Raw genomic sequence first — 230,686 nt, 5'->3', positions numbered from 1 at the left:
TGGGGGAGTATGGGTGAGGTTACGTTGCATACCCCGGTGGGGCAGATCCTGGCGAACAAGCGCCGCGTGGGCGCGCTGAAATCGCTGGGCATCGTCACCGTGGCGGATGCGCTCGCCTACTACCCGTTCCGCGTGACCGACCCGGTGCCGGTGCGTACGCTCAACGAAGCGCGGCTGGGGGCCAAGATGGCGTGCGCCGTGCATGTGCGCGCCTGCCGTGCGACGCCGATGGCGGCGCGGCGCGGCTACCGGCTGGAAGTCGCCATCGACGACGGCGAGTTCGCCGCGTCCCGGGAACAGCCGGGGTCGGTGGCGTCGCTGGTGTTTTTTTCCCACCGCAAGTCATACGTGGACTGGATGGCGTCGCGCTGCGCGGTGGGCGCGAATCTCGTCATCGCCGGAGAGCCAAGCGTATTCAACGACCGGCTGCAGTTCACGCACCCGGAAGTGCTGACGGTCGGCGGCGAAGGCAGCGACGCAGCCAGCGCGCTGCAGGGGCTGCAGCGCGCGTGCCGGCCGCGGCCGGTGTACCACGCGTCGTCCCGCATTTCCAGCGACCATATCCACGACGCGATCATGACGTTCATGCGCCTGCTCGCCGGCTTGCAGCCGCAGCCGGATGAAGGCGACGTGCCGGCGGAAACGATGCGCACGACGCTCTACGGCTCGTCGCCGCAGGTGGGGGCACGGCTCGACAAGGCGATTCCCTCCATCTTGCCGGAAGAGGTGCGCCGCAGTGCGCATCTGCTGGGCCGCGCCGAAGCGTTCAGCGAAATCCACGACCCCGATTCGGTGGACCGGTTCCGCGACGCGCTGGAGACGCTGCGCTACGAAGAGGCGTTCGTGTGCCAGACGGCGCTGCTGATGGCGCGCGACCAGGCGGCCGCCGGCGCCGCGTGGCCGTGCGAGGAGCTGGCCCAGCGGGATGCGTTCATCGACGCGCTGCCGTTCGAGCTGACGGCCGGCCAGCGCGACGTCATCGACGACATCGCGCACGACATGGAGCGCGACCATCCGATGCAGCGGCTGCTGCAGGGCGAAGTCGGTTCCGGCAAGACGGTGGTGGCGATTGCCGCGATGCTGCAGGCGACCGGTTCGGGCCACCAGGCCGTGCTCGTCGCCCCGACGCAGGTGCTCGCCGAACAGCATTACGAGTCGATCAGCAAGCAGGTGTCCGACGTGCCGGTGCTGCTGCTGACCGGCGGCATGAAGCTCGCGGCGCGGCGCAAGGTGCTCGGCGTGGCCGCCAGCGGCGAGCCGTGCATCATCATCGCCACGCATGCGGCGTTCTCGAAGACGTTCCAGGCGCCCAACCTCGCGCTCGCCGTCATCGACGAGCAGCACCGCTTCGGCGTGGAACAGCGTGAAACGCTTCGCGGCAAAGGCGAGCGGGAACCGCACCTGCTGGTGATGACGGCGACGCCGATTCCGCGTACGGCGGCGATGACGTGGTTCGGCGACCTCGACATCTCGTGGCTGACCGAGCTGCCGGGCGGCCGCAAGCCGATCCGCACGTTCATCGTGCAGGAGGACGATTCGCGCCTGATGGCCGAAATGTTCGCGCTGGTGCGTCAGCGCATCGACGCCGGCGAGCGTGCGTACGTCATCTGCCCGCGCATCGATATCGACGATGATGTTTCACGGCAAACAGGCGACGGCGACGACGCTGGAACCGACGGCGCCGAACTGCTTGGTCCCGAAGCGCTCGGCGAAGACGCCGAAGGCGGCGACGCGCCCCGGCGCACGCTGCATTCGGTGGAGGAGATGTTCTCGCGGCTGCAGAATCTCCCCCAATTCAAGGGCGTTGCGTTCGCGCAGCTGACGGGACGGGACAACGATACGACGAAGAAAGCGGTGATGGACGGCTTCGCCGGCGGCGCCACCCCGGTGCTCGTCGCGACGACCGTCGTCGAAGTCGGCGTAGACGTGCCGCAGGCGAGCTGCATCGTCATTTTCGACGCGGACCTGTACGGGCTGTCGCAGCTGCACCAGCTGCGCGGACGCGTCGGGCGCGGCGGCACGAACAGCTGGGCGTTCCTCATTTCGCGTTCGCAGCCGGGAACGCTCGCCGACGAACGGCTCCATGCCATCGAAGGCTCGCTCGACGGCGCCGAAATCGCGCAGAAGGACCTGCTGCTGCGCGGGGCCGGCGACGTGCTCGGCGACTCGCAGTCCGGCGTGCACAGCTCGCTCAAGCTGCTGCGCGTCGTCAAGGACGCGTCGATCATCGAGGAAGCGCGCGCGTACGCCGAAGCGCTGCTGGACAAGGACCCCGAGCTCGCCGGGCACGTCGAGCTGGCCGGGGCGGTGCTCGACTTCACGCGCGGCAACGAAGCGTACCTGACGAGCAGCTGACGCGGCGGTGCGGCTGCGGTGGCATGATGGATGGCATGCGCATTATTTCAGGGCGATTCAAAGGGGTGCCGCTGGGCGCCGCGAAAAGCGGGACACGGCCGACGACGGACCGCACGAAGGAAGCGATCTTCTCGCGGCTCGAAGCGTGGGGAACGCTGCGCGACGCCCACGTGCTCGACCTGTACGCCGGCACCGGCGCGCTCGGGTTCGAAGCGCTGAGCCGCGGGGCGCGTTCGGCGACGTTCGTGGAATCTTCCGGACCGGCGGCGCAGCTGATCGCGCAGACGGCGGCAACGGTCAAGTCCCAGCAGGCGTGGGAACCTGGACGCGACGACATCCACGTCGTCAAGGCGAAGGCCGAACGGTTTGTCGACAAGCGCGGCGGCAAGGGCGGCGCTGCCGGCCCGTTCGACGTCGTGCTGATCGACCCGCCCTACGCCGTGCCGACCAGGGATTGCGAAGCGCTGCTCGCCGGGCTGGTGGACGGCGGCATGCTGGGCTCCTATCCGCTGGTGATGCTGGAACGTTCGACCCGTTCAGCCGCGCCGAAGCCGCCGCGTGGGTGGGAGATTGCGGACCGGCGCGACTACGGCGAAACGGCGGTCTATTACCTGCGGCCGGAACGCGAGGAGGAATAAGCGGAAATTGTTCCACCCCCTTGCGCTATACTCAAAAGGTTATTTGTGGCTGCGGAGCCCTCTACTCGCCGCGGTTCGCAAGGAACACGTGGGTTCGCCCTGCCGTGCCCCACACGGCAAAGCGCAACGCACACCCCTAACTGTATAAGGAGAGCCATTTTGGCAACCAAGATTCGTCTCAAGCGCATGGGCAAGAAGTTCTACGCCGTCTACCGCGTGGTGATCATGGACTCGCGCACGAAGCGCGATGGCCGCGCCATCGAGGAGATCGGTCTGTACAACCCCAATACCCAGCCTTCGACCATCGAGATCGATTCCGAGCGCGCTCAGTACTGGCTCGGCGTCGGCGCCCAGCCGACCGACCAGGTCAAGAACCTGCTCAAGATCACCGGCGACTGGCAGAAGTTCAAGGGCCTCAAGGGTGCTGAAGGCCACCTCAAGGCCGTTGCCCCGAAGCCGGAAGCCGAAGTGCTGGTGGAGGAAGCCGAAGCCAAGGCGCAGAAGCTGAAGGCCGCGAAGTCCGAAGCCGACGCCAAGGCCGCTGCCGAAGCCGCCGCTGCCGTCGAGGCAGCCGACGAAAAGGTCGAAGTCGCCGAAGCCGAAGAAGCTGTTCAGGAAGCTGAGTGATCCAAATGCTTGCACAAGCCGTGGAACATCTGATCAAGAACATCGTTGATTTTCCCGACGACGTTTCCGTCAAGTCCCATGAAAACGCCCGCGGCGAACTGATCCGCGTACGCGTCAATCCTGAGGATATCGGCCGCGTCATCGGCCGCAATGGCCGCACGGCCAACGCCGTGCGCACGGTAGTGCAGGCCATGGCGGACCACAAGGTGCGCGTCGACATCATGGACGTACGCAAGTAGGCCGATGACCGTGGCGCAAAACGTGCAGCATGACGACCCTCAGCAGCGCGAGTTGCTGAGGGTCGCTCGTATCGGCCGCGCACAGGGACTGAAGGGCGAAGTCACCGTGCAGACGTTTACGGACGAACCGGAACAGCGGTTCGCTCCCGGCTCCACGCTGTTCTCGAAGGACGGCGCGAAGCGATTCACCGTCGAGCGTTCGCGGACGTTCCGCGACCGCTGGATCATCAAGCTCGAGGGCGTCGACGACCGCAATGCCGCCGAGGACCTCAACGGCACCGAGCTGTATTGCCAGGCCGTTGACCTGGGCGACATGATCGACGACGACGTGTGGTATTTGAAGGACCTGGTCGGGCTCGACGCGCAGATGGATCCCGACAACGCGCTCGGGCTGCCTCCGGGGCTGCATATCGGCAAGGTGGTGGAGGTCATCGAGGGCCCGCAGTGGCTCCTGAAGATCCGCCTCGCCAAGCCGATGCGCGATGCGGACGGCGTCGTTACCGAAACGACGGCGCTTGTGCCGTTCGTCGAGGAGCTCGTGCCGCATATCGACCCGGCGGCAGGCTACCTGACGCTCGACCCTCCCGGCGGACTGATTCCGGGATTATAGGTTTTTAGCCGCGGCGCTCCGGGGTGGCTGGCAGCGTTTGCCGCCGTTGCCGGAGCGTTTGCGGCGTTCCTTTGTTTTCCGTATTCGTTGCTTGATTGAAGGCGGTGTGATCCATGTCGATGGACATCGACATCGTGTCCGTATTCCCCGAGTATTTCGAGGTGCTGAACCTGAGCCTGCTCGGCAAGGCACAGGAGAAGGGGCTCGTCAACGTCCGCGCGCACAACCTGCGCGACTGGACGCACGACGTGCACCATTCGGTCGACGATACCCCGGTGGGCGGCGGTGCCGGCATGGTGATGAAGCCGCAGGTGTGGGCGGAATGCCTCGACGATTTGCTGGGGCTCGAGCCGGTGGATTATGCGGCGCTGCAAGGCGCCGCAGCGGCGCAGGGCGCCGCAACGGCGCCGGTGGCGGAGGGAACGCAAGGCGCGGGAACGGAAGATGACGGTGCCGTGGCAGACGGAACTGCGCCGGGGCTGGAAGCGGCGGAGGGGAACGCGGCGGCGGAATCTCGTGCCGTCCTTATTTTCCCCAATCCTTCGGCGCCGTTGTTTACGCAGGCCGACGCCACCGAACTGAGCCATGCGCGGCATCTCGTGTTCGGCTGCGGGCGCTACGAAGGCTATGACGCGCGTATTCCGGAGTACTACCGGGCGCAGGGCGTCGACGTGCGCGAGTATTCGATCGGCGACTACGTGCTCAACGGCGGCGAAGTGGCCGTGTCGGTGATGCTGGAGGCGATTACGCGGCTCCTTCCCGGCTTCATGGGCAACGCGGCGTCCATCGTCGAGGAATCGTACACCGGCGAGAACGCACTGCTGGAGCACCGGCAGTACACGAAGCCGGCCATCTGGCGCGGCATGGCGGTGCCGCCCGTGCTCACCAGCGGCGACCACGCGAAGGTCGACCGGTTCCGCCGCGACGAAGCGCTGGAGAAGACCAGCGCGCTGCGGCCCGATCTGATTGAGCGGCTCGATTGCCGCACGCTCGACAAAGCCGACCGCAAGGCGCTTGCCGCGCTCGGCTGGAACGTATCCGGCGACCATCCCAAGCGGTAGCGGAACCGGGCCGGCGCTCCAAGCCGCCGCGATTGGCCGCTGGCGGCGGTTCGTCGACGCCGGGACCGACAGAAGCCGGCGCAATGTCGGCCGCTGCGGCGACAGTGAGGGAATGCCGACAACGTTGATCGCCATCGAGCGCGTATTCCTATGGTTCCTGCTGTACAGCTTCGTAGGGTGGCTGTGGGAAACCTGCCTCAATATCGTCATGAAGAAGCGGTTCGTGGACCGCGGCATGCTCAACGGGCCGCTGTGCCCGATCTACGGGTTCGGCGCGATGATCGTCATCTTCGCGCTGCGCGGCGAACACAGCATCGTGGCCGTGTTCCTCAGCAGCGGCGTACTCGCCTGCACGCTCGAATACTTCACGTCATGGCTCATCGAAAAGCTGTTCCATGTGCGGTTCTGGGACTATTCGAACAAGCCGTTCAACATCAACGGCCGCGTGTACCTCAACGGCTTCCTGTTCTTCGCCGCCGGCGCCACCGCCGTCAAATTCTGGGTGCAGCCGCACGTCGAGAAATGGCTGGCGCTGATTCCGCCGGTGCCGCTGACCATTGTTTCGGCGGTGCTGCTGGCGCTGCTGCTCGTCGATTTCGCCATTACGCTTGCCGGCCTGATCAGCCTGCGCAGCCGGCTGGGGCGCGCCGAAGCCGACATCAAGGCGTGGAAGAAGGGCAAGATCGCCCGCATCGACGTCGGCATCACCTCCGCCGACCGGCGTATCGAGCAGGCCGAGACGCGCGTGCAGCACGCGACCAGCGGTGCGATGGAGGACGTGCGGGCGAAGGCCGACGAGTTGGCCGCGAAGGTGCACCATACGTTCAGCTGGCAGCAGCGGCGCCTGATCGAGGCGTTCCCGGCGATGCGGCTCGAGCGCAGCGGCAAGACGCCGCACCATGTGCGCAAGCTGCTGGAACGCTACCGCCGCCAGCGCTGAATCGCGACGGCGGTTCCGGCTTCGAAAAACCTATCCGGCGGCAGGGTGCGTGGATGCGCCCTGCCGTTTTCGGTTCCTCCGGCGGCGTTGCTGCTTGCGAAGTTGGCGTAGGTTTCTATACTGGATTCCAGAACTACAAATAATTTGTATAGTTGCGGCAGGAGGGGAATGACATGACCCGAGATTGCGAAGGCGGCGCGGCGGCGGGGCGCGTTCCGGCGGGGAATGCTGCCGCTGAGGGGGCGCCCCGGCCGCGGCAAGCCGGTGAAGACGCGGCAAAGCTGCAGGCGATGGCGAATCCGACGCGCATGCGAATCCTGGCGTCGCTGCGCATCGACGGCGTGCAGACGGTGGGGCAGCTTAGCGCGCGGCTCGGGGAGCCGGTGGGGTCGGTCAGCTATCATCTCGGACAGCTGTCGCAGGCCGGTTTGGTGGCCAAGACGGCGCCGCGCGATGGCGACAAGCGCAAGAGCTGGTGGAAGGCGACGCAAGGGGCGACGATCGTCCTGCCGGCGTCTTCGGGCGCTGCTGGCGGAACCGGAGGTGTGGGTAGCGGCGCGGCAGACGCTGCGGCTGAAGGTGCGGCGGCTGACGGAGCTGCGCCCGAAGGCGGGTTGCAGGGGGACGCGCATCGGAGCCTGTCGTCGCTGGCCGGCACGTTCGCCCGAGCGATGGCCGGGGCCGACGCGACAGCGCTGGAAGTCGGGGAAGCCGGCGTGCCTCAGCCGGTGCTTGAACGGTACCGGCGCACGAGCGCGCTGGCGCTGGAAACGGCGTACCAGCGGTTCCTCGACGCGTACGACGGCTTCGGCGCACAGTGGCAGGACTGCTGCGGCAGCGTCGACATCGTGCTTAATCTCACGCCCGGCGAAGCGCGGCAGCTGGGAGCCGAACTGCTCGGCGTGCTCAAGCGCTGGGCCGACGTCAGCGCGCAGCAAAGCGGCGTTGCCAGTGACGGCGCCACGGGCAACGGCGGGGAAGGCTCGCCGAACGGAGACGGCGTCCGCGGCGAAACCGGTGGGGGAGCCGGCAATCAAGCCGACGACGGGCAACGCGAGCAGGTGGCCGTCGTGGCGCAGCTGTTCCGCTGGGTGCCGTAACCTCATCCGGCTTCGCGCAACGCAAGCCGAACGTGGCCCGCAATCGCGCGGGCCTTCTTTTGAACCAAGAAATACAAATAATTTGTATAAATGGAGGGACTATGGAGAGCAATGAGAGAATGCGCGCCGCGGGAACGGAGGCTATCCTGCGGGAAGGAACCGGCAACGTCGAAGGAACCGGGGCCGGCAAAGGTGGCAGCAGAACCCCCGCGCATTGCGGCGCAACGCAACCGGCGCCGGATGAAGACTCGGCCAAGCCGTTCTGGAGAAGCAGGACGTATGGCAGCTGGTTCACGGCGGATACCGCCAGCGCCATCGGGCTGGCGCTGCAAGGGCTGGCGATTTCGCTGATCGGCTACAAGGTGAGCGGCTCGACGGCCGCCGCCGGCTGGCTGGGCACGGCGTCGGCCGCGGCGAAGCAGACGGCGAGCCTGTTCGGCGGCACGTTCGCCGACCGGCACGACCGCAGGCTGCTCATCATCGCCAACGGCGCGTTCGGCATGTTCGCGTGGGGCAGCGTGGCAGCACTCCTGGCCGCCGACCGGCTCGGCTACTGGGCGCTGCTGGCCATCGCGACGGCGGCATCCGGCGTCGCCGGGTTCCTGACCCCCGCTTCCGACGCGCTGCTGCGTTCGATCATTCCGATCCGCGATTATCCGCAGGCCCGCAGCGTCAACGAAGGCCGGGACGCGGCCATCAACATGGGCGGCTCGCCGCTTGGCGGCCTGCTGTATGCCGTGCGGCCATGGCTGCCGTTTCTGGTGGCGAGCGTTGCGTACGCACTGGCGGGAGCGGCGGCGAGCGGAATCTCATATCGGGCGCCGAAGCGTTCCGGAAGCGTGCGGCAGCCGTCGTTCGCCGCCGATTTCGCCGAAGGGTGGCGCTGGACGGTGCGGCACCGGATGGTCGTGGTCATCGTGGCCGGCGCGGCGGTGCTCAATTTCGGCACGAACGGCATCGCGAACGCCGTGACGTTGAATCTGGTGGCGACCGGCACGAACAGCGCGCTCGTCGGCGTCGTCGACGGCGCGCTCGCGCTGGCCTCGTTCATCGGCGCCGCGTTCGCCGGCCGCTACAGCAAGCGGCTGGCCGCCGGGCCGACCGTGTGCGTGGCCGTCGCGTTCGCGGCGCTGGTGACGGTGCCGCTGGTCTTCGTGCGCAGCTACGCGGCCGTGACCGCCGTGTTCGCGCTGCTGGGGCTGCCGTTCCCGATTGTCAACGCGATGGTGATGGGCTTCATCTTCTCCAAGACTCCCGAAGCGATGCAGGGGCGGCTGGCGACGGCGGTCAGCGCGCCGGCGATGCTGCTGACGATGTTCTGCTCGGCCGCGGACGGCTCGCTGCTCGCAGCCATCGGCTACCGGCCGACGGTGGCGCTGTTCGCGGCGACGGTGTTCGCCGGGGCGGCCATCCTGGTGTCCTACCGGCCGCTGCGGCGGCTGCCGGCGGCCGGTCAGTGGGAACGCGAGCCGCTGCCGTAATGCTCTGCGTCGGCGCGTTCGGCGGCGATGGCGGCGCGGCTCTGCTTGCCGTCGGTAAGCGTGAGCGTGGCCGTCAGCGCGAGATGGTCGCTGCCGTCGATCGTGACGGCGTCGACGCCGCTCGGTTCCAGAAAGCCGGTGTAGAGGATGTGGTCGAGTACAAGCCGCGGCCACGGCAGCCATGACGCGAACGTCGGGTGCTCGCCCTTGGCTTCCACGAGCGTGGCGTCGTCGAAGCCGGCCGCCAGCAGCTTGCGGAACGACGGGTGTGCGATGCTGGCGTTCAGGTCGCCCATCACGACGGCAATCATCTCGCGGGCGGGGCGTTCGCCGCGCTCTTCGGCGGCTTCGGGGTCCAGCGTGCCGCCGAACGCCTTGGCGGCCGCTAGCTGCGCCGCCCGCTGGACGGCTTCGGGGTCGAGATGCACGCGGTTGGCGTCGCTGAGCGCCTGGGTGCCGCCGGCGTCGCGCGCGGAAATCGTCGCGACCTGGATGCCGTTGTCTGCATTGGCGTTGTTGGCGTCGGTGCCGCTGCCGGCTGCGGTGTCGCTGGAAGGCTGGGCGGGGGAAATCTCGGTGTTGGAAACTTCGGCTCCGGAAATCTCGGTTTCGGAAAAATCGGAAGAGGAAACCGGGCCGCGGTACTCGGCTTTCAGTTTGCCGGTGTACGTCGTCAGCGACGGCCGTTCGTATTCGCCGTTGTTCTTGTGCACGGCGGTGGCGACTTCGCCGAGGCCCACGATGCCGGCCGACCAGTCGCGGCAGCCGCGCATCGGCGACTTCGTGTGCGCCGAGAGGAACGTGATGCCGCGGGTGGAGGTGACCGGCAGCGTTACCGACGGCACGTCGGCGGCCGGAATCGGCGCCGCCGACACCGCCGTCGTTTCCGGTTCGACGCGAATCCAGATTCCGTTGAAGCCACCGTTGTCGCCGGCGCGCGCCTCTCCCAGCTGGCGGTAGGGGAGCAGTTCGCTCAGGCCCGCTTCGTCGAGCGCAGCGACGAGCGCGTCATCGAGTTCCTGCAGCGCCAGCACGGCGACGTCGCGTTCGCGCACGGCGGCGACGATGGCTTCGGCGCTGGCACGGCCGAAGCGGCAGTTGAGCGTCATCACCGTGAACTTGCCGTGCGTTGCAAGCTCCTTGTCGCGGGATTTCGCGGCGCCGGCGTCGGAACGGTGCGCCGCCGCTTCCTTGCGCGCCGCTTCCGCCGCTTTCTTCGCCGCAATCTTGTCGGCGATCATCTGGGCCGTATTCGGCGCCTTGATGTCGTTCAGCCAGTACAGCACCTTGCGCGAGCCGGCCGCCAGCAGCGTGATGAGCGCGCAGACGGCGAACGCCCATTCGTGGCGGACGGCGCCGATAATGGCCAGCGCCGCCGCCGGAATCCACAGGAACGGCGTGAACGCAATGAGGTACGGCAGCGGCGCATGGCCGTCCCAGCCGGCCGGCACTTCGGACAGCATCAGCCAGATCAGGAGGACGGCGAGGACGATCCACAAAACGGTCATGGTGCCCAAAGCTTAGCCGAGCAGGCCGCCAAGCCCTCCGCCAAGATTCGGCGGGACGTCCTGGCCGTTCATCAGCCCGGCCAGTTCCGGCGGCACGGCCGGCGTTTTCTTCGCGAACGCCGAGCCGCCCGACTTGCCGGCGTTGCCGGACAGCTTGTCGCGCAACGCTTTCTCTTCGGCTTCGCGCTTCATCGGGTTGCCGGACTTCGAAGCGCCTTTCTTGCCTTTCTTGCCTTTCTTGCCCTTCTTCGAGGAACCGCCGCCGTAGCCGCCGCCACCGAGCATGCCGCCGATGCCGGCCTTGTTGCTCATCTTCTTCATCATCTTCGCGGCCTGGTCGAAGCGCTGGAGCAGCGCGTTGACGGCGGAGACGGTCATGCCGGAGCCGTATGCGATGCGGGCGCGGCGCGAGCCGTTGATGATGGAGGGGTTGCGGCGCTCTTCCGGCGTCATCGAGCGGATGATCGCCTCGGTGCGGTCGATTTCCCGCTCGTCGAACGCTTCGAGTTCCTTGCGGTGCTGCGCCATGCCCGGAATCATGCCGAGCAGCGACTTCATCGAGCCGAGCTTGCGCACCTGCTGCAGCTGCTCGAGGAAGTCGTCGAGGCCGAACGTGCCTTCCGACATCTTGCGGGCGGCTTCGAGGCTCTGTTCCTCGTCGAATTCGCGCTGCGCCTGCTCGATGAGCGTGAGGATGTCGCCCATGTCGAGGATGCGGCCGGCCATGCGGTCAGGGTGGAAGACCTCAAAGTCCTTCAGGCCTTCGCCGTTCGACGCGAACAGGATCGGCTTGCCGGTCACCGACGCCACCGACAGCGCTGCGCCGCCTCGGGCGTCGCCATCGAGCTTCGAGAGCACAACGCCGGTGAAGTCGACGCCTTCGTTGAACGCCTGCGCGGTGCGCACGGCGTCCTGGCCGATCATCGCGTCGATGACGAACAGCACTTCCTGCGGCTGGACGGCGTCGCGGATGTCGCGGGCCTGCTGCATGAGCTCCTCGTCGACGCCGAGGCGCCCTGCGGTATCGATGATGACGGTGTCATAGAGCTTCTGGCGGGCGTATTCAATGGAGTCGCGCGCCACCTTCACCGGGTCGCCGCTGGTCTGGCCGGGCGAGGCGACCGCTTCGCCGCCGTCGGACTGCACGCCGCGTTCCGGCGCGTACACCGGTACGCCGGCGCGTTCGCCGACGACCTCGAGCTGCGTGACCGCGTTCGGGCGCTGCAGATCGGCCGCCACGAGCAGCGGCGTATGGCCCGAATCCTTGAGCCAGTAGCCGAGCTTGCCGGCGAGCGTCGTCTTGCCGGCGCCCTGCAGGCCGGCGAGCATGATGATCGTCGGCGGGTTCTTCGCGAAGTTCAGCGGGCGGTCGACGCCCTGGCCGAGGATGTCGGTGAGCTCGTCGTTGACGATCTTCACGACCTGCTGCGCCGGGTTGAGCGCTTCGGAAACCTCGGTTCCCAGCGCCCGCTCGCGCACGCGCGCGGTGAACGAACGCACCACTTCCAGCGAAACGTCGGCGTCCAGCAACGCGCGACGGATTTCGCGAATCGTTCCGTCAATATCCGCTTCGGAAAGCTTGCCCTTGCTCTTCAAATGCTTGAACGCATTCGAAAGCCGGTCCGTCAAAGAACTAAATGCTGCCATAATGTCCCCAATTCTACTTTCCGCGCAGGAAATCAGCGGGGGAATCTTACGGCAATCTTGCGGCGGGATTCTACGCAAGATTCGCTACGGGACTTGCGGCGAAATCGGCAGGTTCAATCTAGGGGTATGGTGCCGTCGCCGCCAGCCGCGCAATGGCGCCGCCGCGCGGGGCTTATTCGGTAGACTTTTATGCAAAGACTGTTTCGGGGAACCTGCGGGGGAGTGGCCATGGATCAAAAGAAGATCGAACGCAAGGCTTTGGTAATCGGCATCGTCGTCAATATCGTCATGGTGATCGCCGGTTTCATCGTGTTCTTCATGACCGGTTTGAAGGCGATGTTCCTGGACGCCGCGTTCACCGTCATTTCCGTCGTATCGTGCGGCGTTGCGGCGCTGCTGTCGGCGAAGACGGTGCGCACGACCGAACGCTTTCCGAACGGCATGTTCGCGCTCGAGCCGATCTACGCGATCTGCAAGGCGATCTTCACGCTCTCGCTGCTCGCCTTCTCGTTCCTCGACGTGCTGCAGATCGCCATCGACTACTTCTTCTTCCACACCGGAGAGCCGGCCGAGTTCGGCCCCGTCGTGTTCTACCAGATTGGTTCGGTGACGGTGTGCCTGCTGCTGGTGTGGTATTACCGCCGGATGAACCGGCGGATCGGCAACGTGTCGACGATGCTGCGCGCCGAAGCGAACGGAACGTTCATCGACGGGATGATTTCGCTGGGCATCGGCATCGTCGCCGTCGTCGTCTGGCTGCTGCCCGCCAACTCGCCGCTCGATTTCCTGCGCTATACCGGCGACTTCTTCATTACGACGGCCATCGTCATCCTCACCGTCAAGGAACCGGTCATCGTGCTCAAGGACGCGTTCGTCGAGCTCGTCGGCGGCGTGCACAGCGACGAGGAGCTCGAAGGGTTCGTCGAGGAGACGGTTGGCCGCTATCTGCCGGGAGGGCTCAAGTACGTCAAGAGCCAGATTTTCAAGACCGGCATGAACTTCGACGTGCAGGTGTTCCTCGCCGGGGCGGGCGAGACCATTTCGGTCGATGCGCTGGTCAAGTCCCGCGAGGAGATGGAGAAGGCGCTCAAAGGCAAGATGCACTTGGTGAACGTCGATTTCGTGTTTGAGTAGGGGGCGCAATGCGAATGCTCGCCGGAGGCCCGGAGGGCCTCCACCTCGCATTCGCGCAAACGCCTTCGGCGTTTGCGACCACCCACCAAAAACCGCTTCGCGGTTTTTGACTCCCGCCAGCGGGAGTGGCGTCCTTGTGGGCGCCGTGCGCTAGCGGGAGGGGCGTCCTTGTTAGGAGAGGGTCCAGGTGGTGCCTTGGGGGGTGTCTTCCAGAGTGATGCCGGCGGAGGCGAGCTGGTCGCGGATGGCATCCGCCGTAGCGAAGTCGCGGTTCTTGCGCGCCTTGGCACGCGCTTCGATCTGGGCGGAGACGAGCGCGTCGAGCGCGGCGTCGGCGGCCGACGAATCTTGGGCGCTGCCATTGGCGGACGCCCACGGTTCGGCGAGCGGATCGAGGCCGAGCGTATCGAGCATCGCGCGCACGTCCAGCACCGTCCGGCGCAGCTGCGCGCGCAGCGCGGACGCATCGGCAGAATCGCCCCCTGAAATCTCAGCCGAGGAATCGGCAGCCTGTGCCGGCTTGCCGGAACCGCCCTTTGCAATCTCGTCAATCAGGGTGTTGCCGGTGCGGACGGCGGTGAAGATCGCGGCGGTGGCGCCGGAAACGTTGACGTCGTCGTTCATCGCGGCGACGAAATCCTGCGGCAGATCGTCGGCGCCGACGGCGACGACTTCCTCGCGCGACACCGGCGTTTCGCTCGCGCTGAGCGTTTCGGCGGCGCGCTCGAGGAACTTCGTAATCTTGTCGTAGGCGGAAGCCGCTTCCGACAGCGACTGGTCGCTCCACTCCAGCATCGAGCGGTACTGCACGGCGCCGAGCGCGTAGCGCACCGCCCACGGCGAGTTCTGCGCGAGCACCGCCGGCACCGACAGGCCGTTGCCCAGCGACTTGCTCATCTTCTCGCCCTTCGCCGTCACCCACGCCGAGTGCATCCAGCGGGCGGCGGAATCGTAGCCGGCGGCGCGCGTCTGCGCCATCTCGTTTTCGTGGTGCGGGAAGCGCAGGTCGAGGCCGCCGCCGTGGATGTCGAACATGCCTTCCAGGTAGCGGTGGCTCATCGCCGAGCATTCGATATGCCAGCCCGGCCGGCCGGTGCCGAACGGCGCCTGCCAGCGCGCGTCGAGCGGATCGGAGTCCTTCGGCGCCTTCCACAGCGCGAAGTCGCGTACGTCGCGCTTGTCGGGGGACAGGTCTGCCGGGTCCGTCGGGTTGTATTTGTCGTCGCCGGCGGTGTCGACGCTCGGTCCCATCCGGTCGGCGACGGCGGCTGCTTCGTCGGTGCAGCCGTCCGCGCTCTGCTTCTGGTGCGTCAGCTCGCCGTAGTGCGGCCACGAGGCGACGTCGAAATAGACGTTGCCGGTCGGCTCGCCGTTCTCGTCGCGCACGACGTAGGCGTGCCCGTTGTCGATGAGCCGTTCAATCAGCGCGACCATGTCCATCATGTGCCCGGTCGCCCGCGGTTCGTACGTCGGCGGCTCGACGCCGAGCGTTGCGTAGGCGTCGCTGAATTCGCGCTCATATATATAGGCGCGTTCCCACCAGCGCTGGCCGGCGGCGGCGGACTTGTCGAGAATCTTGTCGTCGATATCGGTGACGTTGCGGATGAACGTGACGTCGTAGCCGAGCCGCTCGAACCAGCGGCGCACGATGTCGAACGCGACGGCGGCGCGGATATGGCCGATATGCGGCGACGACTGCACCGTGGCGCCACAGACGTACATCCCCACCTTGCCGGGCTGCAGCGGCTTGAACGGCGAGGTTTCGTGCGTCGCCGTATCGTACAGCTTCAGGGCCCCGGCCGCGGCCGCAAGCTTCGGTGCGGCGGTGGAAACGTTGGCATTGCGCGGTTTTTCGGTGCTTTCCATAGTCTCGAGCGTAGGGGAGTTGGGCGACAAAAAGCGGCCCCGGAATCTCCTTCACCAAATCTTTATTATCCAAGACTTTCCTACCGTCTATTCGGTCGCGTAATGTCGGCAACGGAACTTTTGCCGCAGCGCCGCCGGAATTCCCCCAGATTCGGCCGCGCCGTCGGCTGCGCGGGGAATCGCCGGCGCCTTGGGTGCGGCGGAACGTTCGTGGCAAACTGGAGAAGTCCTTGTGCCACTGGAAGTGACCCATAACGCATGGGGGTGCCATGACGAAACCCGAAGTGCTGGTGCTGCAGCACGTGCCCTGGGAGCGCCCGGGACGCATCCTTTCCTATCTGGAAGAGTGCGAGCTGCCGGTGCAGACGCTCAACATCGCCGAGTGCAAGAAGCCGGACCTGCCGGACTTCGATGAAGTCGCCGGCCTTGTCGTCATGGGCGGCCCGATGCGCGCCAACGACTACGAGCGCTACCCGGGCCTGAAAGCGGAAATGAAGCTCGTGCGCGCCTCGATCAGCGTCGGCAAGCCGGTGCTCGGCGTATGCCTCGGCCACCAGATCATCGCCCTCGCGCTCGGCGCGAAGCTCAAGAAGGGCGCGGAGCCGGAAATCGGCGTCGGGCCGATCAAGCGCGTCGGCAACCACGGCTTCTTCGACATGTGGGGCAAGCAGCTCGACGTGCTCAACTGGCATAGCGATTGCGTGACGCTGCCCGAAGGCGCGCAGCTGCTCGCCAAATCGGCCGCGACCAAGGTACAGGCGTTCCGGTTCGGCTCGGCGCTGGGGATGCAGTTCCACCTGGAGGTCACGCCGCAGATGCTCGAGGAATGGCTCGAGGTGCCGACGATGGTCAAGGAACTCAAGGCGGCCGGCGGCACGAAGGCGGGGCTGCGCGAAGCGTTCGCCGCCGCCAACTGCGAACTGCAGGCGCTCGCCGACGAAACGTTCTCCGGGTTCGCCGCCCGCTGCAATACGTATTCCCAGGCGCTGCAGCGGTAGGGCTGCCTGCTCGCATACGCTTCTCCCGGTGGCTCGCGGCTACGTTCCTATGGCGCGAAACGCAAGAAACGCCGGGACGTTGGGGGTATCCTTGGAAACAGTAGCGTTCCGACACCCTGCATTGGAATAGGTTGACGGTAAACCTGTACCAAGCTATTCTTACCTGTATAGACAGAGTTCATCTTTCGATTCATCGAGGAATGGTCAGCATGAGCGCCTATACATGTACGGAACAAGTCGCCGAGGACTTGAAGCGGAAAATCAGCAGCGGCGAGCTGCAGCCGGGGCAGAAGATGCAGTCGGAATCCCGCCTGGCCGCTGCCTACCATGTGTCCCGCAATACCGTCCGGCGTGCCCTCGACCAGCTGCGTGCCGCCAACTTGATTGACAAACGCAACGGTTCCGGCAGCTACGTTACGTTCGAGGGAGCGGCGATGAGCGCCGTGAGCAGCTGGACGGAAGCTACGGTCCGTTCCGGGAAGCCGACGACGACCGAGCTTATCGGCCTGGCGCTGGTCGACCGTCCCCGGATCCTAGCGGACAAGAGCGACGAACGCCAGTTCTACCGCATCTGCCGCCGAAGGAAGCTCCACGGCCAGCCGGTCTCCCTCGAAACGTCCTTTCTCCCGGCGACTGAGGCATTGCGCGAAGTGATTTCGGCGAACGGCGGCCTGATCGACGGATCGATCTACCAGACGGTCAGCGCTGCGCAGATGGCGCCGCTGGCTGGCTATCTGGACGTTTCCGCCAAGCGTATCGAGGATGCGGCCGACAGGCTGGCGGCTGAACCCGACGACGTCTTCCTCTTTTCGCAGCGCTTCAATTACCGGCTGCGCCATGAACTCGTCGAGTATGTGGAATCGTACTTGGACCCTGAACACTTTTCGATCCATGTGGCAATCAATGGAGGTTTATCATGATGGTTCGCCTTCCTTCCGTCGATATCGGATACCGCGACCGCGTGCTGCGGGGCGCACGAGGGGCCCTCACGGGCCTCGCGCTGGGCGATGCGTTGGGAATGCCGACGCAGAGCATGTCCGCTGAACAGATCGACGCCTATTACGGCGGCCCGGTGCATGGACTGCGCGCAGCGGTGCAGCAGCAGCCGATTGCGCCAGGCATGAAGGCGGGGGCAGTGACGGACGATACGGAGCAGGCCTTCGTGCTGGCGCAGCGGTTGATCGATGACGGCGGCGCGATTGACAATGCCCGGTACGCCAAGGATCTTCTTGACTGGGAAGCCCGCATGAAGGCCAAGGGGTCGCTGGACCTGCTCGGTCCCTCCACGATGGCCGCGCTCCATGCGCTGGATGAGGGAGCCAGCATCGAGGAGACCGGGAAGAACGGCACGACGAATGGGGGAGCGATGCGGGCGGCGCCGATCGGCATCGCGTTTGCCCCGTCGGCGCCTGACCGGTTGCTGGCGCGCATGGCGCGCGAATCATGCCTCGTGACGCACAACACCGTTCAGGGCATCGAAGCGACCATGCTGGTCGCCGCTGCCGTCAGCTACGGCATCGAAGGCGTGGAGAACCCGTTGCAGCACGCCGTGGAATATGTCGGCGAGGTTCCCATCAATGCCCATTGGTCGGCGAAGGCGTCGGTATTGCGCCGTGTGCGGTCGTGGCTGGCCTGGGCTGCTGACGGCGAGGGGGCGAAGCTGGAACCGGAGGCCTTTGCGGATGCCCTGCAGCACGACTGCGGCACCAGCGTGGAATCCAGTGAATCGGTGGCTGCGGCATTCGCCATTGCCGCGCGATTCGGCGACGAGCCCACCGAAGCATTGTGCTTTGCGGCATCGCTCGGCGGCGACACGGACACGATGGCGGCCATGGCCGGCGCCATGCTGGGCGCACAGCATGGCGTGGAGGCCTTTGACGAAGCCATGCGCAACCAGGTGGCCGGCCAATTGCTGACGGACAATGGCCTTGACGTGAACATGACCGCACAGGCGCTGAGCGAAATCAGATTCGCTACGCTCTGCTGAGATTATTCGCGGCCCTCCTGCCTTCCCGTGCATGCCGCAATGGAGCGGCGGGCACGGAAAGGCCACGGGGCTGCGGCCAACGTGTTCCCTCCAGTGAACGCAACGAAGCGCTCGCTGATGAGCCGCCGGTACGAGGCGCGGTATAGAACCTACGGAAACTACGGAACTTACGGAAACTACAGAAACCGTCATACGGAAACCGTCAACGAGGAAGTTGAGGCTGCAATGAGCAATCGGGTTATTTCGTTGGGCCAGATCATCGTCGATATCGCGATGGAAGTGGAACGCGTGCCCCTCACCGGGCACGACGAGTTCGCCCAGAACCACCATTTCTATGTCGGCGGAAGCTACAACACGCTTCAGGCGGTACGCCAGATGCAGGTCGACGCGGCATGGGGAGGCATCCTCGGCACCGGCCCGATGGCATCGATGGTCAATGAGCGGATCGGGAGCGTCGGCATTGAGCATATCGGCAAAACCGTCGCGCATGAGGATACCGGCTTCTGCGTGGCGATGATCGATGCCCATGCCGAACGCACGTTCGTCTCCACGCGCGGGGCGGAAGCGCATGGCGGCGTGGACGCATTTGCTGGCATCGCCCCGGAGCCCGGCGACGTGGTGCATATCAGCGGATACACGTTGACGCATCCTGTTGCCGTCGGGCTTGCCGCGTTTCTGGAGCGTACCCGCACCAGGGAGTTCCGGGCCGTCTTCGACCCGGGGCCAGTCATCGCGGACATTGACGACGCCATGCTGGGAACGGTGGTGGACTACCGCCCCATCTGGTCGTTGAACGAGCGTGAAGCGCTGCTTCTAGCTGATCGGCTGGGCGTGCCGCACTCCGGGCGGTGCGACGCGGAAGCGGTAGCGGCATTGTCCAATCGAACGCATGCTCCAGTCATTGCCCGCATAGGCGAGGGCGGAGCCATTGTTGCCCATCCTGACGGAGCCTGCTCCACGGTGATGGGATTCCCAACCCGGGCCATTGACACCAATGGCGCGGGCGACTGTCACACCGGCGTATGCTGCGCCGAGCTGGTACGAGGGCAATCGCTGGTGGAGGCGGTACGGCTTGCCAATGCCGCCGCGGCGATTGCCGTCAGCCGGCACGGGCCAGCAGTATGCCCGACCCGCAAAGAGGCGGAAGACATTATCCATCAAGCACGGTCTTGAGCGAAGGAGAAGGAATCATGAGTGAAGCAAGTGAAGCCAAGGAATCCCTGATTGAGGATGCCGGCATCGACACCATTGCCGAGAAGGACCGCAAGGGCAAGCCAAGCAGCCTGTTCTGGCCGTGGTTTGCCGCCAACATCTCCATCTTCGGCATGTCATACGGTGCCTGGGCGCTCGGTTTCGGCATTTCGGTAGGGCAGGCGTTTGTCGTCAGCATCATCGGCCTGGTGGTCTCGTTCCTGCTCGTCGGCATCATCTCGATTGCCGGCAAGCGCGGCAATGCGCCGACGATGGTGATCACCCGCGCAACCTATGGCGTTGAAGGGGCCAAGGTTCCGGCCGTGCTCAGCTGGATCGCCACGCTCGGCTGGGGCATTTCGCTGACGACGTCGGCGGTGCTGGCCCTGTCCAGCGCCCTCGTGGACCTCAACTGGATGAGCGAAGTGCCGGCAAGCATCCTGTCCACCATCCTGATCATCGGGCTCGTGGTGCTGGCGAGCCTGTTCGGCTACGACCTCATCATGAAATGCCAGCAAGTCATCACCATCGTGACGGGCGTCGTCACGATCGGCTTCTTCATCCTCGGATGGAGCCATATCGACTTCCAGGCCATTGCCGCCATTCCGTCCGGCTCGCTGCCGGCCATGCTCGGCTGCTGTTTCTTCATCATGTCGGGCTTCGGCCTGGGCTGGGTGAACATCGCCGCCGACTACTCCCGCTACCTGCCGAGGAAGTCCTCCAACGCGGGCATCGTGTTCTGGACGACCTTCGGCGCCTCGATCGCCAACGTCTTCCTTGTCGGATACGGACTGCTGCTGGCCGGCTCGAACGCGAATCTGTCCGAAGCGGTGGGCGACAACCCGATTGGCGCCATTTCGTCGATCCTTCCGGCCTGGTACCTGATTCCGTTCACCATCGTCGCGCTGATGGGGCTGATGTCGGGCGCCATCATGGACAACTATTCGAACGGCCTGGCATTGCTGAGCTTCGGCATCAAGATCCCGCGCACCGTGGCTGTCGGCATTACCGCCGTGCTGACCGTGCTCGGCGTGGTCTACATGGGCTTCTTCTCGGAATCGTTCATCGGCGTCTTCCAGGGGTTCCTGATCACGCTGGGCGTGCCGATGGCCTGCTGGGCCGGCATGTTCGTGGCCGACGTCATTCTGCGCAAGAAGGATTACGATACGGTTGACCTCTACAATCCGAAGGGACGTTACGGCGCCTGGAACATCAAGTCGTTCATCATTCTCGGCGTCGGCACGCTCATCGGCTGGGGCCTCGTCGTCAACACCTCCGCAAGCTGGCTGAGCTGGCAAGGCTACTTCCTCGGTCTCTTCGGCGGCAAGGACGGGACCTGGGCATCCGCGAATCTCGGCGTCATCGTCGCATTGCTGATCGGTTTGCTGGGATCGCTGATCTTCGAAGCCAGCGACATCCGCAAGCAGGAGGCGATTCCGAACCATGAGGAACCCACGGCGGAGGAAATCGACCCGGCGCCCATGGACGATACGGAACCGCTCGTAGACGTGCGGTGAGATTGCCACCGCGACTATCGCAACTATCAGGAGCTATTAGAAACTATTAGCAACCATCAGGAACTGTCAGAAACTGTCAAAGGAGACATCATGATTCGTGACAATGAATGGCTGGTCGTCATTGACCGGCAGAAGGTCTTCGCGGAAAGCGACTGGTCGACATGGGCCGTCCCGGACCATAGCTATGACGCGACGACGGAGAACTACCAGCGACTGGCGGCCGCGTTCGGCGACCGTGTGGCGTACACGCGCTACGTCTCTCCGGAGCCGCCGCAGAATGCATGGGCCGACTATTTCGCCGATTGGCCCGATTTCATCGTGCCGAAGGACGACCCGATGTTCGACTGGACGGAAGACACCGCGCCGCTGGTGGAAGGACATCCAGTGGTCACGAAGACGGTCTTCAGCAAGTGGGGACCTGAACTGGCGCAGGCCATTGACGGTGCCACCAAGATCACCATCTGCGGCGTCGCGACTGATTTCTGCGTGCTGCAAACGGCGCTCGCGGCCTGCGATGCCGGCATCTCCGTTCGCGTGGCGGCGGATGCATGCGCGGGAACCTCGCCTGAGAACGCGAAACTCGCCTGCGACCTGATGAGCCTGTATGCGCCGCTCATCACCATCACCGACACGGACTCGGTGCTCTCCTCCTGAGCGCTGGACGAGAGAGTGCTTCTGGCTTTCCGGACATAGGCCCGGGGCACCCTCTCGATCACCGCATTGAGATTCTCATAGTCGCTCGGGCGCTTTCCTCCCGAGCGCTGAACAAGAGGGTGCCCCTGGCCTACCGACAGTGGCCAGGGGCACCCTCGCTCATCTTTCGCCGCGCTGTGTGAGGGGATTGCCGAAGCGCTTCCGCGGCTGCCTACTCCAGCTTCTCGCTGAGGGTGAGCCACTCCTCTTCCAAGGCGTTCGACTCGTTGTTGAGGTCCTGCAGCTCGCGGTTGAGGGCGTTGAGGTTCTCGTAGTCGCTCGGGTTCGCCGCGGCCATCCGCTCCTCGAGGGACGCCTTCTGCCCCTTGAGCTTCTCCAGCTTGCGTTCGATGGCGGAGATGCGCTTGCTCGTTTCGGAGAATTCCTTGCCGCTGAGCTTCTTCTTCGCCGGTTTCGTGGCGGTCGCCGCGCCGGTTGTTGCGCCGGATGCTGCCGATGCGGCTGGGTTCGCTGCCGAACCGTTGGCTCCCGCGCCCGTGTCGGCCGCGTTGCCGCCGTCGGCGTCGCCCAGCCCCAGCGGATCCTCTCCGCGCTGCAGTGCATCGACGATCTTCAGGTAGTCGTCGACGCCGCCGGGCAGGTGGCGGATGCGGCCGCCGATCAGCGCGAACTGCTGGTCGGTGACGCGTTCGAGCAGGTAGCGGTCATGGGAGACGACGATCAGCGTGCCCGGCCACGTATCGAGCAGGTCTTCCATGACGGCGAGCATGTCGGTGTCCAGGTCGTTGCCCGGCTCGTCCATGATCAGCACGTTCGGCTCGTCAAGCAGGATCAGCAGCAGCTGCATGCGTCGCTTCTGGCCGCCCGACAGGTCGCGGATCGGCGTCATCAGCTGCGCCGACGAGAACCCGAGCCGCTCCATCAGCTGCCCCGGCGTCACTTCCTTGCCGTCGACGATATAGCTCGGCTTGTAGCGGCTCAGAACTTCCTTGATCTTGTATTTGCCGAGCGCCTCGAGTTCGTCGAGCCGCTGCGACAGTACGGCGAACTTCACCGTCTTGCCGATATTGACGTGCCCCTGCGTCGGCGTCAGCGTGCCGTCGAGCAGTTTGAGCAGCGTCGACTTGCCGGCGCCGTTCGCGCCGACGATGCCGAACCGGTCGCCGGGGCCGATCAGCCACGTCTGGTTGTCCAGAATCTTGCGTCCGCTCACCGTGACGTTCTGCGCGGCGGTGATCTCGTCTATTCCAGATTCCTCCCCGTCGCCATCGTTGGCCGCGCCGGAAACTGCTGCGCGCCGCAGCGCTGCCGTCGTCGTATCGTCCCCGGCGCCGTCGGCTGAGCGGTTGCCTTCGCCGAGCCGGCCGGTATGGTTCGCTTCGTTGCGCGGGTTCTCGATGCCGTGCGCGCTCGTCAGCCGCGGGTCGTCCGGATCGTCGATGGCGATGTCGACGGAACCATAGACGTGCGGTTCGGGAATGAGCGCCGGCACGACGTCGGGTTCCTGCGTGGTTGCGCTCGAGGCAGCCGTTTGCGAAAGGGCCGTTTCCGGAAGCGCGGCAGAGGAACCGGCATTGGAGGCGCCGGGCGTGCCGTTCCCCGTGAAACCATCCTCGTTTCCCGTGAAACTGTCGCCTTTGTCGAAAATCTGCGTGACGTCGACGAGATCGACGACCTGCTTGCCCAGCCGGCTCGTCGCCATCTGCTTGAGCTCCACCGAATTGCGCATCGGCGGGACGTCGGCGATGAGTTCGCGTGCCGCTTTCACGTGGAACTTCTGCTTCGTCGAGCGTGCGCGGGCGCCGCGCGAAAGCCACGCGAGCTCCTTACGCGCCAGGTTGCGTCGCTTCGTTTCACGCACGTCGGCCTGCCGGTCGCGTTCGACGCGCTGCAGCATGTAGGCCGAATAGCCGCCTTCGAACGGCTCGATCTGCCCGTCGTGCACTTCCCACATCGACTCGCACACCTCGTCGAGGAACCAGCGGTCGTGGGTGACCAGCAGCAGCGCGCCGGTGCCCTTCGGCCAGCGGTTCTTCAGATGCTCGGCCAGCCAGTGGATCGTGATGACGTCGAGATGGTTCGTCGGTTCGTCGAGCGCGAGAATGTCCCAGTCGGCGAGCAGCAGCCGCGCAAGGTCGGCGCGGCGGCGCTGGCCGCCGGAAAGCGAGCCGACCTTCGCGTTCAGGTCGATGCCGCCGAGCAGCGCCTCGACGATTTCGCGCGAACGGTTCTCGCTCGCCCACTCGTAATCTTCCATATTCGACAGCGCGGCCTGCCGCACCGTCGCGTTGTCGTCGAGCGGATCGCGCTGGTCGAGCATGCCGAACGTAAGGCCGCCGCGTTTCGTAACCCGCCCCGAATCTGGTTCCTGCGTTCCCTTCAGCAGATGCAGCAGCGTCGACTTGCCGTCGCCGTTGCGGCCGACGATGCCGATGCGGTCGCCTTCGAACACGCCTTGCGTGACGTCGGTGAACACCGTTTTCGTGGCGAATTCCAGCGAGACATGTTCCAAACCGAGATCATACGTAGGCATAGCGCCTACTCTAACCGAACGAGGAGAACACCCCGCGAGTCCCCGGTTCCTGTTCCTCAACACGCCGCAACCGGAGGAACCCGGCCCAAGTCAGCCCAGGAATCTTGGTTCCGGTTCCTCAACACGCCGGGACGGGAGGAACCCGAACCAAAGCAGGCTGGGAATCTTGGTTCCGGTTCCTCAACACGCCGCGACCAGAGGAACCGGACCTAAATCGGCTGGGAAACTCTGGGTCCGGTTCCTCAACACGCCGCGGACGGAGGAACCGGAAGCAAATCTCTTCTAGATTTTCGTAATGAGGAACGTGGCGGCGGCGATGACGAACAGGGCCAGCGCGACCGCCGTCGACGATACGTAGAGTTTCATGCGGCGCCGCCACGCGGAATCCTGGACGACGTGGACGCCGGTGGCGCGGAATACCAGTACCCCGAGCACCGCTATCGCGGCAAGCGCCGCAACGCAGACCGCTCTCGCAACCATCGCAATCATCTTGTGCTCCCTTCCTTCGCTTGCGTTGCCGGAACCGTCAGAATTCCTGGATGCCGGCCGGCGTGCGCATCCAGACGGTGGAATGTTCCTTTTCGGTGCTGCGCCACTTGACCAGCATCGTTGCCCAGAGCACGCCGCCGACGGCCATGTAGCCGAGGAAGCCGAGCCAGGTCGTCGTTCCGATGCCGATCGTGCAGAAGAAGGCGACGATGACGGAAATGACCAGCGAGAGGATCTTCATCGCCATGCCGCCGGGCGTGACGTAGGGGCGTTCCCATTCCGGGTGCGTCAGCTGCAGACGGATCGCCGAAACCGACGAAATGGCGTAGCAGATCGCGCAGGCGAACGCCATCAGGTCGAAGAACGCGGTGATGGACTGCATCGACAGGAACGCGACCGAAATGGCGAGGATCAGCAGGTTCGGCAGGATCGGCTGGCCGTAGCGGTTGCACTTGGCGAACGCCTTCGGCAGGAAGTTCTGGCGGCCCATCGCGAACAGCATGCGCACCGCGGAATACCAGAAGCCGAGCACCGACGTTCCGATCGGGAAGACGACGCCGAAAATGCCGAGCGCGACGACGAACCAGCTCATGAAGCCGCCGGCGCCGAACGTATTCTTCAGCACGTCGAACGTAATGAAGGCGGCGGAATCGAACGCGTAGGAATTCCAGTCCATGCAGCCGGCTTCGGCGAAGAAGAAGATCGCGTAGATGGCGCCGCAGGTGAGCACGGAGCCGAGGATCGCCTTGCTCTGGCTCTTGATCGGGAACGTGCCCTCCTCGACCATCGCCGGCACCGTTTCGAAGCCGAAATACGGCGTGATCAGGAACGCGCAGCCGATGATCCAGCCGACGGCGGTGCCGTAGTCGCCCGAGTTGGCGTTGGCGAAGAAGTTCGAGAAGTTGGCGATGCTCCAGTGGCCGGAGAAGAAGAACATGCAGGAAGTGATCAGGATGCCGCCGATGGCGATGAACAGCATCGCCGTCTGCACGCGGCCGGCCACGACGTTCTTGCACAGGCTGATGCCGCACCATACGCACAGGCAGGCGGCGCCGATCAGCACGGCGGTGCTTCCTTCCAGCGTGCCGCCGAGGAACTGGTAGTTCAGCCAGTCGAGGATGCCGAGCGCGCCGGCGGCGGGGACGGCCAGCCACGCGCACATGATGAGCCATGCGCTCCAGAAGCCGGCGTGCTTGTTGATGCCGACGGTATTGAACACGAGGCACGAGCCGGTGCTCGGCAGCATGGTGGACAGTTCGGCGTAGACGAAGCCGATGGGCAGCACCATGCCCGTCATCAGCAGGAAGCCGAGGAACGTGGCGGGGCCGCAGTAGGACAGGAAAATGCCGTCCCAGTAGCACATGAACGTGAAGATGGCGCCGGTGGCGAGCGTATATACATAAAGGAGCCGCAGCGATTTCTTCAGGCCGCCGCCTTCGTTGGCGTGCTTCGCTTCGAGGGCGGCGGTTGCGTCGGATGCGCCGGTTGCGGCTTTGGTCGCGGTTGCTGCCGCGGTGCCGGCCGCGCTGAGGGGAGCGCTGATGGAGGCGCTGGCGCCGCTGGAAGCTGCAGAGGACGATTCGGTGATGGTTACGCTAGGCATCGCGCCTTTCGTTGCTGGCTGTGACATGATATTCCTCTTCTTGTTCGGTTCATGGATGGGTTTTTCTTGGGTTCCTTGGATTGTTTTGCTTGGTTGGCTGCTGTGTTGCTGTGTATTTATTTGAGATTCGGCGGGTGGCGTTTTTAGCGGAGCGTTCCGGCTCGCGGCACGGCAGGAATCATTGCCTACGTTCGGATTGCAGGGCGCTGCTGGCCGTCGTCTGCTGTTTGCTGTCTGCCGTTCGCTGTCCGCTGGGCGCCGTCACTGTCCCATCGAACTGGTTTCCGGCAGCGTGCTGCCGCCGTCGATGACGAACTGGCTGCCGGTAATGTAGCTGGATTCGTTGCTGGCGAGGAATGCGCACAGCTCGCCGCATTCCTCCGGCGTTCCCAGCCGGCCGAGCGGCACGGCGCTCGCAATCGCGGTGATGGCGCGTTCCGGATCCTCGGGATCGGACTGCGCGGCCATGCCTTCGACGAGCGGCGTGCGGATATAGCCCGGACAGATGCAGTTGACGCGCACGTTCTTCGAGGCGAACTCCCGGGCGAGCGCCTTGGTCAGGCCGACGAGCGCGGCTTTCGTGGTGGCGTACGCGGCTTCGCCGGGGTCGGCGACCATGTCGCCGGTCACCGACGACGTAATGACGACGGAGCCGCCGCCGGCGTCGATGATGGCGGGCAGCGCCGCCCGGCACATGTTCCAGACGCCCTTGATGTTGATGTCGATGTGGCTGTCGCGCCACGAATCGTCGCCATCGGCCCCTTCGGCGAGGAAATCCCCCAGAACGCAGATGCCGGCGTTGCAGTCGAGCACGTCCAGCGTGCCGAACGTTTCGAACGTCGTCGCGACGGCGCGCTTGCAGTCGTCCGGCGCGCTGACGTCGGCCTGGATGCCGATCGCGTCGAAACCGTCCGCCTTGAGTTCGTCGGCGTAGGCGAGCACGCCGGCGCCGCGCGCCACGAGCGCGACCTTCGCCCCCTGCTGCGCGAAGACTCTGGCGATGCCGCTGCCGATGCCCTTCGAAGCGCCGGTAACGAGCGCGACTTTTCCGTCAAGTTTTCCCATGGTAGGTCCTTCTTCCGCGGAATCTTGAATAATTCCTGTCGTCTCCCTGATGAACCCACTTATAAGAGCGCAAGATTTCCGCCCGGTGACGCCCCGATTTCGCCCCGTCCCACCCCGCGCAACCAACCATTTACATTCCGCTGTCGTCGCGCTCCAGCCGAGAGGAACCGAACTCCCTCCCGCCTGGAAATCTTGGCTCCGGTTCCTCAACACGCCGGGACGGAAGGAACCGGGGCCAAGCCCACCGGGAAAGTCTGGTTCCGGTTCCTCAACACGCCGCGGCTGGAGGAACCGGGCCCAACTCAACCGGGAAAGTCTGGATCGGGTTCCTCAACACGCCGGGAGGGGAGGAACCGGAGCCAAAGGAAACGGGAAAAGAAAAGGCTGGGTTCCTTGTGGGAACCCAGCCGGAGAGGAGATGGAGAGAAAGAAAATAGCGGCTAGCGGCCGGTGATTTCGCTGCCGACGACCTTTTCGCTGAGCGACTTGGGGCCGCGGGTCATCGCGACGGAGCCGGAACGCACGAGCTCGATGATGCCGAACGGTTCGAGCAGGCCGAGCAGCGCGTTGAGCTTGCCGGACGCGCCGGTTGCTTCGATCGTCAGCGACTCGGGATGCACGTCGACGACGTTGACGCGGAACAGCCGCACGATTTCCAGCACGTCGGAACGGTTGCTCGCGTCGGCGGCGACCTTGATCAGCACGAGTTCGCGCTCGACGGTCGTCTCGTCGTCCAGTTCGACGATCTTGAGGACGTGGAGGAGCTTGTTGAGCTGCTTGATGATCTGCTCGAGCGGCACTTCCTCGACGTCGGCGGTGACCGTCAGGCGCGAAATGTCGGGGCGCTCGGTCGGCGACACCGACAGCGAGTTGATATTGAACGCGCGGCGTGCGAACAGTCCGGCGATGCGGGCGAGCACGCCGGGACGGTTTTCGACGAGCACCGACAGCGTGTGCCGTTCGGACCCGGGACGCGATGCAGGGTAGTGTGCCATTGGTCAGTCCTCGCTTTCCGAAGTGTCGAAGGAATCGAAGGAATCAAAAGATTCGAGGCCTGCGTCGCCGAGACCGTTCTCGCCGAAGCCGTTCTCGCCGAACGCGGCGGAATCGAAGCCGCCCTCGCTGGGGAACGCTTCGCCGGTGCTGGCAAGGAACGCGGTGCCGGCGACGTCGTCGCGGCCGTCCGAGAACTCGGCTGTGAAACCGGTGCCGAGCGTTGCGGTGGCGTCCTCGGCGGAAGCGAAGTGGTGGCCGGTCTTGCCGCTGGCCGCGGCGATCGCGTCGCCCATCGCCTTGTCGAGCGTATGGACGAGCTCTTCGCCGGCGAGCGGCGTCGGCTTGTGCAGCGGGTGGACGCCGGGCATGTAGGAAACGTCGTCGTTCGAGGCGCCGGCGGCGACCATCGGCATGACGAGCGCGTCCTTCCACACGCGGAATTCGACGAGCACCGGCCGGTCGTTGATTTCGTTGGCCTTGCGGATCGCTTCGATCGCCTCTTCCTTCGTGAACGCGCGCAGGCCGACGCAGCCGTACGCTTCGGCGAGCTTGACGAAGTCGGGGACGCCGGCCAGCTGGTCCGGTTCGCCGTCCTTGAGGTTCGTTGCGGAGTAGTGGTTGTCGTAGAACAGCGTCTGCCACTGGCGCACCATGCCGTAGACCGAGTTGTTCAGCAGCGCGATCTTGATTGGCGTGCGTTCGTTGAACGCGGTGGCGAGCTCCTCCGACGTCATCTGGAACGAGCCGTCGCCGTCGATGAGCCACACCGGCTTCTTGCCGTCGAAGTAGCGTTCGGAACCCACTTCGGCGCCGATGGCGGCGGGCAGCCCGTAGCCCATCGTGCCGAGGCCCCCGGAGGAAATCCAGCTGTGCGGGTGCTCGAAGTCGATGAGCTGCGTCGCCCACATCTGGTGCTGGCCCACGCCGGAAACCCAGATCGTCGAGTCCGGCGCTTCCTTCGAAAGCTGCTGGACCACCCACTGCGGCGCGAGCGTTCCGTCGGTCGGTTCGTCGTACGCCACCGGGTATTCGTCGCGCCATGCGTCGATGACGTTCCACCAGCCGCTCAGATTCGGCTTGCCGTGCGCCGCGTGCTGCTCTTCGATCAGCGGAATGAGATCGTTGAGCACCGTCTTGACGTCGCCGACGATCGGAACGTCCGCCTTGCGGTTCTTGCCGATTTCGGCGGCGTCGATATCGATATGGATGACGCGGGCGCCGGGTGCGAACGTTTCCAGCCGGCCGGTGACGCGGTCGTCGAAACGCGCGCCGATGGCGACGAGCAGATCGCAGCGCTGCACCGCTCCGGTGGCGGCGATCGTGCCGTGCATGCCCAGCATGCCGAGAACGGCGGGGTCGGAGTCAGGCACGATGCCGCGCGCCGGCAGCGTCGTGACGACCGGGGCGCCGGTCAGGTCGGCGAGCGCCTTGACTTCCTCGCCGGCGTCGGAACGCATCGCGCCGCCGCCGACGTACAGCACCGGCCGGTAGGACTGCTGGAACAGCTGGGCGGCTTCGGCGAGCACGCGGCCGTGCGCCTTCGTCGTCGGGTTGTAGCCGGGCAGGATCATGCGCTGCGGCCACGAGTAGACCATTTCGCCGGTCTGCGCCGTCTTCGTCAGGTCGACGACGACCGGGCCGGGGCGGCCGGAACGGGCGATGTAGTGCGCTTCGGCGATGACGCGCGGAATGTCCTGCGCGTTCGTGACGAGGTACGAATGCTTCGACACCGGGTACGTCGCGCCGACGATGTCGGCTTCCTGGAACGCGTCGGTGCCGATCGAGTCGACGCCGACCTGGCCGGTGATGACGACCATCGGGATCGAGTCCATGTTCGCGTCGGCGATGGCGGTGATGATGTTCGTCGCGCCCGGGCCGCTGGTGACGATGCACACGCCGACCTGGCCGGTGGCGACCGCGTAGCCTTCGGCGGCGTGGCCGGCGGCCTGCTCATGGCGCGCGAGGATGAAGCGGAACTTCGTCGAGTCGTTGATGGCGTCGTATACGGGCAGGATCGCGCCGCCGGGAATGCCGAAGACGTCCTTGACACCGAGGTCTTCGAGCGAACGGATGAGGGCTTCGGCGCCGGTCATCCTCTCGCCTTCGATGACCGTGCGTTCCCCTTCACTGTAGGCGACGGCGCTTTCCATGCCGTTGAATGCCTGAAGCGGTTTGGATGACACTGTCTTCTCCTCCCATGCTGTCTTCGTATGGCGATTGGCCGATAGTCTGAGCCATCGTAACGAAAAAAGCACGCCCCCATCAGGGTCTTTTCACATGGTGGAGAAGATTCCGGACGCCTCCCTACCGACTGGAACGTAGACAGATTGATACATTCCAGTCACTGAGGGGCCGTCACCGACTGGAACGTAGATTTTGGGCTACGTTTCAGTCGGTGGGGACGCCTGAGCGACTGGAACGTAGTCAGGTCAATACGTTCCAGTCGGCGAGGGCTTGTGAGCGACTGGAAAGTAGATGGGGGGATATTTTTCAGTCGGCTTGAGATTCGCCGGCTTCGGCGGAGGCTTCCGCTTCGGTGGAGGCTTCCGCTTCGACAGCCTGGGCGGCGGCTTCGCGCTTGGCGAGTTCTCGCCAGCCCTGTTCGGCGGCGGCAAGCTGCGCCTTGCGCTTGGAGGTGCCTTCGCCGACGCCGTAGACTTCCGGCGAATCGCCGAGCATTGCCTGCGCGGTGAACGTCTGCGCGTACTCCGGCCCCGACACGGACATGCGGTAGTGCGGCTCGCCGAGCCCCATATGGTGCGCCTTGACGGTCAGCGACGTCTTCCAGTCGAGCGCCGGCCCCTCGGTGGCGACTTCGACGAGCGTGTCGTCGATGAGCCGGTGCACGACCTTGCGCGCCCCGTCGATGCCGTATTCGAGGAACGTCGCGCCGATCAGCGCCTCGACGATGTCGCACAGGATCGAGCTCTTGTCGGCGCCGCCCTGTTCGGTTTCGCCGTGGCCGAGCAGGATGTACGGCCCGACGTGCAGCTTTTCGCGTGCGATCTTGCTCAGCGCCTCTTCGGACACGGCCTTCGCGCGCATTTTCGCGAGCTGGCCTTCCGACATGTCCGGATGCGCGCCGAACAGCGTTTCGGTGGCGACGAGCTCGAGCACGGCGTCGCCGAGGAACTCAAGCCGTTCGTAGTTCTTCGTGCCCGGGTTTTCGTGGGAAAACGACCGGTGCGTCAGCGCCTCGATCAGCAGGTCGGGGTCCAGCGTCGTGCCGAGCGCCTCGAACAGCTCCTCCGCGGCCGCGATATCGGCCGGCGCCGAGGCAAGGCGGTCGGTTGCGCCGCCCGAGATTTCGGTGGCCGCTGCCTTGAGCTTGTCTTCCTTGCTCACGTTCTGCTTGTTCATGACGGTTCTTCTTCAGCCTCAGTAGCGCCTGTAAGGTCTCCCCCCAGCCGGAACCATACGCGAACGTACCCCATATGAAGCTGCGCGGTGAATTGCAAGACTTGCGAAAACCACGGCTCGCGGCCCCGCCCCGAGCTTCGCGGTCACTTTGCAATACCAGCAATTCCGCTTCGCGCTTCACATCGGCGTTCCGACGCTAGCGTTGTCGTTAAAACATTCCCATTCTACCCTTTTCTTGGACGCCCCGACAGGGTGTGCCCAAAAAAGAAACGACGGGGGGAAGGCACGGAGCGCCCGGCAACGTCGGCCGTGCGAAAAAAGGGGAGAAGGCAGGGAAGGGAAGGCCGGGCGGCCGGGGAGGGAAGCACCGCAAAAAACCGGGGACAGAAAGCAAGGAACCCTGCCACCCGTCGATGGCAGGGTTCCCTTTACGCTTGGCGTCCGTTGGCTCACTTAGCGGCGTAACGGGCGTTGACGGCCTCGCGGTACACGCGGCCGCGGTAGGTTCCGCAGGTCGGGCATGCAACGTGCGGCATCGTCGGGTTGCCGCAGCTCGGGCACTCGATGGTGGCGACCGGCTTGGCCTTCCAGTTTGCGCGGCGCGAACGCGTGTTGGCGCGCGACATCTTGTACTTAGGCAGTGCCATTTCTTATCCTTCAGTTTCGTTCGAACAAATCTGGCTTAAGCAGACGAAACCTTACCGCACCCCCCGTACAAATCTCGCCAAAGCGGCTTGCGAGAACGCAACCCCTCGCTTACTTGCCTTCCTGTTCGAGCTGCTCCTTGAGCGCGGCGAGGCCGGCGAACCGGATGTCGGGAACGTCGTGCGTATGCTCGCCGGAAATCTCGTTCAAGTCGGCGCCGCACTGCGGGCATAGCCCCTTGCAGTCGGGACGGCACAGCATCTGCAGCGGCAGCGCGGTGACGAACGTGTCGCGGATGAGCGGCTCGATGTCGGCGAACGCGCCGTTGTCGAGCAGCGGATAGACGTCGCCGGATTCCTCCTCGCCGGCGAGGATCTCGGTTTCCTCGTCGCCGTTGCCGCGCTCGCGTTCCTCCGCGTTGTTTTCGAACGGGAAGAACGCGGTGACGGTTTCGCTCATGTCGCGGCTCAAGTCGATGTCGCACCGCGCGCAGACGGCGTGGACCGGCGCCGTCAGCGTTCCGTTGAAGATCAGCCCGTCGACAATCGAATCGAACTGCCCCTTCACGGCGACGTCGGCGCCGGCGCTCACGCCGACGACCTCGTCGCCGATGCCTTCCGGCGCCGGGAACGCCGCGTCGATTTCCTTCGTCTGCCCGGGCCGCGAGCCGACCTGCGCCACCGGAACGGTCCAGTCAGTGAATGCAATGCGAGCCATCGTTTGCCGCTTCCTTCCGCTTGTTTTTCCCAAAGATTTCCGCTGCGGCTGCGCGTTTTCACAGCCGTCGGAACGTTCGTTTTGTATTCCAGATTCCAGATTGCGTCCGCCGCGCCGCTCACTGCTTCGGGTAGTCGTCCGCGGACAGGTGCGGCAAGTCGGCTTGCGCCGCCTGCTGCCGGTCCTTGAGGACGGTCAGCCCGCTGTTGACGTCGCGCCCGAACTTCTCGAGCTGCTTGTTGAGCTCCTCCATCATCGTGATGCAGTAGCGGTCGGCGCCCTGCGTGAGGTGGTCGGACTTGGCCTGCGCGTCGTCGAGCAGCTGGCGCGCCTTCTGGCGGGCGATCTGCATGACGTTTTCCTGCCCCGCGAGCACCTGCGCCTGCTGCTGTGCCTCCTGCACCATGTCGGAGGCGCGGCTCTGGGCCGACGAGAGGATGACGTTCGCCTGCGACTGCGCGCTCTCCAGCCGGTGCTCGGCCTCGCGCATCAAGGCGCTGGCGCGCTCGAGCTGCACCGGCAGCTTCGACTTGAGCTCGGAAAGCTGCTCGAGGAATTCGTCGCGGTCGATCTTGACGACGTTGGGCGAAAAAATCGACCCCTTCGCTTCGGAAAGCTGGCTTTCGAGCGAATCGAGGATGTCGTAGACCGTCGTGAATTCGGCGCGGTTGCGCGCCATCGCTTCCTCGGCGTCGGCGCCGGCGTTCTCGCGCAGGTCCGGCAGCGACGACATATCGAACGCGGCCGCCGAACGCTCGCGCTGGCCGGAACCGTTCCCGGCGCCCGACTGGCTGCCGGCGTTGCCGCCACGGTCGCCGCCGCCATAGCCGTTCCCGCTGCCATTGCCGTAATTGCCGAAGCCGCTATCGCCAGAATCTGCTGCGCCCGCGGCGCCGGCCGGCGCCCCTTGCACCGACCCGTGCGCCGCGGTCTGCGCGGTGCTGTCGTCGGCTTCGTCGCGTCCCCATAGCTTGCGCGGCGAAACGCGGCCGCCCTCTTCGAAATCGCCCACAGCGGCACCTTGCCTTTCGGTTTTCCTTCGACGGCGCTGGGCCGTCGCTCGACGTCGATTACCCACCATTGTAGGCGCGTGCCGGCGTGCGCACGCATTTTTCCGGCACTATTCCTGCTTCCGCACGCAGCCACCCTGGCAAGGCTGCCGGAAGCATGGCCGCCGCGCCGTTCCCAAGCCCTGCCGTTCCCGGGTCCTGCCGTTCCGAGCCCCTACCGTTCCCGCAGCGCCGCTGCCAGCCGCGGCGCGACTCCCGCCGGCACCATGTCGCTGACGTCGCCGCCGTGGCGCGCGATGTCCTTGACGACCGAGCTGGAAATGTGCTCGAGCACCGGATTGGCCGGCAGGAACATCGTCTCGATGCCCGCGAGCCGCCGGTTGACGAGCGCCATGCCGAGCTCCGCCTCGTAGTCGCCGTTCTGCCGCAGCCCCTTGACGATGACGCGCGCGCCGACGCCGGTGCAGTAGTCGGTGATCAGCCCGTCGGTCGACGCCACCGTCGCGTTCGTCACGCCGGCGCCGCGCAGCGCCGACGCGATGATCTCCACCCGCTCTTCCTCGGTGAACAGCGGCGTCTTCGCGCTGTTGACCGCCACTACGACATGCACCTCGCCGAACAGTTCCGCGGTGCGTTTAATTACATCCAGATGCCCGTTGGTCAGCGGATCGTACGATCCTGGGCAAACCGCAATCGTCATGGCTTCCAGCGTAGCGAACCCGTTAGTCCGTTCGTCCGCGGGGCGCCGCCGGACGCCATGAATCCGTTTTGTGAAAAGGTACGGCCCGGTGTGTTCACTGGCGGCCGGAATTTCCTATGATAGGAAGCAGGAGTCTGCGCGGCGGGACTTGGGATGGGTGCCCGGCTCCCGCGCAGCTGGCATATTGGCAACGCGGCTCAAGGAGCACACGATGGATACTTTCGATTTCAACGACACCAAGATTCCCGGCGGCCCGGCTGCGTACGCCGCTCCGTCCGCTTTCGCCGGTTCCGGCGCTTTCGACGGCCTCGAGCCGTCGTCGCCGTCCGCCGACCCGGATTCGTCCACCGGCACGGCGGTGCTGGAACGCCCGGAGGAGAAGGAGCGCACCGAACGGAGCGATAATGGCGACGCCGACCGCTTCGCGCACTACGTTTCCCGCGAACGCATCGCCGAGTCGCGCCTGACCGGCCGCCCGGTCGTCGCGCTGTGCGGCAAGGTGTGGGTCCCCAAGCACGACCCCTCCCAGTTCCCGGTCTGCCCCGACTGCAAGCGCATCTACGAAGAGATGATGCGCTAGTTCCGCGCGTCTGGAATCTACGGAAAACCTACGAAAAGCAGGGATGCCATAAGCGTCCCTGCTTTTTGCGTATGACCCAAGCGGAAGGGCGGCTAGAGCGTGGCGAAGCGCAGCATGCACAGGCGGCGCGCGGTGCCGGGAATCTCAAGATGGTTGACGTCGCGCAGCGTCGCGAGCACCTGCTCGCGCATCGGGCCGTCGAACGCGAACGGGCCGTGCGCGGCGCCGAGCATCGCGCCGGCCATCGCGGCGATCGTGTCGGTGTCGCCGCCGATGGAGGCGGCGAAGCACAGCGCCTTCGTCGGGTCGTTCCAGAACCGCTGGGCGATGGCGAACGCCGCCGGCACCGATTCGTTCGCCTCGACGCTGGTGCCGAACTCGCGGCGCAGGTGGATGGCGAACGATTCGTCGTCGAGCGCCGCCCCGTCGCCGTCCTTCGCCCACGCGAGCGCCTGCTGGGTGCGCGCCAGCACCGACGCCTTCGGCGTCCAGTGGCCGTGCGCCGGCTGGTCGATGACGTACGCGACGGCGCTTTGCAGCGGGGAAGGGTAGCCGGCGATGCCGTAGCTGACGGCGGCGGCGATCAGCGTCGTCGCCTCGATGCCGTTGGTCGTGTTGTGGGTGACGAGGCACGATTCGCGCGCCATGCGGCCGAGCAGGTCGTCGGGCGCTTCCGGCGAGAACGCGATGCCAATCGGCGCCGCGCGCATCGCGCCGCCGTTCGTCGTGCCTTCACGGCCGGTTTCGTGGATGCTCGCGCCGGCTTCGAGCGCGTGCAGCGCGCGCCGCGTGGACGGCCCGAGCAGATCGAGCGAACCGCGCGCCCTTATCTTGGATTCCCACTTGAGTAGGTCGGCGGCGTACTGGTCGCTGTCGAGCGACGCTTCGCCGCTGGCCGGCGGAATCGGCACGCGGCGCAGCACCGGTTCCGGCGCCGGGCAGACCGGCTCGAAGTCCTCCCAGTTGATGCGGTCGTGCGTGCAACGGGCGTCCGAACGGTGCGCGGTGACCGGCCCGGCCGGCGGATGGACCAGCAGCAGCGTGCCGTCGGCGCCGACGCTTTCCGGAGCCGGCGGGAACGTGCCGAAATCTTCTATCTCGCCGCACGTTTCCGGCGCGATTGGATTGTCCTCGATCAGCCGCTGCGCCAGCAGGAACGCCTGCTCGGTGTCGTCGGTTACGGAACCCGCCGGCATGTTCGGCGCAATCGGCTGGGTTTCGGTGGCGTCGAGCAGCCCGTCCACCGGGCCGCCGTACTCCTCCACGATGTCATGCACCGACATGCTCTGCGTCGGCATGCCCAGCGCGTCGCCAAGCGCAAGTCCCGCGAGCGCCCCCACCGCACGCCAATACGTTTGGCGCCACTGTTCACTGTCCATCGTCATCCCCGATCCGGTCTCGCAGCGCCGGGCCCGCGGGGCGCAACGGCCGCACGGCGCGCATACGGCGCTGTATGTCCTTCCTTTATAGCACTTCCCCGGCTGCTTGCGTCCACGGTGGAGCCTACAGCGAGCGCGGCGCCGCTCCTTGCGCAACGTTTGCAGCCGCCGCAAGCGTTTGCAGCGGCCGTTTCCGTTCCGTCTGCGCCGGCCGCGCCTACAGCTGCGTGATCTCGGTGGCGATGACCGGGTCGCCCTTCATCAGCGACTGCGCGGTGATCGGCAGCGCCGCCAGCGAGCGCGCGTGGTGCGCCTGCGCCTCGACGATGGCGTCGTGGCCCTGCCAGCGCGGGTCGGCCTGGCCATGGTCGACGAAATCGACGAGCAGGTCGCGCCAGTTTTCCGGCGCCTCGAACGCGTCCAGCTGCTCCTGCGTTCCGGCGACGACGTGCTCGCATTCGGCGAGTTCGTATTCGTACGAACGGAACGCGCGCTTGCGGCCCGGTACCGTCGCCTTGGACTGGGATTTCTTGGCCACCGGCTGCATCGAACCGTCCGGATTCTCGCGTTCCGACAGCTTGTAGACCATCGCGCAGGTCGGCGAGCCGGAACCGGTCACCAGCATCGTGCCGACGCCGTACGAATCCACCGGCGCCGTCTGCAGGGACGCCAGCGCGTATTCGTCCAGGTCGTTGGTGACGGTGATCTTCGTGCCGCGGGCCCCAAGCGCGTCCAGCTGGTTGCGCACGCGCTGGGCGAGCGAGGCGAGGTCGCCGGAGTCGATGCGCACGCCGCCCAGGGCCGGCCCGGCGACGTCGACCGCCGTGCGCACCGCTTCCTCCACGTTGTAGGTGTCCACCAGCACCGTCGTCGAGGTGCCGAGCGCCTCGATCTGAGATTCGAACGCGGCGCGCTCGCTGTCGTGCACGAGCGTGAAGCAATGGGCGGCCGTGCCGATCGCCTTCAGGCCGTAGCGCTTGGCGGCCAGCAGGTTCGCGGTGCCTTGGAAGCCGCCAATGACGGCGGCGCGCGAGGCGGCGACGGCGGCCGCTTCGTTCGTGCGGCGTGCGCCCATGTCGAAGCAGGGGCGCCCCTTCGCCGCGCTCGTCATGCGCGAGGCGGCGGAGGCGACGGCCGAATCGTAGTTGAGCATCGAGAGCACCAGCGTTTCCAGCAGCGTGCATTCGCCGAACGTCCCCTCGACCTGCAGCACCGGGGAGTTGGGGAAGAACGCCTCGCCTTCCCGGTAGCCGCGGATCGAGCCGGTGAAGCGGAAGTTTTCGAGCCACTTGATCGTTTCCGGGCTCACGACATGGTTGTCGGCGAGGAACTTCAGGTCGTCCTCGTCCAGATGGAAGTCCTCGAGGGCGTCGAGGATGCGGCCGGTGCCGGCGAGCACCCCGTAGCGCCGCCCCTCGGGCAGGTGCCGCGTGAACACCTCGAATACGCACTTGCGGTTCGCGGTGCCGTCCTTGAGCGTGGCGTCCAGCATCGTGTACTCATACATGTCGGTCATCAGGGCCGGCGAATCGTTCCCCATGGCTCCTCCGTTTTCCCTCGTCTCGCCGCCCGGCGCCCGGCTTGCCCGGCACGCTGGGCGCGCTGTTTTTTCGCACCATCTTGTACGGTATCAGCGTAGCCGAGCGCGGCCCCGGGCGCATGAACCGCCCACGACGTGGCCGGTGCATCGGCGCCAACCATCCATGAACTGACTGACTTGAGCGACGAAAGCGGTGGCGAAGAGAGCGGTGGCGACGAATCTTTTTCGTACAGGCAAGCGGGTGCGGCCCCGCGCTCTTTTCGGTAGAATGACGTACGTATTACCCGGTATGGGGACGTGCGGCGTGAGCCGGCTGTTATATTGCCTTGCGGCAGCAACCATCCGCAACGCGACATGTTGGGGGAATGGTTCGCCCGGCCTAGGGGGAGGCGGGACGAACGCATTGGTAAACCGAGATGCTTGCATCCTACCTGCAGGCACCTCACGACAGGAATGGGAATACCATGGTTGAAATCAAGGACATGCTGGGCACACGTACGGTGCTGCGTGCCGACGGCCGCAAGGTCGACGAGCTGCGGCCCGTGCGCATTACGCGCGGCTTCACCGACGTGCCGGAGGGCTCGGTGCTCATCGAGTGCGGCAACACGAAGGTGATGTGCACGGCGACGTTCACCGCCGGGGTGCCGCGCTGGCGCAAGGACAGCGGCCTGGGCTGGGTGACCGCGGAATACGCGATGCTGCCGCGCGCCACCGCCGAACGCACCGACCGCGAATCGGTGCGCGGCAAGGTAGGCGGCCGCACGCACGAAATCAGCCGCCTGATCGGCCGCTGCCTGCGCGGCGTCGTCGACATGAAGGCGCTGGGCGAGAACCAGGTGCAGATCGACTGCGACGTGCTCCAGGCCGACGGCGGCACGCGCACCGCTTCGATTACCGGCGCCTACGTCGCGCTCGTCGACGCGCTGCGCTGGGCGCAGGCCCACCGCCACATCCGTTCGGTGGACAAGGTCGTCAAGGACAGCGTCTCGGCGGTGTCGGTCGGCATCATCAACGGCAACCCGATGCTCGACCTGCCGTATATCGAGGACAGCCAGGCGATGACCGACATGAACGTCGCGATGACCGGCTCCGGCGAATTCATCGAGATCCAGGGCACCGCCGAACACCGCCCCTTCACCCGCACCGAGCTCGACGAACTGCTCGCGCTCGCCGAAAAGGGCAACAAGGAACTGCAGTCCCTCCAGCGCAAGGCGCTCGCCGAAGACTAGGGGCTTCCGGCATCCTACGGCAGCCGCCGTCTGCGGCCGCCAGCGAAGCGCCCGCACCACGGAAGAAGGTTTTCCTTCCTTCTCACCTTCTTCCCCTCCGTGCCTCGCGTTTCTTCTATTCAAGATTTTTTTCCGCACAGCGTCGTGCGGTTCCATGGAGATTTTCTTCCGGCCGGCTTGGGGTGAAAAACGGAAAACGGCCGCCCGCCGCATACCTCCTTCTCAACGGTACGCGTCGGGCGGCCCGATTTCGACCCCTCGAATCCGCGCCGTAAAAGGGAAGCGCGGCCTCGAGAAGCACATCTGCCAAGGAAGGAGAAAAGGAATGGGAACCAAACCGAATACGCAACGCCGGGAATGCAGTCCCAGCTAGCGCCCCAACGCGCTGATGCTTTCCGGTGGTTCGTGAGTCCCCTTCTCGAACCTCATATATCTATTTTCAACCATTCCCGCCAAAAGTTCCAGTGAAACGCCGCGTGAGTCCATATTTCGGGCACCATCTCACGGCGTTACCGTTGGGTAAAATCTCGAGAAACGCTGCAATTCCAACGGTTTTCCGCTAACGGCGCAATCGGGGGAACGCGGGTGGAAATTGGCCGTCCAATGCGCGCCGGGAGCCGTCCGGGAGTGTCGCGCGGCCACTGGAACAGGGGAGGAGCGCAGACTTTTCGAAATCCTGTTGTGAAAACCGCATGGAGAAGGCCCAGCGCGCCGCACTTGCGGGCCCAGCGCGGGCGGATCGGCCGCATGGGTAGTCTTGGGATGGGTCATTGCCTTGGTTGTGGTTGCTGTTGGCCATGCCCTTCGCAGCCGCGGCAACGGCCTGCACAATGTCAACTATCCGCTGAAACAGTTGTCAACCATCCGGTCGCACAGAACAGGGAAGATGGAGCCATGAAGATTGTCGTAGCAACGCATAACGAAGGCAAGCTTGCCGAAATCCGCCGCATTCTCGACGAAAGCCTTGGGGCTGCCGCGGCCGGCGTCGAACTCGTGTCGGCTGGCAGCCTGAACCTGCCCGATCCGAAGGAAACCGGCGTGACGTTCGCCGAAAACGCGCTGCTCAAGGCGCGGTTCGTTGCCGGGCTGACCGGTCTGCCGGCGATTGCCGACGATTCCGGGCTCATCGTCGACGTCATGGGCAACGCGCCCGGCATCCTGTCGGCGCGCTGGAGCGGCACGCACGGCGATGACGCGGCGAACAACGCGCTGCTGCTCGCTCAGATCGCCGACATCCCCGACGCCCAGCGCACCGCCCGCTTCCGCTGCGCCGCCGCATTCGTCGCGCCGGTCGCCGGTGCCGATGGGGCCGGTAACGCTGATGGGGCCGCTGGGATTGCAGGAACCAATGGGGACAACGGGGCCAATGAGGCCAACGGGGCTGATGAGGCCGCTGGAACTGAGGGTGCGCAGGCGTTTGTGGAAACGGTGGAAATCGGCGAAATGCCGGGCGTCATTATCCGCGAGCCGCGCGGTGCCAACGGCTTCGGCTACGATCCGCTGTTCGTCCCCGACGCGACGCGCGACGGCCGCAGCGTGGACGACGCGCCGACGTCGGCCGAACTCTCCGCTGCGGAAAAGAACGCGATTTCGCACCGCGGCCAGGCGCTGCGCGCCCTCGTGCCCGCCATCGAACGCGTCGTGCGCGGCTAGCGGCGGCGTGTCTGTGCCGCAATCACTGTAGGGCCACCCGCGAAAATCGGCATGTCTATGTCTTCCGCAGGGGAAGTAGCGGTTAGAGCCAACCGGACGGTACCCCCAATGAAATGGAGCGGTGGGCCGGGTCCATATGGCGGGCGTTGCGTGTCCACTTAGAGCGCGGGGTGCGGTGCTACAATGGCGCGAGTTTGATGAGACTGAATCTACCTGAAGGCAGCAGATGCGTTCCTTTCAACTCGTAACCCTCACCCCCGCGCAGTTCGACGAATTCTCCGCACGCGAGCCGCACGGCAATTTCCAGCAGACAGCCGCGATGGCGTCGCTGCGCACGGCGGAAGGCACCGAAACCGAGCTGCTCGGCGTCGCTGAAAACGGTTGCACCGTTGCGGAAGCGTTGTTCGAAACGCACCATACGCGCCTGTCGACGTTCGCCGAGGTGCATGACGGGCCGCTCTTCGATTACCACGATGCCGAGCTGCGCTCGTTCTTCCTTGCGCAGCTCAAGGCGCACGCGAAGGCGAAGGGCGCCGCGCAGCTGTCGATTACGCCGGAAACGCCGTACCGGCGCCGTTCGTCGCAGGGCGAGCCGATTGCCGGCGAGCTTCCCGACGACGAAACGGTCGCCGAACTCGAGGCGCTCGGCTTCAAGCACGAAGGGTTCACGGTCGGGTACACGGCGGTGCCGCGCTGGCGGTACGTCAAGGATCTGTCGGGAATCTCGGATGGCAAGGCGCTGCTGAAATCGTATTCAAAGCGCACGCAGTGGAGCGTCAAGCGGGCCGCGGCGATGGGCGTGCACGTACGCGAGCTGGGCGCCGGCGAACTCGGCGTCTTCGCCGACATCGAGAAGGCGACGGCGGACCGGCGCGGCTTCGGCTTCCGCGGGCGCGAGTATTTCGAACGCTTCAAGGAGGCGTTCGGCGACGCGGCGCACTTCCTTGTCGCCGAGATCCATATCGCCGAATACGCACAGCAGATGCGCGAGCGCGTCGCCGGCCTCGAGCGCAAGGTGGCGGCGCTTCAAGCGAAGCACGCCGAGCGGCCGACGACGAAGACCGAACGGCAGCTGGGGGAGGAGAGCCGCAATCTGGCGGCCGCGCGCAAGCGGCTTGCGGAGGCGCAGGAATTCGCCGCCGATGGCGACGTGCTGCCGGCGGCGGTCTCGCTGTTCGTCGAGCATCCGAACGAAACGATCTACCTGTTTTCCGGTTCCGACGAGCGCTACAAAACGTTTTACCCGTCGGCGCTGATCCAATACGAGGCGATGCTGCGCTACTGTGTCGAGCGTGGCGTGGCGCGCTACAACTTCTACGGCATCGACGGCGTGTTCGGCGATCCGGACAGCGAGGGACACGGCGTGCTCGAATTCAAGCAGGGGTTCGACGGGGAAGTGGAGGAGCTCCCCGGCGAATTCACCGCGGTCGTGCGCCCCCTCACCTACCGCCTCAAAACCCTCCTCCACCATCTCCACTCATAAAGTAAGGAACGAAGCAATGCAGACTTTGCGTACCCGGACGCTGGCACCTGAGGAATTCGAGGAGTTTTCGCGGCACAGTCCGGAAGGCGGCTTCCAGCAGACGGTGGAGTTCCGCAATCTGGTGGAGGACGACGCGACGGTCAGCGAAACCGAATTCGTCGGCGTCGTCGACGAAAGCGACCGGCCGGTCGCCGCGGCGCTCGTCGGCTTCACGCCGTCGCGCTTCGGCACCGACGCGTCGGTGTGGCTCGGCCCGCTGGTCGATCCGCACGACGCGGCTGCGGTGACGGCGATGACGAAGGCGCTGCGGGAATCGGCGCGGCGCCACCACGCGGCGAGCGTGACGTGCTGGCCGGACGACGTCTACCAGAAGCGCACGTCCGAAGGCGAGCCGGACGGCGCCCCCGACCGCGAGCTGATGGACCGCTACCAGCAGGCTGGCTGGCATCACCAGGGCTTCACGCACGGCTACGCGTCGGTGGAGAACCGCTGGGTGTACGTCAAGGAACTCGCCGGACTGAAGAACGCCGACGAGCTGCTGAAAACGTATTCAAAGAACACCCGCCGCAACGTCAAGATCGCCCGCAACAGCGCCGTCGAGGTGCGCCGGATGGAGCGCGGCGAACTCGACGTGTTCCACCGCATCTGCGAGATGAGTTCCGAAAAGCAGCACTTCCGCGGCCGCGAGCTGGGCTATTTCCAGCATCTGTACGACGCGTTCGGCGACGACGTCGAGTTCATGGTCGCCGAAGTTCATCTCGAGAAGTATCTCGCGGGCTGGGAGAAGAAGCTCGCCGGCTTCGAGCGCGACGTCGCGCGGCTGGAAAAGTCGCTCGAGACTTCGAAATACCCCGACGACGTGCGCCGCAAGCTCAAGACGGCTCAGCAGAACGTCGAGTCCGCCCACCGCCGCATCGCCGACGCCCGCGAACGGATCGAGCGCGACGGCTCCGTCGTACCCGTCGCCGTCGGCGCGTTCATCTGGCATCCGCGCGAGCTCGTGTACTTCTCGTCCGGTTCCGACGAACGCTACGCGAAGTTCTACGCGCCGACCGCGCTGCAGCACGAGATGATGTCGCGCGCCATCGAACGCGGCGTCGACCGCTACAATTTCTACGGCATTTCCGGCGTGTTCGACGATCCGTCCGACCCGGGGCGCGGGGTGCTGGAATTCAAGCAGGGATTCAACGGCTTCGTCGAGGAGCTGCCGGGCGAGTTCACGCTGCATGTCAATCGTTTGCAGTGCGCGATCCGCTCCGTCGCCAAGCGCGCCCTGCGCCGCTAGAACGTGCGCGAGATGGGACTCGAACCCACACGACCGAAGTCACAGGAACCTAAATCCTGCGCGGCTACCAATTACGCCACTCGCGCGAAGCGGCTCCCACCTTACCCGATCGTGCGGATCGTCGGAAGGGGTGGCGGCCACCCGGCCCTGCAAATTGCCCAGTGCCGGTGACCGGCTGGCAGGTGCCCTAGGCGTCGTCGGCAATGATTCCGGCCGGTTCCGTTTGGAACGGCCGGTTCGTTCCGGCGGGACTGCCGGGCGTCCGCGGAAAACAAAAACCGGAACGCTTTCACGTTCCGGTTTGGTGGAGCCACCTGACAGAATCGAACTGTCGACCTGCTCATTACGAGTGAGCCGCTCTACCGACTGAGCTAAGATGGCATGCGTTCCAGCCGCCGCAGCGGCCTTCCGTGCACAATTAACAGAGCTTACAGCAATCTCGAGGGGAACGCAACCCTGTTGGAAAACAAGGCGTGTCGCGCCTTCTGGTGTTCCTTGCCCTTCCTCGGCAGCCGTTGTGTGCGGCGTCCGGGAGGCGTGAAATCCGGCGACTTGAAGAAGCGGATACGGTGCTTCCGGAGCGTGGCTGGGAGAGGGGGCTGGGACGTTGGGCGTCGGGAATCTTCCTTCTCTGCCTTGGGAGCGCTTTAAAAGTAACCTTTCCTAACAAAATCTTAGATTCTCTGCGGCGAACCAAAGGGGGCATTTTTGCTAGAAATTACGCGCAAATCCGGCGCTATTGGCCGCATATTGCGCCCTAAGTTGCGCTGGGAGAGAAGAAATTAGGAAAAGGGGGTTAACTTCCGCACGTTTCGGGCGAGTCTACCGTACAATGGAATCAAAGGTTCTGACTCGGTAGGGAGATCGGAACCTTTCTTCATTTCCGGCCACGGGCTGCCGAGCCGGCAACGCCGCGCAACCAACCGCCCAGCCAGCCGCGCAGGAACCGGAAAATTGGACGTTCCATAGTGCAGTGGGGTCGGCAAACCGCCCGATTCCCGGTACGATGGTTCGCATGAGTGTTTCGAACGGATTCGACGATTTCTACGCCATCATTCCGGCCGGCGGCACGGGCACGCGGCTGTGGCCGCTGAGCCGCCAGGCGCGCCCGAAGTTCCTCTACGACCTGCTCGGCCAGGGGCGCACGCTGATCCAGACGACGTACGACCGCCTCGCCGCCATCGCGGGCCTCGACCACGTCAACGTCTCGACTGGCGAGCAGCACGTCGCCGCCGTGCGCGAGCAGCTTCCCGAACTGACGGAAGACCATATCTTTGCCGAGCCGATGCCGCGCGACTCGACCGCCGCCATCGCGCTGGCCACCGCTGTCCTCGCGCGCCGCCACGGCGACAAGATCGTCGTCGGCTCGTTCGCCGCCGATCACGTCATCCGCGGCAAGCTCGCCTTCATCGAAGCGGTGCGGCAGGCCGTCGAAACCGCCCGCGCCGGCTACGTCGCGACGATCGGCATCGCCGCGTCGCGCCCGTCGACGGCGTTCGGCTACATCCACGAAGGCGACTCGCTCGCCGAGGAGGTTCCCGGCGCCCCCGACGCGCACGTCGTCGAACGGTTCGTCGAGAAGCCGAACGCCGCCACCGCGCAGGCGTACCTGTCGACCGGCGAGTACCGCTGGAACGCGGGCATGTTCGTCATGCGCGCGGACGTGCTGCTGCGGCATCTGGAGGAGTACAAGCCGGCGCTGGCTGAAGCGATCGGCAAGATCGCCGACGAAATCGTCGCCGACGACGCCGCGTACGAAGCCGCCGTCGAAGCGGCGCGCGGGCGCGGCGAGAACCCGCGCGAAACGGTCGACCGCGCCGCGTTCACCGAGCACCGCGACGCCGCGATGGCGCGCTGGTGGCCGGGAATCGAGAAGATCGCGTTCGATTACGCCGTCGCCGAGCCGCTTTCGGTCGCCGGCGGCGTCGCCGTCATTCCGGGAGATTTCGGCTGGGACGACATCGGCGACTTCAATTCCGTCGCGGCGCTGCTGCCGAGCGTCAACGAACGCAACATCAAGATTCTCGGCGATCCCGACGCCGTTGCGTACCTGGATTCCGCCGGCGACGTCGTCGTGCCCGATTCCGGCCGCACCGTCGCGCTGCTCGGCGTCAACGACATGGTCGTCGTCGACACTCCGGACGCGCTGCTGATCGCGCCGCGCGCCCGCAGCCAGGAAGTCAAGTCGATGGTCAAGCATCTCGCCGAAAACGGCTACGACGACGTGCTGTAACGCGTGCGTTCGTGTCGCCTTTCGTGAGTAAATTGTTCAGGTGAATGCAAACGGTTGCGGAAACCCAGCGCCGACAACGTGCGTTCCGCGGCACGGAGCTTTCTGATGATGATGAAAGGAACCTACCAATATGGCCATCAATCCGCCAGTTGACGCCACCAAGACCCCCGCGTGGGAAGCCCTGCAGAAGCACTACGACGACATGCAGGCCGAGGGCGTCGATCTCAAGAAGTGGTTTGCCGAAGACGAAGACCGTGTCGAGAAGCTCTCGTTCGACGCGGGCACGCTGCACTTCGACCTCTCGAAGAACCTCATCAAGCCGGAGACGCTGAAGCTGTTCGCCGACCTGGCCAAGGACGTCAAGCTCGCCGAGCGCACCAAGGACATGTACACCGGCGTGCACATCAACAACACTGAAGACCGCGCCGTGCTGCACACCGCGCTGCGCCGCCCGGCCGAGGACGAAGGCAAGTACATCGTCGACGGCCAGGACACCGTCAAGGACGTGCGCGAGACGCTCGAGCGCATCTACGCGTTCGCCGACAAGGTCCGCTCCGGCGAATGGAAGGGCGTGACCGGCAAGGAAATCAAGACGGTCGTCAACATCGGCATCGGCGGCTCCGATCTGGGTCCCGTCATGGCGTACGAAGCGCTCAAGCCGTACGCTGACGCCGGCATCGAAGCCCGCTTCATCTCCAACATCGACCCGAACGACCTCGCCGAGAAGACGAAGGGCCTCGATCCGGAGACCACGCTGTTCATCGTCGTCTCCAAGACGTTCACCACGCTGGAAACGCTGACCAACGCCCGCGAAGCCCGCGCCTGGCTGCTCGAGGAGCTCAAGGCCAAGGGCGCCATCGACGGCACCGAGGTCAAGAACGCCGAAGCCGTCGCCAAGCACTTCGTCGCCGTCTCCACCAACCTGGAGAAGGTTGAGGAGTTCGGCATCGACCCGAAGAACGCGTTCGGCTTCTGGAACTGGGTTGGCGGCCGCTACTCGGTCGACTCCGCTGTCGGCACCTCGCTCGCCGTCGTGTTCGGCCCGGCCCGCTTCGAGGAGTTCCTCTCCGGCTTCCACGCCATCGACGAGTACTTCATCAACACGCCGTTCGAAGAGAACGTCGTCGTGCTCATGGGCATCCTGAACGTCTGGTACCGCAACTTCTACAAGGTCGCCTCGCACGCCGTGCTGCCGTACGACCAGTACCTGCACCGCTTCCCGGCCTACCTGCAGCAGCTGACGATGGAATCCAACGGCAAGTCCGTGCGCTGGGACGGCACCCCGGTCACCACCGAGACCGGCGAGATCTTCTGGGGCGAGCCGGGCACCAACGGCCAGCACGCCTTCTACCAGCTGATCCACCAGGGCACGCAGCTGATCCCGGCCGACTTCATCGCGTTCGCCAACACGCCGAACCCGCTCAAGGACGGCGACCAGGACGTGCACGAGCTGCTGCTGGGCAACTACTTCGCGCAGACGAAGGCCCTCGCGTTCGGCAAGACCGCCGACGAGGTGCGCGCCGAAGGCACGCCTGAGGACATCGTCCCGGCCCGCGTCTTCACCGGCAACCGCCCGACCACCTCGATCTTCGGCGTGCGCCTCGATCCGTTCGCGCTCGGCGAGCTCATCGCGCTGTACGAAATGATCACGTTCGTCGAGGGCACCGTGTGGGGCCTGGATTCCTACGACCAGTGGGGCGTCGAGCTCGGCAAGCAGCTTGCCAAGCAGATTACGCCGGCCATCTCGAAGGACGACGAAGCCCTCGCCGCCCAGGATGCGTCGACCCGCTCCCTGATCAACTTCTACCGCAAGGTCCGCGAGTTCTGATTCTGAGGATGGCGCCGCGCGGGTTCTCCCATCGCGGCGCGCGGGTTCCGCCCGTCGTGCCACGCGGGTCCCTCCCGTCGCGGTGCCTGACAACCCCAGATTCGCCTCCGCCGGCGGTTTGTGTCGCCCCTAAAGGTTGACAAAACCCGCGCAGGAGAAAACGTAAACCGCCAGAATGGCTATTTTCCGCCATTCTGGCGGTTTTCTTTTCGGGTTCCCGGAAAATTGTTGGACGCTGTAGTCAGACAGCGTCCAACAATTTCCGAGCTGCCCCGAATCTAGGACGCCGACACGCCATCCCGCGCCATTTTCGCGGTTGACATTTCGCTCCGCCGGAAAATTGTTGGACGCTCTCCTTGGGAAGCGCCCTTCTCTTGCTTTTTAATAAACGGCGTTCCGGGAAGGCCGGTTACTTCGATACGTTAAGTGACTAACTTTACGGGCGTGTTGGTCACTTCAAACCTTGGAACGTCCGGTTACCGGTCACTTCAGCACCTGAAGTGACTAACATTCGCCAAATGTTAGTCACTTGAATCTAAGATTCGCGATATGTTAGTTATATGACGATATTTTCCGCTGATATGCCGGGTACGTTGGTTCCGGTTCGCGGCCATTACGCCACCGCGTACGGCATCCAGGAGTACGAAGCGACGGCCTTCATGCCTGATCCGTTACAGGATGAACCTCCTGTTCTGACGTCGCGCATCGTGTCGGCCGCTACGCGTGCCAGCATGAGCATCGCCAGGCTCAGCGCCCTGGGTGACAGCGTTCCCAACCCTGATATGCTGCGCCGTCCGACTATGCGCCGTGAAGCGCAATCGACCAGTGCGCTGGAAGGCACCTTCGAGCCGCTGGAAACGGTGCTTGCGCAGGATTATGAGGCGGGCGAGGACAAGACCGCGATGAATGACAGCATGCGCGAGGTGTTCAACTATATTGATGCTTCCGAATACGCCGTGCAGGCGCTGCGGGATGGCTACCATGTGCAGCTGCCGCTCATCCGCGACCTGCAGCGCACGCTGGTGCACGATACTGCCAGCGATTCCGCGCAGGCTGGCGACATCCGCACGAGCCAGGTATTCATCGGCAGCCCGACGTGCCGCATTGAAGACGCCCGGTTCGTCCCGATGCCTCCAGGCCAATCACTGGACCTTGCCGTGCGCAGTCTGCTGGATTGGTGGTCGTCCCGCTCGGATGCCGGCTTGGCGTTGCTGGACATGGCGCTCTTCCACTACCAGTTCGAGACGCTGCACCCCTTTACCGATGGCAATGGGCGCATCGGGCGTTTGCTCATCATGCTGCAGATGATGGAACGCGGCATCCTGTCCCAGCCGCTGCTGTCGGTGTCGCCTTGGTTTGAATCCCGGCGCCGCGAATATCAGGATCGGCTTCTCGCCGTCAGCACGCACGGCGAATGGGAAGAGTGGATCCTGTTCTTCTGCCAGACGGTTCAGGACGCCGCCGAGGATTCGCTGGCCCGCGTCAAGCGCCTGTGCCTTATCCGCGACAGCTACCGCTCCATCGTCGAATCCCGCGGCTTCGGCGCGACGACCATGCATGTCGCCATGTATGCGCTCGGCCATCCCCTGATGGACGCGGCCATGCTGGAACGCCGGCTCGGCAAAAGCCGTACGTCGATGGTCAACGCATTGCGCAACCTGGACAATGCCGGCATTCTGCGCTCGCGCAAAGTCGGTCGCACCATGCAGTTCATGGCCTCCGACGTCCTAGAAACCATCAACGCCCCGCTGGGAGCCGTCAACCCGGATATCCCCGCTTTAGACGCCCTCCTGCTCCTCCCTTCAGAGGAGTAGAGGCCTTATGTGCTTCTGACGGTCGCGTTGATCTTTCTGAGCACTTGTCTACCGTGCTGTCAGCGCAGGTAGAGAAACTATGCGTGCCCGTCTCGGGTTGTCTGCATGGCGCTTAGACCTCTATGAGCTCGTGCGCGGTGCCGAGGCCCTGCGCGACGCGGGCAGCCGCCTGTTCGAGGTGGCGCGTGTTGGCTTCGCTGTAGAACGGGTCCAGGGCAAGGTCGAGGGGGATGCGGCGTTCGCGGACTACGGTCTTTGCGTAGAGGGCGAACGCGGTATTCATGCTCAGCCCGAGAGCTTCGCAGATTTCCTCCATGTCCTTCTTGGTCTCATCGTCCACGCGGACGCTAATAGTCACCGTCATGATATGCCTTCTTCATGTGTTGCAATATCCAATTGTTCTGCTGTCAATATGATAGCATGTTGCATTCAACGAGCAGGTATTCCGGTAGGCTGCGTCGACGAGGGGATGCTTCAGACCTCTTGATCTAGCTCCTGAACCCTACGAATAATTTGTAAACCGCCAGAATGGCGGGAAATAGCCATTCCGGCGGTTTACATTTTCGCCGGCGTCGGCGCCCTGTCCTCTTTGCTTGCGCTGCGAGGGCCCTCTTTATTCCTGCAGGTAATAGATGCCCTCCAGGCTCAATGACATCGCGGGGAAAATAGCCTGAATCAGGAATGGCTTGTCTTCCGGAGTCCCCTGAAGATTCATCTCGGCATAGTCCTGGAGAATGTCGCTTGCGTTCCCGGGATAGAGGTAGTAATAGCGCGGGCTGATCCGGTCTTCCACCGCGCACATTCCATACTCCTCATACATCTCCCGGGCATCCTCGGAGCTCGGATTGCAGCCTTCCTCGACATTGGACTGCACGAGATTATAGTAATTGGGAAGGTCCTCGTCGTTATACGTCATGGGGTTAGCCCCGGCTCCCCAATCGAGGTTTCCGGCAGCGTCAAGCGTGATGCAATCCGAATCCGACCGGCAGTATTTGCCGGCAACGTCGGAAAAGTCGCCCTGCTTAATCTCCGCGAGAATCGTTGCCCCGTCCTTCGCCTTCTCTTCCGTCCCTTCCTTTTCTTCCTTCTCCTTGGACCCCGTAGAAGCATCTGCGTCCTTCTTGGAAGCGGCGTCTTCGCCGTCCTTCGAACTACTGTCGGCATCCTGCGTTGTCCATGCAGTGGCAAGTGACGTTTCGTCAAGGTAATAAACCGTTTCGTTGGAAACAGCCGGCTTGAACGCCGGGAAATCGCTGCGGCGAGCAGTACCGTCGTCGTTCAGCATCGGCGCCGTGTAGGGATTGGTCGACTTGGCGTCGAAAGCCGTTTCCGTTGAATCGTACAGAGACGCATCGCGGGAAAGAATGAACGGCCGGCTGGTGTCCGCTGCCTCCTGCTGGGCGGCTTCGGCTACGGCGTCGTCGTCGAAAATCCCGAGTTCGATCAGCGCGTTGACGTCGGTGTGCGCGGGGAAGTAGATACGGTAATCGGTCATGAAGAAGACGGCATCGGAATCCTTCGTGCCGTTTTTGCAGATTTTTCCGATGGGTGCGCCCTGCGAAAAGGTGACTTCATCGGTACCGCACTGGTAGCGAAGCGCATCCGTCGTATCGGTAAGGTCGAACGCGCCGGTATCGGTATCGATCAAACGGTTCTTCTGCTCGCGTGCAAAAGAGGAAATGCAGATCTGCTCGTCCGTAGCATCGTAGGTTCCGTACGGTGCGGCAGGGCATCCATTGGATATATAGGTGCCGGCGCTGAGCCCGGTGATGGACGTGTCGTCATCCGCATCCTGCTTGCTGTCGCGGTTGATGGTCAGGCAGTGCTGGCCGTCCGCCGTGCAATACCGCCCGAAGGTCGCTTCCCGGACATCCGCGACCAGCTGCGTCGGCCCCGTCTCGTCCGACTCGGCTTGCGTCAGGGTCTCTTTTGCGCTGGACGCGTCCACGCCGTAATACACCGTCACGTCAGAAGAGGAGGAGAAGACGCCGGGCTCAGGGTGGGAAGTCACCATCTTCCCGACATAGTCTTCCGAGGTGAATTTCGGCACAAGCGTGACGGCAAAGCCCTGCGATTCCAGAGCGCTCTTTACGTCGTCCTTGTCCTGTCCAATCAGATCGATGCCAACGCCTGCGCCTTCCGTGGCGATGCCCAGTACGATGGCGTCGGCATCGGCCGCCATCGCGTTTCCTTCTGTCGGGAAGGAAGCCGCGACCGTGCCCTGCTGCGTCGCCGACGTCGACGAGACGGCAACGGGCGCCGTGCGTATGTCGACGCCCATGGACTGTAGCTCTGCGACGGCATCCTCTTGCGACAATCCGATAGTGCCTTTCGGAACGCCCGGGCCGAGTGATTCCACCACCGTTATCGGCGTGGAGGTGCTGGTGCGGCTGCCGGCTTCGGTGCCTTCATATCGCAGGAAGGTACCGGAATCTTCGCTGGAGAATTCAGAGACGACGGAAACGCTGGTAAATCCAAGTATTTCCAGCTTTGCCTTGACCTTTTTAGCGGTTACCGGCTCGTTGCCTTCGGCGATTTGCTCAACAGTCGGCAACGTTTTTCCGCCCCAGATTTCTGCCCGATAGGTGACGAATACAGTGCCTGCGATGAGTGCAAGGATGGCTGCCGCGGCGATGGCGATAATCGGCCACCGTCGCCGCTGCGCCGATACGGCAGTGGCGGCATCGGCTGCAACGTCTGGTGCTGCTTGCTCCGACACCGGTGCGTTGCTGGGTGCGGGCGCATTGCCGAGGCTCGCAACCGGCGTACCGCAATTTGTGCAGAAAGGCTGTTTGTCGGCAATGGGCTTGCCGCAATGGTCGCAATACATGCTTTTCCTCTCTCTTCGGACTGTTTTATTTGCGTCATTTCCAGCATTATGCTGTTAAAATCTTCTCTTTAACGTCTTCAATGTAGCGAAAAAACTGCAAGAAGGGGAGGGGTTTCTCACCCCTATGCTCGTGCAGTCCGCTGCGCAATCTGGAATTTCCCGGCTTCCTCATATAATGGAGGACTGTTGTGCCGGGGATCGGGCCGCCGCATAGGCCTGCATTCCCTTCAAGTCCAGCCGGACGCGACTTCCGGCGGATTGGCCGGCGTTTTCCGCGGCAGACCGCGGAAACCAACGAACCGGCGGCTGCGAGCCGCCCCAACCGAAGCGCTGATATGCGGCAGCGAGCGAGGAACCAATCATGGTGAACGCAATCGAGGCTTTCGACGCCAAGCACCTCAAGAACGCCGACGAGATCCCGGCTTTCCGCCCGGGCGACACCGTCAACGTGAACGTGAAGATCAAGGAAGGCAACAACTCCCGTATCCAGACGTTCACCGGCGTCGTCATCGCCCGCCAGGGCGCCGGCGTGCGCGAGACCTTCGTCGTGCGCAAGATCAGCTTCGGCACCGGTGTTGAGCGCCGCTTCCCGCTGCACTCCCCGGCCATCGACTCGATCGAGGTCGTGCGTCACGGCCGCGTGCGCCGCGCGAAGCTGTACTACCTGCGCAACCTGCGCGGCAAGGCAGCCCGCATTCCGGAGCGCCGCGACTACAAGGCGACCGCCAAGAAGGCTGCCTGAGATTTCGCAACGCCTCCCAGCGCTGCGTAGCGCAGCCTGAGAAGCAGCAAAAGAGGGGACGTTCCGTTTCGAGCGGGGCGTCCCTTTTTCGTAAGTAATCTAAGCAATCGTGAAGTCGTAAGTGCTCACGAAGCGGCCGGAATCGGGTGCTCTCCCATGACGGCGAGCGTTTCCTTGGCGGCGGCGAGCAGCCAGCGCCGCTGCGGCCGGCTCAGCTGCGCCAAATAAGAACTGACGAATCCGTGCATCGAATCCAGGTACGTCTTGAGTTCCGCCGCGCCGAGCTCGGTCAGGCTTGCGACGATGATCCGGTGGTTCTCCGGGTTGCGCTCGCAGGCGACGAGCCCGCACTCGCGCAGCGTCTTGACCGCCCGGGAAATCTGCTCCGGCGCCCGCTCGAGCCGCTCGCTGAGCGCTCCCATGTTCTGCGGCCCGTTGAGCGAAAGGGAAACGAGCACGTCGATCTGGGTCTTCGCCGTCACCCCCGCCGGCTTTCCGCTCGCCATCGCCCGGCTGAACAGTTCCGACCATCCCTGCGCGGCGAGGAGAATGAGCCCAAGGTCGCGTTCGTCCATCATGTTCCTTCCGTAGTCTTTGCCCAAGATTACTCCGCCCGCTTCCAGCAAACGAAAGCGAGGAACGCCGGTAACTTGACGATTGTCAACGATAGAATCTATATTTGACATTCGTCAACTAAGAGAGATTTTTCCTTCAACTTTGGAGGTCCGCGTGAGTTCCTCACCGCAACAGCAAGCAACCCATATGCCGTCGCAGAAAATGACGCGCAAGCAGATCGTGATGGTCGCGATCCTGATGTGCGGCGCGGCGCTGTCCGTGCTCAACCAGACGTCGGTGTCGCCGATGCTGCCGTCGATCATGGAGCAGATGAACGTCAGTTCCGCCACCGCGCAGTGGCTCGTGTCCGGCTATACGCTGGTCATGGCCATCTTCGTGCCGGTCAGCGCCTACTTCATGGAGCGTTTCAGCACCCGCAAGATCTTCTTCTCGGCGATTATCATGTTCATCGCCGGCTCGGTGCTGTGCGCAATCGCGCCGAACTTCGCCGTGCTGCTCGTCGGCCGCTGCCTGCAGGGCGGCTCGGCCGGCATTCTGATGCCGCTGGCCACCGCAGTCATGCTGCTCGTCTTCCCGCTCGAGAAGCGCGGCACCGCCATGGGCCTGTACTCGCTCGTCAACATGCTGATGCCGGCGCTGGGACCCTCCCTGACGGGCTTCCTGACCGACGCGATTGGCTGGCAGCGCGTCTACATCGGCATCGGCGCGGTCGCCATCGTGCTGGCGCTGCTCGCCATCCCGACGCTGTCCAACTATGGCGACACCTCGGACGTCAAGCTCGACGTGCCGTCGCTGATCCTGTGCTCGCTGGGCCTGATCGGCGTACTGTACGGCATTTCCGAGATCGGCAACAACGGCTTCACCGTCATCACCGTGCTCTCCGCCATCCTCGGCATCGTCGTCATCGGCTTCTTCTGCCGCCGCCAGTTCAAGCTCGAGCAGCCGCTGCTCGACCTCAACGTGTTCAAGTACTTCCGCTTCACGATGGGCCTGTGCATCCTGATGGGCTTCCAGCTCGTCGTCAACGCGAACGCCGTCGTGCTGCCGCTGCTCATGCAGCAGGGCCTGGGCATGACCGCTTCGCAGTCCGGCCTCGTGAACCTGCCGGGTTCGCTCGTCGCCGCCGTCGCCGCGCTGTGCGCAGGCAAGCTGTTCGACAAGTTCGGCGCGCGCATCATCGCTACGATCGGCGCCGTCGTGGTGCTGGTCGGCTATATCGGCATGACGTTCACCGGCACCGGCACGTCGCTGGGCATGCTGATGTTCTGGGGCGTGTTCTGCTCCGCCGGCCTGATGTTCGCCACCACGCCGCTGAACACCTGGTCGCTCGGCTTCCTGCCGGATGAGCTGATCCCGCACGGCAACGCCGTCTCCAACACGATGCGCCAGGTCGCGTCCGCCGTCGGCACCGCCATCCTCGTCTCCGTGATGAGCATGGTCGAGACCGGGCGCCTCAACGTCGGCGACGCCATCACGACCGCCACCATCTCCGGCGCCAAGACGGTCTACATCATCGTCGACGTCTGCATCGTCGTCATCGCCCTCGCCATCGCGATCTTCGTGAAGGGCAAGGAGAAGACCTACGAAAAGGCCGCCGCCACCGTCCTCGAAGCCCGCGAAGACCTCGAGGCCATGGAACAGGAGGCTGCGGAAGCCCGAAAAAAAGCCTATGAACCCGCCAACTAGTTTCGCGGGTTAGCCAATCAAGGACGCCACTCCCCAGCGGGAGTGGCCTCCATGGCGGACTACGACGAGGACTTCGCGGTGCCGTCCGGGACGTCGTCGAAGACGTCGTGGTGGGCGGAGAGCCAGCCGATGCGGTTGAGCGGCCAGTAGCGGGCGAACGCTACGCCGACGACGTCGCTGATCGGCACGAGGCCGTCGTCGCCGTCGTCCTGATGGAAGCGCGAATCGGCCGAGTTGGCGCGGTTGTCGCCGAGCACGAATACATGCCCCTCGGTCACCGTGGTCTTGAACGCGAACGCGCTGGGCGCGGTTCCCGGCTTGATATAGCTTGATTCGTCGATCGCCACGCCGTTGATCGTAATCGGCGCGCCGTTCCCCTCGCACGCCACGACGTCCCCCGGCAGCCCGATAAGCCGCTTGATCAGGTATTCCGTGGAGTTTCCGGTCTGCTCCGCCGCCAGCCAGTTCGCCGGATCCTTGAACACGACGATGTCGCCGCGCTTCAGGCTCACCACTTTCGGCGCCAGCTTCGTCGTCACGACGCGGTCGCCGGGCATGATCGTATCCTCCATCGACTTCGACGGAATGACGTACATGCCGAACAGGAATACGCGCAGCAGAATGACAATGAGGATCGGAATCGCGCACCACACCACGAGGTCCCGCCAGGTAAAGATGCCGCTTTCATTCGCCTCGTCCTCGGCGGCGACAACGTTTCCAGTCGCGTGCTTGCCGTGCCGTCCGCCCCCGAGCGGTGCCCCTACCGGCCCGTTCCCAGCCCCCTCTGGGGAGGTAGTGGAGTTTACGGTCCAAGGCGTCGACTGCGCTCCTGCTTCCGGACTAGCTTGGCCTGCGGAAGGGGTTACCTGCGAACCGGCCTGCGGTGCACTCTGCGAAGCACTCCCGCTACTATACCCCTGCACGGAGCGGGGAGCGCGGGCGGAACCGGAGCCGTCCGCCGCGCCGGAAATCTGGTTTCCTGAAGCCCCAGCGCCTCCGGAGCCGCCGGAATAGGGCTGGTTCGGCATCTGGTCGTCCATAATCTCCCCTTCCCGGGCCGCGCGTCAATCCTCACCATACTATCGGAGAACGCGGCCGGCAGCCCCCGACCTTCCCAAATCTCCACTAAGTCACAGCGAACTTTAGGAAAGCTTCCAAGATAGCCGGTGCAGGTCGCTCGGGCCGCGCTCGGCGATGGCGGCGCGGTGGACCGCGGAACCGTAGCCCTTGTTGTGTTCCCAGCCATACGCCGCGTATTCGGGGCGCGCGGCGAGCGAAACCATCAGCCGGTCTCGCGTCACCTTCGCGATGACGGCCGCCGCCGCGACGCTCGCGCAATGCTGGTCGCCCTTGACTCTCGTGACGACGTGCGCGGGAACCGGCACGTCGGGCGCGTCGAACGACCCGAGCGCCTTTGAAATGTAATCGTTCGGGCCGTCGAGAATCGCCCCGACCCGAATGGCGCGGCTTGGCGGCTGCGGCTCGCCGTCGAAGAGCGGCTCCGGAACGCTCGGTTCCGCCGCGTTCGCTTCAAGTCCCAGCTTGCGTTCCGCTTCGGCGAGCGCCCGCAGCGCCGCGATCCCCAGCGCGTGCGAGATTCCCCACTCGTCGATTTCCGCCGCGCTGGCGGCGCCCACCGCCCACGCGGCGCACCAGTCTTTGAGCGGCTCGAAGATTTCCTCGCGCCGCCGTTCCGTCAGCATCTTCGAGTCGGCGACGTGTTCCGGCACTTCAAGATCCGGCAGATCCGCCGCGCGCACCGCCGCCGCGCCGACCATCACCGGCCCGGCCAGCGACCCGCGGCCGACTTCGTCGAATCCGACGACGACATCGTAGCCGTCCGCGGCCAGCTGCCGCTCCATCTGCAAAGTAGGAACCACCGAAACGCTCATGCCTCCACCTTACTTCCTACTTTGCGCAGATAGGATGCCGGAATGGGGCGCCTGCGCCCCTTTCGGCGCAAAGTAGGAAGAGGGCTGCACCAGAGCCGTTCCTACTTTGCGAAGAAGGACGGCGAGAAGGACGGAAATGGACGGTCCTTTGCGAAAAGTAAGCGCCCGGTGACACACTGAGAGCTGGCGCCGCGGCGCCGAAGAGGCACGAAGATTTCACGAGAGGAGCATCATGGCTGGCCTGATCAGCGCCATGGAAGGGTTCTGCGTCATCGGCATCGTTATTCTCGTGGGGTACATCGCCGCCCGGTTCCGCATTGGCGGCGCGTCCGCGCAGTACGTGCTCAACCGGTTCAGTTTTTTCGTGGCGTCGCCGTGCCTGATGTTCGATATCCTAGCGCAGGAATCGCTCGGCTCGATCTTCGATTCGTCGATTGTCGTCGCGTTTTTTTCGGCGATGGCGGTCGGCGTCATCTTCCTTATTCTCAACCGCTGCGTATTCCATTTGAAGGCGCCGGACGCCACTATTGGCGTGCTGAATTCGATGTATTTGAACTCCAACAATATCGGCCTGCCAATCGCCACCTATATTCTCGGCAATCCGGCGCTCGTCGCCCCGATCCTGCTGATGCAGCAGGCGCTGTTCACGCCGGTCGGCCTGACGGTGCTCGACGTGACGACGAAGGGCAAGGTCTCCGCGAAGGAGGTCCTCAAGCAGCCTCTGCACCAGCCGCTGCTGATCGGCACCGTGCTGGGCATCGTCGTATCGCTGATATCTTCAAAAGTCGGCCATTTCGTCGTGCCGAGCTTCATTTTCGACCCGATCTCGATGATCGGCGACGCGGCGGTGCCGATGATTCTGATGGCGTTCGGCATGTCGCTGCACGGCACGAAGCCGCTGGAAAACAAGGGCGACCGGCCGGCGATCTTCACGGTGGCGGCGCTGAAGAACGTCGTCATGCCGATCGCCGCGTTCCTCATCGCGTACTTCATCATGGGTTTCCGCGGCACCACGCTGTACGGCTGCGTCGTGCTCGCGGCGTTGCCGACCGGCCAGAACGTCTACAACTACGCGGCGCGCTACAACGTCGGCATGCGATTCGCCCGCGACGGCATCCTGATTTCCACCCTCACCAGCCCGATCTTCATCGCCATCATCGCCTTCCTGCTGAGCTGACGGAAACTGCGTGGACTGAACGCGGGGCAGAAGCGTTCGCAATGTTACGATATGGAACCATTCAAAAAAGATTCAAGATTCCAGAGATTTCGGGAAAAAGGAGGCAGGGATGGGCGCTTTGCGGTTTGACAAGGCGGCGGCGACGGAGGAGAACCGCCAGGAACAGCTCAACGACCTGATGGAGCAGATCATGGCCGTCTATTCGGTCAGCGACGACGAAGGCGAGCTGACGGACATGGTCGAGGAGTTCCTCGCCGCGCAGCCCCACCTCGAGGTGCGCCGCCACGGCGACACCGTCGTCGCGTCGACGTCGTTCGGCCGCGACGAACGCGTCATCCTCGCCGGGCATCTGGACACGGTGCCGGTCATCGACAACTTCCCGCCGCGCTGGCTTGAGCCCGGCGACCCGCTCATCCGCCCGGACATCGCGGCCGCCTACCCGAAGGACCGCATCATGTGGGGCCGCGGCGCCACCGACATGAAGGGCTCGGACGCGGCGATGCTCTACCTCGCCGCCATGCTCGACGGTTCGGCCCCCGAGCGCACCCCGGCCTACGACCTGACGTTCGTGTTCTACGACCACGAGGAGGTCGCCGCCGAGAAGAACGGCCTGCGCAAGGTGGTCGTCAGCAACCCCGAATGGATCCAGGGCGACTTCGCCATCATCGGCGAGCCGACCGGCTGCGCGATCGAAGGCGGCTGCAACGGCACGATGCGCTTCGACGTCGTGCTGCACGGCACCGCCGCCCACTCCGCCCGCAGCTGGATGGGCCACAATGCCATCCACGACGCCGCAGAAGTGCTCAACCGCCTCAACGCCTGGAACGCTCCGGAAAACGACGCCGCGCACGCCATCGAAGTGGACGGCCTGACCTACCGCGAGGGCCTGAACGCCACGCTGATTTCCGGCGGCGAAGGCACGAACATCATCCCCGACGAGTGCCGCGTGCACGTCAACTACCGTTTCGCGCCGGACAAGACCATCGCCGAAGCGAAGGCCCTGATGATGGGCCAGGATTGCGGCGCCGAGCTCGGCAACGGCGAACGCATCGCCACCGGCGGCCTGTTCGAAGGCTTCCACATCGAAATGAAGGACGAAAGCCCGTCCGCGCGCCCCGGCCTGACGTCGCCGCTCGCGGCGTCGCTGGTGCGGCTCGTCGACGAACACACCGGCACGCAGCCGCACGCCAAGCTCGGCTGGACCGACGTCGCCCGCTTCGCCACGCTCGGCATCCCCGCGGTCAATCTCGGCGCCGGCTCCCCGCTGCTCGCCCACAAGGCCGACGAACAGCTCCCCGAAACCGACCTCCTCCGCCTCACCCAGCTCCTCCACGCCTGGCTGGTCGGGTGAGCAAAAACGCTGGCGCCCGTCGCATTGCTGTGCCATACTGTCTTACAGTGATGCGCCGCCCGCGCCTGCAAGCCGGGGGAGCGCATCGGGTAGCGTCGACCCCCTGGCCTGGCGACTTGTGGCTCCGCCCTCCGTGCGGCGCCCGTCGATTTGCCCGGCCAACGCTGGCGTCCGCTGCCCATGAGCGTTGACTTTTGCAAGTGACCCCGGCGGGCGCCCCGAGCGCGGCTACGGTGAGAGCGTAGCGTTGACACTGCCGGGCTTGAGTATGCGACGCGGCTTGCAGCGCGCCGCAAGGAGCATCGTGCCCGAACAAATGAATACCGAGGACAGTAACGCAAGCACCTCACGCAATTCGGTTCGTTCCACCGACGGCGAGCCGGCCCAGCCGCGCCGTCGCGGCCGCCGGGTCGTGCGCGGCGCCGGCGCCGCCGGAGCCGACCTGACGCTGAAGGTGGAGGATTCCGCCCCCGCGCTTCCCGCCGCCGAGGACAAGCCTGCCCTGCCGAAGGCCCCTGACAACGATTCCAAGACTGACAACGATTCCAGCGATGCCAAGGATGCGTCGAAGCCCGCGCGCCGCACGCGCCGCCGCCGCAGCGCTTCCCAGACCCCGCGTTCCGGCTCGCTGCTGGAAGAGGACGAGCTGCCGATCGCCGCGCTCGATTCGCTCGACGACTTCAATCTTCCGCCGGTGCCGCGCCGCACCGCGCGCCCGATGACGTCGCTGCTCTTCCAGGAACCGGTCATGCCGGCCGTCCACGAAGCGGCGAAGGAAGCCGCCGAGGACGAGGACAACGACCGCCGCCACGACGAGGACGAGGAAGTGACCACCTCGCGTCGCAGCCGCCGCCGCAGCCGCTCGCGCCGCAATGCCGAAGCGGAGGCGAGCGAATCTGAAGAAAACGGCAACGCCGAATCTTCCGAGAGGAAGCGGGGCGGCAAGTCCGGCGACGACGAACGCAAGCGCTCGAACCGCCGACTGAACGCCGAGGAGCGCCGCGCCGCCGCCGAAGTCGAGCAGATCGAGGAGGACCTGCTGCTCGACGACATCACCTACGCGCCGATCGACGACGAAGAGGAGCCGGCCACCCGCACGCGCCGTCGCCGCCGTCGCTCGAAGGATTCGTCGGAAGCCAAAGATTCGGAACGCCGCAGCGAATCTTCTGAAGAAGAATCGACCTCGCGTTCGCGCCGCCACGACGAAGCCGCGCCGAGCGCGCCGATCGAGGACGACGAGGAGACGACGGTGACGCGCCGCCGTCGCCGCCGCCGTTCGAAGGGCGGCGACGAGGAGGAGACGAGCGTCTCCCGCCGCTCGCGCAAGCAGCAGTACATCGACGAGATTACCGACGTCGAGGGTTCGACGCGTTTGGAAGCGAAGAAGCAGCGCCGCCGCGACAACCGCCGCGAACGCAGCCGCCAGAACCAGCTGCTGGAACAGGATTTCCTCGCGCGCCGCGAGCACGTTGACCGCCTGATGGTCGTGCGCGAACAGGGGCGCCATACGCAGATCTCCGTCATCGAGGACAACGTGCTCGTGGAGCATTACGTGTCCGACATCCAGGAAGTGGCGACGGTTGGCAACATCTACCTTGGCCGCGTGCAGAACGTGCTGCCGAGCATGGAGGCCGCGTTCGTCGACATCGGCCAGTCGCGCAACGGCGTGCTGTATGCCGGCGAAGTCAACTGGGATTCGACGCGTCTGGATGGCCAGCCGCGGCGCATCGAGCTCGCGTTCAAGAGCGGCGACCCGGTGCTCGTGCAGGTCACGAAGGACCCGATCGGCCATAAGGGCGCGCGCCTGACCAGCCAGGTCACGCTCGCCGGCCGCTTCCTCGTGCTCGTGCCGAGCGGCGGCATGACCGGCGTCTCGCGCAAGCTTTCGGACCGCGAACGCAGCCGCCTCAAGTCGATCGTCGCGAAGGTGGCGCCGAAGGACATGGGCGTCATCATCCGCACGGCCGCCGAGGGCGCGTCGGAAGAGGCGATCACCAAGGACCTCGAGAACCTCATCAAGCAGTGGGACCGCATCATCAAGAAGCGCGACGAGTTCCGCCACGGCCGGCGCCCGAAGCTGCTGCAGGGCGAGCCGGACGTCGCCATCCGCGTCGTGCGCGACATTTTCAATGATGATTTCCGCAAGCTCATCGTGGAAGGCGACGGCGTGTACCACCGCATCGAGGAGTACCTCGAAACGATGGCGCCGGACCTGCGCGACAAGCTCGAGAAGTGGGATCCGTCCGAGCATGACGGCAAGGACGTGTTCGATCGCTGGCAGATCGACGCCCAGCTGCGCAAGGGCATGGAGCGCCAGGTGTACCTGCCCAGCGGCGGTTCGATCGTCATCGACCGTACCGAGGCGATGACCACGATCGACGTGAACACCGGCCGCTTCATCGGCAAGGGCCGCTCCCTCGAGGAGACGGTCACGCGCTGCAACCTCGAGGCGTCGGAGGAGATCGCCCGCCAGCTGCGCCTGCGCGACATCGGCGGCATGGTGATGATCGACTATGTCGACATGGTCATGCCGGCGAACCGCGACCTCGTGCTGCGCCGTCTGGTGGAGTGCCTCGCCCGCGACCGCACGAAGCACCAGGTGGCGGAAGTCACCTCGCTGGGCCTCGTGCAGATGACCCGCAAGCGCATCGGCCAGGGCTTGGTCGAGGCGTTCTCCGAGGAATGCCCGACCTGCAAGGGCCGCGGCTTCATCGTCCACGACGAGCCGACCGTTTCGGCCGATTTCGAGGATCCGTACGCGCTCAAGGGCGGCGATCCGTTCATCAAGACGAACAAGCACGGCCACGGCACCGACGTCCACGCGCCGAAGGGTTCCAGCGCCGCCGTCAAGGCGAAGCTTGCCCAGATTGCCGCCGCCGCGGTCGCCGCGAACAACGCCGCCGAAGCCGCCGAGGAAGCGGAAGCCGCCGAGGCCGTCGCCGCCCGCGAAGCCTCCGAAGCGGCGAACACGGCAGCCAACGACGCCGCCAACGCCGCCGCTGCGCCGGACCCGGAGACGGCCGCCCGCTACGCTGCCGAAGCCGAAACCGCCGCCCAAGTCGCCGAAACCGTAGTGACGGACGCCACCGAACAAATCAAAGCCGAGCAAGAAGCCACCGCCGCCGAGTCCCGCGCTGAGGAGTCTCAGGTCGACTCCGAGGAGAAGCCCGACGCGGACGCCGTCCCCGCTGGCGGGGACCGCTGAGCTGGCGCGTAGCGCCAAGCGAAGCGAGGGGTGGTCAACCCAGCGCAACCCAGAATGTAAACCGCGGGAATGGCAGAAAATAGCCATTCCCGCGGTTTACATTCCGCCGGGCCCAAAAATTGTTGGACGCTTTCCTCGAGAGGCGTCCAACAATTTTCCGAGCTCCCGGAATCTAGGACCAGAAAATCCCGGAATCAAGCCATTCCCGCGGTTTACATTCCGGCAGCTCCGAAAAATGCTGGACGCCATCCGAGAGCCGCAGGCCCCGCGGAGTGCCCCGACACTACACCAACCCGCTCATATACAGCGGCAGCACCATCAAGTCTCCGCCCCCGCGCGGCTCCATCTCCTGCGGATGCAGCACAATCTGCGTTCCGATCCGCTTGCCGAACCGCTCCTTGAACTTATCGAGCGACCTTGTAGTGTAGTTCTTCCCGGACTTGACTTCCACAGGACTGATGCGGAAGTGCCCCGCGCCGTTTTCGTACGCCCGCGGCAGCAGGAAGTCGATTTCGATGCGGTTGCGCTGCGTTTCCGCATCGTTGCGCGAGTAGTAGTACAGCTTGTATCCGGCGGCAACGAGCTGCTGCGCGACCACGTTCTCGGTCAGCATCCCTTCATTGATGCCGATCTTTCCGCTCAGCACGTCCCGGTACACGCTTTCCGACGTGAACATATTATCGGCCAGCGCCTGCGTCACGAGCAGCCCGGTGTCGAAGAAGTAGCATTTGAACGCGGACTGATCCTGACTCAGCGCAAGCCCGATGTTCGGATCGGTTGAGTTGAAGCATAGATTGACAAGCCCTGCGTCTGCGAGCCAGAAGAACGAGGATTCGTAAGTCCGGTTGCGCGCGCTCTTCCCCAGATCGGTAATACGGAACCGCTTTTCATGGCGCGCGAGCTGCCCCGGAATCGCGTTGAAAATAGCGGTTACCCGCGCCTCCTCGCCTTCCCCGTACTTCGCGATGTCGTTGCGGTAGAGGTGCAGGATGTTGCGTTTGATGTCGTCGGCGGCTTCGAAGCTATTGGAACCGCGATATGCCTGCACCGCCTGCGGCATCCCGCCGACCAGCATGTATTCGCGGAACAGCCGCGCCGCATTGCGGTGCAGCCCGGCCGGCAGCGGCTGCTGGTCCTGATAGGCGCCGTTGATGAGGTCTGCGAGCGGCGTTTCGTCCATCGCCCACAGGAATTCCTCGAAATCGAGCGGGTGGAGCGTCATCGATTCCTCTTCGGAGGGCAGCAGGATGTCCTGTACGTTGCGCTGGATGGAAATGAGCGAGCCGGTTTCGATGTAGTCGTACCGTCCGTCGGCGACCAGTTGCTTGGTGAACGCACGAGCCTGCGGGCACAGCTGCACTTCGTCGAAAATGACGAGGGTGTCGCCTTCCGCCGGCGTAAAGGCATAGTAGGCGAAGAGATACCGTAGGAACGCGTTCACGTCGTGCCGCTGCTCGTTGAAGAGATCAAAGACTTCCGGCTGCGCGGTAGAGAAATCGACGACGAGGCACTTTGCGTACTCGTTGCGCCCGAATTCAGTGGCGAGCACGCTCTTGCCGACGCGCCGCGCGCCTTCAATAAGCATGGAGGTGCTTCCGTGGCGTTTGTTCTTCCAGTCCAGCAGCTGCTGATACGCCTTGCGTTTGAACATGATCCCACCTTGCGTGCACGTAATGACGGTCTCGGAGAGACTATTTTAGCACGTAATGACGCTCTCAGGAGGATTGATTTTGCACGTAATGACGCTTTCAGCGACCCCATTCTGACACGAAATGACGCTTCAAAGAGCCCAGATTTTGCACGTAATGCCGCGGACGCCGTCCCCGCTGGCGGGGACCGCTGAGCGGCGAAGCCGCGAAGCGAGGGGTGGTCGCAAACCTGCGAAGCAGAGTTTGCGCGGTTCCGAGTTGGAGGGCGTAGCCCTCCGGCGAGGAACCGCATTGCCGGCCGCAACTGCCCTCCCCACCCCCGAAAAACCCAATGTGAAGACTCCGTGAAGAAACTTTCCCAATTTGTATAGAGCCTGTGTCGTGTCCGCAGCGTTTTCTGCTAGCATAAAACACACGGTTTCTCTATGAGGAAAAAGTGGAGGGAGCCGGGGGAACAACCCAAGGCCCGGGTGGGGCGGCGCGCAAGCGCCGGACGGTTCGGGCTGACTGGTCGCCTTCAGGCGACCACAGGGAAGCATAACAGCAAAGCGTTTTCCGCGTGGCAGCGTTGCAACGGGGAACCTTCGCAGCCGGACGACTGGAGAACCGCAGGGAGGATGCGGAGTCGGCCTGCAGGGCAGTATGAAAGCGAAGGGAGCGCCGTCTCGAGGTTCGGTTGGGCCGGATCTGCATGGCTGCATAGGGACGCGCGGGAACGCGACATCTCTCCTTTGTCTCGGGAGGGGTGCCTAGACGGCCTATTTCGGCTCGTCACAACCCGGGAGTTGAGTGAAGTGAATAACATCCGCGAAATCGCCCTCCGTAGGCGTCTTTATCGGTTCCTTGCGTTTCTCGCGGCCTGTGCGCTGCTCGCCGGAACGTTCGTGGTTTCGCATGCGGTCATCGCGTCCGCCAATGAAACCGAAACTATCCAAGATTCTTCCGTCGAAACTTCCAGCGACGCCGCTACGGCAACGCAGTCCGACACGGACGCTGCCGCGAACGGCAGCGACGATGCAGACGGCACCGGCGACACTGACGACACAGACAGCACGGACGGCACAGGCACGGCGTCCGGTGACGTCGCTTCCGACGGCGGCGACGACGCCACGCAAACCAACGGCACGGCTAATGCTTTTGGGGATTCGGCCGTTGGGCCGTTCGATACAGCCCAGGCGGATGCAGATGCCGTAGCCGAAGATGTTGATGACGGCATTGCGGCGTTCGCTGATGATGCCGCTGCTGATGATGCCCTTGCAGCGGTTCCCTCGGCTCAGGACGAAGAGGCGTGGTCGCTGTACTACGGCGTGAAGAGTATGGCGGGTCCTGTTGTCATTGCCGGCTATAACTCGCTCAACATAATGACGTGCGACCAGAAGACCGTGAGTGGCACGACGACGGGCTTCGCCGGCGAACAGAACGTGACGCCGAACGAGAGCACCGCCTATTGGCAGTTCGTGCGTACCGACAACAACACGAACACTCGCTATCTGTTGCAGTGCATTGCCGAAGGCGACAATTATGGCAAGTATTTGGCGGCCAGCGGGAAATCGCTGTCGCTGACGGATAATGCATCCTCGGCTATCACGCTGACGCTCTCGAGCGATTCGAAAACCTATGTGTACCTGCGGTACACCTCTGGCAGCACTACGTACTATGTGAACACGCTCAGTGGTGACGTGGCTAAATCAGAAGGTTTTTCGGGCTGGAACGGCAGCGGTGGCGGCAGTCGCCTCAAAATCTATAAGGCGGATACGAGCGTTAAGGACACTGTCAGCCCTGCCAGCGCCCGCATCAATCTTTTCGATTACTGGTCGACGCCGAGCCGGTACTATACCGATGAAACCACTGGCGTTACCAGTTTCTATCCGGACATAGGTTCGAAGGCGAACAACTCCACGTCCTACAATACGGCCATCAACAAGGACAGTGCATTGAAGTTCTGGTCGAAGGACACGAACTGGCACGGTCTAAGCTATGGCACGGCAAATGGTTCTGGCCTTGTGGAAAACATTGTGCAGAGGACGCTCTCCAACGGCTGGCCGCAACTGAATGCGTCCAAGGGCTTCGGGTCCTTCCAAAGCAATGTGGAAACGCGCGGATCCCTTGACTATCTTTTCGATCCGACTGAGAAGAGTGACGGCAAGGCAAGCTTCAGCGACGTGCAGGGTCTGTTGTCGATTAACGCCGACGGCTATTACGAGTACAACAGCAAGGAACGTTTCGCAACGTTCCTTGAGGATGAGAATCGCTTCGAAGTAATGGATTGGCCTGTCAGCTGTGCCTCGTCCGGCGATGGCCAGTTCTTCCCGTTCAATACTGCCCAGGATGTCGAGGCGGCAGGTGCTTCGAGCTCTAAGTGCTACTCCCCGTTGCTTAACCATTACTTTGGCATGAGCGTCACCACGCGCTTCATTCAAAAGTACAACGGCTATACCGATGGCACCCAACAGAGCCCCGTTACGTTCCAGTTCTCAGGCGATGACGACGTGTGGATCTTCATCGATGACGTATTGGTTGCCGATATCGGTGGTATGCACGCCGCCGCCAGCATCAAAATCGATTTCGCGACCGGTAAGATTACCACTTCCTATAGCGGGTCCAGCCAGTCCACGACGCTGAAGGCGGCCTTCACGTCCGCGGGCATGGCGGACACCCGTGAGTGGAGCGGCAACACGTTCGCCACCGATACGACGCACACGCTGAAGTTCTACTACATGGAGCGTGGCAACAACGAGTCGAACATGTGGCTCAAGTACAACCTTGTAGAGATTCCGTCTACCGCTATCTACAAGGTTGACCAGTATGGCCAGGCGATTCCTGGCGCTGTCTTCGCCACTTACGAGACGAATGGCGAGACCGACGAGAACGGCCAGTACTACTACAAGTACGAGGATGGCGCCCTTGAGGATGGCGCCACGTACGCCATCTGGCCGTCCGACGCCTACGTAGACACCGGTACGGGCAACGTCTACGCGGACGAAACGAAGGCGACGTTATTGATATCAGCAACGTACCGGGGCGTTACCGACGATCGTGGCGAAATGGTGTTTGAAGATCCCTATGGGTCGTTGTACTCGGCTACCGAATTGAAGGGAATGCTCGGTCAGCATTTCATCCTGCGGGAAATCGACGTTCCTGACGGCTACCGCGCCGTCGGTTCCGAAGCGTTGCTTCGGTTTGCCGGCGACATCCTGCTGTCGGACGACCCATATCGCACCGGCATCTGGTCGAGTCCGTCTGCATTGGTGACGGCGACGAGCACGCTGTGGCGTGTGCCTCATAATGGCGAATTCGCCGACGACCCCAGCAGCGCCAAGGTCGATTACTACACGCCGGGCGATACGAGTGCGAACGGCACGTTGTTCGCCGTCATCCTCAAACGCGACGGCGCAGCGCTCAAGGATCTCGACGATATGAACAGCTGGGACCGCATCTACGGTTCGGAAGTCGAGGGCTACCACGTTGTCCCCATCAACGGCGACGGCAACGGCACACAGGCCGCCATCAATACAGCGATCTGCCAGACCGGCGGTACCGTCACAGGTCTGTGTACTGATGGACAGAAGTATGGGGACGCCGAGTTCGCGTATTCGTCGAGCGGCATGCAGCTGCTGATCGAGGGCATGCCAGGCGATCCGACGATGTACTACACGTACGTCGAATCGCAGTTCACCGGCGCGACGGTCAACGGCAGCGAGGTCTCCGGCAGCGCGCAGATCCGCGCCGTCATTGAGGATTGCGCCTCGCAGGCCGGAGACTATTCTGACTTCACCTATGCGAGCTGCAGCACGAGTTATGCCACGCAGGAACAGCTCGAGCTGCTCGACAACATGGAGTACATGGTGGCGTACTTCTGGACTGAAGGCGACTTGTCGAATGCCGAGTTGGCCAATACCTGGCGAGTGCGTTCCCATGAGGGCACGGTGACTACCGAAGCCTACGGCGGCTTCGACGTCCAGTGGGGCTCGACGATTGCGGTGCCGAACGTCGAGAATCGCCTGATCTTCCAGAACGCGACGTACCGCTCGGCGCAGACGCTGACCGATGGGCAGGAAGCCAATGACCTGTACAACGGCTCCGGCTTCGGCCTGTATGCCGTCGATGAGATCATGGTCGACAACGAGCCTCGGCTGTACTATATCGGTCCCGAAGTCACCGTTACCTATAAAGGTGCCGAGTACACGTCGAACCGCTACTATCTGGCGCCCGATACTAACGGCGACGCGGTTGCAGACGGCGAAGCGTGGCTGATTGACGAGAACGGCAAGCAGATCTCGAAGAGGGGAACGTATCGTTTCAGCCAGGTGACCGATCGGAGTGCCGAGGGCGCTGGAGACATCACGATTACGGTTCGCGACGACGAGACTTCTGAAACGGTAACGATTTCGCCGGTACGCAACGCCGACAATCTGTTGCTGATCAAGCCGACGGTGACCGCCGGCACCGGCGACAACTACCTGACGGAAGAGGGCGCGAACTCGTTCCGCAAGATTCCGGAAGGCAAGTACGTGCTGCGCCAGACGACGGCACCGGTACTGACGGATGCGAACGGCAAGAAGACGTACTACGCAATCAATCCGGAAAGCGTGCGCGTCGATGTGCATGCCCGCGCCGTCTATGCTGACGCCGGCGGCGACAGCAACGGCGTGCTCGTCGGCAACGGCCCGGGCTACCTCGTCAAGACGCTGAGCAACTTCGCAACGCAGGGCGTCGTCGATGAGTCGCTGACGTGGATTTCGTCGCTGCTCAAGGTCAGTGACGCGGTGTCGTACGCGCAGTTCGAGAACAACGTGGAGCACGGCGAGTTCGGGGAGTACGCTGCTGATTCGGTTAGTGAGAGCACTGCCAGTGCGGTCGCCGGCATTTCCAGCGGCACCACGAATAATATGCAGGAAGCAATGGTAACGTACCTGACGTATGAACCGGACAACCCGCTGTCGATTTTCGATTACCTGCCCACGGATAAGCAGGGAGCGCGGTGCATAGCGGCTGCCGGCGGCATGTATGTCGCCGATGGCGCGAGCTGTTCCGACGGGGATACGGTGGCGTCGTCGGCAGGCGAGGCGACCAAAGACGATCCCATTATCCGCCTGTATACCGATCAGGGCTGGGGCTCGCTCGCGCTGTATCAGGATACGGCGTACGGATTGAAGTACACCGAGGACACTACCGCGTACGACAACCTCGGCACGACTGAAATCACCGCGCTGTTCTCGAACTCCACGTATGTCAAGGTCCTCAACGAGCCACTGCTCTACCCTTCGATCGTGAAGGTGGAGGATGGCACCGAGGTGAAGGAGTACTTTACCGAGGATGACGGTACGCAGGGATACAACATCACCGGATATTCGGTGACGCTGGAAGGCGCGCGGTTCATCATCGCCAAGGGTGATCCGGATAATCTCGATGAGAACGAGCAGCCGCTCAGCTACCTGTACCTGACCTATGATGCTGAGAACGGTTCGTATGGGTGGAATGCCGACGCTGATGCCGCCGCGGCGTTCGTCTCAGGTCCTGACGGTGAGCTGCTGCTGGTGACCGGCATCGACGGCGAAGGCAAGGAGACCACGGCTCCGTTTGCTGCCGAGCTGTGGCTCGAGCTGATGGACGCAGGCACGTTCTACCTTAAGGAAACGAAGGAACCGACTGGCTACCAGCCAATCTCTTCCCTCATTACCGTCGTGATGAACGGCCGGAAGTTTGACAATGCTGGCGCCCATGCCTTCCCGACGAGGTTCAGCGATGATGGCTTGACGCTCTGGATCCGCAACAAGCCGCTTGCCGGCTTCCCGGTGTTCTCGACCGTGGAGCGGGACAGCGAAATCTGGGATGAGTCCGGCGAAGTGAAGGTGGCGACCGGTTATAAGACTCCGGTGGACGGCGCAACGTTCACGATCTGCCGTGGCGCGCGCTACAACACTGGCGGAGTCACGTCGGTCGCGTCGCTGATAGCGGTAGCGAATGGCACTGCTGGCAGCTCGGCTGCTTCCGGCGCCTCGGTCGCGTCGCTCATGAGCGGTACTGGTTCCACTGCTGCGGGCATGGTCGCGTCGAATGATTCCGGTCTGGTGGCTTATGGCGCCGGAGCTGAGTGCTGGGTGGTCGGTGATGATGGCGAAGGGTACTGGAGTGCTGAAGTCGCGCCCACGGCAGTCGATGTTACTCGTTCAGGCTTCTGGAAGGCGCTGACTGCGAATGGCGATGGCAGCTATGACCTGCTGGCCTACGAATACACGGTGACGTCGGTAGATGTGCCGGATGGCTATGTGTTGGTCGGTCCGGAATCGTTCACCGTGCAGATCGGCGACAAGCTGGCATACCTGCCGAACGGCCAGGCATCGACGGCTACCGCGGACCCGAGCAACGGTCTGCGTCTGTCGTCGGACAGCGGCACGTTGTGGATTGAGTACGCCAAAACGTACGTCCTGCCCAGCACGGGTGGCGCGACGATGCCGTGGTGGGCGTGGATTGCAGCATTCTGCATCCTCCTCGCCGGCGTCATAGCCATCGGAGAAACCCAGCGCAAACGCGTGCAATAACCCCGCGAGCGCTCGCCGGTTTCCCTCCGGCAAGCGCCCGCTCCCTGAGCGCTGTTCTGGTTCCCTTCCGTCAGCGCCCGCAATCCCAAGGTGAATAAAGGAGACTGATGGAGCCCGGCCCACAAGCCGGGCTTCATTGTTTATATATAAAGCCCAACATGCACGCCGTCCCCGCTTCGCGCATCGCCCCGCACGCGCTCAGCGACCCCCGAACAAGGCCGCAAACGCTTCCGCGTTTGCATATCTCAGCGGCGGACGCCAGCGGGGGTGAGGAAGAAATTCCCTTTGTTTGTTCAGTGGACATTATGTGTATGCATGGTTTCGCTGATGCTGAAATAACGTTACAATGGAGCCAGCTTCGGCGGAATTCAAGAGGAGTTTTCTGGCTGACAGCAAAGCCTTCGCCCGGCGACAACGCCGGTGCAGGGCCGTAAACGGGCCGAGGGAGTCAGGGGCGACCTCCGAGGCGTAGGCAGAACAGAACAAAACAGAACAGTTGAGAATGGCGGCAGGGCAGCCGCCACCAGGGGAAGGGTCTCTGCCGGTTGAGGGGGACTCCGGAAACTTCACTAGGGGGTGAAGTATGCGTATCAGAAGGAATCGCAGCGAGGAGAATATTGCCATCCGCAAGGCCAACCCGGCCCTGCGAGCAGCGGTCAGCATCGTCGCCGGCATCATGGCGGTGGCGTTCCTGTTCATGGGCTCCAACATCGGCGCGCACACGGCCTCCGCGGCCGAGTGGGGCACACTGAGCAGCAACGCGCAAGCGGCTGGCAAGGACATCGTCATCGCGATGGCGAACGAGGACTCCGCTATATCCGACGCAAACGGCAACGCCGCTGCGTGGCTCGTCATGACCTGCACGCTGGATTCCAGCGGTAACGGCGGCCTCGTCGCCGAACCCGCGGCCGAACTCGACGAAACCGCGCACGCCTACTGGCATGCCGAAACGAGCGGCGACTATCTCACGCTTTCCTGCGCCAACGCGCCCGACAGCGCCTATCTTGCGTACAGCAACAACGCCTTCACGCTCACGTCGAGCGCGGGCAGCGCGTCAACATTCAATCTCAATTCCGACAACGCCGGCCGCATCAAGATCCCGAGCGCCGGCTGGCCGGAAGTCTACTTCGATTCGTCCTCGATGACGTTCAAGGGCGGCGCCTGGGGCAACTCCGGCGCCGTCTTCACCGTGCTCGTTGACGGCGCTGACGACCCCACTCCGGAACCCGAGCTGCCCGACCACGCCAACACCGGCGACCCGGATCCGGACAACGCCGGTTCCGGCAAGACCTACACCGAAAAGACGGATACGGTCAGCCCGTCCAGCACCGTCATCAACCTGTTCGACTACTGGGACGGCGCCTACCGCGCCGCGCTGATGCCCGGCTGGGCCGGCCAGGGCGCGACGACGCCGGTCAACCAGCCGGCGAGCAAGATCAACGCCGACCCGGCCACCGGCAACTCGCGCTCGCTGCAGTTCGTGCGCAACAGCAACGGCAGCAACGGCCTCGGCTTGGTGAATCAGTACACCAACAGCGAAGCCGTGCGCCAGGGCATCGTCAAGAATACGCTGACGAACGGCATCCCGACCATCGCCACCGGCAATACGCTGCCGGCTTCCAGCGGCTACACCTCCGCGGAAAACGAGAGCCTCGCCTACCTGTTCGACCCGACCGTCACGCAGGACGGCAAGGCGTCGTTCAGCAACGTGCAGGGGCTGCTCTCCGTCAGCGACGACGGCTACTTCTACTACAACAGCCAGGAGAACTACGCGTATTTCAACGAGGACACGAACAACTTCACGCTGTACCAGCAATCCGCCAGCGCTGGCAGCCCGTACGGCGGCCAGTTCTATCCGTTCAACCCGATCGAGAAGACGGATACGTACGAAAACCCGCAGGACCAGCGCATCAACCACTTCTTCGGGCTGACGCTCACCACGCGCTTCATCCAGCGTTCCGACGGCTACGCGGACGACCTGCAGAACCTGGATTCGGTCACGACGTTCGAATTCTCCGGCGACGACGACGTCTGGATCTTCATCGACGACGTGCTCGTCGCCGACCTCGGCGGCATCCACAACGCGGCGAGCGTGCAGATCGACTTCCATACCGGCCTGGTCTCGATCAATGGCGGCGGCATCGCCGCGCAGACCGATTCCAGCGGCCAGCAGACCACGGAAGTGCAGGGAACCACCATCTCGCTGCGCGACGCCTACCGCGCTGCCGGCCACAGCGCCGCTTCCGACGAGAGCTACTGGAGCACGAACGCGCATGGGGAAACCTATGCCAACGGAACGTCGCATACGCTGAAGTTCTTCTACCTCGAGCGCGGCGCCGGCGAATCCGATATGCATCTGAAATACAATCTCAATAACGTTCCGGAAACCTCCATTTACAAAGTGGACCAGTATGGAAACAAGATTTCCGGCGCCGCATTCGCAACGTACAAGACCACCGGAAACGCAACCGAGAACGGTCTCGAATATGTTTTCGACGACGGCAGCAACGGAACGTGGCCGGCGGGCGCGACGGTGGATCCGGAAACCGGCGTCGTTACCGGCGCGGACGGCACGGTGCTGCTGACGCCAACGTACGTTGGAGTGACCGACGAAAACGGCGCCATGCTGTTCAAGGACAGCTACGGGCAGCCGCTGCCGAGCATGGAGCTCAAGCAGAAACTCGGCACGCAGTTTATCCTGCGTGAAATCGACGTGCCGGCTGGCTATCGCGTCGTCGCCGACGAAATGCTGCTGTATTTCGAAGGCGACCTGCTGCAGGCGGCGGATCCGTATGGCACCGGCGTGTGGGCCAGCCCGACGATTCTTGCGACGGCGACGAATACGCTGTACAAAGTCGAAGACAACATGGAGCACGAAGCGTTCGATTACTACGATGTCGAAACGGCGACGTCCAACGGTACGCTGTTCGCCGTGCTGCTCAAGCGCAACGGCGCCGAGCTGACCAATATCCATGACATGACCAACTGGACGCCGATCTATGGCAACGATGAGCGCGGCTATACGGAAGTCTCCACGAAGGGCGTGGCCGGGGCGATTGCCGCCGCGCAGTACCAGACCGGAATCCAGGGAGGGCTGGCGTATGCCGACGCCGTATTCTCCCAGAGCTCGGAAGGCATGCAGCTATACCTCGACGCGCTGCCCGGCAACGCGATGAACTACTATTCGTTCCTTGAAACCACGTATTTCCATGGCAGCTCGTCGGAAGTGCTGGATGCCATCAACTACACCGGCACGAATGCTGACATGCTGGAGAAGCAGCGGATCCTCAACGAAGACCTCGAGTACCTGGTGGCGTACTACTGGACGGAAGCGGATTCGCTGGCGGGCGCGACGACCGCGAACACCTGGCGAGTCCATTCGCACAAGGATTCGATAGCGAACGTGGATTCGTACGACGGATTCACGGCGAAGTACGGTTCCGTCGTGCAGGTGCCGAACGTGGAGAACCGGCTGTATTTCCAGAACAACATCTACTACGCGCCGCCAACGCAGACCGATGGGCAGGATAAGAACGAGTTCTTCACCGGCGAGACGTTCGCGATGTATAACGTCGGCGAGACGGCCGACGGGCAGCTGTACTACATTGCCGACAACGGCACGGCGATTGTGCTGGATTCGGATTCGAATTCCAACGAAGTCGCCGACGGTTCCGCATGGCTCATCGATACGGCGACCGGCGAGCGGATCAGCGAGAAGGGCAAATATGCGATTTCGCAGTCCGGCGGCGCTGATTCGACGCTGTCGTTGGCGCAGATCGGCGTGACGATTCCCGCTGCCGATGGGATAGGGGTGCCGACGTTGTACGTCATTTCGCCGGCCACGAACGCGAACGGTGAAAGCCTGGTCAAGCAGACCGTCGCCGCCTCCCAGAACCCGGTAGAGGAAGACGGCACCAACTACTTCAGCCGCCTCCTCGAAGGCCACTACGTCATGCGCCAGGTCACCGCCCCCTGCGTCCTGGTCAACACCTCCTCTTCCTCTTCGTCCCCGCTGGCGGGGACCGCTGAGAGCGAGCGAAGCGAAGCTCGAAGCGAGGGGTGGTCGGCGAGCGCAGCGAGCCTCGTCGCCCCCGACGGCACCAACATCGTGCGCGACGCGACCAAGGCCCCGGTCTCCTGCAGCGCCGCCGCCGACTATCCGAGCGCCACGAAGGTGCAGTACCTGATCAACCAGTCCGAGTCGCTGGTAGACGTCCATTCGACGGCGATCTACGCGAACGCCGGCGGCGAGCGCAACGCGGTCATCGTCGGCAACGGCGCCGGATTCGTCGTCAAGACGCTCGACGTGTTCGCGTCGCAGGGCGCAATCGACGAGTCGCTTTCGTGGATCGCGTCGCTGCTGAAGGTGAACTATTCGAAGACGTTCGGCACGTTCGAGCAGAACATGGCGGACGCGACGTGGGGCACCGATTCGTCAGGCGGCACGGCCGCCGGCATCTCGAAGTCGACGACGACGGATCTTGCGGATGCGATGGTGACATACCTCGAGTACGACCCGACCGGCAACGACAGCATCTTCGACTACAAGGCGAACCTGGACCAGAACGCCCGCGTGCTGGGCACGCCGTCCAACTCCGGCTCCTCGGAGGACATAACGGTGTACTCGACGGAAGGCGAGGGAACGAAGCGCCTCTACACCGATGAAGGCTGGAGCGCGCTGGTGCTGTACCAGGACTACCTCTACGGCATCGCGCATACGACGCCGAACACCGACTACAAGAACCTCACCAACATCCCGTCGGTCTCCACCTCGACTCCGTCTGCTACCGCCCAATCCTCCGACCTCTCTTCGTCGGTCGCCTCCTCCCCGTCCCCGCTGGCGGGGACCGGAGAGGCCGAGCGAAGCGAGAGCCGATCCGAGGGGTGGTCAAGCGACGCAAGCGAAGACTCAAGTGACGGTTCGAGCGCGAACTCGACCACGACGTCCACCGGCGACATCGTCGACCTGACCGCCCTCTTCTCCAACTCGACCTTCATCCGCTTCTACAACTCCCCGACGGCGTCGCTGAGCTTGGTGAAGGTGGAGAACGATACGCAGGTGCATGAAGACGAGGATGTCCCGGATGTGAACAAGGTAGTCACCGGCTTCTCGAAGATGGTCGCCGGCGCCACGTTCCTGATCTACTACGAGGAACCGCGTGAAGGAGCCTCGGACGGAGAGACGGCGTCGATTACGTGGTACCTGACGACGAAGGCGGATGCGGCCGACAGCGTCGCCATCGGCAATGGCTTCTACTGGACAGACAGCCGGGATGATGCCGGAGAATTTATCTCCGGTTCCGACGGCACCATCGTCACCGGCGTCTCCTTCGCAGACGGCACCTATGTCGCCGCGGAAATCGACGCCCCGGAGGGCTATGCCGCGATGCCCATCACGGTGAGCTTCACGGTATCGTCGGGCCTCTTCACCTCGGTATCGCCAAATGGAATGGAGAACGACAAGCTCCAGACGGCCATCAGCAAGGATAAGATGACGCTCTGGCTAGGCAACGAACCCGCCTACACCCTTCCCGCCACCGGCGCCCGGTCCATGAACCTCTGGATTCCGGCCCTCATCGCCCTCCTCCTGGCAGGAGCCCTAGCCCTCTACCTCACCAAAACGACCCCGTCCATCACCCCACCTGCTCCCTCCATCCCCGCTAGCGGGGATCGCTGAGCGGCGAAGCCGCGAAGCGAGGGGTGGTCGCAAACTCGGCAAAGCCGAGTTTGCGCGGTTCCGAGTTGGAGGCGAAGCCCTCCGGCGAGGAACCGCATTGACTGCAGCAACCGCTGCGCAAGAACAATGCGAATGCTCGGAGGCCCTCCCAGGCCTCCACCTCGCATTCGCGCAAACCAGCTACCGCCGGTTTGCGACAATCTTTGCGTCACCATCTGGTGTCGCCGTTTCGCGCTGTTTTCTCCTTAGACCGCGGCGGCTTCAGCGGCCTTGTCAAGGGCGGCCTGTCGTATGTATTCGCCGGGAGTGTCTCCTGCTCCTGCGGCAGCCCGCTTGATGGCGGACCATTGAGCGTCGGAAAAGCGGACCGTACGTGGCTTGAGGGCGCCGTTTTCTTCCCATGCGCGGCCTTCGAAGGGGATGACCTCACAGCCTTCAAATGCGCGTTCGGCTTCGTCGGCCCAGCGGTCGACCATTTCGTCGGTAATGGGGGTGCCGTTGTCTGCGATGTACTGCATTATCTTGGCTCCTTTCTGATTTCGTTGCGGAATGCTTTGGTCAGCAGGTTGGCGTGGATGATAAGGATGTCGCCGCCTTGCATGCGGACGAAGACGAGTTCGATGAAATGTCCGTCGTCGTCGATGCCGATGGTGGCCCATCGGGTTGGTTCTTGGTCCTTGTCCCGTTGTCGCACAATAGCTCCGTTGGCGCCTGATGCGTACGCGCTGGCGATCTGGCGATCAGTGAGCCCATGGATGCGGGCATGGGGGTGGACGATGATGTTCATATATATAGCATACTACAATGTAATACGAATCTGTATTTCATAGAAAGGCGTCAATAGTCATTCGCGGCATGCGCGAGACGATTCAGTGCGTCACAACGGTGTGTCATCCATAAAGACTCAGCTTGGGCTATAGTAAGGAACACAAGCCAGCCCCCGAGGGGGATATGGAAGTAGGAGCCGGCTTCCCCATGCCGAATGAGTGGCATATGCAGCTCGCTCTCCGGCGGCGACGCCGTATTCTCCACAACCCGCTTTAGCTCCTCCATGCATTTCGCCCTCCCGTGGGATCACTTATTGTCCCGCGCGTACTTCTCCGGATCAGCTTTGGAGCATTGCTTCAGCGACCACTCGCCCGCACAATGCGGTTTCTCGCCGGAGGGCTACGCCCTCCACCTCAAAACCGCGCAAACTCGGCAGCGCCGAGTTTGCGACCACCCCTCGCTTCGCGGCTTCGCCGCTCACCGATCCCCGCCAGCGGGGATAAGGCCCTCTCGCCTTCATTACCTTCCGAAAAGTACCTACATCCACCCTCCACCCCTTCTCCTGCCCATCCCTAAGCCCTTCTCCCTCTCTGGCTTGTCCTACCTTTCCCGCCCAGCCTAAAATGTAAACCTCAAGAACGGCCATTTTCCGCCATTCCTGCGTCCAACATTTCGCCGGCTCGAAAAAATGTTGGACGCTCTTCCAGAAGACCGTCCAACAATTTTCCGAGCGCCCGGAATGTAAACCTCCAAAACGGCCATTTTCCGCCAATACGGAGGTTTACATTTTCGCCGGCCAGCCCCCTCCTGCACCCCTCCACTTTCTCTTCTAGGGCCTTCAGGCCCCATTCCTCCTTCTGACCCCTGTTCATCGCCGACTTCCACCCTTTCGCGGCCTCTCCTGTCACCCTAAAAAGCATCAAGCCCCTCATCCTCCCGGAATCCTTCCGAAAATCCTTCCTGAATCCCCATCCCTAACCCCCCTCACCCCCTCACCCCCTCATCTCCCCGAACATCCGCATCACCCTCGCCAGCGCCTTCTGATCCTCCATCGCCCCGAAAATCTCCTCCATCAGTCTCTCCTTCGCCCCTTCACTCGCCATTTCCTTCGCGTAAATGAACATGACCTTCCATCCATCACGCTCCAGGTCGCGCCGCCGCGCCTCGTCATCCTGTGCCTGCCCCGGCGTCTCGTGGTATCGCCCCTGATACTCGAGTGCCAGCTTGATGTCCGGAAACGCGACGTCGATTCTCACGAGTCGTTCATTCGATAGCGTCACCTCATAATTCGCTTTGCCATCCGACACTCCATGCCGTATCAGCAGCATATGCAGCTCGCTCTCCGGCGGCGACGCCGTATTCTCCACAATCAGCTTCAGCGCCTCCAAGCATTTCGCCCTCCCGTGGAATCTCGGGTTGTCCCGCACATACTGCTCCAGATCAGCCTTAAAACATCGCCTCAGCGCTTCGTCGCCCGACACGAGCCATGCGCCCGACATCGCCAGCAAATCAAGATTCAGCTGCGAAGCGCTCTGCGCCCACGCCGCTGCCGGCTTGCACACGGCGAAGCCCAGGTCCGGCGCAGGCCATTCTTCCGTCGCCGCTTTCCATACGTGCATCTTGACCGCCCGGATATGCCGGTTGACCTTCTTCGCCTCCGATACGACGACGTCGAGCACCATCCGCTTCATTTCTTCTTCCTCCTCGGCTTTTCCCTTCTTTGCCGGCGCGCCCCAGAACCGCAGCGCCGAGCAGTGCGAGAAGACTAGAGGCTTCCCGCACTGTGCCTGTGCCTCCATAAACCGCTGCGTCATCATCTGGTGCCGCCGTTTCGCGCTGTCGCCAAGAAATCCCATGGAACGAACCGTACTGCAGCAGTTACGCCGTCGCCAACCTCGCGCAGCCTCTGTGAATGGCAGGGTGTGTCATTCACAAAGACTCGGCTTGGGCTATAGTAAGGAACGCAAGCCAGCCTCCGAGAAGGATATGGAAGTAGGGGCCGGATTCCCTGTGCATCATGGGGGCCGGCTCCTGCGCTATGCAAACCTCCTTTCTAAAAGTTCCGCTCGCGCTCTTCTCCACGGATTCCGCACGCAATGCGCGGACGGGGGATTGACAGCTTTCCAGCGTTGTGATTGCCGCCGTAAACTCCCGAAATTGCAACGGTTATGTTCAAGATTCTTCGCAGCGCGAACCCACTCGCTTTTACAATTCCGTCAAAACGCTTCCGTATGGCCGGTTTGTACGTTTCGTTATGTGAGACGGCGTGACCTCTTGGAATGTCAGAGATTAAGCGCTTCATGAAGGATATGGAGTAGCGGTGCAAAGGTTTGCTGTGAGTAAAATGGCTTTCATGCTGGGCAGAAAGCTGCCTGCGTTGCAAAACGGATGGTCTTTTTGCAAACGAGTGCAGGGCGAGCAGCTTCCGGTCCAGAGCGACCACAGGCAGGGGTTGGGATAAGTAGAAGGGCCCCTCACCCGACGACCCATGAGGAGATAGGATATGGCGAAACGAAACCTGCGCCAGCGGATTGAAGAGAAGGTCTTCAAGTCACGCACCGGCGTCGAATATTCGTCCGGTGCATCACAGATTCGTCACGCGACCGCAGGTGGAAGGGCCCGCATGCTCTCCGGCCGCGCGACCGCCGCCCTAGCGGCCCTCGCCATGATGGCCACCACCGCCATCACCCCCCTGATTATGTCCGCCAACGACGCGTCGGCGGACGAGCCGACCACCCCCGGCAGCATCTGCCAGCCGTCGGATTTGAGCCTCGGGGACAAGACGAATGTTTCGGAGACCGATTACGGTGTTGCGACGTGGGTCGGTCAGAACATGTATGTGGGTGCGAATACCGCTAACCTGCCAGAAATCAGCTCTAACTCGCGGGCAATCGACGGTTCGTATGCCGTGGAGGCCGAGGGTCTGACTCTAGTTAATGGAAAATTGGTCACCCGTGGCATTAAGAATTCTTGGCCAGCGGCAGGCTATGGATTCCGGTGGGGTACTGTGGGCTATGGTTCTCAATACCGTCCAGGGGATGACAGTGATGTCCTAGTGGTTAACGGTTCGACAGGTGCCAACTGGGGAATTACGCTTAAGGATCATGAAGGCCATGATGTAAACGCACTGGGTTATTCGCAGTGGGATTATCATAATGACGGCCAGGGTCTAAGCTGGGTCGGCAAAATGGGAGATGACAACTACAACTATAATTTCCGCATTACCGGTAACGTGAGCTATGGTCTGGGCGGCAACGATTCAAGGCGATCGGTGCATATCGCTAATAATGAGTCTGATAGGACTAGGGGTATTTACACTAACGAAAGTTACAATAATAGTGCTGTCGGATATCAGCAGGGATATAGCGCTTTGTCTAAAGTGACTTTGAACGGACATGGCGGAATAGACTACACCGGCTATCAGGGCGAAGTCGATAATATGTCTAGCGTTCTTGTGTCTGCTGGTTCCAGCACGACCGGCACCGTATCGACGTCTACTATCGCTGCCGGTAGCGTGCATCGGTATAAGTATGACTTCTCGTCGACGGATAACGAAGGCGATGATGTGTCAGCTAACGTTGTTACTGGAGCGGAAAAGCTGATTACGTTTACGGGAGATGGTACCAGCAATCTCCAGGTGTTCAATCTGAATCCGAGCCTGCTGTCTGATGAAGGGTACACTGGTGTCTCATTCTATTTCACTAACATTCCGGATGGAGCTTCCGTTGTAGTTAATGTAATGGATGCAGACAATAGAACCCCCAACACCATCGACTTCCATAATGGTTGGCATTTCTATTGGGGAGAGGACTCCAATAACAATCGTCGGGATATCAGCGAGTACTTCGCGAAAGAAAAGGGCGAGACGAATAACAAGCTGTATTCGAAGGCTGCTCAATCTATCATGTGGAACTTCCCGGACACAACCGAGTTGACCATTCGGGGCGGTCAATCATCTGGATCTACTGTTTGGGTTAACACTGACAAGACCTATAATAATGTCAACGTAACGGACGATCCTTCTGCCATGATGCTTGGTTCCATCATGGTGCCGAATGGTTCGTTTGAATCCCATGTGTCAACTAATGGTCGAGTGTATGTTGGCGGAGATTTCTCCATGTACAATCCGACAGCTGTATCGAATTCAGCCACAATGTTTGGCGAAGCTTCTGCGTCAATTATTGATATGGACCAGGAGCGTCATAACCTTCCTTGGTCGGCGGACGTCCAGACGGACTGCCCGACGATTAGCTGGGAGAAGACCGATGCTAGCGGAAATCTCCGCGGCGACGATACCATCGGCTATGCGTCGTTCCAGGTGTTTGGCACGCTTGCCGATGCTAGGGCTGGTAATGCGGCGCTTGTTACTGTGACCGATAATGGACTGTATGATCAGGACTCTACAGCCGGTAAGATCAAGGTTCAGAATCTTGGCGCGAGTGCAACGTACTTCATCAAAGAGGTAGGCGCGCCGAAGGGCTACTCGGCCAGTTCATACATATACCAGATAAATACTGGCTCTACCACGACTGATGATTACTATAGAATGGTCGCGGTTTATGACAGTTCAAGTGAACTCACTGAGACGTCGGATGCAATCTACTTTAACAATGCAAGTGGCACTTATGGCATCATCAACTATCCAGAGGGTGCCGATGTGGCATGGGCGAAGTATGACGTGAACGATACGTCAGACACCAAGACAGCGCTTGAAGGCTCTTCATGGGTATTGAATGATGGTACTAATGACTACCTCGTTACCGACAATGCTACTCCTGTTGGTAGTGTCGCTATCTACAGAGACACGACGGACATGACAGGGCGGTCCTCAACTCTTATGACTGGTGACAGCATCACGTATACCGCGTTGGTCTTGCCTAGGGATGCGAATCCGAAAGTAAAGTGGGAATCTAGCGACCCTTCAATGGTTGCTGTCAACGACGGTGTTGTGACGGTATTGCGCAATTTCACGGATAGCGCCTCCCGCAGAGTGACCATTACGGCGACATCGGAAGACGATAACACGAAGTCAGCCTCGACAACAATCATATGTCGAGATGCGATTGCGAATTCGCTGGACGTTCGATACAACGGCGCGTCGGTAAGCACGCTATCGCTTGAGAAGGGGGCGACTGCTCAACTGACCGCAGTGATTGACCCCACGAATCTAGGGGTGACTTGGACGTCGAATGACGAATCTGTTGCTACCGTTGATTCCACTGGCAAGGTGACGGCGAAAAAGACCGGTACTACGATAATTACTGCAACTGGCGGGGATCTTAGCCATACCGTAACGGTGACGGTGACGAATACGAAGACCGCAACCATCTACTTCTCCACTGACGCAGATGGCTGGAGCAGTTCAGGCGCGGTTCCGTACATCCACTACGGCATCAATAACTCGAATTGGATTTCCAATCCGGTGAAGATGACGCATCTGTGCGATAGCTGGTATTACTACGAGATTGAAACGAACGGCGCCTCCGTTACGTTCAATTTCCACAAGAACACGTCGGCTTCGAGCTCCGCATACCAGGGAGAGGGATCTAAGAACTTCGTGATGCCTTCGAATACGTTCGAATGGTCGGTTGCATCCTACCAGAGTGCGAGTTCCTACAAGGGCACCCCAAACTGTTCGGCATCCACGAACGTTGCGGCGACGACGGAAGGCGACATCTCTTCGGCGGTGTACGTCACTGACAATGACGATGAGGTTCTGCTGACCAGTGGCATCAAGTGGTCGCAATCCAGCACTAGCCTGCCGACGGACGAGAAGACGGATGCTGACGGCCGCGCTGGCTACTTCAAGCTCACTGGTCTTCCCGACGGCACTTATACGCTACTCGAAGCGACGGCGCCAGAAGGATTCACTTTGAACAGGACCGAGTTCTCCTTCAAGATTGAGCACGGCGCTGTGGAGTGGCTTACCAACATAACTGTCGACAATGGGGTTGCCTGGATTCCCGATACTCCAACCGAGGTCAGGTGGGAGAAGATCGATGGCACGAGTACGCTCCCCTTGGATGGCACGTCATGGGATATCTATGACTCGACTACGGATGAAGTTCTGGCGACAATTGAAGACTGCATTGATACGTGTGACACTGCCAGTGTCGACAACTGGAAAGTGGATACCGATATGGGCGGTGGCGTGTTCTCGGTGAAGTACATTCCGGTTGGCACTTACTACTTGAAGGAGCGCAGTGTTCCACAGGGATATACGCTGAATACGTCTCGCTTTGATTTTGAAATCAAGGCATCGGACACGGAAGCCGTACAGGTGACCGGAAGCGGTCTCAACGGAAAGATCGTCAATGACCGAATACTCGGCCAGGTTGAGTGGAAGAAGGTTTCTTCTGAGGACAGCAGCGCGACGCTGACTGGTTCAACGTGGACCCTCGAATACACTTCGGACGTCACCGGTCAGACGACGACTACGACGATTGTCGATTGCGCGGGGCAAAGCGGTTGCCTAACCGATGAGGCGCAGCGAGGCTCGCTGACTGGTGGCGGCACGGTTTCCTTCGCCTTCGATGGTGTCTTCTCCTTCGCTCAGCTTGGGTGGGGTTCCTACAAGCTGACCGAAACGAAGGCTCCGGATGGATACAATCTCGATGCTACTCCCTACGAGTTCGAAATCAATGCTCAGAACTCGTCGGAAAAGTACACCTTCGAGGTTGAGAACGAACCCGGTGTCGTCCTTCCCTCGGCTGGTACTGACCAGACCGCGCGGATGGTGGTAATTCTTGGCGCAATCTTGACGGCTGTTGCGCTGCTGGGAATATCCCTTCTCTCACGTCGCGCCGAGTGAGCTGGCGCCGGCCCGCGATGCGCCGCGGGCCGGGAAGCGCCGGCGAATCACAGTGCCGCCGGCGCCGCCCGCTCTGAGTTAGGGTGAAATGGAGAGCGGCGCGATGAGAGAACCAACCCGCCCCCAAAAGGGGCGGGTCTTCCGCGTTCTGTACCCATGGAAGTCTGAAGCCAAGATCGCGCGCTTTGTAACAGTGTAGCGAGTGCAGAGCCGGGATCGGAGGCGTCCCTGGATTCAGTTTGCTGTATCATAATACAGTGTATTGTGATACAGCAAACGATGTCGGATGGGATGGAGCGGAACATGTTCGTTGGTCGTGAGCGGGAGCTGGCATTGCTGGAGCAATGCTACGATTCCGACAAATTGGAGTGCGCAGTGGTCTATGGGCGCCGGCGCGTAGGAAAAACAACGTTGATCGCGGAGTTCGTCAAGGACAAGCCGCATGTCATGTTCGCCGCGCTGGATAACAGCCTGGAAAACAACCTGCGCGCGTTCAGTTCGGCCATTGCATTGGCGGAACATCCGGACCTGGCTCAGGGCCGGCCGGCGTTCCCGGTGTACGATTCATTTTCCGATGCGTTGGACCGTGTATTTACCATGGCCCAGACTGGACCGATCGTGCTGGTTATCGACGAATATCCTTACCTGGCTGCCGCCGACCCTTCCGCATCCTCGGTCTTGCAGCACGCTATCGATGCTCATTTGGACAACCGCAACGTGATGATCATCCTGTCGGGATCGAGCATGTCGTTCATGGAACATCAAGTGCTCGGCTACAAGAGTCCCTTATACGGGCGCCGTACTGTTTCGCTGAAGATTGAACCGTTCGACTACCTGTCGTCCAGAGGGTTCGTTCCGCGCATGACGGCAGAAGACAGCGCCGTAGTATACGGCCTTACCAACGGCATTCCGCAGTATCTCATCCAGTTCGATGATGCGTTGAGCCTGCAGGACAATGTCGCACGGAAAATGCTGACCAACGGATGCTATCTGTTGGACGAACCTGACAACCTGATGAAGCAGGAATTGCGTAAACCGGCGGAATACAACAACATCATCGAAGCGATCGCCCGCGGGTCCTCCCGGTTGAATGAAATCGCCGGGGTAACCGGGATTGTCTCCGGAACGGCATCGAAATATCTTGACAATCTCATTGATCTGGGAATCGTCGCGAAGGAAACGCCGTTCGGCAATCCGAAGACCCGGCGGCCGCTCTACCATATCGCGGACTCGTTTTTCCGTTTCTGGTACCGGTATGTGCCGCAGAACCTGCCGCTGATCAATTCAGGACGTCCCGATATCGCCGCGAGGCTGATTATGGATGAGCTGCCGCGGTTCATGGGGCCGGTATTCGAACGCATGTGCGTGCAATGGCTTTGGCGTGTCAACGACACCGATCGATTGCCGTTTCTGGTTACCAGTGCAGGCCGATGGTGGGGGAGTGATCCCGCAACCAAACGGCAAGAGGAAATCGACATCATCGCCGGCACCGTTGATACCGATGCCGCGTTATTCTGCGAATGCAAATGGCGTAACAAGCCCACGGGCATGGAAGAGCTGCGTACATTGCAGCATCGTTCGCTGCTATTGCCGTACAGTCAACGCCGCTACATGCTGTTCTCGAAATCCGGCTTCACCGAAGAGCTGCAGCGGCATGCCGATGAAGAGACGACGGTGCGACTGGTCTCGTTTGAAGAGATGACGCAATAGCCTGGTTGTACCCGATTCGAGGTTTCCGAAGAACTGCGTGATGCCAAGGCTGATTTAGGGCTGATGGGGCGCTGGATTCATGGTGGCGCCTGCAAATTGAATCCGGGGCGCCGGGCTTTGCCCGGCGCTTCGGTTCTCCAAATCTCCAACTAGTCATACTGACTGAATCTGCCGTATAACGAACGTTCGGAAAAGCGACACGCCGCTTTCTAACGGTACGTTGGGGTTAACCGCTTCAGATTCCGTTTTGCGTTGTCCACCCCATTTGCTGTGAGTAAAATAGTTGGGACAACACGACGGAGAGTTTGTCACGTTGCGCAACGGCGCGCGACCCGCGGAGCGGTAGGCAATGACGCCACCGGTGGCCGCCACCTCAGCCAGGCATGGCAATCTCCGCCCCTACGAATATTAGGGGATGGAAGGGCCCCTACGACCTACGGCGGCGAGGAGTCGATCATGGCGAAACGAGCACACGGGCGTCTGGCGGCAAAGCTGCGCGGCTTGCTTACGACGCTGGCAACCATTGCGGGTCCGTCGAGGGGGACGACGGCAAAGAATTTACGAACCCGCCGTTTCGCATCCCTCGCCGCCGCTTCTACACCAGATTCCAGCGCAGCGAACGCTGGAGCCGGGGGAGCGGCGTCAGGGCATCCTCCGTTCGCACCGTTGCGCGGCGCTCCCTGGACCGTCGCCGACGAGCCTCCCATCTACACACGCCGCTGCCTCACCTTGCGTCGGGCGCGGCTTTTGGATGCAACAAGATTACTGCTCAGCGGCATCGTCGTCGCCATCGCCGTCGTCGCCCTGTTCGTCCCAATGATGTACGTAACCCCGCAAGTAGCCGCCGTCGAGCTTTCCGACGGCGCGCTGTGCCAGCCGGAAGATACCCCTCTTGGTGACGACACTACAAAGAGCTCCAACGACATTGGCGTTGCGACTTGGGTGGAAGGCAACATGTATGTTGGCAAGGCCAACGGTTCTTCCTACTACGGTCGGAAATACGGCCAGAATAACACGGCATATGCTCCCGAGAGTTCCTACGCAGTAGAAGCCGAAGGCCTGACTGTGGTCAACGGCAAGTTGGCTATCAAGAGCGTCAAGGCTTCGTGGACGAACTGGGGAGGCAACCCCAATAACGAAGCGAACAAGGAAGCCTACCAGTCATCCAGTGGCTTCCGGTTTGGCATTGTCGGTTTCGGTGCGCAGTATCGCCCTGCCTCAGGCAGTGCGGCGCTCGTTGTTGGAGGCAACTCGAATCTGGAGCTCTATGACGATGTCGGTAACTCAGTCAATGCGCTTGGCTACTACTCGTGGGGCGACAACGAACTGCCGCCTTCGCGCTCTAGCGTTACGGTGAACACTGATCGGTCAAAAACGTATACGAGTGGCCTTGGCAATGGCCGAGGCTGGGTAAATTCGTCTACTGCCAATGAGCCCAAGTACTCTGTGCAGATTGCCGGTACTTCTGGTAATGTCACCAATCCTTACGGCATTGCCATTGGCAAGTATGGTAATGCCGATGATGGGGCAGTCTTGACTGATGGCTATTTGAGCGTTTATGACAAGACTCAGAACGGGCTCTCTAGCATGACGGAATCCAACCCGCTTGACAACGTCACGATGGTCGTCAACGGCAACACGACCACGCAGAAGTACAGCGACTATGGCGCTACTGTGTCGAAGCTGTCTACGCAACTGAACAGTATCAAGCCCAATGGTACATACAAGGTGCTCACCAATTCGGCCACTGGCTACCAGCGTGACAAGTATGACTCGGGCAAAATCACTGGGACCACCACGGGCACTAAAGGTGAGACTGTGTCATTGCGCAACGTCATTAAAGCTGTCTTCAATGTCAACGAAAAAGTCATTAAGTTCACTGGCGACGGCGAGAGCGCCATGCAAGTATTCCAGATTGATGGGTCGTTGTTGACCAATGGCAGCACCAACGGCATCTCGTTTGCCTTCGAGAAGATTCCGGCGGATGCGTCTGTCGTGGTCAACGTGACGGGCAGCAGCAACATCACGTTCAACAATGGCTGGCGGTTCTGGTGGGCCGGAGAGAATGAGCTGGGCAGCGATACGGTGTCGAGTTGGTCTAGCGATTACGAGATTGGCGATGGCTATGCGCTTGCCAGCGACAAAACAGATGGTTCCACTAACAACACGGCAGCCAAGCAAACACTGTACACGAAGGTTGCCAAGTCCATCATGTGGAACTTCACTGACACGAAGCAGCTGACCATTAAGGGTGGTCAGGCTACAGGTGCGGCGGTGACGGCACAAAACGAGGCGAAGTATCCTTACTCCAACAGCGTTTGGTATAACAGCAGTGATTTTGGCATGAAGAGCTACTCCGGTACCGCTTCTATCTCGGATGATCCGGCAGCCGCCATGCTCGGCAGCATCATCGTGGCTGATGGGTCGTTCGAAGACCATGTGACAACGAACGGGCGCGTCTGGGTCAATGGCGACTTTTCCATGTACAGCCCCACCCGTGAATACAATTTTGGCGATGGCGTCAGTGAAGGCTACTCGGCATCGCTGATTGACATGGATCAGGAACGGCATAACCTGCCGTGGTGCGGGTCGGTTTCTTCGTCGTGCGCTGTTATCGCTTGGAACAAGACGGATACGAGCGGGTCGCTGCTTGGCAAGACGTCGTGGGCGGTCTACGGCAACGCCACCACTCTGGCGGGCGATCTGATGGCCGACAACGGGTATGAGAACGCGCTCGTCACCGTCACCGACAACGACATCGTCTCCGGCGACTGGGACACCGATGAGGGCCAATTCCAGATTCAGGGCCTCCATCCGAACTCCACGTACTTCATCTACGAGACGGCGACGAACGACGACGGAACCTACACGAAGAACAACTACGTCTACGAAATCGACACCGGCGACGGCGGCGACACTGTCTATTCGACGATTACGAAGGTCTACGAAGTCTCGAGCAACGGCACGCTGACCGACATCACGGAGAACGGCCAGACAGACGGCGCATGGGCTGACTCGAAGATCGGCAACGTGCAGATTGCGAAGGTCATCGACAAGGACGGCAACATCGTCTGGGCCGAGACTGACGAGGACGGCAATGGCACGGTGCCGGTCTACGGCATCACGAACATCTCGAAGTCGTCGATTGAATGGGGCAAGAAGTCCGCGTACGACGATTGCAAAGGCGACGAATGCTCGGCGCTCGCCGGCTCGGCTTGGTACGTCGAGCGAACCCTGGATGGTGATGGCGAAGCTACCAGTAGTGGTGGCAGTGGCGACGGCGGCGATGATCCTCCGAACCAGTGGGTCGTCTACGACACCACGGTGCACGCCGAATCGGTGACGCAGTTCAAGTGGGCCTATTCGGATGACACGAACCTCGATGGCACGATGGAAGAGTACAAGGGTGAGATTGCCGTCGAGGACACCGCCGCTCGCCAGCAGTTTGAGCTCGAAGTGGGCCTGTCCGCCGAGCTGACGGCAGTGCTGTCGCCGGACAAGGCGTTGCAGGAAGTCGACTGGGTTTCGGACACCCCTGGCGTCGTCTCGGTGACTGAGGACGGTGTCATTACTGTGCACCGCGTGCTGACTAACGATGACGCTGTCACATCGGTGACGCTGAAAGCGACGTCGCGTACTGACGAAGATGTCTACGCCACGCTGCAGGTGGTACCACAGCCCTCGACGAAGCAGGCCTCGGTAACTGTCACGATTGACGGCACTCCGTATACAGCCGACCACGATCAGACGATTACGGCCAATCAACTCACCGTCAATATCGGCACGTCTGTCTCGCTGAACGCTACTGCTGCGCCGTCGACGGTTGCGATTGCCTACTCTTCGGCATCGTCGGCGACGGCAACGGTCTCGTCCACAGGCACGGTGACCGGCATCACGGCAGGAACCACCACGGTGAAGATCACCGCCGGCACCGCAACCATCACCGTCCCAATCAAGGTAGTGGACCCGAACGCCATCGACTACTCGAAGGCCACGCGAATCTTCGTCTACCTGAGCAGCGGTAGTCCCCATCTGCGGTATGCGTTTGATCAGACCAGCAGCAGTAGCTATTGGTACCCGGAAGGCGGCTCGTCGATGTACCGGATGACTGGTAAGTGCACCAATCAGTGGTACTACTACGACATCCCGGAAACGTATGGCCACACGGTCTACTTCTACGTTGGTGACTCCAACAGCGTTTCCTCGAATCTGCTGGGTACGGATGTAAAAAAGTCCTTTAACGGTTCGAACGTACGTTCGGTCAACGTCTACATCACGGGTCAGGGACAGTATACGTATAGCGAGACCACGCCCTCCGGCTGCACCGTCCCCACTGATGCCACCTCGTCCGGCACGCTCTCGAATGCCCTGCTCGTCGAGAATCTTCCGGGCGCCTCGTCGTCGGAAGACGCCTCCGCGTCGCCCGAAGACACGGTTGCATCCTCTGGTGTCACCGCGCTGCCTACCACGCAGCTCGCGCAAACCGCGCAGACTCTGGGCGCCGTCCAGACCATCTTTGCAGCCCAATCCACGGTGTTTACGCAAGCCGCCCTCGCTGCGCAGCCCGCTCTCACCGCGCAAGCGGGGTACAGCACCTCCCTCGTGGACGCTGTCGCCGACGAAGACGGCGGATCCCCCTATGGCGGCGGAATCGTGCAGGTGGATGACGAGACGACGGACAGCGAAACCTGTTCGGTGGAGCATTACGGGAAATGCACGAAGCTGACCGATTACAATGCCGACCCGGGCATCTTCCGGCTCAAGAATCTTGAGAACGGCACCTACGAAATTACCGAAGCGCTCGCGCCAAGCGGCTACGAACTCAATCCGGCAACGTATACGTTCGTCGTGTCGAACGGTTCGGTGAACTGGGTGACGACGACCAGAGACGAAAACAACAACGAAGTGCCGATTGAGAACATCTCGCTCATCAAGAACGGCAACGCGTTGATGATCTGGATTTCCGACCTGCCGCAGGGCGTCGCCTGGTCGAAGGTCGAGGGCGAGACGGTGACCGGCAGCGACAATGCCGAGCACGTTATCGTGAATCTTGGCGACGTAGAGAAATTCAGCAATCTGACGCGTCTGTCCGGTTCCTCGTGGACGCTGTACCAGCGCGAGGATACGACGGACGAGAGCGGCAACGTCATTTCTTCTGTGTGGAACGACGCTCCTGTCGGTACCGTCTATGATTGCGTGTCCTCGGATAACGGCGGATCGTTGCAGGAACAGGCGAACTGTGCGGTCCGCGTCGACGTTTCCACGCTGGATCTGAATGTTGCCGAGGATCTGGAGATTTACAACTCGCTGATTCGTGACGCCGATAACAACAACGAAATCGTGCCCTCTCAGGTGACCAAGTCGGCGCTGCTGGATGGCGACCCGACGGCCGGCAATTTCCTGCTCAAGTCGCTGTCGACCGGCACGTACCGGATTCAGGAAGCAGACGTTCCGGACTATTACGACGGATCGGCGAGCTACTGGGAATTCACGATCGGCATCGCCGCCGTCGGCAGCGAAGATTCGACGGTTACGATGACGGAAGTCATCCCCGCTGGAACGGAGCTGGCGGACGGTACCGTACTCGCTACGGATACTGCCTGCACGGACAGCGAGACTACTGTCTACTCCGTCCCCGGTGACGACGGAACTCAGACTGATTACACGTTGCATACGCCGAGCGCGTGCAGTACGTCCATTGGCTTCCCAAGCGGCGAGGACGAGGGCGCCACCGCCAATCTCATTGCCAATACGCGCAAGCTGGGATCGGCTGAATGGGAGAAGGTGGCGGCGGAAATCGAGACGAGGTCGAAGGAAACTGGCGAAGTTCTCGATACTCCCGTCGTTCCGGCGACGCCGCTGGAAGGTTCCGTTTGGACGCTGACCTTCACGCCGTTCTCGCGTAGCGACGGTACTGCGACGTCTCAGACGTATACGATTTACGATTGCGTCAGGGACGACTCCGGCGTGGAAAGCTACTGCACGATTCCTAGCGATGCAGCCGCGACCGGAACGGAGGATGAGGATGGTAGTTACGCATGGCCTTACGATGCCGACGGCAATCTCGTTCCTTCGTGGGCGCTGGATACCGATGAACGTGGCGGTTACTTCTCGCTTCAGAATCTGCCGTGGGGCACGTACGTGCTGAAAGAGAAGACTGCGCCGGCCGGATACAATCTGACCGACCGCGCGATTACGTTCGTTGTCGGCGCTCCGACGGACGAGCAGACGGCCCCCGCCAAGGCGGAGCAGACTAAGTACGAGGCGGCGGTCGAGACCAATAAAACGGCAGCGACCGAAGACGAGAAGGTGCCGGTGCCGGATATCAACTACTTCGTCAACGCTATTCAGACGGTGACTGGCGAAGCGGGGAACGATACCGGTACGAGGGTGCTGATTGTAGCGATTGGAGAGATTGAAAATGAACCTGGATTCATTCTGCCGTCGTCCGGTACGGACATAACCGGACAGCTGCTGGTGGCGCTTGGTCTGGCCGCCACGGTTATCGCAATGCTTGGCATGACCATTCTCTCGCGTCGAATCGACTGAGAGCGAGCATCCGGATTCGCGTAGTGCCGCGGTCCGGTAGCCGGCACTTCCCATGCGGATTCCCCACCGCCGCCGGCGTTGCCCGCTTTGCCCACGGGTGAGGAGGGAGAGCGGTTCGAGAGAGATGGCCCGCTCCGGGCACTACCGGAGCGGGCATTCTTATGCGTGCGCGTCATGGACGCCACTCCCGCCAGCGGGGGTGGCGTCCACGTCAGGGGCTTCCTCCTATGTGAGCCAGCGGGGACGAGTAAAGGTCCCAAAAAGAATCTCGGGTTTTGGGCGAATTTTGTGATTGATGACTAGTTTCTGTACGGTGGAAATAGTGCCGGAGGGGGTATGGGCCGGCGATGGGTGAACTGTCCGCTGAGGGGTAGGGATAATGCAAAAAACGTGTCAGCAGTGCGGTAAAAGCGTTGCCGTTCAGTCTAAATTCTGTCGATATTGTGGAACTGCGTTCGCGGTGACTGAATCTTCCGTAGCTTCGGCGGCCGCCTCTCCGGCCGCTGCGAATTCAGCTGACGGGGCAAACGCGGCGCCGACGCAAGCGTTCCAGCAGGTGCCGCAGCCCCAGGCGAATGTGCAGGCTCAGGCGGCTGCGCAGCCTCAGTATGCGGCACAGTCTCGGGCGGCGGCGCAGACCCAGTATGCAGGTGCGCAGGCTGCTGCCGGGACGCAGGCGCAACCCCAGGTGCAGGGACAGGCCCAGGCTCAGGGACAGTACCAATATCCGCAAATGCAGTACCAGCAGCCCCAGCAGATGCCTGTGCAGCAGGCGAGCCCCGGGGCGCAGGCGGCCAAAGACTTCTTCATGTGGTGGTGGCAGTCGGTGCTCACGCCGACGCAGGCGAAGGCGCAGCGCGACTGGTGGTCGTTCATTCCGCTCGCCGTCACGACGCTGCTCATGTCGCTGACCGTGTTCGACGCGTCATCGCGCGGCGTGCAGACCACGGCGAAGCTGTGGATCGGCTACATCGTGCTCGCCTACGCCATGATCGGCGCGATGTTCCTTGCCGAATTCATTGCGAGCGGTTCCGGCAATTTCCTCAAGACCCAGGCCGCTTTTGTGCAGGGAATCTCGGTGGCGCCGGCGGTTTTTCTGCTTGCTGACCTGCTGATTTTGCTCGACGCAGCCCAGATTGGCATGGGTCTTTTCGTCATCGGACTGCTGTTTATGTTCTCCGTACCGGTCCGCTATATGGCGCAGCTGAAATCGACGCGCACGCTCGACCCGTTCTGGGTATGGGCCGGCGGCGTCGTGATCCTGATTGCGCTCAGCTGGCTCGCGTTCTTCCTGATCAGCCAGCTCGTCGGCGCCAACATCATCGGCTACTACTTCTTCGGCACGTTCGGCAGCGGCTCGTTCTACCGCTACTGGTGACCCCGGCGTAAGCGAGTTCCGACATGAGATTCTGCGATTCCTGCGGCGCCCATCTTGCCGAAGGCGACGGTTTCTGTACGCAATGCGGCTCCCAGCAGCCTCCCCTTCCCGCCGAGCCTGAGACTCCGGCCGTCGCTTCGGCTACCGCGGGGCGGAAACTGCCGCGGTGGGTAATTGCCACCATTGTGGCGGTGGCTGTGGTGCTTGCGGGGTGCGGCATCGCTTACGGTACGTACTCGGCGGAACTGTGGGGCGGCAAGACGGTGGAAGATCCGTTCTCGTGGAGTGATTCCGCGAGCGAAATCACTACCGATGACGTGGTGAAAAATCTTGAAAACAAGGGATTTTCCGTTGAAGTCCAGCTGGAATTCTCGTCGCATAAAGCGGGAACCTACCTGCGGATGGAGGATGCGGAAATCGGGCAGCGGCGTTCCGCCGACCGGCCGATTGTCGTCGTCGGCTCGAAGGGTCCCGGCGTTCCCGACAATACCGTCGGCCTCGATTCTTCGGCCGCGCTGAAAGCGGTCAAGGACATGGGCGTTCCGGTGTCGACGCAGGAAGTGGTCGTGAGCGACTCCACCGTCAAGAAGGGCACCGTCGTCGCGTCGATTCCGGCGGACGGTTCCGCGGTGGAAGACCTGGATACGGGCATCGTGTTCGCCGTCGCTGGCGACCCGCTGGCCATCGGCATTGGCGTCGACCTGGTCGGACAGCCGATTGACAGCGTGAAGAAGACGCTGAAGGGCGCTGCGATCAACGTGGAATTGAAGCCGAAATTCTCGTCGAAACAGTACGTCGGGAAGATGGTGACGTCGTCGCCGGCGCCGGGTTCCACGATGAAATCGGGCGAGACCGCCACTATTTATTATGGTGTGGATGCCAGCGATGTGCAGGAGGTTTTCACTGCGGAGGGCGACATCCTCAAGACGGCTGGTGACGAGATGGCTGGCGACTATTGCAAGGCCGATGGGTCGGATTGCATCTCGTTTGAGATGTTCGACGGGGAGTACGGTTCCTACCTTCGTAGCGCGAAGAGCGAAGGCGTCTCAAACTCGCAGCTGTGGATGAGCGACATGGTGCAGTCGGTCGATTACGCTCCGACGGAGTCTCCGAACTCCAATCGTTTAATCGACAAGGCGAACCCGGTCATCGAGCTGGCACCGTATGAGTCTTTGGTTACTGCAAAGTGCGGCAGCGAAACGCGCAGTCTTAACGGGGCTGGACTGCCGGCATGCATTGGTGGAAAACTTGTGGATTTCGACAAGGCGCAGAAACTTATTGAAGGGGGAGCGACTGAAGAATTCACCTACGAGATGGATGATTTTTATCTCTATTTCCCAGTAGGTGCGGATATCGAGGCCGTAGAGGAGACGGGGTACTTCGACGCCGACGAACTGGCGAAGGCGAAGAAGCAGGAGTCCGTCGATACGAGCCGTCCGTTCATTCTCGTGCGTGACCCGTCGCTGTACTCCACGACGAGCGTTTCGAATCTGGAATATGAGCGCAGCCCATTCACATTCCCGATGCTCGCGGACGGCGGGAAGTCGCTGGCCGATGGAAAGGCACCGATGAAACCGGCTGTTTCACACGAAACAGTCTATTATCTCGACGAATCCTCTTACGAAAACGCCTGGTATACCGGCGCGGATGGGGACGGCAGCGGCGAATCTTCCTCAGATTCTTCTTCAGATTCCTCCGGCGGCTCCAGCAAGGATTCCTCGGATTCCAGCACGAAGAAAGCCGCTGCGAAAAGCTGGTCCGACGTGCGGAAGTCTCTCGCAAGCGGTGATTTCTCCGACATTGCTGGGCGGTATTGCCTTGATGACGGTTCCGATTGTGTCTCTCTTGCCGCCGATGGTACGTTGACCGGCGAGAACGGATCGCTTCCCAATGGCAAGAGCCCGGTGTCGTGGCATCTGGATTCCTCGGATATGGGGTGGGGGCCGACGCTGTCCGATGAATATGGCGCGTACTTGAACGGTCCTGAGGACGCATACGGTTGTAAGGATACGGCCGGATATGACGCTTATCTGTCGTGCGATATGATGGCCAACTCCCATACGCCGGCCAATGCGTTCTATATTCCAGCCGGAACGTCTTCCGAGAATCTGGACGGAATCGCAGCTGCTTCGTGGAGCATGGTTGAAGGGCAGGAAAGACCGGACGAAAGCAGGGCATATCTGTTTTTCCCGTACAAACTGCGCAACGATCCGCCGCTCAATTCCACGGTGTACTACCTCGTTGATTAATGCGTAAGCGATTTGGAAATTCAGGCGGGGGAGACCTCGCCAATCTCGAGAAAGAAGGATGAAATGTTCTGTCCCGAATGTGGTCAGCGGAACCGCGAAGAAGCGAAATTCTGCGCCAGCTGCGGCAACCGAATGGAATACGAAGAGGACATCGCCCCCGCGGCTTCCGTCGCTCCCGTTGCCGCAGCCGACGAAACGGTAGTCGGTGACGTCAGCGCAGTCCCGGCGCCGCCTGCTCCGCCGACCCTTGCTGATTCAGATGAAAGCGTGCCGGTTCCGCCGCCGCCAGTTGAGGCGGCGCCGGCTCCGCAGGCTCCGGAGATGACGCAGGCGGCGATGGTGGCGCAACCGCCGGCGCAGGCGCCGGTGCAGCCGACGATGCAGAACGGTATGCCGGCGCAGAATGGGGCTGCGGCGTTTGATCCGGGTTCGATGCCGGCGGGTGCGACGATGGCGGTTGGCCCTGGCGGCCAGACCGTTATTATCCAGCAGCAGGTGAAGCAGTCAAACGGTCTGGGGACGGCCGGATTCATTTTCGCGCTGCTGAGTCTGCTGTTCTGCTGGGCGACGGGCGTGAACTGGGTGGTGTGGTTCCTCGGCGCGCTCTTCTCGATCATCGGCGTCTTCAGGAAGCCGAAGGGCCTGGCCATCGCCGGCCTCGTGATGTCGTTCATCGACGTCATCCTCCTCATAGCCGTCTTCGGCACCCTCCTCGCCATATTCAATTGACAGATATATAAAGGAGCCACTCTCACTGGCATGCATATGAGGGAGCCCTTCAACAAGGACGCCACTCCCGCTGGCATGCATATGAGGAAGCGCTCAACATGGACGCCACTCCCGCTGGCGGGAGTCGCTGAGCCGGCGCATAGCGCCGGCGAAGCGGTGGGTGGTCGCGAACTCGGCTGCGCCGAGTTCGTGCGGTTTCGAGGTGGAGGGGCGAAGCCCCTCCGGCGAGAAACCGCATTGTGAAGAGCGCTCGCGTGCGCGCGCAATGCGAATGCTCGCCGGAGGCCCTGTCGGGCCTCCACCTCGCATTCGCGCAAACCGGCTTCGCCGGTTTGCGACCACCCACCGGATCGCCTTCGCCTTCGGCTCGGCTCTCCGACTCCCGCCAGCGGGAGTGGCGTCCTTGTTGAGGGGTTCCTCATAGTCATGTCTTGAGACTCCCACCGTGGGCGTAAGGTCGATAGAAAGGAGATGCAGAAAGGACCGCTCATGACCGACCCCAATACTCCCGCCGGCTATCCCTATCCGAACTCGAATCCCCCTTCACCAAATCCTGAACAGACCGCCGCATATCCGCAGGCCGCTCCGGCCGATGGGCGCACCTCGGTAATCCCCAACCCCGAGCAGACGGCAGCGTATCCGCAGGGGACGCCGGTGGACGCTCGGCCGTCCGTGATTCCGCACGGGGAGTCTAGTGGCGCGTATTCCGGAACCCAGACCACCGTGATGCCTGGCGGCGCCCAGTCTTCTTCCGCGCAGAATGGCGCACAGACTTCTGTGATGCCGGGCGCGGGACAGTCTGCCGGCCAATCTTCTCCCTATGCGCAGGGGAGCGGGTATCCGCCGGCGTATGCGCCGCAGGGTGGCGACCCGTACAGCGCGCAGTATGGCACCGCGCAGGGCGGCTACGATCCGTACGCCGGCGGTCCGTACGGCGGCGCGGGCGCTCCGGGCGCTCCCGGCGTTCCGGGCGCGCCGATGCCGGGCGGTCCGAACGATCCGAACGGCAAGAAGAGCGGCAACGGAATGAAGATTGCGCTGGGAATCGTGGGCGCGATTGCCGTCATCGCGATCATTTTCGTAATCTTGTTCGCCACCGGTACGATTGGCGGGTCCAATAGCGGTTCCGAACCGGCCGGCAACTCGATCACGATCGAGCCGGGGACGACGGAACCCAGCAGCGGATCGTCGTCTTCGTCGCCGTCGTCTGGTTCCTCTTCCTCTTCCTCCTCGTCCACGAAACCGTCGTCCGGCTCCAGTTCCAGCTCGAAGGCGAGCGGTATGACGGCGGAAGACTATCTGAAGGCGTCCTACCCCTCCGGCGAGATCACCGAGGAGGAAGACGACTACACGATGACGATGACCGCGTCCGGCAACGATATCCTCATGACGATCACGTACGACAAGGATGAGGATTTGCAGGCGTCGATTGCATCCAGCGTCTTCGATTCGGACGCGTTCAAGCAGTACATGCAGGAGTGCATCGACACGTTCGCGGATCAGGTGGCCGACCCGTCGTCGCTGACGCTGACGCTCAAGGTCGACAACACCGCCGGCAAGACCGCATACTCGCACACGTATACCTGCAGTGGGGCCGATGGGAGCGCGGAGTGAGCCATGGATGCCACTCCCGCTGGCGGGAGTCGGTGAGCCGGAGCGTAGCGGCGGCGAACCGGTGGGTGGTCGCAAACACGGGTGCCACTCCCGCTGGCGGGAGTCAAAAACCGCGTAGCGGTTTTTGGTGGGTGGTCGCAAACCGGCGTTCCGCCGGTTTGCGCGGTTTCGAGGTGGAGGGGCGAAGCCCCTCCGGCGAGAATCCGCATTGAAGAAGCAGCGCGGGCACACAATGCGAATACTCGCCGGAGGCCCGTGGGGCCTCCACCTCGCATTCGCGCGAACGCCCCCGGCGTTCGCGTCGCCCTCTGATACGCACGATGCAATCGGGTAAGATAGGGAGCGTCGGCGAAGGCGGGCTAGCGTTTCCATAGTCTCAAGGCAGCACCAAGACTTAGGGAACGGCCGGAGCCGATGGGGCTCTGTCTAGCCCCCAATCCAAGGCCGCGTGGGGCGCTTTTCGGAGCGTCCCCGGCGTTTTCATCCTTCCTATTCTCGGCTTTCCGGCATGTAGTTCCGCTGCGGGGGTGGCAGCGGTGTTTCTAACACCGATAGAATCTCGTCAACACGCCCGAGCCGTACGAATTGGCGAGAAAAAGCGGGCGCGGAATCTCGCCAACACGCCCAAGTTCCGCGTGTTGGCGATAAGAATCGGCGCCGGATTGTGGCAGACACGCCAATCTTGGGCGTTTCGGCCACAAAGACTGCGGGCTGCGTGGTTCCGGAGGAGCGAGGGATGGTCGCAAAAACACGGGAGCCACTCCCGCTGGCGGGAGTCGGTGAGCCGGAGCGTAGCGACGGCGAACCGGTGGGTGGTCGCAAACCAGCGGTAGCTGGTTTGCGCGAATGCGAGGTGGAGGGCGTAGCCCTCCGGTGAGCATTCGCATTGTTCTTCGGCGTCGCTTCTTCAATGCGGTTTCTCGCCGGAGGGCTTCGCCCTCCAACTCGAAACCGCGCGAACACCAAAGGCGTTTGCTGACCACCCCCGCTTCGCGCTGCGCCGCTCAGCGACCCTCGCCAGCGGGGGTGGCGTCCATGTTTGGTGATTCGCGTGATGTAGTGGGGCTGGTGGCATGCTTGCTTAGCGACGGCTCTGGAGGACCGGCCTCCCCGGGGACGGATGGCTCGGCAACGAGCAAGCGGATATAATCGCAGTAACTGGATTAGCCGTATGCTGACTGTGCTGTGAAGGAGGGGCCGTGAAGGCTATTGAAGTTGCCAACTACCTCGTTCGCGAGTACGGGGCGACGACGGCGCTGACGAATCTTAAGCTGAATAAGCTGGTCTATTTCATGCAGGCGGTGACGCTGCGGCGGACCGGCGAACCGCTGTTCGACGACGCAATTGAAGCGTGGAAGTACGGTCCGGTGGAGCGCGACGTTTACTACGCGTTCAAAGACTGCGGTTCCGACCCCATTACGGTGCCGGCGGGAGCGTGCGCGGAGGGGAGTCTTGTTGAGGAAACTGCGCGGGCGGTGATGGAATCGTACGGCAAGCTGTCGGCGTTCGATCTTATGCGCCGTAGCCACGATTCCGGCGGTGCGTGGGCGAAAAGTCTATGACAAGGGTGCGGTGCGCGTCATTGGTCTCGACGCCATCCGCGCGTCCGACGATGGCGACCCGGCCTCCGCGTTCCGCGGCTCGCTCGCCGCCGCGATGGAGGAAGTCGACGAAACTTGGCCCAACGCCATGCGAATGCTGAGGAACTCGTGAGCAGCGAGAGGACTATCCCCGCTGGCGGGAATCGGGGAGTCGGGCCGAAGGCACAGCAATCCGAGGGGTGGGCAGCGGACGCCAACGGCGTTCGTCTTATTTTCTGAGGGGCACGAGGTTATCGGGTAAGATGGGGAGCGTCGGCGAAGGATGATCACCGTTTCCACGATCTAAGGCCAGCACCAAGACTTAGGGAACGGCCGGAGCCGATGGGGCTCTGTCTAGCCCCCGATTCTGAGCCGCGTGGGGCCCTCGTCAGAGCGTCCCCGGCGTTTTCTTTTCTCTTTTGTTGTTGAGTCCTTCTGTTGGGAGTGTTCCTGCCTGTTGCTTCCCTACGGCAGCTTCACGGTTTTCAGGCATCTTTCAAATGTCGGCGACGTGGTTTGCCCTCTGCGAATTGGCGAGGCGCAATCGGCGGTTGCGTGTCGTCAACATGCCCAGTCCCTACGTTATAGCGACGGAAATCGGGGGTGGAATGTCGCCGGCACACCGAGGCGCTACGAAGTGGCGACCGGTGGAGACGCCGGAATGTCGCCGACGCGCCCAGCTCCTACGTTGCGGCGATAAGGAATGGCTCTAGATTAGCGCGGTCTTGCCGATTGCTGGCGTTTTGGCGACGCTGCTAGGGGTGTAGGGCTTCTGCGGGCGGTGCAATGCGAATGCTCGCCGGAGGCCCGGAGGGCCTCCAACTCGCATTCGCGCAAAACTCGGCGTTCCGCTGAGTTTTGCGACCACCCCCCGCTTCGCGGCTGCGCCGCTCAGCGACCCCCGCCAGCGGGGGTGGCGTCCTCAAGGGGTGGAGTGGAAGTGGCGTCCTCATGGGAGGGAGCGGGGGTGGCGTCCTCAAGGGTCTAGGTGAGCGCGCTCTTGGTCGCGTACGCCTCAAGGGGTGGAGCGGGGGTGGCGTCCTCAAGGGGTGGAGCGGGAGTGGCGTCCTCAAGGGGTGGAGTGGGGGGGGCGTGCGTGTAGATGTCAGGCTTCGGCTGCCAGGGAATCGATGGTGGCGAGGGCTTCGGCGTTGTCCGGGGTGTAGCGGGCGGCCAGGCGCCGCAGGTCGGCGAGGCGCGTCTCGAAATCTTGCTGTTCCTCCGGCGAAAGCGTGCGGGTAAACTCGGTGGCCCACGCAGTGGCGAAATCTTGGGGATTGTCGCCGTCGTACAGCACGTCGCCGTGGCGGTCGATGACCGTCAGCCGTTCGAAAACGCCGGAGCCGGCGATCTTGGGGACGTTCACCGGGAGATTGTGCACCGTTATATCGTGCGCTTCCGGCGGCGTCCAGCGGGCGCGACCCGTCATTTCCATATCGAAATAGAACCGCGTAACTGTTGCGATTTTCGAAAGCCGCGGCGGCACCGCGACGAGAATGGCGTGGGCACGGCGCCCCAGCGAACGCGCGTGCTGCGCTTCGTCAAGAACGGTCGCTGGATTGCGCCACGTCCCCTCGATAATGCTGCTTACGCCGTGTTCGTCCGCCCACCGCACCGCCATGCCGGTCCACACGCCGCTCGCGTACGCCGTTGCGTCGGGCATCGCCAGCGGATCTTCCGTCATCAGCCGCTCGTAATCAAGGTGATAGCGGCGGAAATCGTCGCCAACAATCGGCATGATGCTGTCGTTGGGATGCAGTGCCAGCGCCAGCATCTGCCCTTTCGTTTTGCCGGCGCCCGGTTGGCCGCCGAGAAAGATGGTAAGGGGGTCGCTGGAGGGGATGCCCTTCGCTTCCAGCGACGGCAGGATTCGCGTGGCAAAACGTTCCTGTATTTCGTCGTCGTTCACAGCATGGCCTCCAGACGCTTGCATTCGTCGCTCCAAGAGAGGATATGCGCTTTCTGCGAGTCCAGATCGTCGGGATCGACAGATGCGCGCTCCTTTTCCATCGCTATCGACGCATCCTTCCAGCGCTGCACGGCTTCCATGTCGCCTTCGCGCTCCGCCTTGTCCCACAGCGCCACATAGACGCCGCCGAGACGCGTGCCGGCTTCGTAGAAAATGTCGTAGAGTGTCGTCGGGTCGAGATCGTCAACGGTCATCCGCGGCTCGTCGTCCCGCGTTCCGTGCCCTGCCGTTTCGCCGCTCTTCGTTCCGTCGTCTTCCGTTTCGCTTTCTTCGGAGATTGGGGTGGCTGTCCAAGATTCCATCTCGTCTTCCGCGCGGTCAACGTCGTCGCTGTCCACGTTCACGAAATATATGTCGCGTGCCTGCGTCACCTGCAGCGTCGGCTTGAACGGCAGCCCCCGTTCGCGCACGAGCTGCCGCAGCGCAATCTCGAGGTATGAACTGAGATTGAATCCCAGCGATTCCAGTATCGGCGTCGCTGCCGCCTTTGTGTCCCTATCCAGCGTCACCGTAGTCCGCTCCTTCACCGAGCCTGCCATGTTAACCTCCCTAATGCATACAAACTGCATATGTAATACATACAATATACTCTCATGCATGCCGTCCCCGCTGGCGGGGACCGCTGAGAGCAAGCGAAGCGCAGCTCGAAGCGAGGGGTGGTCAGCGACCCCCGCCAGCGGGGACGGGGTTCGGGAGTGTGCGGATGTGTGCGGACGTGGGGGATGAAAACGGTTGTGGGTGTGCGGTTTGGGTGTGAAGTGTAACAATCTGAAATAATCTAGTAAACGGAAGGGAAGTGTCTAGTTAGAGTGAGGGAAGCGACGCACGGGGCGACGCGCGGATTTGCGTAAAACTGTTCTCGTTCCTAAGATTGGAGCCACGACGTCTGCGGAGAGAGAAATCTTAAGACTTCGCGGGCGGCAAATAATTACAAAGCGTTTCGCGGATAGAAAAACCTCAAATCTACCGCGACGAATGTTACTTTCTCGCGTGAGAAAGTGACCAAGGTTCCTCGCCTGGAGGCATGGGAAGTCGGATGTGGAGGACGTTCGGCTGGCTTCTCTCTTATGCCCCGCAGACCGGCGCCGTTCGCTTCAACGATGATGTGGATGGTGGGCCCGCGAGAAGCGGATCCGGCGCACGACGAACCTTCTCCTCACGTTCATGAAGGCCCCGAGCCTCCCCGCCCCGCGCTCCCACCAAATCTCCCGGGAACGCGGCGGTTACCACCAAAGCCGGAATCCCGGCGCGGATGAATAAGGATTTCGATCCAAGGAGAGAACAATGAAAAAGTTTATGAACGCGCTCGTCGCGTTAGTCACAACCCTGGCCATGGCGGTCGCCGGCTTCGTTGGCATCTCGTCAGCGTATGCAGGGGATGAGCCAGCGACAAAATATACGATCACTATTGATACGCAGGAAGCCGGCCATACCTATGTTGCCTATCAGATTTTCACTGGTGATCTGTCTGATGGTGTCCTGTCGAACATCAAGTGGGGCAATGGTGTTACGGACCTTGGTAAGGCTGCTATTGCTGCAGCTGTAGGGGTCACTGGTACAACTGTTGATGGTGTCACTACCTATGACCCGGTGAAGGTTGCAGAAGCGCTTGCTAAAGCAGAGAATGACAGCACAACCGCTAAGAAAGTTGCTGCAGTGCTCGCCGTTGCCGCCAACGTGGACGCGCGGTACGGTGTAACCGCTACGATGAACGCCACGTGGTATGACGCTGAGGGTAATGAAGTCGCAGCTGACGCTGAAGGTGCTAAGCCGGATGTTACGGACTATACGATTACTGGCTTGACTGCCGGCTATTACGGTGTCTCCGATCAGGGTTCCGACCTGGCAAATAAGGATGATGCGTTTACGTCCGTTATCCTGAGGGTTGTTAATAGCGTTACGGTCCAGCCGAAGTCCGAGACGCCGTCCGTGACCAAGAAGGTCTGGGACGACAAGGACACTACGGATGCCGAGGATGCCGTGGCAGGTTGGTATGACTCTGCTGATCATGACATCAACGAAGTCTTCGACTTCAAGCTGGAGGCGACCATCCCGGCCGATAACGATCGTGTTGACTATGACGAATACGCTCTGATCTTCAACGATACGATGTCTGCGGGCATTTCGTTTGATTACACCAAGAGCATTGTTGTTTCCTACGATCAGACGGAAGTCAGCCTCGGCACGTTCGATGCGGAAGCCAAGACCTTCACTACAGAGCAGGGTGTTGTTGTCGATTCCGCTTCGAACCCGATGACCGTCACCATTGAAAATGTGCGTAACTTCATCGAGACCCCTGATGGCAATGGTGGTTACACGACGACGAACATCACCAAGGCGATCACTGTGACCGTCATCTACGCGGCTCACCTCAATGAGAATGCGTATGTCAACACCACCTCTGGTGAAACGACGAACAAGAACACGGTGAATCTGCAGTACTCCAACAACCCGTATGTTAAGGGCGACTATGGCAAGACTCCGGACACGACGGTCTACGTCTACACCTACGGCATTGATGTCAACAAGACATTCTCTGCGGACCCGAGCCTGACTGACCTGCCTGAGTTCACCCTCTACAAGGACAGTGCTGACGATGAAAACAATAAGGTTGGCGACGCTGTAGAGGTGGTTGCCACTGCGCACTACACCGTCAATGGCGCAGACGCCACTCAGGAGGAGTACGAGGCGGCAGATGAAGATGCTCGTGCAGTCACGTACACTTACGCGGCGAACTTCGAAGGTCTCGACGCTGGCACCTATGTCCTCAAGGAAACCAAGACTCCTAAGGGCTTCAACACCGCTGATAACGTCACGGTTGTCATCACGGCAACGCATACGGTTGAGGCGGTCGACCTTTCCGCATCTACTGTCAAGGGCGACGCAATTGGTGTGACCGGCGCGCTGGGTGTGGATATCCTCAACCAGAAGGGCTCCACGCTCCCGTCCACTGGTGGTATGGGCACTACGATTCTCTATGTGGTTGGCGGCCTGGTTGTTCTCGCCGCGGCCATTGGTATGGCAATCGCGATGCGTCGTCGCAACGCAGCGTGAGCCCCGAATAACTCAAGAATAAGGATAATTCAACAAGATTCTCCGGTTCACGAACCCGGCTGACTGCGCAAAGATGCCGGCAACGTGACGAATCCAAATGAATCTACCCCGTTGGCTCCTTCCAACTGCAATCTCCAGGAGCCGCGGGGCAGATTCATTTTTATTGTAGGCCCTTGGGCCTCCGGTGAGCATTCGCATTGTTCTCCGGCGTCGTCTCTTCAATGCGGTTTCTCGCCGGAGGGCTTCGCCCTCCACCTCGCAACCGCGCAAACCTTCGGTTTGCGACCACCCCCCGCTTCGCCGTCGCCTTCGGCTCGGCTCAGCGACCCCCGCCAGCGGGGGTGGCATCCTTGTTCAGCCTGCGGACGTGGGACCGGGGGCGGTTTGCTCGTCTATGAAGGTGAAGGAATCTGAGGCAGCATCGTAGGCGAAGACGGCCTCCTTGATCTCGCCGTCTGGGGCGTAGTCGGCGTCGTCGCCCTGGCCGATGAAGACGTAGGTGACGCCATCTTGAACCCAGACTCGCGTCGGCGTATCGAACGGATTGTAATCTAGATCGCCCGCGGATCCCTGCGAATCGGTCCGGTTATTTCCGGAACCGTCTGCGGAACTGCCTCCGGAACCCGACGAAGGTTCCTTCGGGAGCGGCAGTTCGCGCCAGGTTGCGCCGGAATCTTGGGAAATGTGGAGGGAACCGGACTGGCCGACGAAAACCGTCGTGTCGTCGGTCCAGCCCATCGTCGTCAGGTTCGACGGATACTGCATATATAACGGAACGCTGCGCCATACGGCGGACGCGCCACCCTCGGTACCGGCACCGCCGTCAGCTTCAGTACCGCTGGTACCGTCACTGCCATCAGCTTCGGCGCTCCCGTCGGCACCAGCGCCGCCACCATCCGCGCTGCCGCCCTCCCCGCGCAGTTCCGTGAGCGTAGATGCGACCATTACGTACCCGGTGGAGCCGAGCGCGCGGCCGTAGCCGTGCGCGACGGCGATGCGGTCGCCGGCGACGGAAACGTACGACGGCGCCTGCTCGCCGGTTCCCAGCGTCGACGTCAGCCAGGTCGCGCCGGAATCCCACGAATACAGGAGCTGCGCGGCGTGCGAGTCGTCGTCGTAGCCGACGAACGCCGTGAAATCTGGGGTAATGATGTAGCTCGTCGGCTCCAGCCACAGCTCGGTGTTCGCGTTGACGGCGCCGACGACGCGCGCGACGCCGTCCGGAACCTCGCGCCACGTTACGCCGGCGTCGTACGTCACCTCCAGTTTCTCCTTGGTGAGCCGGTAGCCGTTGTTGCCGTCCAGTACCGGCGCGGTCGGGTCTGGATCCGTCTTTTCGAACTGTTCGGGGTGCGCCGCGCGTTCGTAGATGATCGGCGGCATCACCCGCGCGATGCGGTAGCCGTCGGTCTGCGGCTCCAGTCTGAACACACAAGATTCATTGATCCCAGATTCCATGCGGTACGTCTGGCAATCTGGCGCTCCGTTCTCGCTGATCCGTTCCAGCGACGAGAATCGCGGATAGACCGTCGCGTCAATCCGCACGTACAGGTCGTCGTTTTTGCCGGTAGATTGGCCGACGGATTCTTCTCCGGAACTGTCGTTGGATTTTTCGCCGGAGTCTCCGGCGGACTCTCCGTACTGCGACGAGATTCCCGGCAGCTGCGTCGCCTCGCGCACGTCAACGGAACTCACCTGGTACTGCGGCGCCACGCCGATCTGAGATTGCCGGCCCACCCACTCTACATACCATTGCGCCACGTCGTCGCTTACGGAAGATTCTTCGGATGCCCCTTCCGAAGGTTCTGCCGAAGATTGCGTCGCCCTCTGCGGGACAATCTGCCCCGTGGGATCCGGCACCGAATAAGCCTTCCACCAAGTCAGCAGCCGTGCGACGACCACCAGCAGAACGCAAATCACCGCCGCCCCCACAACCAGACCGATGCGCGCCGCTTTCGACGGCCGAGCTTTCTCTCCATTCTCCATACCTCCAACCTATCGCTAGGTCGTTGTTCCGTCGAGACACCTCCACACGGACGCCAATAAGAAGGGCGAAGCCGTCTACATGGACGCCGTCCCCGCTGGCGGGGACCGCTGAGCCGGCGCGCAGCGCCGAGCGAAGCGAGGGGTGGTCGCAAACCGGCGCTAGCCGGTTTGCGCGGGTTCGAGTTGGAGGGCGTAGCCCTCCGGCGAGAATCCGCATTGAAGAAGCGGCGCTGCGGAAAACAATGCGAATGCTCGCCGGAGGCCCGCAGGGCCTCCATCTCGCATTCGCGCAAAACTCGGCATGACGCCGAGTTTTGCGACCACCCCCCGCTTCGCGGCTTCGCCGCTCAGCGACCCCCGCCAGCGGGGGTGGCATCCAGGACGACCTACACGGCCTATATATAGGGGTACGTCGAACATGAGTGCTGAGTGAGTGGGGTGTAGAACAGTCGCCTCTGAGCATATAGGGCATGGTGTCTAATTATCGTGTACGCCCAGAACCCCAAGGAATCACGCGCCCACACCCCCGAAAGTGTGGGGATATGGTTGAAATGTGAGCGGAAGTTGCGTGTCGGGGGTGTTTCCGCTAATCTCGTTCCCAGAGCGAATTTGCAGCTCTCGGGAAACCGGGGTTCGCAAATAGCTTATAACTGAAAGAGGGAAGTCTTGTTTGTGGAGGCTCTGTAAAGAGCGGAAGCGAACGAGAATATTGTTGCTTATTATGCAGTTGGAATAAGCAGCAAGGTTCTTCAAGAAGGGGACGCGGAACCCTCTGGGGGAGACTCCGGAAGATTTGGCACACCGCTTCGCGCGAAGACACCATTCGGTTCGATGGAGATTTGGATGGCGAACTTCCGTTCGCCGCGAACCGGAGCGGCGTTCCAGCGTCTGGAGGACCGAACGATTAGGAACGTTCTTTCCCTGCCGGGCCTTTTTCCTAGTTTCTCCCAAGGGAGCCGGCGCAATGCAAACCGGCTGGAGCGATCCAGCGGGGATGTGAATAAGGATTCGATTTAAGGAGAATCATGAACAAGTTTAAGAAGGCGCTCGTCGCCGCGGGTGTTTCCGCTGCGATGCTCGGTACCGGTTTCATCGGCACCACCTCGGCGTTCGCGACCGTTACGACTGAGAAGGACATCACCTTCAGCAACTACACCAACAACGATGTGGTTACGGCCTACCGTATCCTCAACATTGAGTCCGAAGGCGACGATGGTGCGCTGGTGTACTCGGTGAATAGCGCGAATCGCACAGCCCTCATTGCAGGTCTTACGAATGGCCTCAAACTCACGGTTGCTGAGGATGCCACTGATTCCGATCTGATCAAGCTCGTCACGGCTAACCTGAAGGATTCTAATGTCGACGACTTCGCGGAGGCTTTCTTTAACGCGACCCCGACGTCTGCTGCCTCCGTGACTCTCACAGCTGACACTAGCACTCTGTCCGTTCAGGAAGGCTACTACCTCATCGATCACACCACGATTGGCAACACCACGAAGGACACCAAGTCCCGCTACATGGTTACCAATGTGGCTTCTAACGGTGCTAGCGTTGAGCTGAAGAACGGCACCGTGACCCTTGTCAAGAAGGTCCAGGACAATGGCGACACTGGTGACGTTCAGGGCACCAACTGGAACGATTCCGCAGATTACAACATCGGTGATACCGTTCCGTTCCAGCTGACCGGCACTCTTCCGGATAACTGGGATGATTACACGAACTTCTACTATGAGTTTGTTGACACCATCTCCGCTGGCTTCACCCTGAACGATGACTTCGTTGTGAAGATTGACGATCAGGTCGTGACTACCAACTTCACTAAGACCACTTCGGATAACGCGCAGGATCAGAATGCTACGGATATCTCTCTGAAGACGACTGACCTGAAGGCCATCACGAAGGACGATACCGGGGCTGATCTTTCCATTAAGAAGACTTCGAAGGTTGTTGTCACTTATTCGGCTACGCTGAATGATAAGGCTGTTATCGGCACTGCGGGTAATCCGAACGTCGCAGCCCTGAAGTTTGCGAACAATCCGTACGTCAATGGTACTGGCGATGCAGGCGATACCAACACGGGCACGACGCCGGAAGACAAGGTGAAGGTGTTCACCTACGAGCTGCAGGGTACCAAGACTTTCACCCCGGATCCGAATGAGAACGATCTGCCGGTGTTCACTCTGTACCGTGGCTCCGTTGCTGACGCCAACAAGGTCGGTACCTCCAACGTTGTCAAGAACCAGGATGGCACCTACTCCTTCGGCTTCCAGGGCCTTGATGCTGGCACCTACGTGCTGGTGGAAACCTACACCCCGGCCGGCTTCAACACCGCCGCTAATGTGACCTTCACCATCACCGCTACGCACTCTGAGACGGATGACGATCCGACGTGCGTGCTTTCCGTGACTGGTGCGACGCTGGTCGCTGATAAGGGTGCGGCTGTTACGGTTGCTAACAAGGGTGGTTCTCAGCTGCCGTCCACCGGTGGCATGGGCACGACGATCCTGTACACGGTTGGTGGCCTGATTGTTCTCGCCGCTGCCGCTGGCCTGACGATCGCCCTGCGCAAGCGCAACGCCTGAGATTCGGTGAATCTCTGGATTAACTTCTCTAGGTTCTAGGAAGTAAGAAAATCCCCGCCTATGGTGGGGATTTTCTGTTTTTGCCCCCTCCTCTTCGCCGGCGCTGCACGCTGGCGAATCGACTCCTGAACAAGGCCATAAGCGTTTCCATGCTGGGTATTTCAGCGGTGCCTGTCAGCGGGAGTGGCTCCCATTGTAGAGGTGGCTAGGGGGTGGACGGGAATTTGCGAGTGGCAGCGCTGCAATCTATGCTTAAGCTCGTAGCGAAACGTGGTCTCTGGAAGAAGGAGAGCGCGGGTAGCCGATAACTGAAGAGGAGAGAGTCTTGTTCGCGGAAGCTTGCGGAAAAGCGGAAGCGGGCGGCAGTATCGCGGCTTATTGAGCAGTTGGAATAAGCAGTGAAGTTTTCCCTGCCGGGCCTTTTCCTGGTTTCTCCCAAGGGGGCCGGCGCAATGCAAGCCGGCTGGAGCGATCCAGCGGGGATGTGAATAAGGATTCGATTTAAGGAGAATCATGAACAAGTTTAAGAAGGCGCTCGTCGCCGCGGGCGTTTCCGCCGCGATGCTCGGAACCGGTTTCATCGGCACCACCTCGGCGTTCGCAACCGTCACGGACAAAAAGGACATCACCTTCAGCAACTACACCACTGGCGATGTTGTGAGGGCTTACCGTATCCTCAACATTGAGTCGAAAGGCGACGATGGCGAGCTGGTCTACTCAGTGTATAAACCGAACCAGGCTGCTCTCCATGCAGGTCTTAACGCAGCTAGGATCTATCCCGCCAGCTCTTCCGAATCTGACCTGATTAAGGCCATTACCGGCAAGGATGCCTCGGGCAACCCCAATCTGAACAGCTCGAACATTGATGCGTTTGCGACTGGTTTCAAGAACGCTTATGCTACTATGTCTGAAGCATCTAAGACGCTGACCAACGCGGATGAAGAAGCCGGCACCGCTGCCGACAATAAGCTGAACGTGACCGAGGGCTACTACCTCATCGCCCACATCACGATTGGCGATACCTCTAAGGATACTAAGTCCAAGTACATGGTCGTCAACGTCGATTCGGACGGTGCTGAGGTTGCGTTGAAGAACGGCACCGTGACCCTCGTCAAGAAGGTTCAGGATAACGGTGACACGGGTGACACTCAGGGCACTAACTGGAACGATTCCGCCGATTACAATATTGGCAATGACGTTCCGTTCCAGCTGACGGGCACTCTGCCGGAGAACTGGGATGATTTCTCCACGTTCGCGTATGAGTTCGTGGATACCCTTTCCGGCGGTCTCACGCTGGATCAGTCTACCCTTACGGTGACCATCGACGGTGTTGATGTTACTAGCCAGTTCGCTGTTAAGGCTACCGAGACTCGTGAAAATGACGCTGCGGACGGCAAGTTGCTGTCTACCGCCATCTCCGTGAAGGCTGCTGATCTGAAGAAGGTTACGCTGGGCTCGGACAAGTCCATCACTGCTGATTCGACGATTGTGGTCTACTATAAGGCCAAGCTGAACTCCGGCGCCGTCATTGGTACCGCGGGCAACCCGAACGTCGCCCAGCTGGTGTTCTCGAACGATCCGTACACTGCTTCTTCGACTGGCACGACGCCGGAAGATAAGGTGAAGGTGTTCACCTACGAGCTGCAGGGTACCAAGACCTTTACCCCGGCTCCGAACGAGGACGATCTGCCTATCTTCATGCTGTATCGCGGCTCCGTTGCCGACGACAACAAGGTCGGTACCTCCAACGTCGTCAAGAACGAGGGCGGCACTTTCACCTTCGGCTTCCAGGGCCTCGACGCTGGCACTTACGTGCTGGTGGAAACCTACACCCCGGCTGGCTTCAACACGGCTGCCAATAAGACCTTCACCATCACCGCTACTCATTCCGTAGAAGCCGATGATCCGACGTGCGTGCTGGCTGTGACCGGCGACGCTGGTCTGGCTGAGGGCACTGGTGCTGCCATCGCCGTCATCAACACTGGTGGTTCCCAGCTGCCGTCCACCGGTGGCATGGGCACGACGATCCTGTACACGGTTGGTGGCCTGATTGTTCTCGCCGCTGCCGCTGGCCTGACAATCGCCCTGCGCAAGCGCAACGCCTGAGATTCGGTGAGTCTCTTGGTTTCACTTCTCTAGGTTCTAGGAAGTAAGAAGATCCCCGCCTATGGCGGGGATCTTCTTTTTTGGCCACCCCTCGCTTCGCGCTGCGCGCTCGGCGATTCCCGGACGAGGCCGCAAACGCTTTCGCGTTTGCATATTTCAGCGGCGGCCGCTAGCGGGGATCGCTTCCGTGTCTGGGTTTTGGACGGGAATTTGCGAGGGGCGGGACGATAATCTAGGGTCAATCTTGGAGCGAAAACGTGACTCTGAAAATACAGAGCGCGCGTAGCCGATAAGTGAAAAAGAGGGGAGTCTTGGTCGCGGAAGCTTACATAAAAGCGGAAGCGAGCGAGGTATTGCGGCTTATTGAGCAGTTGAAATAAGCGGCGAGGTTCTTGAAGAAGGGGACGCGAATCCGCCGGAGGCGACTTCGGCGCTGGCTATCGCTTCGCGCGTCTGAAGAACCGAACGATTCGAAACGTTCGTTCCCCGCCGGTCCTTTTCCTGGTTCTCCCAAGGGAGCCGGCGAACTGCACCCCTGGAACAATCCAGCGGGAATGTACAGAGAGATTCGATTTAAGGAGAATCATGAACAAGATTGGAAAGGCGCTCGTTGCGCTCGGAACCGCCGCGGCGCTGGCCGTCGCCGGTTTTGCCGGCGCGTCCGCCGCGGTGGCCGATGACAGCAATGCCGAGACCCGGTACTCGATCACCGTTAATCAGCCCAAGGACGGACATACGTATAATGCGTACCGTATTTTCTCGGGCGACCTGGATACCACTGGCACCATTCTCTCCAACATCGATTGGGGCGATGGCATTACCGAGCCCGGCAAGACCGCGCTGCGCGCTGCGCTGTCGGTAGCGAGCGATGCTTCACCGCGAACCGTTGCCGAAGAACTGGCGAAGATTACCGAAGATAATTCCGCTGCAGCCAAGAAGGTCGCCGCTGTCTTCGCAAATTCCGCTAACACCTGGATGGTTGCCGGTCAGGCGAAGGAGAAGCCATACGTCATTAAGAATCTGCTGCCAGGTTACTATGCCGTGACTGATCAGGCTACGGACCCGGCCATTACCGGTGACGATGCCTACACTTCCGTAATCCTGAAGGTGTCCGCCAACGTTACCGTTAAGCCGAAGCAGGAGACCCCTTCCGTAACGAAGGAAGTCTACGACAACAAGAGCAATACGGACAGCGTTGATGCAGGTTGGCGTGAGTCTGCCGACCACACCATCAACGAAACCTTCCAGTTCCGTCTGACTGCTACCGTTCCGGCGAGCGTCGACCGTGCGGACTACTCGTCGTACCAGCTTGTCTTCCAGGACTCCTTCTCCAAGGGCATTACTTTCGAAAGCATTGCTTCCGTGAAGATCAAGGTCGGCGATGGTGCGTTTGCTGACTACACCGGCTATGCTTCCAGCCTGAACGCAGCGACGAAAGGAGCTGCGAAGCTCGTCGTTACTCTGGAAAATGTTCTGCCGACGATCGGTACTTCTGCGGCTACTGTTGAGGTGATCTACAATGCGCACCTCAATGAAGAAGCCCATGTGAACGTCTTCAGCGGCGGCACCACGAACAAGAACGAGGTGTACCTGCAGTACTCCAACAACCCGTATCTCGCTTCCTCGCTCGGCCAGACCGAGACCCAGGACGTTTACGTCTATACGTACGAAGTGTGGGCGCAGAAGGTTGACGGGGACGGTGCTCCGTTGGCAGGCGCCGGCTTCAAGCTCAAGGACAATGCCACCGGTTCGTATTTGAAGTTCACCTGGAATGACACGCAGTCTGCCTATGTGGTCGATCCGGCTGGCAAGGAGGAGATTACTTCCAAGATTCTCGCTGAGGGCGGCAAGGCAGTCTTCAATATTGCCGGCCTTGACGCGGGTACCTATACCCTTGAAGAATCCACCACGCCGGCAGGCTACAACAAGGCCGACGACAAGGTCATCACCATCACCGCGACGCACACGAAGTCCGAGACCTCCATTGCGTCCAATTCGACGATGGATGTCAAGATCACCAACATCGCCGGTTCCAAGCTCCCGGAAACCGGTAGCATCGGTACGACGCTGCTGACTGCGGTCGGTGGGCTCGTTGTTCTCGTAGCTGCCGCGGGCCTGACGATTGCCCTGCGCAAGCGCAACGCCTGAGATTCTCTGAGTCTCTTGGTTTCACTTCTCTAGGTTCTAGGAAGTTAAGAAAATCCCCGCTTATGGCGGGGATTTTCTTTTGACCACCTACCAAAAACCGCTTCGCGGTTTTTGACTCCCGCCAGCGGGAGTGGCGTCCATGTCGAGCATTGCTTCGATGTGTACGCCATCCCCGCTGGCGGGGATCGCTGAGAGAGAGCCGAAGGCGAAGCTCGAAGCGAGGGGTGGTCAAACGCCGAAGGCGTTTGGCGGATGCGAGGTGGAGGGCGTAGCCCTCCGACGAGCATTCGCATTCTCTCGCTTCCCTTTCTCTCTTCACTCTCCCTCCATCTCGTATTCTCCGGCAAGCATTCGCTTTCTCTCTACTAATTTTTTTCTTCTCTCTCCCATCTCTTTTCCCTCCCAATCTTGTATCTTTTAGCGTCATACGTTTTTACTCTTACTCATCTTTTTCCTTCTGATCTTTTGGCCACCCCTCGCTTCGCGGCTTCGCCGCTCATCGATCCCCGCCAGCGGGGATGGCGTTTAGGCGAGTTTTTTCTTCACAAGGCGTCCGCATTCTCGCATGGAATCTTCTCTAAACGGGGGGTTTCCATTAGGCTAGGAAATCATGAGCAAGAAAAAGAATCACGTTGAAGCCGCGCCTGCCGACGGGACGCAAGCAGCGACGAAAAAGAAAAGCAACGTCGGGTTCAATCTGCTCATTGCGCTGTTCTCCGTCGTGCTGCTCGTCGGCGTGGGCGTAATCTGCTACCCTTCGTTCGCGGACTGGTGGAACCGGATGCACGCGTCGCGCGCCGTCGCAACGTACGTCGAGCAAGTCGACGACATGTCCGCCGAAAAGAAGGAGGCGCTGCTCAAAGCCGCGCACGAATATAACCAGGATTTGCTGTCGCAAAGCAACCGCTGGAATCTTGAAGGGGAAGATTTGAAGCGGTACAACGAAACGCTCGATATTACCGGCACCGGAATCATGGGGTACATTTCGATACCGTCGCTGAAAGTGCAGCTGCCGATTTACCACGGGACCGACGAAACGGTGCTGCAGATTGCGGCGGGTCACCTTACCGGATCGTCGCTGCCGGTGGGGGGTTCCTCGACGCACGCGGTGATTTCCGGGCATACCGGGCTGCCGTCGGCCAAGCTGTTCACCGGTCTGGACACGCTCAAAGACGGGGACACGTTCGCGATCCACGTGCTCGACGATACGTACTGGTACGAAGTCGACCAGATCAAGGTGGTGCTGCCGGGGGAGATGAACGACCTCGCGATCGAGGACGGGGCCGATTACGTGACCTTGATTACCTGCACGCCGTATGGGGTGAATTCGCACCGGCTGCTCGTGAGGGGGCACAGGATTCCGGCGCCGCCGGCCGAGGACGCTTCCGTGCAGTATGACGACGCGAATACCATGATGGGGCTCACGATCGCCGCGTGCGCGCTGGTGTTCCTGCTGCTCGTGCTGCTCGCGATCTGGCTCATCCGCCGGTCCGCAAGGAAGAAGCGCGGGGATTTGAGGCCGCGGTCGAAGCATAGTAAGTAAGGGGTGCTCCGACAATGCGGATGCTCGCCGGAGGGCTGCGCCCTCCACCTCGCATCCGCCAAACGCCTCCGGCGTTTGAGACCACCCCTCGCTTCGCGGCTTCGCCGCTCAGCGATCCCCGCCAGCGGGGATGGCGTCCATGACGAGCGTCGGCCGTCGTGGCTGTCACCCGGACTGTATCTATGACGAGACATATACTGAAAGCACTTACGCGGAATCGAGCTAACTTCAGGTACGTCTCTTAGGGATGCGCCTGTTGGGTTCTGTGCTAGTAGGAAGACCTAGGCGCCGAGGGAGCTCGACGCCTAGGTTTGGCTGGGTCACCTACGGCGACGCCTCCAGTCTGCCAGAAGCAGATAGATAACGATGACTGCGGCAATAGCCGACAGCCACGTCGAATCCGCATTCGAACAGACAACCACTAATGCAATGATCAGTGGCGTTGTCGAATTGTCGCCAGGCTTCCCCGGCCGCTTCCTTTGACCCATACGGGCCTCCTTTGTATAGCAGGGCAGCCGGGGCCGGATGGCTCCGGCCGACCGCTCAGCGTCGTCAGAGAGTCCAAGCCCTGAATGGCGCATAAACGGTGTCATTGAGTTTACAGCAAACCTCCATTGCGCATCGAATCGCGGCATGCCCACTCTTTGCTATACTGAAAACGCACACACGGAATCAGTCCAACTTCGGGCACACCTTTGGCGCGGTCTAGAGCTTTTGCCCGTTGGGTTCTATGTGAGTAGGGCGGACTTCCTCGTCCTCTTTAATTAGCAGGAAAATGGCTGGCTGCTTCGGCGGCCAGCCGTTTCGCTATCCGCCACGCAGCTACTGCTTTAAGCTTCGCCTCTCGTGCGTCCAACGATGCTGACGCCAAAGAAAATGTAAACCTCCAGAACCGCTCTATTCCGCCATTCTCGCGGTTGACAATTCCAGCCTCGGAAAAATTGTTGGACGGTTGTCGGCGCGTCCGCGCCGAGAGCGTCCAACAATTTTCCAGAGGACCTAAATGTAAACCTCCAAAATGGCGGAATCAAGCTATTTCTGCGGTTTACAATTCAATCTGCGCGGAAGTCGAGGGAAGCTTCTTGGAGCTTCAAACGCCGGAGGCGTTTGGCGGATGCGAGGTGGAGGGCGTAGCCCTCCGGCGAGTATCCGCATTGTCTGGCGAGCGGGTTGCGTTGCGCTCGCTACGCTCGCCTTCGGCTCGCGGACCACCCACCGCTTCGAGCTTCGCCTTCGGCTCGCTCTCAGCGACTCCCGCCAGCGGGAGTGGCTTCCGCGTTAGCCAACCCCCGAGTTTTCGGAAAACGTGAAAAATGTGAGATGGAGTGGACTTGGCCGGGAGAAAAATCTACAATAGAGCATAAGTGTATTAAGAAGGGACGCAATTTCGGCTGTAGGGTGAATCAGCTGTGCTCCCCGAAGGTGCACGAAAACTGGAAATTGGAGAGATGAAGCTTCGCCGGAACGTGCATAGGGGCCGGCCCCGTTTCGCTCCGGACGGCCACCTGGCCGCAACGACCATGGAAGGAGACGCCATGAACAGGACCGCCAACCGGCTCCAGGTATTATGGCTCTGCGTCATCGCAGCCCTCGTCGGCTGCATCGGGCTCGCGTGCGTGACGCCCGCCGCCTCCGCCGATGAAGACTCGGCGACGACTTCGACGGGAACCGGGGAAATCACCGTCGACTATCACGGAACCATCAACGGCAAGTCTTACGCAATGGACGGCGTCGACGTCGCGCTGTACCGCGCCGCGGACTGGCAGACCGACGGTACGCTGGAACTCACCGATGAATTCGCGGCGCTCGTCGAACGCAACGGCATCGACGGCTCGCTGATCACCAATCTTGAAACGCTGTCCGATCAGAACGTTCAGCGCAGCATCGCCGGAACCCTCGAATCTTATATCAAGGCCGCGCAAAGCGACCCGGAAACGTACGGCGAGGCGCCCGCGGCGCTCGCCACGCAGGTGACCGACGCCGACGGCAACGTAACGTTCACCGGTCTCGAGAACGCGCTGTACTACGTCGTCGCCGGCAACAAGTACATGGACGTCGCCGAGCACGTCCAGCGCTACTGCGACGGCGGCTCGATGTTCGCCGAGCTTTCGACCCTGTACGTCACCGACGGCGTGAGCCAGCGTTCGCTGTCGCTCGAGCCGAAGGTGACCTGCGGCACCAACGTCGATCCGGTGCAGGTGAAGAAGGTCTGGGACGACGAGGACAACAAGGACGGGCTGCGCGCCTCGTCGGTGTCCGTGTCGCTGTACATGCTGCCGCTCGCTGACGACGAAGCCGACAAGGGCGGCGTCGAAGGCGACGCGGACGAGACTCCGTCGCGCGAGTACGAACTCGTCGACACGGTGACGCTCTCCGCCGACAACGACTGGACGTACGTGTGGGACAATCTTCCGGAACATGAGGATTACTACCTCGTCGAGAACGGCGTTTCCGACAAGTACAACGTGACGATTACGCAGGAAGACGTTACCGAAGATTCCTCGACGTTCGTCATCACGAATTCCTACACGCCCGAGACCGTCGTGCCGCCGGCGCCGACGCCGGAACCGACGCCGACGAAGCCCGCTCAGACCGGTGCTTCGATTGCGATGGTCGCCGTCGTGGCGATTGCCGCGCTGGCGCTGGGTGCGCTGCTCGTCATCGAGGCGCGCCGCGCTCGCAAGGCGTGAGATTTGGCGGCTCGGCTAGCGGTTCGGCTTCGGCTGGATCGCCTGGGTCGCCTGATCGACTGGTCCGCTGAGTGGTTTGGCTAAGCTGAGTCGCCGGGCCACTCGCTGAACGACTGGACCGTTCGCCGAACGGTTGGTTCGGGGCGCGGGATTGCTTCCTACGCCCCGGGCAGGGCCGCTCCCCTCCGCTCCGGCTTCGGTTTCGTTCCCGTCTCGGCTGGAAGGCTCCGTTTCCTCCGGCTTCGGCGGGGAGGTTCCGGTTCCTCCAGGAGATGTCGGTGGCGGCCTTCTCTGGGAACTCTGGGGGTATCTTTCGGTACTCTGGAGATTCGTAGAGAGATATGAGTAATAATTGAATATAGATTCTTTCGAATCTGGCATGAAACGTGAATAAGGATTTTCGGAATCGTTTGAGCGCGTTGGCGCCGCGTGTGCGGGCCGGCGGCGGGCGGTGGCTTCGGCCGCGCCGGTCGTGACGGAACGTACCGACGGATGGCAGCCGGCACGGAACCGCGGCGAGGGCTGCGGCGGCTCGCGAATCCCCCAAGACTAACTCTCTCCTTATTCACCCAAAAAGGGGCAGGTATTCTCCAAACCTGCCCCTTTCCCTTTTTCTCTGGGCTTTCCGTCGCGCGTGGGGGGCAGTTTTCTGAGCGACGTTTAGGCATCTTGGGACGCTTTGCGCGGAAACGGAGGCGCGGGGCGGCAGCGCGGCGGTACGTTGGAAACGTCTCGTTTGGGTTCGCTAGGAGAATGTCTTATGCGCGTGCGGAATTCCTCCCACTCCCGCGTCATGCGGCGAATCCAGCACGGCTGCGAACCTTCTCCTTCTCCGTCCTCCCCATACGGCTCCCGCGGCTGCGAATCTTGCGTGTCCTCTTCCCGCTCGCGTACCGTGCGGCGAATCCAGATTGCGCGGCGCGCGGCGATGCTCATTCTCGTTCCGATTCTTGCCGTCGCGCTGTTCGTCGCCACCGGCGTAGGAACCGCATCCCTAGCCTGGGCCACTCCCACTGGCTCCGGTTCCTCCGCCGCCGGCGTGTCGAGGAACTCGCTGGCGAACGGGAGTCTGTGTACGCCGGAGGATATCGAGCTGGGGGACGATACGTCGGCGGCGGCGACCGATACCGGCGTGGCGACGTGGGTCGGGCGCGACATGTATATCGGCGCGCCGACCGGAGCGAGTACGTACGGCAACGTCGCCGGCAATTCTTCCACGGGCTACCTGGGCGTGACCCCGACGCAAAGCTACGCCGTCGAGGCGGAGGGGACGACGCTGGTCAACGGCAAGCTCGCCATCCGCAGCGTCAAGAAAAGCTGGGGGTCGAAGGGCTTCAGATTCGGCATCGTCGGTTTCGGCGCGCAGTTCCGGCCGTCCGCCGGTTCCGACGCGCTGGTGGTCGGCGGCTCTTCGGATTCGGCGATTACGTTGAAGGATGCCGACGGGAACTCGGTGTCCGCGCTGGGATGGAACGCCACCGGCCGCGGGTGGATCGGCGCTACGAAAAGCAACGAAACGAACTACGCCGCGAAGCTGCAGGGTACGACGAGCGTGGCGATGGGGCTGAAGGGGCTGACGCCAGGGTCGGCGTATCCGTCGGACGAGCACAGCAGCTCAGAGAACGGCTGGCAGTCGGTCTATTCGTATTCGTCGGGCAGCCCGGTGAACTGGAACCAGTCGAATGCGCTGAAGAACGTCGATATTTCCGGCGTCACCAGCGACTACTCGGGGTACTCGAGCACGGTGCGCAACGAATCGCAGACGCTGGCGTCGCTCAGCGACAGCGCGGCGAAGACAACGTATTCAGTCATTGACAACGTTTCCGGAACGGTGACGCGCGACAAATACAATTCAGGCAAGATTTCCACCGAAAAATGGAACGAGGGGCAAGTCAGCACGCGCGTCAATATTTCGGCGACGTTCAATGTCAACGAAAAGGTGATTAAATTCACCGGCGACGGCGTCAGTCCGCTGCAGATTTTTACCGTGCCATCTTCCGTTTTTTCCGACGGCTCGGCGAGCGGCATTTCGTTTGCTTTTGAGAAGATTCCGGACGGCGCTTCCGTCGTCGTGAACGTCACCGGATCGTCGGCGGTGAGCTTCCACAACGGGTGGCGATTCTGGTGGGCCGGTTCCGGAACGCTGTCCGACAACTGGGCCGACAATGAGCGGTACGAGGTCGGCAATGGAGCGTGGTGGAACGCCGGAGACAAGGCGGAGCTGTACTCCACGGCCGCCCAATCAGTGATGTGGAACTTTGCGAACGTTTCCAAGCTGACGGTGCTCGGAGGCCAGGCGAGCAATGCAAACGTTACCGCCAACAAGCAGATTCGATACGATTACCAGAACCTGACGAACGTCAACGCGCTGCAGTGGAATACCGTGAACCCGTCAAACTGGTCCGGGCAGTATACGGCGAGCGTGTCCGACGATCCGGCGGTGGCGATGCTCGGGTCGATCATGGTGCCGAACGGGTCGTTTGAGGACCATGTGACGACGAACGGACGCGTGTGGGTTGGCGAGGATTTCATGATGGCTAGCCCGACCGCGGTGGCGAATTCGGAGACGATGTTCGGGGATGGCGTGGGCGAGGGGAAATCGGCGTCGATCATCGACATGGACGAGGAGCGGCACAATTTCCCGTGGCATGCCGACATGACGACGAGCTGCGCGACGGTGTCGTGGAGCAAGACGGATACGTCGGGGTACCTGCTGGGCGGTACCGGCTGGGCCGTGTATGGCAGCCTGCAGGACGCCATCGATGAGAAAAACGCCATTCTTTTGCCGACCGACAACAGCGTTATTTCCGGCGACCACTCCGATATTGACGGCGTTTTCACCGTTCAGGGGCTGACGCCGAACGCAACCTATTTTCTGCGCGAAACGAATGCGCCGAGCGGGTACGCGGTCAACGAGCGCATCTACCAGATTAACGCCGGCGACGGCGGCAGCGATACGTATGCCAATTTCGCCGCCGTATACGACTCTAGCGGCACCCAGATCTCCTCCGGAGGAACCGGTGCGGGCGCGTCAAGCGGCGGCACGCCGAGCGGAGTGACCGATAGCGCGGCGGAATTGAAGGACGGCGCAATCGTCGATACGGCCGGCGGCACCGACGTAACCTGGGGGAAGGTCGGCGCCGACGGGACGACGCTGCTTTCCGGTTCTTCCTGGACGCTGACGAAAGAGGGGAGCGGGTCGCAAAGCTGGACAATCTCGGATAATAACGTCAATCCGACCAGCGTGGAAATCTACGACGCGAATGAGAAAAAAGTGACCGGCGCGACGGTGACCGAATCGGTCGGGCAGAAGGAGACGTTCAGCGCGGCGGTGCTGCCGGACGGCGCGCCGCAGACGGTGACGTGGAGTTCGTCGGATCCGACGTCGGTGTCGGTGCAGGGCGGCATCGTGTGGGTGCGGCAGATGCCGGCGAGCGGTGCGGCGGTGGCGATTACCGCGACTTCCGCCGCGGATCCGTCGGTGAAAGCGGTGTTTTATGTGAAACCGAAGGCTGCGAGCGTGGCGTCGGTTTCGTTGGAATGGAACGGTTCGGACGTAAGCGGCACGAGCGTTGACCTTGATCTGGCGGGAACGTCGTCGCTGCAGCTCAAGGTGAAGGTCGATCCGGCGACGGTGCCGGTGAGCTGGTCGAGCTCGAACGGCGACGTCGCTACCGTCGACGCGAACGGGGTCGTGCGCGGCGTGGCGATCGGCAGCGCCGTCATCACCGCGAAGGCCGGCGACAAGAGCGCGTCGGTGACGGTGCGCGTCGCCAATTCGAAGGTGACGCGGATCTATTTCCAGGGATTCGAGGGAACGAAGGCTGGAAAGACGCCGTGGATCCGGTTCACGAGCCTCGCGCAAGGCTGGGGCGACGCCGTGCAGATGACCGCCGCGTGCGACGGCTGGTACTATGTCGACGTGCCGTCGAACGGCGGCGTCGTGCAGTTCTATATTCTTGACAGTCCCAACTGGAGTGACAACGTTGTCCCCGGCGGCGGCAAACCGGACCTGAAGACCGATGCAAACGTTGCCACCTGGATGGTGTACTCCGACGGCTCCGGCCTCGCCGGCGCCCCGTCGTGTAGCGCCGCTCACGCCGAAACTGCGCAGTCCGAAACCAAGTCGTCTGAATCCAGGTCTTCATCGTCGCAAACCGCCGCAACTACTCTCATTGGCGAAGCCCGGGAAGACAAGTCCTTCGCCTCCACTACTTCCAGTTCCGCTGGGGCGGAAGACGATGGCGGGGCCGTGGCGCTGGCGGATGAGGAATCTTATGCAAATAGCGAGCCGGTGGACGTGAATGCGGAAGCCGGGCTCGTTACCGTCGCGCTCGCGGACGGGACCTATACGCTGCGCGAGGCGACGGCGCCGACCGGGCACACGCTGAACGAGACGACGTTCCGGTTCACCGTCGCGAACGGGAAGGTGACGTGGACGCAGGGCGACGTGACGTGGGCGGATGGCGCTGCGCTGATTGCCGACGCCGCGACCGAGGTGACGTGGCGCAAGGTCGACGCGGCGACAGGCGAGGCGCTCGGCGGTTCCACATGGAACATCGAGCAGCAGCAGATTGTCGGCGGCGCGAGCGCGTGGGTAACGGTGGCAACGATTGCAGATTGCGATGCGTCCTCGGCTGCGACCTCCGGGGGCGCGGATTCCGGCACCGGTGACGGTACAGGTTCCGGGGCGACAGCGGGAACTGGGACAACGGCGGGAAGCGGGACGACAGCGGGCGCCGAGACGGGGAGTGCGGCTGCGGGAAGTTCCTGCGCTTCGGGCGCTGACAGCTCGGGATATTACGATGCCGACGACGCGGCCGGTTCCTTCCTCGTGCGCGGGTTGCCGAGCGGGTCGTACCGGCTGGTGGAATCTGGGACGCCGAGCGGCTACGAACCAGACTCCGCGACCTACGATTTCACCGTGACGCCGGACGCCGCTGCAAACGTTGGCGTCGCCGCGGCCATCGAAAACACGAAGATGCTCGGAACGATTACGTGGGAGAAAGTGGGCAGCGGCACGTCGAGCGGGTCTGGTTCCTCGTCTTCCGGTTCCTCTGGAGACGTGTCGGTGTCTAGCGGGACGTCGCATTTGCTTGGCGGGTCTGAATTCCTGGTGGAGTACCGCGCGTCGGACAGCGCTCCGTGGACGTCGTACGTTGTGGCCGATTGCGCCAGCGACAGCGGAAACTGCGCCGCCAACGCGGGGGCGCCGAGCTGGGCGCGCGACGTGAATCCGCAGGCCGGGGCGTTTACGCTCGCCGGCGTGCCCTGGGGGCAGTATCGGATCAGCGAATCGAAGGCGCCGTTCGGCTACATCGTCGCCGACGGGTTCCTGACGCAGGAGGGTCTTGTTCGCGTCAATGCAAAGACCTCTGTCGGGACGGCTTCGAGCGGCTCCGGTTCCTCCGCTGGGACGGGTTCCTTGGAAGACGCGACGCTGACGGTGGGGCCGGGCGGTTCCTATACGTATGCGCTCGGCGACGTCGTCGATTCACAGGCGTATACGCTGCCGTCCACCGGTCACGGCGGCATCAGCAAGTGGGTGATGATCGCTGGCACTGTCCTCGCCGTGCTCGCGCTGCTCCTCGGCGTTGTGCTGGGACGCAAGAACCGCAATCTTAAGTAGGCGTTCGGCGCTCCTGTCCCATCTATGTCCGCTGCTGGCAGCTACCGGCGGCTGGAATATATTTCCCCATCTACGTTCCAGTCGCCTGCGACGGCTCAGCGACTGGAACGTATTGCCAAAGGAACGTTCCAGTCGGTGAGCGCGCCTAAGCGACTGGAAAGTAGATCGGCGGGAACGAAACGGTCGGTGACGTTGTCAGCGACTGCCTTGTGGCAATCTCTCTACTTTCCAGTCGCTGAACGCTCGTAAGCGACTGGAAAGTAGTCTGGTCGGAATATTCCGGGCGGCGCCCTCGGTTTGCTGGGAGTGAAGGTTGGGTGAGTAATTGGGCGTTGCGGAAACGTTTTCCCGGGGAGAACGGCACGCCGATTTTTTGAGCGATTGGGGGCGTTCTTTCATAAAAATCTCGGGTTTTCGGCCGAAAACTCGCTCTCAGTAACGTCTCGATTTGCGTTTTTTCTTTCTCGCACTAGGTTGACGTTCAGGTTGGTTACAAGACGAGGGGCGCTGGTTTAGGCCCGCGAACATTGGGGGCTCCTGTGAAGGAGAAGTATGAGAACGTATGCCGCGACGGCATACGCGACGACGGCGGCGCGCAGCCGCGTGGACGGTACGGTTCGCCGCATCCGTCCTGGGCGGGGGCGCCCGCCGAAGCTGCTGCCTGTCCCCGCAGGGCCTCCGTAGCTCGCGCGCTTCGCCACGTCGCCACAGCCGCCGCATCCTTCCTCGTGGCGGCGGCGATGGTGATCGCCCCCGCCATAGGCAAGACTTCCGGCATCCCCAATGCCGGAACAACCAACCCGCTCTCCGCCCGGGTCGCCAACGGCGACGACCTGAGCGCCGGAGCGCTTTGCACGCCGCAATCGCTCACGCTCGGCGAGAATACGACGCAGAACGATCGCGTCGACGACGGCGTGGCGACCTGGGTTGGCCGCGACATGTATATAGGTGCGCCGGCAAAGACTTCCAGCGGAACCGACGCGACGGCGTACGGGCTGAACGGCGCGACGCCGACGCAAAGCTACGCCGTGGAGGCGGAAGGTTCGACGCTCGTCAACGGCAAGCTGGCGATCCACAGCGTGAAGGACAGCTGGGGCAGCCACGGCTTCCGTTTCGGCATCGTCGGCTTCGGCTCGCAGTTCCGCCCGTCCGACGGTTCCGACGCGCTCGTCGTTTCCGGCAAGAACAGCGCGATTACGCTCACCGATCCGCGCGGCGTTTCCGGCGTCGACGCGCTGGGCTGGAACGCGCAGGGCCGCGGCTGGATCGGCGTGACGACTTCCGGCCAGGACAATTACGACGCCAAGATTGCCGGCCCGACCTCGGCGGCGATGGGACTTGTCGGCAAGACGCCGGGCAAAGACTACCCGGGCGACGCAAGCGGTGACGAAAACAACGCGTGGCAGTCGGTCTATGCGTACAGCTCCGGCAGCGCCGTCGACTGGAACCAGTCGAATCCGATGGCCAGCGTGAACATTTCCGGAACGTCGCAGGATTATTCGGATTATACGGGCACCGTGCAGTCTCGTTCCGAAGCGCTCGCGAAACTGAGCGACGACAAGCCGGGGACAACGTTTACAGTCTATGACAACGTTGCGCAGAGCGGCTACGTGCGCAACAAATACAATGCCGAGCAAGTGATCACCGATAACGGCAAACAGCAGCGCAGCGTGATCAGCGCGACGTTCAGCGTTAATGAGCGCGTGATCAAATTCACCGGCGACGGCGTCAATCCGCTGCAGGTGTTCACGATTCCGGCGTCGGCGCTGGCCGACGGCAGCGGCAACGGCGTTTCGTTCGCGTTCGAGAAGATTCCGGACGGCGCTTCCGTCGTCGTCAACGTCACCGGTTCGTCGGCGATCAGCTTCCATAACGGCTGGCGGTTCTGGTGGGCCGGCGAGAACACGCTGTCCGACAACTGGAACGACAACGACGCGTATGAAATCGGCGACGGCTACTGGTGGAACGCCGGCGCCAAGGCGACGCTGTACTCCACGGCAGCGCAGTCGGTCATGTGGAATTTCGAAAGCACGCCGGACCTTACGGTGCTCGGCGGCCAGGCGACGAACGCGACCGTCACGGCGCAGAAGCAGCAGCTCAACGGCTCGACGTGGACGAAAATCGCGCCGTCGAACGGTTCCGGCGTCTATACCGCCAGCGTTTCCGACGATCCGGGCGCCGCGATGATCGGCTCGATCATGGTGCCGAACGGCACGTTCGAAGACCATGTAACGACGAACGGGCGAGTCTGGGTCGGGCAGGATCTGATGCTGACGAACCCGACGGCCGTGGCGAATTCGGCGACGATTTTTGGCCCCGGCGTCTCGGAAGGCGAGTCGGCGTCGCTATTCGACATGGATTTGGAACGCCATAATTTCCCGTGGCACGGCTACGCGACCACCGGTTGCGCGGCCATCGGCTGGAGCAAGGTCAACGAGTCCGGCTCCGCGCTGTCCGGCACGGCGTGGGCGGTGTACGGATCGCTCGCCGACGCGGTGGCGCAGAAGGAACCGATCATGCTGCCGACCGACGGCGATGCGTTGACCGGCGACGTCAGCGACGTTGCGGGAACGCTCGCGCTGGAGAGGCTCAAGCCGAACGCCACGTATTTCGTGCGTGAAACGAACGCTCCGAGCGGCTACGACGTGAACCCGCGCATCTATGAAATAGATTCGGGCGCGGCCAGCGCGACGCCGGTGACCGCCATCGCCGCGGTGTATTCCGCCGACGGCGACGCAATCTCGGATAGTTCGGACCAGGGCCTTTCCGGCGGCAGCATCGTCGATACCGTTGCCGGAACGGACGTGACGTGGGGCAAGTACGCGGCCGGCGACACGACGTTCGCCGGGCTCGCCGGCTCCGTATGGACGCTGACGAAAAAAGGCGACCCGTCCGAAAGCTGGGATATTGCGGATAATACCGTCACGCCGACATCTATTTCCATTCAGGATTCCGCGGCCGGTACGACGGTGAACGGAACCGACGTTGCCGCCGACGTCGGCACCAAGATCACCTATGTAGCGAAAGTGCAGCCTGCCGACGCGCCGCAGAAAGTGACATGGAGCTCGTCCAATCCGGGCGCCGTGTCGGTGCAGGGCGGCGTCGTGTGGGTGCGTTCGACGAGCGACGAACCGGTGACGATTACCGCGACGTCGGTTGCTGAGCCGTCGCTTAGCGCAAGCTTCACCGTGACTCCGAAAGCCGTCGCCGCAACGTCGCTGAAGGTGCTGTGGAACGGCGCGGAAGTTGAGCATGCGCTCACTATGGAGAAGGCGAACATGCCGACGCTGCAGCTGACCGCGGACGTGGCGCCGTCGACGATTCCGGTGACCTGGTCGACGTCGGACGCATCGGTCGCCACCGTGTCGTCGACCGGCCTGGTGACGGCCGTCGCCGTCGGGACCGTGACGATTACCGCGTCCGCTGGAGGGCTGGATGCGAACGTTGTCATCAATGTAACCGATCGCACGATTACGCGCGTGTATTACCAGGGATTCAAGGGCGATACGCGGACGCCGTGGATCCGGTACGCGACGATGGTGACGAACGCCAACGGCTCGGTGACGACGACGTGGATCGACGCGCCGGTCGAGATGAGCAAGGCGTGCGGCGGCTGGTTCTCGTACGACGTGCCGTCGAACGGCAACGAACTGCAGGTGTACTTCACGCCCGGCAGCAACAAGGACGAGAACTGGTGGCCCGGCAACAGCAAGAACATCACGATTCCTGCGAACAACACGATGTGGCAAATCGCCACCGAAGCGAACCCGGGCACCGCCGGCGCCCCGGCGTGCGCGACGGACGCTACCAAGGGTGGAACCGAAGCGCTGGAACTGCTTGCCGACCCTGTGTCCGGTTCCTCCGCGGACGGCGTGTCGGGGAACTCGAGCGGGGACGTGCCGACTGATCTGAATCCGAAGGCGGGGCTGATCACCGTTGAATTGCAGGACGGGACGTACACGCTGACCGAGAAGACGGCGCCGGAAGGGTACACGCTCAACGGCGGCACCTATACGTTCACCGTGGCGAACGGGAAGGTGACGTGGAGCGATGAACCGGAGATGAGCGGCGGCGCGGCGTGGATCGCCGACAGCAAGACCGCCGTCAACTGGAGCAAGGTCGACGCGTCCGGGGCCGCGCTCGCGGGCAGCGAGTGGACGATCCAGCAACAGCAGGATGTCGACGGCACCGAGCAGTGGGTGGGAATTGCCACCGTTAGCGACTGCGTCAAGCAGGGCGCGTGCAGCGGCTCGCCGTACTACGACTCGGACGCCGACCCCGGCAAGTTCACCGTCGAGGGGCTGCCGGCCGGCTCGTACCGTCTCGTCGAGTCGAAGGCTCCGGACGGCTACCACCCCAACACCACCGTCTACCCGTTCACCGTCTCGCAGAATGCGGCTGCAAACGTTGGCATCGCCGACCCGGTCGTCAACACGAAGCTCACCGGCATGATCGACTGGAGCAAGGTCGACGCGCAGGCGACGTCGTCGCTGCTCGCCGGCGCGACGTTCACGGTGCAGTACCGCGCGACTTCGAGCGGGAACTGGACGTCGTACAGCGTCGCCGACTGCGCGAAATCTTCCGCCGGCGACTGCCCGGCCGCCGTTGCCGGCGCGCCGAGCTGGGCGCGCGACGTCGACGCCGCCGGCGGCGTGTTCGAACTCGACGGGTTGCCGTGGGGCGAATACCGCATCGAGGAATCGCAGGCGCCGAACGGATACATCAAGGCGTCCGGGTTCCTCGGAACAGACGGGCTGACCGACGACGGCGACGCCGCCGTGCTGACGATCGGCCCCGGAACGAATACGTACATGCTCGCCCTCGGCGCGGTGAAAAACGCGCCGACGTACGCGCTGCCGTCCACCGGCGGCGCAGGCAGCATGGCTGCCGTAGCCGCCGGGCTCGCGCTCGTCGGAATCGGCATTGCGCTGGGGCTGGTAGCTTCGCGCAGAAAATCTTGTGTCGAAAACGCGGCTGAATAGCGGCGCAAACGGCAGGGGAAAACGAAACCAAAAACCAACGAAAAAGTTAGAAAAGGAAAGATGATGCACAAGATTACGAAAGCGTTCGTAGCGCTCGGCGCTTCGCTCGCGCTCGCCTTTGCCGGCGCCGGAGTCGCGCAGGCTGATGAAACGAACGTTGCCGGCAATACCGATGATGGCGGCTCGGTCGCTGTCGAAAACTACAGTGACGGCGGCGACGATCAGACCATCACCGCCGAGGGTGGCTACACGATCACCATCGACAACTCCGAGGCGGGGCATACGTACGAGGCGTACCAGATCTTCACCGGTTCGCTCGGCTCCGATGACCAGCTCGGCAACATCGACTGGGGCGATGGCGTGAACGGCAAGGCTGTTATCGCGGCGCTGAACAAGGCCGATCCGAGCGCGAACTATACCGACGCCGCTTCCGTTGCGAACGCGATGAACGATACGAATAAGTGGACTTTTTCGAAGGTTTTCGGTGAGAATTTGACGACCGTCGACTATACGTCGACCGGTTCAAATCCTTACACGATTGCGGTGCCTGCCGCTGGATATTATCTGGTGCGCGATACGCCGGATTCGATGAACGGCAAGAATGACGCGGCGACCGCGTACATCATGGAAGTCGTCAAGGACGTGCAGGTCAGCCCGAAGTCGTCGACGCCGTCCGTCACCAAGCAGGTGCAGGACGAAACGACGGACGCCGCAACCGGCGCCGACTCGAGCGGCTGGGGCAACTCTGCCGACCATGCGATCGGCGAATCGTTCCAGTTCAGGCTCACCGCGACGCTGCCGGCGGATGCGGCGCGCGGCCAGTACCCCGCATACCAGATGGTGTTCAACGATACGATGTCCAACGGCGTGACGTTCGAGAAGATTGATTCCGTGACTGTGAACGGTACCACCATTCCGACCTCTGCCTATACCGCTACCGCTACTGAGAACCAGGCCGGCGGTTCCTGGAAGCTGACCATCCCCAACGTGCTGCCGTACCTGAGCGACCCGACCGCTGCGGCGACCGTGCAGGTTCTCTACTCCGCCCACCTCAACTCCGCCGCGCAGGTGCTGAACGCTTCCGGCACCGTGACCAACCAGAACACCGTCGACCTGCAGTACTCCAACTCGCCGTACGTTTCCGGCAGCCTCGGCCAGACTCCGGAAAGCGCCGTCTACGTGTCGTCGTTCGAAGTCAAGCTCACCAAGACGGACGGTAGCAAGCCGCTGGCAGGCGCTGAATTTAATCTTGAAGACTCCGCAGGAAATGTACTGACTTTTTCCTACGACTCGTCGAAGCAGGCTTACATTCCGGACGCTAGCGGTTCGCCTACGCTGACTTCTGCCGCCGATACCGGTGCGTTCAACGTCGCTGGCCTCGACGCCGGAACCTACAAGCTGACCGAAACCAAGACCCCTGACGGCTACAACACCGCCGATCCGGTGACGCTGACCATTTCGGCGACGCACTCCGGCAACCAGGTGACGCTGTCGAGCGACTCGACGATGAGCGAAACGATCATCGATACGGAGGGCGTGCAGCTGCCGAGCACCGGCGGCATCGGCACCACGATCTTCACCGTCGTCGGCGCGCTGATCATCGTCGCCGCGGGTGTGGGCCTGTTCATCGCCACGCGCCGCCGCAACGCTGCCAGCACCACGCACGTTTCCGCGAAGTAGGAACGGTTTCTGCGCGGGGTGGGAACGAGCGGATGCCATAGCTTTCCTCCCCGTTTCTACCCCGCGCAGGTGGGGATGCTCCCCGGTTTTTTAGGGAGATATTTTCGCAAGGCAGGAAGCCGGCAAGAGTGGCCAGTACCTGCCTTACGCAGATGACTCTAGGCCTTTCCGTCATGGGAACGGGTAGAGACCGGGGAGCGAACCATTAGGAAATAGAACAGAAAGTAATTCGGAAAAATCTCGGAAAGAAAGGAGGCGGCCATGGTGCGTCGTTTGCGTCGCTGCGTTGCCGCTGTCGTCGCGCTGATTGCGGCGCTGGCTGCGGCAACGGCCGCGCTGGGGGCGCCGTGCGTCGCCGACGCGACGCCGGCCGCCGCCGGTTCGATCACCGTCACCGTTACGTACGGCGGCGAGCCCGTTGCCGACGCTGCCGTGCGGCTCGTCAAGGTCGCGTCGTGGGATGGCGAGGAGCCGCTGGCGCAGCACATTACGCTCGCGCCGGGAATGAACGAGATTCACGTGGGCTCCGGCCGCATCCTGCGCACGCTGGAAGCCGGCGCCCAGCGTTCCGGTTCCTCTGCTGGTTCCGGTTCTTCGGGGGAGGAGGATTGGCGGGAGCTGAGCGTCGCGCTGTCGACGTACTTCCACAAGCACGCGTACCCCGACGACACGCTGCGGGCCGAGACCGACGCCGCCGGAAACGCGACGTTCTCGGGTCTCGCGGACGGAATCTACCTGCTTGACGGGGAGGGGCGCGTGGCCGATGGCGGCGGGTCGGAGGGCCGCAACGTATATATTGCGCAGATGGAGGTGCTGCCCGGCTGGACGCCGGACGAGGGGCTGACTGGCGAGACGGATCTTCACGTCGTGGCGAAGGCGGCGTTCGCGCTGACTCCGGACGAGCCGGTGCCGAGTCCGTCGCCGTCCTCCCCCTCGTCTCCTTCCTCGCCTTCGCCGTCGCCCTCGTCGCCGGGTTCGACGTCGCCTTCTTCCCCCGGTTCCTCTACGCCGTCGTCGCCTTCGTCGCCGGGATCTTCCGCTCCGGTCTCGCCGACGTCGTCGTCTTCCGGTTCGCCGGGCGGCGGCACCTGGGCGGCGCAGGTGCGCAGGCTGGCGAGCACCGGTTCCGGCATCGCGAGCCTGATTGCCGTCGGCGTCGGGATGCTTGGGCTGGGCGCGATGCTCGCGTTCGAAGCCCGCAAATGGCGCAGATAGCGCGAAAAGCGTCCAAGATTTTTTCCGCGTTTCGAAATGTAAACCGCAAGATTGGCTTCATTCCGCCGATCTCGCGGTTTACGTTTTCTCGCCGGCGGGGCTTTGCCCCTCCACCTCGAAACCGTGCGAACTCGGCGTGCCGCCGGTTCGCGACCACCCCTCGGATCGCCATCGCCTTCGGCTCGGCTCTCCGGTCCCCGCCAGCGGGGACAAGTGGCCGGGTAATCGAGTTCCGTTTCCGGCCTGGCTCTCCGGTCCCCGCCAGCGGGGACGGAAGTGCAGCTTCGAGCGCCGCTTCGCTCGCTCTCAGCGGTCCCGCCAGCGGGGGACGGAAGGGCTGTTTTCGCTGAGGGAGGGGACGCGCGGGTTTATTGGGCAACACGCGGCCACTTTCCCCTAGAGAGGACACGCTGGTTTTATCTGGCGTTTCTTGCGGAAGGATCTAAGATTTGCCGAACATAACGTGATTTTATTTCCGCAAGCGTAACGCCGGTTTTGCCTTCGCCGCCGTGGCGGATAGGTTGAATCTCGGTTTTTACGGATGACGTCCACACAAGCTCAGGACTCCGAAAAAGCCGGCGCGAGACTTGGGAATCGGGCCTCGTGCTGGAACCGGACCAAGGCGCGGTCGCCGGGCGAAAGCCTGGAGGTCAGCAAGCCGGAAAGGTGAAAGCCTGGAGGGTGCTCCTGAAAGGGCAGCAGCCTGGAAAGGAAGCTAAGCCGAAAGTTCGGTGGGGGAGGCAGGAATCTGCCGGAGTCTGGAGCGGTTGGGTCCGCTTCGCAGCCGTGGGGAGGCTGCGGAGCGGAGGCGCAGGTTGGGGAACCGTCCGGCGGCGTTGGGGAACGCCGTCGGGACGCGCCGCAAAGCCGGCGAGCGATGGGGATCTGCTCGCCGGCCGACGCGGACGCCATCCCGTGAAAGCTCCTTCTCTGCGAAGTTGCGCTGAGGGCTCGGTTGTAACGCTTTCGACGGAATGACGGGGGTAAAACGCTCAGGCTTCCTAGAATCGAAAGCAAAAAACGAGGAACACCATGAAAAAAGCAATCAATGCGATTGTGGCGTTGGGGGCCGCTCTCGCGTTCGCGGTGGCTGGTGCGGTTGGCGCCACTACCGCCCTCGCCGACGACAACTACACGATCACCATCCACCAGGAAGCAAACGGACACACCTACGAGGCGTACCAGATCTTTACCGGCATGCTCGGCACCGACGCCGACGGCCACGACGTTCTCGGCGACCTTGACTGGGGCAACGGCGTGAACGCAAGCGCCGTCGTCAGCGCGCTGAACTCAGCCGACCCCGCGCCCCAAACGCCGTATACGGACGCCAAGTCTGTTGCAAATGCAATGAACGAGACCGATAAGTGGACGTTCGCGAAAATCTTCTCCCAAAATCTTACGTCGACTGAATATACGTCGACGCAGAACGCAGCCGACGGTACCTATACAATTACCGTTCCAAAAGCCGGCTATTACCTTATTAAAGACCAGAACGGCACGATGAATGACGTGATGGACGATGCCGGCACCGCGGCGATTCTCGAAGTCGTGAAGGACGTGCCGGTGTGGCCGAAATCTTCGGTTCCGGCAGTCATCAAGGAAGTGCAGGACGAACCCGGCGACGCTGCCAGCGGTGCCGACAACGAAGGCTACGGCAGCTCGGCCGACCATGCGATCAACGAAACGTTCAATTTCAAGCTCGTTGCGTCGCTGCCGCAGGATAATTCGCGCGGGCAGTACGATTCCTACACCGTTACGTTCAACGACACGATGTCGGACGGCATCACGTTCGGCAAGATCGAGTCGGTCAGCATCAACGGCGTTGCGGTTCCGGAAGACGCATACGTTTGCACCGCGAAGCCCGGACTTGCCGGCGGAAGCTGGACGCTGACGATCGATAACGTCCTGCCGCTGATCGGCGACGGCGGCACGCGCGGCGCGGATATCGAAGTCATTTATTCGGCGTCTCTGAATGCGGACGCGCAGATATCGCAAAAAGACAGCACCATCGGCAATACGAACACCGTGAACCTGACGTATTCGAACTCGCCGACCGATGGTTCCAGCGTTGGCAAGACGCCGAACCAGACGGTGTACGTCGCGACGTACCGGGTGCGCATGCAGAAGGTCAACGAGAAGGGGGACGCGCTGCCGGGAGCCGAGTTCAACCTGGAGGATTCGGACGGCAACGCAATCAACTTCTCGTATAACGACAAGCTGGGCGGCTATGTGCCGGACACGAACGGTTCGCCGACGCTGACGTCGGGCTCCGACGGTTTCGTCATGTTCTTCGGCCTCGACGCGGGCAACTATAAGCTCATCGAAACGAAGGCGCCGGCCGGCTACAACACCATCGACCCGGAACCGATTCCGCTTACGCCGACGCATGATGGCGACACGGTAAAGACGGGGGGAACGGGCTCCACGATGAACCTGAAGCTCGTCGACAAGGCCGGCTCGGTGCTGCCGAGCACCGGCGGCATCGGCACGACGCTGTTCTACGTCGTCGGCGGCATCGTCATCGTCGCCGCAGCGATCGGCATCGGCTTCGCGCTCAAGCGCCGCAACCACTGACCGGTCCGCTGCAGGGAAACCAAGATGAAACTCGGGGCGGCGGTGGGGACGGTGCTGGCAACGGTTGCAGCGCTGGGAACGTTTGCGGCGCCTGCGGGCGCCGCGCAGCCTACCGATGTCGCCGGGTCCGGGGCGGTGGACGTCGGCGAGGGGAGCAACTCGCTGACAGTCTCGTTCAATTACGGATCGGAACCGGTCGCCGGTGCCGAAGTGACGCTCGTCAAAGTCGCGACGTGGGACGGGCGGCTGCCGCTCGCCGGGCACGTAACGCTCGTGCCGGCGATGAAGGAAGGCGAGTTCGGCCGCTATCCGATCGAGCTGCTGCTGTCGCACGGTTCGGAGGAATCGTGGCGCGAACTGTCCGCCGCGCTGTTCGAGATCATCGACGAGCACGGCGCGCCCGAAGGCTCGGTCAGCGCCCTGACCGGAGCCGACGGGTCAGTAACGTTCCGCGGCCTGGCCGATGGCGTCTACTTCGCCAACGGCATCGGGCTGTCGGGCGAGGGGCGTTCCGGCACCGCCGTTTTCGCGGCGCAGTTGACGATGCTGGGGACCGCCGACGGCGCGACCGCCGGCGAGCACGTCGACAGCGTTGCGAAAGGCACGCTGGAACGCCCCGTTTCCCTCATCCTCGCCTATTTGGAAGGATTTGAAGGAGATTCCGGTTCCTCTGGCGACGCCAGCGGAGGAACCGGAGGGGATTCGGCCGGCGATTCCACTGGCTCCGGTTCCTCTGGCGACGGCGTGTTGGGGAACCCGGGCCAAGAGTCTACGGATTGCGCTGGTTCCGGTTCCTCTGGAAGCGGCGTGTTGGGGAACCCGGGCCAAGAATCTGGCGGCAGTGCTGGGTCGGGTTCCTCTGGGGACGCGGCTGGGGGAACCGGGAGCGGGGACGAGGCGGATTGCGCGGACTCGGGTTCCGCTTTTAGCGCAAGTTCCGCGGCGGCTGCCGAAACCGGGGCGCCCATCGTCGGCACCGCCATCGTCGCCGTCGCCGCGCTCGGCCTCGGCATCGTTCTTGCGGTGGTCGCGAAACGCAAGCGGGGGAATCTTGGATAAAATAACGCGGGGACACGCCGCCGGGGAGGTTGCGGTTGTACATGGGGGTGTGTAGATTTGATTGCTGGTGTCTGGCCGCGAGGCTCGAACGTGCCGGGCAGTAAGCTTTCCCAAATAAATAAGGAACGATTATGTACGCGATTGTGAAGGCCGGCGGCCATCAGGAAAAGGTCGAGGTCGGTGACGTGATTCTCGTCAACCGCCTCGCAGCGAAGAACGGCGAAACCGTGGAGTTCCCGGTTGCCCTCGTCGTCGACGGCGCGGATGTCAAGCTCAACTCCAAGGATCTCGCTGGCGTGACGGTCAAGGCCGAAGTCGTCAACGATGAAGCCAAGGGTCCGAAGATCAACATCCAGAAGTTCAAGAACAAGACCGGCGTTGCCCGTCGCAAGGGCCACCGCCAGAAGCTGACCGCCGTCAAGATCACGGCGATTGCCTGAGTCTTCTTCGGGTATCAGCGTAGGATCCGCGAAGTCAGCAGGAACCGAAAGGAACAGACATGGCACATAAGAAGGGTGCGTCCAGCTCGCGCAACGGTCGCGATTCGAATCCCCAATACCTGGGCGTGAAGAAGTTCGGTGGCGAACAGGTCGTCGCCGGCAACATCATCGTCCGCCAGCGTGGCACCAACTTCCACCCGGGCCACAACGTCGGCATGGGCAAGGACCACACGCTGTTCGCCCTCGTGGACGGCAGCGTGCAGTTCGGCAAGCGCCGTGACCGCAAGGTCGTCGACGTCATCGCCGCGCCGGAAGTCGTGGAAGTCGTCGAGGAAGTCGAGGTCGTCGCCGCCTGAGGCGCATTTTGACTTGGAAAGGCTGCGGTTCATTGAGCCGCAGCCTTTTATTTTGTCGGGTTTTGCCGTGCCAGTAGAGTGGGAAACATGAGTGACTTTGTGGATCGCGTGACGGTACACGTGAAGGGCGGCGACGGCGGCAACGGTTCCGCCGGCATCCGCCGCGAAAAATACAAGCCGCTGGCCGGTCCGAACGGCGGCAACGGCGGCCGCGGCGGCTCGGTGATCTTCGTCGCCGACGACAACGCCAACAGCCTGCTCGACTACCGCTTCATGCCGCACCGTTCCGCCGGCAACGGCACGATGGGCCTGGGCGACACGAAAGACGGTTCGCAGGGCGACGACCTGATTCTTCCGGTGCCGGTCGGCACCGTCATCTTCACGGCGAAGGGCGCGCAGGGCGAGCCCAAGCGCCCCGGCGAGCTGCTCGCCGACCTGCGGCACCCCGGCGACCGGTTCGTCGCCGCGGCCGGCGGCGCAGGGGGCCTCGGCAACGCGGCGCTGGCGAACAAGACCCGCCGCGCCCCCGGCTTCGCGCTGCTCGGCGAGCCGGGCGAGGAACGCGACGTCGTGCTGGAACTCAAGTCGATCGCCGACGTCGCGCTCGTCGGGTTCCCCTCCGCCGGCAAGTCGTCGCTGATCGCGGCGATGAGCGCGGCGAAGCCGAAGATCGCCGACTATCCGTTCACGACGCTGGTGCCGAATCTTGGAGTCGTCCAGGCCGGCGACGTGCGCTATACGATCGCGGACGTGCCGGGGCTGATTCCTGGCGCGTCGCAAGGCAAGGGGCTCGGGCTTGAGTTCCTGCGGCACATCGAGCGCACCGAAATCATCGCGCACGTCATCGATTGCGCGACGCTGGAACCGGGCCGCGACCCGCTTTCCGACTACTACGCGCTCGAAAAGGAACTCGGCGAGTACGCGAACGATCTCGACCTGCCGCTGGGGGCGATTCCGATTCCCGAGCGGCCGCGCGTCATCATCCTGAATAAAATCGACGTTCCGGAAGCGAAGGAACTCGCCGATTTCGTACGCGGCGAGTTCGAAAAGCTCGATCTGCCGGTCTACGAGATTTCGACGGCGTCGCACGCCGGGTTGAAGGAACTCAACTTCGCGCTCGCGAAGCTGGTTGTCGAAATGCGCGCCGACGTCGCCGACCGCGCGTCGGAAGAGGAAAATGAGCGCGTGCTCATCAAACCGCTGGAAGCGGCGCGCGGTGCGGCGAAGTCCCGTCGCGGCGCGCCGGAAGCGGAGTTCGAGATCACCCGCGAATCCAGCCCCAACGGCGACGTCTGGTATACCGTTACCGGCGCGAAGCCGGAGCGCTGGGTGCTGCAGACGAATTTCGATAACGACGAAGCCGTCGGCTACCTTGCGGACCGCCTGGCGCGGCTCGGCGTCGAAGACGGCTTGCGGCGCGCCGGGGCGCACCCGGGCGACGAAGTGCGCATCGGCCGCGGGGAGCGCGCCGTCGCGTTCGACTGGGACCCGACGATCGCGGCCGGCGCCGAAATGCTGGACGGAACGCAGCTGGGTTCGCGCGGCACCGATCTTCGTCTGGCGGAAGATTCCGGGCGCTCGCACCGCCGTTCGAACGCCGAACGCCGCCGCGAATACCACGAGATGATGGACGCGCGCGCCGCCGTGCGCGCGGCGATGGCCGCCGAACGCGAGGCCGGCCACTGGGCCGATCCGTCCGTCGACGACGACCGGCACGACGAAACGTCGCTGTTCGGCCGCGGCGAATAAGTCGTCCGAAGGGAAGCATGAAGACTGAAGAAGAAGTGCGGGCGGCGGTGGCCGCGGCCGCGACGGTAGTCGTGAAGGTGGGCTCGAGTTCGCTGACGCAGCCGAGCGGGCATCTTGACGTAGGCAAGCTGGAAGCGCTCGCCGGCGCGCTGGCGCAGGTGGCGCTGCTCGGCGGCCGCGTCGTGCTCGTGTCGTCGGGCGCGATCGCGGCCGGGTTCGGGCCGCTCGGCCTGGACCGGCGGCCGGACGACATGGCGACGAAGCAGGCCGCGGCGTCGGTCGGCCAGGGACTGCTGATGGCGGAGTACGAGCGCGCGTTCGGACGGTACGGCGTGCGCGTCGGGCAGCTGCTGATCACGGCCGGCGACACCGTGCAGCCGCAGCAGTACCGCAACGCGCGGCGCACGCTCGACCGGCTGCTCGAGCTCGGCGTCGTGCCGATCGTCAATGAAAACGACGCGCTCGCGTCGAACGAGATCCGCTTCGGCGACAACGACCGGCTTTCGGCGCTCGTCGCCAACATGGTGCGCGCCGACGCGCTGGTGCTGCTCACCGACGTCGACGGGCTGTACACGGCGCCGCCGGACGAGCCGGGAGCGCGGCGCGTCGGCTTCGTGCCGGACGTGACGACGATGGTGGATTCGGTGCGCGTCGGCGGCTCCGGTTCCGGCGTGGGCACCGGCGGCATGGTGACGAAGCTCGAAGCGGCGCGGATGGCCGCCGTTTCCGGCATTCCGACGGTGCTGACGTGCGCGGCGCAGGCCGGTCCCGCCGTGATGGGCGACCGGGTCGGCACCTGCTTCGCGCCGGTCAAGCGGCGCGGGTCGGCGCGGCGGCTGTGGATCAAGTTCGCGTCGAATCCGCAGGGAACGCTCGTCGCCGACACCGGGGCCGCCGCCGCCGTGAGGGCGGGGCGCGCGTCGCTGCTGGCCGCCGGCGTGCTCGAGTCGCGCGGCGAGTTTTCGGCCGGCGATGCGGTCTGGATCGACAATGAAGCGGGCGAGCACCTGGCGAAAGGTCTCGTTGGCTACGATTCGGAGGAGATTCCGCACATGCTCGGCCGTTCCACCGCCGCGCTGCGCCGCCTGCTCGGCGACGAATACGCGCATCCGCTGGTCCACCGCGACAATCTCACGCTGGTATAGCCGCCCGGAAATCTTGGGTCGGGTTCCTCAACACGCCGCTGGGAGGGGAACCGGAAGCGTGGGAGAAATGAGATTTGTGAGAATCTTGTAAAGTCGGGAACGTACCCTAGGAACCATGAGTATGGCTGACTGGCAGAAACTTTCCGACCGCATTACCCACGTAACCCCCAGCGCGACGCTCGCCGTCGATTCGAAGGCGAAGGCGATGAAGGCCGAAGGCATCGACGTTATCGGTTTCGGCGCCGGGGAACCGGATTTCGCGACGCCCGCGCCGATTGTCGATGCGGCGGCGCTGGCCGTGCGCGACCCGCGCAACTACAAGTATTCGCCGACGCCGGGTCTGCCGGAACTGCGCGCGGCGATCGCCGACAAAACGCTGCGCGACTCGGGGTTCGCCGTCGACGCAAGCCAGGTCGTCGTGACCAACGGCGGCAAGCAGGCCGTGTATTCGACGTTCCAGGTGCTGCTCGATCCGGGCGACGAAGTGATCATCCCGACGCCGTATTGGACGAGCTATCCGGAGGCGGTCAAGCTCGCCGGCGGCAAGCCGGTGGAGGTGTTCGCCGGCGCCGACCGCGGCTTCGAACCGGACCTCGCCGCGATTGAGGCGGCGCGCACCGAGCGTACGAAAGCAATCGTTGTCACGACGCCGAACAACCCGACCGGCGCGGTCTGGTCCCGCGAAACGGTGGAGGGGATCGCAAAGTGGGCGATTGACCATAATATTTGGGTTATTTCCGACGAAATCTACGAACATTTGACGTACGACGGCGCGAAGACGTCGTATATCGGCGCCGTCGTTCCCGAAGTGCGCGGGCAGCTGATCGTGCTCAACGGCGTCGCGAAAACGTATGCAATGCCGGGCTGGCGCGTCGGCTGGCTCATTGCGCCGCAGCCGGTGGCCGCCGCCGCGTCGAAACTGCAGGGACACATGACGTCGAACGTCAACAATATTGCGCAGCGGGCCGCGCTCGCCGCCGTGTCGGGGCCACTCGACGCCGTCATGGCGATGAAGGACGCGTTCAACAAGCGGCGCGAGGCCATCGTCGCCGCGCTCAACGCAATCGACGGCGTGCATTGCCCGGTGCCGACCGGCGCGTTCTATGCGTTCCCGTCGGTCGAGGGGCTGCTGGGCCGCCCGATCGGGCCGAACGGTTCGGTATTCGAGACGTCCGCCGACCTCGCCGCCGGGCTGCTCGACGAAGCGCACGTCGCCGCGGTGCCGGGCGAAGCGTTCGGCGCGCCGGGCTACCTGCGCTTCTCGTACGCGCTGGGCGACGACGATCTCGCCGAAGGCATGCGCCGCTTCGCCGCCTGGGCCGCGCAGCGGTAGATTTCTTCCGTTTTTGCGCTTTCTTCTGCATGCGCTCCTTCCGCTGGAACGTTCCTGTCTTGCTGGAACGTTCCAGTTCCTCTTTTCGCGGCGTGTTGAGGAACCGGAGCGGGGAAGAGAGCGGGAAATGTGAAGGAATTCGGCACGCGATTGGACAACGTCGCCAGTTCACGTTAATATTTCGTCTTGGCGGTTTTCGCTGGCTCCGGTTCGCCGGGGCGGACGGAAACACTAGGGATGTGGCGCAATTGGTAGCGCAACGGTCTCCAAAACCGTAGGTTGTGGGTTCGAGTCCCGCCGTCCCTGCTGGATCTCGAGGACGAGCAAGGCGCGGAAATTCCGCGCCCGTCCCCGCGAACAAACTGTTGCCTACTGTTAACGACAACGCCATGTGGAGGTGCGATGGCTGGGAAGCAATCCAACGACGAAATCGTTAAGAATCCAAACGTTTTCATGCGCATCGGCATGTTCATCAAGCAGATCATCATGGAGCTGCGCAAGATCGTTACGCCGACCCGCAAGCAGCTGTTCTTCTGGTCGCTTGCCGTGTTCATTTTCGTCGTGATTTTGATGGTCGCCGTTACCGCGATGGATTACGGCCTGGGCAATCTTGCGTTCCTGATTTTCGGCTGAGCGCCCAAGATTTTTAGACTTACTATCTCTCTTCTTCTCTCTGGAGGAACCCCGCAGCCTGGCGCTCGCGGGGTTCCTCTGTTTTCGTCCGGTGCCGCCCCTCTCGACTGGTTCATAGCCAGAACGCTACGTTCCAGTCGGTGGGCGGTCGTAGGCGACTGGAATGTAGGCGATTGGATACTTTCCAGTCGCTGACGGCTTCTCACCGACTGGAAAGTAGATTGGGGAGTACGTTCCAGTCGGTGAGGGGTTGTAGGCGACTGGAACGTAGTCGGGTGGGTACGTTCCAGTCGGCGGGGAGGCGTCAGCGACTGGAACGTGGAGAAAGCGGAATGTTGGGGTCAGGAAGTACACTGTTTCGCTGGATATAGTTTCTTATTGTTTCCCACAACTTCGAAAAACCAAGGTGGAAGTGTATGACTGACGAAGAGAACCTGCTCGCGGCGGAAGGCGACGCGCTCGCCGACATCGAATCGTTCCAGGACGATCCGCAACCGGCCGCGCAGGAGACCGTCGAGACGATCGAAGCCGACAACCAGACGGAAGAGGGTGCGGAAGGCGAGGCGTACGCTCTCGTTTCCGAAGAGGATTCGGAACAGGATTCCGACGCCACCGGTTCCAGCGAAACGGTTTCGCAAGCGGCGGCCGAATCTGAAGCCGACGGCGAAAACGATGGTGAAGGTGCCGAAGAAAACGGCGAGGGCGCTGGAAAAAACAGCGTAGAAAACGACGAAAACGGTAAAGAGAACGGCGAAGCGGCGGCCGACGTCAATCTTGATGCCGGCGAACGCGCGGTGAAGGAGTTCTCGAAGTCGTTGCGCTCGCTGGAAGGCAAGTGGTACGTGCTGCATACGTATTCAGGCTACGAAAAGCGCGTGAAGAGCAATATCGAATCCCGCGTCGCGTCGTTCGGCTTGGAAGACCAGATTTTCCAGGTCGAGGTTCCGATGGAGGAAGTCGAAAAGCACACCGAAAAGGGCAAGAAAGTCGTCAGCCGCGTGCGCGTGCCTGGCTACGTGCTCATCCGCATGTGGCCGAACGAGGAAGCGCGCCGCATCGTGCGCGAAACGGAAGGCGTCACCGGCTTCGTCGGGCCGACCCGCGAACCTGCGCCGCTGAGCCGCAAGGAAGTCGTCAACATGATGGCGCCGATGATCGCCTCGCAGGCGCTCAAGCAGGCTGGCGACAAGCCGGCCGCGGCGAAGAAGCGCACGCTGGAAGTCTCGTACGCGGTCGGCGACCAGGTCACCGTTACCGACGGCCCCTTCAGCTCGATGGAAGCCGTCGTTTCGGAAGTCGAGCCGACGACGCAAAAGCTCACCGTGCTCGTGTCTATTTTCGGCCGCGATACGCCGGTCGAACTCGGCTTCGACCAGGTGGAAAAGCTCGCCTGACCACAAGTCGCGGGGGTGGGGGAGAATTGAGAGGTTGTGTCTGGAGAATCTTGGAAAACAAGACTCGTCGGCACAGCGCAACGCAACTAATCGATGCGGAAGGTGCGCACGGTGGAACTCCGCAGCGTGCCGCAATCACCGCTTGATAGAAAGAAGACCATTCACATGGCTGCTAAGAAGAAGAAAGTCTCGGCGCTGATCAAGCTGCAGATCGAGGCTGGCAAGGCCAACCCGGCCCCGCCGCTGGGCCCGGCGCTCGGTTCGCACGGCGTCAACATCATGGATTTCTGCAAGGCGTACAACGCCCAGACGCAGGACAAGATGGGCCAGGTCATCCCGGTTGAGATCACCGTCTACGAAGACCGCTCCTTCGATTTCATTCTCAAGACCCCGCCGGCTGCGGCTCTGCTGAAGAAGGCCGCCGGCATTCAGAAGGGCACCGAGAACCCGCTGACCCACAAGGTCGGCTCGGTGACCAAGGACCAGGTGCGCGAGATCGCCGAAACCAAGATGGCCGATCTTTCCGCCCGCGACATCGAAGCCGCTATGAAGATCATCGAGGGCACTGCGCGCTCGATGGGCATCACGGTGAACGACTGAGCGTAGAGGCGAAAAGGAGAAAACATCATGGCAAAGCACTCCAAGAAGTACCGCGAAGCAGCTGAGCGCGTCGACCGCGCCAACCTGTACACCCCGGAAGAGGCCGTTGCGCTCATCAAGAGCATGCCGGAATACAACTTCGATCAGTCGATGGAAGCTGTACTCCGCCTGAACGTCGACCCGCGCAAGGCCGACCAGCTCGTCCGCGGCTCCGTCAACCTCCCGAACGGCACCGGCAAGACCGCCAAGGTGCTCGTGTTCGCCCGCGGCCCGAAGGCTACCGAAGCCCTCGAAGCCGGCGCCGACATCGTCGGCGATGACGATCTCGTCCAGCAGGTCGCCGACGGCTTCCTCGACTTCGACGCCGTCGTCGCCACCCCGGACATGATGGGCAAGGTCGGCCGCCTCGGCCGCGTCCTCGGCCCGCGTGGCCTGATGCCGAACCCGAAGACCGGCACCGTTACGATGGACGTCACCAAGGCCGTCAAGGACATCAAGGGCGGCAAGGTCGACTTCCGCGTCGACAAGAACGGCAACCTCAGCTTCCTCTTCGGCAAGCTGTCGTTCACGCCGGAAGCGCTCGACGAGAACCTGCGCGCCATCCTCGATGAGGTGAAGCGCCTCAAGCCGAGCACCGTCAAGGGCCGCTACATCACGAAGGCGACGATCACGTCGACGATGAACCCGGGCGTCCCGGTCGACACCGCCGCGATCTGATTCGCGCCTAGCTAGGCTTTCGGCCGGTTCCGGTTCCTGGATTTCTTTTCTTAAGATTTCCTAGATTTCCGGTTCCGGAATCGGGCCGGCCAAGCTGCAATCTTGCAATCCCCGCCGAACCCTTCCGCAAACTCTCCAGCCTCATGGTTTCTGGGCTGCAGACAGTTGCGGAAAGGTTTGGCGGGGATTGTTTTTATCCGAAAATGCGGCCGAGGGTGATGGCGGTGGACAGGACGAAGGCGTCGCGCGGGTCGGTGGCGTCCCAGCCGGTGGTTTCGGCGGCGCGCTTGAGCCGGTAGCGCACGGTATTCGGATGGACGATGAGGTCGCGCGCCGTCGCCTCCAGCGAACCGCCGTGCCGCAGGAACGTAGATACCGTTATATAGGTAGGGTCGTCGGGATTGTCGCCTTTGAGTGCGCCGAAAACGTTCGCAATCAGCTCCTGCTTCGCGTACTCGTCGCCCAGCAGCGCCCGTTCCGGCAACAGATCGTCGCCGCGGAACAGCGTCGGGGAACCGGGGACGGAGGAACCCGGAGTGCGGACCGCGGAAGCCGCGGCTGCCGCTGCGGAGGGACTGGCGGTCCCAGCGGCGCTCGGGGAACCGGAACCCGCGGCGGGAGCCGGCAGCCCGGCGGTGGCGTCCTGCAGGGCCGGGGCTGCCTTGAGCGAATAGTAGGCTTCGTGGACGGCTCGCCGCGCGCCGGCGACGCCGGGGCGCACGGCGCTGAAATAGGCGGCGCCGGCCGGATCGTACGCGGCGAGAATCTGGTTTCCAATGATTTCCGGCCGCGCCGCTCCTTGCAGTTCGACGAGCGCGAGCGAGAACCCGTCGTGCGTGCCGCACAGCACATGCTCGGCGCCGTAGTTCGCGGCGACGCGGCGCGTCGTTTCCGCCGCGGCTTCCGCATTGTCCTTCGCGACGCCGCCGACGGCGAAACAGTCGAAATCGCTGGACCACCCGAGAATCTCGAGCAGCGAGCCGATGCGTTCGTCGGCCTCGCCGTCGCGCAGGCATTCGACGACGAGCCGTTCCAGCGTGCCGGCGTCGGCGCGCCCGGCGAGCAGGTCGAGAATCGAAACGTCGGTCATTGCGCGGCCTCCTTCTGCCTACCTACGGTAGCGCGGCCGCTGGTTTTTACCCAAGATTTTTTGCCGCGCAACCGCCGTGTAAACGGTATGTTGGGCTGCTGAAACGCTTCCTGCTGCCGGGATGCCGTTTGCTGGAACGTTTCCCTCTGCGGCTCGGTTTCCGCTTTCCGTTCCGTACGGCGGCGGAACCGTTGTACCGGGTGGCTTCCCGCTCCCGCGAGGTGCGGAATGTGCGAATCGCGCCAGAATTGCAAACAAAGGAAACCGAAACAGAACACGATTGGCAGCATGTGGCGTTCGAAATTGTTCGCCGGCGCCGTGATCATGACGCCCATCAGCAACAGCAGCGGCATGTGCCAGCTCAGCGCGCGCCAGCGGCGCAGCGCGAGCTCGGCGGCGCCGATGATCAGCGTCAGCGTGACGTAGAAATTGCCGTGCACGAACCAGCCGAGCACCGGCACCTTGCTCCACTCGTAGACAGAGCCGGCCACGAGGTCGCGCCACTTGTGGTTGACCGTTTTGATCCAGGTGCTCGATTGCTGCACGTAGTCGTTGTTGACGTAGTAGGTCATCGACACGTACGGCGGGTCGAAGATGTCGAAATAGCCGTAGCATTCGGCGAAGAGGGCGTCAAGGGCGACGCGCGGGCTGGCGAGCGTGATCTCGAGCCACGCCGCGTTGAACTGCTTCATGTCGTCGGCGGTGACGGTGCGCCATTTGTAGCTCACCTTCTTCGACTGGATGCCGCTCGATTTCACCGGGTCGGCGTCCTGGCGCGAGTAGGCCTGCGCCATCTGGTCAAGATTGAAGATCGGCTCGAGCTTGTCCTTCGCCGACTGGGGGATCGAGTCGGGGTCGACTTTCGCGACGCGGGCGATCATCTGCAGCTGCACGCCGCGGCTTTCGATCGGGTCGCCGCCGATGATGCGGCCGGAGTCGATGAGGTACGTCGTGCCGCCGTGGATGAGCAGCGTCGGCAGCAGCAGCGCGAACACGTACACCTTCCAGCGGCGGCGGTCTGCGATCAGGCTGAGCACGACCTGCGCGAGGATGATGTACCACGCATACTTCGCCGATACGAGCATCACGACGTCGCTCATCACCAGCGCCGCAATCGTCACCCCGCGCACTTTCGCGGCACCGCTAGAGGAACCGGAATGAGAAATTGCAGGGGTGTGCTGGCTCCGGTTCCTCCGCCACCGGCGTGTCGGGGAACCGGAACCAGATTCTGCGGGGATGGTTTGGCTCCGGTTCCTCCGTTCGCGGCGTGTTGAGGAACCGGAGCGGGGGGATTGGGTCATGTAGAGCTCGTAGAGGCAGCCGAACCACCAGAGGAACGCGAACGCGAACAGCGGGGATTTCGTCAGCGAAATCGTGGAGAAGAACGCGAGCGGGCAGCAGATCAGCGCGAGGAGAATGACCAGCCGTGCCGGAGCGCTCGCCGCCAGCCGCGCGGCGCGCGGGGCGACGCCGCGTTCGGGGTGCAGGAAATCTATGTTCGTTGCGCCGGCGGCCGCCATCTCGGCTTCCAGCGGAAGGTGCGAGGAGGAACCGGAAAGATTGGCGGCGGAATCTGTGGCGGAACCGGAACGCCGGCTGCCGAAGCCGAAACGTCGCCGCGCACTGCGTCCGCTGGAAACGGTTGCTGGACGGGAACCGTTTGCACGGGTGGAAACGGTTGCAGCGCGGCGGCGAATCTTGGTTTTGCGACGTAGCCAGGGCAGATTGAAGAAACGGTTCGCCGTCGCGGCGCAGCAGAACGTCGCGAACAGCCACTGCCCGGCGCTCAAGACCACGAAACCGGCGTCGTTCGAACCGGTGAAATAGCGCGACGCGGCCGCCGTCGCCCCGTACAGCACGGTGAGCACGATGTTGTGCTGGTCGGTGAGGTAGGTGGGGTTGTCGGGCCACATATAGTGCGCGGTCGGGTAGATGTCCATCGGCACGAAGCTGAAGAAGCCGATGTACGGCTGCGCGATGCCGGTCCATTGGTTCCATGCCCAGCTGAACTCGCGCGCCTGCGAATTGATGTCGGCGCCGTACGCGCTCAGCAGCGTCATCGGCACCCACAGCCACGCGACGATGAAAATCAGCCACAGCTTCCACCAGCGGTCGGTCGCGCGGCGGATGATGCGGGCGGCTGCGCGTCCGAATCTTGCGGCGCCGCGGCCGAACGTCGTCAGGCGCACGCGGCTCGCCCAGTTGCGCAGCGTCGAATCCGCCTGCCCCGAGATTTTCGTGAACGCCTTGCGCGGGCGCCGTTGGGGGCTGCGAGCGCTGCGGGCGAGCGCAACCAGCAGCCAGATCAGGCCGAACGAGACTGCGAACGCGGCGACGAACCGCACGACGTTGCCGAATCCGAAGCCGGCGAGGCCGACGTCGGAGCGCATCAGCGGGCCGATTGCCGTGCACCACGCGATCCACGCGCACGCCAGCGCCGCCACGGCCCAGCAGAATATCGAAGCCGCCTTCCCGCCGCTGCGTTCATCGGGACCAGGAACCGCAGCCGCTACCTCTCCGGCCCGGCTGGTTCCGGTTCCTCCGTTTGCGGCGTGTGGGGGAACCGAACCTTGGGTACCCCCCGAAATCTCCGCTTCGGTTCCTTCGTCCTCGGCGTGTTGGGGAACCGAACCTTCGCGGGACGGCGGACGGGAGGGAGCGCGGCGGGAATCTGGGGTCATAATTGGCGATTTTAGCCCGAGGAGCGGAAGGGAGGGCGCTGCGGCGGCGGCCGGCTGGCAAGATGGAAGCACCGAGATTGGTTGGAGGAATCTATGGCAACGGATGCGACTTGCGAAATGAACGGCGGCGATGCGGCTGCCAGTGGAACTGAAAACGTTGGCGCAGTGACGGGAGGAACCGGAACGCGCTATCCGCGGATGCGGCAGGCGGCGGAAGTCTTTGCGTACGACGAGGTGGCGTCGACGAACGACGTCGCACGGCAGATTTTCGAAAGCGGGCACGCGCCGCGCCGCGGAATGGTGGTCGCGCAATCGCAGACCGCCGGCCGCGGGCGCCTCGGGCGGCAGTGGGTGAGCCGCGAAGGCGAGTCGTTCATCGTCAGTTTCATGTTCCGCGTGCCGGCGGCGCTCGTCGCCGACCCCCAGACGCGGGGCTGGGCGACGATGGTGCCGGGCATCGCCGTCGCCGACGCCGTGCGCGAAGCTGTCGCCGACGCCGGGCTGCGCTGGCGCGGCGACCAGGCGGCGTGCGTCAAGTGGCCGAACGATATCGTCGTCGCCGGCCGCAAGCTCGGCGGAATCCTTACGCAGTTCGTCGAGCTGCCGGCGGCGGGGGAGGAGATTTCCGGCCTCGACAGCGGCACGGTTGCCGGAGGTGGCAGGGCTCTCGGAACTGGCGGGAGTGCCGGGGCGTCCGGCGCTCAAGTGGGCCTAATATATGGCGTCGGATTGAATCTTGCGATGGCGGCGGACCGGCTGCCGACGCCGGAGTCGACGTCGCTGCAGCTGGTGACCGAACCGGCTGACGGTGCGCCGGATGGAGGCGACGGGGCTGCTGATGGCGAAAGCGCTAGTGCCGGCGTTGCCGAAGCGCTCGCGTCGCCAGCGCAGCTGACCGACGGCATCGGCGCGCTGGCGCTAACGGCAATGGAAGATTTGCTGCGCGATCTTGCGTGGTCGCCGGCAGCGGCGGCCGCGATGCTGCATGCGCGCATGGAGCGCGAATGCTGGACGCTAGGTCGCCAGGTGCGCGCGACGTTCGTCGACGGCTCGACGCTCGAGGGGACGGCGGTCGCGCTCGGCGCCGACGCATCGCTCGAAGTGCGCGACGCCGACGGCCTGACCCACACCGTCACCACCGCCGACGTCGGCGTCCTCTGATCCGCTGTCTTTCGTGTTCCGTTCCGGTTCCTCTGTTTCCGGCGTGTTGAGGAACCGGATCCAAGACTAGGCGTGAATAGTGGGTTCGGTTCCTCCCGTTGTGGTGTGTTGAGGAACCGGACCTAGAGATTGCGGGAGTTGCGGGATGCGGTTCCTGCGGTGGCTATGGCTGTGGCGATGGCGGCGGCGAGGGCTGCCTTGATGACGTCGCCGACGAGGAAGCCGCAGGATGCGATCGCTACCGTGCGCAGGCTGGCGCCGGTGATTGCGGACTGCCAGCCGATGCCGAATCCGTAGTCTATGACGATGCAACCGATTGCAGCGGCGGCAACGTATGCTGTCCAGCGAACGATTGCCGTCCATCGGCTGCCGGCTGCTCGTGAAAGGAAGGGACCGGCAGCCGAAACCTGAACGGTGTCATCGCAAGAAGCGCTGGAATAACGGGACGCGAGTGAAGAAGCCGGTGAAGCCGGATGAGCAGTGGCGAAGAAGCGGTCGATGGCCGACTTAAGCAGACCGGTGACGATGACGGCGGGGAAGAATCCGAACAGGAAGCCGGCGGAGGGGCCGAAGAGCGTCGCCGTCGAGCCGCCGCCGGAGAAGACCGGCAGTCCCGCGGCGCCGGCGGCTAGGTAGAGCAGTACGGCCGCTGCGGCCTGGCGCCACGGCAGCATCAGCGCAATCAACATCAGTGCAAACGTCTGCAGCGTAATCGGAACCGGAGTGCCGGGAATCATGATCCGGCCCGCGGCCGCCGCGCCCCACAGCGTCGTCGCCGCAGCCACCGTCAGCGCAACGTTTGCAGCAGGGCCAGCGTTTACAGCGATGTTGCCATAGCGTTCCTTCAGTGCGTTCATCATCATTCCTCCGTAACTAATCCACGGTTCCTAGTTCTGGTCCGGTTCCTCTGTTTCCGGCGTGTTGGGGAACCGGGCCCAGAGATTGCGGGGTCTGCTGGGTTCGGTTCCTCCGTGCGCGGCGTGTTGAGGAACCGGGCCCAGAGATTGCGGGGTTTGCTGGGCCCGGTTCCTCTGAGGGCGGCGTGTTGGGGAACCGGGGCAGGCAGACCCGCGAAAGCATCGCTGACCATCGTAAAGGGGGTGGGGCGGGGCGGGCGTTGCGGCAATCGACAAAAACGGGGCGGCGGTTTTGTGCGGATTCCCTTCCGGAACCGTAACCTACGGGCCCGTTTGTAGCGGCCGACAAAAAGCGGCCGAGAAACTTTGTACGAATCCAAGACGCCGCGCGAAGCCAAACAAGAGGAAGCTGAATCGCATGCCTCTTGAAAAGATCCTCGTGGCCAACCGCGGCGAGATAGCCCTTCGCGTCGTGCGCACGGCGCGCGAAATGGGCATCGCGACGGCGGTGGTCTACGCCGAACAGGACCGCCACGCGCAGTACGTCGACATGGCTGACGAAGCGTTCCTGCTGTCCGGCGACACCTACGTCGACACCTATTTGAATGAGCAGCTGCTCATCGACATCCTCCACCGCTGCGGCGCCGACGCCGTGCACCCCGGCTACGGCTTCCTCTCGGAAGTCCCGTCGTTCGCGCGCGCCGTCGAGAAGGCCGGCGCGGCCTGGATCGGCCCGTCGCCGCAGGCGCTCAAGGCCCTCGGCGACAAGGTCAGCGCACGCCGGGTCGCCACCTGCGCGGCCGTGCAGCCGGTGCCGGGAATCTCGGGCCACATCGGCTCGATGAAGCGCCTGCTCGACTTCGCCCAGCTGCACGGCTACCCGCTGATGCTCAAGCGCGCCGACGGGGGCGGCGGCCGCGGCATCACGCTCGTGCGCAACGACGACGAGCTGCGCGCGTTCTACATGAGCCATGATGCCATGCAGGGCGGCGACCTCGACGACTATTTCGTCGAGCTGTTCGTGGCCAACGGACGCCACGTCGAAACGCAGTGCGGCCGCGACAGCCACGGCGGCTTCGCCGTCTACTCCACCCGCGACTGCTCGGTGCAGCGGCGCAACCAGAAGCTCGTCGAGGAAGCCCCGGCCCCGTTCCTTTCCGAGGAAACTGAGCGGCTGCTCATCGAAAACTCGCGCCGCCTGTTCGAAGCGGTCAACTACGTCGGCCTGGGCACCTGCGAATTCATGGTCACGCCGGGCGGCAAGGTCTACTTCCTCGAAGTCAACCCGCGCCTGCAGGTCGAGCACACCGTCAGCGAGGAAGTGTGCGGCCTCGACCTGGTGCGCGAGCAGATTGCCATCGCTTCCGGCGGCCACGTTTCCGCCGTTCCCGAACCGCGCGGCCACAGCTTCGAGCTGCGCATCACCTGCGAGGATCCGGCGACGAACCTCACGCCCGGTTCCGGCACGCTCACCAAGCTCGAATGGCCCTCCGGCCCTGGCATCCGCGTCGATTCCGGCGTGCGCACCGGCGATACCGTCTCGCCGAAATTCGATTCGATGATGGGCAAGCTCATCGTCACCGCCGCGGACCGCCCCGCCGCCGTCGCGCGCGTGCGGCGCGCGCTGGACGAACTGGCCATCGAGGGGGTGCCGACCCCGGCGCCGCTGTTCCGCGAAATCTTCAGCGATCCCGACTTCGCCGCCGACGAGTCGTTCGCCGTCGACACGAAGTGGCTGGAACGCAAGTACCTCAACCGCGAGGCGACGGCTGCGAACGCCGGCCAGCCGGCGTCGCTCGCCGGAGCCGACGCGAACGCAGCCAATAATGAGCGGCCGCTCAGCGAAAGCTTCGCCATCGAAATCAACGGCCGCCGCGTCGAACTGACGGTGCCGGCGGACGTCGTCGACAATCTCACCGGTTCCGGCCGCCAGCGCGCCGCGAGCCGGCCGACCCAGCCGCTGCGCGGCGCGGGGCTGCACCATACGGCGAAGGAGCGGCGCGACGACGGCGCCGAATCCGGGATCATCGCCGCGCCGATGCAGGCGATCGTCACCCGCATCAACGTCGCGCCCGGCCAGGAAGTCGCGAAGGGCGACCTGCTCGCCGTGCTCGAGTCGATGAAGATGGAGAACTACGTGTACGCGCCGGTCGCCGGCACCGTCACGGAAATCTACGTCTCCCCGGCTTCCAGCGTCGACGCCGGCGACACGCTGCTCACGCTCGGTCTGGAGGAAGATTCGGAAAGGAGCGAGCGATGACCGACATCGTAACGTCCCCGGCCGTCGTCGCCGCCGTCGAGGCCGGCGACAACGGCGCGCCTGCCGGCGCAACGCAGCCGGTGCGCCCCGCGGTGCTGCAGGCGGCGCAACTGGCGCGCAGCGCGGAAGCCCACGCCCGCGAACGCCAGCACTTGAAAGGCAAGCTGACGGCCCGCGAGCGGCTCGACTTGCTGCTCGACACCGGTTCGTTCGAGGAAATCGGGCGGTTCAACGGCGGCGATATCAACGGCGGGAAGGCCGGCGCCGCCGTCATCACCGGCTTCGGCAACGTCTACGGCCGGCCGATCGCCGTCTACGCGCAGGACTTTTCCGTCGCCGGCGGCTCGCTCGGCGCGGCGGAAGGGCGCAAGATCTGCCGTTTAATTGATCAAGCGCTCACTTTAGGCATCCCGATCGTGGCGCTGATCGATTCCGGCGGCGCGCGCATTCAGGAAGGGGTGGCCGCGCTGACCGAATACGGGCACATTTTCCGGCGCACGTCGAAGGCGAGCGGCTACGTGCCGCAGATTTCCGTCATCCTCGGCCCCTGCGCCGGGGGCGCCGTCTACTGCCCGGCTCTGACCGACCTGATCGTTATGACGCGCGAGAACTCGAACATGTTCGTCACCGGCCCCGACGTCATCAAGGCAGCGACCGGCGAGACCATTTCGATGGAGGAACTCGGCGGCGGCGCCGTGCACGCCGGCGTCTCCGGCGTCGCGCACTACCTGGGCGAAGACGAGGCCGACGCCATCGACTACGTGCGCGCCGTGCTCGCCTACCTGCCGTCGAACGCCGCGCAGCCGGCGCCGACCTACGCGTACATGGACACGCGCGCCGACCGCGAGATCGCCAAGCGGCTCGCCACGATCGTGCCGGACAACGACCGTGTGCCCTACGACATGCTCGACGTCATCCGCTGCGTCGTCGACTACGGCGAGTTCGTGCAGGTCCACGAACTGTTCGCGCCCAGCGCGCTCACCGGCTTCGCATGCATCGACGGCCACCCGGTCGGCATCGTCGCGAACCAGCCGAACGTGCTCGCCGGCGCGCTCGACGTCGACTCGTCGGAGAAGGTCGCGCGGTTCGTCACGATGTGCGACGCGTTCAACCTGCCGGTGATCACGCTGGTGGACACGCCCGGCTACAAGCCTGGCGCCGAGCAGGAACACGCCGGCATCATCCGCCGCGGCGCGAAGGTCATCGACGCGTACGCCACCGCCGAAGTGCCGCTGATTACCGTGATCGTGCGCAAGGCGTTCGGCGGCGCGTACATCGTGATGGGGTCGAAGGCGATTGGCGCGGATCTGAACTACGCGTGGCCGAGCTCGCAGATCGCCGTGCTCGGCGCGGCCGGCGCCGCCAACATCCTGCACCGTCGCGACCTGCAGAAAGCGGCCGACGCCGGGCTCGACGTCGAAGCCGAGCGCGCGCGCTATATAGCGGAGTACGAACGCACCACCGTCAACGCGAACCTGTCGATGGAAACCGGGCAGATCGACGCGATGATCGACCCCGAACAGACGCGGCAGATGCTCGTCGAAGGGCTGAAATTGCTCGCCGGCAAGCAGCGCCACGGCATGGTGCCGGGCAAGCACCGCTCCAACCCGCCGCAGTGACGGCGCGCCGGTGCGGTCGGAAGGAAACAAGATTCCGCCCCGCCCGCACCGGTTTGCGACTTCCCTGAACCTTACGAAACCAACCCTTACGAAACCAATCCTTACGAAACGTTGTCAGGACTGGAAGCGTTTGCCGCGTTGCGGAACGTTTGCAGTCCACTGAACCGCTGTCGGCCTGCTGGACGGCTGGCAGCACGCTGGAAAGAAGGAAATCTTGGATACCAACGGAACCTGGAATGCACTCGCGCGACGTCCGCACGTCCTGATGTTCGCCGGGCAGTCGACGCCGTGGCCGGCGGCGCTGGCCGAGCTCGCCGCCGACCCGGTGGCCGCGGAGGAGCTCAAGGCGCAGGCCGCGGCCGCGCAGGCGCTGCTCGCGCCGGTCGCCGACGTGCTGCTCGCCACCGCCGGCCGCGACGTCGACCTGTTCGGCTTCGACGCGAATCCGGCGAAGCTCGGCGCGGCGGCCGACGCGACCGCCAGCGTCGAAGGCATCGCGCTGGCGCAGCTCGGCGTGCTGATGGACCTGGAAGGTCTCGGCTACGATTTCGCCGCCGCACGCCCCGTTGCGCTGCTCGGCCATTCGCAGGGTTTGCTCGGCGTGCACATGGCGCGCGCCATCGCCGAGGCGGGTTCGGTGGCGGCCGCTTCCAACGCGACGGCCGAGATTCTCGCCATCGCCGCGCTGATCGGCGCCGCCGGTATCCGCGTGGCGCGCCAGGAGGGGATTCTTGCGAAGTATGGCGAGGCGACGCCGATGCTGTCGGTCAAGGACGCGACGCAGGAACAGATCGAGTCGCTGCTCGCGTCGCTCGGCGAGGCGGCCGGCGCTGCTGCCGCGGCTTCCGCTGGCGAGTCGGGTTCGGCTTCGGGCACCGGTTCGGCGAACGCGGCTGCCGGTTCGGTGCGGATCGCGGTGCGCAATTCGCCGACGCATTTCGTGCTTACCGGCGACCCGCGCGGGCTGCAGGCGTTCGCCGCCGCGGCCGGGCGCCGCACGAAGAAGGAACGTGCCGACCGCGAGGCCAAGCGCCGCGGCGGCGACGTCTTCGCGCCGGTGCTGGAGTACCTCGAGGTGACGCTGCCGTTCCACAGCGAGCGCATGCGCGACGCGCTGCCGCTGGTTCAGGAGTGGGCTGCGGCGTGCGGCCTCGACGTCGCGCTCGCCGGCGAACTGGCCGCCGAAGTGCTCGTCAATCCGGTCGACTGGGACGCGCAGGTGCGCGGCCTGCTCTCCGGTGCCGTTGCTGCCGGTACCGTTGCCAGGGGTTCGGGCAATGCCAACGATTTCCGGACTGCAAACGGTTCCGCGGATGCCAACGGTTGCAGCGTGGCCGGTTCCGTTGATCCGCGGGAGATCGTTGCCGTCAATCTCGGGCCCGGCGCTACCGCAGGCAAGCTGTTCTGCGCCGTTGCGCAGGGTTCCGGCATCCGCTTCGCCGACATGTCGTCGGTTGCCGCGCGCACCGCTGCGCTGGAAGGCGGCGTATTCGGCGAGCCGCTGCAGGACTGGAGCGCGTTCGCGCCGCAGGTCGTCGAGACGCCGGCCGGACGCAAGCTGTCGACGAAGTTCTCGCGGCTGACCGGCAAGCCGCCGGTGCTGCTCGCCGGCATGACGCCGACGACCGTCGAACCGGACATCGTCGCCGCGGCGGCCAATGCCGGCTACTGGGCGGAGCTTGCCGGCGGCGGCCAGGTGACCGCCGAAGTGCTCGACCGCAATCTTGAGGAACTTGAGCGCTTGCTCACTGAAGGCCGCAGCGTCGAGTTCAACGCGATGTTCATGGACCGCTACCTGTGGAACCTGCAGTTCGGTTCGCAGCGGCTCGTGCCGAAGCGCCGGGCGAGCGGCGCGCCGATCGACGGCGTCGTCGTGTCCGCCGGCATCCCCGAACTCGACGAAGCGGTGGAGCTCGTGCGCTCGCTGGCCGCCGACGGCATGCCGTACGTGGCGTTCAAGCCGGGCACCGTCGAGCAGATCCGCCAGGTCGTGCGCATCGCGAAGGCGGTCGCGCCGACGCCGGTGCTCATCCAGATCGAAGGCGGCGAAGCGGGCGGCCACCACAGCTGGGAATCGCTCGACTCGCTGCTGCTGGCGACGTACGCCGACGTGCGCGGCGTGGAGAATCTCGTGCTGCTCGCCGGCGGCGGCATCGGCACGCCGCAGTGCGCGGCGGACTACGTCAGCGGCGACTGGGCGCGCCGGTACGGCCGCGCGCCGATGCCGGTCGACGGCGTGTTCATCGGCACCGCCGCGATGACCGCGAAGGAAGCCCACACGAGCCCGCAGGTCAAGCAGCTCATCGTCGACACCCCCGGCATCGCCCCCGCCGGAAGCGGCGAGAGCGTTGCGGAGCAGTGGGTCGGTTCCGGGGCGGTGCGCGGGGGCATGACCTCCGGGCTGAGCCATCTGCACGCCGATATCTACGAGATTGAGAACGCGTCGTCGCGTTGCGGGCGGCTGCTGGCGGAGATTTCCCGCAAGCCGGAAACCGCGGTGGCTCGCCGCGACGAGATCATCGCCGCGCTCGCCGGCACCGCGAAGCCGTACTTCGGCGACGTTGCCGACATGACGTACCGGCAGTGGGCCGAGCGGTTCGCCGAGCTGTCGTTCCCGTGGGCCGACGACACGTACGCGCTGCGGTTCCTGCACCTGCTGCAGCGCATCGAGGCGCGCCTGACGGAACAGGAGACCGGCGAGTTCGCGCCGATGTTCTCCGAGATCGGCGACGTTGTAAATGAGCCGGCGCTCACTATCGCGCAGCTTGCGGAACGCTACCCGCAGATGAACGCGGCGAAGGTGTCGCCGGTAGACGCCGCGTGGTTCCTCACGCTCGTCAACGAGTACCCCAAGCCGATGCCGTTCGTGCCGGTCATCGACGGCGACGTGCTGCGCTGGTGGGGCCGCGACCAGCTGTGGCAGTCCGAGGATCCGCGCTACCCGGCCGACGCCGTGCGCGTCATTCCGGGCCCGGTGTCGGTGTCGGGCGTCACGAGCATCGACGAGCCGGTCGCCGACATCCTCGGGCGCTTCGAGAACGCAATGATCGAGCGTGCCGCCAACGGTGCTGCTGCTGAATCCGCCCTGCCGAAGCGGTTCGCCGTGCTGGGCGACGCCGAAACGGCCGAGATGTTCATCCGCAAGAGCCCGACGATCTCCTGGATGGGCCACGCGATGGACAATCCTGCCTATGGCACCGAAGCAGGCGACGAATACTACGAAATCCGTCCCGTCGCCGGGGAACCGGATTCCGGCGACGCGCAGAACGTCGCGCGCTTCGACCTCGACATCCATCTCGACACGCACTGGGACAACGACCCGGACGGCGGCCGCTCGAAGCACGCCGTGCGCGACATCGTCATCCCGCTCAACGTGCGCCTCGACGCCGCCGGCATCGTGCCGGTCGTCGACCGCGAACGCCTGCCGCAGCACGTCTACGCGATGCTCGCCGCCACGGCCGGCATCGGCAACGTCGCCATTACCGGCGACAAGCTCGAGGCGATGCCGCAGATTACCAACGACCTTCCGGCCAGCCTGCGCCGTTCCGCCGGCGAAGACTCCAGCACCACCCCGGCTTCCAGCGAAGCCCCGGCTTCCAGCATCGCCCCGTTCGGCGTCGCCCGCGCTTCCTACACGCTCGCGGCCAATCTGGGTGCCGACCACCGCGCCGCAACCGGAGCCGCGCTCGAAGACGACGCGCTCGCGCTCGCCCCGTTCGCGCCGGACGCGCTCGTCGGCCCCGCCTGGCCGGCCATCTACGCCGCGCTCGGCTCGGTGATGGTCGACGGCTACCCGGTTATTGAGGGCCTGCTCAACGCCGTCCACCTCGACCACCTGATCACGCTGGAAATCCCGGCACAGGAGCTGCTTGCCAAGCACGCCAACGAAACGATCTCGCTGGAAAGCTGGGCGGAGGAACCGGAAGAATCCGCTTCCGGACGCGTCGTGACCATCCATGTTGAGCACATGCTCACCGATGGCACCGTTGTTGCCCATGAAACCGAGCGTTTCGCCATCCGCGGCCGCGCCTACTCGTCGGCGCTGCCGGAACCGGCCGCCGAACGCGGCGGCCTCGAATCCGCCCGCGAGGTGCTGCCGACGCCGCGGCGCCTGCTGCGCCGCGTGACCGTCACCGCCCCGACCGACATGACGGCGTTCGCACGCACCTCAGGCGACTTCAACCCGATCCATACCTCCCGGCGCGGCGCCGCAATCTCGGGCCTCGACGCCCCGCTCGTGCACGGCATGTGGCTGTCCGCCGCCGCGCAGCACGCGCTGGAAGCGACGGATGAACGCGGCGACCGCTACGAAATCGCCGGCTGGACCTACAGCATGTCCGGCATGGTGCAGCTCGGCGACACCGTCGAAATCACGGTGGAGCGCACCGGCTACGCGCCGCACGGCGGCCTCGCGCTGGAAGTGACGTGCCGCATCGACGGGAATCTTGTTTCCCGTGCAACAGCGGCCGTGCGCGCCCCGAAAGCCGCGTACGTCTACCCCGGCCAGGGCATCCAGCAGCAGGGGATGGCGCTCGCCGAACGCAACGCGTCGCCGGCCGCGCGCGACGTATGGGAGCGCGCCGACCGGCTCACGCGCGAGAAGCTTGGGTTCTCGATCCTCGCCGTCGTACGCGACAACCCGACCGAACTGACGGCGAACGGCGTGACGTACCGGCACCCGGACGGGCTGCTCAATCTCACGCAGTTCACGCAGGTCGCGCTCGCAACCGTCGCGTTCGCGCAGACCGCGCGCCTTCGCGAAGCCGGCGCGGACATCCAGCCCGCGTACTTCGCCGGCCACTCGCTCGGCGAATACAACGCGCTGAGCTCCTACGCCGGCGTCATTCCGCTGGAAACCGTGCTCGAACTCGTGTTCCACCGCGGTTCCACGATGCACCATCTCATCGAGCGCGACGAACAGGGCCGCTCGAACTACCGCATGGGCGTACTGCGGCCGAACCAGTTCGGCGTCGGCGACGACGGCGTCAAGGAGTACGTCGCGTCGGTGGCGGCCGAAAGCGGCGAGTTCCTGGAAATCGTCAATTATAATCTCGCCGGGCAGCAGTACGCCATCGCCGGCACGATCGCCGGGCTCGAGGCGCTCGCCGCCGACGCCGCGCGGCGCGTCGCCGCGTACGGCGGCAAGCCGGCGTTCATGTACGTCGCCGGCATCGACGTGCCGTTCCATTCGTCGCTGCTGCGCCGCGGCGTGCCGGAGTTCCGCGACAAGCTCGACGCGCTGCTGCCGGCCGAAATCGACTATCGCGGCGCGCTCGAGGGGCGCTATATTCCGAACCTCGTCGCCGTTCCGTTCGCGATGACGAAGGAATTCGCGGCCAAGATTCTGGAAGTCGCGCCGTCCGAACGCATCGCCGCCGCGCTGGAAAACGACGAAATCTGGAATGAATACGCCGCTGACGACCAGAAACTCGGACGGCTGCTGCTCACCGAGCTGCTCTCGTGGCAGTTTGCGTCGCCGGTGCGCTGGATCGAGACGCAGGCGCTGCTGTTCGGCGAGCTCGGCGTGGAAGAGTACGTCGAAGTCGGGCTCGGCAACGCGCCGACGCTGGCGAATCTCGGCGCCAAGACGCTGCGGCTGCCGCAGTTCGCCGCGCGCGCCGCGTCGGTGAAGGTATACAACGTCGGCCGCGACGAAGCGCGCGTATATATGAAGGACAGCGATCCGCTGGTCGCCGACGCCGCGCCGGAAGCTTCCGCGGGCGTCGCCGGAGGACCCGGAACCGAGATTGCCGGAGGAACCGGAACCGCTGGAGCCGGGGAATCTGTAGGTTCGGTTCCTCAACACGCCGTTGCGGGAGGAACCGGAGCCAAGATTGCGGGGGAGGCGAGCGGTTCGGTTCCTGCGAGCGGTTCGGTTCCTCAACACGCCGTTGCGGGAGGAACCGGGGCCAAGGATGGCGCCGAGTCTGCGGGTTCGGTTCCTCAACACGCCGCGAACGGAGGAACCGGAGCCAAGATTGCGGGGGAGGCGAGCGGTTCGGTTCCTGCGGGCGCGTCCGGGGAGCAGAACGCGCCCGACATTGCGTTCAAGGCTCATGACGGAATCGCGATGCTGCTGGCGTACGCGGCGAAGGTGCGGCCGGAGCAGATCGGTGCGACCGACACGACCGACACGCTGACGAACGGAGTCTCGAGCCGCCGCAACCAGCTGCTGATGGACATCAGTTCCGAACTCGGCGTCGCCAGCGTCGAAGGCGCGGCCGAAGCGAGCGTCGACGCGCTCGCCGCGCTCGTCGACAAGGCCGCGCCGAACTACCAGGCGTTCGGCCCGGTGCTCGGCGACATCGTGCGCGAACGCATGCGGGCGATGTTCGGCGCCGCCGGAATCAAGCCGGCGCAGGTCGAGGCGCGCGTGCGCGACGTGTGGAAACTGTCCGACGGCTGGGCGAAGCACGTCGTCGCGCAGCTGACGCTCGGCACGCGCGACGGCGCCAGCTCGCGCGGCGGCGACCTGGCGACATTGCCCGCCGAACCGGCCGCGAACGCCGCCGCGGCGAACGCGCTCATCGACGCCGCCGTCGCGCAGGTCGGCAAGGCGCACTGCATCGACGTCGCCAAGCCCGCGTCCGGCGGCGCGTCCGGCGGAGCGGTCGTCGATTCCGCCGCGCTCGACGCGTTCGCCGCGCAGCTGACCGGCGAATCCGGAATCTTGGCGACGACGGCGCGCGCCGTGCTGCGCCAGCTCGGCCTGGAGGAACCGGCGCCGCAGGCCGACGACGACGCCGAAACGGCCGCGCTCGTCGCCGCCGTCGAAGCGGAGCTCGGCGCCGACTGGGTCGCCGCCGTCGCGCCGCGGTTCGACGCGCGCCAGGCAATCCTGTTCGACGACCGCTGGGCGAGCGCCCGCGAAGACCTCGCGCGCGGCTACTACAACGGCGACGCCGCCGCGCTCGAAGCGAACTTCGCCGGCGCCGGCGCGACCGTCGCCACCCAGGCGCGCTGGTACGCAGGGCAGGCGGCGCAGCGCGACGACAACGCGCTCGCGTGCCGCTTCCTCGAGATTGCCGACGCCGCCGAAAGCTCGCCGGAACTGCCGTATGCCGGCGACGTCGCCGTCGTCACCGGCGTGGCGCCGAACTCGATCGCCGGCGAAATCGTCGCGGGCCTGCTCGCCGGGGGCGCCACCGTCATCGCGACGAGCCACAGCTTCAAGCCGTCCGTCAAGGCGTGGGCGCAGGAAACGTTCCGCCGCAACGCCGCCGGCGACGCCGCGCTGTGGCTGGTGCCGGCGAATCTCGCGAGCTACCGCGACGTCGACGCGCTCGTCGAGTGGGTCGGCACGGAGCAGAAGAAGGTCAACGGCGCGACGACGACGGTCATCAAGGAAGCGCAGGTCCCGTCGCTGTTCTTCCCGTTCGCGGCGCCCCCGGTCTCCGGTTCCGCCGCCGACGCCGGCGCGTCGTTCGAAACGCAGTCGCGCCTGATGCTGTGGGGAGTTGAGCGCGCGCTCACCAAACTCGCCGTGCTCGGCGCCGACACCGATGTCCAGCACAAGCTGCACGTCGTGCTGCCGGGCTCGCCGAACCGCGGCCTGTTCGGCGGCGACGGCGCGTACGGCGAGGTCAAGAGCGCTTTCGACGCGCTCGTTGCCCGCGCCCGCGCCGAACGCGCGGCCTGGGGCGGCCGGGTAACGTTTGCACACCCCAAGATTGGCTGGGTGCGCGGCACCGGACTGATGGGCGGCAACGATCCGCTCGTCGCCGCGGTCGAGCGCCGCGGCCTGCGCACGTACTCCACGGCCGAGATTGCTGAGCAGCTGCTCAATCTTGTTTCTGACGAAAGCCGCCGCGCTGCGCTGCAAGCGCCGCTCGACGTCGACTTGACCGGGGGGCTGGGCGACGAACCGCTCGACATCGCCGAACTCAAGCGCGAAGCCGCCGCCCTCGCCGCGCAAGCCGAAGCGGCCGAAGCCGCGGCGACGGAAGGAACCGGAACCGTAGCTTCCGCCGAATCCCTGGCTTCGGTTCCCCAACACGCCGTGGCGGGAGGAACCGGGGCCAATGCAACCCGCGGATCTGTGGCTTCGGTTCCTCGACACGCCGGGAACGGAGGAACCGGAACCAGCAGGGGAACCGGAACCAGCAGGGGAACCGGAACGTACGCAGGGAACGCAGGGAACGCAGGGAACGCAACGGCAACGACAGCGGCGCACGCGACGGTGAAGGCGCTGCCGAATCTGCGGGTGCCTGCGCAGCCGGCGGTGAATCTGGAAGACTGGAGCGGCGTCACCGCGCGGCCGGAAGACCAGATCGTCATCGTCTCGGTCGGCGAACTGGGCCCGTGGGGCTCCGGCCGCACGCGCAACGAAGCCGAACTCGGCATCCACTCCGACGGTTCCGTCGACCTGTCCGCCGGCGCGATCCTCGAACTCGCGTGGGGGATGGGCCTGCTCGAATGGCAGGACTCGCCGGTGCCCGGCTGGGTCGACGCCGACGGCAACGTCGTCGACGAAGCCGACATCGCCGACCGCTTCCGCGACGAAGTGATCGCCCGCAGCGGCGTGCGGCCGTTCGAAACCGGCATGGGCGGCGACTTCGGCTCGCGTTCGGAAGGCCTCGGCGACGCGACGAACGGCCACAATGAAGAGGAGGCGGAAATCTTCCTCGACCATGACGTGACGTTCTCGGTGCCGACGAAGGAAGCGGCGGAGGAGTACGTCGCCGCCGACGCCGCGCACACGAGCATCGAACGCGACGGCGAGAGCGGCGAATGGAACGTGACCCGCCACGCCGGCTCGATGGTGCGCGTGCCGCGGCGCGCGACGATGACCCGTTCGGTGGGCGGCCAGTTCCCCGACGGCTTCGACCCGCTCAAGTGGGGAATCCCGGCGTCGATGGCCGCCGATACCGACCCGATCGCGCTGTGGAACATCGTCACCACCGTCGACGCGTACCTGTCCGCCGGCTTCACGCCCGCGGAAATCCTGGAGGCGATCCATCCGTCGATGGTCGCCTCGACCCAGGGAACCGGCTTCGGCGGCATGCGCTCGATGCGCCGCCTCTACCTCGAGCGGTTCCTCGGCCATGAGATTCCGACCGACGTGCTGCAGGAAGCGCTGCCGAACGTCGTCGCCGCGCACGTCATGCAGAGCTACGTCGGCGGCTACGGTTCGATGGTGCAGCCGGTTTCGGCGTGCGCGACGGCTGCGGTTTCGCTCGAGGAAGCAGCGGACAAGATTGCGCTCGGCAAGGCAGATTTCGTCGTCGCCGGCGCCATCGACGACATCGGCGTCGAGTCGGTCATCGGCTTCGGCAACATGAACGCGACCGCTGATTCCGCCGAGATGGCGGCGAAGGGGATCGCGCCGCGGTTCTTCTCGCGCGCCAACGACCGGCGGCGCGGCGGCTTCGTCGAGTCGCAGGGCGGCGGCACCGTGCTCGTTACGCGCGGCGACATCGCGCTGCGGCTGGGACTGCCGGTCGCCGGCGTGCTCGCCTACGCCCGCTCGTTCGCCGACGGCGCGCACACCTCGATTCCGGCTCCCGGGCTCGGCGCGCTCGCGGCGGCACGCGGCGGCGCCGACTCGGCGCTCGTGCGCGCGCTCGCCCCGCTCGGCGTGGCGCCGGACGACATCGCCGTCGTGTCCAAGCACGATACGTCCACGAACGCCAACGATCCGAACGAATCGGAACTGCACAACACGGTGGCGCACGCCATCGGGCGTTCGGAAGGCGAGCCGCTGTTCGTCATTTCGCAGAAGTCGCTGACCGGCCATGCGAAGGGCGGTGCCTGCATCTTCCAGGTCAACGGGCTGCTGCAGCTGTTCGCCAGCGGCGTCGTGCCGGCGAACGCGGCGCTCGAATGCGTCGACCCGAAGCTCGCCGGCGACGACCACATGGTGTGGCTGCGCCGTCCGCTCGACCTCGGCTCGCGCGGGCCGGTGAAGGCCGCGCTCGCGACGTCGCTCGGGTTCGGGCACGTTTCCGGGTTCCTCGCGCTCGTGCATCCGGGCGCATTCGAAGCGGCCGTCGCCAACACGGCCGGCACCGACGCGCTCGAAGCGTGGCGCGCGGCCGCGAACGCGCGGCTTGCGGCCGGCCGGCGCCGGTTCGAGGAAGGCATGATGGGCCACGCCGCGCTGTTCGAGCCGGTTGCCGAGCGCCGCCTGCGCGACGGCGTCGCCGCCGACGGCAGCGAAGTGAGCGCCCACGAAGCCGAAAAGGCGATGCTGCTCGATCCCGACGCGCGCCTTGCGCCCTCCGGCTTCTATCCGGCGGCTCGCGTGGGTGCCGGAGCGCAGATGGGCACGGAAGCGTAGCCCGCTTCGCTAAAGTAGGAACGCAAAAGAAAGGTCCTTTCTGGAAAGGCTTCCCTCGGGAAGACTTCTAGAAAGGGCCTTCTGAAGAACGTTTCTGAAAGGGCCGCTCTGGTGGAATCCTTCTGAAGGAACCTTCTAAAGAAGCCTTCTAAAGAAGCCCTTCCAGAAAGGCCCCCTCAGAAAGAGCCCTTCGAAAAACCTCTCTGAAGGGGGATTCAAGAAGGAGCTCTTCAAAAGGGAGATTTTGAAAGGGCTGTTCTGGAAGGAATCTTCCGGAAGGGCCTCAGGAAAGGAAACGGCATGGCGGTGCTGGGATTAGGGCATGACGTGGTGGACGTGGCGGCGTTCACTGCTCAGCTCGAGACTCCCGGTACCGCCATGCTGCGTCTGTTTTCGCTGCGCGAGCGCCGTCAGGCAGCGGCGCGGGCGCAGCGATGCGGCGACGGCGAGGCGCTGCACCTCGCCGCCCGCTGGGCCGGCAAGGAAGCCGTCATCAAGGCGTGGTGCGACGCCGCCGGCGACGGACCGTTGCCGTATACGCCCGATTCGGTGCCGTGGAGCGGCATCGAGATCGTCTGCAACGCCCGCGGCGTCCCCCAGGTCCATCTCGCCCCTTCCGTCGCCGCCAACCTTGCTTCCAGCGTCCAGGGGGACGCCTGCTGCGCCGCCAACCTTGCTTCCAGCGTTTCGGCTGCCGCTTCCACCGCCACTGTGGGTTCCTCTTCTCCCAACCCTTCCGAAGCTTCCCCCACTCCCGACCCTTCCGAAATTTCCCCCACTCCCAACCCTTCCGAAATTTCCCCCACTCCCAACCCTTCCGAAGCTTCCCTGGCTTCGGTTCCTCTTGCTCCGGCCCGTTCCTCTCCGGTTCCGCCCCACCGCCCCGCCCCCTCCCTTTCCTGGCGGCTCTCGCTTTCGCACGACGGTCCCATCGCTTCCGCGGTTGCGCTTCTTTGCTGTCGGTAAGAGCGGAAAATGATGCGCGGAAAACTACAGAATCTCAAATAATGAGACGCTCTGCAAGGGGCAATTTTAGCGCCGGGGGAGCGCAGAGAATCTTTTCGAAATCGCGAAAGCGGCGAACACGCGAAAGTTGTCGAAATGGCTTGCCTCCGGTAGTCTGGTCCGCTGAAGGGGGTGTCGTCCCGGGAGGAAGCGGCGCCGCAGAAGGGTAGTTTTGTGCGTTGGGTAGCATAGAATGGCTGGAGGCGGCTTCGTTTTGCCTTCGGAGAAAATCCGCGAGCCGGACACGTCGTCACCTCGCTTCATCAAATAGACTATTTTTTACGACCTGTACGGTTATGAATTTAGTCTTGAATTTGTAAACGAGAGGCAAGCGATGAAGCTTAGGAATTTAATGCTGACGCGGGCGATGAAGCCGCAGCTGATGCAGACGAACGCCGTGGCGCGGTTTGTATCCGTCCACGACGCGATCGACTCGACCCATGACGAGGCCGTGCGGCTGCTGGCCGACGAGCGGACCGTGGCGTCCCTCGCATACGGCGACGGTTGCGCCGCCGGTACCGGTACCGCTGGAACCGGTGCTGCCGCGGAAACCGGTGCCGCTGCGGGAACCGGCTACGGCGTCGGCGTCGTCGCCGCGGACATGGAGCTCGAGGCGAAGTTCCGCTTCAATCGCACCTGGGTGAGCATTCCCGGCGAATCGATCGCGATGTCGCTGGTGACGCTGGTACCGCACGGAATCGCCGACGACGAGATGCTGCGCGGATGGCTCTCGCCGATCGGTTGCCTCGCCGCCATCGACGCGATTCGCGGCGAACTGCGCGGCACGTTCCCGCTAGGAGCCGCGCTGAGCGCCGGTACCGCTTCCGAGCCGCAGCTTACGCTGCGCTGGCCGAACGATATCTACTGCAACGGGCTGAAACTCGGCAGCGTCAACGTCGACGCCGTCGACGTGCCGTCGGTGCCTGGCCACGTCGCGCTCGTCTATACGTTCGGAGTCAACCTGACGGTGCGCGCCGACTTCCTGCCGACGCCGGAAGCGACGTCGCTGCGCATGCACGTGCTGCAGCTACCGGCGTTCGAGCGGATGCGGGACGAGATTGTCGCACGGATAGCAACGTCGCTGGCCGACCGTCTCGCTTCGTTCGCCGCGCAGCCGGAAGCGGCCCGCGCCGGTTTCTACGAGGAAGCGCGGCGCCTGTGCCCGATGTACGGGCGGTTCGTTGCGTTCCAGCTCGGCGACGGCTCGCGCGTCGGTGGAGAGATTCTCGGCCTCAACGACGACGCGTCGCTGACGATGTCGGTCGACGGCAGCGCCATGCGCCTGCGCACCCGCGACGTCGGGATCATGGCGTAGCGGCGCAACTGAAGGCTTTCCCGGTGTCGGGGGTTGGGCTTGCCGGAAGGGGGCCGCGAAGGGGTGTGCCGGGAATAACCGTTCCAAGCGCAAGCTTGGAAGGCGTGGGGCAGCAGGGAGACTGCCGGTTGGACCAAGCGCGGGCCATTACGGCCCGCGCTTTTTGCGTGTGGCTCGTGTGGCTCATGTGGCTTGTGTGGCTCGTGTCGCTCGTGTGGCTCATGTGGCTCGTGTGGCTCATGTGGCTTGTGTGGCTCGTGTCGCTCGTGTGGCTTTGTGTGGCTCGTGTGGCTCGTGTGGCTAAGGACTGAAAAATTCCCCACCTTCTACATTCCAGTCGCTGACGACGCCTCACCGACTGGAATGTAGTCCCCGAAATACGTTTCAGTCGCTGACGGCGCCTCAGTGACTGGAATGTGGTCCCTAGAATACGTTTCAGTCGGTGATGCCATCTCAGTGACTGAAACGTGGAGAATCTCGCATAGTCCAGTCAGTGGGTGTGTGTCAGCGACTGGATTATGGTCCCCGAAATACGTTCCAGTCGCTGATGGCTTATAGGCGACTGGAATATAGCGGAAATAGCACAAAGCGGACGCTGGCGGAGTGAGCGACTGGACTATGGAGAATTTTATATTTTCCAGTCGCTGAGGCGCCGTCAGCGACTGGAAAGTATGGTCGTTGGAATTTTCCAGTCGGATGCGCGGTAGCCGTGTGTTTTATTCGTTTGCCGCTATTTTTCAGTCGGTGACGGCGCCTCAGTGACTGAAATGTAGAGAAGGCGGCACACTTCAGTCGCTGGCGCCCGTGTACTGACTGGAATGTGGTTTGTTGTATATTTTCCAGCCGCTTATTATTGCTGAGGCGATTCCATGCCGGTTTGCGACCACCTCTCGAATCGCCATCGCCTTCGGCTCGGCTCTTCGGCCTTCGCCAGCAGGAACGGAGTGCACATTAATGGAGCGGATGACGGGAATCGAACCCGCGTAATCTGCTTGGAAGGCAGAGGCTCTGCCATTGAGCTACATCCGCGTGCCGTGTTTTCCAAGGTTTTCACCCTGGAAGGCGACTCGAGCAATTATTGCACAGCCCCGCAACAAACGCAACCGCACCCCGCTACCGCACGACCCAGCGTTTGACCACCGCTGCATACAAATCCACGTACGCGATGGCGAAGAGCCAGCCGGCGAGGACGTCGCTGGGGTAGTGGACTCCTAAATATATGCGGCTCAAGCCGATGGCGACGACGACCGCAGCGAGCACCGCCGCAATCAGCCATCGCAGCCACTTGCGCTGCACGAACCAGAAGACCAGCACGATCAGGAACCCGTAGAACGCCATGTTGTTCATCGAATGCCCCGAGGGGAAGCTGTAGCCGGTTTCCGGAATGATCCGGTGGTCGACAGGCCGCGGGCGACGCACCCAGTACTTGATAATCTCGTTCAGTCCCGCGGCCAGCGCAACGCACGCCGCCAGCGAAACGCCGATCCGCGCCCGCTTCGCGATAATCGACACGACCAGCAGCGTCGCCGTCACCGCAACGACCGCCGCGACGCCGCCGAACGTCGTGACCGTTTTGACGGTCGGCGTCAGCGTGTCGGAAATGACGTGCCGCTGGAAGAAGTCGATGATGGCGGTGTCGAACGGCAGCGCCTTGTTGTCGTGCACCCAGTGGATCTGCCATAGGAGGGCCGCGAACCCGGCCGCGCACAGCACGAACAGCAGGATTCGCGCGCCAACGTGGCCGCCGCCCTTTGCCAACGTTTTCTTCCCCGCACCCGCCATGCGCATCCCCGCTTCCGTACTGTCCCGTCGTGTCGTTTCCGCAGCATTCTACGCACCGCACCGCCCTTTTGCCGACCCTTCCGCCGTGTTCGGGGCCCTTGCGGTGCGTGGAGGAGTGGGGGTGGCATCGAAATCCCAGCGTTCGGGAAGCTCTTCCCGCGCCCATCCGACCTCCCGCCGCCCGCAAACCCGAAGCCGGCATTCAGCGTTTGTTCGGCGCAACGTATGGAATTCACAGGATACCGTTTTTAAGATGGCCGCATTGGCAGGAGAGGCTTCCTCGCGGAGGCTAAGGCAAGTCGAGGCGTGACATGAAGAAGAAGACTGTGTGGTATTCCCTCGCGCTCCTTTTCGCATTGACGGCTTTCTGGGGCTTCGGTTCCATCGGCAGGGGCGCGGTCTATATAACGGTATGGTTCGTCGTGTGGGGCGGCCTGGCGCTCGCGTTCTTCACTGTTGGCGCCCGCACCGGCGCGGATGCCCGCTTTTCGTTCGGCGCTCCGGCAGCCGCCGCGTCGCTTCCGGACAACTACACCGCCATCGACTTGGTGACGACCGGCAGCGATCCGAACGTCGCGCGGATCATCGAGTTCGGCGCCGTGCGCGTCCGAGACGGCAAGCCGGTCAGCAAACTTGCGATGCTCGCGAATCCCGACGCCGCGATCCCGCCGGAACTCGCCGAATCCACCGGCCTGAACTACGGCACGCTTTCCCGCCAGCCCGGCGTCGCCGTTGCGCTCGCGCAGTTCCTCGATTTCGTCGGTACCGACACGCTCGTGGCGCCGAACGTCGACATCGAGCAGACGTTCCTTGAGATCAACGCCGAACGCCACGGCCTGACGCTGCCGATGAACTCCACCGTCGATCCGCTCGCCATTGAGCACGAACTGTTCCCGCAAGAGGCCAAAGATTCGCCGGCCAGCGAACGCTCGCTGCTCGAGCGCGCCGACGCCGGGGACGCTCCGGCGCCCCGTGCGCTGCCGAACGCCGAGCAGACGGTGCGTTGCTATGAGTGGCTCAGCTCCTACGTCGCCGCGAACGACGTCAAGCTGAAGGCGGCGGTCGCGTAGCGCTCGCGGCTGCTTCGCAAGAATGGTAACGGCCGGGACGCATTGTTCCGGCATTTTCCGGCGCTGTAGGAAGGGAACCTTCCGAGGGACGGCCCGTGGACGTCCCTGCTTCGAGGGGGTCGGCGAAGGCGCGCGGTAAACTGGGCGGAGTACGGAAATCTGCCGTCCAGTAGCCGTTTGACTGGCTCACGTTTGATTGGCCGGCCGTTTTGATTGACGAGCCGCTTGATTGAGAGGAACCTGTGCGAGGAACCAACGCCGACGCCCACGCCGAATCCCGTGGCGGCACTGCCGCCGAGGAACCGCAGCCCACTGCCGGAACGCTCGTCGCCATCGACGAGATGGTCGCCGAAGAACACGGCGAGCAGCCGTCGGCATCCGTCGTCGTTGGCGCCGAAGAAGCCGTCGCTGACAACGATGGCAGCGCTGCAAACGAAGGCAGTCCGGCAAACGTTTCCAAGCATCCCGAGGCGACGATTCCCGAATCCGACCTCTCGCTGGCGGAAATCGAACGGCGCCGCTCGCACCCCGGCCGCTGGATCGCCATGATCGCCGTCGTCCTCGTCGCCATCGTCGTGCCGTACTGGATCGGCCGGCGGCTTGCCGTCACGCACACGGCGAATCTGGTAGCGCTGTTCTCGACGCTCGAGCCGCGCGCCGTCGCGATGGTCTCGTGGGAAGCGACGCTGGTTGCGTTCATCGGGCTCGCGATGATGGTCGTCGATACCCGCAAGACCGGCTGGTTTGCGCTGTTCGCGCTCGGTCTGGCCGCCGAACAGCTCATCGCCGGCGTTTCGCTGCTCAAATTCAGCTTCTGGAACTCCACGTACGTTATGTACGGAACGGAAGCGCCGGTTGCGAACGCTGCGAACCTGGGGATCATGGCGGCCGGCGTCGGGCTCGCCGTGTTCGCGGTCGTGTGGGTCGGCCTGCTGGTAATTATTAAAAAAGATTCCCCGCTCAATTTCCTTACCCGCAGCTGGGTTTCGTTCATGCTCTTCCTCGCGTTCGAAATCCTCGCCCTGTGCATAGTCTGCTTCGGCGGCTTCATCTCCGCCGCCTAACGGTCCCGTTGGCGCCGTCTGCCAGAGGAACCGAACTCCAGCCTTCCGTCTTTTCTTGCCCCCGGTTCCTCTGAGTGCGGCGTGTTGAGGAACTGGAGCTGAGATTTCCGGGTTTTCTTGGGTCGGGTTCCTCCGCGGGCGGCGTGTTGAGGAACCGGGACCGGGAATTCCGCCTTTTCTTGGCCCCGGTTCCTCCGTAAACGGCGTGTTGAGGAACTGGGGCTGAGATTTCCGGGTTGGAGTGGGTCGGGTTCCTCTGGGGGCGGCGTGTTGAGGAACCGGACCCGGTAGTTCCGGGTTTCCTGAGATCGGGTTCCTCTGTCGGGAGCGGGGGTTAGGATTTGAGATTGGCGTGATTTCGCCCGCGGAACCAGAGCGCCCCGGCACAAGGCCGGGAGCACCGCGCAGCAACGAATGGAGGATGCCGTGGCACTTACGGCTGATGAAAAGCAGAAGATTATTGCCGAATACGCAACGCACGAAGGTGACACCGGCTCTCCGGAAGTCCAGATCGCGCTGCTGAGCAAGCGTATCGCCGATCTGACCGAGCACATGAAGGAACACAAGCACGACTTCCACTCCCAGCGTGGTCTGCTGCTGATGGTCGGCCACCGCCGCCGTCTGCTCGACTACCTGAAGAAGGTGGACATCAACCGCTACCGTTCGCTGATCGAGCGTCTCGGCCTGCGCCGCTAGTCTTTTCCAAGCCCGGGGATTCCCCGGGCTTTTTCTTTCCTGCATCCTCCCATGCCTATCTACGCAAAGCAGAAACGCATATGCGCAAACGAGGTTCCTGGTTTGCTGGAAAAGGAACCGGATCTAGATTTTCCGGCCTTCCTTGGTTCGGGTTCCTCTGTAGGCGGCGTGTTGAGGAACCGGATCTAGATTTTCCGGCCTTCCTTGGCTCGGGTTCCTCTGTAGGCGGCGTGTTGAGGAACCGGATCTGGATTTTCCGGCCTTCCTTGGCTCGGGTTCCTCTGTAGGCGGCGTGTTGAGGAACCGGAGCGAATCGGAGGGGCGAAGAAGGGAATCCGGTTTTCGCCGGAAAAGCGCGGCGTTTTCACGGAAAGACTGTGCGGGGGCCGGTCTACAATTTGTTGCTGGTGGATAAAAAGTCAAAGGAAGAACAAATCGCGGCGGCAAACCGCGGTATCCGCAGCGGCAAGCGGAACCCAGAACCAAGGAACCAGGCCGTTTCGGTGATGTTTGGATGTTGGAATAACGAAAAATAAAGAGAAACTAAGGAGGAACCCTATGGAGGGTCCCGAAATCAAGGCCGTTGAAGCCGTACTGGACAACGGTTCTTTTGGAACGCGCACGCTGCGCTTTGAAACCGGCCGTCTGGCCCAGCAGGCCGACGGCGCCGTGGCCGCCTATCTTGACGACGATTCGATGATCCTGTCGACGACGACCGCCGGCAGCAGCCCGAAGGAAAACTACGATTTCTTCCCGCTTACCGTCGATGTTGAGGAGAAGATGTACGCTGCCGGCAAGATTCCCGGCTCCTTCTTCCGCCGCGAAGGCCGTCCCAGCTCGGAAGCGATCCTCGCCTGCCGCATTATCGACCGTCCGCTGCGCCCGCTGTTCCCGCACACGCTGCGCAACGAAGTCCAGGTCGTCGAAACCGTCCTCGCCGTCAGCCCGGACGATGCGTACGACGTCGTCGCGCTGAACGCGGCTTCCGCTTCCACGCTCATTTCCGGCCTGCCGTTCCAGGGCCCGGTTTCCGGCGTGCGGCTTGCGCTGATCGACGGCCAGTGGGTCGCGTTCCCGCGCTGGAGCGAACGCGAACGCGCCGTATTCGAGATTGTCGTGGCCGGCCGCGTCGTCGAGAACGGGGACGTCGCCATCGCGATGATCGAAGCCGGCGCCGGCAAGAACGCCTGGAATCTGATCTACGAAGAGGGCCAGGCCAAGCCGGACGAGGAAGTCGTCGCCGGCGGCCTGGAGGCGGCCAAGCCGTTCATCAAGACGATCTGCGAGGCGCAGAGCGAGCTCAAGCGCATCGCCGCGAAGCCGACGAAGGAATTCCAGCTGTTCCCGGAGTTCACGAAGGAACTGTACGACCGCATCGACGAGATCGCGCACGCCGACCTCGACGAGGCGCTCTCCATCGCCGAGAAGCTGCCGCGCCAGGACCGCATCAGCGAGATCAAGGACCGCGTCAAGGAAACGCTGACGGTCGAGTTCACCGACATGGACGAGGCCGAGAAGGACAAGGAAATCGGCAACGCGTTCAAGGAGCTGCAGCGCCAGATCGTGCGCCGCCGCATCCTGACGGAGGACTACCGCATCGATGGCCGCGGCCTGCGCGACATCCGCACGCTGTCCGCCGAAATCGGCATCGTGCCGCGCGTGCACGGCTCGGCGCTGTTCCAGCGCGGCGAAACGCAGATCCTCGGCGTCACCACGCTCAACATGCTCAAGATGGAGCAGCAGATCGACGCCCTGTCCGGCCCGCAGTCGAAGCGCTACATGCACAACTACGAAATGCCGCCGTATTCGACCGGCGAAACCGGCCGCGTCGGCTCGCCGAAGCGCCGCGAAATCGGCCACGGCGCCCTGGCCGAGAAGGCCATCGTGCCGGTGCTGCCGAGCCGCGAGGAGTTCCCGTACGCCATCCGCCAGGTCTCCGAGGCCATCGGCTCGAACGGCTCGACGTCGATGGGCTCCGTGTGCGCCTCGACGCTGTCGCTGCTCGACGCCGGCGTGCCGCTGAAGGCCCCGGTTGCCGGCATCGCCATGGGCCTGGTGTCCGGCGACGTCGACGGCCAGCACGTCTACAAGACGCTGACCGACATCCTCGGCGCCGAGGACGCGTTCGGCGACATGGACTTCAAGGTCGCCGGCACCGCCGACTTCGTCACCGCCCTGCAGCTCGACACCAAGCTCGACGGCATTCCGGCCGACGTGCTCGCCGGCGCCTTGAAGCAGGCGCACGAAGCGCGCCAGACGATCCTCGAGGTCATCAACGAGTGCATCAACGGCCCGGCCGAAATGAGCCCGTACGCGCCGCGCATCATCACGACGACGGTTCCGGTCGACAAGATCGGCGAGGTCATCGGCCCGAAGGGCAAGATGATCAACCAGATCCAGGAGGACACCGGCGCCGAAATCGCCATTGAGGACGACGGCACCGTCTACATCTCCTCCGAAGGCGGCGAAGCTGCCGAGAAGGCCAAGGAGATCATCGACCAGATCGCCAACCCGCACGTTCCGGAAGCCGGCGAGCACTACAACGGCAAGGTCGTCAAGACCACGTCGTTCGGCGCGTTCGTCAACCTCACGCCGGGCACCGACGGCCTGCTGCACATTTCGCAGATCCGCAACCTGGCCGACGGCCAGCGCATCGACGCCGTCGAGGACGTGCTCAAGGAAGGCGACGAAGTCGAGGTCGTCGTGCAGTCCGTCGACGACCGCGGCAAGATCTCGCTCGCCGTTCCGGGCTTCGAGGAGCAGGAATCCGGCGCCGGCCGCCGCCACGACGACCGTGGCCCGCGCCGCCACGACGACCGCGATGACCGCGACGAGCGTGCCCCGCGCCATGCCGACCGCCGCGACCGCCGTCACGATGACCGCGACGAGCGCGATGAGCGTCCGCGCCGTGCCCCGCGTCGCGACGATCGCCGCGACGAGCGGGATGACCGCGACTACGACGACCGTCCGCGCCGTTCGCGCCGCGACTACGACGACGAGTACGACGACCGTCCGCGCCGCGCCCCGCGCCACGATTCGCGCCGTGACGACCGGGATGACCGCGACTACGACGACCGCCCGCGCCGTTCGCGCCGCGACGACCGGGATGACCGCGACGATCGCGACGACCGCCGTTCGCGCCGCGATGACCGCCGCGACGACCGTCCGCGCCGCGCCCCGCGCCGCGACGACCGCAACCCGCGCTACGCCGCCGACGAAAGCTACGACGAGTACCGCGCCGGCCGCGAAGAGCGCACCGAGCGCCCGCGCCGCCGCATCCGCCGCGACTTCGATCCGTACGACGACTGATCGGCAGCGTCCCGCCGGCACGGCGCCGGAAACGTTCCGTACGCCGTGCCGTTGGCGACGAACCGCTAGCGACGAAACGCTAGCGACGAAACGCCGGTAGCGCGCCGCTGAAACGGGGCCCCGGAAATCTCGGGCCCGTCCAAAACGGCGCCGGCCGGTTTGCCCTCCGCCCCCTTCCTATGCCACCATTGGCACAGCGAGGGAGACGGAGGGTTTTTGTTTATGAGTGCAAGGAAAGCGGGCGGCGGCGGCCGCAAGGCGTTGGTTACGGAGCTGGTAGGCTCCCTCGTCGCGACCATCCTCGCGGCTGCGGTCGTCATCGGCTTCGGCGTCGAGGTCCGCTCGGAACGCGGCGACGTCGGTGGTATTTTCGACGACGGCGTGCTGTCGTACCGTTCGATGGACGTCGACGCGCAGATTGAGGAGAACGGCAACCTGACGATTGCGGAAACGCTCGACGTCTACCTTCCCGAGCGTGGCGAGGACGACGACGGCAACGAGATTCCGTGGCGCCAGCTGTACCAGACGTACGAACTGCAGTCCGACGGCATCACCGGCATCTGCGATATTTCGGTGGAGAACCTTACGACAGGGGAGCAGTACTCCCAGATTGCGCCGAAGTCGCCGTCCGAAGTCGGTTCCGCAGAGTGGGACGAACGGTACGCCAACCATTGGTACATCGCCGACGTCACCGACGGTTCCGACGATCCGCAGCCGTTCGACACCGAAACCGACGGCGTCGTGCCCACGCAGGACCGCGTGGATTCCCAGACTGTGGAAATCGGCTGGAACATTCCGGCTACCGTCAGCGCCGATTCGATGCGCTTCAAGATCACGATGACGTGGGAGGACGCCGTCACCGAATATTCCGACGTTGCGAAAATGCAGTGGGAGCCGATTTCCAACATGAACATGGTGCCGATCGGCACCCTAAGCGGCACCGTGCGGTTCCCGAAGGCGGTAACGACGAAGAACAGCTGGGCGTGGCTGCATTTCGACGGCCAGTCGACGACGTCGCGCGGCCCCGACGGCGAGCTCAAGTTCACCGCGACCGACGTGCCGACCGGAACGTGGGTCGACGTGGTGGCAATGTACAACCGGGACCTGTGCGACGGCGTCGTGCGGCAGGTCGACCAGGACGTCAAGCAGGCGACGATCGACGACGAAACGCGGCAGGAAACCGAGTGGCGTGACAAGCAGCGCGACTCGGCGCGGCGCACCGTCATCGCGTGGATCGTCATCGGCGTCGTCGGCGCGGCCGCGGCGGTGGCGGCGATGCTGTGGGGCTTCCGCAGCCGCAAGCGCGCGAAATACCAGGGCGACCTCGAGTACTGGCGCGAGCCGCTGGACATGAGCCCGGCCGCGTCCGCCGAATTCCTCGCGTTCCTCGACCCGAAGGCCGCGAAGTCGCCGGTAGTGGACCGGCAGATGGCCTCGACGCTGCTCTCGCTGGTCGACAAGGGCGCCGTGCTCGTGCTGCCGGGCCGCGCGTCGCTCTACGCCGGCACCGACGTTTCGACCGCCCCGGCGCCGCAGCTCGCCGCCATCGGCCAGCAGGCCGTCGCCGAAGGGGACGGCAAGGCGGTGCGGGCGACGAATACGCTGGTCATCCTGCCGGCGGCGCTGCAGGATCCGGAGAGCCTGGCCCTGTCGAGCTCCGAGCAGGCGCTGCTGGACCTGCTGGTTGCCGTCAGCGACCGGGTCGGCTCGCCGGTGTTCGACTTCAAGCGGATGCGCAAGTCGCTCAAGGACTGGCGCGGCGGCGAGCGGTACATGAGCCGCTTCAAGGTCGCCGCGCTTGACGAGTTCAAGGCCCTGCACGCCGTGAAATCCAACCGCATCGGCTGGGCGATTTTCGGCGGCGTCGGCATCGCCGCGTCGTTCATCGGCGCGATGTGGCTGACGACGACGAGCGCGTGGGCGCTGACGCTGGTGATGAGCCTGCCGGAGTTCTTCTGCTGCGTGTTCGGGCTGTCGTACGGCCGCGCGAGGCGGCTTTCGGTGCCCCGCGGCCAGGAACTGGCCGGCCATGTGCTGGGCCTGCGCAACTACATGCGCGATTTCTCCGACTTCACGGACCGCGGGCCCCTCGACCTGCCGCGCTGGGGCCGCTACCTGGTGTACGCGACGGCGTTCGGCATGTCGAAGCGGGCGCTCGAGCAGCTCGCCACCGCCTATCCGCAGGTGGTGGACGGCGCGTGGCTCGACGACGAGTGGGACACCGCCGGCGCGCTGCTGGTGTACTGGAGCCTGCGGCCGAGTACGTACTATCACAGCACGGTGCCGATTGGCGCCCCCGAACGGCGCGGCGGTCCGGGCGGTCCCGTGGCCCCCGGCGGCGGCGAGGGGCCGACGGTGCCCGGCATGGCCACGACCGGCGGCGTGCACGCCAGCAACTTCGGCGGCTTCGAAGGCTTCGGCGCCGGCTTCTCCGACCTCGGCTCGCAGCTGTCGGGCAGCTTCAGCGCCATCCAGAGCACGATCCACGCCGCTTCGCCGTCCTCGGGCGGCTCCGGCGGCAGCTTCAGCGGCGGCGGCTTCGGCGGCTCCGGAGGCGGCGTAGGCGGCGGCTCCTTCGGCGGCCGCTAGCGGATTCGCGTAGAAATTTGGCAGCACGCCTGCCGAACGGTTAGTATGGAAAATCTGTAAAGAAAACGAGAAGAAAGAACTAATACCATGGGCTGGGCCATTCTGGCGATTGTCATCGTACTCATCCTCATCGTGCTCATCTGGGGCATTTCCGCATACAACAATCTCGTCACGCTGCGCAACCGCGTCTACAACGGCTGGGCCCAGATCGACGTCGCCCTGAAGCAGCGCGCCGACCTGATTCCGAACCTCGTCGAGACGGTCAAGGGCTACGCGAAGCACGAATCGAACGTGTTCGAGGAAGTGACGCGCGCCCGCGCCGGAGTCCTGGCCGCCATGGCGAACCCGTCGACGACGATGCAGCAGCGTTCGGCGGCTGAGAACGTGCTCACCCGCGCGATGGTCAACCTGCGCGCCACCGCCGAGGCCTACCCGGACCTCAAGGCGAACCAGAACTTCCTCAACCTGCAGAACCAGCTCTCGCAGCTCGAAAACAAGATCGCGTACGGCCGCCAGTTCTACAACGACGTCGTGCTCAAGTACAACACGGCGACGCAGACGTTCCCGTCCAGCATCATCGCCGGCATGTTCGGCTTCGTGCAGGAAGGCTACTTCCAGGCCGACGAAGCCGCCCGCACCGTGCCGCAGGTCCAGTTCTGACCTGTATGAATAAGAAGATTCTCCATGGATTAATAGGTGCGCTGATCGGGGTCCTTGCCATGGTGCTGACGGTGCTGATGGCGTACGACCAGGCATCGGGTTCGTCCAGCTCCGGTTCCAGCGCCGCAAGCTCCAACAGCATCGTCATCACCAATGAAACCGACAATGTCGCCATCCAGACGAACGGCGACATTACCGTCACCCGCGATGTGGACTACAAGCTCAACCGCAACGGCTCCCAGTATCATCACCAGCTGTTTTTCGACATCCCGCTGAATTCCAGCGCAGCCACCGCCGTCACGAACGTTTCGGTGACCGACCTGTCCACCGGCCAGCAGCTGCCGCAAGCGGGCACGGTAATCTCAAACGGCAACGAAGGCAAGTCGAGCTGGGACGCGGCGCATGCCAATACGTTCTACGTCGCCGACATTTCGTACGGCACCGCCGGCGCGACCGACTACGACGCGGACGCCGACGCCCTGAGCGTGGGCGACGCCGTCAGCGAGACCGGCGAGCTGAACGCGCAGAAAACGGTCGAAATCGGCTGGAATCTTGAAGCGGTGAAGTCCGGCAGCGTGCGCTACCGCATACAGTACACGCTGAAGGACGCGGTGACGCGCTTCGGCGACGTTGCGAAGGCGCGGCTCCAGCTGTATACGGAAGACGGCGGCAACCTGCCCGTGAAATCGTTGCAGGCAACGGTGACGTTCCCGGGCGCGGTGAGCGAATCGAACAGCTGGGGCTGGCTGCATACGACGGCCGAGTCGACGACCAACCGCACCGGTTCCGATACGTTCGCCGTCACCGCGAAGAACATTTCCTCGGATGACGGCGCCAACATCGTCGTGCTGTACCCGACGGCGTATGCTTCCGGCGCCGCGCGCACCTCGAGCCGGGCGGTCAAGGACAGCACGATCTCCACCGAGAACGCCTACGAATCCCAGTGGAACGCGCAGGTGACGTCCGAGGCCCGCGGACAGGTAGCGCTGTGGCTGGCGCTCGCCATCATCGGCCTTGCGCTGGCGGTATGGAGCGTGTGGAGTTCGCTGCGGCTGGTGAAGGAATCGGAAGTGCGCGACCGGTCCGGCTACTGGCGCGAGCCGCCGGCGATGAGTCCGGCCGCCGCGTCGCTGCTGTACTTCGCCGTCACCGGCACCGCGGTCGCCGGCAGCCAGCGTTCGGTGAATCGCGAGAGCGGCGCGCAGCTGTCCGCGACGGCGATGTCGCTGGTCACGAAGGGCGCCATCGCCGTCTACCCGGGCCGCGCGGCAATCTACCGCGGCATCAACCTTGCGGACCCGAACATTCCAGCGCTCGCGGCAATGGTCGCGAACGTCGAGCGCAGCGGCGACCGCAACGCCGGCATCGACACGACCAGCACCGTCGTCGTGCTGCCGGCCGCGTACGGGAACCCGGCAGCGCTCGGCCTGTGCGCGAGCGAGCAGGCTTTGCTCCAGATTTTCACGCAGGCCGCGTTGCGCTTGGGAGGTCCTGTCTTCGACCTGGAGCAACTGCAATCGCTGATTCGGCAAGACCGTAGCCTCATTGCGCTGTTCCAGGGGTTCCAGACTGCAGCCAACAACGAGCTGCTGGCGACCGGCGCCGTGCGCAAGGGGCGCGTGTGGCGCATTCTCGGGTTCGGCTTGGCTGCTGCGGTGGCCATCGTCGTCGCGATGTGGGTTGCGCAGGGGTCGAATCTTGCGTTCGCGCTGATATGGGGCCTCCTGGTGTTGGGATCGCTCGGCTTCGCGCTCGGCTCCTGCCCGCGGGTGACGCTGACCGACCCGCGCGGCCAGTTCATCGCGTCGCGCGTCGACGGCCTGGCGCGCTACCTCGAGGATTTCTCCGACTTCTCCGACCGTGGCCCGCTGGATTTGACGCTGTGGGGACGCTACCTGGTGTATGCGACGGCGTTCGGCCTGTCCGACAAGGCGCTGGCGCAGTTGATGGCCGCCTATCCGCAGATGGCGGACCCGAACTGGGCCGACACCTATGCCTCGCGCCATCCGCTCGTATACTGGTCGAGCCGTTCGGCACGCTACCACCGCATGTATGGCGGCCCGGCGGCCAATGGCGCCCCCGGCATGGCCGGGTTCAGCGGCATGGGCGGCTTCTCGGACCTCGGCACGCAGCTCGCCGACAGCTTCAGCTCGATCGGCTCGACGATTTCGGCGGCGACCGGCTCGAGCCACAGCGGCGTTTCGGGCGGCAGCTTCTCCGGCGGCAGCGGCTTCAAGGGCGGCGCCGACCATCTCGGCCCCCGGGCCGGCGGACGGTAGCCGACGGAAGCCGCGCAGCCGGAAATCCCGAATCTTCCTTCCTGCCGCCCGGCCGTGGGCGGACGGTAGGATGGAAGCGTTACCGAACCGGCAAACGAACCTCAACGAAAGGGGAGCTGACATGGTGCTGCACCGCACGATGGGCCCATACGATACGACGGCGATCGGGCTGGGCGAGATGCCGCTGACGATCGAGAACAATCTTGGGCCGGCAAAGGGCATCGAAACGATCCATGCGGCGCTGGACGCCGGCTGCCGCCAAATCGACACCGCGTGGGCGTACTACTGCTCCGGCGGCGAGGAACAGACCGGCGAGAAGCTCGTGCGCGCCGCGATGGATAGCTGGAACGGGCCGAAGGACGAAGTCCTCATCGCCACGAAGGTCGGCCACTTCCGCAACTTCACCGACGGGCGGCCGACGTGGGACGTCAACGGGCAGCCGGAGAACCTGATCAAGTGCGCGAAGCAGAGCGCGTTCGAACTCGGCGTCGACTCGATCGACCTGCTGTATTTCCACCGCCCGGACCCGAAGATTCCGTACGGCGAGTCTATTGAAGCCCTGAAGCAGCTCGTCGACGAGGGCGTCGCGAAGGAAGCGGGCGTTTCGAACGCGTCAATCGAGCAGATGGACATTGCGCAGGAGATTCTCGGCGACTCGCTGATCGCCGTGCAGAACCAGTATTCTCCTATATATATGGAGACTACGGATACGCTCGAGCATGCGGCGATGATCGGCATTTCGTTCGTCTGCTGGAGCCCGCTCGGCGGCTTCCGCAAGCCGTATGACGAAAGCAAGTTCGACCCGTTCCGGAAAGTGGCCGCCGAGCGCGGCGTCAGCTACCAGCAGATCGTCCTCGCCTGGGAGCTCTCCAAGGGCGACCACGTCTTCGTCATCCCCGGCGCCCACCGCCCGGAAACGATCCTAGATTCGTTGCAAGCGGGCGGCCTCACCCTCACCTCCGAAGAACTCGCCCAGCTCCCGTAAGGAGCCAGCGCAGCGCCGTTCCGCCGCTCACTCCCGCTGGCGCCCGCCGCTGAAATATGCAAACGCGAAAGCGTTTGCGGCCTTGTTCGGGAGTCGCTGAGAGCGAGCGAAGCGAAGCTCGAAGCGGTGGGTGGTCAGCCCCCGTTGCCATAGGCAACGGGGGCGTCATTGTTTTTCGTTAGAAAAACAATCTCAAACAAATCACCAACCCTGTCCACCCTAGAAATCCGCAGAATCCCGCCCCTTTCCAAGATTTTGTAACGGTTTTGAGAACCCATTGACGTTCGCTTACCGTAAAAATACACTTGAGATTCGTGACTCGTGCAGTTCGGGGGATGAACTGTACCCAGCCGCAAGGGTTGCAACCATTTTTCTTAAGTTTCGGCGCGAGGGGCGCCGGAGGTCCCTGGGTAGGGCCCGTCGACCTGATGAGAGGAATAGAGCATGGCGAAGCGATTCTGGAAGCCTGGCTTCCTAACCACTTTGCAGACACGGAAAGGCAGCGGTGGCGGCGATGACGCGAGCCGCCCCTCTTCCGCTAAGGATTTGAACGGCGCATACGCCGCCAAGACCCGCAAGAAGCTGTCATCCCGCGCCCTCGGCTGCATGGTCGCCGGCGCAATGATGCTGACTACCGCGATCGTGCCGGTCTTTGCCGAGCCGGAGACGGCGATGGCGGATACGGGGACGCCGGGTATCTGCTCGCCGCAGGATGTTTCGATGGGTGAAAACATCGACCTGTCCAAGGAAGACACCGGTGTGGCCACGTTCGTGGGCCGCGATCTGTATATCGGCGGTCGTCCGTCGAGCACGACGACGCTGGACAGTGGCAATGCACCGGGTGGCACCTATACGGTGGAAGTCGAAGGTCTGACACTGGTCAACGGCAAGCTGGCGATGAACCCGATTGGCACCTCTTGGGATGGCCACGGCGTCCGCTTTGGCGCTGTCGGATTCGGCGCCATGTTCCGGCCGGCCACCGGGTCCACCGCGCTCGTAGTGCGTGGCCAGCAGTCGAACATCGGCACCATCTCGCTGAATGGCATTGATACCGGCAATGTAGGCGCTTGGGCTCGTGGCGGCTTCCTCGGCGGCACCAATTCCGATAACATCTGGTACAAGGCCTCTATCGCCGGTAATGAAACGAAATGGAATAGCAATTCCAATCGTTCTGCGCTAGTGGCTAAGTACTCGGATTGGGCCACGTCATCCAACATCACATGGAACGCCGAAAACAATGGTGACCCTTTTGCTTCGGTAAACGGTACCGACTACACCAACTTCCTGGAGAACAACCTGCGCAAGGATTCGAAGAACCTGCTGCGCTCCACTCCGGTGAATGGTAATGCCGACACGACTGTGAACGTCAATGGCCGTACCGTGACGTTGACGACGGTGACGGAATCGGCGGGCTATGTGGACCCCGCCACCATGACCGAAGCTGGCATCTATGTCACCAAGGGCGCCAACGAAACGATTTCACGCACGAAGTATACGAATGACGGCACGCCCGCGTTCACCCGCACCTATACCGACAGCTACAACGAACGTCTGATTACGTTCGTCGGTGACGACAAATCAGCGATGCAGGTCTTCAATATCGATGCAAAGTATTTCTCGGATGGCCTGTCTGGCGTGTATTCGTCGCAGTACGGTATTTCGTTTGCGTTCAAGGGCATTCCGGCGAATGCTTCGGTGGCCGTTAACATTGTCAATGCTCCTGACTCTGGTATTGAATACCACAATGGTTGGCGCTTCTACTGGGACGGTACCGACATTGCCAATGGCTATGGCAACCCGAAGCTGTCGGAATATGACACTGCTTCCAAGTCGGTGATGTGGAACTATGCCGATACCTCTTGGCTGAAAGTCCTAGGAGGTATGAACGGAAACGGCGATGACGATTCCGCGACCGCCACGCTGGGTAGCATCATGGTGCCGTATGGCGACTTTGAGAGCCATACGACGACCAACGGCCGCGTGTACGTAGGCGGTGACTTGATGTTGTACAGCCCGACTGCTGCAATCTCCAACAACATCGGTTCGACTGCTTCGATGATCTGGATGGATCAGGAACGCCACAACTATCCTTGGTCCGGCTCCTTCCGCTCCGACTGCGCCGTCATTGAATGGAACAAGACGGACATGAGCGGTAATCGTCTGGGCGGTACGACGTGGGGTCTGTATGGTTCGCTGGAGGAAGCGACCAAGGACTACGCTGACCGTACCGCCATCCTGGAAATCACCGACGACGACTATGCGTCCGGCGATATCTATAGCGATGTTGCCGGCTACATCGGCGTGCAGAACCTGAACCCGAACGCGACGTACTACATTCGGGAAATCGCGACCAACAACAACGACTACACGGTAAACAGCAATGTCTATCAAATTGTCGTAGGTGATGCGGGCGATTCTCCGTTTACCGTTGGTAACGTCTATGATTCCAAGGGCGACGAAATTACCAATGACGACGACAAGAAGCTCGTCCAAACGCAGGCGAAGGACGAAGATGGCAATCTGCTGTTTAATGCAGACGGTTCCAAGCTCATGGTGACGGCTATCGGCAATGAAGCGGCCGGTGGCACCGTTTCGTGGGGCAAGACGTCGACCGAGGATCTTGAGCTGGAAGAAGGCGCTGCGGATACCCGCAATCCGGAAGGACTCGCCGGTTCCGAATGGCTGTTGACGAAGGTCGTGGAATACGAAACTGACGACGACGGTAACACGAAGTACGATGAGGGCGGCAACCCTGTCGTGGCGTCTCCGGAACAGAAGTGGAAGGTTGAAGACGTCGTCTACAACGTCGGCGATTTCTACATTCAGGATGATACCGCCACCCGCGTGACCGACTTGGAAACGCTGAGCGGCTCCTTCTCGGATGTGGCCGAAGGCTCTTCGTACGTGCTGACCGCGGTCGCCGAAGGCAAGACAGCGCAGGATGTGGTTCCGCAGGAATTCACGTGGGAGTCCTCGGATACGCAGGCAATCACCATCGTGACGTCCAACAAGGGCGCATCGGCAACGGTCAAGATCAACCATTATCCGACGGACGGCAACCCTGTTATCGTGACCGTCACGGGCCCGGATGAGCGCCAGATTGCGCTGGAATTCACAATTCTCCAGTCTACCGTTACCAGTCTGACCGTGTCGGACGGCGATACCGAAATCTCCTCCCACTTCCTGTCTGAGTTCGATCTGCCGAGCACTACTACGGGCTCGGTAACCGTTGGCCTGAATGCTACGAAGACCCTTACGTCTGAAGTGGTTGCCGACAATGGTTCTCCGACGCCGGTGTGGTCCTCTGATGACGAAAGCATTGTGAGGGTCAATGCCACTACGGGGCAGATGACTGGCGTCTCCGAGGGCACCACCAAGGTGCGGGCCGTGGCGAATAACGCTTCGGTTGAGGTGAACGTGACGGTCGAAGACTTGAACAAGGTGACGATCTACATTGCGAAGAGCTTCGCCGAAAGCAAGCTGGGGTATACCGTCAATCTGTATTGGATTGGCTCTTCCGGCGCCACGACTACGTCCATGACGCTGGGATGCAGCAACTCCTACTACTACGCCACCGTGAATAACGCAGGAGCCGCTTTTGATTTCGTCTTCAATAACGGCAGTGGCACATGGCTCAACTACAACGACGTATCCGGTTCCAACTTCACGGCGAACGCTGGTGAACGCTTCATTGTGGTGACGAGCGCCAGCTCCTACGCTGCACAGTCGAGCGCGCCTTCGGGCTGCTCTACCTCGGCATATGCGACGCAACGCTCGGCAGCTCGTGTCACCTCCAGTGGCAACTCCGCTGGTGCGTCTGTGCCTAGCACTGAAGGTCTCGAGGTTTACGAGGACAAGAACGGTGCTGCTGGCAAGATCAAGCTCGTCGGTCTGGCAGCAGGTACCTACACGTTGCAGGAAACGAAGGCTCCTTCCGGCTACTTCATCAACCTCACCGTGTATTCCTTCACCGTGAGTGCCGATGGAACTGTCGACTGGGTCGATGGCAAGTCTCCTGAACTGGTGAATGGCTACTACTGGATTGGCGATGAGCCAATCGAAGTGAGCTGGGAGAAGGTGGACGCGGACAACGGGAACGCCAATCTTGCCGGGTCCACGTGGACGATTGTGCACACTCCTAAGTACGGTACCGGTTCAACATCAGTAACGGTCAAGGACTGCATTGAAACTGGTGACGATGCGGTCAACTGTCCTACAGAGGAATCTACTGGTTGGTACTGGGACATGAATACCACCGCTGGCAAGTTCACACTTAAGGGCCTTCCCGTCGGTACGTACCACCTCACCGAGGACACCGCGCCGAACAACTATGTCGCTTCGACGGATATCTGGACCTTCACTATTGACTCGACGTCTTCGACCCCAGTAGTGATTACCAAGGTGACTGGTGACAACTCGCTGGTAGCGCAGGAAGAATCTGTGTTGAAGGTTCCGAATACGCCGAAGACGGGCGAAGCCAGCTGGACGAAGGTGGATGCTTCTGAAATCTCGAAGCTGCTTGCCGGTTCGGAATGGTCGCTGGATTTCTACGCCCATACGGTGCAGGATGACGGTACGGTGGCCAAGGCTACGGCGTCGACGACGTACAAGGTCTACGACTGCGTCGGCGACGGTTCCACGTCTACGAACTGCAGCCTGATGGATGCTGATGTCAAGAATGATGTGGACACCGCCGAGGGCAAGTTCAAGCTGTCGGATCTCGGGTGGGGCACGTATGTGCTGACCGAGACGAAGGCGCCGGAGGGGTACAACAAGACCGATGAGGCGTTCACCGTTGTCATTGGTCCTGCGGTTGGCTCCTTGGCTACGGCGGATGGTGCTGTTTTCGCTGCGTCGTTTGGCACGGATGGCCTGATTGGCAATGAACCGGGTGTGGTGCTTCCGGCTACCGGTTCTGGCTTTACGATGACTTGGCTGATGATTGCCGGTACCGTGATCGTCGTGATGGCGCTCATGGGCACTGCGCTGATGGTGCGCAGGGAGTCGTGAGGTAGGAGGGGAATCCTCTGTTGCGGTTGGTGGCTGCTCTTTGAGCAGCCACCAACTGACCACCCCCCGAAAACCGCTGCGCGGTTTTCGACCCCCGCCAGCGGGGGTGAGAAGGAGGGAAGACGTTTATCGTCTCCGCCATGGGGCGGGAGAAGAGGTTGACTCTCCTCCCGCCAGTGGGGTGGGGAAGAAGAGCTTGAGAGCGAACTGGATGATGTTTGGGTGAACGTAGGGAGAGCGGTTCGTATGTGCGTCAGCCGGAGTGGAGACCGGTCGCATGGATCTCGAGCAACATGACATGCAGGCCAGGAGGGCGGCGCAACGCAAGCGCCGCCCTCCTGCATTTCCCCTAATCAGGGATGCCACGTATAAGAGGAAGCCACTCCCGCTGGCGGGAGTCGGTGAACCGGAGCGTAGCGACGGCGAACCGGTGGGTGGTCGCAAACCGGCAAAGCCGGTTTGCGCGGGTTCGAGGTGGAGGGCGAAGCCCTCCGGCGAGAATCCGCATTGGAACGGCAACGCCGCGCTAAACAAAGCGAATGCTCGCCGGAGGCCCACGGCCCTCCACCTCGCACTCGCGCAAACCTATCGGTTTGCCGGCGCTCAAAACCAATCTTGGATGCGGAACAGGCTCGATGAGCGGTAAGTATCGATGGCGATAGCATGAATCTATGGAAGTGAAGGTTGAAGAACGGTATTGCTACCGGGTGCAGTGGTCGCCGGACGATGGCGAATTCGTCGGGACGTGCGCGGAGCTTCCCGGACTGAGCTGGCTGGATGAGTCGCTGGGCAGTGCGTTGTCGGGCATTGTGCAGGTTGCCGGGGAATGCGTTGCGGATATGGTGGCGCATGGTGAAAGGGTGCCGGTGCCGCTTAGCGAGCGCGGTTGACGAACGGCTTGGTTGTTCGCTGTCGGTTTGCCGGCGCTCAAAACCCATCTCAAGCCCTGACGCTGACGGTGCGCTCGTGGATGCCGAGTTCGCGCTCGTCACGGCCGACAACGGCATTAACATCGTCGTGATAACCGATGAAATCTACCTCGAAGACGCTGCGGAACCTTGGCAGAACAGAAACCAGACGGGGCCGCGGCTAACGCCGCGTAGCATCCCCCGTCGGCTGGTACAGTGGGCGGAGACAAAACATATAGGAAATGGCTCAGGAGCAAAACGATTGATGAATGGGAACGCCGACAACGCTGCCTTTAACGCGCATGTGCAGGAAACAGTGAGGCGAATAATCAAAAAGGCCAACAAGCCGCCATTCCTGTTCATCGGATCCGGCGTCTCCCGCCGATACATGAATGCGCCGGACTGGGAGAGCCTGCTCAGGATGGTATGCGACGAATTCCCCTTCATGGGACCATTCAGCCGCTACGCCGCAATAGCGGCAAATCGCATCCCCGTCGACCCTAGGAACAGCGAAGCGAAACGAAAAGGAGATCAGCTGCCCTACGTGGCATCTGAAATGGAAAAAGCCTTTCTGCAGGGAATCTACGATGTCCCTGAACGTCGCGAATGGCTAAATGCCCACGATTCCGACATCACACACGGTATAAGCCCAATGAAGATCTTCCTCTCGGAGATACTAGGGGCACTGTCCCCATCCCTCATGCTGGATGAGCTCTCCTTGTTGAGCAAAGCATCGCGGATGGTAGCTGGCGTAATCACCACGAACTACGACAGGCTTATGGAGTCAATCTTCCCAGATTTCGACGTATACTGCCGTCAAGACGACCTCATCTTCTCTCCACTGGCGGAAGTAGGCGAGATCTACAAGATCCACGGTTCGGTGGATGCTCCGGAGACAATGGTGCTCGACGCCGAAGACTACGAAAAACTCAATACCGACCAACGCTATATGCTCGCGAAAATCATGACGGTCTTCGCCGAATACCCGATCATCTTCATTGGCTACTCATACAACGATTCGGATGTACGGAGAATCCTGGAAACGATCGCCCAATGCGCTGGGGAACAACGGACCGAAGAACTTTCATCACGCTTTGTCTTCATCGACTATTCCACGGATTACAAGGTTATCGAGAAGGATTACGGGTCCAACGTGCTCATGATGACCATACAAACCAATGACTTCAGCCCTATTTATACCGCCATTGCGGAAAGCCCCCAGCGCTTCGCCCCGAAAGTCGTCCGGCAGCTACGCCAGCAAGTCGTCCAGGCGGCCTATTCAGAAGAACCTGCCATGCAGGCAATCCTGGCCCAGTTTGCCGATCTAGACGAATTGCCCTCCGACGCTCCCATCGTGGTAGGAATCGAACAGCACGTCTATGGGCGTGCGCCCGAGGGAGACGACCTCTATGAAGAAGTCCTGTTCGAAAAGGAAAGCATACCAGCATCAATAGTGGTGTCCTATCATCTAGACAGGATGCTTCGGCAAAGGCAACTGCCCGTCTACTATTTCGTCAGGCAATACTCTGGTTCCCTAGGCGAGAAGGTCCGGGAATATCTATCCACCTGCGGCAGCATGGAGACCTTCCTAAATGACACTCAAAGAAAGAGGAAGATTCAATGGCGCAATCGATTGCCGCAGCGAAGCATCGCGGGGCTCCAGGAACAGTTCGGCAATGACGCCTACAAGCATCTGACCCTACTGGATGAGTCAGAAATCGATGTCAACGAATTAAGAACGCTCCTGAAGGCTGTCGCCGTTCCAATGCGTGAAAAGAACGGCAAATTCGATTCCGACATGCGCAAGGACATCCGCATACTGGATTACCTAGCGTACGGCAAAAGCTATAGCACTCTCAGAAAAGACATCTGATGCAGCGTACCCCTGCAGTCACCGCCATTAGCCTGCCCTCTCTCTAGGGCATACCCGACGGCTTAGCAGGGGCACCACCGTTAACAGCGTAAAACCACGCGTAAGCTCCACGCTTATCAGGTATTTTACACGCCTTCATGACGATAGTAAACGCTCTCAAGCGGCAGTAAGCGTGTTGGTGATGCAGTATAATCAGCAATCCTGACTGCAGCAGCCGCGGTCAGCATTCCTGAATCGACCCTCTTTCAAGCGTATCGAATTCCATACGCTTGAAAACGCATGTTTCAGCCGGCGAGTTGCGGTATCGCGTTGCCCATTGGCTCGGCGAGGTCCGCTTTGCCTGGTGTGGCATTGCTTTTCAACGCGGATTCTCGCCGGAGGGCGAAGCCCTCCACCTCGAATCCGCGCAAACCTTCGGTTTGCGACCACCCCCCGAAAACGCTTCGCGTTTTCGACCCCCGCCATGCACTGCTCTAGGGAATTGAGGTATTTCTTTGACGGTGCGGGAAGGGAGTGGAATCATGGGAAACGATAGGTCCGGCGTTGGGTTGCGTGGCCGTGCCGCCGACCTGTTCGGCCACGGCCTGGGCTACCGGAACGTGGCCAGGTGCGTGGGCATCGGCCAGTGGCGGGCGCGCGTCTGGTGGCACGCGTACCAGGTTGAAGGCCGCGAGGGGGTGATGCAGGTCGGCGTGGGCGAGCCGCGCCGGTTCACCGAACAGCAGCGGCTGGCGGCGTGCCGCGACTACGTGGACAACGGGCTGACAATCGTGGAGACGATGCGCCGGCACGGCGTGCTGGATTTCGCCCGGCTCAGGAGGTGGATCGCGCGCTACCGGCGCGGGAAGGACGCTGCGATGGCAGGCGGCAAGGCGGCCGCGAAGGCCGCGACGACGATGGAAAAGACGGAAACAACGGCGCCGGGGAAGGCGAAGGGGCCGGGGTCCAGGCCGCGCCTCAAGCCGGCGGTCAACCCCGAGATCCCCAAGTTCCGCGACGAGCGGGAGCGGGCGCAGTACTGGCAGGCCAGGGCGTTGTACCTGGAAAAACTGGCTGCCCTGCGGGCGAAGGGCTGACCAACCGGCGCAAGGCGTCGGTGGTCGCCGGGCTCGCGGGGCGCAAGGGCATCCTGCTACGCCACCTGCTGGACATCTCGATGCTGGACGATTCGACCTGCTACCGGCTGCGCGGCCAGCCCGGGCCGCCCGAACGGCACGCGCACGTGCGCGAGCTGATCCGGCGCATCTGGCGGCGGGTGCCCAACGGGATGGGCTACCGGCAGATGCATTTGCAGCCCACGCGCGGCTACGGGATCTCGATCGACGACGAGACCGTGCGCCGGCTGATGCGGCGGATGGGATTGAAGACGGCGATCCGGGGCGGCCGGGCCTGCTGGCGTTCCTACCGGGGCGACCGGCACCTGCACATCCCGAACCTGCTGGCACGCGACTTCCGCGCCGCCGGCCCGTTCGAGAAGCTCGGCACGGACGTGTCGGAATTCGCGTTCACGGGCGGCAAGGCGTACCTGGCGATCGTGTACGACATGGGCAGCAAGGAGATCGTGTGCTGGCAGCTGTCGCGCAGCCCGGGCATGGCGCAGCAGCGGCTGCTGCTGCGCATGCTGGCCCGGCGCCTGCCGGCCTGGGCGCACCCGATCCTGCACTCGGACATGGGCTGGCAGTACCAGCACCCCTGGTGGGTCGGCGAGCTCAGGCGCATGGGCATCCGCCAGTCGATGAGCCGCAAGGGCAACTGCCTGGACAACGCCGCCACCGAACAGGTGTTCGGCCACATGAAGGACGAGTTCTACCGGGGCCGCACGTTCGACGGGTTCAGGCAGCTCAAGCGCGAGATGGCCCGCTACGCCAGGTACTGGAACACCAGGCGCCGGCAGGAAGCCATCGGGGGCATGACCCCGGTAGAATACCGCAAGCACGCCGAACGGCTCCGCAAAGCCGCCTAGGCCCGAAACAAACTCTCAAAAAAACAAAGCAGATCATGGCGGGAGTCGGTGAGCCGAGCCAAAGGCGAAGGCGAACCGGTGGGTGGTCGCAAACCGGCAAAGCTGGTTTGCCGGCGCTTAAAACCAATCTTGGATGCAAAACAGGCTCGAGGACAGGTAAGTATTAATGGCGATAGCATGAATTTATGGAAGTGAAGGTTGAAGAGCGGTATTGCTACCGAGTGCAGTGGTCGCGGGATGACGGCGAATTCGTCGGGACGTGCGTGGAGTTCCCGGGACTGAGCTGGCTGGATGAGTCGCTGGTCAGTGCGTTGTCGGGTATTGTGCGGGTTGCTGGGGAATGCGTTGCGGATATGGTGGCGCATGGTGAAAGGGTGCCGGTACCGATCAGCGAGCGGGGTTGACGAACGGCTTGGCCGTTCGCGCAAACCGGCTTTGCCGGTTTGCGACCACCTCCCGAAAACGCTTCGCGTTTTCGACCCCCGCCAGCGGGGGTGGCGTCCGGGGACGGGCGGGGTGGCAGGCTTGATGGGGTGCGGTAGAGTGGGCGGCATGACGAAAATGGTGATGCGCAGGAAGCCGGAAGTGCTCGCGCCGGCGGGGAATCTGAGGGGATTGAAAACCGCCGTCGACTACGGGGCGGACGCAGTGTATTGCGGCGGGAAGGCGTTCGGGATGCGCTCGGCGCCGAAGAATCTTAGTTTGGAAGACTTCGAAGAAGGCGCGAGGTACGCCCACGAACGCGGCTCGCAGGTGTACGTAACCTGCAATATCCTGCCGCGCAACGACGAAATCAAGCCGATCGAACGCTACCTTGGCGACCTGCGCGACACCGGCGTCGATGCGCTCATCGTTACCGATATCGGCGTGCTGATGATGGCGCGGCAGGTCGTTCCCGAGCTGGAACTGCACGTGTCGACGCAGGCCGGCGTCACCAACTATCTCGCCGCGAACGCGCTGTACGAACTCGGCGCGCGGCGGGTGGTGCTCGCGCGCGAAATGGACCTGCAGGCGGTACGCGACATCCGCGCCAACATTCCCGACGATCTCGATATCGAAACGTTCGTGCACGGGTCGATGTGCATGGCGTTCTCCGGGCGCTGCCTCATCTCCAATTACCTGACCGGGCGCGACGGCAACCATGGCGAGTGCGCGCAGCCGTGCCGCTGGAAGTACTCGCTGGTGGAGGAGAAGCGGCCGGGGCAGGTATTCCCGATCGAGGAGACGTCCGCGGGAACCTACCTGTTCAATTCGCAGGACATGTGCCTGATGGAGCACCTTGACGAACTCATCGACTCGGGGGCGACGTCGCTCAAGATCGAGGGACGCGCCAAGTCCGCCTACTATATCGCCGCGATGACGAACGCCTACAAGACGGCCGTCAACGAATACATGGTGCAGCGCGGGTTCGAAGCGCCCGACGGCACCGTGCTCAAGCCGTTCCATGATTGCGTGGTGCGGGCTTCCGATGCTGATTCGGGCGGAGCGCTTGAGGCCAATTTCGTAGACTCGGTGATGCTGCATGCCGACCAGGCGTTCTCGGGGATGCCGGGGATGGATGAATATGAAGGTGTTCCCGAAGAGGAACTGGCCTCGGGAGAGGAACCGGAATTCGCCGATGATGTCTTTGCCCAGGCCCGGTTCCTCCCCAGCCGGCGTGTTGAGGAACCGGACCCAGAAAAGGGCGAGGAGGCTCGGGTCGGGTTCCTCTCGGGACGGCGTGTTGAGGAACTGGACCTAGAGGAGGAACTGGAAGCAAAGAAGGCCGCGCGGGGACAGGCCCGGTTCCTCCCGGGACGGCGTGTTGAGGAACTGGATCCAGGGGAGGAACCGAAAGCGCCCGAGGAACCGGGAGGGTTCGTGCATGCGGGGGTGAGGCCGGCGCCGAAGGTAGTGTTGCCACAGTGGCTGCATGAGGAGCCCTATAAGGTGGCGCATCGCGACTACTCCACGGGCTTCTACTTCCCGGAAGAGAAGGTGACGCAGAACACCGACCGGTCCGCGTACTTCCGCGACTGGCTCGTCGTTGGTGAAGTGCTCTCGTGGAGCCCGGAGGAAGGCGGGCGCGTGACGCTGATGAGCCGCAACAAGATCGTGCCGGGCCAGCTCGTCGAATTCCTGCTTCCCGGTCAGGCGCCCCTCGAGTACATCGTGCCGGACGACGGGCTGCGGGACGCCGAAGGGCTTCCGGTCGCCGAAATCAACAATCCGGCGCACGTCTTCTCCATGCCATGCCCTGTGGAAGTGCCAGTGAATGCCGCCATGCGCTCAAAAACCAAGAAGAAGACCCTCAAGGCCGCCTAACCCAGGCGCGGCGCCCCTATGCCAGGGAAAATGTAGGACATAGGAATGGCGGAATTCCGCCAATTAGGCGGTTTACATTCCGAACCGGGGAAAAATTGTTGGACGCTCTTGACGGAGAGCGTCCAACAATTTTTTGAACCTCCGAAATGTTGGACATCAAAATGGCGGTATTCCAACATCCTTGAGGTTTACATTTTAGGTCTCCGGGAAAATGGAGGAAGGGGAGAGCCTCAGAAAAGGAGGAAGAGGCTGAGAGAGGGGAGAAGCGAAGGTGAAGAAGGGGAAGAATGTCCCAGAGGAGAAAGAGAAGAAGGCAAGGATGGTCGGGAGGGGAGAGGAGAAAGAGAAGAAGGCAGGGATGGTCGGGAGGGGAGGGGAGAGGAGAAAATGAGGCCTAAGGAGAGGCCTTGGGGAGACGTGGAGAGAGAAGGTGTAGCGCCGCGAGCGGAACGGGGTGGCGCGGGGGCGCTCTCTCAGTATTCTGAGCAGTATGAACGACTTTTGTGAAGGCGCGGCCTCCGCGAACGTTCCCGACGGGGATATGGAAGCGCTCGCGGCCCAGCAGGCGATTGAAGACGCCGAGAAGATCATCGATGAGGAAATGGCGCGTGACGACGCGGCCGAGGCGCGGCAGGAGGAGGATCTGAGCCGCGCGCTGGGCGAGGCGATCAGCGAGGCCATCGCGAAGGCGAAGAGCGAGCACGCCGCCGGTTCGGGCCTCGAGCGCGAAGCCGCCGAAGGGGCCACCGACGGCAAGACGAGCGGCATCGTCGACTCGAGCGAGGTCAGCGCCACCGACGAGGACGGCAACCCGGTGCCGGTGACGATCCCGATCGCCATTTCGCCGGACATCACCGTCGTGTACACCACGCGCCTCGGCGGCGCCTCGGGTGGCGACTTCGGCCACTTCAACCTCGGCGGCAAGGGCGGCGACGACCCCGAGGCCGTGCGGCGCAACCGCGAGGCGCTCGCCACCGAGCTGGGCGCCAAGCTGTCGCTGATCTGCCAGGTGCACAGCGGCGAGGCCGTCGACATCGACGAGATCTACCGCGACAACGATTCGTTCGGCTTCGACGCGTCCGGCACCGTCGTCGCCGGCACTGCCACGATCGGCACCAACGCGACCACCGTCGACGACGTCGAGGACATGCACGAGGACGTGCAGGTCATCGAAGGCGACGCGCAGGTCACCTGCCGTTCTGGCATCGCGCTCGGCATGTTCGCGGCGGACTGCCTGCCCGTGCTGCTCGCGGACCCGGTCGCCGGCGTCATCGCCGCGGCCCATTGCGGACGCCTTGGCCTGCAGAAGGGCGTCATCCGCGCCACCGTCGCGATGATGGTGCAGAAGGGCGCGCACAAGGACCGCATCGTCGCCACGCTCGGCCCGGCCATCTGCGGCGACTGCTACGAGACCGGCAGCGACATCGCCGACGCGTTCGACGCGCAGTTCCCGGAAACCTTCACGCTCACCCGGTTCGGAGGCCCCGGCATCGACATCAACAAGGCCGCGATGGAGGAGCTGCAGGAAGCCGGCGTGTCGGAAGCGAACATCATCTCGTCGCGCCCGCGCGTCAACGCGGCCACGCAGTACCTCGCCGAGGACGCCGAACTGGCCGAACTGTGCCGCCAGGACAACGAAGGCGACCCGGAGCTGGCGGAACGCATCGGCGCCATCAAGCATTCGATGTGCACGCTCGAGAACCCGTTGTGGTTCTCGCACCGGCGCGCTACGCTCGCCCATAAGGACCATGAAGGCAGGATGCTGGCGCTGATCGTCAAGCGGTAGGACGGCCAGGGCCTGGCAGCCGGAGGAACCGGGGGTTGTAAAACAGCCACCCCGGGAGGAGGAACCGGAGAAACCGGCCGGCTCGGCCAGCCCAGCAGCCAAGCCAAGAGGGACAAGCCAAAGCGGAACAGGCAAAGCCAAGCGAAAAACAAGAGGAAAGTGGCATGAGCGAAACCAGCGAAATCAAGGAAGAGCAGATGGCTCCGGACGCGCCGAAGGCGCCCGTCGTCGCCGTCGTGCTCGCGGCCGGCAACGGCCTGCGCTTCGACCCGGAGAACCCCAAGCAGCTCGTCGCGCTCGAGGGGCTGCCGATCGTGGGCTGGAGCATCGAGGCGTTCGAGAAGAACCCGAACGTCACCGACATCGTCGTGGTAGTCAACGACAAGGTGCGCGAACCGATCGAGGCCCTCATCGACGAACGCGGCTACGGCAAGGTCAAGGCGATCATCGACGGCGGCGCCGAACGCGTCGACAGCACCGAAGCCGCGCTCGCGGCGCTGCAGCACCACGGCGTGCCCGGCAACGCGAAGCTGCTGATCCACGATTCGGTGCGCCCGTTCGTCACGCAAGCAATGATCGACGGCTGCGTCGCGATGCTCGACGAGTTCACCGCCGCCACCGTCGCGTGCGAATCCACCGACACGATGCTGATTTCGAAGGACCTCGGCGACCGGCGCGTCATCGCGTCCGTTCCCGACCGCCGCCACAGCTTCCGCGTCCAGACGCCGCAGGCGTTCCGGTTCCGCACGCTGCGCGACGCCTACGACCTGGCCGCGCACGACCTGGGCTTCCAGCCGACCGACGACACGCGCGCCGTGGTGGAGTACCTGCCGGAGGAGCCGGTCGCCATCGTCGGCGGCTCCCCGCTCAACATGAAGGTGACGACCCAGGCCGACATGCCGTTCGCCCGCATGATCGCGAAGGGATTGAAGGAATCCAAGTAACGGCTTCCAAGGTTCCGGAACCGGCAAACAGGGCTAAAGGAACCGGAACCGGGAAACCGCGGCTAGGGAACCAGACCAGAGGAATCAGCCCCGGGCAGCCAGAGGAACCGGAACCTGCTAGATAGCCCCGGAAACTGGAAGTGCGGGGCTGCACATGGCAAACTGGTCACAGGGCGGCAACTAGGAGCCGCGCGGGCAGCGGCGCAATGGACAGGGGTGCAAGGATGGATATTTCGGTGCTGGTTTCGGGGTTCGACCCGTACGACGGGGTCGAGGTGAACCCGTCGCTCGTCGTGCCGCGCACGCTTCAAGAGCGCGGCCTGGGCGCGCCGGGCGGCCCCGACGACCCGCTCGACGGCGTCAACGTCACCATCCACAGCGCCACGCTTCCCGTCAGCTTCGTCAAGGCGTGGCCGCTGCTGCACGACACGATCGAGCAGACCCGTCCCGACATCGTCATCGCCACCGGACTCAAGCGTGCGGCGCGCGGGATCCTGCTGGAACGCTGCGCCGAGAATCTCAAGGATACGAACCGGCCCGACGCCGACAACTTCACGCCGCGGCGCGAGGAAATCAACCCCGACGGCCCCGCCGCGTTCTGGACCGGGCTGCCGCTGCGCGCGATCCTCGCCGCGTTCACCGACGACGGCATTCCGGCGACCCTTTCCAGCCACGCCGGAACCTTCGTGTGCAACGCGCTGTTCTACCATCTCCAAGATTGGGCGAGCCGCCAGGAACGCTGCCTCGCCGGCTTCGTCAATCTCCCGTTGGTCAACGAAAGCCCGCACCCGCAGCACGGGCTGCCGCTGGAAGCGCAGGTCACCGCCGTGGGCGACGTCGTGCGGGAAGCGGCGCGCTATTTCCTCAAGCCCAGCAGCGCGCCGATATTGCTCGGCTAGTCGGCGCGTTGTCGAGAGCGTAAAAACTAGGGAACCAACTAGAGTAGGGAACCAAACGAACGCTGGATGGAAGGACTTGACATGGTGGATCGGTTCCCGGTCGTGTTGCGCGGCTACGACAAGGACAGGGTGGATGAAACGCTCACTGCGGCGCAGACGACGATCGAGCGGCTGCGCGAGCAGGTGAAGGCCAGCGACGACACGATCCTGCAGCTGCAGGCGCAGCTCCAGGAAGAGAAGAACAGCAAGGCGAACGCCACGAACACGTTCGCCTCCCTCGGCGCCAACGCGCAGCAGATGCTCGCGTCCGCCGAGCAGACCAGCACCGAGCTGCTCGAGCGCGCCAAGAAGGACGCGGCGAGCACCCGCAAGGAAGCCGCCAGCCAGGCGCAGACGCTGATCAACAACGCGAAGCTGGACGCGCAGCACCTCATTTCCGACGCGACGAGCAAGGCGGAAACGCTCGTGTCGAACGCGCAGTCCGAAGCCGACACCATCCGCAAGAGCGCCGAGGAGGACGCCACCCAGCTGCGTACGCAGACGGCCAAGACGGTCGCCGAGCAGCGCGCGTCGCTCGATCTCGAACTCACCAACTCGCGCGAGGAGCACGACAAGCGGCTCGCCTCGGAGCGCGCGCAGCAGGAACGCGAGCTGTCCGACCAGCAGGCGTCGGCCGCGCAGACCATCGCCGAGCAGCGCAAGAACGCGAACGAGGAGATGGCGCGCCTCAAGAGCGAGACGAACGACCAGATCGAGGCCGCGCTCGCCGACGCGAACAAGAAGCTCGCCGACGTGCGCGAGCAGGTCTCCAAGATGATGACCGAAGCGCAGCGCAAGGCCGGCGAGATCACCGACGCCGCCCGCGCCCACGCGCAGGAGATCACCGACAACGCCGAAGTCGACCGCACCCGCACGCTTTCGCAGGTGCGCGCCGAAGTCGAGCAGATCCGCACCGACATCGCCGCCCAGCAGGACGAGGCGACGGCGAAGGTGGCCGAGCTGCTGCAGAGCCTCGAGGAAAGCCGCGCCAACGCGAAGGAAGAATCCGAAGCGCTGATCGCGCAGGCGAAGAACACGCGCGAGGAGGCGGACGAATACGCGGCCGCCAAGCGCCAGGAAGCCGACGACCAGGCCGCCGACATCATCGCCAAGGCCGGCAAGGAGGCCAGCGAGCAGGTGCAGGAGCGCCGCCAGGCCGCGCAGGCCGAGCTCGACGGGCTGCAGGCGCGCATCGCCGACCTGCAGAGCCGCGAGGCCAACATCACCCAGCGCGTCTCCGAGCTGCGCTCGATGTTCGCGAACGCGTTCGCCGGGTTCGGCTTCGGCGTCGACGACCAGCACTCCACCGACGGCATGTCGGTGGTCAACGCCGTCATGTCCGACGACTCGATGCCGGTGACGCCGAGCGGTTCGGCCATCGTGGAGGACGACGAGCTCGACGCCGTCGACACGGCCGCGCCGGTCGCCGGGGCCTTTTCTTCCGCTGACAGCGCAGCCGCCGAAGGTGCCGAAAACGGCGCCACGACTGGCTTTGCGGGCGATTCGGGCGCCTCTGAGATGCCCGTGTCGTTTCCGCCGCAGACTACGCTGATTTCTACCGGGACGCAGGAAGCCTACGAATCCTCCACAGGTGCTTCCAGCGTTTCGGAAGAATTCGAGATTGCGGGGGGCGCTGCGGAATCCGAGAACGTCAGCAACGCTGGAAACGATGCCGACGGCGGTGACGGCGATGTCGCCTCTGCTGCGCAGGAATCCGGCGAGTTCGCCGCGGTGCCCCCAATCTCGGCTCTTGGCGACGAAACCGTGATCGTCGACTCTGGCGAGGCGACGGCGGTGCTGGCCGACGGAACCGAATCCGTAGCTGGTGACAACGCCGGGGAAAACGGTGACGAACCGTCCGACGACACCGCCGACGAGGACATTCCGGTCGCCAACGAACAGGAAACCACCGTCATCCGCATGGTCGAGGGCGACTAGCGGCGTACAGTAGGAACCAAGCACACAGCGGCGCTTCCAATCGGGAGCGCCGCATCGTTTTTGCACGCACCGTGCCGGAGCGTGCACGGAAGAAGAACCGAGGAAACATGACGGAAATCAAGCCGCTGACGCAAGGCGAGCTGGATAATCTTGAAGCGGCGTTCGACGGGCGCGCCGCCAACCGGATGGCGATGAACGCCGTCACCGCCGCCGGCATCGACAAGGTCGCGCGCAACTACGACCGCGCGCGCCTGCTGCAGCACCGCTTCTCCACCACCGTCGACAACGGCGAGGCCACCCATCAGGACCGTTCCGGCCGCTGCTGGCTGTTCAGCTCGCTCAACGTCGCGCGGTTCGTGGCGAAGAAGAACATGAATCTCAAGGAGTTCGAGTTCTCGCAGAACTACGCGATGTACTGGGACAAGATGGAGCGCGTCAACTACTTCCTGCAGGACATCGCGGCGCTCGTGCGCGCCGGCGAGCCGGTCGACTCGCGGCTGTTCCAGCACATGCTCGCCGACGTGATGGGCGACGGCGGCCAGTGGACGATGGCGCTCAACGTCTACAAGAAGTACGGCGCCGTGCCGAAGGACCTGTACCCGGAAACCGAGTCGAGCAAGAACACCGGCGAAATGAACACGCAGCTCAAGCATATGCTGCACACCGCCGTGGCGCACATGGTGGCCGCGCAGGCTGCCGACGGTGCGGATGCCGACGCGGCGATCGACAGGATCATCGCCGACGCGACGGCTGCCGGCCACCGCATCCTGACGATCCACCTCGGCGAGCCGCCGAAGTCGTTCGACTGGGAATGGAACGACGCCGACGGCAACTTCCACCGCGACGGCGAGATCACGCCGCAGGAATTCTGGAAGAAGTACGTGGGCGACGCCGATCTGGAAAGCTACGTGTGCCTCGTCGACGACCCGCGCAAGGAGCACCCGAAGGGCCGCAAGATCGCCATCGAACACCTGGGCAACGTGGCCGGCGGCGACCCGACCGAGTACCTGAACGTGCCGGTGCAGTTCATGAAGGACTGCGTGCGCGACATCCTCGTCGAGCAGGGCATTCCGGTGTGGTTCGGCGCCGACTGCCACCCGATGATGGACCGCGAGGACGGCGAGTGGGCGACCGACCTGTTCGAATACGGCAAGGTCTACGATTTCGACTTCGACATGGACAAGGAGCAGCGCGTGCGCTTCGGCGACTCCGCGATGAACCACGCGATGGCGTTCGTCGGCGTCGACGTCGCCGACGACGGCAAGACGACCCGCCGCTGGCGCGTGGAGAATTCGTGGGGCTCCAAGATCGCGAACAAGGGCTACTTCACGATGGGCGACGACTGGTTCGACGAGTACGTCTACGAAGTCGCCGTGCCGAAGGCGATGCTGCCGGCCGAATACCAGGCCGCGCTCGACGAGCCGGCCATCTCGCTGCCCGCGTGGGATCCGATGGGCGCTTTGGCCTGACGTTACGCTGGGTGCCGGTTCCGGCCGGCAACCCCCCAGAGCCGGTTCCATCGGCATTGCTTGCGCCGGCTGCGGGAGCGGTTCTGCCGCCTCGCAGCCGGCGTTGCCGTTCCGTGCGGAAGCGTGCCGTTATGAAACGGACGTTTCGCTCGGCGCGAGCGTTGCGTATAGTTGGAACGCCGGGGAAAATCTTGTGTAAAACCCCAAGATTATCCCCGGGGAAGACGAAACGAACCCAGCGTGAGGTGAGAAATGGTGTTGCGAGGGCCCGACAGTTCGCAGGACAAGCGGCTGATGGACGACGCGGTGTTTCCGGAAACCGTCGACGTGAACATCCGCCAGCTCGACCCGATTCCGGCGCCGCGCTACTTTATCCGCGAGCTGCCGCTCACCGACGCCGCGTGCCAGCTGGTGATGGAGTCGCGCCAGCAGATCCGCGACATTCTGCACGGCCGCGACGACCGGCTGCTCGCCATCGTCGGGCCCTGCTCGATCCACGACCCGGCGGCGGCGCACGAATACGCCACGAAGCTCGCCGCGCTGGCGCAGGAACTCAGCGGCGAACTGCTCATCGTCATGCGCGTGTACTTCGAGAAGCCGCGCACCACGATCGGGTGGAAGGGGCTGATCAACGACCCCGACCTCGACGGGCGCTTCGACATCCGCAAAGGCATGTGGCTGGCGCGCAAGGTGCTCACCGACGTGCTCGCGCTGGGGCTGCCGACCGCGACCGAATGGCTCGACCCGATTACGCCGCAGTACCTGTGCGACCTCGTCAGCTGGGGCGCGATCGGCGCGAGGAACACCGAAAGCCAGGTGCACCGCGAGCTGGCCAGCGGCATGTCGATGCCGATCGGGTTCAAGAACGCGACCGACGGCTCGATCCAGCCGGCCGCCGACTCGTGCTATTCCGCGGGGTTCGAGCACCATTTCCTGTCCATCAACCTGGACGGGCACGTCATTTCGGCGGAAACGAAGGGCAACCCGGACTGCCACCTCGTGCTGCGCGGCTCGACGCACGGGCCGAACTACGACGCCGAATCCGTGGCCGAAGCGCTCGAGGCGCTGCGCCGCTCGAAGGCGGACGGGCCGAACAACGTCGGGCTGGTCATCGACGCCGCGCACGGCAACTGCGGCAAGGACGAAGTGGTGGAAGCGTGGGTCGTGGAGGAGATCGCGGCGCGCGTGGCCGCGGGGGAGCAGGGCATCCTCGGCATCATGATGGAGAGTTTCCTCAAGGGCGGCCACCAGAAGCCGGCGCCGCTGGAGGAACTCGAATACGGCCAGTCGGTCACCGACGCCTGCGTGCCGTGGGAGCGCACGGAAGAGGTGCTGCGCACGCTCGCGGACGCCGTCGCCACGCGGCGTGCCAACCGGTAGCTGTGCGGAACCGGAAGGTTTCCTGGCCCAAACGGCTTGGTGACGTTCCGTTCCGGCTTTGCTGGAAATAGAAAATCTTGGATAAGGAAAACTCGCTGACGGAAGGAAGGAGGGGCGATGGACATGCCGGTTGCGGACGGATCGAACGTCGATCCGCTCAAGCTTGACGAAGTCCACCGGGTGATGGAAGAGGGCGGCAATCCCTTTACCGACGTCGAGGGGCTCGACCGATGGGAAGACCAGGTCGGCGTCGACCGGATCATCAACCGGCGCGTGCTGGAACTCGATCCGCTGCCTACTCCGGCGAGCGTGCTCGCGCAGTATCCGCTCAGCGAGGCCGCGCAGAACATCGTCGCCTACTCGCGCGACGAAGTGCGCGCGTGCCTCTATGGTCAAGACGACCGCCTGCTCGTCATCGTCGGCCCCTGCTCCGTGCACGATCCGGCGGCGGCGCTCGACTACGCGGGGCGGCTGGCGGCCCTGCGCGATGAACTGGAGAGCGACCTGCTCATCATCATGCGCGTGTACTTCGAGAAGCCGCGCACGACGGTCGGCTGGAAGGGGCTCATCAACGATCCGGACATCGACGGCTCGCACAACATCCAGAAAGGGCTGATCCTCGCCCGGCGCACGCTGCTCGGCGTGCTCGACGCCGGGGTGGCGGCCGCGACCGAGTTCCTCGAGCCGACGAGCCCGCAGTATATTTCCGACGCGATTTCGTGGGGCGCGATCGGCGCGCGGAACACCGAAAGCCAGGTGCACCGGCAGCTGGCGAGCGGGCTGTCGATGCCGATCGGGTTCAAGAACGCGACCGACGGGTCGGTGAAGGCCGCCGTCAACGGCTGCTATGCCTCCGCGCAGCAGCACACGTTCTTCGGCATCGACCACCTGGGGCGCGCCTGCGCCGTCGAAACGCTCGGCAACCCGGACTGCCACGTCGTGCTGCGCGGCTCGATGCATGGGCCGAACTACGACGCGGCGTCGGTCGCCGAAGCGATGCGGATGATCCGCGAGGAGATGCCGGCGGACTGCGCGGCCTCGCACGGCCTGATCGTCGACTGCTCGCACGGCAACTCCGGCAAGGACGAAGTGCGGCAGGCCGCCGTCGTGCGCGACATCGCGGCGCGGCTGGCCGCCGGCGAACGCGGCATCACCGGCATCATGATGGAAAGCTTCATCGAAAGCGGCAACCAGCCGGCGGCCCCGCTTGCCGAGCTGACGTACGGCAAGTCGATTACCGACCGCTGCATCGGCTGGGACGAAACGGAGCGGCTGCTGCGCGAGTTGGCCGCGGCGGTGCAGAACCGGCGGTGGGCTTAAGCGGGGCGCTCGCTTGCTCACTCGCTTTGGGTGCCGGTTGCGTTCCGGCATTCCCCAAGATTTTCCGGTCGTTGCGTTCCGGCGGGTGTGTGCGGGAATGGCGGAAAATCCGGCGGAATCTTACGAAATGGGACAGGCGCGGTAAAATCGCCGGTATGGCTTACGAAACGATTGCGGTAATTTCCGCGCTGGAAGAGGAAGCGGCGCACATCGCCGATTCGCTGGACGACGTCGCCGTCACTCAAGCGGCGAGCCTGAAGGTCCTTCGCGGGACGCTGCCGACCGAGCGCGGCGGCAGGGTGGATGTCGCCGTCACCGTCGGCGGCATGGGGCTGGTGAACGCGGCCGCCACGACGCAGTACCTCATCGACCTCGCAAAGCCGGACGTCGTCATCTTCTCCGGCATCGCGGGGAACCTCAATCCGGAACTGCATATCAACGACGTCGTGCTCGGCGCGACGCTGCGCTACCTCGATACCGACATGCGGCTCGTCGGCCAGTGGACCGACAGCGAGGAGTTCCATTCCGACCCGCAGCTCATGGCGCTCGCGCAGGAGGCGCTCGACGACGCCGGCATCAAGCACATCGCCGGCACGATCGCGTCCGGCAACTATTTCGTCGACGGCGACGAGAAGGTCGCCGCGGTCATCAACGCGACGCACGCCGACGCCGTGGAGATGGAAGGCGCCGCCGTGGCGCACGTCGCCGAACGCAACGGTGTGCCTGCGCTCGTCATCCGCGCGATGAGCGACAACGCCGACACCGACTACGAGGAGTTCTGCGAATTCGACGTCACCGAGTACGCCGACACCGCCGCGCGCATCGTCGTCGACACGATCCGGCGGATGTGAGATTTTGGGCGCTGCTTAAGTGAACAAGCGGTGAATCGGTGCCGAATTTTTGCCGCTTCCGTTCGGCATGCGGCGTTCCGGGCGGTATGCTTGCGCAAGAATCCTTGGAATATTTGCACAAAGGGGAGCGATGGGCTGGTGGAAAAACGCGGGGAAAACGCCGCGGCCGCAGGATGCCGCAGCCGGCGGCGACCCGCTGTTCGGCGACGTGAGCCCCAGCGAAGGCGAGCGGCTGGCGTTCCACCTTGCGCAGGCGCTGCCGGTTTCGCTGATCGTCGCGACCGCGACCGGCGCGGTGACATACTGCGACCCGCGGGCGGCGTTTGCTGTTGAGCGTGGCCGCATCGCCGCCGATGAAATCAAGCAGATTCTCGCGCTGGTGGCTGCGGATTCGGTGCAGCGCGAGCGGGAAATCGAGTTTCACGGGGAACGCTTCTTTTCGGTGCGCGTCGCCGCGCTCGGCGACAACCGGTTCGCCGTGTTCCTGCAGGACGTGACGGCCCCGCGGCGCGCGGCCGCGCTGCAGCGCGAGTTCGTGACGAACGTGTCGCATGAACTGAAGACGCCGATCGGCGCAATCTCGCTGCTCGCCGAAACAATCGGCGACGCAGCCGACGATGCCGACATGGTGCAGCACTTTTCCCAGCGCATCGTCGGCGAGGCGTCGCGGCTGGCGGACCTCGTGCAGCGGCTCATCGAGCTCGGGCGCGTCGGGAACGGGAACGGGGCGGGCGGTGCTGCTGGCTCTGACGGTTCCGGCAATCGGGCGTTCGGTGAGGACGGCGTGAACGGCGCGGATGGCGTCGCCGCGGAACCGGAAACCGATGTCGTCGCGGCCGCAGCCGACGCCATCGATGCCACGCACGCTGCGGCGCATATCGGCAATATTGCAGTGTCGCTGTATGTCGAGGGGCATAACGTAACCGCGCAGATTGCAGACCATGGCGACGTGGCCTCTGTTGGCGGGGCCCGTCCGGATGACGGTGCCGGCAGCGCTGCAGCGCCGGACGCCACCGCCCTGCCCTCCCTTCCGGTGCGGGCGAGCGCCAAGTCGGTGGGGCTGGTGCTCAAGAATCTTGTGGAGAATGCGGTACGCTACTCCGACCCGGGCGAGACGGTGCACGTCGTCGTCTCGCGGGAACCGGAAACGGACGGCGAGGCGGCCCGCGTGAAGGTGCAGGTCATCGACCACGGCATCGGCATCGCGAAAGCCGAGCAGGAGAACGTGTTCGAGCGGTTCTACCGCGTCGACCGGGCGCGCTCGCGCGATACCGGCGGCTCGGGGCTCGGGCTGGCGATCGTGCGGTCGCATGTCGAGCAGAGCGGCGGCGAGCTGACGCTGTGGAGCGCGGAAGGCGAGGGCGCCACCTTCGCCGTAAGCTGGCCGGCAGCGTAGGAAGATTCGGGAGGTTGCAATGACGAGGATCCTGATCGTGGAGGACGAGGCGTCGTACCGCGAGCCGCTGATGTACCAGCTGACGCGGGAGCAGTACGACGTCGAGGCGGCGGCGAGCGGCGAGGAAGGCTGGGAGCGGTTCCTGGCCGGCGGCATCGACCTGGTGCTGCTCGACCGCATGCTGCCGGGCATCGACGGCGTGGCGCTGTGCCGGCGGATCCGCGAGCAGAGCCGCGTGCCGATCATCATGGTGACGGCGAAGTCCACCGAAATCGACACCGTCGTCGGGCTGGAGACCGGCGCCGACGACTATGTGTCCAAGCCGTACTCCTTTCATGAACTGCTCGCGCGCATCCATGCCGTCATGCGGCGGCGCGCCAACGAAATCGAGGACGCGGGCGGGGCGGCCGGCGCGGGGTCGAACCGTTCCAGCGACAATCTTCCGCTGACGTGCGGCGACATCGAGATGCACGTCGACTCGCACCAGGTGCTCGTGCGCGGCCAGGACGTGTTCTTCCCGCTCAAGGAGTTCGAGGTGCTCGAATACCTCATCCGCAACCAGGGGAGGGTCATGACGCGCCAGCAGCTCATCGACCACGTATGGGGCTCCGACTACGTCGGCGACACGAAAACGCTCGACGTCCACGTCAAGCGCATCCGCGCCAAGATCGAGCCCGACCCGAAGAAGCCCGCGTACTTGACCACTGTGCGCGGATTGGGCTACAAGATCTCCGCTCCCCAGCGTTAAAGTTCATTCACTGTTCACCGAATTCGCTCACGGGGGAGGGTTTGGTCGCCTAGGCTGGAAAGCAGCATAAACAGCCAAGGGAAAACCAAGGGAAGTTGAGCGAACACCCATGAATAAGCGAATACTTGCCGCGTTCAGCGCGGCGGCGCTCCTCGCGGGCGTCGCGGCGTGCGGCGACAACGCTCCGATCGAGGACGCCGACACGGCGCCTTCCACGAGTTCCACAATCTCCGGAAATTTCGCCGGCGCCGGCGCTTCCAGCCAGCAATCGGCCGTTGAGTCTTGGATTTCGGGATTCACCCGCAGTAATCCGGATGCAAAAATCTCCTATAATCCTTCCGGTTCTGGAGCCGGCGTCACGACGTTCCTTACCGGAGCGACCGCCTGGGCGAGCTCCGACAAGCCGCTGAGCGACGACGAAGTGGAGGAGTCGAAGGCCGTGTGCGGTTCCGGCACCGCGTTCGACGTGCCGGTCTACATTTCGCCGATCGCCATCGCGTTCAATCTCAACGGAATTTCCGACGCCGGCAAGCACGTCAACATGACGGCTTCGACGATCGCCAAGATTTTCAGCGGGAAAATTACCCGCTGGAACGACAAGGAAATAGCCGAGCAGAACCCGGATTTGGAAATGCCGGACGTTCCGATCACGATTGTGCACCGTTCCGACAAGTCGGGCACGACGTTGAATTTCGTGGAATATCTCAAGGCCGCGGCGCCCGACGATTGGACCTATGACCTGTCGGAAAACTGGCCAAATGAAGAAGGCCAGGGCGCAAAAGGTACCAGCGGCGTCATCTCCACCATTTCGCAGGCCGACGGCACGATCGGCTACGCCGACTTCTCGCAGGTCGGCGAGCTGGGCACCGTCGCCGTGAAGGTCGGCGACGAATACGTGCCGATTTCGGCGCAGAACGCCTCGAACGCGCTGGCCGACTCGAAGGTCGTCGAACAGTCCGGCGACTCGCTGCGCGTCGTCGTCGAAGTCAACCACACGACCACCGCCGCGGAAGCCTACCCGGTCGTGGTCGTCTCCTACGACATCGTCTGCCCGGTTTACCAGGACGAGGAAACGGGCCGCTTCGCGAAGGCGTGGCTGAGCTACATCGTGTCCAGCGCCGGACAGAAGGCCGCGGAGAAGGCGACCGGTTCCGCGCCGCTGCCGGATAATCTCGTTGAAACCATCGAAAAGTCGATCGAAGGGATGGACTGATGAGTTCCCCGAAACCCGAAAGCGCCGCCGCGACGCTCGCCAAGCCGATGAGCGGCAGGCGCGCCGACAAGATCTTCAAGGGCATTGCGTACGGCTGCGGGATCCTGATCCTGGTCGTGCTCGCCGCGGTGACGCTGTTTCTTTTGTTCCGTGCGTGGCCGGTTTTTGGCAGCGACCAGGAGAAGGTGTCCAGCGTAATCTCGAAGTTTACCGGCGGAAAAATCGACGGTTTTTGGGGCTACGTAGGCCCGCTGCTGTTCGGAACCGTGCTGGTGGCCGCGCTGGCGCTGCTGATCGCCTTCTTTGTTTCCATCGGCATCGCGATATTCATTTCCCATTACGCGCCGAAAAAACTCGCCGCCGTACTGAGCTACATCGTTGATTTGCTGGCCGCAATTCCGTCGGTAATCTACGGTTTATGGGGCGGCCTGGTGCTGGTGCCGGCAATCTACCCGTTCTGGAACTGGGTGGCCACCTACCTGGGCTGGATTCCGATTTTCTCCGGTCCCGCCGCGAACCCGTCGCGTACCGTCGCAACGGTCGCCGTCGTGCTCGCCATCATGATTCTGCCGATTATTACGTCGATTTCGCGCGATATTTTCCTTCAGACCCCGCGCCTGCAGGAAGAGGCGGCGCTGGCGCTGGGCGCCACGAAATGGGAGATGATCAAGCTGGCGGTAATTCCGTTCGGAAAATCCGGCGTCATTTCCGCATCGATGCTGGGCCTTGGCCGCGCGCTCGGCGAAACGATGGCCGTGCTGATGATCCTCTCGCCGGGGCTCAAGTACTCGTTCAGCCTGCTCAAGGCGTCGCAGAACCAGACGATCGCCGCGAATATCGCCGCGCAGTATCCGGAGGCCAACGACCTTGGCGTGTCCGTGCTGATCGCGACCGGCCTCGTGCTGTTCGTGCTGACGTTCCTCGTCAACCTCATCGCACGTAAGATCACCGAGAAAGCGAGCGCGAAATGAGCGGTTCCAATCTCAGTCCCTCCCCGGCGGTTTCCGCGGCTCCGGCGCCGCCGAACGAAACCAAGCCGGCCATCGACTTCGACAAGTTCAAGCCGTCGCGTTCGGCGCTGGCCGCACGCAAACGCAAGGACGCCATCATGCGCGGGCTGATCGTGCTCGCGTTCGTCATCGCCTGCATTCCGCTGGTTTCCGTGCTGTGGACGACGCTGGTCAACGGCCTCGGGCGGCTCAACTGGAACTTCCTGAGCCATAACATGACCAACGTCATCGGCGGCGAGCAGACGTCGAACGGCGGCTACGGCGGCATCCTGCACGCCATCATCGGCACCGTTGAGATCACGTTCGGCGCGATGGTCATTTCGATTCCCGTCGGGCTGCTGTGCGCGGTGTACCTCGTCGAATACTCCGGCTCGGGGCGCCTGGCGAAAACCATCCGCCTGCTCGTCGACGTGATGAGCGGCATCCCGTCCATCGTCGCCGGCCTGTTCGCCTACTCGATGTTCACCATCCTGCACGGCCCGGGTACCATCAACGGCTTCGAAGGCTCCGTCGCCCTGTCGCTGCTGATGATCCCCACCGTCGTCAAGACGTCCGAGGAAATGCTCAAGATCGTCCCCGGCGACCTGCGCGAGGCGTCGCTGGCGCTCGGCGTCACCAAGCAGCGCACGATCACGAAGATCGTGCTGCGCACGGCGCTGCCAGGCATCGTCTCCGGCTCGATCCTCGCCATCGCGCGAGTGATCGGCGAAACGGCGCCACTGCTGATGACCGCCGGCTACATCGTGTCCACGAACGCCAACCTCTTCAGCGGCGAAATGACGACGCTGCCGGTGTACGTCTACCAGGAATACACGAAGTTCCGCGCCTTCTGCCCGGCCGACGCCGACGCATCGTGCGTGACGTCGATCCCGATGGAGCGAGCCTGGGCGGCGGCGCTGGTGCTGATCCTCATCGTCCTCATCCTCAACCTGATCGGCCGCATCATCGCGCGCATCTTCAGCGTGAAAACCGAACGCTAACGGGAGGAACCGGACCCAACTCTCCGGCCGAATCTTGGGTCCGGTTCCTCGACACGCCGCCGGGGGAGGAACCGGACCCAATCCTCCGGCCGAATCTTGGGTCCGGTTCCTCGACACGCCGCCGGGGGAGGAACCGGACCCAATCCTCCGACCGAATCCTGGGTCCGGTTCCTCGACACGCCGGTCGGGGAGGAACCGGAACCAAGGCGGACCTACGAAATCTTGTGGCCGACGAAACGGCCGCGTCGCAAGCGCAACGAAAGGAGCGTGACCCAGACCATGGGACAGCGCATTGACGTCAACAATCTCAATATCTATTACGGATCGTTCCTCGCCGTCGAAGACGTGAACATCAACATCGAAGCGAACAAGGTGACCGCGTTCATTGGGCCGTCCGGCTGCGGCAAGTCGACGGTGCTGCGCACGCTCGACCGCATGCACGAAATCGTTCCCGGCGCCCACTGCACCGGCGAAGTGCTGCTCGAAGGCGTCAACCTTTACGGCAAGGACGTCGACCCGGTGGCCGTGCGGCGCGATGTCGGCATGGTGTTCCAGCGGCCGAACCCGTTCCCGACGATGTCGATCCGCGAGAACGTGCTCGCCGGCGTGCGGCTGAACAACAAGAAGATCTCGAAGTCCGACGCCGACGACCTCGTCGAGTGGGCGCTGCGCGGCGCCAACCTGTGGAACGAGGTCAAGGACCGTCTTGACAACCCGGGCGTCGGACTGTCCGGTGGCCAGCAGCAGCGCCTGTGCATCGCGCGCGCCGTCGCCGTGCACCCGTCGGTGCTGCTGATGGACGAGCCGTGCTCCGCGCTCGACCCGATCTCCACGCTCGCCGTCGAGGACCTCATCAACGAGCTGAAGAACGACTATACGATCGTCATCGTCACGCACAATATGCAGCAGGCCGCGCGCATCGCCGACTACACGGCCTTCTTCAACCTCAAGGCGGTCGGCCAGCCCGGCCACCTCGAGTACTTCGCCGACACGACGACGATGTTCAACAACCCCCAGAACATCGAAGCCGAGCGCTACGTCTCCGGCCGCTTCGGCTGAGTTCCCGCAGGAACCGGACCGCACCTCCGGCTCCTTTCCTCGGTCCAGTTCCTCGCGGCCCGGCGTGTTGAGGAACCGGACCTAGGATTTCCGCACACTGCTGGGCCCGGTTCCTCCCGAGCCGGCGTGTTGAGGAACCGGACCCAGGATTTCCGCACACTGCTGCGTCGGGTTCCTCCGGGGCCGGCGTGTTGAGGAACCGGAACCAAGATTTCCCGCTTGTGCTGGGCCCGGTTCCTCCCGAGCCGGCGTGTTGAGGAACCGGATCCCTAAACCGACACGCTCTCGGCGTGTCGGTTTTTCTGTTGGCGATGGTGCCAAACCGTTTCAGCAATCTTGAATAGTGCCCGCTTGCGTTGCAGCAAGCCGCAAAACCCACCCAGCGCAACCACTGTGCAGAAAACCGTCAAAACCAATCGTTCCGTCGGGTATTTCTTCTGTTCGTAACAAACCTTCTGCTAACTTCGTGATGTTCCGTTTTTCCGTCTGCCCCCGTTTTCCGGCTCCTTTCGTCGGCGTCGCCGGGCTTGCTGAAGCGGCACCGATCCAACCGATCGCATAGAGACTAGACCCCTTAGAGACTAGAAGAAAAGAAATCGAGTTCCACATGGAGAAATTCTTCCATCTGAAAGAAAACGGGACCACTGTTTCCACCGAGGTGATGGCCGGCCTGACGACGTTCTTCGCGATGTCGTACATCATCATCGTCAATCCGCAGATCCTGACGCAGACCGGCATGCCGTGGGGCGGCGTCTTCCTCGCCACCATCATCGCGTCGATCATCGGCACGCTGATCATGGGCCTGTTCGCGAACGTGCCGTACGCGCTGGCTCCGGGCATGGGCCTGAACGCGTTCTTCACGTACACCGTCTGCTTCGGCCTGGGCTTCACCTGGCAGGAAGCGCTCGCGATGGTGTTCATCTGCGGCCTGATCAACATCCTCATTACCGTCACCAAAATCCGCAAGATGATCCTGCGCGCCATTCCGGTTCCGCTGCAGCACGCCATCGGCGGCGGCATCGGCCTGTTCGTGGCGTACGTCGGCTTCCTGAACGTCGACTTCTTCCAGTTCACCGTCAAGGGCGACGCGCAGTCCGGCGACGCGATCGGCGCGACCCCGGGCATGGCGACGCTCAACAACCCGACGCTGTGGCTGTTCCTCATTTCGCTCGTGCTGGCCATCGTCTTCACGATCTGCAAGGTCAAGGGCGGCATGCTGCTCGCCATCATCATCGCCGCCGTCATCGGCATTCCGATGGGACTGACGAACATGTCGGATTCGGTGTCGTTCGGCGACATGTTCTCGCAGCTTCCGGAAACGTTCGGCGCGCTGTTCAGCGGCGAAGGCTTCGGTTCGCTGTTCAGCAACCCTGGCCGCATCCCGCTCGTCCTCGTCACGATCTTCGCGTTCTCCATGTCCGATACGTTCGACACGCTCGGCACGTTCATCGGCACCGGCCGCCGCACCGGCATCTTCTCGAAGGAAGACGAAGACGCCGTCGAAAATTCCTCCGGTTTCTCCTCCAAGATGGACAAGGCGCTGTTCGCCGACTCGATCGCTACGTCGATCGGCTCGATTTTCGGCACGTCGAACACCACGACGTACGTGGAATCGTCGGCCGGCATCGCCGCTGGCGGCCGCACCGGCCTGACGTCGGTCGTCGTCGCGATCTGCTTCGCGCTCTCCGCCTTCTTCGCGCCGGTGATTTCCGCCGTTCCGTCCGCCGCGACCGCCGGCATCCTCGTCGTCGTCGGCTGCATGATGGCGGGTTCGCTGCGCGAAGTGCGCTGGGATTCCATCGAAGAGGCGATCCCCGCCTTCTTCGCCGCCGTCTTCATGGCGTTCGCCTACTCGATTTCGTACGGCATCGCCGGCGGCTTCATCATGTACTGCCTCGTCAAGACCTGCAAGGGCAAGGCGAAGGAAGTGCACCCGATGGTCTGGATCGTCTCCGCCCTCTTCATCCTCGATTTCATCTGCATGGCCATTCTGTGATGCCGGCTCCCACCCGGGAGCATGCGTCTAGAACTGAGAGCCCCTCACGCGTTGTGAGGGGCTTTCTTTGTTCCGGTTCCTCCCGTCCCGGCGTGTTGAGGAACCCGACCCAAGATTCGGGCGGAGTATTGGGTCCGGTTCCTCCCGTCCCGGCGTGTTGAGGAACCCGACCCAAGATTCAAGGAGGAATGCTGGGTTCAGTTCCTCCGAGGAACCGGAGTCAAGATTTCGCCCGGCTGCCGGCTCGGGTTCCTCCGTTCGCGGCGTGTTGAGGAACCCGACCCAAGATTCCGTTGGGCTGCTGGGTCGGGTTCCTCCGTCGCCGGCGTGTTGAGGAACCGGACCTAAGATTCCGTTGGGCTGCTGGGTCGGGTTCCTCCGTCGCCGGCGTGTTGAGGAACCCGACCCAAGATTTCGGTGGGCTGTAGATGTCCGGTTCTTTTCGCCTTGAGACTGGGAAACCGGTTTTGGTCAATCTCTTGGACGAAATCAGTGATTTTGTATGCTTGATGGCAATCAGTACGCTCTAAATGAACGGAGCGTGAGGTCCGGATTCCAATGGGGAAAGAAGGGGAGAGGATGAACCGTATTGTCTGTGCGGTCGCAAGAGTCGCGGCGTTGATGTTGACCGTTTTGCTGGTGGTTGGTGTGACATGGGGAACTTCGTTCGGATTCGTACCGACCGCTTCCGCAGTCGAAATCTCGGAGTCCGATACGGCGGAGGAAAGCTCGGTAACGCTGGGTTATGACGAATCTGAGGTCCAGGAGGAAAAAGATTCCCCCAATTCGGTGAACGTGGGTGGTACGTCGTCGGATACGGTGCAAGCCGAGGAAGGCCTGATTAAAGAAACGATAGATAGCGACGGAGCTGCTGCATACCAATCGCAAGAGGCATCGTTGGGCGATGCGAACATCGTGACATGGAGCGGTCTGTCTGTGGAGCTCACCGTCCGGCTATTTAGTGTCAACGGCCAGCCAATCGAGGGCGCTGGTTTTTGCCTCGGTGATCATCTGGGAGTCTGCTATGACTCGGCTATCACCGATGAAGAAGGCGTTGCAATCCTTGAAGTGCCGTATTATTCCGATGTAGGCAGCGGAGAAGGCCTGCTGTACCAGACATCAGTGCCTGCAGGCTACAAGCAGTTCACGGAGCCTCAATGGATGTGGTTCGATGATCCAGGGTATACGGGAGAGCTCGTCGCTGAATGGACTTGGGGTTGGGTGTTTGACTATCTGGGAGTCGCCTACAACGAGACCGATCCTGTCCAAACGGGCAACCTAGCAGCGGAGCTCATCATTTATCAAGAGCCTCTCACTAGCGACGTTCAGGTTGAACTTGCCGCCAGAGATCCGTCTGGTGAAGCCATCCCTGACGCCGAGGTGTGTGCAACGTTGGATCTTGATGAAGTTTCCGCTTCGTTGTTGCCCCTCCTTCCTGACGCATACTGGGATGAGCAAACAAACTCGTCGGTGCCTGTCTGCGTGACGGCTGACAGTGCCGGCAACGCCGTATTTGCGTTTGATGCGTTGCCGCTAGGCGGGTACGCCTTCGTGCTGGAAGAACAAGCGAGTCCTGACCGTTACACTGCTGCGCAACAGGCGACATTGCGATTCACGGTGGGAGCAGATGAAGATGATGCTGCCGTCTTGGTTGCTGCCGATTTTCGATTGACGTCCACGGACGGAGCATGGTCGCTCGACGCTGAGCAGCCATTGGTGACGCTGGTGAATGAACTGAATATCGCTAATTTGTACCTCACCCTCCTTGATTCGAATAACCGATCGAAGGCGCTTGGCGGCGCAGAGTTCTGCTTGGTGGATGTTGGTGGCAGCAACCGGCCGGACTTGGAACCGGAGAGTGGGTGCATCACCACGGATGCCAACGGCCAACTGACGCTGACGTGGAGAGGCGTGACGTCCCAAAGTGATTCGTATGCGTTCGATCTGGTGCAGACCTCGGCGTCAGCGTCGTATACTTCAGCTGGCGCTTTGATGACGATTACGCCTCGTTGGAGCGCTCAAGACAATCTGCCGTATTATGAGTTGACGAGCTTCGGGAGCATGTCGGCCATTGATTCTTTCTCCCTGGACACCAGCAATAATCTGTTGCTCACCGTGTTGAACGACTTCTCTCCGGTTACCGACGTTCGGATCACACTTGTCGACAAGGACGTCGAAACGCTGAAACTGGCCGGAGGTCAGTTCAGGGCGACGATTGACCCCGGGTCTTCGAGCGCACCCCCTGAAGGTTTTTCCGAAGTCACGTCGACTGTGACTGGCGATGACGGGGTTGCCGTGTTCTCGTTTGACGGCCTGACCGCTGGCGGAGACTATTGCTACAGGCTCAGTCAGATTAGGGTGCCGGATGACTACGAAGCGCCGGACGACCCCGCCGACGACGTATTCTGCATCAACGTTGATGGAGGTGTGCCGAGGGTGTCGTATGTGTACGCGCAGTATCCATGGTCGTTTGACGAAGAGACCCCGGACGGCATGATGGCTGCGTTTACGGTGGTCAATACCATGCCGCGTTACGTGCTGCCGGCCACTGGTGGGTCATCGAGGAGGTTATGGATTGCCGGCATGGTGATTGCCTCGGTCAGTGCCATCGGCGTGTCTGTTCTGTGCTTTGAATGGCGTCGGCGCCAGTGTCGTCCCTTTGCTTATTGAGAATTGTTCTCAATAAGTGATAGAGTGGCTCCGTCGAGAGAAGATTCGGCGCCCGGACTGCGCGGGGGTTGGCAGAATGGAAGCGGGAATCTTCGGCAAACGCACGAATCTTTGGCGGTGAAACCGGCGAACGGACGAAACGCAAGGAAGAAGCGCAACGGAAAGGGACGCCAATGAGGCGCAATCTTACGGAAACGGCAACGAAAGGGACGGACAAGGGCTGATGAAACGCAATCTTAAGGAAATGCTGAAGGTGACGGCGGCGCTGGTGGCCGCGGTGACGATGACCGGCTTCGCCGTCGGCTGCGGCGCGTCGTCGTCGCAGGAAGCGAGCTCCGGCGTGGGCTCGAGCGACGCGAACTCGGTCATCGCAGTCGTCGCGTCGACGAACATCTGGGGTTCGCTGGCGAAGGATCTGGGCGGCAAGTACGTCGACGTGACGTCAATCCTGAGCAATACGGGCGTCGACGCGCACGACTACGAGCCGACGACGAACGACATCGCGAAGTTCGAGCACGCGCAGGTTGCCATCGTCAACGGCGCCGGCTACGACGAATGGGCGACGAAGGCGGCGGATTCGTCGAAGGCGGTCGTCATCGACGCCGCGGAAGAGGGCGGCAAGAAGACCGGCGACAACCCGCACGTCTGGTTCTCGTCGGAAGTGCGCAACAAGACCGCCGACGCCATTACGCAGGCCTACGAAAAGCTGCTGCCGGCCGACAAAGCCGAATTCCAGAAGCTCAACGAGGAATGGCACGCGAAGGAACAGGACCTCGAAAACGAAATCGCCGAAGTCAAGAAGGCCGATCCGGACCTGTCGTACGCGGCGACCGAATCCGTCGCCGACTACCTGGCGGCGGAGCTGGGGCTGGGCGATGTGACGCCAACCGGCTACAAGAGCGCGGCCGCCAACGAAAGCGAGCCGACGGCTTCCGACATCTCGAAGTTCGAGGAGCTGCTCAAGAAGGGCGATGCGCACCTGCTGATCATGAACTCGCAGGAACCGTCGACGCTGTCCGACCAGCTGGTCGCCGCCGCGGACAACGGCAACGTTCCGGTCGTCGACATGACCGAAACGATGCCGTCGAAGTACGACAGCCTCACTGACTGGCTTACCGACGAAGTCAAGAAGATTCAGGAAGCGCTCGCGCCGGCAGAGTAGTCAGGCGCGTACCAGCCTGTGTGCCGACCGACAGCCAGTTGGCTTCGCGACGCCGATATGAGGTATCTTCGCAAAGTAGGAACGTCACGAACCGCTCTCCGCTTCCGCGAAGCGGGGAACGGCTCGCAAAACGTTAGAATTTCAACGTTTTGCGAGCCGGACTACTTTGACGACGTTCCTACTTTGCGTAGATAGGGGGCGCTTTGGGAGGGGCGACACGCCGTAAGTCCGCGACTCCCCGTACTCTTTTCTATTTGTAAACCACAGACCGTTGGTTGAACGTCCGGCGACGGGCGCTCCGAAGTTTGGTTCGCCAAGCCAGCGCAGGTTGAGAATGAAAGCCACGCCGCATTGCGGCCGGCCGATGATGCTCTGCCTGTGCGCAGGGCTTTTTTGTTGCGGCATCGCGCCGCGGCGGCGTTCCGAAAGTCAACGGCCGACTTAGGAAGGAACGCCATGAAGAGGCCCGAAAAGGAAGCGGTGGTCGCCGAGCTTACGGAAGATTTCCGTAACGCCGACGCGATCTACCTGACCGAGTACCGCGGGCTTACCGTTCCGCAGATCTCCGATCTGCGTGAAAAGCTAGGCCGCGATACTTCCTACACCGTGGCAAAGAACACGCTGTTCCGCATTGCAGCCAAGGAAGCTGGCATCGAAGGCCTGGACGACGCCCTGAAGGGCCCGACCGCCGTCGTCTTCGTTTCCGGCGACTACATCGACGCTGCCAAGATCCTGCGTGACTTCGCCAAGGAAAACAAGGCCCTTATCGTCAAGGGTGCCTATGCTGACGGCACCGTGTACGACGCCGAGGGTGCCAAGCAGCTGGCCGAGCTCAAGAGCCGTCCGGAACTGCTCGCCGAAATGGCCGGTGCGCTCAAGGGCAAGATGTCCGAAGCCGCCCGCCTGTTCAACGCACTGCCGACCAAGTTCGTTCGCACGGTCGACGCGCTGCGCGAGAAGCAGGAGAAGGCCGCCTGAGTTCACTGCGGCTCGCCGCGTGAAGTCGACGCCCCAAACGTTTCGACAAACAACCAAGCAAAGATTTAGGCACGGAAACCTTACCTTGAAAACCGTTCCGCGCCATGAATGAAAGGAAGCCATAATGGCTAAGTTCACCCAGGACGAGCTCCTCGAAGCTTTCGGTGAAATGACCCTCGTCGAGCTCTCCGAGTTCGTCAAGGCCTTCGAAGAGAAGTTCGACGTCGAAGCCTCCGCTCCGGTCGCCGTTGCCGCCGTTGCCGGTGGCGCCGCCGCTCCGGCCGAGGAAGAGAAGGACGAGTTCGACGTCATCCTCTCCGCCGTTGGCGACAAGAAGATCCAGGTCATCAAGGCCGTGCGTGGCATCACCAACCTGGGCCTCGCCGAAGCCAAGGCTCTCGTGGACGGCGCTCCGAAGCCGGTTCTCGAGCACGCCAAGAAGGAAGACGCCGAGAAGGCCAAGGCTCAGCTCGAAGAAGCTGGCGCCACCGTCGAGCTCAAGTGATGTGCGCGGCCTAGCGCCGCACATTTCCACAGCTTTCGCGGAAAGCCCCGTCCATTGCGGCGGGGCTTTCCCTTTTTCCTGCGCGCTGTTCGCGGGTTTTGAGTGTGTTGGAGTGCGGTAGCGTACAATACGAACAGTGGCGCAACTTCTTCAGGGCGACCATGCCTTATGATGAATGCGACCAGATTTCAGCAGGAGAGCGGCACGCGCCCTCTCACTCAAGGAGGAAGGCCGGTACGGTGAGCGGTGACCAGCGAACGGCAATGAAATGGGTAATCCGAGCGGGTGGTTCGGACGTTGCGAGCGTCGAAGCTGGCGACACCATCGAGATTGGCCGCAAGCCGTTGCGCCCGGTGTCCGGCGGCCGCTACCCACGCGTTGAGATTCCCGACGACACGCGCTCGATGTCGAAGCGCCACGCCGAGTTCTCGGTCAAGTCGAACGGCGCCGCGTTCCTGCGCGATTTGAACTCCACCAACGGCACCTACTGGGTGCGCACCGGCAGCGAGCTGCTGCGCCTGCCCGGCGGCACCGACTTCCAGCTTCAGGGCGACGTCATGCACATGCAGTTCGGCGACGTGCCGCTCGATTTCGTCTGCGTCACGGTGGACGACACCACCGAAGGCGTCGCGAACCTGTTCGACTATGCCGTCGACGGCGCCCCGGTTTCCGGCCGCAACGACATGTCGGTGGACGACATCCTCAACCTGCGCGCCGGCGAGCCGACCGACATGTTCAACGCCGACATGGTGCAGCGCCGCGCCACCGAGCTGCGCAACGCCGAGAACCAGACGTTCGCGCCGTTCGAATCCCCGCTCAACCCGCCGTCCACGGACGCCGACAAGCCCGACCAGGATCCCGGCGCCCAGCCGCGCGACCTGTTCGCCGACGCGCAGGACATCGCCGCCGGCAAGATGAAGGAACCGGCGCCCACCGAGCAGCCGTTCGTCCCCGAGTTCCGCGAGGGCCCGCGCCATGCCGCGCCGAAGGGAACGCCGGCGACGGAACCGCTGGCGCCGAAGGGCGGCGTCGTTCCGGTCGACGTCATCGCCGCCGGCCGCCCCGTCACCCCGGCCGTCCAGGCTCCGGTACAGAACCAGATCGTGCAGCAGCCGGCACCGGCCGCCGAATCTAGTGTTATCCAAGATTCGGTTGCTGAAGCGGTGACGTTCGACGCTCCCGTGAGCCAGAATCCGCCGGTCGACGCGCGGCTTTCGTTCGCTTCCGTCGTCGCGTCCGAGCCGACGCCGGGAGTCGAGGAGACGTCGGCGATGGACCCGATCGACGCGGCCGCGTTCGGCATCGAGCTTCCCTCGCGCAATGAAGCCGCCCATGCCGAACTTGCGCATACTGAACCTGTGCATACCGAGCCTACGCACAACGAACCCGCGCAGGCCGAACCCTCGCAGGGCGAACCCGCGCAGGACGAGCCGGACTACTCGCGGTTCCAGCGCCCGGCCGACCCTGAACCAACCGAATCTGAATCAATCGACCCCGAACCCACGGTGCCGGTCGAACAGAAGGCGTACACGCCGGCGTTCGAACCCGGCTCCGTATTCGAACGCGTCAAGCAGGGCGAATTCGACGCCCACCGCGAAGTCATTGAAGCCGGCGGCTACACGTCCGACGATGCGCGCCTGAGCGACGACTTCGCCAAGCAATTCGAAATGGCGCGCCAACCCAAGCTGCTGCCGTTCCTGGCGATGAACCCGTCGCTGTACGACGACCTGTACGCGTGGCTGTCCGCGCAGGGCAACGCCGATATCGACGAAGCGCTCTCGCAGAACCCAGGCTACGCAGATTACCGCAAGGCGGTAGGAAAGTGAGCTCCATGGCTGAACAAAGCGGCAATCTCCAGTCGCCGGACGGCGATTCGCTGGAACGGTTGCGTACCTGGCGCGAGGAATTCAAGGCGAATCTCGTGCCGTCGCCGCTGGAAGACGTCACGCAACTGAGCGCGAAGCTCGACCTGACGCACGCCAACCCTTCCGGAATCTCGCAGCTGTTCGCGCGGGGCAGCGCGCCGCTGCACAAGCTGTTCCCCGACATCGGCAAGCTGAAGAACGGGGCGCGGCGCATCGAGCGCGTGCTGGAGGACCAGGGCGCCAAGAAGCGCATCAGCGGCGTCGCCGAACTGTCGCTGGTAGTCGGCGTCGCCCGCTGGAAGGGCAACCAGATGCCGGTGCTGCTGTACCCGGTGGAGGTGCAGCGCGACGGCAACCCGGTGGAGAACCATACGACGATCATGTTCACCGGGCACGTACGGCTCAACGCGTCGTTCGTCGCCGTCATGCGCGAGCACGGCGTCATCCTCGACGAGCGTGCGCTGTTCGACGGCTCCAACTATGCCAGCGGCACGCCGGAAACGGCGGCCGTGTTCGCCGCGATCACGAACGCGGCGCGGCAGGCGTACGCCGACTTCAATATTGAACGGCAGATCATCCTCGGCTGCTTCATGGACCCGTCGGCGCAGATCCTCGTGGAAAGCCAGCTCATTCTCGAAGAGCTCGCGAAGGGGCCGACCGGCAACGAACTGCTGGACGCGCTGGCCGGCGACGACGAGGCGCGCGAGCATCTCGAAAGCCAGAAACTCGCCGAATACAGCCCGTTCGACGGCGATCCGCACGGCGAGTTCGAAGTCGGCGACGTCGACAACACGGTCCGCTACGCCGCGAACATGGCGGCGGCGGGGCACTCGCTGTTCGTCGACGGCTCCGTCGGTTCCGACACCGCGGAAGAGGCCGCGGCAATCGCCTCGCGCTGCATGATGGCCGGCAAATCCGTGCTGTACGTGCCGGGCGTGACCGACCAGAAGCGGCGGTTCCTGCGCGCGATGCGCGCCAACGAACTCGACGGGCAGGTGCTGGACGTCGCCAACCCCAACGCGAACGCAGCCATCGACCACCAGCTCATCAGCGCCGTCGGGTTCCATCCCGGCGTCGCCTCCTCGCGCTTCGACCAGCTGGCCGACGAACTCGTCGGCGTGCGGGCGCGGCTGACGCGGTACCTTGGCGACCTGCACGGCGTCAACCAGACGTGGGGCGTGTCGGCATACCAGACGATCCAGAATCTTGCGAAAATCTCCGAACTGCCCACCCATCCGGCGACCCACGTACGGCTCGGCAAGGGCGTGGCGCAGGCAGTCGGTCAGCAGATGGACGCGTGGAGCGACAAGCTCAAGCGCGCCGGCGACCTCGGCGAATATTCGATCGGGCCGAACGATACCGCCTGGTACAAGGCGTCGCTGATGAGCGAAGACGAAGCGATCACCGCCTACCAGCGCGTCGTCGACCTGCTGCAGAAGGTGCTGCCGGCCACCCGCGAACAGGTGGCGTCTACCGTCAAGGCGTGCGGGTTCCCCGTGCCGGACACGGCGCTCGAATGGGCGCGGCAGGTGACGGTGCTCAAGAATCTGCGGCGCGTGCTGGACGTGTTCCAGCCGGAAGTGTTCGAACGCGACATCGAATCGATGATCGAGGCGACCAAGCCGAAGGCGAGCCGCAAGGCCGAAGGCTCGACGATGGGCTACTGGGAGCGCCGCCGGCACGTCAAGGAAGCCAAGAGCATGCTGCGGGCCGGGGCGCAGGTCGAAAGCCTGCACGAAGCGCTGCTCGTCGTGTCGCGGCAGGCCGAGCAGTGGCGCATGTTCGTGCCGCACGGCGGGTGGCCGGTGCTGCCGCCGAAGCTCGACGAAATCATCGAAACGCAGGACGAGCTGGCGCGCAACCTGACGGCGCTGGACGCCGTGCTCGCCACGACGCCGCAGGGCGCGGCGCTCGAATCCGCCGACTTCAACGACGTGGAGGAGCGGCTCAAGGCGCTCTATGACGACAAGCGGGCGCTGGATACGCTGCCCGAACGCTGCGTGCTCGAACGCGAGTTCAAGGAGGGCGGCCTCGCGCCGCTGGTCGAGGACCTGCGCAACCGGCATGTGGCCACCGACGCCGTCGCCGACGAGCTCAAGCTGGCATGGTGGACGACGGTGTTCGACGACATCGTGCAGTCGTCGGCCATCATCTCCAACCAGGACGGCTCGGTGCTGCAGACGGCCGCCGACCGGTTCATCCAGGTCGATACCGAGCATGTGCGCTCGATCGGGCCGATGATCATGCAGGAGTCGATGAAGCGGCTGTGCGACCTGCTGTTCGCCCGCACGCAGGAAGCGAACATGCTGCATACGGCGCTGGCCGCGGATGCCAGCGTGCCGCTGAGCCGCATCCAGCACGACCACCCGGAGATCCTCGCCGCCGCCAAGCCGGTGATCATGGCCACGCCGGCCACGCTCGCCTCGGTGACGAACCCGGTGCCGATCGCCGACGTCGTCATCATCGACGCCGCCGCGCACATCCCGTCGGTGCTGCTGCTGAGCATTCTGTGCCGCGCGCGCCAGGCCGTCGTGCTGGCGCATCGCCAGACGGTGACGAGCGACAGCCTCAACGCGCTGATCGGCATGCTGCCGAGCGTGGAGGTGCGGCCGGTGCCCACGCGCCGCGACCCGCGCGTCAACAGGTTCCTCGAGGAGCAGGGCTTCGGGCCCGTCAGCCTCGACCCGGCGCGCGAAACGGTGGAGGGGCATGTGCTGTTCCACCCGATCGAGGCCGGCGCCGTGCCGCAGCTGGGTTCCGGGCTCGTGGAAAGCAGCCAGGAGGAGATCGACGCCATCGTCGAGCTCATTACGCAGCGCGCCTCGACGTTCACCATCGTGCCGGCCAGCTACATCCTCACCGTCGTGACGATGACGACGACGTTCCGCATCCGCCTGGGCGCGGAGCTCAAGTCGCTGGCCGCGAAGAACGAATACATGGGCCGGTTCCTGCGGCACGTGCGCATCGTCGACATCACCGACGTCGCAGGCGCGCAGGCCACCGACGCGATCATTTCGATGAGCTATGCGAAGACGACGCACGGCCGGCTGCTGCAGCAGTTCGGCGCGCTGCAGTCCGAAGGCGGCCGCGGCATGCTGCTCGACGCGCTCGCGCTGGCCTCGCGCCACATCGACATCGTCAGCGCGTTCGGCGCCGAGGACATGGACGACGAGCGGTTGCACCAGGCCGGCCCCAAGATGCTCAAGACGCTGCTCACGTGGGCCGAAGGGCTCGCCAGCGAGCCGGCGCTCGAGGCGTCGGGCAGCGACACGAGCGACAACGTGCTGTTCAACGACCTCGCCGGACGCATCCGCGCCCGCGGGCTCAACGTCGAGGTCGACTACGGCTTCGAGGACGGCACGCGGATCCCGATGGTCGTCGGCGTCAAGGACAAGCCGTTCGGGCTGGCGCTGTTCACCGACGACGCCCAGTTCATGGGCATGCCGTCCACTCGCGAGCGCCACCGCGTGCTCATGCAGCAGATGGAGGGCCTCGGCTGGTCCGTCCTGACGGTGTGGAGCGTCGCCGCGTTCGTCAACCCCGAAAAGGAAGTGGACCGCATCGTCGCCCGCCTCGGCGAAATGTACCAGGAAGCCCGCTGATGGCCGCGGCTGCTGCCTAGCCGCTGCCTCCTGCCTCCTAGTCGTTGGCGAGTTGCTGTCTAGCCGTTGCCTCCTGCCTCCTAGTCGTTGGCGAGTTGCTGTCTGGCCGTTGCCTCCTGCCTCCTAGTCGTTGGCGAGTTGCTGTCTGGCCGTTGCCTCCTGCCTCCTAGTCGTTGGCGAGTTGCTGTCTGGCCGTTGCCTCCTACTTCCGATGTTTTCCTTTCCGTTCCTGGTTTCGTTTCTGGTTCCACATGACATGTGTATAGAGGTGCAATGATGGCTGCTGAACCTTATGATCCGTCGCGCCGGGTGAAGCGTGACCACAAGCGCGTCGAACGCCAGGGCACCGAACGCTTCGACGCCGACGGCGTCAAGCTCGAGCCCGGCGACATGGCCACGCCCCAGCAGCGCGCCGCCGACGACGACCGCCGCATCCTCACCGAGCTCCCCCCGCACTGGGCCGTCTTCAACGAACGCCAGTAACCGGCCCCGCCCCTTCCGCCCGTCCCTGACTGGTTCGTGGTTGTCCCTCTACTTTCCAGTCACTAAGGCCCCCTCACCGACTGGAATGTGCCATTTGGACTATTTTCCAGTCGCGTACGGCCTGTCACTGACTGGTTTGTGGGCCCTGTTCTACTTTCCAGTCACTGAGTCGCCGTCACCGACTGGAACGTATCGTCTGGACTATTTTTCGGTCGCTAGGACCGTCAGCGACTGGTTTATAGGTATCAGGCTACTTTCCAGTCGCTGAGAGGCCATCAACGACTGGAAAGTATCATGCCTGCTATTTTCCAGTTGCTGGGATCATCAGGGACTGGTTTGTGGGTATTGGTCTACGTTTCAGTCACTGAGGGCCCGTCACCGACTGGAACGTATTGTGCCAGCTATATTTCAGTCACTGAGTCGCCGTCACCGACTGGAAAGTATCGTGCCGGCTATATTCCAGTCGGCGGTGGCGTGCGGGGGGCAATCTGGCGGTGGCGTGCGAGGGGGCAATCTGGCGGTGGCGTGGGGGTGGTGTGGCTTAGTATGTGGGGAGTTGGCACAAGGAGGAACAATTGCCTAATTACCACTACCGCTGCAAGGCGTGCGGCCACGATTTCACGAAGCACCAGGACTTCAACGACGCGCCGATCAAGGTATGCCCCGTCTGCAAGAAGGAGGAAGTGCGCAAGGTCTATTCCGCCGTGCCGATTTCCTTCAAGGGCTCCGGCTTCTACCGCACCGACAGCGGCTCCGGTTCCTCGTCCTCTTCCAGCAAGTAGATTTTCTGCCCCGTTCCGGAGAGGGCTCCTAGACGGCATTGCGGTCGCAGTGTGCTAACGGGTGGCCCCGTTCCTGCGTATGCCCTTCAGTGAGATTGAATGCACGTATTCGACGAAGGCGCGGTTCCGTTCCCGCTTTGTTAGGATTTCTGCCTTGGGAGCGTTACTGCAGGTACGTAAAAGACGGTTGAGCCGGGAGTCACGGTTCGTGGGCGATGATGGGGGAGACGTCCTGCGCCTGCAGGACGGCGAGCGCGTCGTCCGGCGGCAGCGCGACGCTTGCGCGGTTCGTCGCCCCCGACGCGCCGTTCGCGGTCGTTCCCGACGAATCCTGCGTTTCGCTGGGACCCAGGTAAACCGCATCCGCCGCAATCACGCAGCTCGCGCTCGCCCCAGACGACGCGTCTGCACCACCCGATTCGCCTGCATCGTCCGAACCGTCGGGCGTCGCTTTTTCCTCGCCGGTTTCCTTCCGGCTTCCTGAATCTTCCATAGTTTGCGAAGAGCCGTCGCAGCCGGCGAGGGACGACAGGGCGACCTTGGTTCCCGGGACGAGGGCGGCCGCAGGGGTCGAGAGCTCAACGTCGATGACGGCGTAGCCGCGCGGCGCCGCGTAAGCCGGCGCAAGCATCGCCGCCGTCAGCAGCGAGCCTTCCGGAACGTCCAGCGCGCATTCCCTGCCGATAATCTCCTCAAGATTCCCCACCGCATCCCCCAGCCCCGCATGCGCCGGAACTTCCGCCAGCGCGACGTCGCCGGCCGCTACCGTGGCGCCGCGGCCAATGGCGCGCGCCGCCACGACGACCTGGACGGTTGCGTTCGCGCTCGAAACGCGGGAGGCCAACGCCGACACCGCGAACGCTATGCACAAGGCGGCCGCAAGGACCCTGGCGCGTCGCAGCTCGCGCCGTCCCCGCGGCGAACGCAGCCAGCCGCGCAGCCGCCGCGCCGCGCCGTCCGCTCCCGCACCTGCACCTGCGTAGGGAGCCGAACGCCGCGACGCTTCCTGCCGCGCCGCCGTATGCCGCGTCGCCTTGCGCCGTGAAAAACCGTCCATGCGTTCCATCGTCGCCAGCCGCCGCCGCCAACACCAACTCAAAAAACCATTGTGGATGGCAAGGTGTGTCGTCCACCGTTATCCACAACCGCTATCCACAACCGGTCCTCCATAATCAATCTCGAACCTGCTGAAACGGCTCTGCTGGAACGAAACAGCCCTCCTGGAACGTAACGTTCCTGCAGAAAAGAAACGTTCATCCGAAACGTAACGCCACTGCGAAAAACTTCCGGTCCGCGTACAGCCCCGGGCGCCCTCGCGGTCACCTACAACCGCAACCCCAAACCTGCCCCCAACCCAATCTCACTTACCCTCACCCAAAATGGAACAAAAGTGAAAATCTTGTTGCCATAGCAGCACACCGTGGCACAATGGTGCAGTGTCTATCTTCCGTGGAATCAGCGAGGGAATCCGCGAGCGGCTTTCCCCGGCGTCGCCGAACGCGCTCGATGTACCGGCGGCCATCGGCCCCGTGCCCGGCGCCCCGGCGCTGCTGCTGCGCCCGATGACGGCCGATGACTGCGCGGAATGGAGCGAAGTGCGCCAGCGCAACGAATCCTGGCTGGAACCGTGGGAATCAGGGGACCCGACCGGCCAGCGGCTGCTGACGTTCAACGCATGGATCGCCCGCCAGCGCCAGGACGAGCGCGCCGGAACGTCGGTCGTGTTCGCCATGGATTTCCAGGGCGCTCTCGCAGGGCAGATTTCGCTGGGCGCGATCAGCTACGGCTCGATGCGCTCGGGCATCATCGGCTACTGGGTCGCCCACGAATTCGCCGGCCGCGGCTTCGCGCCGCTCGCCGTCGCGCTGCTTGCCGACTGGGCGTTCTTCGAGCGGCGCGGACCGAAGCTGCACCGGCTGGAAATAGACATTCTGCCGGAAAACCAGCGCTCGCGCCGGGTCGTGCAGAAGGTGGGCGCGACGTTCGAGGGCGTGCGCCGGCGCTACATGTATATCAACGGGGAATGGAGAGACCATGAATCGTACAGCCTCCTCGCGCAGGACGCTCCCGAGGGGTTCGTGCGCCGTCTATTGGGCGACACGCCCGGGAAAGCATTACCCATATTGGCATAATTTCTTTTATTCTTGGGGACTATGGGTTACGAATCGCTAAGCGCAGTCATCGTTCTGGCAGTACTCGTAATCCTCATGGCCATATGGCTGCCCAAACGGACGGTCAAGGGGATGAAACAGGTGGTCAAACACCAGGAGGACCGGTTCTCCACGTCGCTGCACTTGGTGGACGCGACGAGCGGCACCCGGTTCTCCGACGACAGGACACCGAAGGCGAAAGGGGCGACAATGCCATCAGGGGATACGCACTCGGGCACGCATTCCGGCTCTCATGGCGGCGTAGACCGGCAATACATCGCCCATGTGCGCGAGCTGCGCCGTGCGGCGGTGCGGCGACGGCAGATTCTCGCCGGCATCCTGATTGCGCTGACGCTCGCCGTATTCGGCCTCGCCTTCGCGTTCGACTACAGCCCCCTCTTCGCGCTCGTTCCGGCGGCGCTGCTCGCCGTCGTGTGCGCGCTCGGCGCCAACGCGTCGCGCCAGGCGCGGGCCTGGGAAGCGAAGGTCAAGGAGCGCCAGGAAAAGGAAGCGGCCCGCAAGGCCCAGCGTGCGAAGGCTCGCCGCGAGGCCCAGCTGAAGGCCGCGGCCGAGGCGCAGCGGCAGGAGATTTCCGGCGCGCAATCCGGCGAACAGTCGTCGCTGGATACGCCGACCGACGTCATGGAACAGCGTGAGATTCGCCGCGTCATCCACGATGCGCAGCTGGCGAAGGCGCGCGAGATTGCGGCGCGCGCCGCCGAACGCGCGGCCAGCGGGGAGGCAGCCGATTCCGGCGAGCACGCCGTCGTCGAGGAAACGATCGTCGAAGCGGTCGCCCCGGCGGGCTCTTGCGCCGGTTCCGGTGCCGGTTCCGCCAGCGCTGCGCAAGATTCCGGCAACGGCAGCGCTCAGCGTAACGGCAGCCCCGCTCGCAGCGGCAGCGCGGAAAGCGCCGCGGCGGCGCAGGATGAAGCCGACGACGCCACGAACGAGATTTCGACTGTCGGCAAGTCTTCGGTCGATCTGATTTCGTTCTCGCTCGGTTCGCCGCGCAACGTCGCCGAAACGCCGCACCCGGCTCCCGAAAGCCTGGAAATCAAGTCGACGAAGCAGGTTGCGAAGGCCGTGCCGAATCCGGACGGCCCGGAGGATCCGGCGCCCAGCCGCGTCGATCTGGAGGAGATTCGCCGCGCGCAGGATGCGTCGACGCGTCGCGAGGAAGTGTCGGTAAGCGCGCAGTCGATCGCCGAAACGGCGGCCGAAGCCGCCGAAGAGAGCGCCCCGTCGTTCCACGAAAGCGAGCGGGCCAGCGTCGTCGACGCCCCCGACGCGTCCGAAGAGTCGCTCGGCGGTGGCGTAGACGTCATCCTCGCCCGCCGCGGCAACTGACGGCGGCGGCTGGCCGGGCTGCACGGGCCCCCGAAAATCTTGAATCACAACGCGTTCCCTGCGGGGAGCGCGTTTTGCTTTGCCGCTGCGGAACGTTGCGTTCGCGGGGATGCCGGCGGCTGTACGAACCGGTGGCCGGGCAGCCCATCCACCCACACCGCGTTTTCCGGCGGTGTGAGGAGCGCGCGGGTTGCGCTGGGCGCGACACTTTTAGCACTCGAGTTGCGAGAGTGCTAAATCTCGCGGTAGGATACCGAACTAGCGCAACGGGACGGCGCGGCGAAGTGATCGTCAGCCTCTTGGCCGGGCAAACCCTCGCGCGCAAGTGGAAAACAACGCAACCAATGCGTTCACATGCATGGAGGAGGCACCAGTGTCGATTTCACTTAAGCCGCTGGAAGACAAGATCATCGTCAAGCAGTCCGAGCCGGAAACCCAGACGGCATCCGGCCTGTACATTCCGGACAACGCCAAGGAGAAGCCGCAGCAGGGCGAAGTCCTGGCCGTGGGCCCGGGCCGCCGCGACGACAAGGGCGAGCGCATCCCGATGGACGTCGAGGTCGGCCAGAAGGTGCTGTTCAGCAAGTACGGCGGCACCGAGGTGAGCTACAAGGGCGAGGATTACCTGATCATCGCGTCCCGCGACGTCCTCGCGATCATGGAGTAGTCTTTCCGCGCGAGCAAACGCAAGCGTCCGCTAACGGCAACGAACCGCGGCGGCAAACGTAAACGCACCGGGCCCCGTTCCTTTCGCAGGAACGGGGCCCGGTGTTTGTTTTCCGAAACGTTCCCGCCGCGCCCCGCGCAGCCTCGACCGCCGGGCGCCCCCGGCCCGGAAGCCGGTCCCCCCGACCGCTTCTGGAGGACGGGTGTTGCTTCCCCCTTCTCTTCTCTAGATTCTCTTCCTGCCCCTTCCAGTCTCAGCGGTCTTCTTCCCGGTTGCCTCCCAGCCTTCCTCCAGCTGCCTTTCCGTTCCCCGGTTTTCTAAACGACACGCCGAGGGTTGACGGTTGCGGAACATTCGTGGCATACTAGCCAAGTTGCCGGTTGAGGGGTCAGCCCCGAGGCCGAGAACAACGCGGCGGATTTCCCAAGCGGTCAAAGGGACCTGACTGTAAATCAGGCGCTTCGTGCTTCAGTGGTTCGAATCCACTATCCGCCACGCCTCGATAGCTCAGTGGTAGAGCACTTCCTTGGTAAGGAAGAGGTCGTGAGTCCGATTCTCACTCGAGGCTCTCATGGCGGGATAGCTCAGCTGGCTAGAGCGTACGACTCATAATCGTAAGGTCAAGAGTTCGAGTCTCTTTCTCGCTACAAAGACCGGAAGGCGACTTCCGGAACGAAACGAACACAAGAGGTGAATTCAATGGCAAGCAAGAGCGCCGACATCCGTCCGGGCATCACGCTGGCATGCACCGAGTGCAAGGAGCGTAACTACATCACCACCAAGAACCGCCGCAACACGCCGGATCGCTTGGAGCTGAAGAAGTTCTGCCCGCGCTGCGGCAAGCAGACCACCCACCGCGAGACCCGCTGAGGAATCCAACGTCAGAAATTCCTCCACGGAGCCCACGAAGGTGAGTTCACCACTACGCTGACTGTTCAAACCCGACCGGAAACGGCCGGGTTTTTTGTTATCGTGGCAGCTATGACTAACTTTGCCGAACTTACCACCATGGGCGTCGGCGGCTACATCGCGCGGTTCGTCGAGCCGACGACGCGCGTCGCCGTCATCGAAGCCGTCGAGGATGCGGACGCCAAGGGGCTGCCGCTGTGCGTTATCGGGGGAGGCTCCAACATCCTCGCCTCCAGCGAACCGTTCGAAGGCGTCGTCGTGCGCGACGCGCGCCGCCTGATCACCGTTCCCGACGAAGCGGCGCCCGCGGAAGGCAGCGACCGCAGCGTCCATGTCACCGCCGAAGCCGGCGCGAACTGGGACGATTTCGTCGCGTTCGCCGTCAATCTTGGATTGGAAGGCGTCGAGGGCCTCTCCGGCATCCCCGGCACCGTCGGCGCGTCGGTGGTGCAGAATATCGGCGCGTACGGGCAGGAAGTCGGCTCCAGCGTCGCGTCGGTGGAAGTCTGGGACCGCCAGGAGAAGGCGACGAAGGAACTGTCGGCGGCGGACCTGAAGTTCGGCTACCGTACCAGCCTGCTCAAGCAGAGCATGTACAGCGCGCCGGGGGTGCCCGCGGACCGCTATTTCCCCACGCCGCGCTACGTCGTGCTGTCGGTAACGTTCCGGCTGACCCACAGCGCCGAGGGGACCGTCGCCTTCGCGCAGCTTGCGCACGCGCTCGGCGTCGAGGAGGGCGCGCGGCTGCCGATCGGCACGATCCGTTCGGCGGTGCTGAAGGTGCGCGCGGCGAAAGGCATGCTCGAGGACGCGACGCGCTACCGCATTCCGGTCATGCAGGCGACGAAGCGCGCCGAGAACATCGAGGCCGCGATTGCGGCGCAGCAGCGTTCCGTCGCCGCCGACGACGCGCCGGCCGCGCTCGACGCCGAGCAGATCGAGGGCGCCGACGGACGCAACCAGGATTTCGACCGGCACAGCTGCGGCAGCTTCTTCATGAACCCGGTGCTCACCGAATCGCAGGCGGCCGGGCTGCCGGCGGACGCGCCGCGCTTCGACGCAACGTTGCCGGACGGCACGAAGGGCGTCAAGACGTCCGCAGCGTGGCTGATCGACCACGCCGGCTTCCATAAGGGATACAAGATTTCCCCCGACGCCCGCGCCGCGCTCTCCAGCCGCCATACGCTCGCGCTGACGAACCGCGGCGGCGCGACCAGCGACGACATCGTCGCGCTGGCCGACGCCATCGTCGCCGGCGTTCGCAAGCAGTTCGGCATCACCCTGGTCCCCGAACCGGTCCTCATCAACGTAACCCTGTAGCGGAGGTCGGGCCGGGGTGGGTGTGGCGGCGTTCCGGGCGCCCCGCCGACCGGCGCCTGGCTGGCGCCTGCCCGGCTCCCGGCGCCCGCGCGACGTCATCACTGTCCGTCGGTTCGCTCTCTTTCGGCTATACCCCCTTCCTTTCTATATTCCAGTCGCTAACAACCCATAAGCGACTGGAATATATTTTTCCCGATACCTTCCAGTCGCTCACGCCCCGTCGGTGACTGGAACGTAGATTGGGGAGAATATTCCAGTCGGTGAGGCAGTCACCGTGTGCTTTGTTCCAAGATTCCTACTTTCCAGTCGCCTACGCCCCGTGTCCTGTCTCGGCGGATAGTTGACACATGTCTCAGCGCATGCTTGACACATGTCCCGGCGGATAGTTGACAGGGGGCCGGGGCCGGTTGGCCCCGGGCTTTCTCATTGGGCGCGGCGCCTGCCTTGGTAGGGCGGGGCGGG

General features: G+C 63.3%; 142 protein-coding genes, 7 tRNA genes and 5 pseudogenes. 116 read left to right on the top strand and 38 right to left on the bottom strand.

The genetic code is table 11. From position 1 onward, the window contains the following. Positions 1–9: 9 nt before the first annotated feature. From AC1AXT_RS06770 to AC1AXT_RS06730, 9 genes are all read left to right on the top strand, one after another. Complete coding sequence (locus AC1AXT_RS06770) at positions 10–2,355, top strand: ATP-dependent DNA helicase RecG (protein WP_476540765.1); 2,346 nt, start codon at positions 10–12, stop codon at positions 2,353–2,355. Between the two features lie 35 nt (positions 2,356–2,390). Beyond that, a complete protein-coding gene (rsmD, locus tag AC1AXT_RS06765) occupies positions 2,391–2,993 on the top strand; it encodes a 16S rRNA (guanine(966)-N(2))-methyltransferase RsmD (RefSeq protein ID WP_476540764.1) in 603 nt (200 codons plus the stop codon). A gap of 159 nt (positions 2,994–3,152) precedes the next feature. Continuing rightward, positions 3,153–3,620, top strand: coding sequence for a 30S ribosomal protein S16 (gene rpsP, locus AC1AXT_RS06760; protein WP_476540762.1), 468 nt, complete (start codon positions 3,153–3,155; stop codon positions 3,618–3,620). Between the two features lie 5 nt (positions 3,621–3,625). Next, positions 3,626–3,859, top strand: a complete 234-nt coding sequence (locus AC1AXT_RS06755) for an RNA-binding protein (RefSeq protein WP_476540761.1) — start codon at positions 3,626–3,628, stop codon at positions 3,857–3,859. A gap of 22 nt (positions 3,860–3,881) precedes the next feature. Then, the gene (rimM, locus tag AC1AXT_RS06750) at positions 3,882–4,469 is read left to right on the top strand and encodes a ribosome maturation factor RimM (protein ID WP_476540882.1); all 588 of its coding nucleotides are present in this window, start codon (positions 3,882–3,884) and stop codon (positions 4,467–4,469) included. 119 nt (positions 4,470–4,588) lie between these two features. After that, on the top strand, positions 4,589–5,530 hold the full coding sequence (trmD, locus tag AC1AXT_RS06745) for a tRNA (guanosine(37)-N1)-methyltransferase TrmD (RefSeq protein ID WP_476540881.1): 942 nt from the start codon (positions 4,589–4,591) through the stop codon (positions 5,528–5,530). A 112-nt stretch (positions 5,531–5,642) separates the two neighbouring features. Then, positions 5,643–6,470 (top strand): putative ABC transporter permease, encoded by an 828-nt coding sequence (locus tag AC1AXT_RS06740; protein ID WP_476540759.1) that lies wholly within the window; start codon positions 5,643–5,645, stop codon positions 6,468–6,470. Between the two features lie 290 nt (positions 6,471–6,760). After that, positions 6,761–7,570, top strand: a complete 810-nt coding sequence (locus tag AC1AXT_RS06735) for a helix-turn-helix domain-containing protein (protein WP_476540757.1) — start codon at positions 6,761–6,763, stop codon at positions 7,568–7,570. 101 nt (positions 7,571–7,671) lie between these two features. Further along, on the top strand, positions 7,672–9,051 hold the full coding sequence (locus AC1AXT_RS06730; protein WP_476540755.1) for an MFS transporter: 1,380 nt from the start codon (positions 7,672–7,674) through the stop codon (positions 9,049–9,051). Here the strand turns inward: AC1AXT_RS06730 and AC1AXT_RS06725 are convergent. Both AC1AXT_RS06725 and ffh read right to left on the bottom strand, forming a co-directional pair. Then, positions 9,024–10,160, bottom strand: a complete 1,137-nt coding sequence (locus AC1AXT_RS06725) for an endonuclease/exonuclease/phosphatase family protein (protein WP_476562949.1) — start codon at positions 10,158–10,160, stop codon at positions 9,024–9,026. The two genes, AC1AXT_RS06730 and AC1AXT_RS06725, sit on opposite strands and share 28 nt — an antisense overlap. A gap of 411 nt (positions 10,161–10,571) precedes the next feature. Then, positions 10,572–12,206, bottom strand: a complete 1,635-nt coding sequence (gene ffh / locus AC1AXT_RS06720; RefSeq protein WP_476540750.1) for a signal recognition particle protein — start codon at positions 12,204–12,206, stop codon at positions 10,572–10,574. Positions 12,207–12,395: 189 nt separating this feature from the next. Between ffh and AC1AXT_RS06715 the strand changes: the two genes are divergently transcribed. Next, a complete protein-coding gene (locus AC1AXT_RS06715; RefSeq protein ID WP_476540749.1) occupies positions 12,396–13,340 on the top strand; it encodes a cation efflux transmembrane domain-containing protein in 945 nt (314 codons plus the stop codon). A gap of 171 nt (positions 13,341–13,511) precedes the next feature. On the opposite strand, the gene cysS is transcribed toward AC1AXT_RS06715, so the two are convergent. Beyond that, positions 13,512–15,206 (bottom strand): cysteine--tRNA ligase, encoded by a 1,695-nt coding sequence (cysS, locus tag AC1AXT_RS06710; RefSeq protein ID WP_476540747.1) that lies wholly within the window; start codon positions 15,204–15,206, stop codon positions 13,512–13,514. Between the two features lie 269 nt (positions 15,207–15,475). Here cysS and AC1AXT_RS06705 point away from each other — a divergent pair, with 269 nt between their 5' ends. The 6 genes from AC1AXT_RS06705 to AC1AXT_RS06680 all read left to right on the top strand — a co-directional run bounded on the left by AC1AXT_RS06705 (position 15,476) and on the right by AC1AXT_RS06680 (position 21,553). Next, entirely contained in the window at positions 15,476–16,204 is a 729-nt protein-coding gene (locus AC1AXT_RS06705; RefSeq protein WP_476540745.1) for a type 1 glutamine amidotransferase, read from the top strand. 209 nt (positions 16,205–16,413) lie between these two features. Then, the gene (locus tag AC1AXT_RS06700) at positions 16,414–17,124 is read left to right on the top strand and encodes a GntR family transcriptional regulator (protein ID WP_476540743.1); all 711 of its coding nucleotides are present in this window, start codon (positions 16,414–16,416) and stop codon (positions 17,122–17,124) included. After that, on the top strand, positions 17,121–18,191 hold the full coding sequence (locus tag AC1AXT_RS06695; protein ID WP_476540742.1) for an ADP-ribosylglycohydrolase family protein: 1,071 nt from the start codon (positions 17,121–17,123) through the stop codon (positions 18,189–18,191). The genes AC1AXT_RS06700 and AC1AXT_RS06695 overlap by 4 nt, the downstream gene beginning before the upstream one ends. A gap of 93 nt (positions 18,192–18,284) precedes the next feature. Beyond that, positions 18,285–19,364 carry a PfkB family carbohydrate kinase gene (locus tag AC1AXT_RS06690; protein ID WP_476540740.1) on the top strand — a complete coding sequence of 360 codons (1,080 nt, stop codon included), beginning with the start codon at positions 18,285–18,287 and terminating at the stop codon, positions 19,362–19,364. 17 nt (positions 19,365–19,381) lie between these two features. After that, complete coding sequence (locus AC1AXT_RS06685) at positions 19,382–20,899, top strand: purine-cytosine permease family protein (RefSeq protein ID WP_476540738.1); 1,518 nt, start codon at positions 19,382–19,384, stop codon at positions 20,897–20,899. A gap of 90 nt (positions 20,900–20,989) precedes the next feature. Next, positions 20,990–21,553 (top strand): cysteine hydrolase family protein, encoded by a 564-nt coding sequence (locus AC1AXT_RS06680; RefSeq protein ID WP_476540736.1) that lies wholly within the window; start codon positions 20,990–20,992, stop codon positions 21,551–21,553. 211 nt (positions 21,554–21,764) lie between these two features. Here AC1AXT_RS06680 and AC1AXT_RS06675 read toward each other — a convergent pair. The 12 genes and pseudogenes from AC1AXT_RS06675 to coaD form a co-directional block, all read right to left on the bottom strand. Continuing rightward, positions 21,765–23,027, bottom strand: a pseudogene (locus AC1AXT_RS06675) (ATP-binding cassette domain-containing protein); the annotation flags it as partial. Between the two features lie 161 nt (positions 23,028–23,188). Beyond that, a pseudogene (locus tag AC1AXT_RS06670) lies at positions 23,189–24,086 on the bottom strand (ABC-F family ATP-binding cassette domain-containing protein); the annotation flags it as partial. Between the two features lie 282 nt (positions 24,087–24,368). Beyond that, positions 24,369–24,566 carry a hypothetical protein gene (locus tag AC1AXT_RS06665; RefSeq protein ID WP_476552930.1) on the bottom strand — a complete coding sequence of 66 codons (198 nt, stop codon included), beginning with the start codon at positions 24,564–24,566 and terminating at the stop codon, positions 24,369–24,371. 46 nt (positions 24,567–24,612) lie between these two features. Next, on the bottom strand, positions 24,613–26,205 hold the full coding sequence (locus tag AC1AXT_RS06660) for an APC family permease (protein ID WP_476540732.1): 1,593 nt from the start codon (positions 26,203–26,205) through the stop codon (positions 24,613–24,615). Between the two features lie 234 nt (positions 26,206–26,439). Continuing rightward, positions 26,440–27,243, bottom strand: a complete 804-nt coding sequence (gene ucpA / locus AC1AXT_RS06655) for an SDR family oxidoreductase UcpA (RefSeq protein WP_476540730.1) — start codon at positions 27,241–27,243, stop codon at positions 26,440–26,442. A gap of 440 nt (positions 27,244–27,683) precedes the next feature. Further along, on the bottom strand, positions 27,684–28,238 hold the full coding sequence (ilvN, locus tag AC1AXT_RS06650) for an acetolactate synthase small subunit (protein WP_476540728.1): 555 nt from the start codon (positions 28,236–28,238) through the stop codon (positions 27,684–27,686). Positions 28,239–28,241: 3 nt separating this feature from the next. Continuing rightward, positions 28,242–30,422 (bottom strand): acetolactate synthase large subunit, encoded by a 2,181-nt coding sequence (locus AC1AXT_RS06645; RefSeq protein ID WP_476540727.1) that lies wholly within the window; start codon positions 30,420–30,422, stop codon positions 28,242–28,244. A gap of 307 nt (positions 30,423–30,729) precedes the next feature. Continuing rightward, on the bottom strand, positions 30,730–31,599 hold the full coding sequence (rnc, locus tag AC1AXT_RS06640) for a ribonuclease III (protein WP_476540725.1): 870 nt from the start codon (positions 31,597–31,599) through the stop codon (positions 30,730–30,732). A 449-nt stretch (positions 31,600–32,048) separates the two neighbouring features. Then, on the bottom strand, positions 32,049–32,246 hold the full coding sequence (rpmF, locus tag AC1AXT_RS06635) for a 50S ribosomal protein L32 (protein ID WP_476540723.1): 198 nt from the start codon (positions 32,244–32,246) through the stop codon (positions 32,049–32,051). A gap of 109 nt (positions 32,247–32,355) precedes the next feature. Continuing rightward, positions 32,356–32,961, bottom strand: a complete 606-nt coding sequence (locus AC1AXT_RS06630; RefSeq protein ID WP_476540721.1) for a YceD family protein — start codon at positions 32,959–32,961, stop codon at positions 32,356–32,358. A 118-nt stretch (positions 32,962–33,079) separates the two neighbouring features. Then, positions 33,080–33,973 carry a cell division protein gene (locus AC1AXT_RS06625; RefSeq protein WP_476540720.1) on the bottom strand — a complete coding sequence of 298 codons (894 nt, stop codon included), beginning with the start codon at positions 33,971–33,973 and terminating at the stop codon, positions 33,080–33,082. A gap of 212 nt (positions 33,974–34,185) precedes the next feature. Continuing rightward, positions 34,186–34,671, bottom strand: coding sequence for a pantetheine-phosphate adenylyltransferase (gene coaD / locus AC1AXT_RS06620; RefSeq protein WP_476540718.1), 486 nt, complete (start codon positions 34,669–34,671; stop codon positions 34,186–34,188). A 358-nt stretch (positions 34,672–35,029) separates the two neighbouring features. On the opposite strand from coaD, the gene AC1AXT_RS06615 reads away from it, so the two are divergent. Continuing rightward, a complete protein-coding gene (locus tag AC1AXT_RS06615; RefSeq protein WP_476540879.1) occupies positions 35,030–35,251 on the top strand; it encodes a DUF3039 domain-containing protein in 222 nt (73 codons plus the stop codon). Between the two features lie 92 nt (positions 35,252–35,343). On the opposite strand, the gene AC1AXT_RS06610 is transcribed toward AC1AXT_RS06615, so the two are convergent. Continuing rightward, positions 35,344–36,636 (bottom strand): ADP-ribosylglycohydrolase family protein, encoded by a 1,293-nt coding sequence (locus AC1AXT_RS06610; protein WP_476562947.1) that lies wholly within the window; start codon positions 36,634–36,636, stop codon positions 35,344–35,346. Positions 36,637–36,847: 211 nt separating this feature from the next. Further along, the gene (locus AC1AXT_RS06605) at positions 36,848–38,170 is read right to left on the bottom strand and encodes a nicotinate phosphoribosyltransferase (RefSeq protein ID WP_476540716.1); all 1,323 of its coding nucleotides are present in this window, start codon (positions 38,168–38,170) and stop codon (positions 36,848–36,850) included. 464 nt (positions 38,171–38,634) lie between these two features. Here AC1AXT_RS06605 and rph point away from each other — a divergent pair, with 464 nt between their 5' ends. From rph to AC1AXT_RS06585, 4 genes are all read left to right on the top strand, one after another. Continuing rightward, positions 38,635–39,399: a ribonuclease PH gene (gene rph / locus AC1AXT_RS06600; RefSeq protein WP_476540715.1), complete on the top strand. Its 765-nt coding sequence runs from the start codon at positions 38,635–38,637 to the stop codon at positions 39,397–39,399. Between the two features lie 894 nt (positions 39,400–40,293). Next, complete coding sequence (locus AC1AXT_RS06595) at positions 40,294–41,052, top strand: non-canonical purine NTP pyrophosphatase (RefSeq protein WP_476540713.1); 759 nt, start codon at positions 40,294–40,296, stop codon at positions 41,050–41,052. 226 nt (positions 41,053–41,278) lie between these two features. Further along, a complete protein-coding gene (locus AC1AXT_RS06590) occupies positions 41,279–42,535 on the top strand; it encodes an aminoacyltransferase (protein ID WP_476540712.1) in 1,257 nt (418 codons plus the stop codon). Between the two features lie 16 nt (positions 42,536–42,551). Then, positions 42,552–43,820, top strand: coding sequence for an aminoacyltransferase (locus AC1AXT_RS06585; protein WP_476540711.1), 1,269 nt, complete (start codon positions 42,552–42,554; stop codon positions 43,818–43,820). Between the two features lie 4 nt (positions 43,821–43,824). Here AC1AXT_RS06585 and AC1AXT_RS06580 read toward each other — a convergent pair. Both AC1AXT_RS06580 and AC1AXT_RS06575 read right to left on the bottom strand, forming a co-directional pair. Beyond that, a tRNA-Leu gene (locus AC1AXT_RS06580) sits at positions 43,825–43,906 on the bottom strand. A gap of 219 nt (positions 43,907–44,125) precedes the next feature. After that, a tRNA-Thr gene (locus AC1AXT_RS06575) sits at positions 44,126–44,201 on the bottom strand. A gap of 634 nt (positions 44,202–44,835) precedes the next feature. On the opposite strand from AC1AXT_RS06575, the gene AC1AXT_RS06570 reads away from it, so the two are divergent. From AC1AXT_RS06570 to AC1AXT_RS06560, 3 genes are all read left to right on the top strand, one after another. Beyond that, positions 44,836–46,053: a mannose-1-phosphate guanylyltransferase gene (locus AC1AXT_RS06570; RefSeq protein WP_476540709.1), complete on the top strand. Its 1,218-nt coding sequence runs from the start codon at positions 44,836–44,838 to the stop codon at positions 46,051–46,053. A 130-nt stretch (positions 46,054–46,183) separates the two neighbouring features. Next, positions 46,184–47,881 (top strand): glucose-6-phosphate isomerase, encoded by a 1,698-nt coding sequence (gene pgi / locus AC1AXT_RS06565; RefSeq protein WP_476540707.1) that lies wholly within the window; start codon positions 46,184–46,186, stop codon positions 47,879–47,881. Between the two features lie 560 nt (positions 47,882–48,441). Beyond that, a complete protein-coding gene (locus tag AC1AXT_RS06560; protein ID WP_476562713.1) occupies positions 48,442–49,695 on the top strand; it encodes a Fic family protein in 1,254 nt (417 codons plus the stop codon). 112 nt (positions 49,696–49,807) lie between these two features. Here AC1AXT_RS06560 and AC1AXT_RS06555 read toward each other — a convergent pair whose 3' ends face one another. Further along, positions 49,808–50,059 (bottom strand): type II toxin-antitoxin system RelB/DinJ family antitoxin, encoded by a 252-nt coding sequence (locus AC1AXT_RS06555; RefSeq protein ID WP_476540704.1) that lies wholly within the window; start codon positions 50,057–50,059, stop codon positions 49,808–49,810. Positions 50,060–50,308: 249 nt separating this feature from the next. Further along, positions 50,309–52,525 (bottom strand): PASTA domain-containing protein, encoded by a 2,217-nt coding sequence (locus tag AC1AXT_RS06550; protein WP_476540702.1) that lies wholly within the window; start codon positions 52,523–52,525, stop codon positions 50,309–50,311. Positions 52,526–52,886: 361 nt separating this feature from the next. Here AC1AXT_RS06550 and rplS point away from each other — a divergent pair, with 361 nt between their 5' ends. Then, on the top strand, positions 52,887–53,267 hold the full coding sequence (gene rplS, locus AC1AXT_RS06545; RefSeq protein WP_476540701.1) for a 50S ribosomal protein L19: 381 nt from the start codon (positions 52,887–52,889) through the stop codon (positions 53,265–53,267). A gap of 125 nt (positions 53,268–53,392) precedes the next feature. On the opposite strand, the gene AC1AXT_RS06540 is transcribed toward rplS, so the two are convergent. After that, entirely contained in the window at positions 53,393–53,845 is a 453-nt protein-coding gene (locus tag AC1AXT_RS06540; protein WP_476562612.1) for a MarR family winged helix-turn-helix transcriptional regulator, read from the bottom strand. Positions 53,846–54,029: 184 nt separating this feature from the next. On the opposite strand from AC1AXT_RS06540, the gene AC1AXT_RS06535 reads away from it, so the two are divergent. Beyond that, on the top strand, positions 54,030–55,529 hold the full coding sequence (locus tag AC1AXT_RS06535; protein WP_476562611.1) for a DHA2 family efflux MFS transporter permease subunit: 1,500 nt from the start codon (positions 54,030–54,032) through the stop codon (positions 55,527–55,529). 59 nt (positions 55,530–55,588) lie between these two features. Here the strand turns inward: AC1AXT_RS06535 and lepB are convergent, their stop codons facing one another. Then, entirely contained in the window at positions 55,589–56,500 is a 912-nt protein-coding gene (gene lepB / locus AC1AXT_RS06530) for a signal peptidase I (protein WP_476540877.1), read from the bottom strand. A 171-nt stretch (positions 56,501–56,671) separates the two neighbouring features. Further along, positions 56,672–57,421 carry a ribonuclease HII gene (locus AC1AXT_RS06525; RefSeq protein ID WP_476562610.1) on the bottom strand — a complete coding sequence of 250 codons (750 nt, stop codon included), beginning with the start codon at positions 57,419–57,421 and terminating at the stop codon, positions 56,672–56,674. A 232-nt stretch (positions 57,422–57,653) separates the two neighbouring features. Between AC1AXT_RS06525 and AC1AXT_RS06520 the strand changes: the two genes are divergently transcribed. The 3 genes from AC1AXT_RS06520 to AC1AXT_RS06510 all read left to right on the top strand — a co-directional run bounded on the left by AC1AXT_RS06520 (position 57,654) and on the right by AC1AXT_RS06510 (position 63,154). Continuing rightward, positions 57,654–58,598 (top strand): AEC family transporter, encoded by a 945-nt coding sequence (locus tag AC1AXT_RS06520; protein WP_476562609.1) that lies wholly within the window; start codon positions 57,654–57,656, stop codon positions 58,596–58,598. Positions 58,599–58,707: 109 nt separating this feature from the next. After that, positions 58,708–59,949 carry a succinyl-diaminopimelate desuccinylase gene (gene dapE / locus AC1AXT_RS06515; RefSeq protein WP_476562608.1) on the top strand — a complete coding sequence of 414 codons (1,242 nt, stop codon included), beginning with the start codon at positions 58,708–58,710 and terminating at the stop codon, positions 59,947–59,949. A gap of 304 nt (positions 59,950–60,253) precedes the next feature. Continuing rightward, entirely contained in the window at positions 60,254–63,154 is a 2,901-nt protein-coding gene (locus AC1AXT_RS06510; RefSeq protein WP_476562607.1) for an Rne/Rng family ribonuclease, read from the top strand. 283 nt (positions 63,155–63,437) lie between these two features. Here AC1AXT_RS06510 and AC1AXT_RS06505 read toward each other — a convergent pair whose 3' ends face one another. Beyond that, positions 63,438–64,805, bottom strand: coding sequence for an ATP-binding protein (locus AC1AXT_RS06505; protein ID WP_476562606.1), 1,368 nt, complete (start codon positions 64,803–64,805; stop codon positions 63,438–63,440). A gap of 783 nt (positions 64,806–65,588) precedes the next feature. Between AC1AXT_RS06505 and AC1AXT_RS06500 the strand changes: the two genes are divergently transcribed. Next, positions 65,589–71,345, top strand: a complete 5,757-nt coding sequence (locus AC1AXT_RS06500) for a PA14 domain-containing protein (RefSeq protein WP_476562946.1) — start codon at positions 65,589–65,591, stop codon at positions 71,343–71,345. 583 nt (positions 71,346–71,928) lie between these two features. Further along, positions 71,929–77,022 carry a PA14 domain-containing protein gene (locus tag AC1AXT_RS06495; RefSeq protein WP_476562945.1) on the top strand — a complete coding sequence of 1,698 codons (5,094 nt, stop codon included), beginning with the start codon at positions 71,929–71,931 and terminating at the stop codon, positions 77,020–77,022. A 245-nt stretch (positions 77,023–77,267) separates the two neighbouring features. Here the strand turns inward: AC1AXT_RS06495 and AC1AXT_RS06490 are convergent, their stop codons facing one another. From AC1AXT_RS06490 to AC1AXT_RS06480, 3 genes are all read right to left on the bottom strand, one after another. Next, a complete protein-coding gene (locus AC1AXT_RS06490; protein ID WP_476562707.1) occupies positions 77,268–77,540 on the bottom strand; it encodes a hypothetical protein in 273 nt (90 codons plus the stop codon). After that, positions 77,540–77,809, bottom strand: coding sequence for a hypothetical protein (locus AC1AXT_RS06485; protein ID WP_476562706.1), 270 nt, complete (start codon positions 77,807–77,809; stop codon positions 77,540–77,542). Before AC1AXT_RS06485 ends, AC1AXT_RS06490 begins: the two co-directional genes overlap by 1 nt. 973 nt (positions 77,810–78,782) lie before the next feature. Then, positions 78,783–79,646, bottom strand: coding sequence for a hypothetical protein (locus AC1AXT_RS06480; protein ID WP_476562705.1), 864 nt, complete (start codon positions 79,644–79,646; stop codon positions 78,783–78,785). A 647-nt stretch (positions 79,647–80,293) separates the two neighbouring features. On the opposite strand from AC1AXT_RS06480, the gene AC1AXT_RS06475 reads away from it, so the two are divergent. The 10 genes and pseudogenes from AC1AXT_RS06475 to AC1AXT_RS06430 all read left to right on the top strand — a co-directional run bounded on the left by AC1AXT_RS06475 (position 80,294) and on the right by AC1AXT_RS06430 (position 100,543). Continuing rightward, positions 80,294–84,601: a SpaA isopeptide-forming pilin-related protein gene (locus tag AC1AXT_RS06475; protein WP_476562704.1), complete on the top strand. Its 4,308-nt coding sequence runs from the start codon at positions 80,294–80,296 to the stop codon at positions 84,599–84,601. A gap of 303 nt (positions 84,602–84,904) precedes the next feature. Beyond that, complete coding sequence (locus AC1AXT_RS06470) at positions 84,905–86,311, top strand: ATP-binding protein (RefSeq protein ID WP_476540685.1); 1,407 nt, start codon at positions 84,905–84,907, stop codon at positions 86,309–86,311. Between the two features lie 1,587 nt (positions 86,312–87,898). After that, complete coding sequence (locus tag AC1AXT_RS06465; RefSeq protein ID WP_476552937.1) at positions 87,899–92,860, top strand: SpaA isopeptide-forming pilin-related protein; 4,962 nt, start codon at positions 87,899–87,901, stop codon at positions 92,858–92,860. Positions 92,861–93,320: 460 nt separating this feature from the next. Next, positions 93,321–94,238, top strand: coding sequence for a hypothetical protein (locus AC1AXT_RS06460; RefSeq protein ID WP_476540681.1), 918 nt, complete (start codon positions 93,321–93,323; stop codon positions 94,236–94,238). Positions 94,239–94,429: 191 nt separating this feature from the next. Then, positions 94,430–96,487 carry a PASTA domain-containing protein gene (locus AC1AXT_RS06455; protein WP_476540679.1) on the top strand — a complete coding sequence of 686 codons (2,058 nt, stop codon included), beginning with the start codon at positions 94,430–94,432 and terminating at the stop codon, positions 96,485–96,487. Between the two features lie 63 nt (positions 96,488–96,550). Further along, positions 96,551–96,613 (top strand): annotated as a pseudogene (locus tag AC1AXT_RS06450) (zinc-ribbon domain-containing protein); the annotation flags it as partial. Positions 96,614–96,619: 6 nt separating this feature from the next. Next, on the top strand, positions 96,620–97,216 hold the full coding sequence (locus tag AC1AXT_RS06445) for a hypothetical protein (RefSeq protein WP_476552955.1): 597 nt from the start codon (positions 96,620–96,622) through the stop codon (positions 97,214–97,216). A gap of 489 nt (positions 97,217–97,705) precedes the next feature. Then, positions 97,706–98,830 carry a hypothetical protein gene (locus AC1AXT_RS06440; RefSeq protein WP_476540675.1) on the top strand — a complete coding sequence of 375 codons (1,125 nt, stop codon included), beginning with the start codon at positions 97,706–97,708 and terminating at the stop codon, positions 98,828–98,830. Positions 98,831–100,029: 1,199 nt separating this feature from the next. Then, entirely contained in the window at positions 100,030–100,392 is a 363-nt protein-coding gene (locus AC1AXT_RS06435) for a Panacea domain-containing protein (protein WP_476552939.1), read from the top strand. After that, entirely contained in the window at positions 100,370–100,543 is a 174-nt protein-coding gene (locus AC1AXT_RS06430; protein WP_476552941.1) for a hypothetical protein, read from the top strand. Before AC1AXT_RS06435 ends, AC1AXT_RS06430 begins: the two co-directional genes overlap by 23 nt. 972 nt (positions 100,544–101,515) lie before the next feature. On the opposite strand, the gene AC1AXT_RS06425 is transcribed toward AC1AXT_RS06430, so the two are convergent. Together AC1AXT_RS06425 and AC1AXT_RS06420 are read right to left on the bottom strand one after the other, a co-directional pair. Beyond that, positions 101,516–102,319 (bottom strand): zeta toxin family protein, encoded by an 804-nt coding sequence (locus tag AC1AXT_RS06425; RefSeq protein WP_476540672.1) that lies wholly within the window; start codon positions 102,317–102,319, stop codon positions 101,516–101,518. After that, positions 102,316–102,918, bottom strand: a complete 603-nt coding sequence (locus tag AC1AXT_RS06420) for a type II toxin-antitoxin system RelB/DinJ family antitoxin (RefSeq protein WP_476540670.1) — start codon at positions 102,916–102,918, stop codon at positions 102,316–102,318. Before AC1AXT_RS06420 ends, AC1AXT_RS06425 begins: the two co-directional genes overlap by 4 nt. Before the next feature lie 745 nt (positions 102,919–103,663). On the opposite strand from AC1AXT_RS06420, the gene AC1AXT_RS06415 reads away from it, so the two are divergent. Then, entirely contained in the window at positions 103,664–105,433 is a 1,770-nt protein-coding gene (locus tag AC1AXT_RS06415) for a SpaA isopeptide-forming pilin-related protein (RefSeq protein ID WP_476540669.1), read from the top strand. A gap of 354 nt (positions 105,434–105,787) precedes the next feature. On the opposite strand, the gene AC1AXT_RS06410 is transcribed toward AC1AXT_RS06415, so the two are convergent. Next, positions 105,788–107,272, bottom strand: coding sequence for a beta propeller repeat protein (locus AC1AXT_RS06410; protein WP_476540874.1), 1,485 nt, complete (start codon positions 107,270–107,272; stop codon positions 105,788–105,790). A 1,172-nt stretch (positions 107,273–108,444) separates the two neighbouring features. Here AC1AXT_RS06410 and AC1AXT_RS06405 point away from each other — a divergent pair. The 21 genes from AC1AXT_RS06405 (at position 108,445) to rplA (ending at position 143,994) form a co-directional block, all read left to right on the top strand. Then, positions 108,445–110,001 carry an isopeptide-forming domain-containing fimbrial protein gene (locus tag AC1AXT_RS06405; RefSeq protein WP_476540667.1) on the top strand — a complete coding sequence of 519 codons (1,557 nt, stop codon included), beginning with the start codon at positions 108,445–108,447 and terminating at the stop codon, positions 109,999–110,001. Between the two features lie 513 nt (positions 110,002–110,514). Further along, positions 110,515–112,107, top strand: a complete 1,593-nt coding sequence (locus AC1AXT_RS06400; protein WP_476540666.1) for an isopeptide-forming domain-containing fimbrial protein — start codon at positions 110,515–110,517, stop codon at positions 112,105–112,107. Between the two features lie 585 nt (positions 112,108–112,692). Further along, positions 112,693–114,255 carry an isopeptide-forming domain-containing fimbrial protein gene (locus AC1AXT_RS06395; protein ID WP_476540664.1) on the top strand — a complete coding sequence of 521 codons (1,563 nt, stop codon included), beginning with the start codon at positions 112,693–112,695 and terminating at the stop codon, positions 114,253–114,255. A gap of 610 nt (positions 114,256–114,865) precedes the next feature. Continuing rightward, positions 114,866–115,798: a class C sortase gene (locus AC1AXT_RS06390; RefSeq protein ID WP_476540663.1), complete on the top strand. Its 933-nt coding sequence runs from the start codon at positions 114,866–114,868 to the stop codon at positions 115,796–115,798. Positions 115,799–117,333: 1,535 nt separating this feature from the next. Next, on the top strand, positions 117,334–118,488 hold the full coding sequence (locus AC1AXT_RS06385; protein ID WP_476540662.1) for a Cna B-type domain-containing protein: 1,155 nt from the start codon (positions 117,334–117,336) through the stop codon (positions 118,486–118,488). A gap of 760 nt (positions 118,489–119,248) precedes the next feature. Then, positions 119,249–124,117 carry a SpaA isopeptide-forming pilin-related protein gene (locus AC1AXT_RS06380; RefSeq protein WP_476540660.1) on the top strand — a complete coding sequence of 1,623 codons (4,869 nt, stop codon included), beginning with the start codon at positions 119,249–119,251 and terminating at the stop codon, positions 124,115–124,117. A gap of 539 nt (positions 124,118–124,656) precedes the next feature. Then, positions 124,657–129,099, top strand: coding sequence for a SpaA isopeptide-forming pilin-related protein (locus tag AC1AXT_RS06375; protein WP_476540658.1), 4,443 nt, complete (start codon positions 124,657–124,659; stop codon positions 129,097–129,099). A 60-nt stretch (positions 129,100–129,159) separates the two neighbouring features. Continuing rightward, on the top strand, positions 129,160–130,779 hold the full coding sequence (locus AC1AXT_RS06370; protein ID WP_476540656.1) for an isopeptide-forming domain-containing fimbrial protein: 1,620 nt from the start codon (positions 129,160–129,162) through the stop codon (positions 130,777–130,779). Between the two features lie 261 nt (positions 130,780–131,040). Beyond that, a complete protein-coding gene (locus tag AC1AXT_RS06365; protein ID WP_476540654.1) occupies positions 131,041–131,994 on the top strand; it encodes a hypothetical protein in 954 nt (317 codons plus the stop codon). Between the two features lie 1,032 nt (positions 131,995–133,026). Beyond that, positions 133,027–134,568, top strand: a complete 1,542-nt coding sequence (locus tag AC1AXT_RS06360) for an isopeptide-forming domain-containing fimbrial protein (RefSeq protein WP_476540652.1) — start codon at positions 133,027–133,029, stop codon at positions 134,566–134,568. Positions 134,569–134,592: 24 nt separating this feature from the next. Continuing rightward, positions 134,593–135,627, top strand: coding sequence for a hypothetical protein (locus AC1AXT_RS06355; RefSeq protein ID WP_476540650.1), 1,035 nt, complete (start codon positions 134,593–134,595; stop codon positions 135,625–135,627). A 131-nt stretch (positions 135,628–135,758) separates the two neighbouring features. Further along, entirely contained in the window at positions 135,759–136,067 is a 309-nt protein-coding gene (rplU, locus tag AC1AXT_RS06350) for a 50S ribosomal protein L21 (RefSeq protein WP_476540648.1), read from the top strand. Positions 136,068–136,126: 59 nt separating this feature from the next. Further along, positions 136,127–136,423, top strand: coding sequence for a 50S ribosomal protein L27 (rpmA, locus tag AC1AXT_RS06345; protein WP_476540646.1), 297 nt, complete (start codon positions 136,127–136,129; stop codon positions 136,421–136,423). Between the two features lie 87 nt (positions 136,424–136,510). Further along, positions 136,511–138,172, top strand: coding sequence for a GTPase ObgE (gene obgE / locus AC1AXT_RS06340; protein WP_476540644.1), 1,662 nt, complete (start codon positions 136,511–136,513; stop codon positions 138,170–138,172). Between the two features lie 17 nt (positions 138,173–138,189). After that, a complete protein-coding gene (gene proB, locus AC1AXT_RS06335) occupies positions 138,190–139,317 on the top strand; it encodes a glutamate 5-kinase (RefSeq protein WP_476540643.1) in 1,128 nt (375 codons plus the stop codon). Between the two features lie 121 nt (positions 139,318–139,438). Continuing rightward, positions 139,439–140,650 (top strand): pyridoxal phosphate-dependent aminotransferase, encoded by a 1,212-nt coding sequence (locus tag AC1AXT_RS06330; RefSeq protein ID WP_476540872.1) that lies wholly within the window; start codon positions 139,439–139,441, stop codon positions 140,648–140,650. A 233-nt stretch (positions 140,651–140,883) separates the two neighbouring features. Beyond that, positions 140,884–140,956 (top strand) — tRNA-Trp (locus tag AC1AXT_RS06325). Between the two features lie 96 nt (positions 140,957–141,052). Further along, positions 141,053–141,283: a preprotein translocase subunit SecE gene (gene secE, locus AC1AXT_RS06320; RefSeq protein WP_476540641.1), complete on the top strand. Its 231-nt coding sequence runs from the start codon at positions 141,053–141,055 to the stop codon at positions 141,281–141,283. A gap of 416 nt (positions 141,284–141,699) precedes the next feature. Further along, on the top strand, positions 141,700–142,677 hold the full coding sequence (gene nusG / locus AC1AXT_RS06315; RefSeq protein WP_476540640.1) for a transcription termination/antitermination protein NusG: 978 nt from the start codon (positions 141,700–141,702) through the stop codon (positions 142,675–142,677). A gap of 165 nt (positions 142,678–142,842) precedes the next feature. Then, positions 142,843–143,277, top strand: a complete 435-nt coding sequence (gene rplK, locus AC1AXT_RS06310; protein WP_476540639.1) for a 50S ribosomal protein L11 — start codon at positions 142,843–142,845, stop codon at positions 143,275–143,277. A 27-nt stretch (positions 143,278–143,304) separates the two neighbouring features. Beyond that, a complete protein-coding gene (rplA, locus tag AC1AXT_RS06305; RefSeq protein ID WP_476540637.1) occupies positions 143,305–143,994 on the top strand; it encodes a 50S ribosomal protein L1 in 690 nt (229 codons plus the stop codon). Positions 143,995–144,187: 193 nt separating this feature from the next. Here rplA and AC1AXT_RS06300 read toward each other — a convergent pair whose 3' ends face one another. Next, positions 144,188–145,084, bottom strand: coding sequence for a helix-turn-helix domain-containing protein (locus tag AC1AXT_RS06300; protein ID WP_476540635.1), 897 nt, complete (start codon positions 145,082–145,084; stop codon positions 144,188–144,190). Further along, entirely contained in the window at positions 145,081–147,543 is a 2,463-nt protein-coding gene (locus AC1AXT_RS06295) for a DUF6020 family protein (protein WP_476540870.1), read from the bottom strand. The genes AC1AXT_RS06300 and AC1AXT_RS06295 overlap by 4 nt, the downstream gene beginning before the upstream one ends. 315 nt (positions 147,544–147,858) lie before the next feature. On the opposite strand from AC1AXT_RS06295, the gene AC1AXT_RS06290 reads away from it, so the two are divergent. Beyond that, entirely contained in the window at positions 147,859–148,926 is a 1,068-nt protein-coding gene (locus AC1AXT_RS06290; RefSeq protein WP_476540634.1) for a biotin--[acetyl-CoA-carboxylase] ligase, read from the top strand. Positions 148,927–149,048: 122 nt separating this feature from the next. Here AC1AXT_RS06290 and AC1AXT_RS06285 read toward each other — a convergent pair whose 3' ends face one another. Beyond that, positions 149,049–149,783: a biotin transporter BioY gene (locus AC1AXT_RS06285; protein ID WP_476540632.1), complete on the bottom strand. Its 735-nt coding sequence runs from the start codon at positions 149,781–149,783 to the stop codon at positions 149,049–149,051. A gap of 418 nt (positions 149,784–150,201) precedes the next feature. Here AC1AXT_RS06285 and AC1AXT_RS06280 point away from each other — a divergent pair, with 418 nt between their 5' ends. The 5 genes from AC1AXT_RS06280 (at position 150,202) to AC1AXT_RS06260 (ending at position 166,261) form a co-directional block, all read left to right on the top strand. Continuing rightward, positions 150,202–152,043, top strand: a complete 1,842-nt coding sequence (locus AC1AXT_RS06280; RefSeq protein WP_476540630.1) for an acetyl/propionyl/methylcrotonyl-CoA carboxylase subunit alpha — start codon at positions 150,202–150,204, stop codon at positions 152,041–152,043. After that, a complete protein-coding gene (locus AC1AXT_RS06275; protein ID WP_476540628.1) occupies positions 152,040–153,662 on the top strand; it encodes an acyl-CoA carboxylase subunit beta in 1,623 nt (540 codons plus the stop codon). The genes AC1AXT_RS06280 and AC1AXT_RS06275 overlap by 4 nt, the downstream gene beginning before the upstream one ends. Positions 153,663–153,927: 265 nt before the next feature. Further along, a complete protein-coding gene (locus tag AC1AXT_RS06270; RefSeq protein WP_476552953.1) occupies positions 153,928–163,941 on the top strand; it encodes a fatty acid synthase subunit beta domain-containing protein in 10,014 nt (3,337 codons plus the stop codon). Between the two features lie 300 nt (positions 163,942–164,241). After that, positions 164,242–164,907 carry a holo-ACP synthase gene (locus tag AC1AXT_RS06265; protein ID WP_476540624.1) on the top strand — a complete coding sequence of 222 codons (666 nt, stop codon included), beginning with the start codon at positions 164,242–164,244 and terminating at the stop codon, positions 164,905–164,907. A gap of 391 nt (positions 164,908–165,298) precedes the next feature. Beyond that, positions 165,299–166,261, top strand: coding sequence for a biotin--[acetyl-CoA-carboxylase] ligase (locus AC1AXT_RS06260; protein WP_476540622.1), 963 nt, complete (start codon positions 165,299–165,301; stop codon positions 166,259–166,261). A gap of 955 nt (positions 166,262–167,216) precedes the next feature. Here the strand turns inward: AC1AXT_RS06260 and AC1AXT_RS06255 are convergent. Both AC1AXT_RS06255 and AC1AXT_RS06250 read right to left on the bottom strand, forming a co-directional pair. Then, a tRNA-Gly gene (locus AC1AXT_RS06255) sits at positions 167,217–167,290 on the bottom strand. A gap of 84 nt (positions 167,291–167,374) precedes the next feature. Then, positions 167,375–168,043, bottom strand: a complete 669-nt coding sequence (locus AC1AXT_RS06250) for a phosphatase PAP2 family protein (protein ID WP_476540620.1) — start codon at positions 168,041–168,043, stop codon at positions 167,375–167,377. 311 nt (positions 168,044–168,354) lie between these two features. Between AC1AXT_RS06250 and AC1AXT_RS06245 the strand changes: the two genes are divergently transcribed. From AC1AXT_RS06245 to pstB, 30 genes and pseudogenes are all read left to right on the top strand, one after another. Beyond that, on the top strand, positions 168,355–169,113 hold the full coding sequence (locus tag AC1AXT_RS06245) for a 3'-5' exonuclease (RefSeq protein WP_476540618.1): 759 nt from the start codon (positions 168,355–168,357) through the stop codon (positions 169,111–169,113). A 341-nt stretch (positions 169,114–169,454) separates the two neighbouring features. Next, positions 169,455–170,177: a hypothetical protein gene (locus AC1AXT_RS06240; protein ID WP_476540868.1), complete on the top strand. Its 723-nt coding sequence runs from the start codon at positions 169,455–169,457 to the stop codon at positions 170,175–170,177. 426 nt (positions 170,178–170,603) lie between these two features. Next, on the top strand, positions 170,604–170,873 hold the full coding sequence (rpsO, locus tag AC1AXT_RS06235) for a 30S ribosomal protein S15 (protein ID WP_476540616.1): 270 nt from the start codon (positions 170,604–170,606) through the stop codon (positions 170,871–170,873). Positions 170,874–171,431: 558 nt separating this feature from the next. Next, positions 171,432–174,182, top strand: coding sequence for a polyribonucleotide nucleotidyltransferase (locus AC1AXT_RS06230; protein ID WP_476540614.1), 2,751 nt, complete (start codon positions 171,432–171,434; stop codon positions 174,180–174,182). A 222-nt stretch (positions 174,183–174,404) separates the two neighbouring features. Beyond that, the gene (locus tag AC1AXT_RS06225; protein WP_476540612.1) at positions 174,405–176,771 is read left to right on the top strand and encodes a DUF2207 family protein; all 2,367 of its coding nucleotides are present in this window, start codon (positions 174,405–174,407) and stop codon (positions 176,769–176,771) included. Positions 176,772–176,858: 87 nt separating this feature from the next. Beyond that, on the top strand, positions 176,859–177,431 hold the full coding sequence (locus tag AC1AXT_RS06220; protein ID WP_476540610.1) for a LemA family protein: 573 nt from the start codon (positions 176,859–176,861) through the stop codon (positions 177,429–177,431). A 5-nt stretch (positions 177,432–177,436) separates the two neighbouring features. Then, complete coding sequence (locus AC1AXT_RS06215; RefSeq protein WP_476540608.1) at positions 177,437–179,710, top strand: DUF2207 family protein; 2,274 nt, start codon at positions 177,437–177,439, stop codon at positions 179,708–179,710. A gap of 121 nt (positions 179,711–179,831) precedes the next feature. Beyond that, positions 179,832–180,695 (top strand): aldo/keto reductase, encoded by an 864-nt coding sequence (locus tag AC1AXT_RS06210; RefSeq protein WP_476540606.1) that lies wholly within the window; start codon positions 179,832–179,834, stop codon positions 180,693–180,695. 444 nt (positions 180,696–181,139) lie between these two features. Continuing rightward, positions 181,140–185,705, top strand: coding sequence for a SpaA isopeptide-forming pilin-related protein (locus AC1AXT_RS06205; protein ID WP_476540605.1), 4,566 nt, complete (start codon positions 181,140–181,142; stop codon positions 185,703–185,705). Between the two features lie 671 nt (positions 185,706–186,376). After that, positions 186,377–186,595, top strand: coding sequence for a hypothetical protein (locus tag AC1AXT_RS06200; RefSeq protein ID WP_476540604.1), 219 nt, complete (start codon positions 186,377–186,379; stop codon positions 186,593–186,595). A 76-nt stretch (positions 186,596–186,671) separates the two neighbouring features. Next, positions 186,672–188,486, top strand: a complete 1,815-nt coding sequence (locus tag AC1AXT_RS06195; protein WP_476540603.1) for an SIR2 family protein — start codon at positions 186,672–186,674, stop codon at positions 188,484–188,486. Between the two features lie 521 nt (positions 188,487–189,007). After that, complete coding sequence (locus tag AC1AXT_RS06190) at positions 189,008–189,562, top strand: transposase (protein ID WP_476540602.1); 555 nt, start codon at positions 189,008–189,010, stop codon at positions 189,560–189,562. Next, the gene (locus tag AC1AXT_RS06185) at positions 189,559–190,449 is read left to right on the top strand and encodes an IS3 family transposase (protein ID WP_476540866.1); all 891 of its coding nucleotides are present in this window, start codon (positions 189,559–189,561) and stop codon (positions 190,447–190,449) included. Before AC1AXT_RS06190 ends, AC1AXT_RS06185 begins: the two co-directional genes overlap by 4 nt. A 185-nt stretch (positions 190,450–190,634) precedes the next feature. After that, on the top strand, positions 190,635–190,853 hold the full coding sequence (locus AC1AXT_RS06180; RefSeq protein ID WP_476540601.1) for a hypothetical protein: 219 nt from the start codon (positions 190,635–190,637) through the stop codon (positions 190,851–190,853). Between the two features lie 157 nt (positions 190,854–191,010). Further along, positions 191,011–191,989: pseudogene (locus tag AC1AXT_RS06175) on the top strand (peptidase U32 family protein); the annotation flags it as partial. A gap of 314 nt (positions 191,990–192,303) precedes the next feature. Next, positions 192,304–192,753 (top strand): annotated as a pseudogene (locus tag AC1AXT_RS06170) (U32 family peptidase C-terminal domain-containing protein); the annotation flags it as partial. Positions 192,754–193,243: 490 nt separating this feature from the next. Continuing rightward, entirely contained in the window at positions 193,244–194,539 is a 1,296-nt protein-coding gene (locus tag AC1AXT_RS06165) for a purine nucleoside phosphorylase YfiH/LACC1 family protein (RefSeq protein ID WP_476540600.1), read from the top strand. 164 nt (positions 194,540–194,703) lie between these two features. Next, positions 194,704–195,483: an IspD/TarI family cytidylyltransferase gene (locus AC1AXT_RS06160; RefSeq protein WP_476540599.1), complete on the top strand. Its 780-nt coding sequence runs from the start codon at positions 194,704–194,706 to the stop codon at positions 195,481–195,483. A 224-nt stretch (positions 195,484–195,707) separates the two neighbouring features. Next, on the top strand, positions 195,708–196,382 hold the full coding sequence (locus tag AC1AXT_RS06155) for a pyroglutamyl-peptidase I (protein ID WP_476540598.1): 675 nt from the start codon (positions 195,708–195,710) through the stop codon (positions 196,380–196,382). Positions 196,383–196,463: 81 nt separating this feature from the next. Beyond that, complete coding sequence (locus AC1AXT_RS06150; protein WP_476540597.1) at positions 196,464–198,359, top strand: DivIVA domain-containing protein; 1,896 nt, start codon at positions 196,464–196,466, stop codon at positions 198,357–198,359. A gap of 107 nt (positions 198,360–198,466) precedes the next feature. Continuing rightward, entirely contained in the window at positions 198,467–199,828 is a 1,362-nt protein-coding gene (locus tag AC1AXT_RS06145) for a C1 family peptidase (RefSeq protein WP_476540596.1), read from the top strand. Between the two features lie 252 nt (positions 199,829–200,080). Further along, the gene (locus tag AC1AXT_RS06140; RefSeq protein ID WP_476540595.1) at positions 200,081–201,208 is read left to right on the top strand and encodes a 3-deoxy-7-phosphoheptulonate synthase; all 1,128 of its coding nucleotides are present in this window, start codon (positions 200,081–200,083) and stop codon (positions 201,206–201,208) included. 123 nt (positions 201,209–201,331) lie between these two features. Then, positions 201,332–202,528 carry a 3-deoxy-7-phosphoheptulonate synthase gene (locus AC1AXT_RS06135; protein ID WP_476540864.1) on the top strand — a complete coding sequence of 399 codons (1,197 nt, stop codon included), beginning with the start codon at positions 201,332–201,334 and terminating at the stop codon, positions 202,526–202,528. A 155-nt stretch (positions 202,529–202,683) separates the two neighbouring features. Further along, complete coding sequence (gene mtnN / locus AC1AXT_RS06130; protein ID WP_476540594.1) at positions 202,684–203,379, top strand: 5'-methylthioadenosine/S-adenosylhomocysteine nucleosidase; 696 nt, start codon at positions 202,684–202,686, stop codon at positions 203,377–203,379. Positions 203,380–203,509: 130 nt separating this feature from the next. Beyond that, positions 203,510–204,775, top strand: coding sequence for a sensor histidine kinase (locus tag AC1AXT_RS06125; RefSeq protein ID WP_476540592.1), 1,266 nt, complete (start codon positions 203,510–203,512; stop codon positions 204,773–204,775). A 19-nt stretch (positions 204,776–204,794) separates the two neighbouring features. After that, positions 204,795–205,523 carry a response regulator transcription factor gene (locus tag AC1AXT_RS06120; RefSeq protein WP_476540591.1) on the top strand — a complete coding sequence of 243 codons (729 nt, stop codon included), beginning with the start codon at positions 204,795–204,797 and terminating at the stop codon, positions 205,521–205,523. Between the two features lie 109 nt (positions 205,524–205,632). Beyond that, positions 205,633–206,736, top strand: coding sequence for a phosphate ABC transporter substrate-binding protein PstS (gene pstS, locus AC1AXT_RS06115; protein WP_476540589.1), 1,104 nt, complete (start codon positions 205,633–205,635; stop codon positions 206,734–206,736). Continuing rightward, complete coding sequence (gene pstC / locus AC1AXT_RS06110) at positions 206,736–207,707, top strand: phosphate ABC transporter permease subunit PstC (protein WP_476540587.1); 972 nt, start codon at positions 206,736–206,738, stop codon at positions 207,705–207,707. Before pstS ends, pstC begins: the two co-directional genes overlap by 1 nt. Further along, positions 207,704–208,726, top strand: coding sequence for a phosphate ABC transporter permease PstA (pstA, locus tag AC1AXT_RS06105; protein ID WP_476540585.1), 1,023 nt, complete (start codon positions 207,704–207,706; stop codon positions 208,724–208,726). The genes pstC and pstA overlap by 4 nt, the downstream gene beginning before the upstream one ends. 279 nt (positions 208,727–209,005) lie before the next feature. Continuing rightward, a complete protein-coding gene (gene pstB, locus AC1AXT_RS06100) occupies positions 209,006–209,785 on the top strand; it encodes a phosphate ABC transporter ATP-binding protein PstB (protein ID WP_476540583.1) in 780 nt (259 codons plus the stop codon). Between the two features lie 327 nt (positions 209,786–210,112). On the opposite strand, the gene AC1AXT_RS06095 is transcribed toward pstB, so the two are convergent. Beyond that, positions 210,113–210,394, bottom strand: a complete 282-nt coding sequence (locus AC1AXT_RS06095; RefSeq protein WP_476540581.1) for a hypothetical protein — start codon at positions 210,392–210,394, stop codon at positions 210,113–210,115. On the opposite strand from AC1AXT_RS06095, the gene AC1AXT_RS06090 reads away from it, so the two are divergent. From AC1AXT_RS06090 to AC1AXT_RS06050, 9 genes are all read left to right on the top strand, one after another. Further along, the gene (locus AC1AXT_RS06090; RefSeq protein WP_476540579.1) at positions 210,393–211,781 is read left to right on the top strand and encodes an NCS2 family permease; all 1,389 of its coding nucleotides are present in this window, start codon (positions 210,393–210,395) and stop codon (positions 211,779–211,781) included. The genes AC1AXT_RS06095 and AC1AXT_RS06090 overlap by 2 nt on opposite strands. A gap of 579 nt (positions 211,782–212,360) precedes the next feature. After that, positions 212,361–214,451, top strand: coding sequence for an MSCRAMM family protein (locus AC1AXT_RS06085; protein WP_476540577.1), 2,091 nt, complete (start codon positions 212,361–212,363; stop codon positions 214,449–214,451). A 223-nt stretch (positions 214,452–214,674) separates the two neighbouring features. After that, a complete protein-coding gene (locus tag AC1AXT_RS06080; protein ID WP_476540575.1) occupies positions 214,675–215,613 on the top strand; it encodes a metal ABC transporter solute-binding protein, Zn/Mn family in 939 nt (312 codons plus the stop codon). 456 nt (positions 215,614–216,069) lie between these two features. Continuing rightward, complete coding sequence (rplJ, locus tag AC1AXT_RS06075) at positions 216,070–216,591, top strand: 50S ribosomal protein L10 (protein ID WP_476540573.1); 522 nt, start codon at positions 216,070–216,072, stop codon at positions 216,589–216,591. A 124-nt stretch (positions 216,592–216,715) separates the two neighbouring features. Beyond that, the gene (gene rplL, locus AC1AXT_RS06070) at positions 216,716–217,096 is read left to right on the top strand and encodes a 50S ribosomal protein L7/L12 (RefSeq protein ID WP_476540571.1); all 381 of its coding nucleotides are present in this window, start codon (positions 216,716–216,718) and stop codon (positions 217,094–217,096) included. A 263-nt stretch (positions 217,097–217,359) separates the two neighbouring features. Continuing rightward, positions 217,360–218,922 (top strand): FHA domain-containing protein, encoded by a 1,563-nt coding sequence (locus tag AC1AXT_RS06065; RefSeq protein ID WP_476540569.1) that lies wholly within the window; start codon positions 217,360–217,362, stop codon positions 218,920–218,922. 5 nt (positions 218,923–218,927) lie between these two features. Beyond that, the gene (locus AC1AXT_RS06060; protein ID WP_476540567.1) at positions 218,928–222,563 is read left to right on the top strand and encodes a helicase; all 3,636 of its coding nucleotides are present in this window, start codon (positions 218,928–218,930) and stop codon (positions 222,561–222,563) included. A 276-nt stretch (positions 222,564–222,839) separates the two neighbouring features. Next, positions 222,840–223,046 carry a hypothetical protein gene (locus AC1AXT_RS06055; protein ID WP_476540565.1) on the top strand — a complete coding sequence of 69 codons (207 nt, stop codon included), beginning with the start codon at positions 222,840–222,842 and terminating at the stop codon, positions 223,044–223,046. A gap of 575 nt (positions 223,047–223,621) precedes the next feature. Beyond that, on the top strand, positions 223,622–223,828 hold the full coding sequence (locus tag AC1AXT_RS06050; RefSeq protein WP_476540563.1) for an FmdB family zinc ribbon protein: 207 nt from the start codon (positions 223,622–223,624) through the stop codon (positions 223,826–223,828). Between the two features lie 199 nt (positions 223,829–224,027). Here the strand turns inward: AC1AXT_RS06050 and AC1AXT_RS06045 are convergent, their stop codons facing one another. After that, positions 224,028–224,927 carry an SAF domain-containing protein gene (locus AC1AXT_RS06045; RefSeq protein ID WP_476540561.1) on the bottom strand — a complete coding sequence of 300 codons (900 nt, stop codon included), beginning with the start codon at positions 224,925–224,927 and terminating at the stop codon, positions 224,028–224,030. A 337-nt stretch (positions 224,928–225,264) separates the two neighbouring features. Between AC1AXT_RS06045 and AC1AXT_RS06040 the strand changes: the two genes are divergently transcribed. The 8 genes from AC1AXT_RS06040 (at position 225,265) to AC1AXT_RS06005 (ending at position 230,224) form a co-directional block, all read left to right on the top strand. Beyond that, entirely contained in the window at positions 225,265–225,960 is a 696-nt protein-coding gene (locus AC1AXT_RS06040; RefSeq protein ID WP_476540559.1) for a GNAT family N-acetyltransferase, read from the top strand. Between the two features lie 120 nt (positions 225,961–226,080). Continuing rightward, a complete protein-coding gene (locus AC1AXT_RS06035; RefSeq protein ID WP_476540557.1) occupies positions 226,081–227,328 on the top strand; it encodes a hypothetical protein in 1,248 nt (415 codons plus the stop codon). A 373-nt stretch (positions 227,329–227,701) separates the two neighbouring features. Next, positions 227,702–227,995: a co-chaperone GroES gene (groES, locus tag AC1AXT_RS06030; protein WP_476540555.1), complete on the top strand. Its 294-nt coding sequence runs from the start codon at positions 227,702–227,704 to the stop codon at positions 227,993–227,995. A gap of 413 nt (positions 227,996–228,408) precedes the next feature. Then, positions 228,409–228,490: transfer RNA gene (locus tag AC1AXT_RS06025), tRNA-Tyr, on the top strand. A 1-nt stretch (position 228,491) separates the two neighbouring features. After that, a tRNA-Thr gene (locus tag AC1AXT_RS06020) sits at positions 228,492–228,563 on the top strand. A 5-nt stretch (positions 228,564–228,568) separates the two neighbouring features. Next, a tRNA-Met gene (locus tag AC1AXT_RS06015) sits at positions 228,569–228,642 on the top strand. A gap of 52 nt (positions 228,643–228,694) precedes the next feature. Continuing rightward, positions 228,695–228,865, top strand: coding sequence for a 50S ribosomal protein L33 (rpmG, locus tag AC1AXT_RS06010; RefSeq protein WP_476540553.1), 171 nt, complete (start codon positions 228,695–228,697; stop codon positions 228,863–228,865). 111 nt (positions 228,866–228,976) lie between these two features. Next, the gene (locus tag AC1AXT_RS06005; RefSeq protein WP_476540552.1) at positions 228,977–230,224 is read left to right on the top strand and encodes an FAD-binding protein; all 1,248 of its coding nucleotides are present in this window, start codon (positions 228,977–228,979) and stop codon (positions 230,222–230,224) included. Positions 230,225–230,686 lie beyond the last annotated feature (462 nt).

Source organism: Bifidobacterium sp. LH_450, from assembly GCF_056356715.1.
Note: the sequence above shows the minus strand (reverse complement) of the source record. Positions and strands in the feature narration are given on the sequence as shown.

Excerpts from the sequence above, each read along its gene's own strand:
- AC1AXT_RS06770 (WP_476540765.1), top strand. The coding sequence starts at position 10 with ATGGGTGAGGTTACGTTGCATACCCCGGTGGGGCAGATCCTGGCGAAC.
- rsmD (WP_476540764.1), top strand. The coding sequence starts at position 2,391 with ATGCGCATTATTTCAGGGCGATTCAAAGGGGTGCCGCTGGGCGCCGCG.
- AC1AXT_RS06755 (WP_476540761.1), top strand. The coding sequence starts at position 3,626 with ATGCTTGCACAAGCCGTGGAACATCTGATCAAGAACATCGTTGATTTT.
- trmD (WP_476540881.1), top strand. The coding sequence starts at position 4,589 with ATGGACATCGACATCGTGTCCGTATTCCCCGAGTATTTCGAGGTGCTG.
- AC1AXT_RS06740 (WP_476540759.1), top strand. The coding sequence starts at position 5,643 with ATGCCGACAACGTTGATCGCCATCGAGCGCGTATTCCTATGGTTCCTG.
- AC1AXT_RS06735 (WP_476540757.1), top strand. The coding sequence starts at position 6,761 with ATGGCGAATCCGACGCGCATGCGAATCCTGGCGTCGCTGCGCATCGAC.
- AC1AXT_RS06730 (WP_476540755.1), top strand. The coding sequence starts at position 7,672 with ATGGAGAGCAATGAGAGAATGCGCGCCGCGGGAACGGAGGCTATCCTG.
- AC1AXT_RS06725 (WP_476562949.1), bottom strand. The coding sequence starts at position 10,160 with ATGACGCTCAACTGCCGCTTCGGCCGTGCCAGCGCCGAAGCCATCGTC.
- ffh (WP_476540750.1), bottom strand. The coding sequence starts at position 12,206 with ATGGCAGCATTTAGTTCTTTGACGGACCGGCTTTCGAATGCGTTCAAG.
- AC1AXT_RS06715 (WP_476540749.1), top strand. The coding sequence starts at position 12,396 with ATGCAAAGACTGTTTCGGGGAACCTGCGGGGGAGTGGCCATGGATCAA.
- cysS (WP_476540747.1), bottom strand. The coding sequence starts at position 15,206 with ATGGAAAGCACCGAAAAACCGCGCAATGCCAACGTTTCCACCGCCGCA.
- AC1AXT_RS06705 (WP_476540745.1), top strand. The coding sequence starts at position 15,476 with ATGACGAAACCCGAAGTGCTGGTGCTGCAGCACGTGCCCTGGGAGCGC.
- AC1AXT_RS06700 (WP_476540743.1), top strand. The coding sequence starts at position 16,414 with ATGAGCGCCTATACATGTACGGAACAAGTCGCCGAGGACTTGAAGCGG.
- AC1AXT_RS06695 (WP_476540742.1), top strand. The coding sequence starts at position 17,121 with ATGATGGTTCGCCTTCCTTCCGTCGATATCGGATACCGCGACCGCGTG.
- AC1AXT_RS06685 (WP_476540738.1), top strand. The coding sequence starts at position 19,382 with ATGAGTGAAGCAAGTGAAGCCAAGGAATCCCTGATTGAGGATGCCGGC.
- AC1AXT_RS06680 (WP_476540736.1), top strand. The coding sequence starts at position 20,990 with ATGATTCGTGACAATGAATGGCTGGTCGTCATTGACCGGCAGAAGGTC.
- AC1AXT_RS06665 (WP_476552930.1), bottom strand. The coding sequence starts at position 24,566 with ATGGTTGCGAGAGCGGTCTGCGTTGCGGCGCTTGCCGCGATAGCGGTG.
- AC1AXT_RS06660 (WP_476540732.1), bottom strand. The coding sequence starts at position 26,205 with ATGTCACAGCCAGCAACGAAAGGCGCGATGCCTAGCGTAACCATCACC.
- ucpA (WP_476540730.1), bottom strand. The coding sequence starts at position 27,243 with ATGGGAAAACTTGACGGAAAAGTCGCGCTCGTTACCGGCGCTTCGAAG.
- ilvN (WP_476540728.1), bottom strand. The coding sequence starts at position 28,238 with ATGGCACACTACCCTGCATCGCGTCCCGGGTCCGAACGGCACACGCTG.
- rnc (WP_476540725.1), bottom strand. The coding sequence starts at position 31,599 with ATGAACAAGCAGAACGTGAGCAAGGAAGACAAGCTCAAGGCAGCGGCC.
- rpmF (WP_476540723.1), bottom strand. The coding sequence starts at position 32,246 with ATGGCACTGCCTAAGTACAAGATGTCGCGCGCCAACACGCGTTCGCGC.
- AC1AXT_RS06630 (WP_476540721.1), bottom strand. The coding sequence starts at position 32,961 with ATGGCTCGCATTGCATTCACTGACTGGACCGTTCCGGTGGCGCAGGTC.
- coaD (WP_476540718.1), bottom strand. The coding sequence starts at position 34,671 with ATGACGATTGCGGTTTGCCCAGGATCGTACGATCCGCTGACCAACGGG.
- AC1AXT_RS06610 (WP_476562947.1), bottom strand. The coding sequence starts at position 36,636 with ATGACGATGGACAGTGAACAGTGGCGCCAAACGTATTGGCGTGCGGTG.
- AC1AXT_RS06605 (WP_476540716.1), bottom strand. The coding sequence starts at position 38,170 with ATGGGGAACGATTCGCCGGCCCTGATGACCGACATGTATGAGTACACG.
- rph (WP_476540715.1), top strand. The coding sequence starts at position 38,635 with ATGGTTGAAATCAAGGACATGCTGGGCACACGTACGGTGCTGCGTGCC.
- AC1AXT_RS06595 (WP_476540713.1), top strand. The coding sequence starts at position 40,294 with ATGAAGATTGTCGTAGCAACGCATAACGAAGGCAAGCTTGCCGAAATC.
- AC1AXT_RS06590 (WP_476540712.1), top strand. The coding sequence starts at position 41,279 with ATGCGTTCCTTTCAACTCGTAACCCTCACCCCCGCGCAGTTCGACGAA.
- AC1AXT_RS06585 (WP_476540711.1), top strand. The coding sequence starts at position 42,552 with ATGCAGACTTTGCGTACCCGGACGCTGGCACCTGAGGAATTCGAGGAG.
- AC1AXT_RS06570 (WP_476540709.1), top strand. The coding sequence starts at position 44,836 with ATGAGTGTTTCGAACGGATTCGACGATTTCTACGCCATCATTCCGGCC.
- pgi (WP_476540707.1), top strand. The coding sequence starts at position 46,184 with ATGGCCATCAATCCGCCAGTTGACGCCACCAAGACCCCCGCGTGGGAA.
- AC1AXT_RS06560 (WP_476562713.1), top strand. The coding sequence starts at position 48,442 with ATGACGATATTTTCCGCTGATATGCCGGGTACGTTGGTTCCGGTTCGC.
- AC1AXT_RS06555 (WP_476540704.1), bottom strand. The coding sequence starts at position 50,059 with ATGACGGTGACTATTAGCGTCCGCGTGGACGATGAGACCAAGAAGGAC.
- AC1AXT_RS06550 (WP_476540702.1), bottom strand. The coding sequence starts at position 52,525 with ATGTATTGCGACCATTGCGGCAAGCCCATTGCCGACAAACAGCCTTTC.
- rplS (WP_476540701.1), top strand. The coding sequence starts at position 52,887 with ATGGTGAACGCAATCGAGGCTTTCGACGCCAAGCACCTCAAGAACGCC.
- AC1AXT_RS06540 (WP_476562612.1), bottom strand. The coding sequence starts at position 53,845 with ATGATGGACGAACGCGACCTTGGGCTCATTCTCCTCGCCGCGCAGGGA.
- AC1AXT_RS06535 (WP_476562611.1), top strand. The coding sequence starts at position 54,030 with ATGCCGTCGCAGAAAATGACGCGCAAGCAGATCGTGATGGTCGCGATC.
- AC1AXT_RS06525 (WP_476562610.1), bottom strand. The coding sequence starts at position 57,421 with ATGAGCGTTTCGGTGGTTCCTACTTTGCAGATGGAGCGGCAGCTGGCC.
- AC1AXT_RS06520 (WP_476562609.1), top strand. The coding sequence starts at position 57,654 with ATGGCTGGCCTGATCAGCGCCATGGAAGGGTTCTGCGTCATCGGCATC.
- dapE (WP_476562608.1), top strand. The coding sequence starts at position 58,708 with ATGGGCGCTTTGCGGTTTGACAAGGCGGCGGCGACGGAGGAGAACCGC.
- AC1AXT_RS06505 (WP_476562606.1), bottom strand. The coding sequence starts at position 64,805 with ATGTTCAAACGCAAGGCGTATCAGCAGCTGCTGGACTGGAAGAACAAA.
- AC1AXT_RS06495 (WP_476562945.1), top strand. The coding sequence starts at position 71,929 with ATGCGTATCAGAAGGAATCGCAGCGAGGAGAATATTGCCATCCGCAAG.
- AC1AXT_RS06490 (WP_476562707.1), bottom strand. The coding sequence starts at position 77,540 with ATGCAGTACATCGCAGACAACGGCACCCCCATTACCGACGAAATGGTC.
- AC1AXT_RS06485 (WP_476562706.1), bottom strand. The coding sequence starts at position 77,809 with ATGAACATCATCGTCCACCCCCATGCCCGCATCCATGGGCTCACTGAT.
- AC1AXT_RS06480 (WP_476562705.1), bottom strand. The coding sequence starts at position 79,646 with ATGGGATTTCTTGGCGACAGCGCGAAACGGCGGCACCAGATGATGACG.
- AC1AXT_RS06475 (WP_476562704.1), top strand. The coding sequence starts at position 80,294 with ATGGCGAAACGAAACCTGCGCCAGCGGATTGAAGAGAAGGTCTTCAAG.
- AC1AXT_RS06470 (WP_476540685.1), top strand. The coding sequence starts at position 84,905 with ATGTTCGTTGGTCGTGAGCGGGAGCTGGCATTGCTGGAGCAATGCTAC.
- AC1AXT_RS06465 (WP_476552937.1), top strand. The coding sequence starts at position 87,899 with ATGACGGAATCCAACCCGCTTGACAACGTCACGATGGTCGTCAACGGC.
- AC1AXT_RS06445 (WP_476552955.1), top strand. The coding sequence starts at position 96,620 with ATGGAATACGAAGAGGACATCGCCCCCGCGGCTTCCGTCGCTCCCGTT.
- AC1AXT_RS06440 (WP_476540675.1), top strand. The coding sequence starts at position 97,706 with ATGACCGACCCCAATACTCCCGCCGGCTATCCCTATCCGAACTCGAAT.
- AC1AXT_RS06420 (WP_476540670.1), bottom strand. The coding sequence starts at position 102,918 with ATGGCAGGCTCGGTGAAGGAGCGGACTACGGTGACGCTGGATAGGGAC.
- AC1AXT_RS06415 (WP_476540669.1), top strand. The coding sequence starts at position 103,664 with ATGAAAAAGTTTATGAACGCGCTCGTCGCGTTAGTCACAACCCTGGCC.
- AC1AXT_RS06405 (WP_476540667.1), top strand. The coding sequence starts at position 108,445 with ATGAACAAGTTTAAGAAGGCGCTCGTCGCCGCGGGTGTTTCCGCTGCG.
- AC1AXT_RS06400 (WP_476540666.1), top strand. The coding sequence starts at position 110,515 with ATGAACAAGTTTAAGAAGGCGCTCGTCGCCGCGGGCGTTTCCGCCGCG.
- AC1AXT_RS06395 (WP_476540664.1), top strand. The coding sequence starts at position 112,693 with ATGAACAAGATTGGAAAGGCGCTCGTTGCGCTCGGAACCGCCGCGGCG.
- AC1AXT_RS06390 (WP_476540663.1), top strand. The coding sequence starts at position 114,866 with ATGAGCAAGAAAAAGAATCACGTTGAAGCCGCGCCTGCCGACGGGACG.
- AC1AXT_RS06385 (WP_476540662.1), top strand. The coding sequence starts at position 117,334 with ATGAACAGGACCGCCAACCGGCTCCAGGTATTATGGCTCTGCGTCATC.
- AC1AXT_RS06380 (WP_476540660.1), top strand. The coding sequence starts at position 119,249 with ATGCGCGTGCGGAATTCCTCCCACTCCCGCGTCATGCGGCGAATCCAG.
- AC1AXT_RS06370 (WP_476540656.1), top strand. The coding sequence starts at position 129,160 with ATGATGCACAAGATTACGAAAGCGTTCGTAGCGCTCGGCGCTTCGCTC.
- AC1AXT_RS06365 (WP_476540654.1), top strand. The coding sequence starts at position 131,041 with ATGGTGCGTCGTTTGCGTCGCTGCGTTGCCGCTGTCGTCGCGCTGATT.
- AC1AXT_RS06360 (WP_476540652.1), top strand. The coding sequence starts at position 133,027 with ATGAAAAAAGCAATCAATGCGATTGTGGCGTTGGGGGCCGCTCTCGCG.
- AC1AXT_RS06355 (WP_476540650.1), top strand. The coding sequence starts at position 134,593 with ATGAAACTCGGGGCGGCGGTGGGGACGGTGCTGGCAACGGTTGCAGCG.
- rplU (WP_476540648.1), top strand. The coding sequence starts at position 135,759 with ATGTACGCGATTGTGAAGGCCGGCGGCCATCAGGAAAAGGTCGAGGTC.
- rpmA (WP_476540646.1), top strand. The coding sequence starts at position 136,127 with ATGGCACATAAGAAGGGTGCGTCCAGCTCGCGCAACGGTCGCGATTCG.
- obgE (WP_476540644.1), top strand. The coding sequence starts at position 136,511 with ATGAGTGACTTTGTGGATCGCGTGACGGTACACGTGAAGGGCGGCGAC.
- proB (WP_476540643.1), top strand. The coding sequence starts at position 138,190 with ATGAAGACTGAAGAAGAAGTGCGGGCGGCGGTGGCCGCGGCCGCGACG.
- AC1AXT_RS06330 (WP_476540872.1), top strand. The coding sequence starts at position 139,439 with ATGGCTGACTGGCAGAAACTTTCCGACCGCATTACCCACGTAACCCCC.
- secE (WP_476540641.1), top strand. The coding sequence starts at position 141,053 with ATGGCTGGGAAGCAATCCAACGACGAAATCGTTAAGAATCCAAACGTT.
- nusG (WP_476540640.1), top strand. The coding sequence starts at position 141,700 with ATGACTGACGAAGAGAACCTGCTCGCGGCGGAAGGCGACGCGCTCGCC.
- rplK (WP_476540639.1), top strand. The coding sequence starts at position 142,843 with ATGGCTGCTAAGAAGAAGAAAGTCTCGGCGCTGATCAAGCTGCAGATC.
- rplA (WP_476540637.1), top strand. The coding sequence starts at position 143,305 with ATGGCAAAGCACTCCAAGAAGTACCGCGAAGCAGCTGAGCGCGTCGAC.
- AC1AXT_RS06300 (WP_476540635.1), bottom strand. The coding sequence starts at position 145,084 with ATGACCGACGTTTCGATTCTCGACCTGCTCGCCGGGCGCGCCGACGCC.
- AC1AXT_RS06290 (WP_476540634.1), top strand. The coding sequence starts at position 147,859 with ATGGCAACGGATGCGACTTGCGAAATGAACGGCGGCGATGCGGCTGCC.
- AC1AXT_RS06285 (WP_476540632.1), bottom strand. The coding sequence starts at position 149,783 with ATGAACGCACTGAAGGAACGCTATGGCAACATCGCTGTAAACGCTGGC.
- AC1AXT_RS06280 (WP_476540630.1), top strand. The coding sequence starts at position 150,202 with ATGCCTCTTGAAAAGATCCTCGTGGCCAACCGCGGCGAGATAGCCCTT.
- AC1AXT_RS06275 (WP_476540628.1), top strand. The coding sequence starts at position 152,040 with ATGACCGACATCGTAACGTCCCCGGCCGTCGTCGCCGCCGTCGAGGCC.
- AC1AXT_RS06270 (WP_476552953.1), top strand. The coding sequence starts at position 153,928 with ATGTTCGCCGGGCAGTCGACGCCGTGGCCGGCGGCGCTGGCCGAGCTC.
- AC1AXT_RS06265 (WP_476540624.1), top strand. The coding sequence starts at position 164,242 with ATGGCGGTGCTGGGATTAGGGCATGACGTGGTGGACGTGGCGGCGTTC.
- AC1AXT_RS06260 (WP_476540622.1), top strand. The coding sequence starts at position 165,299 with ATGCTGACGCGGGCGATGAAGCCGCAGCTGATGCAGACGAACGCCGTG.
- AC1AXT_RS06250 (WP_476540620.1), bottom strand. The coding sequence starts at position 168,043 with ATGGCGGGTGCGGGGAAGAAAACGTTGGCAAAGGGCGGCGGCCACGTT.
- AC1AXT_RS06245 (WP_476540618.1), top strand. The coding sequence starts at position 168,355 with ATGAAGAAGAAGACTGTGTGGTATTCCCTCGCGCTCCTTTTCGCATTG.
- AC1AXT_RS06240 (WP_476540868.1), top strand. The coding sequence starts at position 169,455 with ATGGTCGCCGAAGAACACGGCGAGCAGCCGTCGGCATCCGTCGTCGTT.
- AC1AXT_RS06230 (WP_476540614.1), top strand. The coding sequence starts at position 171,432 with ATGGAGGGTCCCGAAATCAAGGCCGTTGAAGCCGTACTGGACAACGGT.
- AC1AXT_RS06225 (WP_476540612.1), top strand. The coding sequence starts at position 174,405 with ATGAGTGCAAGGAAAGCGGGCGGCGGCGGCCGCAAGGCGTTGGTTACG.
- AC1AXT_RS06220 (WP_476540610.1), top strand. The coding sequence starts at position 176,859 with ATGGGCTGGGCCATTCTGGCGATTGTCATCGTACTCATCCTCATCGTG.
- AC1AXT_RS06215 (WP_476540608.1), top strand. The coding sequence starts at position 177,437 with ATGAATAAGAAGATTCTCCATGGATTAATAGGTGCGCTGATCGGGGTC.
- AC1AXT_RS06210 (WP_476540606.1), top strand. The coding sequence starts at position 179,832 with ATGGTGCTGCACCGCACGATGGGCCCATACGATACGACGGCGATCGGG.
- AC1AXT_RS06205 (WP_476540605.1), top strand. The coding sequence starts at position 181,140 with ATGGCGAAGCGATTCTGGAAGCCTGGCTTCCTAACCACTTTGCAGACA.
- AC1AXT_RS06200 (WP_476540604.1), top strand. The coding sequence starts at position 186,377 with ATGGAAGTGAAGGTTGAAGAACGGTATTGCTACCGGGTGCAGTGGTCG.
- AC1AXT_RS06190 (WP_476540602.1), top strand. The coding sequence starts at position 189,008 with ATGGGAAACGATAGGTCCGGCGTTGGGTTGCGTGGCCGTGCCGCCGAC.
- AC1AXT_RS06180 (WP_476540601.1), top strand. The coding sequence starts at position 190,635 with ATGGAAGTGAAGGTTGAAGAGCGGTATTGCTACCGAGTGCAGTGGTCG.
- AC1AXT_RS06165 (WP_476540600.1), top strand. The coding sequence starts at position 193,244 with ATGAACGACTTTTGTGAAGGCGCGGCCTCCGCGAACGTTCCCGACGGG.
- AC1AXT_RS06160 (WP_476540599.1), top strand. The coding sequence starts at position 194,704 with ATGAGCGAAACCAGCGAAATCAAGGAAGAGCAGATGGCTCCGGACGCG.
- AC1AXT_RS06155 (WP_476540598.1), top strand. The coding sequence starts at position 195,708 with ATGGATATTTCGGTGCTGGTTTCGGGGTTCGACCCGTACGACGGGGTC.
- AC1AXT_RS06150 (WP_476540597.1), top strand. The coding sequence starts at position 196,464 with ATGGTGGATCGGTTCCCGGTCGTGTTGCGCGGCTACGACAAGGACAGG.
- AC1AXT_RS06145 (WP_476540596.1), top strand. The coding sequence starts at position 198,467 with ATGACGGAAATCAAGCCGCTGACGCAAGGCGAGCTGGATAATCTTGAA.
- AC1AXT_RS06140 (WP_476540595.1), top strand. The coding sequence starts at position 200,081 with ATGGTGTTGCGAGGGCCCGACAGTTCGCAGGACAAGCGGCTGATGGAC.
- AC1AXT_RS06135 (WP_476540864.1), top strand. The coding sequence starts at position 201,332 with ATGCCGGTTGCGGACGGATCGAACGTCGATCCGCTCAAGCTTGACGAA.
- mtnN (WP_476540594.1), top strand. The coding sequence starts at position 202,684 with ATGGCTTACGAAACGATTGCGGTAATTTCCGCGCTGGAAGAGGAAGCG.
- AC1AXT_RS06125 (WP_476540592.1), top strand. The coding sequence starts at position 203,510 with ATGGGCTGGTGGAAAAACGCGGGGAAAACGCCGCGGCCGCAGGATGCC.
- AC1AXT_RS06120 (WP_476540591.1), top strand. The coding sequence starts at position 204,795 with ATGACGAGGATCCTGATCGTGGAGGACGAGGCGTCGTACCGCGAGCCG.
- pstS (WP_476540589.1), top strand. The coding sequence starts at position 205,633 with ATGAATAAGCGAATACTTGCCGCGTTCAGCGCGGCGGCGCTCCTCGCG.
- pstC (WP_476540587.1), top strand. The coding sequence starts at position 206,736 with ATGAGTTCCCCGAAACCCGAAAGCGCCGCCGCGACGCTCGCCAAGCCG.
- pstA (WP_476540585.1), top strand. The coding sequence starts at position 207,704 with ATGAGCGGTTCCAATCTCAGTCCCTCCCCGGCGGTTTCCGCGGCTCCG.
- pstB (WP_476540583.1), top strand. The coding sequence starts at position 209,006 with ATGGGACAGCGCATTGACGTCAACAATCTCAATATCTATTACGGATCG.
- AC1AXT_RS06090 (WP_476540579.1), top strand. The coding sequence starts at position 210,393 with ATGGAGAAATTCTTCCATCTGAAAGAAAACGGGACCACTGTTTCCACC.
- AC1AXT_RS06095 (WP_476540581.1), bottom strand. The coding sequence starts at position 210,394 with ATGTGGAACTCGATTTCTTTTCTTCTAGTCTCTAAGGGGTCTAGTCTC.
- AC1AXT_RS06085 (WP_476540577.1), top strand. The coding sequence starts at position 212,361 with ATGAACCGTATTGTCTGTGCGGTCGCAAGAGTCGCGGCGTTGATGTTG.
- AC1AXT_RS06080 (WP_476540575.1), top strand. The coding sequence starts at position 214,675 with ATGAAACGCAATCTTAAGGAAATGCTGAAGGTGACGGCGGCGCTGGTG.
- rplJ (WP_476540573.1), top strand. The coding sequence starts at position 216,070 with ATGAAGAGGCCCGAAAAGGAAGCGGTGGTCGCCGAGCTTACGGAAGAT.
- rplL (WP_476540571.1), top strand. The coding sequence starts at position 216,716 with ATGGCTAAGTTCACCCAGGACGAGCTCCTCGAAGCTTTCGGTGAAATG.
- AC1AXT_RS06065 (WP_476540569.1), top strand. The coding sequence starts at position 217,360 with ATGAAATGGGTAATCCGAGCGGGTGGTTCGGACGTTGCGAGCGTCGAA.
- AC1AXT_RS06060 (WP_476540567.1), top strand. The coding sequence starts at position 218,928 with ATGGCTGAACAAAGCGGCAATCTCCAGTCGCCGGACGGCGATTCGCTG.
- AC1AXT_RS06055 (WP_476540565.1), top strand. The coding sequence starts at position 222,840 with ATGGCTGCTGAACCTTATGATCCGTCGCGCCGGGTGAAGCGTGACCAC.
- rpmG (WP_476540553.1), top strand. The coding sequence starts at position 228,695 with ATGGCAAGCAAGAGCGCCGACATCCGTCCGGGCATCACGCTGGCATGC.
- AC1AXT_RS06005 (WP_476540552.1), top strand. The coding sequence starts at position 228,977 with ATGACTAACTTTGCCGAACTTACCACCATGGGCGTCGGCGGCTACATC.